Source organism: Amycolatopsis endophytica (assembly GCF_013410405.1).
Lineage (GTDB): Bacteria > Actinomycetota > Actinomycetes > Mycobacteriales > Pseudonocardiaceae > Amycolatopsis_E > Amycolatopsis_E endophytica.
Window position 1 is genome coordinate 1370499 of the sequence record NZ_JACCFK010000002.1, and the last position, 227854, is coordinate 1598352.

At 71.8% G+C, this 227854-nt stretch carries 212 protein-coding genes, 1 tRNA gene and 4 pseudogenes (2 of these 217 only partly in view); 89 read left to right on the forward strand and 128 right to left on the reverse strand.

The genetic code is table 11. From position 1 onward, the window contains the following. From HNR02_RS32070 to HNR02_RS32085, 4 genes are all read right to left on the reverse strand, one after another. Positions 1-364, reverse strand: partial view of a hypothetical protein gene (locus tag HNR02_RS32070; protein WP_179777353.1) — the 5' portion only. The gene continues 119 nt to the left of window position 1, outside the view; the window shows 364 of its 483 coding nt (coding positions 1-364); its start codon is at positions 362-364; its stop codon lies off the left edge, out of view. Between the two features lie 63 nt (positions 365-427). Continuing rightward, positions 428-787 carry a cupin domain-containing protein gene (locus HNR02_RS32075; protein WP_179777354.1) on the reverse strand — a complete coding sequence of 120 codons (360 nt, stop codon included), beginning with the start codon at positions 785-787 and terminating at the stop codon, positions 428-430. A 16-nt stretch (positions 788-803) separates the two neighbouring features. Beyond that, positions 804-2144, reverse strand: a complete 1341-nt coding sequence (gene dctA, locus HNR02_RS32080) for a C4-dicarboxylate transporter DctA (RefSeq protein ID WP_218914352.1) — start codon at positions 2142-2144, stop codon at positions 804-806. Positions 2145-2541: 397 nt separating this feature from the next. Beyond that, positions 2542-3147: a TetR/AcrR family transcriptional regulator gene (locus HNR02_RS32085; RefSeq protein WP_312861248.1), complete on the reverse strand. Its 606-nt coding sequence runs from the start codon at positions 3145-3147 to the stop codon at positions 2542-2544. An 86-nt stretch (positions 3148-3233) separates the two neighbouring features. On the opposite strand from HNR02_RS32085, the gene HNR02_RS32090 reads away from it, so the two are divergent. After that, positions 3234-3980, forward strand: a complete 747-nt coding sequence (locus HNR02_RS32090; RefSeq protein ID WP_179777355.1) for an SDR family NAD(P)-dependent oxidoreductase — start codon at positions 3234-3236, stop codon at positions 3978-3980. Between the two features lie 33 nt (positions 3981-4013). Here the strand turns inward: HNR02_RS32090 and HNR02_RS32095 are convergent, their stop codons facing one another. Continuing rightward, a complete protein-coding gene (locus HNR02_RS32095) occupies positions 4014-5921 on the reverse strand; it encodes an FAD-dependent monooxygenase (RefSeq protein WP_179777356.1) in 1908 nt (635 codons plus the stop codon). 303 nt (positions 5922-6224) lie between these two features. On the opposite strand from HNR02_RS32095, the gene HNR02_RS32100 reads away from it, so the two are divergent. Further along, positions 6225-6488, forward strand: coding sequence for a hypothetical protein (locus HNR02_RS32100; RefSeq protein WP_179777357.1), 264 nt, complete (start codon positions 6225-6227; stop codon positions 6486-6488). 2 nt (positions 6489-6490) lie between these two features. On the opposite strand, the gene HNR02_RS32105 is transcribed toward HNR02_RS32100, so the two are convergent. After that, positions 6491-7495 (reverse strand): amidohydrolase family protein, encoded by a 1005-nt coding sequence (locus HNR02_RS32105; protein WP_179777358.1) that lies wholly within the window; start codon positions 7493-7495, stop codon positions 6491-6493. 597 nt (positions 7496-8092) lie between these two features. Beyond that, on the reverse strand, positions 8093-8692 hold the full coding sequence (locus HNR02_RS32110) for a TetR/AcrR family transcriptional regulator (protein ID WP_179777359.1): 600 nt from the start codon (positions 8690-8692) through the stop codon (positions 8093-8095). A 74-nt stretch (positions 8693-8766) separates the two neighbouring features. Between HNR02_RS32110 and HNR02_RS32115 the strand changes: the two genes are divergently transcribed. Genes HNR02_RS32115 through HNR02_RS32130 form a run of 4 tightly spaced genes read left to right on the forward strand, consistent with a single transcriptional unit; the run spans position 8767 to position 11812 of the window. Further along, positions 8767-10080: a flavin-containing monooxygenase gene (locus HNR02_RS32115; protein ID WP_312861249.1), complete on the forward strand. Its 1314-nt coding sequence runs from the start codon at positions 8767-8769 to the stop codon at positions 10078-10080. After that, on the forward strand, positions 10077-11132 hold the full coding sequence (locus tag HNR02_RS32120) for a serine hydrolase domain-containing protein (RefSeq protein ID WP_179777361.1): 1056 nt from the start codon (positions 10077-10079) through the stop codon (positions 11130-11132). Before HNR02_RS32115 ends, HNR02_RS32120 begins: the two co-directional genes overlap by 4 nt. A gap of 39 nt (positions 11133-11171) precedes the next feature. Next, positions 11172-11399 (forward strand): antitoxin, encoded by a 228-nt coding sequence (locus HNR02_RS32125; protein ID WP_179777362.1) that lies wholly within the window; start codon positions 11172-11174, stop codon positions 11397-11399. Further along, the gene (locus HNR02_RS32130; RefSeq protein ID WP_179777363.1) at positions 11396-11812 is read left to right on the forward strand and encodes a TA system VapC family ribonuclease toxin; all 417 of its coding nucleotides are present in this window, start codon (positions 11396-11398) and stop codon (positions 11810-11812) included. The genes HNR02_RS32125 and HNR02_RS32130 overlap by 4 nt, the downstream gene beginning before the upstream one ends. Before the next feature lie 39 nt (positions 11813-11851). On the opposite strand, the pseudogene HNR02_RS32135 reads toward HNR02_RS32130, so the two are convergent. Beyond that, positions 11852-12744 (reverse strand): annotated as a pseudogene (locus tag HNR02_RS32135) (SDR family oxidoreductase). A 179-nt stretch (positions 12745-12923) separates the two neighbouring features. On the opposite strand from HNR02_RS32135, the gene HNR02_RS32140 reads away from it, so the two are divergent. Both HNR02_RS32140 and HNR02_RS32145 read left to right on the forward strand, forming a co-directional pair. After that, positions 12924-13151: a hypothetical protein gene (locus HNR02_RS32140; RefSeq protein ID WP_179777364.1), complete on the forward strand. Its 228-nt coding sequence runs from the start codon at positions 12924-12926 to the stop codon at positions 13149-13151. A gap of 46 nt (positions 13152-13197) precedes the next feature. Beyond that, the gene (locus tag HNR02_RS32145; protein WP_179777365.1) at positions 13198-14118 is read left to right on the forward strand and encodes a hypothetical protein; all 921 of its coding nucleotides are present in this window, start codon (positions 13198-13200) and stop codon (positions 14116-14118) included. Between the two features lie 8 nt (positions 14119-14126). On the opposite strand, the gene gvpK is transcribed toward HNR02_RS32145, so the two are convergent. Next, complete coding sequence (gvpK, locus tag HNR02_RS32150; protein ID WP_246339334.1) at positions 14127-14447, reverse strand: gas vesicle protein GvpK; 321 nt, start codon at positions 14445-14447, stop codon at positions 14127-14129. Positions 14448-14746: 299 nt separating this feature from the next. Next, positions 14747-16270: a PucR family transcriptional regulator gene (locus HNR02_RS32155; protein ID WP_179777366.1), complete on the reverse strand. Its 1524-nt coding sequence runs from the start codon at positions 16268-16270 to the stop codon at positions 14747-14749. Positions 16271-16377: 107 nt separating this feature from the next. Between HNR02_RS32155 and HNR02_RS32160 the strand changes: the two genes are divergently transcribed. From HNR02_RS32160 to HNR02_RS32185, 6 genes are all read left to right on the forward strand, one after another. Next, positions 16378-17637: an NAD(P)/FAD-dependent oxidoreductase gene (locus HNR02_RS32160; protein WP_179777367.1), complete on the forward strand. Its 1260-nt coding sequence runs from the start codon at positions 16378-16380 to the stop codon at positions 17635-17637. Positions 17638-17645: 8 nt separating this feature from the next. Then, entirely contained in the window at positions 17646-18236 is a 591-nt protein-coding gene (locus HNR02_RS32165) for a GreA/GreB family elongation factor (protein ID WP_312861250.1), read from the forward strand. A 198-nt stretch (positions 18237-18434) separates the two neighbouring features. Beyond that, the gene (locus HNR02_RS32170) at positions 18435-20045 is read left to right on the forward strand and encodes an ABC-F family ATP-binding cassette domain-containing protein (protein WP_179777368.1); all 1611 of its coding nucleotides are present in this window, start codon (positions 18435-18437) and stop codon (positions 20043-20045) included. Between the two features lie 58 nt (positions 20046-20103). Beyond that, on the forward strand, positions 20104-20778 hold the full coding sequence (gene cseB / locus HNR02_RS32175) for a two-component system response regulator CseB (protein WP_179777369.1): 675 nt from the start codon (positions 20104-20106) through the stop codon (positions 20776-20778). After that, entirely contained in the window at positions 20775-22007 is a 1233-nt protein-coding gene (locus tag HNR02_RS32180; protein ID WP_179777370.1) for an ATP-binding protein, read from the forward strand. The genes cseB and HNR02_RS32180 overlap by 4 nt, the downstream gene beginning before the upstream one ends. Before the next feature lie 89 nt (positions 22008-22096). Further along, positions 22097-23023: a D-alanyl-D-alanine carboxypeptidase family protein gene (locus HNR02_RS32185; RefSeq protein ID WP_179777371.1), complete on the forward strand. Its 927-nt coding sequence runs from the start codon at positions 22097-22099 to the stop codon at positions 23021-23023. 328 nt (positions 23024-23351) lie between these two features. Here the strand turns inward: HNR02_RS32185 and HNR02_RS32190 are convergent, their stop codons facing one another. The 5 genes from HNR02_RS32190 to HNR02_RS32210 all read right to left on the reverse strand — a co-directional run bounded on the left by HNR02_RS32190 (position 23352) and on the right by HNR02_RS32210 (position 27177). After that, positions 23352-23546, reverse strand: coding sequence for a ferredoxin (locus HNR02_RS32190; RefSeq protein ID WP_179777372.1), 195 nt, complete (start codon positions 23544-23546; stop codon positions 23352-23354). 11 nt (positions 23547-23557) lie between these two features. Next, positions 23558-24757 carry a cytochrome P450 gene (locus tag HNR02_RS32195; protein WP_179777373.1) on the reverse strand — a complete coding sequence of 400 codons (1200 nt, stop codon included), beginning with the start codon at positions 24755-24757 and terminating at the stop codon, positions 23558-23560. After that, entirely contained in the window at positions 24754-25200 is a 447-nt protein-coding gene (locus tag HNR02_RS32200; RefSeq protein ID WP_312861251.1) for a MarR family winged helix-turn-helix transcriptional regulator, read from the reverse strand. Before HNR02_RS32200 ends, HNR02_RS32195 begins: the two co-directional genes overlap by 4 nt. Positions 25201-25363: 163 nt before the next feature. Next, positions 25364-26365 carry a TerC/Alx family metal homeostasis membrane protein gene (locus HNR02_RS32205; RefSeq protein WP_179777374.1) on the reverse strand — a complete coding sequence of 334 codons (1002 nt, stop codon included), beginning with the start codon at positions 26363-26365 and terminating at the stop codon, positions 25364-25366. Between the two features lie 173 nt (positions 26366-26538). Then, complete coding sequence (locus HNR02_RS32210) at positions 26539-27177, reverse strand: GntR family transcriptional regulator (protein ID WP_179777375.1); 639 nt, start codon at positions 27175-27177, stop codon at positions 26539-26541. Between the two features lie 84 nt (positions 27178-27261). Between HNR02_RS32210 and HNR02_RS32215 the strand changes: the two genes are divergently transcribed. The 7 genes from HNR02_RS32215 (at position 27262) to HNR02_RS32245 (ending at position 37468) form a co-directional block, all read left to right on the forward strand. Continuing rightward, entirely contained in the window at positions 27262-30486 is a 3225-nt protein-coding gene (locus tag HNR02_RS32215) for a molybdopterin-dependent oxidoreductase (RefSeq protein WP_179777376.1), read from the forward strand. 10 nt (positions 30487-30496) lie between these two features. Beyond that, positions 30497-31402 (forward strand): bifunctional Delta(1)-pyrroline-2-carboxylate/Delta(1)-piperideine-2-carboxylate reductase, encoded by a 906-nt coding sequence (lhpI, locus tag HNR02_RS32220; RefSeq protein WP_179777377.1) that lies wholly within the window; start codon positions 30497-30499, stop codon positions 31400-31402. 104 nt (positions 31403-31506) lie between these two features. Next, positions 31507-32940 carry a short-chain fatty acid transporter gene (locus tag HNR02_RS32225; protein ID WP_179777378.1) on the forward strand — a complete coding sequence of 478 codons (1434 nt, stop codon included), beginning with the start codon at positions 31507-31509 and terminating at the stop codon, positions 32938-32940. A 90-nt stretch (positions 32941-33030) separates the two neighbouring features. Further along, positions 33031-34185 (forward strand): CaiB/BaiF CoA transferase family protein, encoded by a 1155-nt coding sequence (locus HNR02_RS32230; protein WP_179777379.1) that lies wholly within the window; start codon positions 33031-33033, stop codon positions 34183-34185. Beyond that, the gene (locus HNR02_RS32235) at positions 34172-35650 is read left to right on the forward strand and encodes an aldehyde dehydrogenase family protein (protein WP_179777380.1); all 1479 of its coding nucleotides are present in this window, start codon (positions 34172-34174) and stop codon (positions 35648-35650) included. The genes HNR02_RS32230 and HNR02_RS32235 overlap by 14 nt, the downstream gene beginning before the upstream one ends. A 52-nt stretch (positions 35651-35702) precedes the next feature. Continuing rightward, positions 35703-36110: a hypothetical protein gene (locus HNR02_RS32240; RefSeq protein ID WP_179777381.1), complete on the forward strand. Its 408-nt coding sequence runs from the start codon at positions 35703-35705 to the stop codon at positions 36108-36110. Continuing rightward, the gene (locus tag HNR02_RS32245) at positions 36107-37468 is read left to right on the forward strand and encodes a tripartite tricarboxylate transporter permease (protein WP_179777382.1); all 1362 of its coding nucleotides are present in this window, start codon (positions 36107-36109) and stop codon (positions 37466-37468) included. The genes HNR02_RS32240 and HNR02_RS32245 overlap by 4 nt, the downstream gene beginning before the upstream one ends. Here the strand turns inward: HNR02_RS32245 and HNR02_RS32250 are convergent. Next, a complete protein-coding gene (locus tag HNR02_RS32250; RefSeq protein WP_179777383.1) occupies positions 37429-38397 on the reverse strand; it encodes a LysR family transcriptional regulator in 969 nt (322 codons plus the stop codon). The genes HNR02_RS32245 and HNR02_RS32250 overlap by 40 nt on opposite strands. Positions 38398-38426: 29 nt before the next feature. Between HNR02_RS32250 and HNR02_RS32255 the strand changes: the two genes are divergently transcribed. Further along, positions 38427-38954 carry a cupin domain-containing protein gene (locus HNR02_RS32255; protein ID WP_179777384.1) on the forward strand — a complete coding sequence of 176 codons (528 nt, stop codon included), beginning with the start codon at positions 38427-38429 and terminating at the stop codon, positions 38952-38954. Positions 38955-38957: 3 nt separating this feature from the next. Continuing rightward, positions 38958-40073 carry a zinc-binding dehydrogenase gene (locus HNR02_RS36340; RefSeq protein ID WP_179777385.1) on the forward strand — a complete coding sequence of 372 codons (1116 nt, stop codon included), beginning with the start codon at positions 38958-38960 and terminating at the stop codon, positions 40071-40073. 13 nt (positions 40074-40086) lie between these two features. Here the strand turns inward: HNR02_RS36340 and HNR02_RS32265 are convergent, their stop codons facing one another. From HNR02_RS32265 to HNR02_RS32290, 6 genes are all read right to left on the reverse strand, one after another. After that, on the reverse strand, positions 40087-40617 hold the full coding sequence (locus HNR02_RS32265) for a hypothetical protein (RefSeq protein WP_179777386.1): 531 nt from the start codon (positions 40615-40617) through the stop codon (positions 40087-40089). A 144-nt stretch (positions 40618-40761) separates the two neighbouring features. Then, on the reverse strand, positions 40762-41460 hold the full coding sequence (locus tag HNR02_RS32270; RefSeq protein ID WP_179777387.1) for a hypothetical protein: 699 nt from the start codon (positions 41458-41460) through the stop codon (positions 40762-40764). 80 nt (positions 41461-41540) lie between these two features. Next, on the reverse strand, positions 41541-42029 hold the full coding sequence (locus HNR02_RS32275) for a flavin reductase family protein (RefSeq protein ID WP_179777388.1): 489 nt from the start codon (positions 42027-42029) through the stop codon (positions 41541-41543). Then, positions 42029-42511, reverse strand: coding sequence for a hypothetical protein (locus HNR02_RS32280; RefSeq protein ID WP_179777389.1), 483 nt, complete (start codon positions 42509-42511; stop codon positions 42029-42031). Before HNR02_RS32280 ends, HNR02_RS32275 begins: the two co-directional genes overlap by 1 nt. Continuing rightward, positions 42508-44826 (reverse strand): molybdopterin oxidoreductase family protein, encoded by a 2319-nt coding sequence (locus HNR02_RS32285; protein WP_179777390.1) that lies wholly within the window; start codon positions 44824-44826, stop codon positions 42508-42510. Before HNR02_RS32285 ends, HNR02_RS32280 begins: the two co-directional genes overlap by 4 nt. 47 nt (positions 44827-44873) lie before the next feature. Beyond that, a complete protein-coding gene (locus HNR02_RS32290) occupies positions 44874-45095 on the reverse strand; it encodes a hypothetical protein (protein WP_179777391.1) in 222 nt (73 codons plus the stop codon). 72 nt (positions 45096-45167) lie between these two features. Here HNR02_RS32290 and HNR02_RS36345 point away from each other — a divergent pair, with 72 nt between their 5' ends. Then, complete coding sequence (locus HNR02_RS36345) at positions 45168-45302, forward strand: hypothetical protein (protein ID WP_281377463.1); 135 nt, start codon at positions 45168-45170, stop codon at positions 45300-45302. A 14-nt stretch (positions 45303-45316) separates the two neighbouring features. On the opposite strand, the gene HNR02_RS32295 is transcribed toward HNR02_RS36345, so the two are convergent. Together HNR02_RS32295 and HNR02_RS32300 are read right to left on the reverse strand one after the other, a co-directional pair. Beyond that, complete coding sequence (locus tag HNR02_RS32295; protein WP_179777392.1) at positions 45317-46363, reverse strand: LLM class flavin-dependent oxidoreductase; 1047 nt, start codon at positions 46361-46363, stop codon at positions 45317-45319. Beyond that, on the reverse strand, positions 46363-46869 hold the full coding sequence (locus HNR02_RS32300) for an SRPBCC family protein (protein WP_179777393.1): 507 nt from the start codon (positions 46867-46869) through the stop codon (positions 46363-46365). Before HNR02_RS32300 ends, HNR02_RS32295 begins: the two co-directional genes overlap by 1 nt. Before the next feature lie 266 nt (positions 46870-47135). Between HNR02_RS32300 and HNR02_RS32305 the strand changes: the two genes are divergently transcribed. Together HNR02_RS32305 and HNR02_RS32310 are read left to right on the forward strand one after the other, a co-directional pair. Next, positions 47136-47369: a hypothetical protein gene (locus HNR02_RS32305; RefSeq protein ID WP_179777394.1), complete on the forward strand. Its 234-nt coding sequence runs from the start codon at positions 47136-47138 to the stop codon at positions 47367-47369. Positions 47370-47495: 126 nt separating this feature from the next. Continuing rightward, positions 47496-47590 (forward strand) — tRNA-Sec (locus tag HNR02_RS32310). A gap of 21 nt (positions 47591-47611) precedes the next feature. Here the strand turns inward: HNR02_RS32310 and HNR02_RS32315 are convergent. The 5 genes from HNR02_RS32315 to HNR02_RS32335 form a co-directional block, all read right to left on the reverse strand. After that, on the reverse strand, positions 47612-48778 hold the full coding sequence (locus HNR02_RS32315) for a ferritin family protein (RefSeq protein ID WP_179777395.1): 1167 nt from the start codon (positions 48776-48778) through the stop codon (positions 47612-47614). Next, positions 48756-49586 carry a phosphate/phosphite/phosphonate ABC transporter substrate-binding protein gene (locus HNR02_RS32320; protein WP_218914354.1) on the reverse strand — a complete coding sequence of 277 codons (831 nt, stop codon included), beginning with the start codon at positions 49584-49586 and terminating at the stop codon, positions 48756-48758. The genes HNR02_RS32315 and HNR02_RS32320 overlap by 23 nt, the downstream gene beginning before the upstream one ends. Positions 49587-49589: 3 nt before the next feature. Continuing rightward, positions 49590-50711, reverse strand: a complete 1122-nt coding sequence (locus HNR02_RS32325) for an acyl-CoA dehydrogenase family protein (protein ID WP_179777396.1) — start codon at positions 50709-50711, stop codon at positions 49590-49592. Positions 50712-50950: 239 nt separating this feature from the next. Continuing rightward, the gene (locus HNR02_RS32330) at positions 50951-51697 is read right to left on the reverse strand and encodes an SDR family NAD(P)-dependent oxidoreductase (protein ID WP_179777397.1); all 747 of its coding nucleotides are present in this window, start codon (positions 51695-51697) and stop codon (positions 50951-50953) included. Beyond that, a complete protein-coding gene (locus HNR02_RS32335) occupies positions 51690-53084 on the reverse strand; it encodes a DHA2 family efflux MFS transporter permease subunit (RefSeq protein WP_179777398.1) in 1395 nt (464 codons plus the stop codon). Before HNR02_RS32335 ends, HNR02_RS32330 begins: the two co-directional genes overlap by 8 nt. Positions 53085-53184: 100 nt before the next feature. On the opposite strand from HNR02_RS32335, the gene HNR02_RS32340 reads away from it, so the two are divergent. Continuing rightward, positions 53185-54144: a sigma-70 family RNA polymerase sigma factor gene (locus HNR02_RS32340; protein ID WP_179777399.1), complete on the forward strand. Its 960-nt coding sequence runs from the start codon at positions 53185-53187 to the stop codon at positions 54142-54144. A gap of 49 nt (positions 54145-54193) precedes the next feature. Here HNR02_RS32340 and HNR02_RS32345 read toward each other — a convergent pair. Both HNR02_RS32345 and HNR02_RS32350 read right to left on the reverse strand, forming a co-directional pair. Next, positions 54194-54433, reverse strand: a pseudogene (locus HNR02_RS32345) (nitronate monooxygenase); the annotation flags it as partial. A gap of 112 nt (positions 54434-54545) precedes the next feature. Further along, positions 54546-54908, reverse strand: coding sequence for a hypothetical protein (locus tag HNR02_RS32350; protein WP_179777400.1), 363 nt, complete (start codon positions 54906-54908; stop codon positions 54546-54548). A gap of 158 nt (positions 54909-55066) precedes the next feature. Between HNR02_RS32350 and HNR02_RS32355 the strand changes: the two genes are divergently transcribed. The 3 genes from HNR02_RS32355 (at position 55067) to HNR02_RS36660 (ending at position 57525) form a co-directional block, all read left to right on the forward strand. After that, a complete protein-coding gene (locus HNR02_RS32355; RefSeq protein ID WP_246339335.1) occupies positions 55067-55348 on the forward strand; it encodes a hypothetical protein in 282 nt (93 codons plus the stop codon). A gap of 69 nt (positions 55349-55417) precedes the next feature. Further along, a complete protein-coding gene (locus tag HNR02_RS32360) occupies positions 55418-56875 on the forward strand; it encodes a phospholipase D-like domain-containing protein (protein WP_179777401.1) in 1458 nt (485 codons plus the stop codon). A gap of 173 nt (positions 56876-57048) precedes the next feature. After that, positions 57049-57525, forward strand: coding sequence for a HigA family addiction module antitoxin (locus HNR02_RS36660; protein WP_179777402.1), 477 nt, complete (start codon positions 57049-57051; stop codon positions 57523-57525). On the opposite strand, the gene HNR02_RS32370 is transcribed toward HNR02_RS36660, so the two are convergent. Continuing rightward, positions 57425-57946: a DUF4232 domain-containing protein gene (locus HNR02_RS32370; RefSeq protein ID WP_179777403.1), complete on the reverse strand. Its 522-nt coding sequence runs from the start codon at positions 57944-57946 to the stop codon at positions 57425-57427. The genes HNR02_RS36660 and HNR02_RS32370 overlap by 101 nt on opposite strands. A gap of 194 nt (positions 57947-58140) precedes the next feature. Between HNR02_RS32370 and HNR02_RS32375 the strand changes: the two genes are divergently transcribed. Beyond that, positions 58141-59004, forward strand: coding sequence for an exodeoxyribonuclease III (locus HNR02_RS32375; protein ID WP_179777404.1), 864 nt, complete (start codon positions 58141-58143; stop codon positions 59002-59004). Between the two features lie 5 nt (positions 59005-59009). On the opposite strand, the gene HNR02_RS32380 is transcribed toward HNR02_RS32375, so the two are convergent. From HNR02_RS32380 to HNR02_RS32390, 3 genes are read right to left on the reverse strand one after another with little or no spacing between them, the layout of a single operon-like run. Next, complete coding sequence (locus HNR02_RS32380; protein WP_312861252.1) at positions 59010-60509, reverse strand: hypothetical protein; 1500 nt, start codon at positions 60507-60509, stop codon at positions 59010-59012. Further along, positions 60502-62289 carry a flavin-containing monooxygenase gene (locus tag HNR02_RS32385; RefSeq protein WP_179777405.1) on the reverse strand — a complete coding sequence of 596 codons (1788 nt, stop codon included), beginning with the start codon at positions 62287-62289 and terminating at the stop codon, positions 60502-60504. The genes HNR02_RS32380 and HNR02_RS32385 overlap by 8 nt, the downstream gene beginning before the upstream one ends. Positions 62290-62344: 55 nt before the next feature. After that, complete coding sequence (locus HNR02_RS32390) at positions 62345-62929, reverse strand: TetR/AcrR family transcriptional regulator (RefSeq protein WP_312861253.1); 585 nt, start codon at positions 62927-62929, stop codon at positions 62345-62347. 103 nt (positions 62930-63032) lie between these two features. On the opposite strand from HNR02_RS32390, the gene HNR02_RS32395 reads away from it, so the two are divergent. Next, entirely contained in the window at positions 63033-64541 is a 1509-nt protein-coding gene (locus HNR02_RS32395) for an MFS transporter (protein WP_376772978.1), read from the forward strand. A gap of 3 nt (positions 64542-64544) precedes the next feature. Here the strand turns inward: HNR02_RS32395 and HNR02_RS32400 are convergent, their stop codons facing one another. The 7 genes from HNR02_RS32400 to HNR02_RS32430 form a co-directional block, all read right to left on the reverse strand. Beyond that, a complete protein-coding gene (locus HNR02_RS32400; RefSeq protein ID WP_179777408.1) occupies positions 64545-65663 on the reverse strand; it encodes an NDMA-dependent alcohol dehydrogenase in 1119 nt (372 codons plus the stop codon). Between the two features lie 525 nt (positions 65664-66188). After that, a complete protein-coding gene (locus HNR02_RS32405; protein WP_179777409.1) occupies positions 66189-71276 on the reverse strand; it encodes an RHS repeat-associated core domain-containing protein in 5088 nt (1695 codons plus the stop codon). Continuing rightward, on the reverse strand, positions 71270-71785 hold the full coding sequence (locus HNR02_RS32410; RefSeq protein WP_179777410.1) for a YbaB/EbfC family nucleoid-associated protein: 516 nt from the start codon (positions 71783-71785) through the stop codon (positions 71270-71272). Before HNR02_RS32410 ends, HNR02_RS32405 begins: the two co-directional genes overlap by 7 nt. Beyond that, positions 71782-72129 (reverse strand): type VII secretion target, encoded by a 348-nt coding sequence (locus HNR02_RS32415; RefSeq protein ID WP_179777411.1) that lies wholly within the window; start codon positions 72127-72129, stop codon positions 71782-71784. Before HNR02_RS32415 ends, HNR02_RS32410 begins: the two co-directional genes overlap by 4 nt. 6 nt (positions 72130-72135) lie before the next feature. Further along, positions 72136-73980 (reverse strand): hypothetical protein, encoded by a 1845-nt coding sequence (locus HNR02_RS32420; RefSeq protein ID WP_179777412.1) that lies wholly within the window; start codon positions 73978-73980, stop codon positions 72136-72138. Positions 73981-74008: 28 nt separating this feature from the next. Next, the gene (locus HNR02_RS32425) at positions 74009-74419 is read right to left on the reverse strand and encodes a hypothetical protein (protein WP_179777413.1); all 411 of its coding nucleotides are present in this window, start codon (positions 74417-74419) and stop codon (positions 74009-74011) included. Between the two features lie 20 nt (positions 74420-74439). Then, positions 74440-75285 (reverse strand): ESX secretion-associated protein EspG, encoded by an 846-nt coding sequence (locus HNR02_RS32430; protein WP_179777414.1) that lies wholly within the window; start codon positions 75283-75285, stop codon positions 74440-74442. 376 nt (positions 75286-75661) lie between these two features. On the opposite strand from HNR02_RS32430, the gene HNR02_RS32435 reads away from it, so the two are divergent. Continuing rightward, a complete protein-coding gene (locus HNR02_RS32435) occupies positions 75662-76399 on the forward strand; it encodes a hypothetical protein (protein WP_179777415.1) in 738 nt (245 codons plus the stop codon). A gap of 71 nt (positions 76400-76470) precedes the next feature. On the opposite strand, the gene HNR02_RS32440 is transcribed toward HNR02_RS32435, so the two are convergent. Both HNR02_RS32440 and HNR02_RS32445 read right to left on the reverse strand, forming a co-directional pair. Beyond that, positions 76471-77373: a serine hydrolase gene (locus HNR02_RS32440; RefSeq protein ID WP_179777416.1), complete on the reverse strand. Its 903-nt coding sequence runs from the start codon at positions 77371-77373 to the stop codon at positions 76471-76473. Beyond that, positions 77370-78278 carry a LysR family transcriptional regulator gene (locus tag HNR02_RS32445; protein WP_179777417.1) on the reverse strand — a complete coding sequence of 303 codons (909 nt, stop codon included), beginning with the start codon at positions 78276-78278 and terminating at the stop codon, positions 77370-77372. Before HNR02_RS32445 ends, HNR02_RS32440 begins: the two co-directional genes overlap by 4 nt. Before the next feature lie 56 nt (positions 78279-78334). Between HNR02_RS32445 and bla the strand changes: the two genes are divergently transcribed. After that, a complete protein-coding gene (gene bla, locus HNR02_RS32450; protein WP_179777418.1) occupies positions 78335-79216 on the forward strand; it encodes a class A beta-lactamase in 882 nt (293 codons plus the stop codon). A 6-nt stretch (positions 79217-79222) separates the two neighbouring features. On the opposite strand, the gene HNR02_RS32455 is transcribed toward bla, so the two are convergent. Further along, positions 79223-80698, reverse strand: coding sequence for a SulP family inorganic anion transporter (locus tag HNR02_RS32455; RefSeq protein WP_312861254.1), 1476 nt, complete (start codon positions 80696-80698; stop codon positions 79223-79225). 158 nt (positions 80699-80856) lie between these two features. After that, on the reverse strand, positions 80857-81258 hold the full coding sequence (locus HNR02_RS32460) for a MerR family transcriptional regulator (RefSeq protein WP_179777981.1): 402 nt from the start codon (positions 81256-81258) through the stop codon (positions 80857-80859). Positions 81259-81392: 134 nt separating this feature from the next. On the opposite strand from HNR02_RS32460, the gene HNR02_RS32465 reads away from it, so the two are divergent. Then, entirely contained in the window at positions 81393-81986 is a 594-nt protein-coding gene (locus HNR02_RS32465; protein ID WP_179777420.1) for a hypothetical protein, read from the forward strand. 5 nt (positions 81987-81991) lie between these two features. Here the strand turns inward: HNR02_RS32465 and HNR02_RS32470 are convergent, their stop codons facing one another. The 13 genes from HNR02_RS32470 to HNR02_RS32530 form a co-directional block, all read right to left on the reverse strand. Then, positions 81992-82633 (reverse strand): response regulator, encoded by a 642-nt coding sequence (locus tag HNR02_RS32470; protein ID WP_179777421.1) that lies wholly within the window; start codon positions 82631-82633, stop codon positions 81992-81994. Then, the gene (locus HNR02_RS32475; protein WP_179777422.1) at positions 82630-83736 is read right to left on the reverse strand and encodes a sensor histidine kinase; all 1107 of its coding nucleotides are present in this window, start codon (positions 83734-83736) and stop codon (positions 82630-82632) included. The genes HNR02_RS32470 and HNR02_RS32475 overlap by 4 nt, the downstream gene beginning before the upstream one ends. Positions 83737-83745: 9 nt before the next feature. Continuing rightward, complete coding sequence (locus HNR02_RS32480) at positions 83746-84255, reverse strand: DUF1453 domain-containing protein (RefSeq protein WP_179777423.1); 510 nt, start codon at positions 84253-84255, stop codon at positions 83746-83748. 102 nt (positions 84256-84357) lie between these two features. Then, positions 84358-85176 carry an HpcH/HpaI aldolase/citrate lyase family protein gene (locus HNR02_RS32485; RefSeq protein WP_179777424.1) on the reverse strand — a complete coding sequence of 273 codons (819 nt, stop codon included), beginning with the start codon at positions 85174-85176 and terminating at the stop codon, positions 84358-84360. Continuing rightward, positions 85173-86381 carry a CaiB/BaiF CoA transferase family protein gene (locus tag HNR02_RS32490; protein WP_179777425.1) on the reverse strand — a complete coding sequence of 403 codons (1209 nt, stop codon included), beginning with the start codon at positions 86379-86381 and terminating at the stop codon, positions 85173-85175. The genes HNR02_RS32485 and HNR02_RS32490 overlap by 4 nt, the downstream gene beginning before the upstream one ends. Then, entirely contained in the window at positions 86378-88285 is a 1908-nt protein-coding gene (locus HNR02_RS32495; protein WP_179777426.1) for an SUMF1/EgtB/PvdO family nonheme iron enzyme, read from the reverse strand. Before HNR02_RS32495 ends, HNR02_RS32490 begins: the two co-directional genes overlap by 4 nt. Then, on the reverse strand, positions 88282-89172 hold the full coding sequence (locus HNR02_RS32500) for a ribokinase (RefSeq protein WP_179777427.1): 891 nt from the start codon (positions 89170-89172) through the stop codon (positions 88282-88284). The genes HNR02_RS32495 and HNR02_RS32500 overlap by 4 nt, the downstream gene beginning before the upstream one ends. Further along, positions 89169-90461: an ADP-ribosylglycohydrolase family protein gene (locus HNR02_RS32505; RefSeq protein WP_179777428.1), complete on the reverse strand. Its 1293-nt coding sequence runs from the start codon at positions 90459-90461 to the stop codon at positions 89169-89171. The genes HNR02_RS32500 and HNR02_RS32505 overlap by 4 nt, the downstream gene beginning before the upstream one ends. Continuing rightward, positions 90458-91624 (reverse strand): ADP-ribosylglycohydrolase family protein, encoded by a 1167-nt coding sequence (locus tag HNR02_RS32510; protein WP_179777429.1) that lies wholly within the window; start codon positions 91622-91624, stop codon positions 90458-90460. Before HNR02_RS32510 ends, HNR02_RS32505 begins: the two co-directional genes overlap by 4 nt. 45 nt (positions 91625-91669) lie before the next feature. Beyond that, a complete protein-coding gene (locus HNR02_RS32515) occupies positions 91670-92944 on the reverse strand; it encodes an ABC transporter substrate-binding protein (protein WP_179777430.1) in 1275 nt (424 codons plus the stop codon). A 26-nt stretch (positions 92945-92970) separates the two neighbouring features. Continuing rightward, positions 92971-93798, reverse strand: a complete 828-nt coding sequence (locus tag HNR02_RS32520) for a carbohydrate ABC transporter permease (protein ID WP_179777982.1) — start codon at positions 93796-93798, stop codon at positions 92971-92973. Positions 93799-93800: 2 nt separating this feature from the next. Then, positions 93801-94754, reverse strand: coding sequence for a carbohydrate ABC transporter permease (locus HNR02_RS32525; protein ID WP_179777431.1), 954 nt, complete (start codon positions 94752-94754; stop codon positions 93801-93803). Further along, positions 94751-95776 carry a LacI family DNA-binding transcriptional regulator gene (locus HNR02_RS32530; protein WP_179777432.1) on the reverse strand — a complete coding sequence of 342 codons (1026 nt, stop codon included), beginning with the start codon at positions 95774-95776 and terminating at the stop codon, positions 94751-94753. Before HNR02_RS32530 ends, HNR02_RS32525 begins: the two co-directional genes overlap by 4 nt. 271 nt (positions 95777-96047) lie before the next feature. On the opposite strand from HNR02_RS32530, the gene HNR02_RS32535 reads away from it, so the two are divergent. Then, positions 96048-97052 (forward strand): LLM class flavin-dependent oxidoreductase, encoded by a 1005-nt coding sequence (locus tag HNR02_RS32535; RefSeq protein ID WP_179777433.1) that lies wholly within the window; start codon positions 96048-96050, stop codon positions 97050-97052. Positions 97053-97117: 65 nt separating this feature from the next. After that, positions 97118-97930 carry an endonuclease/exonuclease/phosphatase family protein gene (locus HNR02_RS32540; protein ID WP_179777434.1) on the forward strand — a complete coding sequence of 271 codons (813 nt, stop codon included), beginning with the start codon at positions 97118-97120 and terminating at the stop codon, positions 97928-97930. Between the two features lie 316 nt (positions 97931-98246). Here the strand turns inward: HNR02_RS32540 and HNR02_RS32545 are convergent, their stop codons facing one another. After that, a complete protein-coding gene (locus HNR02_RS32545) occupies positions 98247-99062 on the reverse strand; it encodes a three-helix bundle dimerization domain-containing protein (RefSeq protein ID WP_312861255.1) in 816 nt (271 codons plus the stop codon). Positions 99063-99226: 164 nt separating this feature from the next. Here HNR02_RS32545 and HNR02_RS32550 point away from each other — a divergent pair, with 164 nt between their 5' ends. Together HNR02_RS32550 and HNR02_RS32555 are read left to right on the forward strand one after the other, a co-directional pair. Further along, positions 99227-100330 (forward strand): TIGR03364 family FAD-dependent oxidoreductase, encoded by a 1104-nt coding sequence (locus tag HNR02_RS32550; RefSeq protein ID WP_179777435.1) that lies wholly within the window; start codon positions 99227-99229, stop codon positions 100328-100330. Then, positions 100327-100992, forward strand: coding sequence for a phosphonatase-like hydrolase (locus tag HNR02_RS32555; RefSeq protein ID WP_179777436.1), 666 nt, complete (start codon positions 100327-100329; stop codon positions 100990-100992). The genes HNR02_RS32550 and HNR02_RS32555 overlap by 4 nt, the downstream gene beginning before the upstream one ends. Before the next feature lie 38 nt (positions 100993-101030). Here HNR02_RS32555 and HNR02_RS32560 read toward each other — a convergent pair whose 3' ends face one another. Beyond that, positions 101031-101762, reverse strand: a complete 732-nt coding sequence (locus HNR02_RS32560) for a GAF and ANTAR domain-containing protein (RefSeq protein ID WP_179777437.1) — start codon at positions 101760-101762, stop codon at positions 101031-101033. A 187-nt stretch (positions 101763-101949) separates the two neighbouring features. Here HNR02_RS32560 and HNR02_RS32565 point away from each other — a divergent pair, with 187 nt between their 5' ends. Then, on the forward strand, positions 101950-102285 hold the full coding sequence (locus HNR02_RS32565) for an STAS domain-containing protein (RefSeq protein ID WP_179777438.1): 336 nt from the start codon (positions 101950-101952) through the stop codon (positions 102283-102285). Here the strand turns inward: HNR02_RS32565 and HNR02_RS36915 are convergent. Together HNR02_RS36915 and HNR02_RS32570 are read right to left on the reverse strand one after the other, a co-directional pair. Further along, positions 102260-102640, reverse strand: a complete 381-nt coding sequence (locus HNR02_RS36915; RefSeq protein ID WP_376772979.1) for an aromatic-ring hydroxylase C-terminal domain-containing protein — start codon at positions 102638-102640, stop codon at positions 102260-102262. The genes HNR02_RS32565 and HNR02_RS36915 overlap by 26 nt on opposite strands. After that, positions 102541-103422, reverse strand: coding sequence for an FAD-dependent monooxygenase (locus tag HNR02_RS32570; RefSeq protein ID WP_179777984.1), 882 nt, complete (start codon positions 103420-103422; stop codon positions 102541-102543). The genes HNR02_RS36915 and HNR02_RS32570 overlap by 100 nt, the downstream gene beginning before the upstream one ends. 135 nt (positions 103423-103557) lie before the next feature. Between HNR02_RS32570 and HNR02_RS32575 the strand changes: the two genes are divergently transcribed. Next, positions 103558-104058 (forward strand): TetR/AcrR family transcriptional regulator C-terminal domain-containing protein, encoded by a 501-nt coding sequence (locus HNR02_RS32575; RefSeq protein ID WP_312861257.1) that lies wholly within the window; start codon positions 103558-103560, stop codon positions 104056-104058. 100 nt (positions 104059-104158) lie between these two features. Here HNR02_RS32575 and HNR02_RS32580 read toward each other — a convergent pair whose 3' ends face one another. The 4 genes from HNR02_RS32580 to HNR02_RS32595 form a co-directional block, all read right to left on the reverse strand. Beyond that, positions 104159-105151: an LLM class flavin-dependent oxidoreductase gene (locus HNR02_RS32580; protein ID WP_179777440.1), complete on the reverse strand. Its 993-nt coding sequence runs from the start codon at positions 105149-105151 to the stop codon at positions 104159-104161. 20 nt (positions 105152-105171) lie between these two features. Further along, complete coding sequence (locus HNR02_RS32585) at positions 105172-105486, reverse strand: ArsR/SmtB family transcription factor (protein ID WP_218914355.1); 315 nt, start codon at positions 105484-105486, stop codon at positions 105172-105174. Between the two features lie 87 nt (positions 105487-105573). Continuing rightward, the gene (fgd, locus tag HNR02_RS32590) at positions 105574-106578 is read right to left on the reverse strand and encodes a glucose-6-phosphate dehydrogenase (coenzyme-F420) (RefSeq protein ID WP_179777441.1); all 1005 of its coding nucleotides are present in this window, start codon (positions 106576-106578) and stop codon (positions 105574-105576) included. Between the two features lie 138 nt (positions 106579-106716). Next, on the reverse strand, positions 106717-107535 hold the full coding sequence (locus tag HNR02_RS32595) for a helix-turn-helix transcriptional regulator (RefSeq protein WP_179777442.1): 819 nt from the start codon (positions 107533-107535) through the stop codon (positions 106717-106719). 713 nt (positions 107536-108248) lie between these two features. Here HNR02_RS32595 and HNR02_RS32605 point away from each other — a divergent pair. Continuing rightward, entirely contained in the window at positions 108249-108767 is a 519-nt protein-coding gene (locus HNR02_RS32605) for a barstar family protein (protein WP_179777443.1), read from the forward strand. On the opposite strand, the gene HNR02_RS32610 is transcribed toward HNR02_RS32605, so the two are convergent. After that, positions 108754-109476 (reverse strand): alpha/beta fold hydrolase, encoded by a 723-nt coding sequence (locus HNR02_RS32610; protein WP_179777444.1) that lies wholly within the window; start codon positions 109474-109476, stop codon positions 108754-108756. The genes HNR02_RS32605 and HNR02_RS32610 overlap by 14 nt on opposite strands. Before the next feature lie 108 nt (positions 109477-109584). Between HNR02_RS32610 and HNR02_RS32615 the strand changes: the two genes are divergently transcribed. Beyond that, complete coding sequence (locus HNR02_RS32615) at positions 109585-110148, forward strand: TetR/AcrR family transcriptional regulator (RefSeq protein WP_179777445.1); 564 nt, start codon at positions 109585-109587, stop codon at positions 110146-110148. Here HNR02_RS32615 and HNR02_RS32620 read toward each other — a convergent pair whose 3' ends face one another. Beyond that, on the reverse strand, positions 110149-110817 hold the full coding sequence (locus HNR02_RS32620; protein WP_179777446.1) for a GntR family transcriptional regulator: 669 nt from the start codon (positions 110815-110817) through the stop codon (positions 110149-110151). It abuts the gene before it with no gap. Positions 110818-110859: 42 nt separating this feature from the next. Continuing rightward, positions 110860-110985 (reverse strand): annotated as a pseudogene (locus HNR02_RS32625) (aldehyde dehydrogenase family protein); the annotation flags it as partial. Between the two features lie 307 nt (positions 110986-111292). Here HNR02_RS32625 and HNR02_RS32630 point away from each other — a divergent pair. Next, positions 111293-111649 (forward strand): hypothetical protein, encoded by a 357-nt coding sequence (locus HNR02_RS32630; protein ID WP_179776125.1) that lies wholly within the window; start codon positions 111293-111295, stop codon positions 111647-111649. Positions 111650-111665: 16 nt separating this feature from the next. On the opposite strand, the gene HNR02_RS32635 is transcribed toward HNR02_RS32630, so the two are convergent. Continuing rightward, a complete protein-coding gene (locus HNR02_RS32635; RefSeq protein ID WP_179777447.1) occupies positions 111666-112796 on the reverse strand; it encodes a mandelate racemase/muconate lactonizing enzyme family protein in 1131 nt (376 codons plus the stop codon). A gap of 165 nt (positions 112797-112961) precedes the next feature. Here HNR02_RS32635 and HNR02_RS32640 point away from each other — a divergent pair, with 165 nt between their 5' ends. The 4 genes from HNR02_RS32640 to HNR02_RS32655 are packed head-to-tail and all read left to right on the forward strand — an operon-like array spanning position 112962 to position 117311. After that, a complete protein-coding gene (locus tag HNR02_RS32640) occupies positions 112962-114278 on the forward strand; it encodes an MFS transporter (RefSeq protein ID WP_179777448.1) in 1317 nt (438 codons plus the stop codon). After that, positions 114275-115384 carry a 6-phosphofructokinase gene (locus HNR02_RS32645; protein WP_179777449.1) on the forward strand — a complete coding sequence of 370 codons (1110 nt, stop codon included), beginning with the start codon at positions 114275-114277 and terminating at the stop codon, positions 115382-115384. The genes HNR02_RS32640 and HNR02_RS32645 overlap by 4 nt, the downstream gene beginning before the upstream one ends. Next, on the forward strand, positions 115381-116409 hold the full coding sequence (locus HNR02_RS32650) for an alcohol dehydrogenase catalytic domain-containing protein (RefSeq protein WP_179777450.1): 1029 nt from the start codon (positions 115381-115383) through the stop codon (positions 116407-116409). Before HNR02_RS32645 ends, HNR02_RS32650 begins: the two co-directional genes overlap by 4 nt. Continuing rightward, positions 116406-117311: a 2-deoxy-5-keto-D-gluconate 6-phosphate aldolase domain-containing protein gene (locus HNR02_RS32655; RefSeq protein ID WP_179777451.1), complete on the forward strand. Its 906-nt coding sequence runs from the start codon at positions 116406-116408 to the stop codon at positions 117309-117311. Before HNR02_RS32650 ends, HNR02_RS32655 begins: the two co-directional genes overlap by 4 nt. 174 nt (positions 117312-117485) lie before the next feature. Here the strand turns inward: HNR02_RS32655 and HNR02_RS32660 are convergent, their stop codons facing one another. From HNR02_RS32660 to HNR02_RS32670, 3 genes are all read right to left on the reverse strand, one after another. Continuing rightward, the gene (locus tag HNR02_RS32660) at positions 117486-118013 is read right to left on the reverse strand and encodes a TetR/AcrR family transcriptional regulator (protein WP_179777452.1); all 528 of its coding nucleotides are present in this window, start codon (positions 118011-118013) and stop codon (positions 117486-117488) included. 348 nt (positions 118014-118361) lie between these two features. Beyond that, positions 118362-119804, reverse strand: coding sequence for a phenylacetaldehyde dehydrogenase StyD (styD, locus tag HNR02_RS32665; protein WP_312861258.1), 1443 nt, complete (start codon positions 119802-119804; stop codon positions 118362-118364). A gap of 128 nt (positions 119805-119932) precedes the next feature. After that, complete coding sequence (locus tag HNR02_RS32670; RefSeq protein ID WP_179777453.1) at positions 119933-120358, reverse strand: MarR family winged helix-turn-helix transcriptional regulator; 426 nt, start codon at positions 120356-120358, stop codon at positions 119933-119935. Between the two features lie 71 nt (positions 120359-120429). On the opposite strand from HNR02_RS32670, the gene HNR02_RS32675 reads away from it, so the two are divergent. Continuing rightward, on the forward strand, positions 120430-121248 hold the full coding sequence (locus tag HNR02_RS32675; RefSeq protein WP_179777454.1) for an MBL fold metallo-hydrolase: 819 nt from the start codon (positions 120430-120432) through the stop codon (positions 121246-121248). A 162-nt stretch (positions 121249-121410) separates the two neighbouring features. On the opposite strand, the gene HNR02_RS32680 is transcribed toward HNR02_RS32675, so the two are convergent. Then, entirely contained in the window at positions 121411-122709 is a 1299-nt protein-coding gene (locus HNR02_RS32680; protein WP_179777455.1) for an MFS transporter, read from the reverse strand. 110 nt (positions 122710-122819) lie between these two features. On the opposite strand from HNR02_RS32680, the gene HNR02_RS32685 reads away from it, so the two are divergent. Genes HNR02_RS32685 through HNR02_RS32700 form a run of 4 tightly spaced genes read left to right on the forward strand, consistent with a single transcriptional unit; the run spans position 122820 to position 125928 of the window. Then, a complete protein-coding gene (locus HNR02_RS32685) occupies positions 122820-123725 on the forward strand; it encodes a DUF6772 family protein (protein ID WP_179777456.1) in 906 nt (301 codons plus the stop codon). After that, positions 123719-124057 carry a hypothetical protein gene (locus HNR02_RS32690; RefSeq protein WP_246339336.1) on the forward strand — a complete coding sequence of 113 codons (339 nt, stop codon included), beginning with the start codon at positions 123719-123721 and terminating at the stop codon, positions 124055-124057. The genes HNR02_RS32685 and HNR02_RS32690 overlap by 7 nt, the downstream gene beginning before the upstream one ends. A gap of 15 nt (positions 124058-124072) precedes the next feature. Beyond that, positions 124073-125092 carry a LacI family DNA-binding transcriptional regulator gene (locus tag HNR02_RS32695; protein WP_179777457.1) on the forward strand — a complete coding sequence of 340 codons (1020 nt, stop codon included), beginning with the start codon at positions 124073-124075 and terminating at the stop codon, positions 125090-125092. Positions 125093-125130: 38 nt separating this feature from the next. Further along, positions 125131-125928 (forward strand): crotonase/enoyl-CoA hydratase family protein, encoded by a 798-nt coding sequence (locus tag HNR02_RS32700; RefSeq protein WP_312861259.1) that lies wholly within the window; start codon positions 125131-125133, stop codon positions 125926-125928. A 136-nt stretch (positions 125929-126064) separates the two neighbouring features. Here HNR02_RS32700 and HNR02_RS32705 read toward each other — a convergent pair whose 3' ends face one another. From HNR02_RS32705 to HNR02_RS32715, 3 genes are read right to left on the reverse strand one after another with little or no spacing between them, the layout of a single operon-like run. After that, positions 126065-127285 carry a hypothetical protein gene (locus HNR02_RS32705; protein ID WP_179777458.1) on the reverse strand — a complete coding sequence of 407 codons (1221 nt, stop codon included), beginning with the start codon at positions 127283-127285 and terminating at the stop codon, positions 126065-126067. After that, the gene (locus HNR02_RS32710) at positions 127282-130233 is read right to left on the reverse strand and encodes a DEAD/DEAH box helicase (RefSeq protein WP_179777459.1); all 2952 of its coding nucleotides are present in this window, start codon (positions 130231-130233) and stop codon (positions 127282-127284) included. Before HNR02_RS32710 ends, HNR02_RS32705 begins: the two co-directional genes overlap by 4 nt. Positions 130234-130244: 11 nt before the next feature. Then, a complete protein-coding gene (locus HNR02_RS32715; protein WP_179777460.1) occupies positions 130245-131681 on the reverse strand; it encodes an SEFIR domain-containing protein in 1437 nt (478 codons plus the stop codon). 162 nt (positions 131682-131843) lie between these two features. Here HNR02_RS32715 and HNR02_RS32720 point away from each other — a divergent pair, with 162 nt between their 5' ends. Continuing rightward, positions 131844-133007 (forward strand): toll/interleukin-1 receptor domain-containing protein, encoded by a 1164-nt coding sequence (locus HNR02_RS32720; RefSeq protein ID WP_179777461.1) that lies wholly within the window; start codon positions 131844-131846, stop codon positions 133005-133007. A gap of 38 nt (positions 133008-133045) precedes the next feature. On the opposite strand, the gene shbA is transcribed toward HNR02_RS32720, so the two are convergent. Beyond that, positions 133046-133705 carry an RNA polymerase sigma factor ShbA gene (gene shbA / locus HNR02_RS32725; protein WP_179777462.1) on the reverse strand — a complete coding sequence of 220 codons (660 nt, stop codon included), beginning with the start codon at positions 133703-133705 and terminating at the stop codon, positions 133046-133048. Between the two features lie 309 nt (positions 133706-134014). Here shbA and HNR02_RS32730 point away from each other — a divergent pair, with 309 nt between their 5' ends. Next, positions 134015-136501: a tetratricopeptide repeat protein gene (locus HNR02_RS32730; RefSeq protein WP_179777463.1), complete on the forward strand. Its 2487-nt coding sequence runs from the start codon at positions 134015-134017 to the stop codon at positions 136499-136501. A 5-nt stretch (positions 136502-136506) separates the two neighbouring features. On the opposite strand, the gene HNR02_RS32735 is transcribed toward HNR02_RS32730, so the two are convergent. Beyond that, positions 136507-137463 carry a hypothetical protein gene (locus tag HNR02_RS32735; protein WP_312861260.1) on the reverse strand — a complete coding sequence of 319 codons (957 nt, stop codon included), beginning with the start codon at positions 137461-137463 and terminating at the stop codon, positions 136507-136509. A gap of 267 nt (positions 137464-137730) precedes the next feature. Between HNR02_RS32735 and HNR02_RS32740 the strand changes: the two genes are divergently transcribed. Beyond that, entirely contained in the window at positions 137731-137925 is a 195-nt protein-coding gene (locus HNR02_RS32740; protein WP_179777465.1) for a hypothetical protein, read from the forward strand. A 168-nt stretch (positions 137926-138093) separates the two neighbouring features. Beyond that, the gene (locus HNR02_RS32745) at positions 138094-140292 is read left to right on the forward strand and encodes an ATP-binding protein (protein ID WP_179777466.1); all 2199 of its coding nucleotides are present in this window, start codon (positions 138094-138096) and stop codon (positions 140290-140292) included. A gap of 73 nt (positions 140293-140365) precedes the next feature. Here HNR02_RS32745 and HNR02_RS32750 read toward each other — a convergent pair whose 3' ends face one another. After that, complete coding sequence (locus HNR02_RS32750) at positions 140366-141220, reverse strand: DivIVA domain-containing protein (RefSeq protein WP_179777467.1); 855 nt, start codon at positions 141218-141220, stop codon at positions 140366-140368. 61 nt (positions 141221-141281) lie between these two features. Next, positions 141282-142316 carry a zinc-dependent alcohol dehydrogenase family protein gene (locus HNR02_RS32755; RefSeq protein ID WP_179777468.1) on the reverse strand — a complete coding sequence of 345 codons (1035 nt, stop codon included), beginning with the start codon at positions 142314-142316 and terminating at the stop codon, positions 141282-141284. Between the two features lie 207 nt (positions 142317-142523). Between HNR02_RS32755 and HNR02_RS32760 the strand changes: the two genes are divergently transcribed. Genes HNR02_RS32760 through HNR02_RS32770 form a run of 3 tightly spaced genes read left to right on the forward strand, consistent with a single transcriptional unit; the run spans position 142524 to position 145263 of the window. Further along, positions 142524-143231, forward strand: a complete 708-nt coding sequence (locus tag HNR02_RS32760; protein WP_179777469.1) for a 4-carboxy-4-hydroxy-2-oxoadipate aldolase/oxaloacetate decarboxylase — start codon at positions 142524-142526, stop codon at positions 143229-143231. Continuing rightward, the gene (locus tag HNR02_RS32765; protein WP_179777470.1) at positions 143228-144286 is read left to right on the forward strand and encodes a 4-oxalomesaconate tautomerase; all 1059 of its coding nucleotides are present in this window, start codon (positions 143228-143230) and stop codon (positions 144284-144286) included. The genes HNR02_RS32760 and HNR02_RS32765 overlap by 4 nt, the downstream gene beginning before the upstream one ends. Before the next feature lie 17 nt (positions 144287-144303). Next, entirely contained in the window at positions 144304-145263 is a 960-nt protein-coding gene (locus HNR02_RS32770) for a catechol 2,3-dioxygenase (protein WP_179777471.1), read from the forward strand. Between the two features lie 3 nt (positions 145264-145266). Here the strand turns inward: HNR02_RS32770 and HNR02_RS32775 are convergent, their stop codons facing one another. The 3 genes from HNR02_RS32775 to HNR02_RS32785 form a co-directional block, all read right to left on the reverse strand. Next, positions 145267-145806, reverse strand: a complete 540-nt coding sequence (locus HNR02_RS32775; RefSeq protein ID WP_218914357.1) for a DUF4865 family protein — start codon at positions 145804-145806, stop codon at positions 145267-145269. Positions 145807-145819: 13 nt separating this feature from the next. Next, positions 145820-146203: a (R)-mandelonitrile lyase gene (locus HNR02_RS32780; protein ID WP_179777473.1), complete on the reverse strand. Its 384-nt coding sequence runs from the start codon at positions 146201-146203 to the stop codon at positions 145820-145822. Between the two features lie 585 nt (positions 146204-146788). Continuing rightward, complete coding sequence (locus tag HNR02_RS32785) at positions 146789-147436, reverse strand: TetR/AcrR family transcriptional regulator (protein ID WP_179777474.1); 648 nt, start codon at positions 147434-147436, stop codon at positions 146789-146791. Between the two features lie 142 nt (positions 147437-147578). Here HNR02_RS32785 and HNR02_RS32790 point away from each other — a divergent pair, with 142 nt between their 5' ends. Together HNR02_RS32790 and HNR02_RS32795 are read left to right on the forward strand one after the other, a co-directional pair. Beyond that, positions 147579-149279: an MFS transporter gene (locus HNR02_RS32790; protein WP_179777475.1), complete on the forward strand. Its 1701-nt coding sequence runs from the start codon at positions 147579-147581 to the stop codon at positions 149277-149279. After that, complete coding sequence (locus HNR02_RS32795; RefSeq protein ID WP_179777476.1) at positions 149276-150049, forward strand: MSCRAMM family protein; 774 nt, start codon at positions 149276-149278, stop codon at positions 150047-150049. Before HNR02_RS32790 ends, HNR02_RS32795 begins: the two co-directional genes overlap by 4 nt. A 17-nt stretch (positions 150050-150066) precedes the next feature. On the opposite strand, the gene aztD is transcribed toward HNR02_RS32795, so the two are convergent. From aztD to aztB, 3 genes and pseudogenes are all read right to left on the reverse strand, one after another. Then, a complete protein-coding gene (gene aztD / locus HNR02_RS32800) occupies positions 150067-151206 on the reverse strand; it encodes a zinc metallochaperone AztD (RefSeq protein WP_179777477.1) in 1140 nt (379 codons plus the stop codon). Positions 151207-151223: 17 nt separating this feature from the next. Continuing rightward, positions 151224-152132 (reverse strand): zinc ABC transporter substrate-binding protein AztC, encoded by a 909-nt coding sequence (gene aztC, locus HNR02_RS32805; protein ID WP_179777478.1) that lies wholly within the window; start codon positions 152130-152132, stop codon positions 151224-151226. A 1130-nt stretch (positions 152133-153262) separates the two neighbouring features. Further along, positions 153263-154072, reverse strand: a pseudogene (gene aztB, locus HNR02_RS35920) (zinc ABC transporter permease AztB); the annotation flags it as partial. 49 nt (positions 154073-154121) lie between these two features. On the opposite strand from aztB, the gene aztA reads away from it, so the two are divergent. After that, positions 154122-154820, forward strand: a complete 699-nt coding sequence (gene aztA / locus HNR02_RS32815) for a zinc ABC transporter ATP-binding protein AztA (protein ID WP_179777481.1) — start codon at positions 154122-154124, stop codon at positions 154818-154820. 133 nt (positions 154821-154953) lie between these two features. Further along, a complete protein-coding gene (locus HNR02_RS32820) occupies positions 154954-155259 on the forward strand; it encodes an STAS domain-containing protein (RefSeq protein WP_312861261.1) in 306 nt (101 codons plus the stop codon). 67 nt (positions 155260-155326) lie between these two features. On the opposite strand, the gene HNR02_RS32825 is transcribed toward HNR02_RS32820, so the two are convergent. From HNR02_RS32825 to HNR02_RS32855, 7 genes are all read right to left on the reverse strand, one after another. Then, positions 155327-155482 (reverse strand): DUF6131 family protein, encoded by a 156-nt coding sequence (locus tag HNR02_RS32825; RefSeq protein ID WP_179777482.1) that lies wholly within the window; start codon positions 155480-155482, stop codon positions 155327-155329. Positions 155483-155647: 165 nt separating this feature from the next. Beyond that, positions 155648-157234, reverse strand: a complete 1587-nt coding sequence (locus HNR02_RS32830) for a gamma-glutamyltransferase (RefSeq protein ID WP_179777483.1) — start codon at positions 157232-157234, stop codon at positions 155648-155650. Continuing rightward, entirely contained in the window at positions 157234-158565 is a 1332-nt protein-coding gene (locus HNR02_RS32835; protein ID WP_179777484.1) for an MFS transporter, read from the reverse strand. Before HNR02_RS32835 ends, HNR02_RS32830 begins: the two co-directional genes overlap by 1 nt. A 17-nt stretch (positions 158566-158582) precedes the next feature. Then, complete coding sequence (locus tag HNR02_RS32840) at positions 158583-159674, reverse strand: NAD(P)/FAD-dependent oxidoreductase (RefSeq protein WP_179777485.1); 1092 nt, start codon at positions 159672-159674, stop codon at positions 158583-158585. Beyond that, the gene (locus tag HNR02_RS32845) at positions 159671-160699 is read right to left on the reverse strand and encodes a Gfo/Idh/MocA family protein (protein WP_179777486.1); all 1029 of its coding nucleotides are present in this window, start codon (positions 160697-160699) and stop codon (positions 159671-159673) included. Before HNR02_RS32845 ends, HNR02_RS32840 begins: the two co-directional genes overlap by 4 nt. Continuing rightward, on the reverse strand, positions 160696-162345 hold the full coding sequence (locus tag HNR02_RS32850; RefSeq protein ID WP_312861262.1) for a hydantoinase B/oxoprolinase family protein: 1650 nt from the start codon (positions 162343-162345) through the stop codon (positions 160696-160698). Before HNR02_RS32850 ends, HNR02_RS32845 begins: the two co-directional genes overlap by 4 nt. Further along, positions 162342-164387, reverse strand: a complete 2046-nt coding sequence (locus HNR02_RS32855; protein WP_179777487.1) for a hydantoinase/oxoprolinase family protein — start codon at positions 164385-164387, stop codon at positions 162342-162344. The genes HNR02_RS32850 and HNR02_RS32855 overlap by 4 nt, the downstream gene beginning before the upstream one ends. A 120-nt stretch (positions 164388-164507) precedes the next feature. Here HNR02_RS32855 and HNR02_RS32860 point away from each other — a divergent pair, with 120 nt between their 5' ends. Continuing rightward, positions 164508-165566 (forward strand): LacI family DNA-binding transcriptional regulator, encoded by a 1059-nt coding sequence (locus HNR02_RS32860; RefSeq protein WP_179777488.1) that lies wholly within the window; start codon positions 164508-164510, stop codon positions 165564-165566. A gap of 43 nt (positions 165567-165609) precedes the next feature. Continuing rightward, a complete protein-coding gene (locus HNR02_RS32865) occupies positions 165610-166008 on the forward strand; it encodes an NUDIX hydrolase (protein WP_179777489.1) in 399 nt (132 codons plus the stop codon). Between the two features lie 114 nt (positions 166009-166122). Here the strand turns inward: HNR02_RS32865 and HNR02_RS36350 are convergent, their stop codons facing one another. The 4 genes from HNR02_RS36350 to HNR02_RS32880 form a co-directional block, all read right to left on the reverse strand. Then, a complete protein-coding gene (locus HNR02_RS36350; protein ID WP_281377465.1) occupies positions 166123-166254 on the reverse strand; it encodes a hypothetical protein in 132 nt (43 codons plus the stop codon). Continuing rightward, positions 166251-166940: a DsbA family oxidoreductase gene (locus HNR02_RS32870; protein WP_179777490.1), complete on the reverse strand. Its 690-nt coding sequence runs from the start codon at positions 166938-166940 to the stop codon at positions 166251-166253. The genes HNR02_RS36350 and HNR02_RS32870 overlap by 4 nt, the downstream gene beginning before the upstream one ends. A 29-nt stretch (positions 166941-166969) precedes the next feature. After that, positions 166970-168547 carry a serine/threonine-protein kinase gene (locus tag HNR02_RS32875; protein WP_179777491.1) on the reverse strand — a complete coding sequence of 526 codons (1578 nt, stop codon included), beginning with the start codon at positions 168545-168547 and terminating at the stop codon, positions 166970-166972. Between the two features lie 173 nt (positions 168548-168720). Beyond that, the gene (locus HNR02_RS32880; RefSeq protein WP_179777492.1) at positions 168721-168936 is read right to left on the reverse strand and encodes a hypothetical protein; all 216 of its coding nucleotides are present in this window, start codon (positions 168934-168936) and stop codon (positions 168721-168723) included. Positions 168937-169194: 258 nt separating this feature from the next. Here HNR02_RS32880 and ligD point away from each other — a divergent pair, with 258 nt between their 5' ends. Beyond that, positions 169195-170124, forward strand: a complete 930-nt coding sequence (gene ligD, locus HNR02_RS32885) for a non-homologous end-joining DNA ligase (RefSeq protein WP_179777493.1) — start codon at positions 169195-169197, stop codon at positions 170122-170124. 141 nt (positions 170125-170265) lie between these two features. Here the strand turns inward: ligD and HNR02_RS32890 are convergent, their stop codons facing one another. Continuing rightward, positions 170266-170631, reverse strand: coding sequence for an ArsR/SmtB family transcription factor (locus tag HNR02_RS32890; RefSeq protein ID WP_179777494.1), 366 nt, complete (start codon positions 170629-170631; stop codon positions 170266-170268). 66 nt (positions 170632-170697) lie between these two features. On the opposite strand from HNR02_RS32890, the gene HNR02_RS32895 reads away from it, so the two are divergent. Further along, positions 170698-171699, forward strand: a complete 1002-nt coding sequence (locus tag HNR02_RS32895) for a cation diffusion facilitator family transporter (RefSeq protein WP_179777495.1) — start codon at positions 170698-170700, stop codon at positions 171697-171699. 347 nt (positions 171700-172046) lie between these two features. Here the strand turns inward: HNR02_RS32895 and HNR02_RS32900 are convergent, their stop codons facing one another. Together HNR02_RS32900 and HNR02_RS32905 are read right to left on the reverse strand one after the other, a co-directional pair. Then, positions 172047-173423 (reverse strand): M14 family zinc carboxypeptidase, encoded by a 1377-nt coding sequence (locus HNR02_RS32900; protein ID WP_179777496.1) that lies wholly within the window; start codon positions 173421-173423, stop codon positions 172047-172049. 124 nt (positions 173424-173547) lie between these two features. After that, positions 173548-174552, reverse strand: coding sequence for a PaaX family transcriptional regulator (locus HNR02_RS32905; protein ID WP_179777497.1), 1005 nt, complete (start codon positions 174550-174552; stop codon positions 173548-173550). 107 nt (positions 174553-174659) lie between these two features. Here HNR02_RS32905 and HNR02_RS32910 point away from each other — a divergent pair, with 107 nt between their 5' ends. Genes HNR02_RS32910 through HNR02_RS32945 form a run of 8 tightly spaced genes read left to right on the forward strand, consistent with a single transcriptional unit; the run spans position 174660 to position 183242 of the window. Next, positions 174660-175556, forward strand: a complete 897-nt coding sequence (locus tag HNR02_RS32910) for a transporter substrate-binding domain-containing protein (protein WP_179777498.1) — start codon at positions 174660-174662, stop codon at positions 175554-175556. 13 nt (positions 175557-175569) lie between these two features. Further along, positions 175570-176430 (forward strand): amino acid ABC transporter permease, encoded by an 861-nt coding sequence (locus HNR02_RS32915; RefSeq protein ID WP_179777499.1) that lies wholly within the window; start codon positions 175570-175572, stop codon positions 176428-176430. Beyond that, positions 176427-177212, forward strand: coding sequence for an amino acid ABC transporter ATP-binding protein (locus tag HNR02_RS32920; RefSeq protein ID WP_179777500.1), 786 nt, complete (start codon positions 176427-176429; stop codon positions 177210-177212). Before HNR02_RS32915 ends, HNR02_RS32920 begins: the two co-directional genes overlap by 4 nt. Continuing rightward, positions 177209-178333: a CapA family protein gene (locus HNR02_RS32925; protein ID WP_179777501.1), complete on the forward strand. Its 1125-nt coding sequence runs from the start codon at positions 177209-177211 to the stop codon at positions 178331-178333. Before HNR02_RS32920 ends, HNR02_RS32925 begins: the two co-directional genes overlap by 4 nt. Continuing rightward, complete coding sequence (locus HNR02_RS32930; protein ID WP_179777502.1) at positions 178330-179568, forward strand: CaiB/BaiF CoA transferase family protein; 1239 nt, start codon at positions 178330-178332, stop codon at positions 179566-179568. Before HNR02_RS32925 ends, HNR02_RS32930 begins: the two co-directional genes overlap by 4 nt. Beyond that, positions 179568-180581: a 2-hydroxyacyl-CoA dehydratase family protein gene (locus HNR02_RS32935; protein WP_179777503.1), complete on the forward strand. Its 1014-nt coding sequence runs from the start codon at positions 179568-179570 to the stop codon at positions 180579-180581. Before HNR02_RS32930 ends, HNR02_RS32935 begins: the two co-directional genes overlap by 1 nt. Beyond that, a complete protein-coding gene (locus HNR02_RS32940; RefSeq protein WP_179777504.1) occupies positions 180578-181810 on the forward strand; it encodes a 2-hydroxyacyl-CoA dehydratase family protein in 1233 nt (410 codons plus the stop codon). The genes HNR02_RS32935 and HNR02_RS32940 overlap by 4 nt, the downstream gene beginning before the upstream one ends. Next, positions 181803-183242 carry an MFS transporter gene (locus HNR02_RS32945; RefSeq protein WP_312861263.1) on the forward strand — a complete coding sequence of 480 codons (1440 nt, stop codon included), beginning with the start codon at positions 181803-181805 and terminating at the stop codon, positions 183240-183242. The genes HNR02_RS32940 and HNR02_RS32945 overlap by 8 nt, the downstream gene beginning before the upstream one ends. On the opposite strand, the gene HNR02_RS32950 is transcribed toward HNR02_RS32945, so the two are convergent. Both HNR02_RS32950 and HNR02_RS32955 read right to left on the reverse strand, forming a co-directional pair. Further along, positions 183214-184521 carry an alpha/beta hydrolase family protein gene (locus tag HNR02_RS32950; RefSeq protein WP_218914359.1) on the reverse strand — a complete coding sequence of 436 codons (1308 nt, stop codon included), beginning with the start codon at positions 184519-184521 and terminating at the stop codon, positions 183214-183216. The genes HNR02_RS32945 and HNR02_RS32950 overlap by 29 nt on opposite strands. Continuing rightward, entirely contained in the window at positions 184518-185414 is an 897-nt protein-coding gene (locus HNR02_RS32955) for a poly(ethylene terephthalate) hydrolase family protein (RefSeq protein WP_179777505.1), read from the reverse strand. The genes HNR02_RS32950 and HNR02_RS32955 overlap by 4 nt, the downstream gene beginning before the upstream one ends. A 106-nt stretch (positions 185415-185520) precedes the next feature. On the opposite strand from HNR02_RS32955, the gene HNR02_RS32960 reads away from it, so the two are divergent. The 8 genes from HNR02_RS32960 (at position 185521) to HNR02_RS32995 (ending at position 192867) form a co-directional block, all read left to right on the forward strand. Then, positions 185521-186459: a PaaX family transcriptional regulator gene (locus HNR02_RS32960; RefSeq protein WP_179777506.1), complete on the forward strand. Its 939-nt coding sequence runs from the start codon at positions 185521-185523 to the stop codon at positions 186457-186459. A gap of 82 nt (positions 186460-186541) precedes the next feature. Beyond that, positions 186542-187852, forward strand: a complete 1311-nt coding sequence (locus HNR02_RS32965; RefSeq protein ID WP_179777507.1) for an MFS transporter — start codon at positions 186542-186544, stop codon at positions 187850-187852. After that, complete coding sequence (locus HNR02_RS32970) at positions 187852-188703, forward strand: cytochrome P450 family protein (RefSeq protein ID WP_179777508.1); 852 nt, start codon at positions 187852-187854, stop codon at positions 188701-188703. Before HNR02_RS32965 ends, HNR02_RS32970 begins: the two co-directional genes overlap by 1 nt. After that, entirely contained in the window at positions 188637-188819 is a 183-nt protein-coding gene (locus HNR02_RS36920) for a cytochrome P450 (RefSeq protein ID WP_376772993.1), read from the forward strand. The genes HNR02_RS32970 and HNR02_RS36920 overlap by 67 nt, the downstream gene beginning before the upstream one ends. After that, positions 188816-190045, forward strand: a complete 1230-nt coding sequence (locus tag HNR02_RS32980; protein ID WP_179777510.1) for a cytochrome P450 — start codon at positions 188816-188818, stop codon at positions 190043-190045. Before HNR02_RS36920 ends, HNR02_RS32980 begins: the two co-directional genes overlap by 4 nt. Positions 190046-190058: 13 nt before the next feature. After that, positions 190059-190907, forward strand: a complete 849-nt coding sequence (locus HNR02_RS32985) for a helix-turn-helix transcriptional regulator (RefSeq protein ID WP_179777511.1) — start codon at positions 190059-190061, stop codon at positions 190905-190907. A gap of 176 nt (positions 190908-191083) precedes the next feature. Next, entirely contained in the window at positions 191084-191767 is a 684-nt protein-coding gene (locus HNR02_RS32990; protein WP_179777512.1) for a TetR/AcrR family transcriptional regulator, read from the forward strand. Continuing rightward, complete coding sequence (locus tag HNR02_RS32995; protein ID WP_179777513.1) at positions 191764-192867, forward strand: FAD-dependent oxidoreductase; 1104 nt, start codon at positions 191764-191766, stop codon at positions 192865-192867. The genes HNR02_RS32990 and HNR02_RS32995 overlap by 4 nt, the downstream gene beginning before the upstream one ends. A gap of 3 nt (positions 192868-192870) precedes the next feature. Here HNR02_RS32995 and HNR02_RS33000 read toward each other — a convergent pair whose 3' ends face one another. Next, a complete protein-coding gene (locus HNR02_RS33000) occupies positions 192871-193230 on the reverse strand; it encodes an STAS domain-containing protein (RefSeq protein WP_179777514.1) in 360 nt (119 codons plus the stop codon). Between the two features lie 161 nt (positions 193231-193391). On the opposite strand from HNR02_RS33000, the gene mftD reads away from it, so the two are divergent. After that, a complete protein-coding gene (gene mftD / locus HNR02_RS33005) occupies positions 193392-194570 on the forward strand; it encodes a pre-mycofactocin synthase MftD (RefSeq protein ID WP_179777515.1) in 1179 nt (392 codons plus the stop codon). A 752-nt stretch (positions 194571-195322) separates the two neighbouring features. Beyond that, the gene (locus tag HNR02_RS33010) at positions 195323-197215 is read left to right on the forward strand and encodes an MFS transporter (RefSeq protein ID WP_179777516.1); all 1893 of its coding nucleotides are present in this window, start codon (positions 195323-195325) and stop codon (positions 197213-197215) included. Here HNR02_RS33010 and HNR02_RS33015 read toward each other — a convergent pair. Beyond that, positions 197205-197699: a DinB family protein gene (locus HNR02_RS33015; protein WP_179777517.1), complete on the reverse strand. Its 495-nt coding sequence runs from the start codon at positions 197697-197699 to the stop codon at positions 197205-197207. The two genes, HNR02_RS33010 and HNR02_RS33015, sit on opposite strands and share 11 nt — an antisense overlap. Between HNR02_RS33015 and HNR02_RS33020 the strand changes: the two genes are divergently transcribed. Further along, positions 197617-198498, forward strand: a complete 882-nt coding sequence (locus HNR02_RS33020; RefSeq protein WP_179777518.1) for an NAD-dependent protein deacetylase — start codon at positions 197617-197619, stop codon at positions 198496-198498. The two genes, HNR02_RS33015 and HNR02_RS33020, sit on opposite strands and share 83 nt — an antisense overlap. 33 nt (positions 198499-198531) lie before the next feature. Here the strand turns inward: HNR02_RS33020 and HNR02_RS33025 are convergent, their stop codons facing one another. The 11 genes from HNR02_RS33025 to HNR02_RS36665 all read right to left on the reverse strand — a co-directional run bounded on the left by HNR02_RS33025 (position 198532) and on the right by HNR02_RS36665 (position 212026). Further along, entirely contained in the window at positions 198532-198906 is a 375-nt protein-coding gene (locus tag HNR02_RS33025) for a VOC family protein (protein ID WP_179777519.1), read from the reverse strand. A 180-nt stretch (positions 198907-199086) separates the two neighbouring features. After that, the gene (locus tag HNR02_RS33030) at positions 199087-200235 is read right to left on the reverse strand and encodes a type I restriction endonuclease (protein WP_179777520.1); all 1149 of its coding nucleotides are present in this window, start codon (positions 200233-200235) and stop codon (positions 199087-199089) included. Positions 200236-200480: 245 nt separating this feature from the next. Next, positions 200481-201782: an NAD(P)/FAD-dependent oxidoreductase gene (locus HNR02_RS33035; RefSeq protein ID WP_179777521.1), complete on the reverse strand. Its 1302-nt coding sequence runs from the start codon at positions 201780-201782 to the stop codon at positions 200481-200483. Between the two features lie 15 nt (positions 201783-201797). Continuing rightward, the gene (locus HNR02_RS33040; protein WP_179777522.1) at positions 201798-202592 is read right to left on the reverse strand and encodes an SDR family NAD(P)-dependent oxidoreductase; all 795 of its coding nucleotides are present in this window, start codon (positions 202590-202592) and stop codon (positions 201798-201800) included. A 39-nt stretch (positions 202593-202631) separates the two neighbouring features. Beyond that, the gene (locus HNR02_RS33045; RefSeq protein ID WP_179777523.1) at positions 202632-203114 is read right to left on the reverse strand and encodes a DUF1203 domain-containing protein; all 483 of its coding nucleotides are present in this window, start codon (positions 203112-203114) and stop codon (positions 202632-202634) included. Between the two features lie 287 nt (positions 203115-203401). After that, positions 203402-204877 (reverse strand): rhamnulokinase, encoded by a 1476-nt coding sequence (locus HNR02_RS33050; RefSeq protein ID WP_179777524.1) that lies wholly within the window; start codon positions 204875-204877, stop codon positions 203402-203404. Further along, positions 204877-206298, reverse strand: a complete 1422-nt coding sequence (locus tag HNR02_RS33055) for an L-fucose/L-arabinose isomerase family protein (protein ID WP_179777994.1) — start codon at positions 206296-206298, stop codon at positions 204877-204879. The genes HNR02_RS33050 and HNR02_RS33055 overlap by 1 nt, the downstream gene beginning before the upstream one ends. A gap of 4 nt (positions 206299-206302) precedes the next feature. Next, on the reverse strand, positions 206303-208339 hold the full coding sequence (locus tag HNR02_RS33060; protein WP_179777525.1) for a bifunctional aldolase/short-chain dehydrogenase: 2037 nt from the start codon (positions 208337-208339) through the stop codon (positions 206303-206305). A 6-nt stretch (positions 208340-208345) separates the two neighbouring features. Next, complete coding sequence (rhaI, locus tag HNR02_RS33065) at positions 208346-209521, reverse strand: L-rhamnose isomerase (RefSeq protein ID WP_179777526.1); 1176 nt, start codon at positions 209519-209521, stop codon at positions 208346-208348. Positions 209522-209860: 339 nt separating this feature from the next. Continuing rightward, a complete protein-coding gene (locus HNR02_RS33070; protein WP_179777527.1) occupies positions 209861-211138 on the reverse strand; it encodes a sulfatase-like hydrolase/transferase in 1278 nt (425 codons plus the stop codon). Between the two features lie 12 nt (positions 211139-211150). Next, positions 211151-212026: a MurR/RpiR family transcriptional regulator gene (locus HNR02_RS36665; protein ID WP_179777528.1), complete on the reverse strand. Its 876-nt coding sequence runs from the start codon at positions 212024-212026 to the stop codon at positions 211151-211153. A 38-nt stretch (positions 212027-212064) separates the two neighbouring features. Between HNR02_RS36665 and HNR02_RS33080 the strand changes: the two genes are divergently transcribed. After that, positions 212065-212796 (forward strand): maleate cis-trans isomerase family protein, encoded by a 732-nt coding sequence (locus HNR02_RS33080; protein ID WP_179777529.1) that lies wholly within the window; start codon positions 212065-212067, stop codon positions 212794-212796. 182 nt (positions 212797-212978) lie between these two features. Here HNR02_RS33080 and HNR02_RS33085 read toward each other — a convergent pair whose 3' ends face one another. The 8 genes from HNR02_RS33085 to HNR02_RS33120 all read right to left on the reverse strand — a co-directional run bounded on the left by HNR02_RS33085 (position 212979) and on the right by HNR02_RS33120 (position 221938). After that, positions 212979-213758, reverse strand: coding sequence for a class I SAM-dependent methyltransferase (locus HNR02_RS33085; RefSeq protein ID WP_179777530.1), 780 nt, complete (start codon positions 213756-213758; stop codon positions 212979-212981). Further along, positions 213739-214608: a sulfotransferase domain-containing protein gene (locus HNR02_RS33090; protein ID WP_179777531.1), complete on the reverse strand. Its 870-nt coding sequence runs from the start codon at positions 214606-214608 to the stop codon at positions 213739-213741. The genes HNR02_RS33085 and HNR02_RS33090 overlap by 20 nt, the downstream gene beginning before the upstream one ends. Then, the gene (locus HNR02_RS33095; RefSeq protein WP_179777532.1) at positions 214605-215867 is read right to left on the reverse strand and encodes an MFS transporter; all 1263 of its coding nucleotides are present in this window, start codon (positions 215865-215867) and stop codon (positions 214605-214607) included. Before HNR02_RS33095 ends, HNR02_RS33090 begins: the two co-directional genes overlap by 4 nt. Further along, the gene (locus tag HNR02_RS33100; protein ID WP_218914362.1) at positions 215864-216571 is read right to left on the reverse strand and encodes a phosphocholine cytidylyltransferase family protein; all 708 of its coding nucleotides are present in this window, start codon (positions 216569-216571) and stop codon (positions 215864-215866) included. The genes HNR02_RS33095 and HNR02_RS33100 overlap by 4 nt, the downstream gene beginning before the upstream one ends. Beyond that, positions 216507-217199: a gamma-glutamyl-gamma-aminobutyrate hydrolase family protein gene (locus HNR02_RS33105; RefSeq protein ID WP_179777534.1), complete on the reverse strand. Its 693-nt coding sequence runs from the start codon at positions 217197-217199 to the stop codon at positions 216507-216509. Before HNR02_RS33105 ends, HNR02_RS33100 begins: the two co-directional genes overlap by 65 nt. Then, on the reverse strand, positions 217199-217705 hold the full coding sequence (locus tag HNR02_RS33110; protein ID WP_179777535.1) for an adenylyl-sulfate kinase: 507 nt from the start codon (positions 217703-217705) through the stop codon (positions 217199-217201). The genes HNR02_RS33105 and HNR02_RS33110 overlap by 1 nt, the downstream gene beginning before the upstream one ends. Continuing rightward, positions 217702-220071, reverse strand: a complete 2370-nt coding sequence (locus HNR02_RS33115; protein WP_179777536.1) for a PEP-utilizing enzyme — start codon at positions 220069-220071, stop codon at positions 217702-217704. Before HNR02_RS33115 ends, HNR02_RS33110 begins: the two co-directional genes overlap by 4 nt. Before the next feature lie 502 nt (positions 220072-220573). Next, positions 220574-221938: an MFS transporter gene (locus HNR02_RS33120; RefSeq protein WP_179777537.1), complete on the reverse strand. Its 1365-nt coding sequence runs from the start codon at positions 221936-221938 to the stop codon at positions 220574-220576. Positions 221939-222093: 155 nt separating this feature from the next. On the opposite strand from HNR02_RS33120, the gene HNR02_RS33125 reads away from it, so the two are divergent. Next, entirely contained in the window at positions 222094-222771 is a 678-nt protein-coding gene (locus HNR02_RS33125) for an HAD family hydrolase (RefSeq protein WP_179777538.1), read from the forward strand. A 246-nt stretch (positions 222772-223017) separates the two neighbouring features. On the opposite strand, the gene HNR02_RS33130 is transcribed toward HNR02_RS33125, so the two are convergent. The 3 genes from HNR02_RS33130 to HNR02_RS33140 all read right to left on the reverse strand — a co-directional run. Continuing rightward, positions 223018-227130, reverse strand: coding sequence for an HAD-IC family P-type ATPase (locus HNR02_RS33130; RefSeq protein ID WP_179777539.1), 4113 nt, complete (start codon positions 227128-227130; stop codon positions 223018-223020). 3 nt (positions 227131-227133) lie between these two features. Next, complete coding sequence (locus HNR02_RS33135) at positions 227134-227535, reverse strand: hypothetical protein (RefSeq protein WP_179776126.1); 402 nt, start codon at positions 227533-227535, stop codon at positions 227134-227136. A gap of 77 nt (positions 227536-227612) precedes the next feature. Beyond that, a protein-coding gene (locus tag HNR02_RS33140) for an endonuclease/exonuclease/phosphatase family protein (RefSeq protein ID WP_312861264.1) crosses the window boundary here: on the reverse strand, positions 227613-227854 show its end. It continues 577 nt past the right edge of the window; 242 of the gene's 819 nt are visible here — the last part of the coding sequence; the start codon falls outside the window, past its right edge — the gene reads right to left on this strand; the stop codon is at positions 227613-227615.

Genomic DNA, 227854 nt, shown 5'->3' on the forward strand with positions numbered 1-227854 from the left:
CAGACGACTCCGCGCCACCGCCTCCCGAGTAGGCGACGCTGAAAGACAGGCTGTCCGCGCTGATCGCCGTGACGCGCATCGATCCGTGGTGGAACGTCTTCTCGTCCAGCGGGATGGTCGTCGGCTTCGTCAGCACGAGGGTGCAGTCGGCGTCGAAGCAGTCCTTCACCTTCGAACTCGGCGGCGCGGGCGGGCGGGGATTCACACTGCTGCTGGTCGTGGGCGGCGCGGTGGTCGTCGGCGGCGCGGTGGTCGTGGGTGGCGCGGGAGGCGGGGGCGGCGGCTCCTGCGCCACCGGGGCCTGGCTCCCGCAGCCGGCGAGGAGCAGGGCCAGTGCGGCGAGTACGGGTGCGTGTCGGCTCATGCACCAGTTGTCACGGCGGGCACGAACGGGAAACCGCCGCCTGACCTGTTCCTGCCGCCCCGGCTACTCGAGCCAGTCGGTCACGAAGCGGGGGTTCGCGTGGATGTGGACGGCTTCGTAGCCGTCCGGGCCGGTGATGAACTTGTGCGGCTCACCGGCCGGGACGACCAGAACCTGGCCGGCCCGGCCGGTGAGCCGGTGCGCGCCGATCGTGAATCCGGCGCTGCCGCGGCGGATGACGAACGTCTCCGCGTACGGATGCCGGTGCAGGCGGGGCCCCACTCCGGACCGCGACGTCGATTCGAGGATGATCGACACGCCCGCGCCGCCGGGCAGTTCCTCGAAGTTCTCCGTCCAGTCCTCGCCACCCGTTCCACCGTCGGCACGCGTGACGACGAGGGCTGCCGCGTCGGAAACGTCCATTCCGCCGACAGTACTGTCACACCTTCGCCGCGGATACCTCCTCCGGTTCCGGATCGTCCAGGACCGGGTTGGCGTAGTAGGCGTGGAACTTCGCCGCGTCGAAGGACTTCTCCCACTTGGCGATGGCCAGCGTCGCCACGGTGTTGCCGACCAGGTTGGTCAGCGAGCGCACCTCCGACATGAACCGGTCGACGCCGATGAGCACGCCGAGACCGCCGATGGGCAGCACCTTCACCGACTGCAGCGTCGCGCTGAGTTTCACGAAACCCAGCCCGGACACCCCGGCCCCGCCCTTGGAGGTGAACAGCAGCACCACCAGCACACCCAGCTGCTGTCCGAGGCTCAGCGGCGTGTCCGTGGCGTGCGAGATGAACAGCACCGACATCGACATGTAGATCGCGGTGCCGTCCATGTTGAAGCTGTACCCGGCCGGGATCACGAGACCGACCACGGACTTCTCGCACCCGGCCCGCTCCAGCTTCGCCAGCAGCCGCGGCAGCGCCACCTCCGACGACGAGGTTCCCAGCACCAGCACCAGTTCGTCGCGGATCAGGCGCAGCACCTTGAAGATCGACAGCCCGCACAGCGCGCAGATGCCGCCCAGCACGACGAGGACGAACACCAGCGCCGTCGCGTACACCATCAGCACGAACTCGAACAGGCTCAGCAGTGTCGCGCTGCCGTAGGTGCTCACCGTGTAGCACATCGCCCCGAACGCACCGAACGGCGCGAGCCGCATGACGAACCCGAGCATCTTGAAGAACACCTGCTGGCCCTCGGCGACGAGCCGCATCACGGTCGGCACCTTCTCGTTCAGCAGCAGCGCGGCCACGCCGAACACCAGCGACAGGATCAGGATCTGCAGGATCTCACCCTCGGTGAAGGCGCTGAAGAACGTGTCCGGGATCAGGTCCTGCAGGAAGTGCACGATCCCGCCGGACTCCTCGGCCGCCTGTTCGTACCCGGCGATCTGGTCGGTCACCTCACCGGAGGCGTGCAGTCCGGCGCCCGGTTCGAGCACGTTGCCCACCACCAGGCCGATCAGCAGCGCGAGCGTGCTGACGACTTCGAAGTACACGAACGCTTTGAGTACCACCCGCCCCAGCTTGCTGAGGTTGCTGATCTGCGCGAGCCCCTGCACCACCGTGAAGAAGATGATCGGCCCGATCAGCACCTTGAGGATGGAGATGAAGGCGTCGCCGAGAGGTTTGAGGTTCGCCCCGAACCCCGGCCACGCCAGTCCGACGACGATGGCCAGCACGATCGCGACCAGGACCTGGACGTAGAGCTGCCGCACCGCCGTCATCAGCCTGCCCGGCAGCCCGGCGCGTTCCGGAGATGTTCCACGCTCGACCATTGCACCCCTTTGTGAACAGTATCGACACCAGCATTGTTAACAATCTGGTCGACAAAGGTCAACACGTTCACGAGGGCAAGATCGCTACACAGGGCCCTGAACGGACATTCGCGACAACTGAGGGCGGGGTCGACACCGATCGTGAAGTACGCGCCCGAGGGGCCTCGGCGAACGGGATGCGCGTGCGGGCCCGACCGCCGCGTTCAGTCCGGCGGGCGGGCGGTGCACGGCCCAGGGTCGGTGACGAGCTGGCCCTGGAACACAGGGCCCGCGAGGTGAAGGGCCGCCCCGGCCCGGCGGGTGTCCGCCCTGCACGCGGGCCGAGGTCGTGACGAGCCGACGGCCCCGCAGCGAGACCCGATTCGACTTCCCCGCTTGCAGTCGGGGCGAGCCACCCTCAGGCGGGTGGCCAGTTCCGCAGCGCCGCACCGGCCACCAGCTCGAGTTCCGCGCGTCCGGCGCCGCCGGCGGCCTGGACCGCGATGCCATGAGCCACCGTCATCACGTACCGGGCGAGCACCGCGGGATCCGAGTCCGCGGGCAGATCGCCCTCCTCGACCGCGCGCCGGAACCGGTCGCGCAGGTGCGCACAAGCGACCTCCCGCCACCCGGCCAGCTCGTCGCGCGCCGGGCGGCCGGACTCGCCGGCGGCCAGCGATCCCTGCACGACCAGGCATCCGGCGGGGCGGTCCGCACCGGTGGTCGCGCACACCGATCCGGCCAGCAACGCCCTCGCCACCTGACGCGCCGTCGGCTCCCCCAGCGCGCGCGCCACGTAGGCGCCGGGGCCTTCGGCATACCGCTGCACGGCCTTGCGGAACAACTCCTCCTTGTTCCCGAAGGCCGCGTACATGCTGGTCCGCGTGATGCCCATCGCGCCGGTCAGGTCGGTGAGGCTGGCGCCTTCGTAGCCCCGTTCCCAGAAGACGAGCATCGCGCGTTCCAGGGCCTCGTCGGCGTCGAAGCCCCTCGGCCTGCCGATCGGGCTCTTCTTGGCGTCCACGCCGACACATCCTACCCCTTCTGCACCGATCGGTCTGGAAGTACTACGGTCGACTTCAGTACCGATCGATACCGAAGGAGTACGACATGGGAAAGCTCGAAGGCAAGACCGCGGTCGTCACCGGCGCCGCCACCGGGATCGGGCGGGCCACCGCGGCCCGCTTGGTGGCCGAAGGCGCGTACGTCTACCTGACCGGACGGCGCAAGGCCGAACTGGACGCGGCCGCCGCGTCCATCGGCCCGTCGGCCGTCGCGGTGCCGGGTGACATCGCGGAGCCCGCCGACCTGGACCGCCTCTACGACGAGGTCCGCGCCCGCGGCCGGGGACTGGACGTGCTGTTCGCCAACGCGGGCTGGGCCGCGTTCGCCCCGCTGGAGCAGGCCACCGAGGAGCAGTTCGACCAGACCTTCGGCATCAATGTCCGGGGCACCTGGCACACCGTTCAGAAAGCGCTGCCCCTGTTCAACGAGGGCGCATCGGTGATCCTCAACGCCTCGATCCGCGCCGACGACGGCCGGGAGAACTTCGGCCTGTACTCGGCGTCGAAGGCCGCGACGCGTTCGCTCGCGCGGACCTGGGCCAACGAACTGAAGGGCCGGGGCATCCGGGTCAACGCCATTTCGCCGGGCGCGATCGACACCCCGGGCATCGACCGGGTCGTCGGCGAGGCGGAGGCGGCCGTGATGAAGGCCGGGCTCGCCGAGGACGTGCCGATCCGCAGGCTCGGCCGCGCGGAGGAGATCGCCGGCGTGGTCGCCTTCCTCGCCTCCGCCGACAGCACCTTCATCCTCGGCGCGAACCTCGACGTCGACGGCGGTGAGAACCAGTTCTGACCGGAGCACGCGGCGCCCGGCCCACGCGGCGGATCAGACCTCCACCAGCACCCCGTCGAAGAAGCCGGTCAGCTCCTCGTACGCGTCCAGCGGCAGGACGTGCGCGACGTACTGGTCCGGTCGCACCACCACCAGGCATCCGGTGTCCCGCGAGACGCCTCGCAGGTCGAAGACGTCGGTGGCCGGGTCCGGGCAGAAGGTCTTCTCGTAGTCGGTGAGGCCGAACGGGCCCTTGCGCGGCAACAGAACGGGCGGCAGGTCGGCCACCGCGACGTCGCGGTGGCCCTGTTGCAGCACGGCCCGCACGTCGATCACCGAGTCCGGTTCGGCACCCGCCGGGGTGAAACGGGTCAGCGGCGACTTCTCCGAGCCCAGGAACCCGGCCAGCGCCCGCAGCCGCGAGCCGGGCGCGGCGGGGTGGACGCGGTCGGCGAACGCGTACAGGCGCCAGGCGCCGTCAGCGCGGGCGGCGTGACCGAGGTGCACCGGTTTGGCGTCGGCCAGCCGGATCACCGGCGCGGAGTGGAACCGCATCCCCGCCGGGAACCCCTCGGCCAGGTGCTGGTGCGTGGTCGCCGCGGTGACGATCGAGGGCTCGTAGCGGACGGCGACCCCGGCGGTGAACCGGCCCTGCTGCCGGAAGTAGCGCTGGAACTCCTCCCGGTCCGCGTCCTGCCCGGGGCGGGTGCTGAACGCGGCGGCGAACTCGCGGTCGAACTCGATCAGTTCCCTGGCGACCTCCTGGCGCTCGGCCGAATAGGTCCGCAGCACCTCCGGGCGCGACGTGCCGCGCAGCACGGTGCCGAGCTTCCAGCCCAGGTTCCACGCGTCGGCCATCGACACGTTCATGCCCTGCCCGGCCTTCGCGCTGTGCGTATGGCAGGCATCGCCCGCGATGAACACCCGTGGCAGGCGCGTGCTGTCGGCGGTGCTGTCGGGGATGTCGTCGGGGACGTCGTCGAAGCGGCGGCACAGGCGCTGTCCGATCTCGTACACCGCCCACCAGCCGACCTGTTTCACCTCCAGCGTGTACGGGTGCAGGATCCGGTTGGCGACCGCGGCCAGCTTCTCCGGCGTGACCGTGCGCTCGCGCAGCATCTCCGCGTCGCGCTCGTTGTCCAGCTCGATGTAGAGGCGGACCAGGTACCCGCCCTCGCGCGGGATGACGAGGACGCTGCCGTGCTCGGAGTGGATGGCGGATTTCAGCCGGATGTCGGGGAAATCGGTGACGGCCAGGACGTCCAGCACACCCCATGACGAGTTCGCCGCGTCGCCCTCCAGGCTCCGGCCGATGGCCTTGCGGACACCGCTGCGGGCCCCGTCGCAGCCGACGACGTACTTCGCGCGGATGGTGGACGTCTCGCCGGTGGGCTCGAAACCCTCGACGTGGTCCACGGTGACGGTGACCGGGTACTCGGAGCCCTCGCCGATCCGCACATCCGTGGCGTGCAGGCCGTAGTACGGCTCGGCGCGGGTGGAGGAGCGCCGCATGTGGTCACGCAGGTAGGTCAGCATCCGCGCCTGGTTGACGATCATGTGCGGCATCTCGGACAGGCCCTCTTCGACGTCGTCGATCCGCCCGGTGCGGGTGATGGACGAGCCGTCACCCGGGTCCGGCTGCCAGAACGTGACCTCGTTGACCTGGTACCCCTCGTCGATCAGACGGCCGGCGAGACCGAACGCCTCGAACATCTCCACCGTGCGGCAGGCGACCCCGTCGGCCTGCCCCACCTCCAGCGGCCCGTCGCGCCGGTCGAGGATCACCGTGCGGATCCCGGGGAACTGGGCGAGCTGCGCGGCGAGCACCAGCCCGGCGGGCCCGCAGCCCACGATCACGACGTCCGCGGTGTCCGGCAGGTCGCCGCCGCGGTCCGCCACACTCGCGTGCGGCCGTTCGACGAACGGGTCCCCCGGCCGGTAGCCGTCGAGGTAGAACTGCACTGCTCGCACTCCTTCACGCCGTCGCGGGCCCGGATCCACGCGGCCGGGCTCGGCCCATGCTCCGGTAGGTAGCGGTGTGAGGAACAGGAAGTTCTGCACCGCAGAACAGCGAGTGGGCTCACTCGGTGGCGTCGCGGACTCGTGTTAGCCTGTCGCCGTGCAGCGCCTGACGACTCAGCTCGTAACCCGGCGCGCCGGCTGAACCAGGTCGCCGGCGCGCAGCGCCCGTGACCGCGCCTTCTCGCGGAACCTCCTCGGGGCCTGGCCCGGGTCCAGCCCGTTCCTCAGCCGTGGAGATCCGCCATGTCGTTGCCGACTTTCGCCCCCGCCCGCCACACGTCGCTGCCGGTCCGGCGCCGCGTCGCCACCTACTTCACCGGTGGCGCCGCGCAGGTTCCCGCCCTGGTCGGCGAGCTCACGAACGTGCACGAACTGTCCGTCGACATCCGTGACGGCGTGCGGGAAAGCAGCATGGTCTGCGCGATCCTGCTCCCACCGGAGGAGATCACGCACCTGCTCACCCGGTTGCGCGAGCTGCCCGCCGTGGTCTCGGCGGAACTGGCCTGAGCTCAGACGCCGAACAGGGCGGCCGCGTTGCCGTGGGCGATCTTGCGGCGGTCGAGTTCGCTGACCGGCGCCCGTTCGATCCAGTCGGCCGCCTCGGCGTTCTCCGAGTACGGGTAGTCCACGGAGAACAGGATGTGATCGGCGCCGACCGTGAGTACCGCGTTGATCAGGGCGTGGTCGTCGAAGGTGCCGCTCGTGGTGATCCAGATGTTGTCCGCGACGTACTCGGGCAGCGTCTTGCGCAAGCGACGGCCGAACGGGTTGTCGGCGAACCGGTGCTGCGTCCGCCACAGCAGCGACGGCAGCCCCTCCCCCAGGTGCCCCACGATCAGCTTCGCGGTGGGGAACCGGTCGAAGTGGCCGCTGAGCAGCAACCGCACGGTGTGGGCGGCGGTCTCGGCGCCGAAACCCCACGTGGCGCCCTTCATCTCGGGGTGCCCGTCGTAGAGGCTGCCCGGCAGCGGCGGCCGCGGGTGCAGGTACAGCGGCACGTCCAGTTCGGCGAGCGCCTCCCAGAACGGGTGGTACCGCGGCTCGTCGAGGTAGCTGCCGTGCTCGCCGTCGCCGATGTTGGTGTAGCCGTTGACGAGCGCGCCCTTGAAGCCGAGTTCGGTGACCGCGCGCCGCAGTTCGGTGGCCGCGTTCTCCGGTTCCTGCAGCGCGACCGCCGCGAAGCCGGAGTACCGGTCCGGGTGCTCGGCGATCCGCTCGGCGAGGAAGTCGTTCTGGCGCCGGGCTTCCGCGGTCGCGGCGGCGGGGTCGAGGATGCTCTGCACGCCGGGCGCGGTCAGCGACAGGATGGTGTGGCGGATACCGGCGGCGTCCATACTTCGCAGCCGGATGTCGCCGAACTCGCCGAGTTTCTCCTGCACCGGACGGTAGAACTCCGGCGTCACCCCGCCCCGGTCCGAGGCGTCCGCCAGCGCGGCCTCGTCGGCGAGGAGGCACGCCACCCGGTCCGGGTGCTCGTAGGCCTCTTCCAGGGCGATCTTCGGCAGCCGTGTCATGCCCGGACCGTACCGCGCGGCGGACGTGGACCGGGCCCGGCCGCCCCCCTCGTGGACGGCCGGGCCCCTTGCTCGCGTCGCCCGCCCCGATGGCGGCCGAGACGAACGCACGGGAAATGCCTCGATGCCCTTGGCGGGAGAATGTTTTCCGGGCACCCGAAAGAAAGCCGCCCGGATCGGTTTCCCGATGGGCGGCTCCCTCGACGTGACGTCAGCACGTCACGGCGGGAAACCTTCGTGGCCCTGGCTTTCCTGCGCATACCAGGAGAATGCGGAGCGAGTCAGCCGCTCCCGCCGTCCTGTGCGCACCATCATTTCTCCTCGATTGGCCGGTGTGCATTCATGATGACCGGAGGCCATTCGCGCGTCAATCATTTTTTCCGGTTCGTCGTCGGCTCACTCCACAAGGTCGCCGGGGGCAGGCCGGCCCTTCTCGGCGCACTCGCCGACGCGCATCTTGCGCTTGGCCAGCTCCACGTCCAGGCGCACCACGATCGGCATCAGATCACCGCGTCAGCGCGGTCCGGCCGCCTCCGGGTTCTCGCGCGCGGTGGGCGAACTGTCCCGGCAGCGAATCTGTCGAAAATCAATCGACAACTATCGCTGCCCGGGTGGCATCAGGGCCGGAAACCAGATGTCGCCGAGCACCTCGGCGGCGGTGTCCGCACCGGCCTCGATCGTGCCCTGCACCGCCCAGCGGGTGAAGAACCGTTCCAGCTGGCTGACCAGCAGTTCGATCCGCAGGTGCGCCTCCTCCCGGCGGGCCTCGCCCCAGCGCGCGAGGTAGCGGGGCATCGCCGCGGGCAGTTCGTCGACCGCCCGTTTCGCGATGGCCTTGAAGTCCGGTTCGAGTGCGACCGCCTCGTCCCACGCGGGCAGGATCGCCTGGTTCTCCTCGAACCACGCCACCGCGCGCCGCATCCAACCGGTCAACTCGGCGCGCGAACCGGTCTCCAGCACGGCGTCGAGGTCGGCGTAGACCGCCACCGCCCGCCGCGCCATGGTCTCCGCGCCGATCTTCTGCAGGATCTCCGGTTTGCCGGAGAAGTGCAGGTAGAACGTCGCGCGGCTGCATCCCACCGCGGAGACGATGTCGTCGATCGTCACCGCGGCGTACCCGCGCTCGACGAACAGCGCCTTCGCCTGTTCCAGCAGGCCGAGACGGGTCTGTTGCTTCTGCCGTTCGCGCAGCGTCATGACACCAAGGCTACTCACTGGACACACCGTCAGCGAAGTGCGACAGTGCTGGGGACCGAGTGGAGGAGGCACGCGTGAGGGTCTGCATCATCGGCGCCGGCTGCTCCGGCTTCACCACGGCGAAACGCCTGCAGGACCACGGCATCCCGTTCGACTGCTTCGAGATGTCCGACGACGTGGGCGGAAACTGGTACTTCGGCAATCCCAACGGCCGCTCCGCCTGCTACGAATCGCTGCACATCGACACGTCCACCACGCGCCTGCAGTTCGAGGAGTTCCCGGCGGGCGAGGACTGGCCGCACTTCCCGCACCACTCCCTGATCCACCGCTACTTCCGCGACTACGTCGAGCACTTCGGGCTGCGTGACAAGATCACCTTCGGCACGGCGGTCGAACACGCCACGCGGCAGCCCGGCGGCGATTGGGAAGTCACGCTCGACACCGGCCAGTCCCGCCGCTACGACGCGCTCGTCGTCGCCAACGGCCATCACTGGAACCCGCACCTGCCGGACTACCCCGGCGAGTTCCACGGCCCGGTCCTGCACAGCCACGGCTACCGCAGCCCGTTCGACCCGGTCGACATGCGCGGTAAGCGGATCGTGGTGGTGGGCATGGGAAACTCCGCGCTGGACATCGCTTCCGAGCTGTCCCACCGCTCCATCGCCGAGCACGTCTGGGTGTCCGCGCGCCGGGGCGTGTGGGTGCTGTCGAAGTACCGCGGTGGCAAGCCCGCGGACAAGATGATGACGCCGCCGTGGATGCCGAAGAAGATCGGGCTGGCGCTGTCCCGGCGCGCGATCAAGAAGACGCTCGGCGCCATGGAGGACTACGGCCTGCCGAAACCGGACCACGAGCCGCTGTCCGCGCACCCGTCGGTCAGCATCGACTTCCTCGCCAAGGCGGGTTCCGGCGATCTGACCTGCGTGCCCGAGATCGAGCGGCTGGACGGCGACGCCGTGGTGTGCGTGGACGGCAGCCGCGTCGAGGCCGACGTGATCGTGTGCGCCACCGGCTACCGGATGTCGTTCCCGTTCTTCGACGATCCGGAGCTGGTGCCGGACGCCGAGCACCGGTTGCCGCTGTTCAAGCGGATCATCCGGCCGGGCATCGGCAACCTCTACTATGCCGGGCTGGCGCAGGCGTCTCCGACGATCGTCAACCTCGCCGAGCAGCAGAGCAAACTCATCGCCGAGCACCTCACCGGACGTTATGCACTGCCCACAGTGGACGAAATGCGGGCGGTCATCACGCGGGACGAGGACAAGCACCTCGGCCAGTACTACCGCGCGCCGCGGCACACCATCCAGGTCGACTTCGCACGCTACGTCCGCGATCTGCACCGCGAGATCGAGGCGGGCCGCAAGCGCGCCGGGGCGGCCGTGCGGTGAACGGCACCTGCGACGAGCGGTTCGCCGCCCTCGGTGACCTGCTGGAACGCCGGCTGCGCACCGGGGAGGAGGCGGGCGCGTCGGTCTGCGTGATCCAGGACGGGGCCGTGCTCGTGGACCTGTGGGGCGGGACAGCCTCACCGGGGGTGCCGTGGACGCGGGACACGCTGGTCAACACCTACTCGCTGACCAAGACCGTGACCGCGCTGGTCGCCCTGCTGCTGACCGGCCGGGGTGAGCTGGACCCGGACGCGCCGGTCGCCCGCTACTGGCCGGAGTTCGGGGCCGCGGGCAAGGAGGACGTGCTCGTGCGGCACGTCCTCGGGCACACCGCCGGGCTCTGCACGTGGCGGGAAACCGTTGCGCTGGAAGATCTCTACGACACCGAACGCGCCGCGGCGCTGCTGGCCGCGCAGGAACCGTGGTGGAAGCCGGGCGACGGTTCCGGCTATCACGCGGTGTCCCACGGTCACCTCGTCGGCGAGATCGTGCGGCGCGTCACCGGGCGCACGGTCGGCGCGGTGCTGCGCGCGGAGTTCCCGGAGGCGGACTACTGGATCGGCGCGCCCCCGGAAATCGATTCGCGAGTCGCCACCCTGGTGCCGCCGCCGTCGTCGGGTGTGGACTACGCGGCGCTGGCCCCGGTCGCGGTGCGGACGCTGACGAACCCGCTGATCCCGCCCCCGGTGACCACCACTCGGCCATTCCTGGCCGCCGAGCTGGGCGGGCTGAACGGGCAGGGCAACGCACGCTCGGTCGCCCGGCTGCAGTCGCTCGTGTCGCACCGCGAACTGTCCGCCGTGGACCGGATCTTCGACGTGCAGGCCGACGGGGTGGACCGCGTGCTGGGCGCGGCCGTCCGGTTCGGGCTCGGGTACGCCGTGCACGCGGAGAAGCGGATCTGCTGGTGGAGCGGATTCGGCGGATCCCTGGTGATCAACGACCTCGACCGGCGGCTGACGTTCGCCTACGTCATGAACCGGATGGAGCCGGGCCTGATCGGCGCGCCCAACACGAGGGCCTGGGCGGAAGCGTTGTCCTCCTGCCTGTGATCTCTTCGCATCTTGATGCAGTGATGCTAAGATGCAAGGGTGCGTACCACCATCGACCTCCCCGAGGACCTGCATCGGCAGGCGTTGTCGATTGCTCGGGACACTTCCCGCACGTTGAGTGACACCGTCGCCGAGCTCATGCGGCGCGGTCTCGGACAGGGCAAGCCGTCCGAGGTCTCGCGCAGCCCCGTGACCGGTTTGCCGGTGGTGAGCCTGGGCAAGGTCATCACCACCGAGGACGTTCGCTCCCTGGACGACGACCAGTGACGGTTCTGCTCGACGCGAACGTCCTGATTGCGCTCGTCGTGGCCGACCACGTTCACCACCACTCGGCGGAAGCCTGGTTCACGGCATCCGATGACGTGTTCGCCACCTGTCCCATGACCGAAGGCAGCCTCCTCCGGCTGCTGCTCCGCCAGGGACAAACCGCGGACAACGCACTGGCAACCCTCGCCGGGGTGCGGGAAAACGAACGGCACAGCTACTGGCCGGACTCGATCTCCTACACGGACGTTCCGATGGGCGGCGTCCTGGGCCACCGGCAGGTGACCGACGCCTACCTCGCCCACCTCGCCCGGACCAACGGCGGACGGCTGGCCACCTTCGACCAGGGGCTCGCGAAACTCCACCCGGACGTCGCGGACCTGCTACCAGTGATTCCGTCGCAGAAGAGGGTCTGATCCGCCACCCAGAACGACGTCCCACGCGGCCGCACCTCCTCAGGTGTCGTAGGCGCCTGCCTCGATGTCGGCGATCAGGGTCGGGCCGGTCGGGGTCCAGCCGAGCAGTTCTCGCGTCCGCGCGCTGGAGGCCGACATGTCCATGCCGAAGAACCGCGTGATGAACCCGAAGTGCCCGGCGGCCCGCTCCGGCGCGACCGGCACCACCGGCAGGCCGTACCGGCGCCCGATGGCCAGGGCGATCTCGCGCGTCGTGACGGCTTCTTCGGCCACGGCGTGCAGGATGCTGCCCGCCGGGGCGCCCTCGATCGCGAGCCGGATGAGCCGGGCCGCGTCGGGGCGGTGCGCCGCTGCCCACGCGTTGGCGCCGTCGCCGATGTAGCCCGAGACCCGTGCCTGTGTGCGGCCGCGACGACGGAGGCGAGGAAACCCGGATCGCCCGTGCCGTGCACGGACGGCGCGAACCGGACGCTCGCCACCCGCACCCCCTTCGCCGCGTACCCCAGGGCGAGGTTTTCGGCGCCCCCGCGCGGAGAACCGGGGCCCACCGCGGGCGAGGGGTCGGACTCCAGCGCGGGTCTGCCCCGCACCAGGCCCGAGAGCGCGGCGGCGAGCACGAACGGGCGGTCGGTGCCGGCGAGCGCGTCGGCGATCGTCTCGACCGCGTCCCGCTCGGCCCTGTTCATCGCCGCCGGGTTGGCCCAGTCGTGCTTGTTGGCGAGGTGGACGACGGCCTCGGCGTCACCGGCACCGAACCGGATGCTGTCGAGGTTGTCGAGGTCGCCACGCAGGACCCGCGCGCCCTTCCGCTCCAGCGCCGCGGCGGAGGCGTCCGACCGGGCGAGTCCCGTGACCTCGTGTCCGGCGCCGAGCAACTCGTCGACCGTGGCCGAGCCGATCCACCCGGTCGCGCCCGTGACGAAGACGTGCATGTGATCGCTCCTTCGTTGTCCATGCTGACGAGAACCAAGTGTGAAGCGCTGAGGCATGCACTGCCACGCAACTTGAGCAAGAGATGTTTGCACCGGACGCAATTCAGCGCGGAGGGCTAGGCTTCCGGGGTGCGAGCGATCACCTGGGGGCTCGCCCTGGCCGCGGTGGTGTGCGCGCGGTGTGCGGAGCCGCCCTCAGCCGCTCCCCCGGCCTCGCCGACAGCGACACAGTGCGCACCGGAACCTACGACAACTACTTCACGGACACTCCCCCGAAGGCGACGGTGTGCGACAGCCGCCGGACGACGCGGCTGCTCGTCGCGGGCGTGGGCGCCGCGGGGGTGCTGCTCTTCGGCGGCGCGGCCATCGCGACGGGAGCCCGGCGACGGCCGCCGCCGGCGGACTAACGAGCGTCAGCCTCGCCGGGCTTTCGCCGGTGCTAACGTCACCGCGGTGGACAACACTGGGGAAAAGAACGTCGTCATCTTCCAGGTGAACGGCCGTGACGAAGATCTGCTGCAAGGATTCGCACCCGCCAGGGCCGAGGACGCGGTCCGGCAGGCCTGGCGGCAGGTGCAGGAGGAGCGACCGGTGCCGGCGGCCGAAATCACCCGCGTGCACTGCTTCTGGCAGCCCTCCCGAGTGGACCGGATCTTCCTGGCCGGGACGTTCCGCAACGCCGAGTTCACCCACGGGTTCGACCGCCCCGAAGGCGACGACTGGAGCGCGGCCATCGCCGCCGCCGGCGAAGCGACAGCGCAACTGGAGACGGCGGAACTCGCGCAGCGGATGGCGAAAACCGAAGCGGAGGGCGAATGGCTGCCCACCCTCCACACCTACGACGGCCCGCTGAAGATCTACGCTTCCTTCCCGGTGGCGGGCGACCGGCTGCACATGGGGTTCGCGAAGGTGGCCACCTCGGACACCGGCAGGATCACCCTGTCCCACCTCCTGCGGAACAGGTTCGAGGAGATGACCGCGGACGAGTTCGAGGAACTCGCGGGCGAGATGAGCGGCAACTTCGTCCGTGACCTCGCCTTCGCCGGCCACCAGGACGCGGACAAGGGAATCCTGATGACCGCGCGGCGCGGGCAGGACAACCTGTGTGCCGCGTCCGTGATCACGTTGGACGACTTTCACGAGAAGGCCACCGAGCAGATCGGAGAAAACGAGCTGATCGTGGGGCTGATCAGCCCGGACCACATCGTCTTCGCGGGCGCGAGTTCCGGCTGGGCCAGGGAGATCGAGGACTGGGTGCGCACCTCGCCCGACACGAGCGGTGATCTGATCCCCACCGTCCTGCGCACCGGCGGGCCCGGCGCCTGGGAGATCGTCGCCGAGCGTCCGAGCGGACGGCTGCCCGCCGGTGGCTGAGCCGCGCGTCAGTGCATGAGCCCGCGGCGCCGCTTGCCGAACACCGCGGCCGCCGCGGACACGCCGAGCACCAGCTGGGTCAGGATCTCCAGCCAGTCGATCCCGTCGGTGCCGGCGCACCCGGCGCCGCGGGCGATCCCCGTCCCGGCAGCCGCATCAGCGTCAGGTCGATCGCCTCGACCTGGTCGTCGGGTGAAGTCGCCCTGGTCCACCCTGCGCAGCGCCTGCTTCTCCATGAGCTGCCGCAGCAGCTCGACCACGGTCAGCACGAGCGTCACGAGGCTGCGTTCGGTGGCCTCGGGTTCGGCTTCGTAGCGCCGCTCAGCCATCGCGTTGATCTTGGGCGACACCGTTCCAGCAGGAACTCCGTTACCCATATCAAGGGGTTGACACACCACCACACGCCCTCACTACACGGCCTCGGAACTAGCCCTGGCCGCGGTGGTGTGCGCGCGGTGTGCGGAACGCTCCCCCGGCCTCGCCGGAACAGACGAGCCCGCCGGAACCTCCCCGCCGGCGACGGTGTGTGACAGCCGCCGGACGATGCGGCTGCTGATCGCGGGCACCGGCGCCGGGGGCATGCTCCTCTTCGGCGGTGCGGCCGTAGCCACCGCGCTGCGGCGGCGACTCAGTCCAGGACCGCCAGCGCGATGAGCATCGCCAGGCGCTGGGTGGCGTCGTCGAGGTCCAGTGCGGGCACGGCGGATCCCATGCGGCGCAACCGGTTCCGCACGGTGTTCTGGTGCACGGCCAGCGCCTCGGCCGCGCGGTTCAAATCGCCCTGGGACTCCAGCCAGGCGCGCAGCGTGGGGACGTACTCGGTGCCGTGCTGCGCGTCGTGCCCGGCCAGTCGCGCGACCGGGCCGCGGGCGGGGACGCGGCCGGACGTGGCCGCGGAACGCAGGCGCTGCAGCAGGACCTCGTGCCAGGACTCGTCGTAGCAGACCGCGTCCCCGTCGCCGAGCCGTTCGTGCAGCGCGAGGCATTCGTCGGATTCGCGGCGCGCGGCGGGAAGGTCGGCGACCTCGCCGTCCCCGGAGATCCCGGCCACGACGCGCAGGTGCGCGGGCAGGCCGGCGACCAGCCGCCGGACCCAGCCGAACGCCGGTTCCGCCTCCACGGCGGGCAGCACGGTGTAGACGGTGTTGCCGAACAGGGTGCTGCGCCCCACCCGTGACCACCCGAACCCGGTGGTGGCCCGCTCGAAGGCGAGCAGCAGCCCGGCGTTGCGCTCGGTGCCGGTGTGGGCCTGCAGCGCGACCACCCGCAGGCCGGACGCGGGCAGGCCCAGCTTCGCGGCGACCGTCCCGGAATCGGCGTCGCCTTCCAGCAGCTGGATCACCAGCTCGGATTCGACCTGCCGTTCCAGGTCCGCGCTGACCCGCCCGCGCAGCAGGTGCAGCGCCACCGTCCGGGCCCCGTCGGTGAGGATCCGCGCCTGCCCGGGGTCCAGCGGCTCGGTGCGGGAGACCCACAGCGATCCCAGCAGTTCCCGGCCCGCCCGTACCGCGGCGACCGACCGGCCGTGCAGTCCGTGCGCGGGCGAGGCGGGGACGAACAACGCCTCGTCGGAGCGGGCGAGGTGGGTGAACACGCCCTGCCGCTCGAACAGGTCGCGCACCCGGTCCGGCACGCGCCTGCCGAGGATGGTGTCCTGCCGGGCGGGGTCGGCCTCGTGCTGGTGGCTGGAGTAGGCCATCACGCGGGACAGCTGGTCCTCGATCGTCACCGGTCCGCCCACCGCCGCGGCGATCGTGTCGGCCAGCGCGGACAGGTCGGCGGGGCCACGCCCGGACTCGGTCTCGCGCCCTTCCAGCACCATGCCGTAGACGGCGCCCGCCACCTGGCTCCAGGACACGCTCGGTTCGACCACCAGCACGGCGGGGCCCTCCGCGTCGCGCAGCAGTCCTGGCTCCGGGGTTTCCGTGGTGCGCACGACCACCACGGCCGCCTGGGCCGCGCGCGCGAGCCGGACCGCCTCGGCCGCCGACGGTACCCCGACGGCGAGGAAGACGTCGCCCACCGGGGTACCGGGCCGCACCGGATCGTGCAGCGCGACGCTGTGGAGCGCGACCTCGCGGTCGGCGGACGGCCCGGCCAGGCGTGCCCCGTAGGTGCCGAGGATCGTGATCAACCGGTCGAGCTTGACCATGTCGAAATCCTACAAGCACCGCCTCGCGGATTGTGGATGCAGCACATCACCCCTCCCCCGTGAGTCGGCGATGCTCGGGATGAACCGGGCAAAAGCGTTGAGGAGGGTTGCCGGTGACTGCTCAGGATGCGGGACCGCGCACGGCCGTCGTCGTGGGCGCCGGGATCGTCGGGCTGTCCACGGCGTGGTTCCTGCAGGAACACGGCGTGCGGGTGACGGTGCTGGATCGCACCGGCGTCGCGGCCGGTGCCTCGTGGGGCAACGCCGGCTGGTTGTCGCCGGGCCTCGCCATCCCGCTCAACGAACCGGGCGTGCGCCGCACCGGTGTCGCCTCCCTCGTCCGCCGCGACGCCCCGCTGCACGTGCCGTGGACCGCCGATCCGGGACTGTGGTCGTTCCTGCTGCGGTTCGCGGCGCACTGCACGTGGCCGGCCTGGAACCGCGTGGTGCGCGCCAACCTGGCCCTCAACGACGACTGCCTGGACGCCTTCGACACCCTGACCCGGGGTGGCGTGGTCGCCGAGACCACCGACTCGCCGATCACCGCCGTGTTCCCCTCCGCGGGAGAGGCGACGACCCTGCTGTCCGAACTGCGGCGCTTCACCGCCGCCGGTGCCCGCGCCGACCACACCGGCCTGACCGCGACCGAGCTGCGTGCCCTGCTGCCCCAGCTGTCCGCGCACGCCGGAGCCGGCGTGCGGCTGACCGGGCAGCGCTACGCCGACCCGGCACGGTTCGTCCGGGCACTGGCGGATTCGGTGCGCCACCGCGGCGGCACGATCCGGGCCGGTTTCGACGTGCGGTCGATCCGGGCGCACCCGCACGCGGTCACGGCCGTTTCCCGCGAGGGAGTCACCTTTTCCGGCAACGTCGCCGTCATCGCGACCGGGGCGTGGATGCCCCGCCTCGCGGGCAGGCTCGGGGTGCGCGTGCCGGTGCGGGCCGGGCGCGGCTATTCCTTCACCGTCCCGGCGTCCGCCCCGATCCCGGAACCGGTCTACCTGCCCGGGGTGCGGGTCGCCTGCACGCCCTGCCGTGACGGGATGCGAGTGGCCGGGACCATGGAGTTCCGGGGCCCGGACGACCCGCCCGACGAGCGGCGCGTCGAGGCGATCGTGCGGTCGGCGGCCCCGTTCTTCGAGGGCGTGGACTGGGAGGGCCGCGGGCACACGTGGGTCGGACCGAGACCGGTCACCACCGACGGGCTCCCGTTGATCGGCGCGACCGGCACGCCGGGCGTGTTCGTCGCCGGCGGGCACGGCATGTGGGGCTTCACCCAGGGGCCGGTCACCGGGAAGCTGCTCGCCGAACGCGTCGTCACCGGGAAGCGGCCGGAAGCACTGCGGCCGTTCGACCCCTTGCGGTGAGTCCGGCCGTGGACCCCACCGACGACGTCGAGTTCCTCCGCGCCGAAAACGCGCTCCTGCGCGTCGAGCGCGACATCCTACTGCGCGTCGCGGCCGGTTTCGCCGACGACGCCAACGCGACCCTGCTGCGGCGGCGCACCCCTCACCGAAAGCGAGACAACGCCATGGACACCGTGTGGCTGACCGAAGCCGCGTACGCGCGGTTGAGCGACGAACTGGCCGCCCTGCGCACCTCGGCCGCGCCCGACGACGAAGATCCGGTCGCCGGGCTGCTGCGGCGGCAGGCGCGGGCCCGCGAGCTGGAGGACCTGCTGCGCCGCGCCGTGGTGGGTCAGCCACCACCGGACGACGGTGTGGCCGAACCCGGCATGGTCCTGACCGTGCGGTTCGACGACGAGACCACCACCGAAACGTTCCTGCTGGGCGCCCGCGACGGCGCCGCCGACGGCCTGGAGGTGTACTCGGCCGACTCCCCGCTCGGCCGCGCACTGACCGGCGCGCGCCAGGGCGAGTCCCGCAGCTACACCGTGCCCAGCGGCGCGACCGTGCGGGTGACCCTGGTGAGCGCGGTGCCCTACGGACAGCACGCCGTGGCCTGACGACGTCCGGAGAATGCTAGGGTCGGTACGGAAGTGCACCGTTCTCGGGAGATTCGACGTGGCAGGTGAAGACGACATCTCCGGGTGATCCCCGGAGTGAGCAGGCCCCCGGCGTCTGATGCCGCGGTGGCCGCGTCGTCGTCCACCCGTTCCCGCGCAGGCCGGGTGCCTGCGCCACCTTTCCCGAGGTTCGCCGTCATGTCCGATTCCCCTATCGTCGCCTCCGGCCTGTCCTTCTCCTGGCCCGACGACACCCCGGTCTTCGACCGGCTGTCCTTCACCGTCCCGGACGGCCGCACCGGGCTCGTCGCCCCCAACGGCGCCGGCAAGTCCACGCTGCTCAAGCTCATCGCGGGCGAGCTGGCACCCTCCGCGGGCAGCGTGACCGTCGACGGCCTGCTCGGCTACCTGCCGCAGGACCTCCCGCTCACCGGCGCACCGCCGGTGTCCGAAGTGCTCGGTGTCGAACCGGTCCTGCGCGCGCTCGCCGCCGTCGAATCGGGTGAGGTGGACGAGGAGCACTTCGCCACCATCGGCGAGGACTGGGACATCGAGGAACGCACCCGCGCCCAGCTGGACCGGCTCGGCCTCGGCGACATCGCGCTCGACCGCCGCCTGGACACCCTCTCCGGCGGCCAGATCGTGTCGCTGGGGCTGGCCGCCCAGCTGCTCGGGCGGCCCGACGTGCTGCTGCTCGACGAACCGACGAACAACCTCGACCTGGCGGCCCGCCGCAAGCTCCACGCCGTGCTCGACGACTGGAGCGGCTGCCTGGTCGTGGTCAGCCACGACCGCGCGCTGCTGGACCGGATGGACCGCATCGCCGAGCTGGACGCGGGCGAAATCACCTACTACGGCGGCACTTTCACCGACTACGAGCAGGCCGTCGAGGCGGCGCGCGAGGTGGCGGAGAAGAACATCCGCAACGCCGAGCAGGAGGTCAAGCGCGAGAAGCGCGAGATGCAGCAGGCGCGGGAGCGCGCGGCCAAACGCGCGAGCAATGCCCAGCGGAACGTCGCGAACGCGGGGCTGCCGAAGATCCTCGCCGGTGCGCGCAAGCGCAACGCGCAGGAGTCCGCGGGCAGGGCCGACGGGACGCACGCGGCCAGGGTCAGCGCCGCCAAGGCCAGGCTGGACCAGGCGGAGCGGTCGCTGCGGGAGGACCAGAAGATCACGCTGGAACTCCCGCGCACCGCGGTCCCGGCCGGGCGGACGCTGTTCCTCGGTGCGGGGCTGCGCAAACGGGACCTCTTCGGGGAGGGACTCGACCTGGCGATCCGCGGTCCGGAACGCATCGCCCTCTCCGGCGCCAACGGCACCGGCAAGTCGACGCTGCTGCGGATGATCAGCGGTGATCTCGGCCCGGACGGTGGCGGGATCACCCGCGCCGACGGCCGGATCGCCTACCTCTCGCAACGTCTGGACCTGCTCGACGACGACCGCACCGTCGCGGAAAACCTGGCGGCGTCCGCGCCCGCGATGCCGCCCGCGCAACGGATGAACCTGCTGGCGCGCTTCCTGTTCCGCGGCGACCGGGCACACCTGCCGGTCGCGGTCCTGTCCGGCGGGGAACGCCTGCGCGCCACGCTGGCCTGCGTCCTGTTCGCCGAACCCGCGCCGCAGCTGCTGTTGCTGGACGAGCCGACGAACAACCTCGACCTGGTCAGCGCCGGGCAGCTGGAGAGCGCGCTGAACGCCTACGAGGGCGCGTTCGTGGTGGTCAGCCACGACGAGCGCTTCCTGGACGAAATCAGGATCGACCGCAGGCTGCGGCTCCACGAGGGCAGGCTCACCGAGACCGCACGCTGAACGAGTGCGCACGAATCTGTCCGAAATGGGCGGTCGGCGATGCGGTAGCTTGGCGGGGATGTCTGCTCCGGTCTCGGTTCTGCTCGTCGAGGACGACGAAGTCATCCGCAGGACGCTCACGCTGGCCCTGTCCCGCTACGGCTACGCGGTCACCACCGCCGCCGACGGGCTCGCGGGCTTGGAGGCTTTCCGGCGTGACGAGCCGGAGCTGGTGCTGCTCGACGTGATGCTGCCCGGACTCGACGGCATCGGCCTGTGCCGCCGCCTGCGCGAGACCAGCACGACGCCGATCCTGATGATGTCGGCCCGCGGCGACTCGCTGGACGTGGTGTCCGGTCTGGAGGCCGGTGCCGACGACTACGTGGTCAAACCGGTCGACACCGCGGTGCTGGTCGCCCGGATCCGCTCGGTGCTGCGCCGGGCCGGGTACCAGGCGCCCAGCGCCGCCGACGTCCTCACCGTGGGCGAGGTCGTGATCGACACCGGCGCGCTCGAAGTGACCGTCGGCGGCGCACCGGTCGCGCTCACCCCGACGGAACTGCGGCTGCTGCTCGAATTCGCCACGAACGCGGGCCTGGTGCTGGACCGGGCGACGCTGCTGCGCAAGGTGTGGGACTACGGCTGGGACGGTGACAGCCGCGTCGTCGACCTCGCGGTGCAGCGGTTGCGCCGCAAGATCGGGCCGGAGCGGATCGAGACCGTCCGCGGCTTCGGCTACAAGATGCGCCCGTGAGGGCCTGGCGGATCCTGCTGAACTGGCGGTCGCTGCGGTGGCGGACCGCCGGGCTGGCCGCGGCCGCCGCGATCGTCGTGGCGCTCGTGCTCGGGGCCCTGGTGCACGAGAGCGCGCTCGCGCGGGCCGGGTCCTCGGGCCGCACACGGGCAGTGGCCGGGCTGCAGGCCGTCACCGACACCTACCTCGCGACCGGCCGCGTCAGCGAGAGCGCGGAAGACACCGTGCCGGGCGAGCTGTGGCGGCAACTGGACGCCGCGGGCGGCGACATCGTCACCTGGTACGACAGGAGCAAGCCCGAGGCCATCTGGATGTGGGCCGCGCGGGAGGTGGCCGGGAACGTCTTCGCCGTCAAGGTCGACATGGGCACCGATCTCCGCAACGTCGCGGCGCAGGACCGGTTCGTCGCCAAGACCGCGCTCGTGACGACCGCCGGGGTGATCGTGGTCACCGCCCTGCTCAGCGAGCTGGTGAACCGCAGGCTGCGGCGGGTCGCCGACACCGCACGCTCGATCGCGGGTGGCGACCTGGACGCCCGCATCCACGAGCGCGGCGGGGACGAGGTCGCCGACATCGGGGCGGCGGTCGACACGATGGCCGCCACGCTGCAGCACCGCCTGGTCAGCGAGCAGCGGTTCACCGCCGACGTCGCGCACGAGCTGCGCACCCCGCTGACCGGCCTGGTCACCGCGGCCGAACTGCTGCCGGAGAGCGAGGCGACCGATCTGGTCCGCGACCGCGTGCGGGTGCTGCGCCTGCTCGTGGAGGACCTGCTGGAGATCTCCCGCCTCGACGCCGGTGCCGAACAGGCACAGCTGACCGAGGTCCCGCTCGGCGAGCTGGTGGACCGCGCGGTCGCGCGCACCGGCCTGGAGGTGCGCGTCGAGGTCGCGGCGGCGCAGGTGGTGCGGACCGATCCGCGCCGGGCCGATCGGATCATCGCGAACCTGGTGACCAACGCCGTCCGGCACGGCGCCGCCCCGGTGGAGGTCACGGTCGCCGGGACGGTGGTGAACGTGCGCGACCACGGACCCGGTTTCCCCGCCGCGCTGCTCGCCGAAGGACCGCAGCGGTTCCGCACCGGCACCGCCGAACGCGGCCGCGGGCACGGCCTGGGACTGACGATCGCGCAGGGCCAGGCGCGGGTGATCGGCGCGGCGCTGGCCCTCGGCGCCGCGCCCGGCGGCGGGGCGCTCGCGACGGTGCGCTTCCCGGTGATACCGGACTGATACACGACCGCGGGCCGTCTGATGCGCGGCACCGCGGGTTCCGACACCTCCCGCGTCCACTGTGGGCGCATCGGCTGAGGGAGGTTGTCTTGTTCGTCAAGGGGAAATTCTGGCTCACCGGAGCGGCGCTGGCGGTGTCCACGCTGGCGCTCGGGGGTTCCGTCGTTGCGTTGCAGGCGGAGGACCGGCCGCTCACGGACTTCCTGGTGCGCGACGGTGTGCCGTGGCCCGCGGAGGGGCAGGCGGCGGCCGGGGTGGAGGACGCGGGCAGCCTCGGCGTCTCGGGTGAGCGGACGCCGGTGCCGATCGCGAGCGTCACCAAGGTGATGACGGCCTACGTCGTGCTGCGCGACCATCCGCTGACGCGCGAAGCGGACGGGCCGGACATCCTCATCGACCAGCAGGCGGAGGACGAGGCATCCCGGCGCGACGAGTCGACCGTGTGGCTGCGGGCGGGCGCCGAGGTGTCCGAACGGGACCTGCTGGCGCTGATGCTGGTGCCCTCGGGCAACAACGTCGCCCGGCTGCTGGCCCGGTGGAACGCGGGCAGCGAGCAGGCGTTCGTGGCGAAGATGAACGCGGCGGCGGCCGGACTCGGCATGACCCGCACCACCTACACCGGCGCGAGCGGGCTGGAGGACTCGACGACCAGCACGGCGGAGGACCAGCTGCGGCTGCTGCGGGAGGTCATGCGGGACGAGGTGTTCCGGGACATCGTCGCGCAGCCCAGCGTCGCGGTGCGCGGGGTTGCGGGCCGCTACGCCAACACCAACACGCTGCTGGGCCACAGTGGCGTGGTCGGGGTGAAAACCGGATCGAGCACGGCGGCCGGGGGCGCGCTGATGTGGGCGGCCGAGGCGTCGAGTCCGCGTGTGCCGGGCTTGATCCTGGGTGTGGTGCTGGGACAGAACACGGGCGAGGCACCGGCCGCCGGGCTGGCGACGGCACTGGAGGTCAGCAAGCCGTTCATCGCGGGCCTGCAACAGTCGCTGGACCGGCGGTCGGGGACGGACTGAGCGGCTGCCCCAACGGGCGAGGTTCGCTGCACGCGCGTCCGCGTTGGTGCGTGCGCGGCGGCGGGAATCGTTGGTTCCGCCGGTGTGGAAGCGAGCGAGCCGGTGCTGACCGCGTCGGCGATGACGCGCCTGGCCGCGGGTGAACCGGTCGACGTGGGTACCGGAACTGGTGCCCGGCCTGCTCACCGACCCGCACCCCGCACCCTGGTCGGACGCCGTCCTGGACCACTCCCGCCCGAGGTGCGCCTGGCCCGCCCCGCGATCCTGGAACGCTACGCGGAGACGAAGCGCGCCCGAACCTCTGACGCGCCTTTCCTGGTGAGCGGCCCTACTCCTCGACGCGGATGGCCAGCGCGGGACAGACCGCGGCGGCCTGGCGGACGTCGTCGGCCTGACCGGACGGCGGGTTCTCCTCCAGCAGCACCACGATGCCGTCCTCGTCGCGCTGGTCGAAGACCTCCGGGGCGGCCAGGACGCACTGTCCGGACCCGACGCAGGCATCCTGGTCGACGATCACCTTCATGACTTCCTCCTTCACCAGGTGACGGGCAGTTCGTAGACCCCGTAGACCGCGCCGTCGTGCTTGAACCGCACCCTATCGAGGCCGGTGGCGAGCCGGAGCGCGGGAATCCTGCGGTACAGCGTGCCGTAGACGACCTGCAGTTCGACCCGCGCCAGCGGCTGCCCGAGGCACTGGTGCACGCCGAACCCGAAGGCGATGTGCCTGCGGGCGTCGCGGCGCACGTCGAGCCGGTCGGGGTCGGCGAACTGGGTCCCGTCGCGGTTGCCGAGATCGTTGGCGAGGATCAGTCCCTCCCCGGCGCGGATGGTCCGCCCGCCGATCTCGATGTCCTCCAGCGCGACGCGCCGTCGTCCCAGGTGGACGATCGTGAGGTAACGCAACAGTTCTTCGACGGCACCGGCGACGAGCTTCGGGTCTTCGGTCTCGCGCAGGAGCGCCAGCTGGTCCGGGTGTTCGAGCAGGGCCAGCGTGCCCAGCGCGATCATGTTCGCCGTGGTCTCGTGTCCGGCGACCAGCATGAGCTGGCCGAGCACCGCCGCCTCGCGCCGGGTCAGCTCACCGGTCGCGACGCGGCGGGTCGCCAGTTCGGACAGCAGGTCGTCGGCGGGGTCGGCGAGCTTGCGCTGCACGAGCCCGTCGAGGTAGCCGATCAGCCGCTCCTGCGCGGCGACGCCCTCCTCCGGCGTGGTGTCGCGGTGGACGAGGACCCGGCTGTTCTCCTGGAAGAACTCGTGGTCCTCGTACGGCACGCCGAGCAGCGCGCAGATGACCAGCGACGGCACCGGGAGCGCGAAAGCGGTTACCAGATCGACGGGCTTCGGTCCGGCGAGCATCCCGTCGATCAGGTCGTCCACGATCCGCTGCACGGCCGGGCGGAGCGCTTCGACTCGCTTGACGGCGAACGGCGCGGTCACCATGCGGCGCAGGCGCGCGTGCTCGGGATCGTCCATGGCGATGAACGTCCGTGCCCGCGACCGGCGGGCCGCGATGCCGGGACTGGTGCTCGGGTAGCCCGGCAACGTCGAGTCGGCGCTCACCCGCGGGTCGGCGAGCGCCGCGCGCTGGTCCTCGTACCGGGTGACGAGCCAAGGTGTGCTGCCGTCCCACGACCGCACCCGGGTGACCGGTGCCCCGATCCCGCGAGCACCGGGCGGCGGATCGAAGGGGCAGCCCGTCGCTCGGGGCTGCGGGTAGTCCGCTGTGGACGTCATCGGAATCCCCTTTCGGTGCCGGCCTCGGCGAGCCGCCGGACCACGGGCAGGGCCCGGCGCAGCGCTTCGCGCAGCGTGTCCTCGTCCTCGGGTGGCAGGGTGTCGAGCAGACCGGCCAGGCGGTCGTGCCGGATCCGGCGGCGCTCGGCCAGCAGCGCGCGCCCGGCGCCGGTGATCTCCACCAGCGAGGCCCGCCCGTCGGTGGGATCGGCGACGCGGCGGAGGAGGTCCTGACGTTCGAGGCGCTGGGCCAGCTGGCTGACCGAAGGCTGGCTGACCCCCTCGGCCGCGGCGAGCGCCGTCAGCCGGACCGTCCCGTCCCGGTCCAGACGGGACAGGCAGGACAGGGCCGTGGCCGACAGGCCGCCGCGCTCACTCAAGTGACGCACCACCAGGCCCGCCATCTCGTCGAGCGCTTCGGCGACGTCGTCCTTGTCGGTCACTCCTCCACTTGTATCACGTGCCTATGTAAATCCTCAACGAGGAATGTCCGTGTTCAGTGGTGCGGATTCCGGGGCGGGCGGCAGGTGAGCAGCACCGCGACGCTGATCACCGTGGCGAGCACCAGCAGCACGGTCAGGCCGAGGTCGACCAGGAACGCGCCCATCACCCACGCACCTCCTCCCGCTCGGCCCGCCGGCGCGAGCGCAGGCTGGTGACGGTGACCGTCGCGAGGACGAGCACGATCACCAGCAGCGACACCGGGGTCGGGATCTCGGGCACGGCGGGCCAGACGCCGTGCGCCCAGTGCAGTACGAGCTTGAGGCCGATGAACGCGAGGATGATCGCCAGGCCGTGGTTGAGGTGCACCAGCTTGGCCAGCACCGCGTGCAGCACGAAGTACAGCGCGCGAAGGCCGAGGAGGGCGAAGGCGTTCGTGGCGAAGACGAGGTAGGGGTCTTCGGTGATGCCGTACACCGCGGGCACCGAGTCGACCGCGAACACCACGTCGGTCGCGAAGACCGCCACCACCACGACGGTCAGCGGGGTCAGCGCGCGGCGCCCCCGGTCGGTGACCACCAGCCGGGTGCCGCGGTAGTCGTCGGTGACCGGCATCAGCCTGCGCAGGAGACGGACCGAGCGCATCTGGGACACGTCCCGTTCCATGCCGTGCCCGGTGACCGCCTCGTGCAGGATCTTGACCGCGGAGGCGAACAGGATCGCGCCGAACACCAGGAACGCCCACGTGCCCGCCTGCAGCAGGGCCGCGCCGGCCGCGATGAACACGCCGCGCAGCACCAGCGCGCCGACGATGCCGTACAGCAGGACCCGTTGCTGGACCTCCACCGGCACCGCGAACGCGGCCAGCAGCAGCATGAACACGAACAGGTTGTCGACGGACAGCGATTTCTCCACCACGAACCCGGTGGCGAACTCCAGCGCCTGACCGCCGCCGAAGGCCAGCCACATCCAGCCCGCGAACACGAACGGCAGCGCGAGGTAGAACACCGACCAGCCGATCGCCTCGCGCATCGACACCTCGTGCGGGCGGCGGGTGACCAGGAAGTCGGCGACCAGCAGTCCGATCAGCACGGCGATGCTGATCGTCCACAGCAACGGTGAGCCGACCGAGCCGGACACGTCGGAACCGGCGGCGGACAAGGGCATTCGGGGCCTCCTCGGACACGGGTCACGCTCCGAGGTCTCCTTCACCCGCGGGAGCGGGCGACCTGCCGAGGACATTCAGGGATGTCCGTACTGACCGGTCAGGTCCTTCGGGAAGTACTCCCCTCACCCTCGATTATCGGGCATAACGGGCAGATGTAAAGGACCCGATCGGGTCAGCCCGCGGCCCAGTCGGCGCGGGTGTGCTCGAGGTGGGCCCGCATCAGGTCCTCCACACGGGACGGATCCCGCGCCGCGATCGCCTCCAGCAGGACGCGGTGTTCGTCCGCCGCACCGGTCAGGCGGCCCGCTTCGGCGAGCTTTTCCAGGCCGTACAGGCGCGTCTGGTCACGCAGCGTCGCGATGTTCGCCACCAGCCGCCGGTTCCCTCCCAGGGACAGCAGGTCCAGGTGGAACCGGCGGTCGGCGTCGAGGAAGCGGGGGACGTCACCCGCGGCGGCGGCCGCTTCGATCTCGCGCGCCAGGCCGGACAGGCGCTCCAGGTCCGCCGGGGACGCCTTCGCCGCGGCGGACAGCGTCGCCGGGACCTCCAGCAACTGCCGCAGCTCGTAGATTTCGTCCAGGTCCTGCTCGCTCATCGCGACGACCCGGAACCCGCGGTTGCGCACCGGCTCCATCAGGCCCTGGTTGACCAGGGTCAGCATCGCCTCGCGCACCGGGCTCGTCGAGACCCCGAGCCGGGCCGCGAGCGCCGCCGCGGAGTAGATGTCGCCGGGCCGGATCTCGCCCGACACCATCGCCTGCCGCACGACCTCGAGTACCTGGTCACGCAGGTTCGTGACCCGGACCTCCATCCGGCTCCTCCTTGACATCGCCGCCCGTCGTCCCGCATCTTATCCCGAAGCCGGTAAGCGGTAACCGACTACTGGAGAGTAACTATGGCGGAGGTACGGGGCTACTGCACGCTGTGCCGGTCCCGCTGCGGCGCCACCTACACGGTCGAGGACGGGATGCTGCGTGACGTCCGGCCCGATCCGGACCATCCGACCGGCGCCGCGATGTGCCCGAAGGGCCGCGCCGCCCCGGAGCTGGTGCACTCCCCCGCGCGCCTCACCACGCCCCTGCGCCGCACCACGCCCCGCTCCGATCCGGACCCGCGCTGGCGCGAGATCAGCTGGGACGAGGCGATGACCGAGATCGCCGAGCGCTTGGGCACGATCCGCTCGGAAAGCGGCGCCGAGGCGGTCGCGTTCTCGGTGACCTCCCCCAGTGGCACCCCGATGTCGGACTCGATCGACTGGGTCGAACGGTTCATCCGCCTGTTCGGCAGTCCGAACACGCTGTACTCGACCGAGATCTGCAACTGGCACAAGGACTTCGCACACGCGTTCACCTTCGGATGCGGCCTGCCCGCGCCGGACTACGCGAACACCGGGCTGGCCGTCCTGTGGGGACACAATCCGGCGAAGTCCTGGCTCGCGCAGTCGGCCGCGCTCGCCGGGAGCGGCGCGAAGCTCGCCGTGATCGATCCGCGCCGCTCGACCAGCGCACTCCGGGCCGACCACTGGCTGCGCGTGCGTCCCGGCACCGACGCGGCTCTCGCTCTCGGTGTCGCCCACCAACTGCTCCAACGGCGTGTCCACGACGAGGCGTTCGTGCGGTCGTGGACGAACGGGCCGATGCTGGTCCGCCGCGACACCGGCCGGTTCCTGCGGGCGGCCGAACTCGACCCGCGGCTGTCGGGGTTCGTCGTGTGGGACGACGGTCCGCTGCCCTACGGCGCCACCGCGCGCCCCGCCCTGCGCGGCGCGCGGCGAGTGACCACCGTGGACGGACCGGTCGACTGCGTACCGGCGTTCGAGCACTACGCAAACGCTTGCGCGGCCTGGCCACTCGACCGGACCGCCGCGGTGACCACAGTGGCCTCCTCGGCGATCGGCGCCTTCGTGGACGATCTGGCCTCGGCGGAGTCCGTGTCGTACGCGGCGTGGTCGGGAGTCGGCCAGCACGTGGACGCCACCCAGACCGAGCGGGCGATCGCCACGCTCTACGCGCTCACTGGCAGCTTCGACACGCCCGGTGGCAACGTCGTGCTGCCCAAGCAGCCGGTCAACCCGGTCGCCGCGCAGCTCGCGCCCGGGCAACGGGCCAAGGCGCTCGGCCTGGACGACTTCCCGCTCGGCCCGCCCGCGCAGGGGTGGGCCAACGCGCGCGACTTCTGCCAGGCGGTCCTGACCGGCCGGCCCTACCGGGTGCGGGCGCTGGTGTCCTTCGGCGGCAACCTCCTGCTGTCCCAGCCGGACCCGCGCCGGACCGCGGCCGCGCTGCGTGAGCTGGAGTTCGCCGTGCACCTCGACCTGTTCGAGAACCCGACCGCCCGGTTCGCGGATCTGCTGCTGCCGGTGAACACGCCGTGGGAGCGCGAGGCGGTCAAGGCCGGGTTCGAGATCACCGCCGCCGCGCAGGCACGGGTGCAGCTCCGGCCGAAGATGGCCGACCCGGCGGGACAGTCGCGTTCGGACACCGAGTTCGTCTTCGACCTGGGCACGCGGCTCGGGCTGGACTTCTTCGGCGGACGGATCGAAGACGGCTGGAACCACCAGCTCGCCCCCCTCGGCATCACCGCCGCCGAGTTGCGAGAACGGCCGGGCGGGATCGACCTCCCGTTGCCGGTGCGACACCGCAAGTACCGCGACACCGGCTTCGACACCCCGACCGGACGGGTCGAGCTGTACTCGGAACGGCTCGCCGAGCACGGCTACCCGCCCGTGCCGGTGGCGCAGGAGCCCGTGTACGACGACCGGTTCCCCCTGGTGCTCACCTGCGCGAAGAACGGGTACTTCTGCCACAGCCAGCACCACGGGATCTCCTCCTTGCGCAAGCGCTTTCCCGAACCGCTCGTGGAGGTCAGCGCCGAGCTGGCCGCGGAGCGCGGGATCACCGACGGGCAGTGGGTCCGGATCACCACCGCGGCCGCGTCGGTGCGGATGAAGGCCCGGATCGACCCGGCCCTGCACCGCGACGTCGTGGTCGCCGAATACGGCTGGTGGCAACCGGCCGACGACCTCGCCCTGCCCGGCTCCGATCCGCTCGCCGAGGGCGGCACCAACTACAACCTGCTCATCGGGGACGAGCGCCGTGACCCGGTCAGCGGTTCCTTCGCCCTGCGCTCGTCCACCTGCGACATCGTGCCGGAGCCGACCTGGACCGGTGCGCGGGAGTTCGTCGTGGACAGCGCGGAGCCGGAGACCGCGGAGGTGCTGGCCATCCGGGTGCGGCCCGTCGACGGCGCGCCGCTGCCGGAGTTCCGGCCCGGACAGCACATCACGGTCGCGCTGGCGGACGACCCCGGTCTGGCGCGCAGCTACTCGCTCACCGGAACCGACGTCGCCACCTACGGGATCGCGGTGCGGCGTGTCCCGGGTGGACGGTTTTCGGGAGTGGTACACGAGCGGTTCCGGCCGGGTGAACGGGTGCTGGTCACGCCGCCGTCCGGGGTGTTCGCGATCCCGGCCGGGCATGAGCGGCCGATCGTGCTGCTGGCGGCCGGGATCGGGATCACCCCGTTCCTCGGGCTCGCTCCGGCGACGGAAACCGTGCTGCACTACGGGAACCGCAACGGCCGCTCGCACGCGTTCCGGGACCGGCTCGCGGCGATGAACCTGCGGGTGATCGACCACTACAGCAGGCCGGATCCGGGCGACGTGTTCGACGTGCGCGGCCGCATCACGGCGGAGGATGTGGACGATGACCTGATCCGGCGGCGGGCGCGGTTCTACCTGTGCGGCCCGCCGGGGATGCTGGACGAGGTGATCGCCGGGCTGGTCGCGCGGGGCGTGCCGCGGTTCGACATCTTCGCCGAACGCTTCCGGGCCGCCGCCGCGCCGGTGACCATCGCGGACGACGCAACGGCGACGGTGCGGTTCGCCCGCTCCGGCCGGGAGGCCCGGTGGCGCAAGGCGGACGGCACGTTGCTGCAGCTCGCCGAACGCGAAGGGCTGTCCCTGCCCAGCGGATGCCGCCTGGGACAGTGCGAAAGCTGCGCGACGGCCGTGCTCGCCGGGTCCGTCGCCCACCTCGTCACCCCGGCCGACGACCTGCCCGAGAACCACTGCCTGACCTGCCAGTCCGTGCCGGCGTCCGACGTCGTGCTCGACGCGTGAAGGGAAATCCGTGCTCACCGTTTCCGCCGACGACACCGCCCGCGCCCTGGAGTTCGGCGCGCTCATCCCCGCGCTGCGCGAAGGGCTGGCGCGCGGGGCGACCGCACCGCCACGGCATCACCACAGCGTCGGGGAGGAAGCGACGCTGTTGCTGATGCCCTCCTGGCAGGGGGATCTGCTCGGGGTGAAGCTGGTGAACGTCTTCCCGGCGAACCGCGCGCGGGGGCTGCCGGCGTTGTCGTCGGCGTACGTGCTGGCCAGCGCGGAGACGGGCGAGCACCTCGCGGTGATCGACGGCGACGAGCTGACCCGCCGCCGCACGGTCGCCACGTCGGCACTCGCGTCGTCCTACCTCGCGCGGCCGGACAGCCGGGTGCTGCTGGTGGTCGGCGCCGGGCACATCGGCAGCCTGGCGGCGCAGGCGCACGCCGCGGTGCTCGGAATCGAAACCGTGCTGGTGCACAACCGTTCACGGCCCGCGGCGTCGGAGCTGGTGGACCGGTTGCGAGCGTCCGGATTGGACGCGAGCGTGGTCGGCGACCTGGACGCCGCGGTGCCCGAGGCCGACGTGATCACCTGCGCGACGCTGGCGACGAGCCCGGTCATCCGCGGCGGCCTGCTGCGCCCCGGCACGCACCTGGACCTGGTCGGCAGCTTCCGCCCGGACATGCGCGAGGCCGACGCGGAGTGCCTGAGCCGCGGCACGGTGTTCGTCGACAGCGAGATCGCCCTGACCGAATCCGGTGATCTCGCGGGTTTCGACCCCGCCGCCGTGGCGGCCACCCTCCCCCAGCTCTGCCGTGGCGAAGCCCCGGGCAGGCGGGACGACACGCAGATCACCGTGTTCAAGGCCGTCGGCACGGCCGTGGCGGACCTGGCGGCCGCCGAACTCGCCTACCGCCGCGCCGCCGCCTGACCCCACCGGCCACCGTTCACGGACGGCAACGCCCGGAAACCAGCACCACCCACCACCGTCCCCACCGCGCGGTGCGCGCGGTCCAGCACCCCGGGAGTTCCCCCATGCCCGATCCCCTGGTCACCGTCGAGCCACGGCAGAGCGGTCTGGCCCGCGTCGCCACCCGGACCGCGGCCTGGTCGGAGAAGTGGTTCCCCAACACGCTCGTCTTCGCGCTGCTCGTGCTGGCCGTCGTGGCGATCGCCGCGATGGCCGGTGGCGCCTCGCCCGCCACGGTGAGCCAGACGTTCGGCGACGGGTTCTGGGACCTCATCCCGTTCACCATGCAGATGGCGATGGTCGCGATCGGCGGGTACGTCGTCGCGACCGCCAGGCCCGTCCGGCGGGCGATCGTCGCGCTGGCCCGGATTCCGCGCACCCCACGCGGCGCGGTCGCGATGGTCGCCACGGTCAGCCTGCTCTCGGCGCTGCTGAACTGGGGGTTCAGCCTCATTTTCAGCGCGCTCCTGGTGCGGCGCCTTGCCGAGCGGGAGAACCTGCGCGTCGACTACCGGGCCGCCTCGGCCGCCGCCTACCTCGGGCTCGGCGGCAGCTGGGCGCTCGGCCTCAGTTCGTCCGCGGCGCAGCTACAGGCCAATCCGTCGTCCATTCCGGACTCACTGCTGCCGGTCACCGGCGTGATCCCGTTCCGGGAGACCATTTTCGCGTGGCAGTCGCTACTGCTGGCCGCGGTCGTGGTGGTGGTCTGCGTGACCGTGGCGTTCCTCTCCGCGCCGCGCGCGGACAGCGCCCGCACCGCGGCCGACCTCGGCATCGATCCGCGGGACCCGGTCGAGGACGACGCCCCGCGTTCGCGTCCCGGCGAATGGCTGGAGTACAGCCCGCTGCTCACGATCGTCGTCGTCGCGCTGGTCGGCGGCTGGGCGATCCAGGAGTTCGCCGCGCAGGACCCGATCGTCGCCATCTCCGGCCTCAACACCTACAACCTGCTCTTCCTCACCCTCGGCCTGCTGCTGCACTGGCGCCCGCGCCGCTTCCTGGCCGCGGTGACGAAGGCCGTGCCCGCGACCGGCGGCGTGCTCATCCAGTTCCCGTTCTACGCGGGCATCGCGGCGGTCATGACGAAGGCGACGGACGGCTCCGGCACCTCGATCTCGCACCACCTGGCGTCGTTGTTCACCGGCGCGGGCAACGCGGCGACGTTCCCGCTGCTGATCGGCGCCTATTCGGTGGTGCTGGGCTTCCTCATCCCCTCCGGCGGCGGCAAATGGGTCATCGAGGCGCCCTACGTCATGCAGGCGGCCAACGACCAGCACGTCAACCTCGGCTGGACCGTCCAGATCTACAACGCCGCCGAGGCCCTGCCCAACCTGATCAACCCGTTCTGGATGCTGCCGCTGCTGGGTGTGCTCTCCCTCAAGGCCCGCGACATCGTCGGCTACACGGTGCTGTACCTGTTCGCGCTGCTGCCGGTGGTGCTCGGACTCCTCACGGTGCTCTCGCCCACGTTGCCCTACCACCCACCGGTCATGCACTGAGCGCATCAATGGATGCAAATCCAGGCGTGCGGTCCATCAGTCCGTCCTCCTAGGGTCGCCATAGCCACTGCCACCCGAGAGGAGCACCGCGTGACCGGGTCCGCTTTCCGACCGCTCGCCGGAATCCGGGTTCTCGACTTCACGAGAGTGCTGTCCGGTCCCTACGCCACGATGCAGCTGGCGGAGCTGGGCGCGGATGTCGTGAAGGTGGAGATGCCCGGCACCGGTGACGAAACCCGCGCCTGGGGCCCGCCGTTCGTCGACGAGTCCAGCGCCTACTTCCACGCGGTCAACCAGGGCAAGCGCAGCATGGTCCTGGACCTGGCCGATCCCGGCACGCGGGAGACCGCCGAGGAGCTGATCCGGCGCAGCGACGTGGTGGTGGAGAACTTCCGGCCGGGCGTGGCCGACCGGCTCGGGATCGGGCCGCGGCGGGTCGCCGAGCTCGCCCCGCACGTGGTCTACGCGTCGATCAGCGGGTTCGGTTCGAACGGCCCGATGGCCGGGCACGCCGGTACGGAGGTCGTCGTCGAGGCGGAGTCCGGGCTGATGAGCATCACCGGTCTGCCCGGCGGGGAACCGGTCCGCTTCGGGGTGGCGATGATCGACATCGCAACGGGGCTGTCCGCGGTGAACGGTCTGCTGGCCGCTCTCGTCGAACGGTCGCGCACCGGGCGTGGACGGCACGTCGAGGTGTCGCTCTACGCCACCGCCGTGAGCGCGATGGGCACCCTCATCGCCTCCGAGTCCGCCGGTGGCGGAGCGCCGCGTGCCTGGGGCAGCGCGCATCCGTCGATCGTCCCCTACCGGGCCTTTTCGACGCGGGACGGGCACCTCGTGGTCGGGGCGACCAACGACGCCATGTTCACCCGGCTCACGAAAGCCCTTGACCTGCAAGCGGAACTGTCGCGGCCGGAGTGGGCGGGCAACGCCGGGCGCGTCGCCGGCCGGGACGCGATCGAGGACGTCCTCGGCCGGGCCCTGGCGGTGATGCACTCCGCCGACGCGCTCGGCAGGCTCCGCGACCACGGTGTCCTCGCCGCGCCGGTGCTGGGGGTCGGCGAGGCCGCCCGCAGCGCGCAGACCGCCGCGCTCGGCCTGGTCACCGAGGATGACGGCCTCCTGCTCGCCCGGTCTCCCCTGTCCGCCAACGGAACGCGCCGGCTCGGGCGGGCGCCGGCGCTGGGCGGGCACACCGACGAAATCCTCGCCGAACTCACGGAGGACAGCCATGCCAGTCAATGACGACCTGCGCCCCTACCTCACCGACCACGGCACGCCGATCGGAGTGGACTTCCCGCACTCGGTGGGCGGTACCACGCGCGAACCGGCGAAGTGGACGGACACGATGGACCCGGCGACCGGCGAGCCGCTGGCCCGCGTGGGCACCGCGACCGCGGCCGAGATCGACGACGCCGTGACCGTGGCGCGCGCCGCCGCGCAACCGTGGTCGGCACTCGCCCCGAGCGAGCGCGGCACTCTGCTGCGGCGCCTGGGCGCGCTCGTCCGCCGCGACGCCGACACGCTGGCCCGGCTGGAGACCCGCGACACCGGCAAACCGCTCGCGCAGGGCCGGGCCGATCTCGCGGCCGCCGCCCGCTACTTCGAGTTCTACGGCTCGGTGGTCGAGGGGTTCCTCGGGGACACCATCCCGCTCGGGTCCGCCGCGCTGGCCGTCGTCGAGCGCGAACCGCACGGTGTGACCGGGCACGTGATCCCGTGGAACTACCCGGCGCAGATCACCGCCCGTTCGGTCGGCGCGGCGCTGGCGGCCGGGAACGCCACGGTCGTCAAGCCCGCCGACGAGGCACCGCTGGTCGCCCTGCGCTACGCGGCGCTGGCGGCCGAGGCCGGTTTCCCGGCCGGGGTGCTGAACGTGCTGCCCGGCGGAGCCGAAGCAGGCGACGCGCTGACCGGCAACCCCGAGGTGGACCACGTCTCGTTCACCGGCTCGGTCGCCACCGGCCGCGCCGTCGCCGGTGCCTGCGCCCGCCGCGGGCGGCCGGTCCTGCTCGAACTCGGCGGCAAATCGGCCCATCTGGTGCTGGAGGGCGCCGATCTGGACCGCGCGGCGCCGGTGATCGCCCGCGCCCTGCTGCTGCACGCGGGACAGACCTGCACCGCGGGGACCAGGGTGATCGTCCACGAGTCGCTGCACGCCGAACTGGTCGGGCGGCTGGCCGCGTTCTTCAACTCCGCGACGCTCGGACCGGGACTCACCGACCCCACGGTCGGGCCCGTGGTGACCGCGGCACAGGCCGACCGCGTCCGCGGGTTCATCGAGCGGGCGCGTAGCGACGGCGCCGTCGTCGCCGCCCAGGCGCAGGCCGGGGACCTGCCCGGCTTCTTCGTCGCGCCGGTGCTGTTCGACGCGGTGCGGCAGGACAGCGAACTGTTCGCCGAGGAGGTGTTCGGCCCCGTGCTGGCCGTCACCCCGGTCGAGTCCGACGAAGCCGCGATCGCCGCCGCCCACGACAGCCGGTACGGGCTGACCGCGGCCGTGTGGTGCCGCGACGTGGACCGCGCGTTGCGCACCGCCCGGCGGCTGCACGTGGGCCAGGCCAGCGTGAACGGCTACGCGCCCGGCGGCGGCGTCGAACTGCCCTTCGGCGGCGTCCGGGACAGCGGCTACGGCCGGGAAAAGGGCGCCGAGGCCCTGCGCGAGTACACCCGCACCCGCACGCTGTTCGTCGACATCGCCCCGGCCTGACCCCGGACCGCCCCTTGAACCCAGCGTTGTCGTGCGAGGGAAGGAAAACAGCATGCCCCCGGAAGAGAAGCGGCTCGCCGAGGTATGGGGTGACGTCGTCGACGAGCGCAGCGTGAAGATCGCGGTGCTGCTCGGGATCGCCGTCGCCGTCCCCTCGTTCCTCGTCGCCCGCGCGGCTTTCGGCGCGGGAGTGGACAACCAGGATCTGGCCCGCACCTACGCGATGGTCGTCGGCCTGGCCGCGTGCCTCGTCGCGGGCGGCATCGCGGCGAAACTGTTCAAACCGCAGCGGATCGTCACCGAACGCGGGGTCGACCCCGAGGACCAGCGGCGGGTGCTGCGTGAACTGGGCGAGGCCCACGGCATCGGGACGCTGGCCGACCTCAGCGCGCGGGAACGGGACGAACTGCGGCGTCTCGGCCTGGAAGAGGTCTTCCTGGACGCGGAGAAGGCCGGATGAGCGCGCTGCTGGACTCCGCGCTGGCCGCGCTGCTGGCCGGTCTCGGGGGCGCGGTCGTGTTCTCCCTCCTCGGGCTCGTGTCGGGCACGGACGAGACGGCCACGCTCGCGCCGCTGACACTGGCGGTGGTCCTGCTCGGCGTGCCACCGGCGGGGGTGCTGACGTTCTTCATCGCCGGGGCGACGGCCAAGCACATGACGCACGCCGTGCCGACGACGCTGCTCGGCATCCCGGGCGACACGATGGCGATCGCGTTGATGGACGAGGCGAACGCACTGCGCAGGCTCGGGGTGCCCCACATCGCGCTGCGCAAGGCGATCACGGCCGCGTTGCTGTCCGCGCTGATCGCCGTCCCGGTGTCGGTGCTGGCGGCGAGCGCGCTCGCCTCGGTCGCGGGACCGGTCAAACAGGTGGTGCCCTACCTGTTCCCGCTCATCGCGATCGGGATCGCCTACCTCTCGCGCGGGCGCTGGGCGTCGGTGCTGGCGCTGGTGCCGCTGACGGCGATGATCACCGGGCTGAACTCGTTCGTGCACGAGCAGACCGGGAAGACCCTGTCGATCAGCTTCTTCGTCGGGCTCGCCATCGGGCCGCTGATCGTCGACGTCGTCGGTCTCTGCTCTCCCGTCACCCGCCGCGCGTTGCGGCGTGACAAACGGCCGGCGTTCTGGATCGCGCCCGAGACGGGCGAACCGCGGCGGGCGAGCATGCCGAACCCGGTGTCGGTGCTGACCCGCAAGGAAGTCACGACCGTGGCCACCGCCGCCACGGCGACGAGCCTGACGTTCGTGGTCAGCCCGCTGGCGATGGCGATCGTGGTCGGCGAGATCGTCGGTTCCCGCGTCCGGCAGGGCTACCAGCGACTGACGCGCGTGCTGTCGGTGCGCAACGGCGTGACCGATTCGACCTATCTGGCCGAGACGCTGATCCCGCTGGTGGCGGTCGGCCTGCCGCTGAGTCCCATCGCGGCCGGCGCGGCGGCGCCGCTGTTCAACGCGCCACCGGTCTACACGGTCGACCACAACCTGCACACGCTGCTCACCGCGCCCGAGTTCCTGGTGTTCGGCCTGCTCGGCGTGGTGCTGGCCGGCCTGATCGCCTACCCGCTGGCGATGCGCTACGCCCGCCGGGCGGCGCTGCTGGTGGCCCGCAGGCTCAGCCACGAGGCGGTGATCGCGGCGTTCACCGGGCTCGTGCTCGTCGTCGCGCTCTACGAGGGCGGGCTGTGGGGCGTGGTCGTCATGCTCACCGTCGGCCTGGTCGGCGGCACGCTCAACCGCGCGGTCGGGATGCACGCCGGCGTGCAGTGCATGGCCTACTACGTCTCGGTGCTGTCCGTGCCGGTGTTGCTGGGATGACGGGGCTCGTGCACGCCGTGCGGCCACCTCGCCACGTCGGAGGCCAGCGCCCGGACGGTGTCGGCGAAGTGACCGGCGGCGGGCGAAAGCGGACGGCCGGGCATCGAGACCAGTCCGAGGGTGCGGTCCACCGTCGGTTCGACCAGCTCGGCGGCCTCCAGCCCGGCGAAGGACATCAGCGGGAGCACCAGGGACGGCACGGCCGCGATGCCGAGCCCCGCCGCGACGAGACCGGCGATGACCGCGATGTTCTGCGCCTCCACGATCCGGTCCGGCGCCGCGCCCAGCGCGGCGAACGTGTCGTCGGTCAGTGTCCGGATGCTGCTGGCGTGCCCGAACATCACCACCGGCTCGGTTACCAGCTCCCGCCATCCGACGCTGCGGCGGCCGCGGAAGAAGTGATCGGGCCGGTGGACGACCTGGAACCGGTCGGCGGCCAGCGGCGTGAACTCGACACCGTCGGGCAGTCCCTCGTCCACGGTGACGGCGAAATCGACGCGCCCGGCGACGACCTGCTCGATCGCCAGGTGTGCCAGCGTGTCGTCGATGTCGACGACGACGCCGGGCGCCTTCTCCCGCAGGGCGGCCACCCAGACCGGCAGCACGGTCGCGGCCACCGACGGCAGCGCCGCGACCCGCACGCGGCCGCCGAGCCCGTCGCGGAACAGCGCGAACCGGCGCAGCTCACGTTCGTGGTGACCGAGGATCGCCCGCGCGGTGCGGACGAACTCCTCGCCCACCGGGGTCGGGGTCACCGACCGGGTGGTGCGCGTGAACAGGCGGGCACCCACCCGCCGCTCGGCGTCGTTGACGGCCCTGCTCAGCGCGCTCTGCGAGATGTGCACGGCTTCGGCCGCCTCGGTGAAACTGCGGCGCCGCGCGACCTCCAGCACCAGCCGGAGATCGCGCAGCGTCACGTCGATGTCCACGCGGTCACCTTAGACAAAGGAGTGCACCCATGACGAGCCGACGGCGTATCGTCACCGGCCACGACCACGACGGACGGTCCACCGTGGCCGGTGACTCGGTGGTGGAGCCGCGCACCTCACCGGGTCTGCCGGGGGTGGAGATGCGCTACCTGTGGGGCGCCGACGAGCCGCAGTCCTATCCGGACGGCGGGACGGAACCGGCGTGGCGGCGGCACTTCCCGCCGCTGGGCGGGTTCCGCTTCGTGTCCTTCACGCTGCCACCGGCCGGTACCGGGGAACCGGTTTCGGAGCAGGCGTCGGCTCACGCGCGGGAGGCGTTCCCCGGGCTGCTGGAGACCTACCGCGAAGACGAGCCGGGGATGCACAGGTCCGATACGACGGACCTGGCGATCGTGTTGTCCGGCGAGGTCGTGCTCGGCCTCGACGACGGCAGCGAACACGTGCTGCGGGCGGGCGACACGGTCGTCCAGAACGGCACCGCGCACAGCTGGACCAATCGGAACACCGAACCCGCCGAGATGCTGTTCGTGCTCGTCGGGGCGCGACGGGAGGGCTGAGGAATGAGCACGACGACTGGCCGCGCCGCGGTCATGGAGGACTACGGCGCCGAGTTCACGGTCCGCGAGTTCCCGCGGCCCGTGGCCGAACCCGGCGGTCTGGTGGTGGAGATCGACGTCGCGACCGTGTGCGGTTCGGACGTGCACGCCTGGCAGGGACACCTCGCCGGGGTCCTGCCGATCAGCCCGCCGCTGATCCTCGGGCACGAGATGACCGGGCGCGTCGTGGAGATCGGCGCGGGCGCGGACGTCGACAGTGCCGGCCAGGACCTGCGGGTCGGTGACCGTGTCGTGTGGGCGCACACGCCGTGCGGACGGTGTCACGAGTGCACTGTGGAGCGTCAGCCGGTGTTGTGCGCGCGGCGCTACATCGGTTACCTCAACGACTGTTCGGTGCCGCCGCACTTCACCGGCACGTTCGCGGAGTACGGCGTGGTGCGGCCGGACGCGGGGCGGATCCGCGTGCCGGACACCGTGGAGTCCGGGTGGGCGTCGGCGGGCAGTTGCGCGCTGCGGACCGTCGTGCGGGCGCTGTCGGTCGCGGGCCCGGTCGGGCCGGAGGACACCGTGGTGGTGCAGGGCGCCGGGCCGCTCGGGCTGTTCGCCACGGCGTTGCTGTCCCTGCACGATCCGCGGCGGCTGGTCGTGGTGGGCGGGCCCGAAGACCGGCTGGAGCTGGCCCGCGAGTGGGGCGCCACGCACACGGTGCCGGTCGACCCGGACGCCGATCCGGCGGGCCGCGTCGACGAGGTCCTGGGTATCACCGGTCGGGGCGCGTCCGTCGCGTTCGAACTGGCCGGCGCGCCGGGTGTGGTGACCGAAGGCGTCCGGATGATGGCGCGCAACGGCCGGTACGTGGTGATGGGCACCCTGGGCGGCCCGCCCCAGCCGGTGCACGTGGCCACGCTGGTCTCACGCGGCATCACGCTGCGCGGCTCGATGAGCGGCGAAATCGGCGACTACCACACGGCGATGGGTGTCCTCGACCGCTACCGGGACCGTTTCGCGTGGGACAGGCTGCTGGGCAGCACCTACGGCCTGGAACACCTCGCCGACGCGATGAGCGCGATGCGGCGGATGGACGAGATCAAACCGGTGATCCGGCCCCGGCAGGGCTGACGGCGGCCTCCGGTCAACGGCGCACTCCCGGTGCCGCCGAGACTCGCACCGCGTCGGCGAGTTCACGCGCACCCGGGAAGAAGGCGTTCACGACGACCTTCCGCCCGTCGGTGCGCTTGATCACGCAGCGCCAGTCGATGCCGACGCGGTTGCCGATCTTGCCTTCCTGCCAGATGCCGCGCGCGTCCACCACCGCGACGTCCGCCCACGGGAACTCCGCCCGGTCGCGGGCGTTGCGGTGGTGCACGAACCCACCGGCGTGCAGGTCGATCCGTTCGCCGCGGTGCCGCAGGCCCTGCACCAGGCGCCGCAGGCCGTAGGGCAGGAGGAGCACGCTCAGCCCGAAGCACGCGCTGCCCGCCCACACCACGCCGGTCATCGACGATGCGGACGGGGTGCCGTCGTAGAGGTAGACGTCCAGCTGGACCAAGACCAGGCCGAGCGGCACCAGCACCGCCGCGGCGGCCAGGCACAGCACGGCCTGCCGCAGACGGCGGCCGTTCTCACTGGGATAGGACTGGACGAGTGCGCCGAGATCTGCCATACCGGGCACCTTAGGGCGCGACGGGCCACCGCCAGGGGGCCTTGACCGGAAGCTGCCGGGGGCGAAGACCACGTCGTGCGAGCCACTGCTCGAATTCCGGGGCGGAGCGCGCTGCCAGGGCGACGATCGGGATCGCCCCGACCTTCACCGGGCCGCCCCGCTCAGGGTGGTCACCAGCTCCCTGGCGGTCGTCCACTCCGGAACCCAGCCGCCGATCGTCCGCTTGCCCGGCGCGGTGATCATCATCGAGGAGCCCTTCCCGTCCCGGAAGTGCCGGATTCGCCAGTCGCCGCGCCAGGGCAGGAAACCGCCGGGCGAGCGCGCGCCCTCGCGGTCGAAGTGGAAGTTCCCGTACTCCACTTCGCCGGTCCGCTCGAACGCGGCCGTCAGCCGGTGCACGATCCGGTCCCGGCAGCGCTGCACGATCAGCTTCGAGAGGACCCCCTGCCGGTGCACGTCGTGGATGAAGATCCGCGTGCTGTCGTGCAGAACCAGTTCCAGGGTTTCCCAGTGGGTCGTCGTGGCTCCGTCCTGGTACGTCTTGGCCACGGGCCGGTGCACGACGTACTCGATGCCGGGCCACGGAATCGTCAGACGCTCCCCCGCCATCTCGACGACCAGCCCGCCCGGAGTGACCTCGTAGAACCGCCGTCCCCCGCTCGGCGGCACCAGCACGACGAAGGCACCCCAGCCGCCGACCACCGCGATCGCGACACCCACCGCGAGCCACCGGCCGACGAAGATGAACAGCAGCGGACCGATCGTGCACAGCAGCAACCAGGAGCCGTAGGCGATCGTGGTGAGGAACCGGCGCTGGGTGCGGAACCGGGTTCGCCGTGCCATGACGCCGACCGTAACGCTCGGCACGAAGCGGGGGAAGGAGCAGGCCGGAAGCTGCCACAGCCGCGCCGCGAGACGTGCGGTCAGGCCGGGTTCCCCGGTTCCAGGTCGCGCACGGCCCGGAACCCGATCTGCCCGCCCGCCGAGGTTCCGCTCGCGGCGGTCACCGGGCGCAGCAGGGCGCCCACGTGGTCGCCGGTGTCGTGGCGGGACAGGATCTCGCCGACGAACCAGTCCGCGCACGCCTGCAGCAGCGGCACTCCCCCGTGCCCCGGCCGCCAGGCGCAGCGGGCGAACTTGTCGGTGCCGAACCCGCTGTGCGCGCCGAACAGCACGGCCAGATCGCCGCAGTCCTCGGTCAGCCGGTGTACCCCGAGACGCGTGGCGCGCGAGGCGACTTGGAACGTGTGGTTCTTCTTCGACAACCAGACCATGAACCGCGGCGGCGAGATGCTGCACTGGGCGGCGAAACCGAGGAGGCATCCCGCCCGTCGCGCGCCGTCGGTGGTGGTCACGATGTACATCGGGTAGTCGAGCTGACGCATGACCGCCCCGAACGCGGGCACGGACATCAGCTGGTCAGGATCTGCGGGGACAGTTCCTTGAGCATCGCGTTGCTCCACTTCAACTGCCGCAGCGTCTGCGGATGGCACCGGCCCGCCAGCTCCACCAGGCCGGCCTTCTTCGCGGCCTGCGCGCTCTGCGCGAGCAGCTCCCAGTCCAGCGACACCCCGGCGCACGCGCGGTGCAGTCCGCGCAGGTCGGCCAGCAGCTCCAGCCCGGGTTCGGGACGATCGGCGAGCAGGTCGTCGGAGGCTATCCGCACCGGCGCGGGCGAACCCGGCCGCTCGGGCGCGTCCGGGCTCAGGTCCAGCCCCCACGACCGGCCCGCCTCCGCCAGTGCGCGAACATGGTCGCGCGACCAGGCGGCCAGATCACGGGCGATGTGGTGGATCTCCGGTTCGGCGCGGTGCCGGTCGGACAGCTCGGACAGCTGCCGGGCCAGCGAGGTCTCCGACCGGTGCAGTTCACGCAACGCGAGTCCGATCTTCATCGCACCCGCCCCAACGCCGCCGCGGCCGTCTTGAACAGCGGCTGTTTGGACACCGGATCCCATTCGGTGATGGTCAGCTCGTTGGCCGCGCGGTGGTGCTCGCCGCCGTCGGTGTCCCAGTATCCATAATGGAACGGCAGGAACAGCACACCCTCCCGGATGCCGCGGATCCGCACACGCGCGCGGACTGCGCCACGCGGGGTGGTGATCTCGGCGAAGTCGCCCTCGGACAGGTCGTGTGCCTTGGCGTCCTGTTCGGACACTTCGACCCACACCTCGGGCGCGGCGTCGTTCAGCTCGGGCGCACGGCCGGTCTTGGTGCGGGTGTGGAACTGGTACACGGTGCGGCCGGTGATCAACGCGAACGGGAACTCCGGCGACGGCGGTTCGTGCGGCGGCACGTATTCGGCGGGCTTGAGCATCGCCTTGCCGTCCGGGTTCATCGCCCGGTACTCGGTCGGCTCCATCGGCGCGCCGGTGACGAGATCGCGGCCGTAGACCTCGCAGTAGTCGGGGTGGGCGAAGAACTTCCCGTCGGCGTAGAGACGTTCGGTGCCCTCGGGGCGTTCCGGCGTGCACGGCCACTGGATCCCGCCGCCGCGCAGCTTGTCGTAGGTGAGGCCGGTGTAGTCACAGGGACGGCCGGCGCTCGCCTCCTTCCATGCCTCGAACGCGGATTCGGGATCGTTCCACGACGGGAACGGGGCCCCGTCGCGGTCGCGGAAGTCCATGCGCCGCGCGTAGTCCAGGAAGATGTCCAGATCGGACCGGGACTGCCCGGGCGGGTCGACGGCCTTGCCGGACAGGTGCACGGTGCGGTCGGCGTTGGTGAACACGCCCGTCTTCTCACCCCACATCGCGGCGGGCAGGACGACGTCGGCCAGTTCGGCGGTCTCCGTCCGGAACGCGTCCTGCACGACGAGGAACAGGCGGTCCTGCGACAGGATCGAACGGATGCGCCGCAGATCCGGCAGCGACACGGCCGGGTTGGTGGCCGAGACCCACAGCATCCGCATCGTGCCGTTCTCCGCGTAGCGGAACATCTGCATGGCGTGCGTGGGCGGCGAGTAGTGCGGGATCTGGATCTGGTCGAGGTTCCACAGCTTCGCGAGTTCGGCGACGTGGGCGTCGTTGGCCCAGTTGCGGAAGCCGGTGAGGTCGCCGTCGGCGCCGCATTCGCGCGTGTTCTCCGCGGTGGGCTGACCGTTCATCTGCAGCACCCCGCAGCCCGGTTTCCCGAGCATGCCGCGCAGCAGCACGACGTTGTTGACCGCCACCGAGGCGGCGCTGGCCTGGTGGGACTGGTAGAAGCCCTGCAGCACCGTGCACAGCAGGCGTTCGGACCGCCCGAGCAGGGCCGCGGCGTCACGGATCCGGGCGGCGGGCACGTGACAGATCTCGGCGGCCCACTCCGGGGTGCAGTCCTCGACGAGTCCCGCGAGCTTGCCGTAGCCGACGGTGCAGCGGTCCACGAAGTCGTGGTCGACCCAGTCGTGGGCGACGATCTCGTGCAGTAGCGCGTTCATCAGCGCCAGGTTCGTGCCGGGCATCGGGGCGAGGTGGATCGTGGCCGCGCGCGCCACGGGCGTCTCCCGCGGGTCGACGCACAGCAGCGCGGGCGGGTTCGGCCCGGCGAGCCGGTCGAGCATGCGGGCCCACAGCACGCTCTGGGTCTCGGCGGCGTTGTGGCCGAACAGGGCGATCACGTCCGCGTGGTCGACGTCGGTGTAGGAGGCCGGCTGGCCGTCGCAGCCGAAGGACGCCTTCAGCGACGCGGCCGCCGTCGCCGTGCACAGGCGGGTGTTGCCGTCGACGTGGTTGGTGCCGATGGCGCCGTGGGCGATCGCGGCGAGCGTGTAGTACTCCTCGCAGAACAGCTGGCCGCTGGTGTAGAAGCCGATCGCGCCCGGTCCCTGCTCGTCGAGCAGCTCGCGGCTGCGGGACACGACCAGCGACATCGCCTCGTCCCAGCTCGCCTCGGTGAGTTCCCCGTCGCGGCGGACGAGCGGGGTGGTGAGCCGGTCCGGGGAAGCGTTGGCCTGCCAGCCGTAGAGGTCCTTGACGTCCACGCGGCCGTGGTTGACGCGGTCGCCGGCCCACCCCCGCACGCCGACGATCCGGCCGTCCTTGACCGCGAGTTCGAGGCCGTCCCCGTTGGAGTGCAGGACCGCGGCGGTCGGCACCCACCGGTCGACGTCGTCCTCGGTGACCCCGTCGGCCAGGTGCGAATCGACCCGCACCGGCCACGGCTGCCCTGGTCCGTAGGGGGTGCGCGGGCCCCACGGGTCGGTGATGGCGTCGTTTCGCGTGCTCACCCCGTGTGAGTTACCCGCCGGTCACACGGGGAAACCTGGGACCGCCTTCAGCTCACCCAGCAGCGCGGGACCGGCGTGGTGCAGCGGTGGGCCAGCAGTGCCGGCTTCAGGTCGAGCACCACCGACAGCGAGACCAGCTCGGCTCGGGCCTCCGGAACGAGCGGCGGTTCGACCGATTCGGGCAGATCGAGCGGTACGGGGCCGCCGCCGAAGACGGACATCGGCGGGTTGTCGGCGAGCAGCTCCTCCCCGTCGACTACCTGTGGCATTCCCCGACCCCGACGGTGAACTTCGCGCCCGCCTCGTACCAACTGCGGGGCAACTGCACGTTCCGCGTGAGCGTGCGCGGAAACACGGGCACGGCGAACCTCGGCCTCACCTTCCACTTCGACATCGCGGACGGCTTGCCCACCACGGCCGCTGGATGGTCGACGATCTGGCCGCACCTGCGCGCGGCGGGGTCGGTGGACCACTGATCGGTCCCCGGCGCTCAGAGACCGGCACTCACCTCGCGGACCAGTTCGATCGCCCGCGCGAGCGTCGCCAGGCGGGCGTCGAGGCTGTCGCCCGCCGGGTAGAGCCGCACCGTGTCGACGCCCGCGTCGCGCCAGACCCGTAGCCGTGAACGCACCATCGCCTCGGTGCCGATCAAGGTCGTGCCGAGCACCATGTCGTCGGTGACCAGCGCCGCCGCCCCGTCGCGATCCCCGGCCTGCCACCGCTGACGCACCTCCGCGGCGACCTCGGCCCAGCCCTGACGACTGTAGGCGCGGTTGTAGAAGTTCGTCGACGCCGAGCCCATGCCGCCGAGGCTGAACGCCAGCTCCTTCTTCCGGCCCGCCACCATCGCCGAAAGCGCTTCCTCGTCCCGCGCGAACGCGACCTCCGCGCCCTGGCACACGTCCAGGTCCCGCCGTGCGCGCCCGGCGCGAGCCAGTCCCTCGTCGAGATGACGGAAGTACGCGTCCCCGGCACCCTCCGGGACGAAGCTCGTGCCCAGCCAGCCGTCCGCGACCTCGCCGGTGAGCCGCAGCATCGCCGGCGACAGGGTGGCCAGGTAGACCGGGATCTCGTGCTCGGGGCGCACCGACAGCCGCATCGGCACCGAATCTCCGCCCGGCAGCGGAATGCGGAACTCCGCACCGTCGTAGGAGATCTTGCCGCCCTCGAACACGCGCCGCACGATCTCCACGGTCTCCCGCACCCGCGCGAGCGGATGCGCGAACGGGACCCCGTGCAGCCCCTCCACCACCTGCGGCCCGGACGCCCCCAGACCGAGCAGGAACCGCCCAGCCGACAGATTGGACAGTGTGATCGCGGTCTGCGCCACCGAAACCGGCGTCCGCGTGCCGACCTGCATGATCCCGGACCCCAGTAGCATCCGCGAGGTGCGCGCCGCGTAGAAGCCCAGCGCGGAGGGCGCGTCGGTCCCCCACGCCTCGGCCACCCAGCACACGTCGAGGCCGAGTTTTTCCGCTTCCACCACGAAGTCCGTGGTCTCCGGGGACGACGCCTCGACCGTCGTCGCGGTGCGCATCAGGCTTCCGCGCGCTGCTTGATGCCAGCGAGCGTCGCCGTCATGGTGCGCTCCAGCTCGCGCAGCCGCACGAACACGATCTTCTGCTCCTTGTCCGGCATCCGCTCGATGGCGAACGTCAGCCCGGACCGCCCCGGCCCCATCTGCATCCACTGCGACAGCTCGGTCCCGCCGTCCCGCGGCGACAGCCGGAACCGCCACACGGCGCTGGGGTGATCGGGATCGTCGACCGCCCACGCGAACACCCGTCCGGGCTCGCATTCGACGATGTGCGACGTGGTGGCCCACTCCCCCAGCGCCTCGTTCCGGTTGCGGCCGACGAACCGCGCGCCCACCGCGGGTGCGGTGACGTCCCCGGCCCACTCGACCGCCTGCAGTTCGTCGCTCAGCGCGGGCATCAGGCCGATGTCGGAGACGAGCGGCCACACCCGCTCGGGTGCCGCGTCGATCCACGTCCGCACCTCCACCGTGGGGGTGTCCGCGTAGCGCGCGCCCGTCCACTCCATCGACGGCCTCCTCGTTGTCCAGGCTCCCTGGCAACAGGGTTGCGTAATAAGACTGACTCTGTCAACCCGCCCGGCTACGCCATCCGGCCGCTCACGCTGAACCGGCCGGACCACCCGCCGTGGTCCACAACGGACAGTTCGGACCGGCGAAGTACCTTCGTCGCGCCGCGGAGGGTCCCGGCCCGAAGTCCGAGTGGAGAAGAGTCATTTCCAGGTATCACGGAACCGGCCGCGTCCCGGTCGCGCGTGCGGCGGCGGGAGCCGCGATGGTGTTCGGCCTGACCGCATGCGGCGGATCGGGCGGGGAAGGTGAGAACGGCTCCGCACCGGAGCGGATCCCGCCGGAGATGTGCGCACTGGCAAGCTCGACGCTCGACAACCTGCGCGAGGCGTGGAAGAAGGACGTGGTGACCCTGCCGGTTCAGGTCACGGTCGCCGACGTCGCCCCGCGGGGCGCGACCGCGCTCGTGCCGGACACCGGTATCCTCGTCCTCGGCTGACGCCTGCCGGTGGGGACGCCGTCCCCCACCGGGTTCACCGCGGAGGCGACCGGCCCCGATCGCCGCCTGTCGTACCTCGTCCTCTGTGGACCTCAGCGGTCCCGGCGGTTACCATGGGGTTCCGAGGGAGGTGTCCGCGCCCTGGTGGACGCCGCGGTCTTCAAAACCGACGAGGCCGGGGATCCCGGCCTGGCGGGTTCGATTCCCGTCCACCTCCGCCACGCCCGCACCAGCCACCCCGCTCACATGAAGTTCCGGGTGTGCAGCGCGGACAGCTCGGCGGCCTCGTCGTCGGGGAACCCGATCGCGGCCAGCCGCCGTCGCCGCCCGTCGTCCATCCGCCGCTGCAGCGCCCGGACCGCGTCCCAGCCGCGCCGGATCGCCGCCGGAGCCCACGATCCGGCGGCCAGCAGCACCAGCGAGTCGTAGACCTCCTGGTTGAGCCCGGCCGTGTCGCGCAGCGCATCGTGCCGCCGTTCCACCGCCTGGCGCAGACGTCCGAGGAAAGCCGGGTCGTCGTGCGCGAGATGAGCCGTGTGCGCGACACCGAACGCGACGTGGCGCGCCTCGTCGCGTCCGGCGAGCCGGGTGATCGTCTCGGTGGCCGGGTCGGGCGCGTGCTCGTTGAGGAACTTGAGCAGGTCGACGAAGGTCCCTTCGCCGAGCACCGACAGCAGGAACGACGCGAGCGTGAAGTCCGGTTCGTCCAGCAGGCTCTGCAGGGAGGCGCGGCCGCCCGCACCGGAGACCCCCAGCTCGTCGCGGTGCAGCAACGCGCGGCGCGTGAAGATCTCGACGTGCCGCGCTTCGTCGGCCACCTGCGCGGCGAGCAGCTGCATGACCTCGCGGAAGTGCGGATGCAGGCTGCCCAGCATCCGCGCCGGGATCATCAGCGCGGCGTGCTCGTTCTCCACCAGGTAGGTCATGATCTGGACGACGGCGTCCTCGATCTCCGGCGCCAGCCCGGCGGGCGCGGTCCAGTCCACGACCGTCGCGGGGTCCCACTGGTTCGCCGTGGCACGGGCGTAGAGCTGGGGCGCGACGTCGGCCCAGACGAGGTCGCGGTCCACCCACGCCACGTCCAGCGCCGGGCCGCCCGTTTCGACCAGCGCGCCCCGCGCCGCCAGGCCCCAGGTGCGCTCGGCTTTCGCGCTGGCGCCGTCCGGCCGTCCCGCGCGTTCCGCGCCCGCCCAGCGCAGTTCTTCCGCCTCGCCCTTGACGATCGTGCGCCCGCCGTCGAGGCGGTGCCCCTTCGCCCGGCACCAGGCGCCCAGGTGCAGGGCCAGCTCGGGGTGGACGCCGCGGACGTCCAGCCGGTCACCGGGCCGGAGCCCGGCGAGCGCTCGCTGCACGAGCAGGTGCCCGCCGGTGTCCAGGCCCAGCGTGTCAAGGTCGATAGCCGGGGTCACGCACCCTCCCTTCGCCGTCGTAGAGGCCGCATTCGTCGACCGCCGTCTCCAGCGCCGCGTACCGGGTGGTGCGGCCCGGCAGCCACCGGGTCAGTCCTTCGAGATCCAGCAGCGGGCGAGCCTCCGGGTCGGCGTAGGACATGCCGAGCAGCAGTTCGGCGAAGGCGTCCACCACCACGGGATCCGCGTGCGGTGCGGCGGCCATCACGCAGTGGTCGAACGGCTCGGTCCGCAGCAGCACCCTCGTCGAACCGGGCCGGATCGTGCCTTCCTGCCCGAACAGCAGCAGGTTCGTGTCGGTCACGCAGGCCGCGTCGACGAGGCCGTCGCGCAGCGCGACCACCGCGTCCCGCTCGCCGCCGATGTGGTCACCGTGCAGTCCCACGCCGACATCGAACCGTCGTGCCTTCACGTCGATCCCCTCCGACCGCAGCCACGACAACGGAAGCAGCGTCGCCTGGGGCGAGTCGAGGGCACCGGTCGCGACCGTGCGCCCGCGCAGATCGTCCGGGGTGGACAGTTCACCGTCCGCGCGGACCACGACCGCACTGGTGAGGTCCCGGTCGGTGTCGCGCATGACGACCGCCCGCACCCGCGGGTCCAGGCGCCGGGACCGCACCCACGCCAGCGGGGAGTGCCAGGCGGCGTCGAGCCGCCCGGCCACCAGGTCCTCGACCTGACGCTCGTAGTGGGAGTACAGGACGAAGTCGAACTCGAAGTCGCGGGCGCGCAGCCACCGCCGGAACCCCGCCCAGATCGTGACGACCTTAGGGTCGTAGGCGACCGCGCCCATCAGCAGCCCGGCCACGGCTCACGCGTCCAGCAGCGGCAGGCCGCACAGGGCGCGCCCGACGAAGTCCAGCAGCGCGTCCGTGGTCGGCGCCATCACCCGCGCGGCCCGCGAGTCGCGGAACCGCCGTTCCACGGGCAGTTCCTTGCGGAAGGCCGCGCCACCGCAGGCCGCCATCGCCGCGTCGGCCACCTCGGCCGCAGCCTCGTCGGCGGCGGCCTTGACCTCCAGCACCAGCAGCTGGGCGTCCTCCCGACCGGATTCGACCGCGGCGATCGCGTCGGCGACGTGCGCGCGGGTGCGGTCGGTCTCGATCCGCATACGGGCGAGCCGGGCGCGGGACGGAAGCTGCCGCGCGAGCGACTGGCCGAGGTGCTCCAGCCGGGTCGCGGTCAGGTACTGCGTGGTCGCGTCGGTGACCGCGCGCATGAGCCCGGCGCTGGCGGAGGCGTTGAGCAGCAGGAACCATGGCAGCGCCGCGGTCAGGGCGATGTCCAGTCCGCTGCCGTCGCCGCCCAGCAGATCGGTGCGGGCGACGCGGACGCCCTCGGCCGTCACCGGGCAGGAGTCGTTGCCCCGCAACCCGAGCCCGTCGAAGCCGGCGGGCGCGCTGAGACCGGCGCTGCCGGTGCGGACGAGCCACAGCGACATCGGCCCGTCCGCGGCCAGCGGGCGCGAGGACCACACGTAGCTGTCGGCCTCGTGCGCCGAGGTGACCCAGCTCTTGCGCGCGTCGAGCACGACCTCCGCACCATCGGCGGCGGCCGTGCTCACCGGGCTCCAGAACTGGCTGCGGGAACCGCTTTCGGAGAACGCCAGCGTGGTCAGGTGAGCGCCGCGGGCGATCTCACGGAGCACGTCCTCGCGGCCGGTGGCGGCCAGGACGGCCGTGGCGGCGTAGTGCATCGTCACGACCATCGCGGTGGACCCGCACACCGTCGCCAGGCTCTGCACGACGTCGGACGCCGCGGCCAGGCCGAGCCCGCCCCCGCCGAGCCCGGCGGGCACGGTGAGGGCGAGGATCCCGGATCCGGCGAGATCGTCGATCGCGGCGCGCGGGAACGCGCCCTCCCGGTCGATCCGCGCGGCCTGCGGACCTGCCACGTCTTCGACGATGCGGGCGAGGTCCTTTTCGTAGGTCATCGATGTCCTTCGCGTCGAGTGGCCGGGCAGCAGGCGTTCGTCCTCGCCGGCTCCGCACGACCGACATCCGGGCCACCGGCGCGTCGGCGACAGCGTATGCACCGCAGGGTGCGCTCGCCGCGCGATGCGGCCCCGATCAGGGGCATCGTCCACCACCGGAGTGAAAAGTTCCGGCGTCCGGATGAAAACCACCGGCGCGGTCCGGCTCCCGGGACGGAAGCCGGACCGCGCACACCCGCTCAGTCCACCGGCCGCAGGCCCGCCGGGGTGAGGAGGTAGGCGGGCCCGTGCGGACCGGCCTCCGCGGCGAGCCCGGCCACCGCTTCGCCCACTCGTTCCGGGGTCAGGACCGGGCCGAGCCGCTCGACGAAGGTGTCCACGTCGACACCCTCGCGAGCCGCGTAGGCCGCGACTCCCGTGGCGCCGAGGTCGGTGGCCGGGGTCAGCATCGGGAGCAGCGCGGCGAACCGGATGCCGAGATCGTCACGGGCGGACTCCCCGGCGGCGTAGGACATCAGGAACCGGATGGCGGCCTTGGCACCGGCGTAGCCACCGCTCAGCGGCGAACCACGCAGGGCCGCGCCGCTGGACAGGGCGAGCACGGTACTGCCCGGGGCGAGTGGCCGCAGCAGCGCTTCCCTGGCCCAGTGGAACGCGTGCTGGACGTCGACCTCCCAGTTGCGGCTGAAGGTCTGCCAGGTGTGGTGCTGCACCGGCCGGGTCAGCGGGTTCGCACCGGCGTTGAGCACCAGCGTGCGCGGGCGGTGGGTGTCGAGGAGCTGTCCCGCGATCGTGGGATCGGCGGCATCGGCGACGACCGGGGTGAAGGCGTCGCCCAGCAGGTCCCGCAGGGCGGCCAGCCGGTCACGGTCCCGGGCGACGCCGACGACGTGCGCGCCCGCTTCGGCCAGTGCGGCGGCGATGCCGCGGCCGAACCCGCGGCTCGCGCCGGTGACGAGTGCCGTGGTGCCGGTGAGGTCAGGCATCGGTCCTCCCCGAAGGCGCGAAGGCCGCCGCGACGACCCCGGCGAGCGGGACCGCGGCCGCCACCCACATGGCCGGCGTGAAGCCGTCGATGAACGCCTCCGGCGAGGAGTACCCGCCGTGCGCGGCGAAGACGGCGGCGAGGATCGCGATGCCGAACACACCGCCGAGTTCCCGCAGCGCGGTGTTGGTGCCCGCGGCCACCCCGGTGTCGCCGACCGGGACGGCCGCCGTGGCCGCGCTCGCGGTGGTCGCGAAGATCATCCCGATGCCCGCGCCCGCGACGACCAGCGGCGGAACCAGCGTCAGGTACGCCACGCCCGGCTCGACGGCCAGCGCGAGCCAGCCCAGGCCGGCGGCCTGCAGGAGCAGCCCGGCAAGCATGAACGGGCGTGGCCCGACGCGGTCGGCGAGCGCACCGGCCACCGGCGCCACCAGCATCGGCATGCCCGTCCAGCACAGAATCCGCAGCCCGGCCTCCCATGGGCTGTTGCCCAGGCCCACCTGGAACAGCTGGGTGATCATGAACAACGCGCCCAGCAGGGACAGGAACTGGAAGAAGATCACCCCGTTCGCGGCGGAGAACCCGCGCAGGCGGAAGTAGGCCAGCGGCAGCATCGGGTGCTCGGCACGCCGCTCCCACGACAGGAACCCGGCCACCAGCACCGCGCCGATCACGAAGGACACCAGCACCTCGGCGCTGCCCCAGCCGATCGACGGCGCGCGCACCGGCGCCCAGGTCAGCGCGACGAGGCCGGCCGCGGCGAGCACGAGCCCGGCGAGGTCCAGGTGCGGACGCGGGCCGTGGGTTTCCCGCAGGTACAGCGCGCACAACGGCATCAGCACCAGGCCGACGGGGACGTTGATCCAGAAGATCCACTGCCAGGACATGCCCTCGGTGATCGCGCCACCCAGGACGGGGCCACCCGCGACACCGAGCCCGGTGATGCCACCCCACACCCCGATCGCCGCGCCGCGCTTGGCCGCGGGGAACGCGTCGCTGATCAGGGTCAGGCTCAGCGGCAGCACCACGGCGGCGCCCGCGCCTTCCACCGTCCTGGCCACGATGAGTGCCGTGACGCTCGACGACAGCGCGCACGCGGCCGACGCGAGGGTGAAGACACCGAGGCCGATGACGTACATGCGGCGGCGGCCGAACCGGTCACCCAGCGCCGAACCGGTGAGGATCAGGCAGGCGAAGGCCAGGTTGTAGGCGTTGATGGTCCATTCGAGATCGGCCAGGCTCGCGCCGAGCCGGGACTGCAGGGTGGGTAGCGCCGTGGCCACCACGACGACGTCGAGGGAGGCCAGGAACGCCCCGAGCCCGGCGAGCGCCAAGGTCCACCCGCGGCGGGTGACCGCCGGGGCGGGGTTGGTCGTGACTGTCATGCGAGTGGAGACCGGGCGGGCACACCGGAGGAATCGGTGACGCACATCACAGCACGGGGCCGATGCTTTCCGGGGGCCCGCGCGGTCTGCATCCTCGAACATGGTGCTGGAGGAAAAAGTGGCGATGCCGGTCGCGGCGGACTTCGTCCGTCTCACCGAACCGTACCGGCGCGAGTTGCTCGCGCACTGCTACCGGATGATGGGCACGGTGGACGAGGCGGAGGACCTGGTCCAGGAGACGTACCTGCGTGCGTGGCGGTCCTACGACGGGTTCGAGGGACGCTCGTCGCCGCGGACCTGGTTGTACCGGATCGCGACCAACGCCTGCCTCAGCGCTCTGCAGGGCCGCGGCAGGCGCCCGCTGCCCTCCGGCCTGGGCGGCCCGAGCGAGACGATCGACGGTCCGCCCGCGCCACCCGAGGTGACCTGGCTGCAGCCACTGGCCGACGATCCCGCCGCCGTGGTCCTCACGCGCGGCAGTCTGCGGCTGGCACTGATCGCGGCGCTGCAGCACCTGCCCGCACGCCAGCGCGCGGTCCTGATCCTGCGCGACGTGCTGGGCTGGAGCACGACCGAAGTCGCCGAGGCCCTCGACACCACGACGGCGGCCGTGAAGAGCACGTTGCAGCGCGCGCGGGCCCAGCTGCAGCGCGTCGCCCCGGCCGAGGACCACGTCGCCGAACCACCGGAGCCCGGCGTGCGGGCCCTGCTGGCGCGGTACATGTCCGCGTTCGAGCGCGCGGACACCGCCGCGCTGGCCCGCCTGCTCACCGACGACGTGGCGCTGGAGATGCCGCCCCTGCCGACGTGGTTGCGGGGCCGGGAGACGGTGGCGCGCTTCGCCGGGTCGCACATCTTCGGGCCCGCGGGTTCACTCAAGCTCGTCCCGCTGCGGGCGAACGGGCAGCCCGCCACCGCCACGTACCGCCGCGGCGGCGACGGCCTCTACCGCGCGCACGCCATCCAGGTCCTCACCTTCACCGGCGAGAAGATCTCCTCGATCGTCGCCTTCCTCGACCCGGATCTGTTCCCCCGCTTCGGCCTGGCGGCCACCGCGTGAGTTCAGCGCAGGGTGTTCGCCAGCCGTCCCGCGATCAGCTGCCGCGCCTCTTGACCCCGCCCGCGCGGAAGGAGGGCAGATGCCCCGCCGGGTCGTCGGTCATCTCCCGGCAGCGCGCGATCTCCTTCGCCAGGTCCTCCGGCATCGGCTGGGCCAGCGCGGTCAGCAACCCCGGCCCGCCCGCGTTCGCCACCGCCGAGGTCAGCTCGGCGCGGCCCACCCGCTGCCTCCCGCCCTGCGTGATCGGATGCTCCACACCGAAGACGTCGCAGAACCGCGTGCGCACCATGGCGTCAGCCGTTCCGGTGACACGAGTGACCCGCGTCCGTCCGCGGCCGGCTTGACCTTGACCCTGCGTCAGGGCCGGAGGCTGAGGCCATGACGAACACCAGCACTTTGGACTACTTCGCTGCGCAGCAACGGGTGGCACGGTTCACCGCCGCCGTCGTGTACGACCGCGGCGGCAGTGGCCACAGCGATCCCCTGCCACTGCCGCGCACCGGTTCGCGCAGCTGTACCCGCGGGACGTGGCGGGACTGGTCTGGCTGGACGCCCTCCGCCGTGACTGGGACGACTTCCTGCCACCCGCACAGCACCTCGCCGCCGCCGAGCGGAGCGCCCCCGACCCCGGCCAGTTCGATCAGATCCGCGCTGCCCTGCGTGACAACTACGCCAGACTGCGCGCGGAGCACCCGGAACTGCTCCCGTTCATCGACGCCGAGCTGAGCGACGATCCGGACGCGCGCGAACTCAACGACGGGCAAGAGGAGGACGGTGCTCGCGATCGGCCGGCTGGCGGCCGCCGCCGGGGTGACCGTGCGCGCCGTCCGCTACTACCACCACGTCGGCCTGCTAGCTCGGCGAGTACCGCCGCCGCATCGCCGAACTGGCCGGCGGCGAAAGCCTCGTCCTGCCCCCGGAAGTGGTCGCTCTCCTGGACCGGATGCGCGGTCTCGGCGTCAGCGAGCGGCGGGTCCGGCTCGAACGCGACGCGTGGATCCTCGAGCGTGCCCTGGATCCCCAGGCGGTGCCGCGACGGCTGCGCGAGAAGAACGCCGCCTTCGACGACCTGGACGCCTGGGACATCGCCCACGAACAGGACGGCGGCCCGTCGCACTCCCGGGAGCTGCTGGTGTCCCGGATCTCCGAGGCGTCGCCGGCGCGCGGAGCAGCGCCGGCTGAGCGGCGGTCCGGACAAGAATAGTTGCCGGTCCGGCACCACGTTGGCCGTCGTCGCGCGGCGGGCGGCGCCCATCTGTAGTGCGATAGGAAGATGAGTACCTTTCGCTCATTCCTGGACAAGGTGGACGAACGGATCGGAGACGGCCTGGAGCACGTCCTGTGCGCCCACCACGCGCGCCGGCTGCGCAGGCTGGGCTGGGGCGAAGTGCTCGAACCGGGCGGCATCGAGGACCGGTTCGGCGGCCGCGCGGAGATCCGGCGGGGCAACAGCATCGAAGTGCTGGTGGACGGCGAGGAGGCGCTGCCCGCGATCCGGGACGCGATCGCGGGCGCCCGGTCGCACGTGCACATCGCCAACTGGCACGCCAGCCCGGACTTCCGGCTGACTCGCGAACCGGACGCGCCCACGCTGCGGGACCTGCTCGCCTCGACCGCGCGGCGCGGCGTGGACGTGCGGGTGCTGCTGTGGGCGGGACCGCCGGTGCCCGCCTTCCAGCCGACGCGCGGCCTGGTGCGGTCGGAGCAGCGGAAGTTCACCGAGAACACCGCCGTCCAGTGCGTGCTCGACGCCCGCGAACGGACGTTGCACTGCCACCACGAGAAGCTCGTGATCGTCGACGACACGGTGGCGTTCGTGGGCGGCGTGGACTTCACCGCGCTGGAGGGCGACCGGCACGACAGCACCGAGCACCGGGCGGACCGGCCGATCGGCTGGCACGACCTGATGACGCGGCTGCGTGGCCCGGTCGTGGCCGACGTCGCGGACCACTTCCGGCGGCGGTGGAGCGAGATCGCGGGTGAGGACCTGCCCTCGCCCGCGACGCCGGAGCCGGCGGGCGGCAGCAACGCGCAGCTGCTGCGCACGGTGCCGGACGGGACGTACGGGTTCGCACCGAAGGGCGAGTTCACGGTTCTCGACGCCTACCTGCGCGCGCTGCGTTCGGCACGGCGGCTCGTGTACCTGGAGAACCAGTTCCTGTGGTCACCGGAGATCGCGGAGGTGCTGATCGGCAAACTGTGTGATCCGCCGTCCCCGCAGTTCCGCGTGGTGTTGTTGTTGCCACGCAAACCCAGCAACGGCGCGGACACCACACGCGGTCAGCTCGGCAGGCTTCTCGACGCGGACGACGGCAACCACCGTCTGCTGGCGACGACGATCAGCAGCCACGACGGCGAATCCTCGGCGCCGGTGTACGTGCACGCGAAGCTCGGCATCGTGGACGACGAATGGATGACCATCGGCTCGGCGAACCTCAACGAGCACTCGCTGTTCAACGACACGGAGGTCAACATCGCGACCGACGACCGGGACCTGATCCGCGCCACGAGGCTGCGGCTGTGGTCGGAACACCTGCGCCGCCCGGCGGACGCGGTCGACGGTGACCCGGCGGACGTCGTGGACGGCCTGTGGCGCCCCATCGCGGAGGAACAGGCGGACCTCGAACGCCGCGGTGCGCGGCGCACGCACCGGCTGGTACTGCTGCCGGGCGTATCGCGCCGCGCGGAACGCCTCGAAGGCCCCCTGCGGGGCCTGCTCGTGGACGGCTGACGCACCCGTAACGTTTGACGTCGTCAACGCCGCCGTCGAGCCGGTGATCGGGTCGGCCAGCACGGCATCCGCGTCAACGGCCAATGGCGAATCTGCTTCAGATGGACGGAGGCAGGCCCCGAAGACGTCGAGATGTGCGACTACCACTGACCCACACCGGGGGGACACGACCGATGAGCGACCTACTCGAACCGATCCACCCTGGCGAGATCCTCCTTGAGGAGTTCCTCGCCCCGCTCGGCATCACGCAGCACAAGCTGGCCGTGCTCATCCACGTACCGCCGCGCCGGATCAACGAGATCGTGCACGGCAAGCGCGCCGTCACCGCGGACACCGCGCTGCGGTTGTCCCGGTTCTTCGGCACGTCCGACCAGTTCTGGATGAGCCTCCAGGCCCGGTACGACCTGGAGAGGGCGCGGGACAGGATCGGCCCGGAAGTCGCCGACATCCACCCGCTGAACGAGACCGGCCTGGCCAAAGCCTGGCCCCGGACGGCCGACGCGCCCCGCGGGGGCGGCCGGTGCGGGACCGGCCACCCCCGCGCGGGGGTCACATCGTCGGTGCGGCGCCCGGCGTCGCGGGGCCCACGTGGATCTCGTGGCTCTCCGGCGTCGCGTCGACGGAGCCCAGCGTCCAGTCCGTGGTCATGAACGGGCCCTCCGGGTGACCGGGCGTGTCGACGCTGACGGCCAGCGGCGTCTGCTGCTGCTCGGGCGGCGCGATGGCCGTCCAGGTCAGCTGCACGTACGCCGAACCACCACTGCGCAGGTAGATCATCGGCGCGTCGGCGGGCGCGTCGTTGGTCACCAGCACGTTGTCGGCGCCCACCAGGTTCACCGGCACCGAGCCGCCCAGGTAGCAGGCTTCACCCGGCTTCGCGGTGAACTGCAGGTAGCCGCCGTGGGTGCCGGCGGCGCCCGGGCCCTGGATCAGGGTCGTGTCCACCTGGGTGGCGGTGCAGCCCAGGTCGGTCGGCTCGGCCTGCGCGGTCCCCCCGGCGAACGCGAACGCCCCTGCGGTCACGGCCGCCACGGCGACAGCAGCCCCGGTACGCGTGATGCGGTTGGTCATCGGTCTCCCCTTTCCGTGAGGCTTTCACCTCGTTGACTCTCACCCGGTAAGACGCTCACGGCCGGATGGGGATGCGCCCCGGTGGGATCGATCGCAGAAACGCAACCCATCGCGGTCACACACGTCCAACAGTGCGGTCAGGGAGAACGCCTCGTTCCGCGCGCACCGGCCGCGGGAGCGCTAGCGTCTGCAGGATGCGCGTGGCGACCTGGAACGTGAACTCGGTGAAGCAGCGGGGGCCGAGGCTCCTGCCGTGGCTGGACCAGCGGCAGCCCGACGTGGTGTGCCTGCAGGAGACCAAACTGGCCGACGACGCGTTCCGCGACCTGCTCGGTGACGAACTCGCGCGACGCGGCTACGAGGTGGCCCTGGCCGGGGAACCGCGCTGGAACGGCGTCGCGATCCTGTCCAGGGCCGGACTGGACGACGTGGTGACCGGGGTGGCGGAGGCGCCGGGCTTCCCGCACCCGGAGGCGCGCGCGGTGGCCGCGACCTGCGGCGGGATCCGAGTGCACTCGCTGTACGTGCCGAACGGCCGCACCCCGGGTTCCGAGCACTACCAGTACAAACTGGCGTGGCTGGCGGCGCTGCGCGAGGTGGTGGCGGGCGGCCCGGACGCGGTGATGCTGTGCGGCGACATGAACATCGCCCCGGCCGACGCTGACGTCTTCGACCCCGGCGCCTACGAGGGCCACACCCACGTCACCGCCCCGGAACGGGCCGCGCTCGCCGCACTGACCGGTCTCGGCCTGCACGACGTCGTGCGCGACCGCTGGCCGTCCGAACGCGTCTTCACCTACTGGGACTACCGTGCCGGGATGTTCCACCAGGACCTCGGCATGCGCATCGACCTGGTGCTGGCCTCGGCTCCGGTGGCGGGCCGGGTCGCCGCCGCGTGGGTCGACCGGCACGCCCGCAAGGGCACCGCACCGAGCGACCACGCCCCCGTGATCGTCGACCTGGACACCGCTCCGGACGGCGACATCGGCCCGGTCGTACCGCCACCATCGGCACCGCGCGGACGGAAGCGGCCGGTCAAGCTGCCGCAGTCGAAGTGAGCCCCTCAGGGCACGACGCGCACCACCGTGCCTTCGCCGTTGGCCGACACGTACAGCGAGCCGTCCGGGGCCGCCGCCACACCCGCGAAACGGCGTGGCACTCCGGGCATCCCGTACGCGAACAGGCCCGGTGACTCCACCGGCGGCGCCACCGCCAGGTCCTCCGCGACCACGCGACACTCTCCCGTCGCCAGGTCGAGTGCGTGCAAGCGGCCGCGGCCGGATTCCACCACGTAGAGCGTGCCCTCGTGCAGGGTCAGACCTTGCGGGGCCGCGAGATCGGCCAGCAGCGGCTCCTCCTGGCCGATCCGGAAGACCGCTCCCCGTGCCTCGTCGGTGAACCAGCAATCCGAGTCGTCCACGGTGACGTCCACCGGGTGGTCGAAACCCTCCGCCAGAACCGTGATCCCGTCGACCTCGCCGATCACCACGATGCGTCCGGCTCCGGCTTCGGCGACCACCAGGGTGCCCGCGCGGGCGGCGAGGCCCATCGGCTGGTCGAGGCCGCTCGCCCTGGTCCGGGTGGTGCGGTCGAGCGGGTCGTAGGTGCGCACGTCGCCGTACTGCGAGGTGACATGCAGGAGATCACCGTCGGCCGCGACGCCGTGGGTGAAGACCAGCATCTCGCGCATCGTCACCGCATCGCCGTCGACACTGGTGACGCGGTAGTGATCGCCCGCGAACACGGTGCCCGCCCGGTACACCGCCACGCCGAAGGGTCCGGCGAAACCCTGCGGCACGATCTCCCGCGTGCGGCCGTCCGGGTGCAGTTCGGCGATCCCGCCGCCCGCGAAACTGGACACGAACATCCGGTTCTCGCTGTCGAACGCGGCGTTGTCCAGTCCGGGCAATCCACTCTCGACCAACTCGCGGCGGCCGGTGGCGAGGTCGATGCGCGTGACGATGCCCGCCACCCCACGCGACAGCACCAGCAACGTGCCGTCGAGGTCGAACCGCACCGCGACCGGCTCGTGCACGCCGGACGCCACCAGCTCGGGCGCGCCGCCGTCCGGGGACACCCGGTGCACCTGCCCGGTCATCATGTGCGGGTAGTACAGGAACCCGTCCGGCCCGAGCTGCATCGCGTTGCCCATCGCCAGCCCCTCGGCCAGCACCACCGGCTCCCCGCCGTCCGGGAACAGCTCGAACAGCCTGCCGCCCATCCGCATCTCGTTGACGAACAACCGGTCCCCGGCACACGTGATCCCGTTGGCCAGCGCGACCTCACCGGACACGAGGCTGTACTCGCCACCCGGATCGCGTCGCCACACGCGACCCGGCACCAGATCCGTGATGTACATCGAGCCATCCGCCCCGAACGCGAGGTCGTCCGGCGACCGCACCGGCGACCCGGCGTCCACCACGGTTTCGACGTCACCCGTGGAGATGTCGACCGCGCTGATCAGTCCACTGAGGAACTGCGCGACGTAGAGCCGCCCGTCCGGCCCGAACGCGACCCCGTTCGACCCGCGCATCGGCCCGTGCGCGGCGATCCGGTCACTCACCGTGCATCACCTCGTCCATCCTGGACTTCCGCCAGTTCCGCAGCAGCTCGTGGAACACGACCGCGCCCTCGCCGAAGGACTGCCGTTTGCGGGGCTTGCCCTCGTTGTTGTAGTAGCCGGGCGTGCACTCGGCGAGGAACTTTTCGAGATCCGGCGCCGTCCGCTCGATGGTCGCCAGCCACTCCGACTCGGCGTCCACCGTGGGCTCGACCGTGCAGGACCCGCGCTTGTGCGCCTCCGCGACCACCGCCGCCACATGCGTCGCCTGCTCGTCGAGGACGTGCACGAAGTTGACCGAGCTGGCGTTCTGCAGCGGGCCGAGGTGGAACAGGTTCGGGAAACCGTTGCTGGAGAAGCCGTGCAGCGTGCGCGGGCCGGTGGTGCGCCACGTCCCGAGCAGCGGCACACCGTCCCGTCCGAACACCGGCAGCCGCCCGGACATCACGTCGGACTTCCCGACCTCGAAGCCCGTCGCGAAGATGACGCAGTCCACTTCGTACTCTTCGCCGCCGACCACCAGCCCCCGTTCGGTCATCCGCTCGACGCCACCGGAATCGGCCGTGTCGACGAGCGTCACGGTGGGCCGGTTGAACGCCTGCAGGTACTCGTCGCTGAACGCGGGCCGCTTGCACGAGTAGCGGTACCAGGGCTTGAGCTTTTCGGCCGTCGCCGGGTCACTGACGATCGACTCGACGCGCGAGCGCAGCTCGTTCATCTTGCGGAAGTCGGCGATCTCGTCGACCCGGTCACGTTCCTCGGGCGAAAGTCCGGCGTAGGCCCGGCTCGGCACCATGTTGCGCAGCAGCGACGCACTGCTGGTCCACGCATCGGCCACCAGGTCCTCCTCCACCGGGTGGCCGGTGACGATGCGCAGGAAGTTGTCCCGGCGCCGCGCCGCCCATCCCGGCTCCAGCGACGCGGCCCACTCCGGGTCCGTGCGCCGGTTGCCACGAACATCCACTGAGGACGGTGTGCGCTGGAAGACGTGGACCTGCTTGGCATCACGCGCGAGGTGTGGCACGACCTGGATGGCGGTGGCACCGGTGCCGATGAGCGCGACGCGCTTGTCGGCGAGGCCGGTCAGGCCGCCGTTCGCGTCCCCGCCGGTGTAGTCGTAGTCCCAGCGGCTGGTGTGGAAGGTGTGGCCGGTGAACTCCTCGATGCCCGGGACGCCGGGCAGCTTCGGCCGGTCGAGCGTACCGCCGGAAACCACCACGTAGCGCGCGCGGATCTCGTCGCCGCGGTCGGTGCGCACGAGCCAGTCCGGGTCCTCCCAGCGCAGTTCGGTCACGCCGGCCCGGAAGCAGGCGTCACGGTAGAGGTCGTAGTGGCGCCCGATGGCCCGCGCGTGGGCGAGGATCTCCGCGCCTGGCGAGTACTTCCACTCCGGCACGTACCCGATCTCGTCCAGCAGCGGCATGTACACGTAGGACTCGATGTCGCAGTGCACGCCGGGGTAGCGGTTCCAGTACCACGTTCCGCCGAAGTCGCTCGCCTTCTCGATCACCCGGATGCTCTCGATTCCGGCGGCGCGCAGGCGGGCCGCGGCGAGCAGGCCGCCGAAGCCGCCGCCGATGACGGCCACCTCGACCCGGTCGCGCAGCGGCTCGCGAGTGAAGCCGGGTTCGGCGTGCGGATCCTCGGCGTAGTAACCGAAGTCGCCCTCCACACCCCGGTACTGGGCGGCGCCGTCCGGGCGGATGCGGCGGTCGCGTTCGGCGCGGTACTTCGCGCGCAACGCCTCCGGGTCGAATTCCAGGTCGGCGGGCTCCGAAGACATGTGAATCCTTCCCAGTTAAATCAATCAAGTGATTGAAGAATACCAGGAAGCGGCGTCACCGGCTCGCGAGGAAGTCGTCCACCAGCCGGGCGCAGAACTCCTCGTCACTGGTGCGCCGCGTGATCAACGCGTTGAACAGCAACGGGCCCACGAGCCGGGCTGCGGCGAAGTCGATGTAGTCCTCCCCAGGCCGCAGATCGGCCAGCACCGCGTCGAACGGGCGGCGATAGGTGTCCACGACGTGCTCGCGCAACGCGGCGAGCCTGCCGGGCTCCCCGTCGTCCGGCGAACCGGACAGGCCGACGGCCGCCATCCACACCAGCGCGGCCAGCGACGGCGCGCGTTCGATCTGCCCGGCCTGCGCGAGCACCAGCCGCAGCAGGCGGTCGCGGGGCGTGCCGCCCTCGGGCGGGCTCAGCGGCGGGATCAGCTCCTGGAAGGCCGCCGCCAGCAGCTCGGTGCTGTTCGCGAAGTGCCGGTACAGCGTCGACCGCGCGACCCCGCTGCGCGCGGTGACCGCCTCGATCGTCACCTGCCGGACGCCGCCCTCGGCCAGCAGGGCGACCGCCGCCGACAGGATCGCCGAGCGCGACCGGTCCAGCCGGGGGTCACGGCGTCCGGGCACCTGCTGTGTCGTCACGACCGGATTCTCCCTCACGCGAACGAAAGAACAGGATTCAGAACTGCCGGTACTGCTACGATACTGTCGGTTTCGTTTCTCGTCGAAGCGAGGTGGGATGCGGGTGGACGCGCAGCTGGAGGTCACGGCGCTGTCCACCGCACGCCGGGGCGGGACGGTCGGGCTGATGTGCTCCGCGGTGGGCCTGGTCATCGCCATGGTCACGATCGTCAACACCGCTCTGCCCGCGCTCGCCGCGGACACCGGCGTCACCCAGGCGCAGCAGACGTGGATCGTCGACGTCTACACCCTGGTGCTGGCGGCGCTCGTGCTGCCGATGGGCGCGCTGGGCGACCGTTACGGCCGTCGCGGCGTGCTGATCGCCGGACTGGCGGTGTTCGCGGTCAGCTGCGCCGCTCCCCTGCTCGCCGAATCACCGGAATGGCTGATCGCCGCCCGCGCGCTGACCGGGCTGGGCGCGGCGATGATCATGCCCGCGACGCTGTCGATCATCAACGCGAGCTTTCCGCCGGAGCGGCGCGGCCGGGCCATCGGCATCTGGGCCGCGGTCGCCGGTCTCGGCGGCCTGGGCGGTCTGGTGCTCGCGGGCCTGCTGCTGCGGCATTTCTCGTGGCACTCGGTGTTCCTCGGCCCGGCCGTGCTGTCCGCGTTGTTCGCGCTCGCGTGCCTGACGGTGCCGACGTCACGGGAACTGGTGCACCGGCGGTTCGACACGGTCGGCGCCGCGCTCGGAGCGCTGGCGATCGGGTCACTGGTGTTCGGCATCCTGCGGGCGGCGGATCTGGGGTGGAGCAGCGCCGAGGTCATCGTGGCGCTGGTCGCCGGTGTGGTGCTGATCGCGGCTTTCGCCTGGTTCGAGGCGCGGCACCCGGCGCCGTTGCTGGACGTGCGGCTGTTTCTCAACCGCGCCTTCGCCACCGGCTCGCTGTCGGTGACCGTGCAGTTCACCGCGGCGTTCGGCTCGCTGTACGCGCTGGCGCAGTACCTGCAACTCGTGCAGGGCTACGACGCGTTGAAGTCGGGGCTCGCGCTGTGGCCGATCGCGTTGTCGACGCTGCCGTTGTCGATGCTGTCGGCATGGCTCGGGCAGCGGATCGGGTTGCGCCTGCTGACCTGCGCCGGGCTGGCCGTCGTGGTCGCCGGTGTCGTGCTGCTGGGGCGGCTCGACGCCGGCAGCGCCTACCCGGAGCTGGCGATCGCGGTGTGCGTGCTGGGTGGCGGCCTCGGTCTGACCGCACCCGCGGCGACGAGCGCCATCCTGGACAACGTGCCGCCGGACAAGTACGGCGTGGCCTCCGCGGTCAACGACGCGACCCGCGAAATCGGTGCCGCGCTGGGGATCGCGCTCGCCGGGAGCGTGCTGTCGGCGACCTACACGTCGTCGGTGGAGCCCTCGACGGCGGCGCTCCCGGCGGCGGCGCGCGAGGCCGCGGACGGCTCACTCGCCGGGGCGCTCGCGGTCGCGGAACGGTCCGGCCCGGCGGGCGCCCAGCTGGCGGCGGCCGCGCGTGACGCGTTCTCCGAGGGAATGTGGTTCAGCCTGCTGGCCCTGGCCGGGATCGTCGCGGCGGGCATCGTCGCCGCCGCGTGCCTGCGCCCGGCCAGGACCTGAGCCTCAGGAATCGTGCAGGATCACGCCGCGGATGTTGCGCCCGGCGTGCATGTCGGCGTAGGCCTGGTTGATCTCGTCGAGCTTGTAGGTCGTCGTGATCAGCTCGTCCAGTTTGAGCGTGCCCGCCTGGTACATCCGCGCGAGGCGGGTGATCTCGAACGACGGCGTGCCCATCCCGAAGATCACTCCCTGGATGCGCTTCTGCATCATCGACAGCGCCCACAGGTTGATCGGCAGGCCCTCGTCCTTGACGTCGCCGATGCCGGTCACCACGACCGTGCCGAACTTGCCGATCGCGTTGACGGCCTGCGCCACGTGGTCACCGGTCGTGACGCCGACGGTGACGATCGCCGAGTTCGCGCCCTGCCCATTGGTGACCGAGCGCGCGAAGTCCGCCGCCTCGTCGATGTCCGCGAACGCGTGCGTCGCACCCAGCTCCAGGGCCTTCTCCCGCTTGAACGCCACCGGATCCACGGCGACGACGTGGGCCGCGCCGCGGGCCCGCGAGCCCTGCACGGCGTTGATGCCCACACCGCCGACGCCCATCACGATGACCGTGTCGCCTGCCTTGACCTCCGCCGCGTACTCGGCCGAGCCCCACCCCGTCGGCACGCCGCAGGACAGCAGCGCCGCGACGTGGAACGGGATGCCCGGGTCGATCTTCGTGAGCGAGAACTCGGGAACGATCGCGTGCCGCGCGAACGTGCCGACCATCGTCATCTGCGCCGCGTCCGCCCCGTCGTGGTGCGCGCGGTAGGTACCGTCGGCCATGCAGCCGCTCAGGGCGTACATGCCAAGATCACACAGGTTGCCGCGCCCGGAGGAACACGCCTCGCACCGCCCGCAGGAGGGCACGAACTGGGCCACCACATGGTCACCCACCGCGAGGTTGCGCACCCCCGGCCCGACCGCCTCCACCACGCCCGCACCCTCGTGCCCGCCGATGAGCGGCAGATGCGGCGTCGGCATGTCACCGGTCGTGGCATGGTCGTCCGAGTGGCACAGCCCCGCCGCGTGGAACTCCACCCGCACCTCGTGGTCCGACGGCTCGTCCAGATCGATGTCCACGACCTGCCATTTGCCCGGCTGTTCGAGCAGCGCGGCCGCACGGGTTCGCATCATCGCCCACCTTCCACCAGTACAACGCCGACTGGCCGAAGGTAGAACAGGTTCTATTTTGCGTCAAGGAGGCGACGCGCTGCAGTAACCCCGGAGCTGGGTGGTCATCCCGTCGCCAGACCAGCCGCTGGGCGCGCTGGCGGGCAGTAGTCGGTCGCCTCGGGTTCGACCGCCCCCGCCCCTCCTCGCGGATGGTTCCAGTCGCCGAGCAGGCTGGGGATGAGGGGCGGGAGGTCCGGGCCGGTCGTGGGTCGGCTTGCGTTGCCGGGCGGCGGTTCCGGAAGGGCCAACACGGCAGCGGGAACGGCCAACACGCTGACCGGAAGGGCCAACACGCCGACGGGAACGGCAAACACGGCCGTGTTTGCCGCTCCGGGCGGCGTGTTTGCCGCTCCGGGCGGCGTGTTGGCTGCTGCGGGGCGGGCGGGCGCGTGTTCGGCTTGCGTGCCGGGTGGCGGTGCGGGGACGGGGGCCGGAACGACGGTGCCCGGCCCCCTGGAAGGGGAAGCCGGGCACCGAACGTCACGATCAGCCGCTCATGTCCACGTCGCCGTCGTTGTCGACGCGCGGGCGCTTCGCCGGGGGTGTGTCCGGGACCGCCGTCAGCGGCGAGTCGGGGGAACCCGGACCCGCACCCGACGGGCCGGGCTGCGGGCCCTGGATCTTCTGCCACGAGTGCCACGGACCGCCCTGGTCGGGGAACCGTGGGTCGCCGCGGTCCCAGAAGGAGCGGTCCGCCCCGTTGTCCGGGCGAGGGCTGAGGTAGGGCTCCTCCGACGAGCCGCTCGCGTCCGACCGGCTGCGTTCCTCGATGCCGTGGTAGGTGCTGGTCTCCCGGTTGTGCTCGAAGTTGTCCTGGCGGGTGCTCTGCATACCGCCGTGGCTGTTCCAGTGCGTGCTGGCCGACGGCTCGTGCCCGAGCACGCCCTTGCCGTGTCCCTTGATCTCGTTCTGCGGCAGGCCGGCGTAACCGGGGTCTCCGGGCTCCTTGGTGTCGAAGCGCCGGTTCTTGTCCATCAGCCAGTCCTTGAGCTGCTTGCCCTCGATGTCCTTGCCGGTCTTCGGATCGATGGGGATCGGCGACTTCGCGGCGTCCTGCCACAGCGGGAGCATCTTGCTGTGGTCGTGGCTCGGGTTGTCATACCCCGCCGCGTCGCGGCGCGAGTAGAACTGCGGCTTGCCGGTCTTCTTGTCGAACTTGGGGTTGCCGTTCTTGCCGGTCTTCTGCGTGCCGTACTTCCCGCCCGGCGACATCTGCTGGTACAGGCTGCCGCCCGGCGAGTTCGCCGTCACCGGCGTCGAGGGCAGGTTCTGCGTCTGCACCGTGAGATTGGGCCGCTTCCGCTTGCCCGCCGTCGACGTGCTCTGCGTCGTCGTGTTGTTCTTCTTGCAACTGGTCGGAGCCAGCCCGAGCGGGTCCGCGAACGCGTGCGGGTTGCCCACGTAGGCGTAGTGGTTCGGGCCCGCGTCCAGACCGAGCGGGTCCGGGCTCAGGTACCGCCCGAGCGCCGGGTCGTAGTAGCGGTGGAAGTTGTAGTGCAGCCCGGTCTCGGCGTCGAAGTACTGGCCCTGGAACCGCAACGGCGTGTCCACGGACGTCGCGGGCCGCTCGATCACCGCGCCGAACACGCTCGTGCGCGCGAACCAGGCGATCGCGCCCTGGTCGGTCACCAGCTCGGCGGGAGCACCAGAGGGATCGGTGACGACGGCGTGGAACTGCTCGTCGGCCCACTGTCCCCCGCCAAGCGGGACGCGATCCCGTTGCAGGAGCGGGCGGAACGTGCCCGGCTCGTAATCCCACACCGTGACACGCACACCATCCGAAGTGGACCTCGCCTGTTCGACGAGAAGCTGCCCGTCCCAGGTGAAGTCGACCCGCTCCAGCACCTGGACACCGTCAGCGGCGAAGTGCTCCTTGGCGGTGCGCCTGCCGAGCGGATCGTAGGAGTAGCGCCACGACGTGCCGTCCGGGACGCGCACCCCGGCGAGGCGGCCACGCGCATCCCAGAGGAACTGCCACACCTGCCCGCCACGCTCACGCAGCACGACGCGGCCCTGCGCGTCGTGGGTGTAGCGGGCCTGACCGGCCGCGGTGACAGCCGTCCCGGCGACCTCGCGGGGCCCGACGAGATCGGCATCGGCCGTGGTGGGCCAGACCGCCTCGGTCAGGTTGCCCGCGAGGTCGTAGGCGTAGCGCTCGGTCCACCGCGGCGACTGCACCCCGGTGACCCGGCCCCGGTTGTCCAGCGCGAACGCGCGGGGTCCGGTGAGCTGGTCCTGCACCGCGGTGAGCAGCCCGTCCGGCCGGTAGCTGTAGGAACGCTGCTGGCTCGGCTGCCCGCCCGGTCCCGCGACGGTCTGCGCGGCCAGCTGCCCGCCGGGCAGCCAGCTCTGCGTGATCACCGCACCGGCGGACAGTTCCCGGCGGATCTCGCGTCCGGCCAGGTCGTGGGCGAACCGCAGGCTCCGCCCGGCGGCATGCACCGCGACGGGCTGATCGCTCCCGTCGAACTCCCACACGCTTTCCGCACCCGAAGGCGTGCCCCGGCGGACGCGGCGGCCCTGGGCGTCGTAGGCGGACCGCACGGTGCGGCCGTTGATCGTCTCGGCCAGCACCCGGCCCGCGGCGTCCCGTTCGAACTCGATCCGGCTCGTACCGTCGTCGGCCGAGAGCACCCACCCCAGCGTGCTGTAGGTGTAGCGGGTGGTGACCCCGCCGGTCGTCTCCTCGGCCACGTTGCCCGCGGCATCGTACCGGCGCGTCGTGACCTGACCCGAGCCGTCGGTGCGCTCGACCATCTGGTCGGCCGCGTCGTAGGCGTAGGTGGTGGTGACGCCCGCGAAGTCCGTTTCCCGCACCAGGTTCCCGGCCGGGTCGTAGGAGTAGCGCCAGACCAGCCCCTGCTCGTTGGTGACGGCGGTCAGGCGCCGCTCGGTGTCGTAGGCGAACTCGACCCGGCTGCCGTCCGGCCGGATCTCCGCCGAGGGCAGGTCGAAGTGCGTGACCTCGGCCCGGGTGACCCCGGACACCGGATCGGTGTGGGCGCGGTTGTTGCCCTCGCCGTCGTAGATCCACTGCTCCAGCGCGCCGTCGGCATGCCGGTGCCAGGCCAGCTGCCCCTCGACGGTGTAGCCGAACCGTTCCACCGCGCCGAGCGGGTCGGTGACGGCGACGACCCGGCCGAACCGGTCGCGCTCGTAGCGCGTCACGCCGCCCTGCGGGTCCGTCACGGCCACCGGCAGTCCACCGGCGTCCGACTGGACCGTCAGCGTGTTGCCCAGCGCGTCGGTCACCGCCGCGACGTCGCCGCGCCCGTCGTGACCGTAGGTCGTGGTCGCGCCGTCGGGTTCGGTCACGCGGACGAGCTCGCCGGTCGCGTCGTACTCCCAGCGCGTGACCACACCGGGCGCCTCGGACATCGTCACCGGCAGGCCGAGAGCGTTGCGTTCGAAGGTCGTCACACTGCCGTCCGGTTTGGACAGCGTGATCAGGTTGCCCTCGTCGTCGTACTCACGACGGGTGGTGCGGCCGAGCGCGTCGGTGGTGCTCACCAGCCGGTCCGCGGAGTCGTAGGAGAACACCGTGGCGTGGCCGAGCGGGTCGGTCTCCCGGATCACCCTGGCGTTCTCGTTCAGGTGGTAGACGGTGACGTGGCCCAGCGAGTCGGTGGAGTAGGTGATCCGGTTCTCGGTGTCGTACTCCATCGTCCCGGCGAGGAACCCGCCGGACCCCTCGGTGCGCACGACCCGGCCCGCGTGGTCGTAGTGGTAGCGGTACCACTCGCCGTTGCGGTCGGTCCACCCGGTGATCCGGCCCGCCGCGTCGTAGTCGTAGCGGAACGGGCGGCCGGACGCGTTGGTCACCTCCGTGAGGCGCGCACCGGTGTAGCCGTAGCGGACCAGTTCCACCTCGCTGCCGTCGGCGGCCACCGAGTGCATCGCCGTGACCAGCCCACCGTCGGACTCCACGCGGACGCGGTGGCCGGCGCTGTGCCGGATTTCGACGGGCACACCGGCGTCGTCGCGGAGGTAGGAGATCCGCCTGCCGGCGCGGTCGCTCTCCGACGTCAGCGGCAGCGCACCGGCGCCCGGCGCGAAGTACAGCAGCCGGTCGGTCTCGCGGTCCCCGAGCAGGTAACCGCCGTCGTCGGCGCGCGTGAGCTGCCGGTTCGGGCCGGCCGGGGACGCCACCCAGGTACCGGCCTCGGGGTGCGGGAAGTGCTGCAGGGTGCCGTCGGAGGCGGCGAAGCTGACGCCCTCCTCGTGCACCTCGACCCGCTGGTCCACAGTGGACACCCAGGCGGTGCCCAGCGCGCGGCCGGCGCGGAAGGAGGAGAAGTGCGAGCGCTGGAACACCAGTGGCAGCGCGCCGAGGAACTCGAAATCGGTCTCGGTCATGATCATCTGACCGGTCGCGACGTCGATCGGGTCCTTGCAGTCGACGACGTCGTCGAGCGAGCGCGGGTTCGAGCCCTGGTCCTTCAGGGGCGGCGGTTCCTCGACCTTCGGCACCTTCGGCGCGGCGCCACCCGCCGACGACGCGTTCGTGGTGTCGTTCAGCTTCGGCGGCGGCGCCACCGCGGGCGTGTCGGCCGGGGGCGGCGGCTTCGGGGGGTTCGCCGGAGGGTCGGCGTCCAGCTTGGGCGGTGGCGCGACCTTGTCGACGTCCGGTGTGGACGATGCGCGAGTGGTGTCGCCGGGGGTGTCGTTGAGCTTCGGCGGCGGCGCGACCTGGTCGGAGTCCTTCGGCGGGTCCTTCGGCTTGGTGTCCGGGATGTCGCCGCCGCCCTTGCCCTCCATCGGGTCCACGCTCTTCGGCCCGGCGGGCAGGTCGTTCTGCTTCTTCGGCGTCGGCGGCTTGTCGGCCTTGATCTTGTTGAGCTTGCCCGCGGTGTCGGTGAAGATGCCACCGGCCTTCTTCAACAGCTCCGACAGGGCCTTGAGCGCGTGGGTCAGCTTCCCGGTGACGTCGGCGATCTTGGCCGCGGTCTTGGCGACCTCGCTGATCACCTGCGGCACGACCCACGCCAGCGCGATGCCGAGCGTCGCGATCACCTGCAGCGCCCACGAGATCATGTGGCCGACGACCTCGGCGATGATGTCGCGCACCAGGGTCCGCACCGCGGCCACGACCGTGCCCGCGGTCTCGATACCGCTGGCGGTGCCGCTGCTGGCCTCCTTCGCCGCGGCCAGCAGGTCACCCACGTCCTTGGCCTGCTGCCGGTAGGTGTCGGCGGACGGGCCGGTCCAGCCGGTCAGGTCCGCGGTGACCTGGTTGGTCAGGTCGACCCCGACCTCGCCCAGCTCGTTCGCGATGTTCTTCCAGGTCTCCGAATGCGCCTTGACCGCATCCGGGTTGCCTGCCAGCGCGTCGAGGGCGTCCTTGAGCGGGCCGATGTGCTCGATCAGCCAGCCCACGCCCGCGGCGAAGATCGAGCCGAACGGGTCGAGCACGAAACCGAGCGCGTCCAGGCCCGCCGCGGCCGCCCCGAGCGCGCCCGAGGCCCAGTCGCCGCTTTCGATGGCCTTGCGGAGATCCTGCGCGCCCTCCAGCAGGGAGATGCCCGAGATCGCGGTGGTGGAACTTTCTTCCTGGGCGACGAGGGGGTTCACCACGGGTTGTTCTCCTCATCGTCGTCCGCGGGACGCGCGGGCGGCTGCTGCTCACCCGGGGTCTGTCCGGTCTCCCCGGTCGCCTCGTCCTCGTCCTCGTCCTCGTCCTCGGCGTCCGGATCGGGGAAGCGGCTGCGCAGGTTGTCGACCAGCAGCGACCGGGTCTGCGGGTCCTCGTCGCCGACCTCCTCGGTCATCACCTGCGCCACCTGCGACGCGATCCCGGCCTGCGCACGCCGCATGGTGCCGAGGATCTGCGCGGACAGCTCGTCCAGCGGCATGGTGCGCGCCCGGCCGGACAGGCCCAGATCGGTCACGCTGCCGTCGGCGCGCACCGTGACCCGCACCGAACCGTCGGTGTTGGCCGAGGTCAGCCGGATCTCCTCGGTGCGCGCCTGCGCGGCGCGGTAGCGCTCCGCCTTCTGCGCCAATCCCTGTGCCCACGCGTCCACGCGCGCGGCTGCCTCGTCCGGGTCACGCATCAGATCACCCAGACCGTTCGCCGAGGTCACTGGACCACCCCGCCGACCCGCGGGGTCACCGTGGTGGCCTCGCGCAGCTGCCGCTGGAACGGCTCGGCGTTGGTCTGGTCCTGCTCCTCGTAACTGGTGGCCGCGGTGCGGACGTTGTCCGCCGTGATCTGCACACCCTCGACCGCCGCCTTGAGAGCCGCGACCGCGTCGTCCTGCGTCGTCGCGTTCACGATCGGGGGCAGGAAGGCACAGAGCAGGCCGTAGGCGGAATCGTCCATCGCCACGGTGTTGGCGGCGTCGACGGCGGTGTTGAGCCGGTCCGTCAGGCCGTCCAGGTGGCTGGCGTGGGTGCGTAGTTCGTCGGGATCGACTTCATAGGACATACGGGGCTACTTCTTCTCTTCCTTCTTGTTCTTCTTCCAGTCGCCGATGACCGGCGGGGCGACGACGTCGGCGCCCTCGAACAGCTCGGGCTCGCCCTCGATGTAGTCCGCGACCCGGTGCTCCTTGTCCTCCGCGCCCTGCCCCTTGGCGCCGTGCGCGCCGCCCATCCCGGCGGCGGGCATGCCGGCGCGGCCGGCCGCACCCGCGGCACCCGCGGCACCCGTGGCACCGCGGCCCGCGGCGGCCTCCTCCGCGGCCAGCGCCGCGGCACCGGAACTGGCACCGCCGGACAGCCTGCCCGCGTTGGTGCCACCCGCGCCGCCGAGCCCGCCGCCACCGGCACCACCGCCGAAGCTCTTGAGGGCCGGGGCACCAGCGCCGCCGCCGCCCGCGCCGCCGAGCCCCTTGGCGCCGGTCGTGCTCCCGCCGCCGAGCGGGGTGCCGCTGCCGGTCACCGAGTCCAGCCCGGTCAACGGATTGCCACTGACGGCCGGGCCGCCGAGGCGGCTGGCGATGCTGTCGCCGTTGACGCCGCCCCCGTAGCCGATGGTCGGGATGCGGGTGGACGAGCCGCCGGACGAGCTGGGGTCGACGGCCGAGGACGCCACCGTGCTGTCCGGGATGTCGAGATCCGGTACGGAACTGTGGTCCTGCAGCGTGCCGCCGCCGAAGGTGGTCGGCGAGCCCGCCGGGTAGTCCGGGGTGGACAGCCCGGGAACCTGGCTGCCGACCGTGCCGTAGTCGCCGGAACCGGTGTCCGCGCCGTAGGTGTTGAGCGCCGGCGTGTTCGCCCCGGCACCGCTGCCCGCCGTGTCCAGACCGGGCACCTCGCCCTGCGGCAGTGACGGGCTGTCCAGGTTGGCGGCCAGGGCGGAGTTGACGTCCCCGGTACCCACCGGGGTCCCTTGCGCGGCCGGGGTCGCGACCGAGCGCAGGTTCGCGGCCTGCTGCGCACCGGCCGCGGTGTCCGGGATGCCCGCCTCCGACCGCATCGCCTGCGCCTTGGACAGCGTCGCGGTCTGGGCCCGCGTGCCGCCGAGCTTGGGCGGCGCGGTGAAGGCCGGCGTGAGCGTGGCCCCGGCGACGGTCTCGTCGTACTGGGTCATGATCCGGGCGGCCTGCTGGCGCGCGACCTCGGACTGCTGCATGGCCTGCTGGTCGAGCTGCGCCTGCTGCGCGTAGACGACCGGATCGGTGATGGTCTGCAGGTGGGCGTTGGCGGCCTGAACGTCGAAGTTGACCGGCGGGTTGGCCGCCATCTGCTTCTGCGTCTCGTTCAGCGCCTGCGAGTGGATTTCCTGCTGGCGGCCGGTGAGCGTGGCGCCCTTGGCGGTGTTGCCCAGCCACTGGCCGACGTCGGCGAGGTGTTTGCGGGCGGCGTCACCACCGTCGCCCTGCCAGTCGGCGACGCTGGCGTTGATGGCGTCGGCCAGGTTCTGCTGGTGCTCGGTGAGGTCCTTGCCCAGCCGCACCCACTCCTCCGAGGTCACCGCGATCGCGGCCGAATCCGCGTTGTCGTTGATGACCTGCAGCATCTGCGCGTGGCTGGCGTTGTCCCAGACCGAACTGGGCGCGGTGCCGTTGTCGCGGATCTCCACGCCGTCGTCGACCTGGTCGCGGATCTGCACGATCCGCTGCTCGTACCGGCGCTGGATGGTCTCGTCGCGGAAGAGCGGGGTGACCACGTCACCCAGCCAGCCCTTCGCGATCTCGTCGTCGACCTGGCGGGTGACCTCGGCGCGGATCTCGTCGCCCGAGGTGGTGTCGTGGCCGATGGGGCCGATGTAGTAGGGCGAGTTCGGGTCCGCGGTGACGTCCTCGATGCCGCCGCCGACGTCGGACAGCTCCACGATCGTTCTCCTCCGGGTCGTGCTCGGTTCAGGCCTGGTCGGCGCGCAGCCGGCTCAGCGCCGTGCCGGTGTCGCCGTCCTGGGACTCGTAGTTCTTCTGCGCCAGCCGGATCGCCTCGATGTAGGTGGGCAGCTCCGCCTTGGCCTGCTGGAGCTGCGTGAGCAGGCCGCGGTCGTCGCTCGCGGTCTTCACCATCACGTCGGAGACCCAGGTGGCGGTGGCTCCGCTGCTCATTGGCGGTGCGTCGCCGAACGCCTGCAGCGTGGACCAGCGCTCCTCGAGCGCGTCCACCATGCCCTGCAGGGCCTGGATCATCTTCTCGCCGGTCTGCTCGTCGACGGCGAACCCGCCCTCGGTGGCCATCTTCTTCAGCGCGACGGCGTGCACCGCCCGCATCATGCTGACCGCCTCCACTGGCTTCTGCGCGTCCTCGCTCATCCCTGTTGCCTCCCCGAATCTCAGTAGACGGACGCGATCATGTCCCGGACGGCTTCGGCGACTCCGGGGAACCCGGCCGGCACGTACCTCGCGGTGATCGTGCCAGCCCCGTCGGTTCCGGTGCTGACCAGGTAGCGCCCGTCCTCACTGTCCAGCCACGTCACCGGTGTGGCGGACCGGCGCTCCCCGTGCCTGCCGCGGCCGTGGGCGGTGAAGTAGCCGCCGCCCCGCCGCGGCGCGGCGAGGATCTCTTCGAGCCGTTCCTCCTCGCTCACCGTGCGCGTGCGCGCGGGCCGCCGCGAGCGGACGACGCTGGTGACCTGGAGGCTGCCGAACGCCTCGGTCTCCTCGTCGTCGAACTCCTCCTCGGCCTGGCGCAGCGCCGCCAGCGCCGAGCGCGGGCGTTCCCCCTCCTGGCGGGAGACCGACAGCGGCCCGCCCGGCGGGGCGTCGGCGGGCGGGAGCGAGCCGACCACGCGGGGCACCAGGTCCTCGTCCGGGAACAGGGAGAACCACAGCTGGTCCGCACCGGGCGCCTGCCGGATCGCGAGAGCCTGGGCGCCGTCGGTGGCGGCGAACACGGCCAGGTCACCGGTGCGGGAGTCGGAGCCGCTCGCCGTGACGGACACACGGTGGTCGCCGAGCAGCTCGAACGCCGTCCGCACGTTCGGGTCCAGCTCGCCGCGCACGGACAGCTTGCGGTCCTCCAGATCGTGGTAGACCTGGATCGCCAGTCTGGCGAAGCGGACGGGGTCCACGGTGGTGTGGCTGATGCGCAACGGGAAGACGCGGACGTCGACGTCCAGCGCGCGCCCGACGACGACGGCCTCCACACTGCCCAGCGTGAAGTCGAACCGAGACACCATCGACGCTCTTCTCACCTTTCAGGTTCCGCCGCGGAGGCGGGGCCGTGAAACATGGACGGCCAGTTCGGGTTGTTCGTTGATCAGTGTCCGCGCCCGGAGGGACCGCTGTCGAGCGGCACACCGGTGCCCGGTGGAGATCACAACGCACCCGGATGATCCCGGACCGCCGGTTTCCGCTCAACACTGCCCCAAAGGCTGACAAAGTCAGGGCATCCGGGCAGATGCTCATCTGAGCAGGAGAGGTCCACACGGGAGCGCCGCATGCGACACCACCACACCCGGCTTACCGGGGCCGCCCGCTCCCCGCCCGCAGGACGAGGTCGCCGACCAGGGTCTGTCCTTCGACATCGCGCTCACCGCGTGCGGCACCGCGTCCGTGCGGGGAGGCCCCCGGCGAGACGGCGGGCCCGTACCGGGTGACGGTTCCAACGGACCGGGCGAGCATCACCGACTCCACCGACGCGATCGCCACCTCGAGCCCGTCGGCTGCGGGAAGTCGGGCACCGACGTCGTCTTCACCATCACGAAGATCACCACCAACGGCCGCTGCACCGAACAGTTCGCCGAGAAGTCGCGCAATGGCCACTACCTGTTCCCGGAGGTTTCGGTCACCACGTCGCCGTCGATGGACCGCGGCCTCTCCCCCGGCGTGCTCAACCCAGTCACCTTCTCGGTGATCGGCCAGGACGGCGTCACCGAGACCGGGAACAGCCTCGTCACCAACCGCACGTTCGGCTGCCTGGCGCACGGCAAGCGCCTGCCCGCCGCGCTGGGCCCCGGTCAGGCCGACCGCGGCACGATCGTCCCGGACTCCCGCAACGCCACCGGCAGGCTCGTCCTGACGCCCTACGGGCTCGACGGTTTCGACGGCTGTGAGTGGGACCTCGGAACCGCGATCCGAGCCGTCGCACCCCGTACGGGGGACTCGCGCACGCCATCGGCGAGTCCCCCGTTCCTCCGGACGGGTCCCACTTTCCGGACACCGAGTCCCACACTCAGCACACCGAACCCCACGCTCGCCAACCGCCACCCGGCAACGCAACGCCCCCCGAACCACACCTCCCCCGCAACCCGATCCCCCCGGGCGCGCCAGCGCCCAGGCGCCGGGACGTAGCGTGCGAAGCCGGCGCCCGAGTTACGCGCGTAGCGTCAAGCGCGCGCAGCGCAAAACCCCCACCCGAGAACTCACCCCAGCCGCAGATGATCCCGCAACCGCCGCGCCACCTGGGCCATCACGGCTTCCGCCCCGGGCTGGTTCGCGGCGGGCACCCGGGACTCGGTAAGAGCAGCCACCGCGAAGACCTGCCCGTCGGCATGCTCGACAACCCCGATCTCGTGCCGCAGCGTCAGCAGAGTGCCCGTCTTGGACGACCACGTCGAAGCATCGGAAGCGAAATCGGGAGCCAGCCGCTGCCGCAACACGTTGTGCCGCATCAGTTCCCGCACACCTCCGGCGACCGGCGCGGGGATCGGGGACGGTGTCCACAGCGCCTGCAGCAGGTCCGCGAACGCCCGCGCGGAACCGGAACTGGCCCGCGTCACGTCCAGTTGCGGGATGCGGTGCCCGCGCCCCGCCGTGCCCGTCTCCACCGCGAGCGCGTAGGCCAGGTGCCTCTCGCCGCGGTCGAACCGTTCGGCGGGTGTCTCGGTCAGCTCCCGCACCGGGTGGCGCACGGTGATGCCGTCGATGCCGAAACCCTTGAGGATGCGGGCAACCTCGGGCGGCGGGGTGAGGCCGAACAGGGCGTCGGTGGCGGCGCCGTCGCTGATCGTGATGCTCAGGTGCAGCAGGTCGTCGACGGCGACGCGCGCCGGGTGGCGGAACCGGCTCAGCCCGGTCGGACCCGCGGTCTCGATCCGGCCCGGCGTGATGTCCAGCTGCGTGGCCCCGTCGAGCTCGCCGAGCCGGATCCGTTCCAGCGTGGCGATCGCGAGCGGCACCTTGACCAGCGACGCGGACGGCCACTGCGCGTCCGGCTCGATGCCGGCCTCCTCGCCGGTGGCCAGGTCCCGCACCAGGAACGATCCGCGCAGCCCGGCGTCGTCGAGCACGTCCCGCAGTTCGCGCAGCAGCTCCGGTGTCCTCACTCGTCCCCCTCGCGCGCCCCGAGGCAGTGGGCGATGGCCCGCGACAACGGCCCGAGGCGCTCTCCGTCGTCACTGTAGGTGGCGGCCAGCGCGTAGCCGCGGACGAGCCCGATCTCGCCCAGCGGCCGCCAGTGCAGCTCCAGCTCCGCCGCCTGCGCCGCCGAGCACACCAGCAGGTCCGCGGAACCGAGGACGTCGGCCACCGCGGTGACCAGCGATTCGGCGATGACGACCTGCGAGGGCCGCAGCCCGAGGCTGTCGCGCAGGTGGACGAGCCGGTCCCGGATGTGCGGCACGTCGTCCTCCGGCTGCAGCAGCACCCGCCGCGCCGGACCGTCCGCGCCGCGACTCACTCGCAAGGTCTCCAGGTAGACGGTGTGCGCGGATGGCGGCACCGCGGCCGCCACCCCGAGCGGCACGCGCCAGCGGGCCTCCTCGTCGGCGGGCACGGCGGTGAGCGCGACGCGGACCTCCTGGGTGCGGACGAGGTCGGCGCGCCGCGCGGGCCGGGCGGGCCGGAAGTCGAGGACGAGGTCGTGGTCGCGAGCCTCGGCGTCGAGGTGGGCGAGGTCTCGGGCGCCGCACCAGTCGGGGACCGCGAGCCGCAAGGGACGGCGGCGGGCGCGCCGCGCGTCGTGCTCGAAGGCGTCGGCGAGGCCGACCAGACGTTGCGCCGCGGGCAGGACGTCGCGGCCGAACGGGGTGAGCACCGCGCGCCGGGTCGAGCGGTCGAACAGCCGGTCGCCGAGGTGCTGTTCGAGCGCGGCGATGCGGCGGCTGGCGACCGGTTGCGGGATGCCCGCGGCCGCCGCGCCGAGGGTGAAGCTGCCCCGCTCGCTGACGCTGACGAAGGCCCGGCAGGCACCGACGAGATCCACGCGGTCGATCTTATGCCGGATCCGCATGGAAGCACTCAGTTCGGTCTTCGACAGTATGTGATCGGGACGGGAAGCTGGTCCGCATGTTGGTACGAACCCTGTCCACCCTGACCGCCGCCCTCGCGTTCGGGCTGGTCACCGCCTGCGCGACCGAGACCGTCCCGCCACCGCCCGCCACCTCCGCCGCGTCGCCCGCCCCGGTCCAGGTGGACTTCGGCGATCTGGAGAAGCAGTTCGACGCGCGGCTCGGCGTGTACGCGATCGACACCGGCACCGGCCGGGAAATCACGTCCCGCGCCGACGAGCGGTTCGCCTACTGCTCGACGATCAAGGTCCCGCTGGCCGGTTCCCTCTTGCGGCGCGGCGCCGACCTGAACGAGGTGCTGCGCTACACGAGCGCCGACGTCGTGGCCAACTCGCCCACCACGAAGGACCGCACGAGCGTGACCGTGCGCGAGGCGGTCGAGGCCGCGCTCACCCAAAGCGACAACACGGCGGCGAACCTGATGTACCGCGAACTGGGCGGGCCCGCGACGGTCGGCGACGTGCTCCGCGAAATCGGCGACACCACGACGCACGTGGACCGCACCGAGACCGACCTGAACTCGGCGGTGCCCGGCGACATCCGCGACACCAGCACCCCAAGGGCCCTGGCGACGACGCTGCGCGCGTTCGTCCTCGGCGACGCGTTGCCCGCGGACGAACGCGATCTGCTGACCGGCATCATGCGCCGTAACACCACCGGCGCCGAGACGATCCGCGCGGGCGTGCCCTCGGACTGGACCGTGGCGGACAAGACCGGTTCCGGCTCGTACGGCACCCGCAACGACATCGGTGTCCTCTGGCCGCCCTCCGGCGCGCCGATCGTCATCGCGGTGCTGACGAGCCGGGCCACCGAGGACGCGGCGTACCAGAACGCGCTGCTCGCCCAGGCGACGGCGCGGGTGGTCGAAGCGTTGCGGTAGCCGGTCTCAGTGACCGCCGCCCAGTGCACCGGTGAGCCGGTTGTGCATCGTCGCGCTGTACTGGTTGAGGCCGATGATCTCGACGGTCTTGCCGCGCGCTTCGTACTTCGTCGTGACGGCGTCGAGCGCGGCGACCGTGGAGGCGTCCCAGATGTGCGCGCCGGTCAGGTCGATCACCACCTGGCCGGGATCGCCCGCGTAGTCGAACCGGTGCACGATGTCGTTGCTGGAGGCGAAGAACAGCTCACCGGTGACGGCGTAGACGACCTGGCCGCCGTCCGGATCGGTGACGGAGGTGACCTCGACCAGGTGCGCGACCCGCCGGGCGAAGATGATCATCGCGGTGACGGAGCCGACGACCACGCCGATCGCGAGGTTGCTCGTCGCCACCACGACGACGACGGTGATCACCATGACGCCGATCTCGCCCGGCGGCATGCGCCGCAGCGTCGCCGGGCGGATGCTGTGCCAGTCGAACGTGCCGAACGCGACCAGCACCATGACGGCCACGAGCGCGGCCATCGGGATGTCGGACACCACCGGGCCGAGCGCCAGGCACAGCACCATCAGGAACGAGCCGGCCAGGAACGTCGACAACCGGGTGCGCGCGCCACCGGCCCGCACGTTGATCATGGTCTGCCCGATCATGGCGCAGCCGCCCATGCCGCCGAAGAAGCCGGTGACGACGTTCGCGACGCCCTGCCCGATCGCTTCGCGGGTCTTGCTGGAGCGGGTGTCGGTGATGTCGTCGACGAGCTTGGCCGTCATCAGCGATTCCATCAGGCCGACGAGCGCGAACGCCAGCGCGTACGGCGCGATGAGGGTCAGGGTGTCCAGGGTGAACGGCACGTCGGGCACGCCCGGCACCGGCAGGGTCGAGGGCAGGGCACCCTTGTCGCCGACGGTCGGGACGGTGATCCCGGCGGCGACGGTCACGACCGTGAGCGCCACGATCGACACGAGCGGCGCGGGCACCGCCCTGGTGAGCCTCGGGAACAGCACCATCAGCACGAGCCCGGCCGCGAAGAGCGGGTACACCGGCCACGGCACGTCGATCAGTTCCGGCACCTGCGCGAGGAAGATCAGGATCGCCAGCGCGTTGACGAAGCCGGTCATCACACTGCGCGGCACGAACCGCATCAGCCGCGCCACGCCGAGCGACCCGAGCACGATCTGGAACAGTCCGCCCAGGACCACGGTCGCGACGAGGTAGCCGAAGCCGTGCTCGCGGGCCAGCGGCGCCACCACCAGGGCGATGGCCCCGGTCGCGGCCGAGATCACCGCAGGCCGCCCGCCGACGACGGAGATCACGACAGCCATCGTGAACGACGCGAACAACCCCACGCTCGGATCGACCCCGGCGATGATCGAGAACGAGATCGCCTCGGGGATCAACGCGAGAGCCACGACGAGCCCGGAGAGGATCTCGGTGCGGGCGACCTTGGGCGAGAGCCACGACGGGCGCGCGAGGGTGAGGGGCACTACAACACCTGACATTGGTTCGGGCGGCCGACCGGCCGGACGGATGTGCGGGAGCGTCGGTGCCCCTCGTGGCCGGCGACCCGGCCGCGCAAACTCTACCCTGACGTGAGGTGAGAGATCGGCGGGGTGGCCCCCATGCCACAGGGGGGAAGCATCGATCAGTGTGCCGGGCGGGTGGCGCCCGGCTGGCCGCGGCGAGCCGCGTCCAGGCTTGAGCGGAGTGAGGCGGCGAACTCCTCCGCGATCGTGAGCTTCGCGCGCAGTTCCGCGCACCGCTCCTCGGCCGTCTCGGCGAATTCGGTCAGTCGCGCGACCGGGTCGTCGATGCGGGGCGAGCCGGGGGCAGGGTCGAGGATCGCGAGCAGGTCGCGCATCTCCTCCAGCTGGAAACCGAGCGGCTTCATCCGCTTGATCACCTGCAAGCGGTCCACGTCCGGATCGGTGTAGAGGCGGAACCCGCCCTGGCTGCGGGCGCTGGGCACGACCAGCCCCACTTCCTCGTAGTACCGGATCGTGCGCAGGGACAGCCCGGTGCGGTCGGCGACCTCGCCGATCTGCATCTGTTCGCTCACCCCGGGTCCTTTCGCCGCCTCCGGCACAGGGTTCCACAGGACACGGTCGGCCGCGGCGGGAGGCCTGCCGGTTCCTGCCGCACCACGCCCACGCCGCGTCCGGCTGCGCTAGCGTCCGTCAGGTGAAGCGGATGATGCTCGCGATCCTGGCGGCCGTCGGGGCGACGGCGTGCGGCGCGGGACCCACCGGGACACCCGCGGCCACCAGCTCGGAGCCGTTCACCGCGCCCCCGCGCCCCGCGCCGCTGCCGGGCTCCACTCCCCCGGGCACGGTGCTGCGGTTCGGGGAGAAGGCGGTGATCACGGTCGGCCGGGCGGAGGACCCGCACCGGGTCGGCGTCATCGTCACCGGCGTCGACAGGGCCACCGAGCAGGAGATGGCGTCGATCCCGTCCGGGTCCCCGGACGAGCCCGGCCGCTGGGCGTACCTCATTCGCCTGATCGTGGTCAACGAAGACGGCGCCGGGAACTTCAGCGGCTACAGCGGGCCGAACGTGTACGGCGATGTGGGTGAGCCGGGCTTCGGCGGTGACGCGGGCAGCCTCCGGCTCCTGAACACGGACCTCGTGCTGTCGAGCTGTACCGACTACAGCAGCCCGCCGCCCGGCTGGGACACCCCCGGCGCCCGCTTCGAAACCTGCCGGATCGTGTTCGCCGAGCCCGATCGGGTGCGGGTGCCGATCGAGGACGGCGGCGGCGTCTTCTGGCAGCCCTAGCCCGGCTACTCCCCCGGTCCCGCGGTGCTCAGCGCGTACCGGACCGCGTCCGCGCGGGAGTGGAAACCGGCCTTGGCGAAGAGGTTGTTGATGTGCGTCTTGACCGTCGCCTCGCTGATCACCAGGCGGCGCGCGATCTCGGGGTTGCGCAGGCCCTCGCCGATCAGCGTCAGGACTTCCTCCTCGCGCGCGGTCAGCGTGAACGTCGGCTTGACGGGCCGGGCACGGCGGGTCGCCAGGGTCAGCAGCCGCCGCTGCACCTCCGGTGCCAGGACGACCTGCCCGGCGCCCGCGCTGCGCACCGCCTGCTCGATCTTCGCCCGGTCGGCCTCCTTGGTGAGGTAGCCGCTGGCCCCGGCCTCCAGCGCGGCCAGGATCGACTCGTCGTCGTCGAAGGTCGTCAGCACCACGACCTGCACGTCCGGCGCCGCGGTCTTGATCCGGCCGGTCGCCTCGACCCCGTCCATCACCGGCATGTGCAGATCCATCAGCACGACGTCGGCCGCGTGGGCGGCGACGGCGTCGACGGCTTCCGCGCCGTTGGTGGCGGTCGCGACCACGTCGATGTCGTCGGCGAGATCCAGCATCACCGCGAGTGCCTCCCGCACCGAAGCCTGGTCGTCCACGACCACGAGGGACAGGGTCACCGGGGTACCTCCACTTCCACGATCCAGCCGCCCGCCGCGTCCGGTCCGGCCCGCAGGCTGCCACCCAGCAGGGCGATCCGCTCACGCATGCCGACCAGGCCCATTCCGCCGCTGAGCCCGGGAGCCGTCCCGCCCTCCGACGGATCGTTGCGCACCACCAGCGCGAGCCCGTAGTCCCGAAAGGACAGCGTCATCGACCGCTCCGCTCCGGGCGCGTGCTTCGCCGCGTTGGTCAGCGCCTCCTGCGCGACGCGGATCACCGCGTGCGCGACCTCGGACGGCACCGGCGCGGGCTCACCGGTGATCTCCAGCGCGGACGCGCCCTCGGCCATCAGTTCCAGCGTCCGTTCCAGCGGAAGGGCGCCGTCACGCAGTGCCTCGATCGCGCGCCGGGTTTCGCCCATGCTGCCCACCGCCAGCGCGCGTGCCCGCCGCACGGCTGCGTTCGCCTCCTCGTCCCGGCCCTTGGCGTGCAGGGCGTCGGCCATGTCCAGTTGCAGCGCGACCCCGGACAGCGAATGCCCGAGCACGTCGTGGATCTCCCGCGCGATGCGGCTGCGCTCCAGCAGGGTCGCCTCCCGGACCTCCGCCTCCGCGGCGCGTTGGGCGTTGCGCACCGCGTCCCGGCGGTCCCGCCGTCCGATTCCGGCGAACACCGGGGCGACGACGGCGAGACCGAGCCACAACGGCCAGCCCGCGCGCAACGGGGGCAGGCCCCACACCAGCCACACCGACACCGCGGTGGCCACCGCCCCGGCCCCGGCGACCGCGAACGCCGCGCGGCGGGACCCGAGCTTCTCCCCCGCGACGGCGGAGGCCAGGAACGGGAACGCCGGGGCGACCGTGGACTGCGCCAGCGGCAACAGGATCGCCGCCAGTACCGCGAACACCAGCGCCAGGACGAACCGCCACATCTCGCTCAGACCGGACCACGGCACCAGGCTGCCGAGCGCGAGTGCGGCGACCACCACGAACAACGGCACGGTCCAGGCCGGGAAAGCAACCTGCTCGTAGGTGAGTTGCACCGCGACGACCACGACGAGCGTGCCGAACAAGAGCGGCCGCAGCAGCTCGTCGGTGTAGCGGAACGGCCGCGTGGTCATGACAGCACCCTAGCGACCCGTGCGGAACCGGCGCTGCAGATCGTCCAGCAGTGGCGAAGTCCGGTGCGGCGCACCGCCACGGCCCTTCGCCCAGACGATCCGGTCGCCGGTGCGCAGCGCCCGGCCCAGCACGACAACGCCCTCGACCAGCACGCCCAGTCCCAGCGTCAGCAGCAGCGAGTCGGCCACGCTTCCGAAAAGGACGCCCAGCCCCAGCTTGGCGCCGATGTTGACCAGCCACAGCACCACGGTGAGCGCGGTGTAGCGCAGGAACACGACGCCGCCCGAGGAGTAGAGCCGGATGCTCGCACCTCGCGCACCGCCGAGCACCACGCTCAGCGCCCCGGACGTGATCAACTCGAGCGCGTCGACCTGGTGGAGCTTGGTCACGCCGAGCACCACCAGCACCGCGGGCAGGAGCAGTATCCGCTTGCCCTGGGCGGGCACCCCGCTCAGACGCCGGGTCAGGATATATCCGATGATCAGGACGATCAGGACGATCTGCACAGGGCCACTCATCTTCCGCTCCTCGTTTCGGCTGTGCCTCGAAACTAGGTCCGGAATGGACTCCCGTCGTGCGGCGAGCGCCCTATTTCCGGGTGGAGAAAAACTCCACCCGGACTACTCCCCGGCCAGCGCCAGCACCGTGCGGGCCCCCTCGATCATCGCCACGTCGAGGAACGTTCCGTCGGCCAGCGCGATCGCGCCGACCCCGGCCGCGGTCGCGTCGTCCAGGCGGGCCAGCACTTCGCGGGCGCGTTCGACTTCCTGTTCGCTGGGCCGGAAAGCGGCGCGAATGGTGTCCAGTTGGGACGGGTGGATCGCGGTCCGGCCGCGGAACCCCAGCGCGCGCCCGGCCCGGCAGGACGCGGCCAGCCCGTCGAGGTCGCGTACATTGGTATAGGCCGACATCACCGGCGGCACCAGGCGCGCGGCCCGCGCCGCGACGACGATGCGGCTGCGTGCCCAGGTGAGCCCGGCGTCATCGGTGACGCCCAGGTCGGACCGCAGATCCGCCTCGCCGAGCCCGAGCGAGGCGACCTGCGGCGACGCCGTCGCGATGTCCAGCGCCCCTTCGACGCCGAGAGCCGACTCGATGAGCGGGTGCAGCTCGCGACCGGGCAGCGCGGCGGCCAGCGCGCGGATCTCCCCGGCCGACTCGACCTTCGGGATCCGGGCACCCACCTCCGGCGGAAGACCGGCCAGCGCGGCGAGGTCGTCGGCATGCCAGGGCGTGCTCACGTGATTGATCCGCACCTGCACGCGCCGCTCCGCCGCCGCCAGCAACTCCACGGCGTTCACGCGCGCCTCGGCCTTCCGCGCCGGTGCGACCGCGTCCTCCAGATCGACGAGCACGACGTCCGCCGTGGACCGCAACGCTTTCGCCACGCGGTCCGGCCGGTCGGCGGGCACGTAGAGCAGGGTCAGGGCGGCACTCATACCGCGCCCTCCTCCCGCAGTTTCGCCACGCGCGCCGGGGAAAAACCCAGTTCCCCCAGCACTTCGTCGGTGTCGGCGCCGTGCGGGCGACCCGTGTGGCGGATAACGCCGGCGTGGCCGGACAGGCGGAACAGCGGTCCCTGCATCAGCGTCGGCCCCAGCTCCGGGTCCTCGATCTCGTGGATCGTGCCCAGCGCGCGGAACTGCGGGTCGGAGACGATGTCCTCGGCGTCGTAGATCGGGGCCACCGCGGCCTGCGCCGCCTCGAACTCGGCGACCACCTCGTCCCGGCTGCGCTGCGCGATCCAGCCGCCGACCGCCTCGTCGAGGACGTCGGCGTGCTTCGCCCGCTCCGCGCCGCTGGCGAACCACGGCTCGTCCACCAGATCGGGCCGCCCGACCAGGTGCATGACCCGCTCGGCGATCGACTGCGCCGACGTGGACACCGCCACCCACTGCCCGTCCCCGGTGCGGTAGGTGTTGCGCGGCGCGTTGTTCACCGACCGGTTGCCGGTGCGCGGTTGCACCGACCGCAGCTGGTCCCACCGGGTGATCTGCGGCCCGAGCATCGCCAGGATCGGCTCGACGATCGCGGTGTCCACCACCTGCCCGCGCCCGTTGCGCTCCCGCGCGGACAACGCCACCATGACCGCGTACGCCGTGGCCAGCGAGGCGATCCCGTCGGCCAGCCCGAACGGCGGCAGCGTCGGCGGCCCGTCCGGTTCCCCGGTCGCGGCCGCGAACCCGCTCATCGCCTCGGCGAGCGTGCCGAACCCGGGACGCCGGCGGTACGGCCCGATCTGCCCGAACCCGGTGACGCGGGCCAGCACCAGCCCCGGGTTGCGCGCGGACAGCACCTCGTAGCCCAGGTCCCACCGCTCCAGCGTGCCGGGCCGGAAGTTCTCGATCACTACGTCCGCCTGGTCGGCCAGCGCCAGGAACACCTCGCGCCCGCCCGGTTTGCCCAGGTCGGCGGTGACGGTGCGCTTGTTGCGACCGAGCGTCTTCCACCACAGGTTGACGCCGTCCTTCGCCACGCCGTGGCTGCGCGCCGGATCGGGGCGGCCGGGGTGCTCGACCTTGATCACCTCGGCGCCCATGTCGCCGAGGTGCATCGCCGTCATCGGCCCGGCGAACAAGGTGGACGCGTCGATCACCCGCAGACCGGACAGCGCACCGGCGGCGGGGTCACGGGAGACGGTCATGCGGTCACCTCCGGGAGGTCCCACGCGCAGCGGAACCCGACGGTCGCGCCGCGGGCCAGGCCGAGGCCCGGCAGGAGCAGTTTCACGCTGTGGTCCGGCTCGTGGCGGCCGCCCTCGACGTACCAGTCGGACCCCTCCGCGCGGTAGTCGCTGCCGCCCTTGAGCATCACGAACCGGGTGCGGCCGTCGGAGTGCTCGCTCTCCGTCCAGTTCCACACCGCTGGTTCGCCGCGCCGCAGCAACCCCGTCTCACCGGCGAGCTGCCATTCGTCCTCCGTGGGCAGTCGCCCGCCGCGCCACGCGCAGTAGGCGCGGGCGTCGTCGAGGTCCACATACGTCACCGGCTCGTGGTCGGCACCGCTGCCCGCCAGGAACCGGTGCGACTCGGCGGGCCGATAGCCGGTGGCGCGCACGAACCCGGCGAACTGCGCGTTCGTCACCTCGGTCGCCGCGATCGCCACCGGGTTCGCCAGGACACCGTCCCGCTGGAGGGTCCGCGCGTCGTGCAGCCGTGGTGGCAACGGTTTCCACTCGTCGACGTAGGGCGCACCCTGGTACATTCCGGTTTCCCGCGCGCGGTACCGCACGGTCAGGACGTACGGCCCGGCGGGCACGACCACGGCGTCCGGCTCCGGCTCCCCGGTGCTCTTCGCCGGCTGACGGCGCACGGCGAGCCGGTGCGGGAACCGGGCGTCGGGATCGTGCGGCAGGCCGGGAAGTTCCGGAACCCATCCGCGCGTGAACGCCGCGATGCCCCGCGCCGGAACACTCTCGCCCAACAACGGCGTGCCGTCCACGACCGGACCGTCGTAGTCCTCGTCGCTCCGGTTGACGACCGTCCACAGTATCCGGTCGCCGAGATCCCACCGGGACCCGTACACGCCCGCCTCTTCGGCACCGGGCGCCAGCTCGGCCAGCGGCGTCCACTCACCGTGCAGCAACAGGTCTTCGGCCGCGCGCTGCACGGTCACCATGCGCGACACGGTCGCCGCGTCGCGCCGGGACCACCCGACCCACACGCCGAACACGACCTCCCACACCATGACGCCGACCCCGTTGAGCCACGCCGACTGCAGCTCCTCGGTGTGATCGCGGTGCCAGCGGCGGACGTGGTGCTGCATGTGCCGCCGCTCGTAGAAGTGCGCGCGCAGCACGCCGGGAACCGGCGAATCGGCGAAGAACTGGGCCCACGACGAGGCGTGGTCGGCGATCCGCTCGACCGGCAGCTTCGACTCGCCCTCCAGCACGATCCCGGGCTTCGCGCGTTCCAGCGCCTCGACGAACTCCGGTTCGGCCTTCTTGAGCGTGTCCAGGAAGACGCCGTCCGCGCCGAGGCCGGCGACCAGCGAGGCCAGTTCGGTGAGGTCGTCCCCGCCGCGGCGGGTGCCGACGTCCCACGGGTTGTAGTCGACGAACACGTGCAGGCCCGCGTCGTGGAACTGCCGCACGAGGCCGGTGAGACCGGGCACGTCGCGGTAGAAGTCCCACTGGTTGCGGTCGTCGAGGCCGATCACCGGGTAGGCGTGCCACAGCACGACGGCGTCCAGACCGGCGAAGCGTTCGCGGGCGTCGGCGAGGAACCGGTCGGGCGTGAACCGGTGCTGCTCGAAGTCGTAGAGCAGTTCGTCCCACAGCCACACCTGCGCGACCGTGCGGCAACGCGCCGCCCAGGCCGCGCCGGGCCGCTCGTAGGCCCCGCCGGTGTAGCCGTGACGGGCACGGGAGTCCTCGCGCCACTCGCGCAGGCGCTCGCGCCAGGCCGGACGGTCGGCGGGGTCACCGGGCGCGGCGAAGATCTTCGCCTCGTCCAGCGCGACCAGCTGCTCCTCGGTGAGCGGCCCGAGCGGCACCTCCGTCGGCCGGTCGATCGGGCGCGGCACCAGCGGGTCGAAGGCATAGGTCATGACGCCTCCTCGACCTCGGCCAGTGCCGGGACCGCGTCCTGCGCGCCGGGCCGCGTCACCGCGAGCGCGGCCGCCACCCCGGCGAGCCGGGCCGCTTCGGGCAGGGCCAGGCCACGGGCCAGCCCTGCGGCGAGCACCCCGCAGAACGTGTCCCCGGCGCCGGTCGTGTCGACGGCCTTCACCTCGACGCCCGGCACGCGCACCGGTTCGCGGTCCCGTTCGGCCACCAGCGAACCCTCCGCGCCGAGCGTGATCACCACGGCGGGCACGCGCTCCAGCAGGGCCGCGGCCAGCTCTTCGGGCGCGGCCTGGGCGTGGGCGAGGTCCGCGGCCTCGTACTCGTTGACGATGAGCAGGTCCAGCGCGGCCCAGATGTCGTCCGGCAGGTCCTGCGAGGGCGCCGCGTTGAGCACCATCACCGCGCCCGGACGCCGTGCCGCCGCGGCCGCGCGCACCATGTCCAGCGGGATTTCCAGCTGGGCCAGCACGACATCGGCATGCGCGATGCGGTCCACGTGCCCGGCGGTCAGCTCCAGGCGGAGGTTCGCGCCCGGCGCCACCACGATCGCGTTCTCCCCGTCCGGGGACACCGTGATCAATGCCGTCCCGGTCGGAGCGTCCACACGGGACACGAGATCGGTGCGGACCCCGGCCCGATCCAGCGATTCCAGCAGCAGCGCGGCCGAGTCGTCCGCACCCAGAGCGGCGGCGAAGGTGGTGTCCGCTCCCCCGGCCCGCGCCGCGGCCACCGCCGAGTTCGCGCCCTTGCCGCCGGGGCTGCGGCGCAGGTCGCCGCCCAGGATGGTCTCCCCGCCTCCGGGGTGACGGGGCACGTCGACGACGAGGTCGACGTTGGCCGAGCCGACGACCACGACCTGCCCGGTCATGCGGCACCTCGTTCCACGGTCAGCGCGGCCGTGCGGGCCGCGAGGTCGGTGATGCGCTGCTCGCCGCCGGGCAGCGAGGTCGCGATGCGGTTGTCCAGCGGTTTCGCCCACTGCTCCGGCACCCCGTGCAGGGCGCCGACGACCCCACCGACAGTAGCCGCCGCCGAATCGGTGTCCCATCCGGCCGTCACGGCCAGCGACACGCTCGGGCCGAACTCCCCGCCACCGCGGGCCAGCGCGTGCGCGATCACGGCCGCGTTGTTGAGCACGTGGACCCAGTGCAGGCCGCCGTACTCCTCGTGCAGGCGGTCGAGGCTGTCCGCCGACCGTCCGAAGCGGATCGCATTCGCCAGGGCACTTCCCGGCGGGACAACGGTTTCCGCCGCATCGAGCACCTCGTCGACGGTGTCGCAGACCATCGACGCCGAAGCCAGCGCGGCGGCCCACATCGCGCCGTAGATGCCGTTGCGCGTATGGCTGAGGCGGGCATCGGTCCACGCCATTCGCGCCGCCGCACGCACGTCGCCCGGCGAGACCCAGCCGAACACGTCGGCGCGGATGAGCGCCCCGATCCACTCGCGGAACGGGTTGTGGTGCGTGGCGGTTTCGGGCACCGGGCGGGCGTCGAGGATGTTGCGGTAGGCCGCGCGCTCGGCCGTGAACACCCGCCCCGCGGGCAGGTTGTCCAGCCACAGCTGGGCGACATCGTCGGTGGTGAACAGGCGGCCGCGCTGTTCCAGCAGGGTCAGCGCGAGCATCGGGTAGTTGAGGTCGTCGTCCTCCGGCATCCCGTCGATGTTCTCTTCCAGGGAGGTCGGGGCCGAGCGGCGGTTCCACGGCCACCGCGCGGCGACCTCGTCCGGCAGGCCGACGGCGGTGAACCAGCGGTCGAGCGGCCAGCGTCCGGTCGCGCGCAGGATCTCCTCGATGCCCTCACGCGGGATCTTCTCCACCGGCTTGCCGAGCAGACATCCCGCGGCACGGCCGGTCCACGCGTCGAGCACGCGGTCGCGTCCGGCGGGCAGGTCCGGCGCGGGCGGCAGCAGCGCGACGATGGCGTCCCAGTCGTCCGGTCCCGTCGGCGCGGCCAGCTCGTCGAGCAACTCACGCGCCAGCGCCCGCCGTTCCGGCGGCGCCGGGTTCGGCCCGGCGCCGCTGACCGCGGGCACCGGGTCGCCACCGGCCGCGACCCAGCGGTCCCGGATCGCGGTGACGTCCCGGCCCTCCGCGGCGGACTGCACCAGCTCGTGGGCCAGCAGGTCCTCGGGCTGGGCCCAGGTCAGCCTCACGACGCCGCCTTGTCGAGCGCGTCGAGGTCCCGCAGCCGCGCGAGGGCCCGTTCCCGGTCCGCTTTCAGGATGTCCGCGGCGGCCGAGGCCATCAGGCGCCCGGTCTCGCGAAGGTCCATCTTGCTGGCCTCCCCGATCGCGTCGACCCAGTCCGCGGGCACCACCGCGGTGCCGCCGAGACCGGCGCAGAGGGCACCGGCCATGACGGCGATCGAGTCGGCGTCCCGCCCGTAGTTGACCGCCCCGAGCACCGCGCCGCGGTAGTCGCCGCGATGTCCGAGGACGAACCCGAGCGCGGCGGGCAGCTCCTCGATCGACTTGGTGCGCGACGGGCGCCGCGCGTCCATCGACATCTGCCGGTAGGCCGGGCCCACCGAATCGAACGGCGCGACCGTGTCCCGGATCAGCCGGGCCAGCTCGCGCTCCTCGTCGTCGTTCCGCGGAGCGCTCGTCCAGCCCTCGAACGCGTCCACCACGGCGTGCAGGGCCGCGGCGGTCCCGTCGTGCGCGACGTCGAGCGCCGCCGTCACGACGTCGTCGACCGTCGCGCCGGGGGCGACCGACGCCGCGACCATCGCCGCGAACACGCCGGCCGCCTCACGACCGTAGCTGGACTGGTGCGCGCCGGTCAGGTCGATCGCCTCGGCGTAGGCGTCCCGCGGGTTGCCCGCGTTGGCGATCCCGACCGGCGCCACGTACATCGCCGCGCCGCAGTTGACGACATTGCCGACCCCGGCCTCGCGGGGGTCGACATGTCCATAGTGAAGCCTGGCGACGATCCACTTCTCCGCCAGGAAGACCCGCTGCAGCAACAGCGCGGTCGACTCCAGCTCGGGAACCCAGCGCGGCTCCCCGATCATCAGCGGCACCAGGTCCTCGGCCATCGCGTACGCGTCGAGGTGCGCGCGGCGCTTCGCGTACACCTCGACGAGCGCGCGGGTCATCAGGGTGTCGTCGGTGACATGCCCGTCCCCCTTGTGGTAGGGCGCGATCGGACGCGCGTCCCGCCAGTTCGGGAACCACGGGCCGACGATTCCGGCCACCCGGCCGCCGTGCCGTTCCTCGATCTGCTCCGGGGTCCACCCCTCGGTGGCACCGCCCAGCGCGTCCCCCACGGCCGCCCCGGTGATCACCGCCACCGCTCGGTCTTCCAGCCAGGTCACCGGCTCACGTTTCCCTTCTGAGATGGTCTCGGACTCGGCCGCCCGCTACCGGTTGATGGAGTCCCAGCCGTCGGACAGTTCCTTGGACAGGCCGTTCGCGTCGATCTGCTGTGCCAGGAACTTCTGGTAGGCCGGGGTCGCGACGGTGTCCTTCCACTGCGCGTACTTGTCGACGAACAGGTAGGGCGCCGAGGTGAGGTACTGGCCCGAGGCCAGGATCTCCTTCCAGCCGTTCTGCGCGCCGAGCTTGGTGTCGAGCGCGTCGCGGGCCGAGGTGGTCGCCGGGATCAGCGCGTCGGCCTCGTTGAGGGCGGCCAGGTTCTCGGTGCTGGTGAAGAAGTCGATGAACTGCGCGGCCTGCTCGACGTGCTCGGAGTCCCTGTTCACCGACAGCGTCTGCGGGTTCGCGGCCTGCGCGGGACCGGCGGGCCCGGCCAGCGGCGGCAGCACGACCCAGTCGAACCCGGCGGGTGCGTCCTTGGCGATGTTGGCCGCCTGGAACGAACCCTGGATCGTCATCGCGGTCTGGCCCGCGTAGAACGGCGCGAGCGCCTTCGATCCGGACTGGGTCAGCGTGACCGGCAGGATCGAGTTGTCCTGGTGCGCCATGGCGTCGACGAGCTGCGGCAGCGCCATCTCGCCCTGGCCGATGGAGATCTTCGCGTCGGTGCCGGTGCCCTCGAAGTACTGGCCGCCGAACGCGGGCGCCAGCGCGACCATCGACGCGGTCGGGCTGGACAGGCCCCAGCTCAGGCCGTAGGCGCCGTCACGGGTGGTCGCCTTGGCGATGTCCCGCAGCTGGTCCCAGGTCATCGTGTCCCCGGTCGGCACGGCGACCCCGGCCTTGTCCAGCAGCGACTTGTTGGCGAAGACCACGTAGGACTGCAGCTCGGTCGGCTGGGCGATCACCTGGCCGTCGACCGTGACCGAATCCAGCACGCCCTTCGGGATGTCGGCCTTTTTCGCCTCCGTGAGGTAGGGCGACAGATCGGCCAGATAGCCGTCGCGGGCGAACGGGACGACCCCGGCCGCCTCGTAGTGGATGATGTCCGGCGCGCTGCCCGCGTTGAACTGGGTGATCAGCTTGTCGTAGACGCCGTCCCAGCCCGCCTGCACGACCTCGACGTGCACGTCGGGGTGGGCCTTGTTCCAGTCGTCGACGATCTTGTTCGTCGCCGCGATCGCCGCCGGCTGGTCGGACAGGGACTGGAACTTCAACGTCACCGGACCGCCGTCATCACCGCTGCCACCGGAGCACGCGGCGAGCACCAGGCTCGTGACCGCCGCGAGCGCGGCGGCCACGACACGTCGAGACTTCATTGACCGACCTTTCGTTTTCCGAGGGTTCATCCCTTCACCGCCCCGGCCATCAGCCCACTGGTGAGCCTGCGGCGCAGGAGGGTGAAGAAGACGATGCTGGGGATCGCGGCGAGCACGGCGCCCGCGGCCAGCGGCCCGAGCGCGACCTTGCCCTCGCCGCCGATGAACATGTTCAGCGTGATCGGCAGGGTGTAGTTCTCGGGCGACTGCAGGAGGACGAGCGCGAAGAAGAACTCGTTCCAGGAGGAGACGAAGCTGAACATCGCGGTGGCCACGATGCCCGGCATCAGCAGCGGGAAGACGATCCGCCGCAGCACGGTCCACCGGCCCGCGCCGTCCATCGCGCCGGCTTCCTCCAGGTCCACCGGGATCGCGGTGACGTAGCCCTGCAGCATCCACAGCGCGAACGGCAGCGTGTACGTGGTGTGGACGAGCGTCAGCCCGGCCAGGCTGTCGGACAGCCCGATGGTGCGCAGGATCAGGAACAGCGGCAGGATCACCAGCACGACCGGGAACACCTGCGAGGTCAGGATCCAGCCGACCCCGGCGGCGCGGACCTTGCCCCGCAGCCGGGCGAGCACGTAGGACGCGGGCAGCGCGATGACGATCACCAGCGCGGTGGACACCAGCGCGACGATCAGGCTGTTGCCCGCCGAGTGGATCAGGCCCTGCCGGTCGAGCGCCTCGGAGTAGTTGCTCCAGTGCCACTGGTCGGGCAGCAGGCTGACGGTGAGCGAGTTCAGCTCACCCGAGGACTTCACCGACGCCGAGACCAGCCACAGCAACGGGAAACCGAGGAACAGGATGTAGGCGGCCAGTGCCAGGTACTGGGCGGGACGCAGGAGGACTCGCATGGTCACCGCCCCTGCCCGGCGCGGTCGTCGCGGAACTGCGACCGCAGGTAGATCGCCAGCAGCGCCACGACGATGATGACCAGCACCAGTCCCATCGCGGCCGCGTATCCGATGTTGCGGTTCTTGAACGCTTCGAGGTAGATGAAGAGCACCGGCACCATGGTCTTTCCGCCCGGCCCGCCCTCGGTGAGGACGTAGACCAGCGAGAACGAGTTGAAGTTCCAGATGAAGTTCAGCGACGTGATCGAGGCGACGATCGGCCGCAGGCTGGGCCAGGTGACGGCCGTGAACCGCCGCCACGCGCCCGCACCGTCCACCGACGCCGCTTCGTGCAGGTCCTGCGGGATCTGCTGCAACCCGGCCAGCAGCGTGACCGTGGTCTGCGGCATGCCGACCCACACGCCGACGACGATCACCGCGGGCAGGGCCGTGGAGAAGTCGCCGAGCCAGTTGATGTCGTCGGGCAGGCCGACGCTGCCCAGGAACGCGTTGAGCGGCCCGCCGTTGGCCGAGTAGATCATCTGCCACATGATCGCCACGACGACCGGCGGCATCGCCCACGGGATCAGGGCGAGCACGCGGGTCAGGCCCTGCAGTTTCAGCCCGGAATTCAGCAGCAGCGCCAGGCCCATCGAGGCGGCCAGCTGCAGTACCGTGACCCCGACCGTCCAAATCAGACCGATGCGGAGGCTGTCCCAGAAGAACGAGTTGCCCGCCAGGCGCGTGAAGTTCTCGATGCCGGTGAAGTCGTAGTCCGGGTTGCGGACCAGGCGGGCGTCGGTGAACGCCAGCGCCAGGCCCATCACCAGTGGCGCGACGCTGAGCACGAGGATCGGGATCAGCGACGGCATCACCAGCGCGATCGCTTCGCGGCGGCGGGAACGCGCCTGGGCGCCCTTGCGCCCGCGGGGCGCCGGTGCGGGTGCGGGGGCCCGGGTGGCCGGGGCCAGGGTCATCGCTGACCTCCCTCGATGAGACCGCCTGCGGCGGGAACGGTGGATCCGCGCACGATCAGCTCGGGACCGACGGTGACCTGCTGCGCGTCGTGGTCGCCGTCGTCGGCGAGGCGGAGCATGAGCCGCGCGGCGGCGCGCCCGCGTTCGGTCGAGCCGAGGGACACGCTGGTGAGCGTGGGGTGGAAGACGCGGCCCAGCTCGGTGTCGTCCATGCCGGTCACCGCGATGTCGTCCGGGACCGAGAGGCGGAGTTCGCGCGCGGCGTGGATGGCGCCGATGGCGAGAAGATCGTTGGCGGCGACGATCGCGTCGAGCCGTTCCGGTGCGTTCGCGAGGAGACGGCGGGCGGCGACGAGGCCCGCGGCGACGGTGAAGTCCTTGGCGGTCTCGGTGGTGTGGTTCCCGCCCGCCGCGGCGTGGAAGCCCCGCTGGCGGGCTTCACCGGGGGTGGTGTCGAGTGGCCCGTTGAGGAAGCCGAGCCTGGTGCGGCCGAGTTCCTGCAGGTGCCGGACGGCCTGGCCGATGCCGCCCGCGGAGTCGGTGGAGACCGAGCTGATGCCGTGGGCGTCCAGCGCGCGCCCGATCACGACGACCGGCACCGGGGTCTGCCGGATTTCCCGGATCAGCCGGTCGTCGGTGCGCAGCGGGCTGACGATCATGCCGTCGACGAAGCCGCTGTTCAGGCTGCGGACCAGGTCGGTGGTCGAGGTGGAGGTGTCGCCGGTGGTCATGACCACGACGCGGTACCCGTGCGGTGCGAGAACCTCGTGGATGGCCCCCATCATCTCGACGTAGACCGGGTTGCCGATGTCCGCGACCGCGAACGCGATCTGGAAGGTCTTCTTCATCCGCAGCGAGCGGCCGATGGCGTCCGGGCTGTACCCCAGCTCCTCCGCGGCGGCCCGCACGCGCTCGATCATCGCCGGGCTCGCGCCGGTCCCGTGCAGGGCACGCGAGGTCGAGGCCAGTGACACCCCGGCCCGCTCGGCCACCTGCAGCAGCGTGGCCCGTGTAGACGTCATCGTCGCTCCGTCGTTCCTGAGATCCGTTGGAATCGTTTCCAGCTCACTCTGAGTCCCGGTTGGAAACGATTCCAAGGGGGTAGGAGCGATAGTGTCACTCGATCAGAGCAGTGTCAACACCCGCCCCCGCGCGCGAGTTCCACGTTCCCGTACGCGAGTTCTGCACTGGCGGGGTGCGGAGCCGTCGCGCGGCTCCCGCAGGTGCGGCGGTAGCGGTGCCCGCCACACCGCGAAGGGGAACACCACCGCCGCCGGAACTGTCTTACCTGGCGTGAAGAAAATCGGGTTCCTGTCGTTCGGGCACCACCAGCCCGGCACACCCACCGCGACAGCCGGGGAAGCCCTGCGGCAGATGGTCGAGCTGGCGGTCGTGGCCGAGGAGCTGGGTGTGGACGGCGCCTACCTCCGCGTGCACCACTTCGCGCCGCAGTTCTCGACGCCCTTCCCGCTGCTGGCGGCGATGGCGGCGCGCACGGAACGCATCGAGCTGGGCACCGGCGTCATCGACATGCGCTACGAGAACCCGCTGTACATGGCGGAACAGGCCGCGGCCACCGACCTGCTCAGCGGTGAGCGCCTGCAGCTGGGCATCAGCCGCGGCTCCCCCGAGCCCGCGCTCGACGGCGCCGCCGCCTTCGGGTACGTCCCGGCCGAGGGCGAAACCGACGCCGACCTGGCACGCCGGCACACCGGGATCTTCCGCGCCGCCCTCACCGGCGCCGGCGTCGTCCGGGCCGATCCCCGGACGGGCCGCCGCGGTCTGCTGGCCGTCGAACCGCGGTCGGCGTCGCTGCCGGAACGCATCTGGTGGGGCAGCGGCACCCGTGCCACCGCGAAGTGGACCGCCGCGCAGGGCATGAACCTGATGAGCTCGACCCTGCTCACCGAGGACACCGGCGTGCCGTTCGACGAACTGCAGGCCGAGCAGATCGCGCTCTTCCGCGAGGAATGGGCCAGGGCCGGTCACCTCCGCGAGCCGCGGGTGTCGGTGAGCCGCAGCGTCATCCCGATCACCACCGACACCGACCGCCGCTTCTTCGGCCGCGAACGCGACAGCGAGGACCAGGTGGGCTGGCTCGACGGCGGGATCGCCCGCTTCGGCAAGTCCTACGCCGGCGAACCCGACGTGATCGCCAAGCAGCTCGCCGACGACGCGGCCGTGCAGGCCGCCGACACGGTTCTCGTCACGGTGCCCAACCAGCTCGGCGTGGACTACAACGCGCACCTGCTGGAGTCCATCGTCCGCGACGTCGCGCCCGGAGCCGGCTGGCGCTGAAACGTTCGCCACGCGTTCACCGTGGCCTCACCGGCCGGGCGCCCGCGCGGGCGAAGATCCCCGGCATGCGCAGAACACTGGCGGTCGTGCTGATGCTGAGCGGGATCCTGCTGACCTCGGTGCTGCCCGCGAACGCGGGCGAGCACCGGCAGCGGGTGCTGTCCGTGCTGACCTTCAACATCCACCACGCCCAGGGCACCGACGACGTGCTCGACCTGGCCCGCGTGGCCGGGGTGGTGCGGGACAGCGGAGCCGACGTGGTCGGACTGCAGGAGGTGGACCGGCACTACTCCGACCGCAGCGAGCAGGCCGACCAGGCCGGCGAGCTGGCCCGCATGCTCGGCTACCACGTGGTGTTCGGCGCCAACATCGACCGCGATCCGCCCACCGCGGGCAGCCCGCGCGTCCAGTACGGGACCGCGATCCTGTCCCGCTACCCGATCACCGCGTGGGACAACACGTACCTGTTCCGCTCCCCCGACCAGGAGCAGCGCGGGCTGCTGCACGCCGAGCTGGACGTCCACGGTGTCGCCGTGCACGTCTACGACACGCACCTGGCCGCGAGCTCGCAGACCGACCGCCTGGAGCAGGCCCGGCAGATCACGGCGCTGATCGGCCGCACCCGCCCGGCCGTGCTCGTCGGCGACCTCAACGCGCTCCCGGACGCCCCGGAAATCGCGACGTTGAACGGTGTCTTCACGGACGCGTGGACGGTGTCCGGCAAGGGCGGCGGTCCGACCTACCCGGCCGGGGCCCCGGATCGCCGGATCGACTACGTCTACACGTCCCGGTCGGTGTCACCGCTGGTCACGCGGGTGCTGCCGACCGATGCGTCGGACCACCTGCCACTGCTGAGCCGGGTGCTGGTCCGGCACTGAGCTGCGCGGGTTCTGGCGACACGCGGGTTTCTCAAGCGTCGGCTTCGCTTCGCTACGCCCCGATTGTGGCCGCCCCGGTTTTTGATTCTTTCCCCGGAACTGGGCTGTGTATCGGGGTGGGTGGGTTGCGTTGCCGGGTTCCGGTGTGTGGGTGGGGGCGGCGGGTGCGCGAATGCCACGCTCGCCCGGCACCGGCAACGGAAGGCGACCCAGCACTCTGCCTACCGGGCTTTCCTCTCCCGCAACCGGGAGGGAAATCCGTTGCGAGCTTGCGAGCCCGGCGCCTGAGGTATCCGCGTAGCGGCTACGAAAGACCTCAGACGGCGGTGAGCCGCGCGCCGGACCACAACAGTTCCTCGGTCCGCCGCACCGCCGCGGCCCGTTCGTCACCGTTCACGTCCAGTGCCCGCACGACCGGATCGTCCGGGCCGCGGCGGGAGCGGATCTCCCGCATCCGGTCGGCGAACACGACGGGGTCACCGTCCGGACTGGTGGTCATGTCGCTGTACCAGAGCGCGTCCCGCACCGCGGACCGTTCGTCGTCGAACTCGGCCAGCTGCGGGGCCAGCCCGCGCAGCTCGGCGACGGCCGCGGCGCCGGCGTGGTGCGCGACGAGGGCGCACACCCGCACCGGAATGCCTTCGCGGCGCAGGAAACGAGCGCCGTCGAGCTGGTGGAAGCCGGTGTCGATGAGGTCCTCGGCGTAGCCGATGTCGTGTAGCCAGGCCGAGGCGATCAGGATCTGCCGGTCCGCCAGCGGGAGCAGCGGGGCGATGCGCGCGGCCGTCGAGGCGACCCCGCGCGTGTGCGCCCAGCGGCGCGGAAGCTCCCGCTCGAGCAGGCGTTTCGCGGTGAACCACGCCCACGTGCGCAGCGACATCGGTTCAGCGTAAGGAGAATCCAGCGCGAAAGCCTGGCCGCGCGGAAGATCGACCCGATCGGGTCGTGGCGACGGCTTCATCCGCGCTCGGACCCGGCGTTCGACCAGGATCGGCACGAAAGCGCTCACCCGAGCGCCGGTGAACCGGGACAGCGCCTCGTCCACGAAACTGTGCACGACCTCGGGCGGATGCTCCTCGTGTTCCCCCGAGAGCCGCGCCTCCAGCCGACGGAGCTGCTGACCCACGTCCACGGTTTCCAGTGTGCGTGGGGGCCGGAATCGCGGCAAGAGTCTCCCGGGCAACCTCACAGGTACGCCGGTGAAAGGGACAACCGGGACGCATCGTCAGACGTGGCCCACGCCGCGTTGGCGCCGGGCTCACGAACCGTTCACCACCGGCGGCGAGGGTGTGCGACGTGCGAATCCTCATCGTGGGCGGCGGCGTGCTCGGAACCCTGCACGCCCGGGAGGCCGTCCGCCGCGGCCATGACGTGGTGCAGATCGAGCGCGAGGCCGAGGCGCGTGGTGCGTCGGTGCGCAACTTCGGGCTGGTCTGGGTCAGCGGCCGCGCTTCCGGCGCCGAACTGGACACCGCGATGCGGGCTCGCCACCTGTGGGAGCGGATCGGCGCCGAGGTGCCCGGGCTCGGTTTCCGCGCGAACGGCTCGCTCACCGTGCTGCGGACCGAAGCCGAGTACGCGGTGGCGGCGCAGGCGCCGGCCGACCGCGAGTTCGAACTGCTCGACGCGGCCGAAGCCCGCGCGTTGAACCCCGTTCTGCGCGGCGATTTCCTCGGTGCGCTGTGGTGCCCGCGGGACGCGGCGGTCGAACCGCGCACCGCGCAACCCGCGCTCCGCGCCGCGCTCACCGGCAGCGGCCGCTACACGTGGCTGCCCGGGCGTGAAGTGCGTGCGCTGACGAGCACCGGCATCGTCGACGACCGCGGTGAGCGGCACGACGGTGACCTCGTCCTGCTGTGCACCGGCGCGTGGCTCGGCGGGTTCGTGCGCGAGCTGACCGGCGACCTCCCGGTGCGCCGGGTGCGCTTGCAGATGGCGCAGACCGAACCGCTCGGCGAGGCCCTCACGACGTCGGTGGCCGACGCGGACAGCTTCCGCTACTACCCGGCCTTCCGCGGCGACGCGCTGACCACGCTGAACCGGGACCAGCCGCAGCCGGAAACCGCGGCGGCACACGCCATGCAGCTGCTGATGGTGCAGCGCCGGGACGGTGGCCTGACCATCGGCGACACCCACGCCTACGACGAGCCGTTCGGTTTCGATGTCGAGGAGGCCCCCTACGAGCACCTGAGCTCGGTGGTCTCGGCGATCCTCGGCAGGCCCGTGCCGCGGATCACGCGACGCTGGGCGGGCGTGTACGCGCAGGCGACCGACCCGTCGCTGGTCGTGCACCGCGCCCGGATCGCGGACAACGCCTGGCTGGTCACCGGTCCCGGCGGCCGCGGGATGACCTGCGCGCCGGCGATCGCCGAGGACACCGCCGAGGAGGCCGGGCTGTGAAACCCGAACTGGTCGTACTGGACATGGCGGGCACCACGGCCGCCGACGACGGGCTCGTCGAGCAGTCCTTCATCACGGCGATCACCACCGTCGGCGTTCCCTCCGAACGCCACCCGGAGATGCTCCGCTACGTCCGGGAAACGATGGGACAGTCGAAGATCACCGTCTTCCGGGCGCTGCTCGGTGAGGAATCCTCGGCGCGGCGGGCGGACGACGAGTTCCGCCGGGTCTACGAAGGACTCGTCCACAGTGGCCGGTGCGTGCCGCTGCCCGGCGCCGAGGACACCGTGCGCCGCCTGCGCGCGGACGGGATCAAGGTCGCGTTCACCACGGGCTTCGCCGCCGGGACCCAGCACGCGATCCTGGACGCGCTCGGCTGGCAGGACCTGGCCGACCTCGCGCTCGCGCCAGGGCCCGGCGTGCGGGGACGCCCCTACCCGGACCTGGTGCTGACGGCCGCGCTGCGCCTGGGCGTCACGGACGTGCGGGCGATCGCCGTCGCGGGCGACACCCCGTCCGACGTGCTGGCCGCGGCGCGTGCGGGCGCCTCGGTGGCCGCCGGGGTGCTGACCGGCGCCGGGACTGTCGACGACCTGCGGGCGGCGGGCGCCACCCACGTGCTCGGCTCGGTCGCCGAACTTCCCGCCGCCGTCCAGGGTTGACCGGGCAGTTCCGGAGCCGGGCGGACCACAGTGGATGGTCACCGCCGCCGCAGCGCTTCCTCCAGCCGGCCCGCCTCGTGCGCTTCCACGAGCGCCGCCGCGACCGCGCGCAGCTTCACGTTTCCCTCCTGCGACAGGCGTTTCAGCACCGCATACGCCTCTTCCGCGGTCTGGTCGTGGTGGCGCATCAGCAGTCCCTGCGCCTGCGCGATCACTGTGCGGGTCCGCAGCGCCGTCTGCACGTGCGCGAGCAGACGCAGGTTGTCGTGGTAGAGGGTGCTGTTGTCGAAGGCGACACCGGCGTGCAGGGTGAACAGCAGCGCCAGGTCGTGCGAGTCTTCGCCGAACCGGCCCGGCTCCGTGGAGAACACGGTGAACGCCGCGTCCGAGGTGGGCAGCGGCAGGGTCAGGCAGCTGCCGAACCCGTGCCGCCGCAGGTGCGCGCTGAACGGGGGCCAGCGCTCGTCCGCCGCGGTGTCGTCCAGTCGCCGCGGTTCGCGGTACCGCAGCGCCTCGGTCACCGGGTCCGGGCCGGAACCGTCGGTGGGCGGCTCCGGCAGGGGTTTCCCGGCGGAGGCGAGCACCTCCGTCCCGGCCGGGGCCGACGCGGTGATCGCGGCGCGGTCACATCCCGGCACCAGCGTGACGGCCCGCGCCACGTAGCGGCTCAGCGTCGCGGGAACGTCGTCGTCGTCCACGAGCCTGCCGATCTCGGCCAGCTCCTGGGCGATCGTGATGACTTCGGGGGCGGACAGGGTCGTCTCGCTCATGCACACCTCGTCTTCTTCCGAGGCGTCGTCTGCCGCCTTCGTCCCGCCAGCCTAACCGGGCCATGCGGTAAGGTCGGCGAAGTCACGGTTATACAAGCAGCTGTGGCTCGCCCTTGTTCCCGCGGCGGCGTGTGATCATCGCGTCCCGCCCGACCTCGCGAGCCGGAATGCTTGCCCAGGAGACCGCGTGACCAACCTGAAGGCGGAGTGGGCCTACCGCCCCGATGCCCTCGTCGTGACCGTGATGGGTGAACTCGACGCCGGGACCGTCGTGCACCTGCGCGAGGACTTGGCGGCCGCCCGCGCGGGCGCGCCCGTACCACCACCGCCTTCCGTGGTCCTCGACCTGTCCGGTGTCGGGTTCCTCGACTCCGGCGGCCTCGCGCTGCTGCTCGAGATCGCCAAGGAGTGCGAGGAGGCCGGGCAGCGGCTCACGCTGGTGTGCACCCACCGCCCCGTACTGCGCCCGCTGGAGCTGACGGGCCTCGACCGGGTCTTCAGGATCGTCGGCACCGTGCCCTGAGATCCCGGCGGTGTGCGTCCGGCTCGTGTTCGCGGGCGCGGAGCACCGGCCCACCGGGACAGGGCGGCTTCGAGCCCCGCCGTGTCGGGAGTGTCGGCGGCGTCGGCCACGGTGCGACCCGGCCGTCCCAGCCCGCCGCGACCCGGGCGAACACGCCGTCCGCGGTGCGGTCCAACAGCAGGAAACCACCGCCGTGACCGTGGCAGGCGAGGCGGGAACCGTCGCCCAGCCACAGGTCCGGGGCGAACCGTCCGGTCAGCGGGTGGCCGCCGGGCAGGTCGATGCGCCGGCCGACCCCGAAGATCTTCTTGACGGCGTGCGTCGTGCCGTCCCTGGTGGCCAGCAGATCGGCCACGACCTGGCGCAGCCCGGCCGATTTCGCATCGCCGCGCAGCACCCCGATCTGGGCCCGCGTCCAGTCCAGCACCCACGCCCGATCGGACGGCGCTCCGTCTCGTAGGTGCCAAGCAGGCCCTCGGACGCCCACCCGGCGATCACGGCGCCGAGCTTCCAGCCGAGGTTCATCGCGTCGCCGACCCCGAGGTTGAGCCCCTGCCCGCCGAACGGCGGGTGGACGTGCGCGGCGTCCCCGGCGAGGAACACCCGTCCCGCGCGGTAGGCCGCGGCCTGGCGGGTGTTGTCGGTCCAGCGGGTCGGGGTGGCGCGCAACGCGGTCAGCGTGACGTCGGCCCCCGAGACCCGGCGCAGACTGGACTGCACCTCGTCGAGGGTGACCGGCGCCGAACGGTCGGCGGGACCGCCGTCGAACTCCACAGTGGCCACTCGCCCGGGCTGCGGACCGTACCGGTAGGCGCCCCGCGCCGACCACGTCCACCCGTCCGCGAGCTGCTCCGCGCCGTCGATGTCGGCGACCGCCTGGTACCCGGTCGGTTCCGGATCGGTGCCGGGGAAGCCGATGCCGGCGAGGCGGCGCACGGCGCTGTGCCCGCCGTCGCAGCCGGCCAGCCATCCGCGCCCCCGACGCCGCGGTGTGCGCGGCGAAGTCGGGATCGGACCAGTCCACGAGATCGGGATCGAGGACCATTCCGGCGAAGTGCCCGGTGAACCGCGTCGCGTCCACGCTCCCGTGCACCTTCCGCTGCACCGCTTCGACGGCGGGCAGCAGACCGCGGCGATCGAACGCCTCGGTTCACGAACACCGTTCTACTTACGAACGGTGTTCGTGTCAACGCAGAGTGATTCCGTGAACCCGCACGAGCGACGCGCGGCGCGCAACCGGCCGCCGGATCCGCCTCCCTCTACGCGCACGTGGTGAACAAGGCTGCCCTCGACGAGCTGCTGATCGGGCGGCTGTGCGCGGAACTCACGCTGCCCGAGCCCGACCCCGCGCGGTGGCGCGATCAGATCCGCGAGGTGTGCGCGCAGATCCGCGACCAGTACCTGAGGTACCCCGGGATCTCCCGCGCCGCGCTCGCCATGGCCCCCACCGACCTGGAAACCGTGCGCGTCTGCGAGGGGATGCTGGCGATCCTGCTGGCCGGCGGCGTCGCCCCGCAGGCCGCCGCGTGGGCCGTCGACGCGCTCCTGCTGTACGTGGCCGCCTACTGCCTGGAGGTGTCGACGGTGCGGCGGCGGTCGGCGCGGGACGACGCCGTCTGGGTGGTCGACCGCGACGATCTGCTGCGCCGGTTCGCCGCGCTGCCCGCGGAAACGTTTCCCCACACCAGGCGGCACGCCACCGAACTCACCGCGGGCGAGGGCCACGACCGGTTCGACTTCACCCTCGGGCTGATGGTCGACGGCCTTCGCTAGGACTGTTTCGGCAGTGGCTTGCGTGGCGGTGCGGGTGGCGGCGGTGCCAGCGCACGGCCCACGGCAAGCGGCTCCGCCGCTGAGAAAACGGGCGCTACAGCTAGGCGACGGCCGTCATGGCGTCCGCGGTCAGCTCGACCGAGCGCACCCGGTCCTCGACGTTCGTCGCGTGGTGGGCCAGGATCAGCTCGTCCGCGCCGGCCTCGGTGGCGAAGTTCTCCAGGTAGGCCCGCACGTCCTCCGGGGTGCCGACGGCCGTGTAGCGGGTCATGCCCGCCAGGCCGCGGCCGTTGGGCGAGGCCAGGAAGGCGTCGACCTCGGCGTCGGTGAAGTTCGCGCCGGAGCGGCCCTGCGACAGCATCGAACGGGTCCGCGCCCGGTAGGCGATGGTGCGCTGTTCGGCGGCTTCGTCGCGGTCCCGCGCGGCGAACACGTTGGCCCCGGCGATCACGTACGGCTCGGCCAGCTGCTCGGAGGGCTGGAATCGATTCCGGTACACCTCGACCGCCTGGTGCAGCGAGTCCGGCGCGAAGTGCGACGCGAACGCGTAGGGCAGGCCGAGCTGTGCCGCCAGCTGCGCCCCGAACAACGACGAGCCCAGGATGTAGAGCGGCACGGCGCTTTCTCCGGTGGGCACCGACCGCACGCCCTGCACCGACTTGCCGCCGAGGTAGGCCTGCAGTTCCAGCACGTCCTGCGGGAACGAGTCGGCCGACATCGGGTCGCGGCGCAGCGCCACCATGGTCCGCTGGTCGCTGCCCGGCGCGCGGCCGAGCCCGAGGTCGATCCGGCCGGGGAACAACGTTTCCAGCGTGCCGAACTGCTCGGCGATCACCAGTGGCGAGTGGTTGGGCAGCATGATCCCGCCCGCGCCGAGGCGAATCGTCGAGGTGTGCTCGGCGACGTGCCCGATCACGACACTGGTGGCGCTGGAGGCGATCGACGCCATGTTGTGGTGCTCGGCGTACCAGACGCGGCGGTAGCCACCGCGCTCGGCGGCCTGCGCCAGCGCGACGCTGGCCTCGAAGCTCTCGCGCGCGCTCCGGCCGGGCGCGATCGGCGCGAGGTCCAGTACGGACAGGACTGGGGACATGACGGGTTCACCTTTTCCGGTCACAGGTCGCGGTGCAGTCGCTCGGTGAAGGCGCGGATGCGGTCTTCGTCGCGCCGGTAGTAGGTCCACTGGCCGCGCCGGGTGGCCAGCAGGAACCCGGCGCGCTGCAGGATCGCCAGGTGGGCCGACATGGTCGACGCCGAGGTCCCGGCCTTCTGCTGGAGCAGGCCGACGCACACCCCCAGACCTGCCGTCTCCCCCGCGCTCGCCGGGAAGCTGACCTCCGGGTCCTTGAGCCACTCCAGGATGCGCAGCCGTGTCTCGTTCGCCAGGGCCTTGCACTCACCGAGCAGCACCGCACCGTCCTTCGACATTTCGCTAAAACACGAAATTACTCTCGGCGGGCGGCCACCCGCACCATGACGCCGCTCACGGGCACGCGGCCCGTGAGCGGCGGTGCGTCAGCCCAGCGCGCGCAGCCGCGGCAGCACGTCCTCGGTGAACTGGGACAGGAACCGTTCCTGGTCGTGGCCGGGGCCGTGGAACACCAGGTGGTTGAGGCCGGCGTCCAGATACGGCTTGATCTGGGCGAGCGCCTCGTCCGGGTCGGAGGCCACGATCCAGCGCTTGGCGACCTGCTCGATCGGCAGCTCGTCGGCCAGCCGCTCCATCTCCACCGACGAGGACACCGAGTGCTTCTGCTCCGGGGTCAGCGACAGCGGCGCCCAGAACCGGGTGTTGTCCAGGGCCTTGTCCGGGTCGCGGTCGTAGGACATCTTGATCTCGATCGTCTTGTCGATGGCGGCGGCGTCGCGCTCGGCGGCCTGCGCCCCTTCCGCGACGGCGGGCATCAGCTTGTCGTTGTACAGCTCCATGCCCTTGCCGGAGGTGCAGATGAACCCCTCCCCCGCACGGCCCGCGTACTTGGCCACGACCGGCCCGCCCGCGGCGACGTACACCGGAACCGGCTGCTCCGGGCGGTCGTAGATACTGGCGTTGACCAGCGTGTAGTAGTCACCCTCGAACGACACCTCGTCCTGGGTCCACAGCTCGCGGATGAGCTTGATCGCCTCCCGCAGCCGCGCGAACCGCTCCTTGAACTCGGGCCACTCCCGGCCCGACACCGCGATCTCGTTCAGCGCTTCACCGGTACCCACACCGAGGATCACCCGGTTGTTCGACAGCAACGACATCGTCGCGAACGCCTGCGCGATCACCGCCGGGTTGTACCGGAACGTGGGAGTCAGCACACTGGTGCCGATCTGCACCCGCTTGGTCCGCTCCGCCACCGCCGACATCCACGTCAACGCGAACGGCGCGTGCCCGCCCTCGTGCCGCCAGGGCAGGAAATGATCCGACACCCACACCGAGTCCAGGCCCAGCTCCTCGGCGCGCACGGCGTACTCGACCAGATCACGCGGACCGAACTGCTCCGCCGAGGCCTTGTAGCCGACTTTCAGACCCACGATCGTCCTCCCTCACTGGTTGCTCCCCTCCAACCTACTGCGCTGGAGTGGGAGGTGCGGTGTGGCGGGCTTGGAATGGGGGGCGGGGGCGGTCCGGGCCGGTCTTGCGCCGGCTTGCGTTGCCGGGCGACGGGTGCGTCAGGGCAGCAGCATCAGGCGTCGTGCTTGAACCACTGCCTCGTGGCGCGTGTGGGCGTTCAGTTTGCGCATCGCGGACTGCAGGTAGGCCTTCACCGTTTCCCGTCCCAGCGACAGGCGTTCGGCGACCTCGGCGTTCGTGCACCCCAGGGCGACCTGGGCCAGTACGTCGGTTTCCCTTGTGGTCAGGCGAATCCGCGAAGGAGCGGGTGGGGTGCCGAGGTCGATGAGGCGCTGGGCGGCCGCGTAGAGGCGCCGCCGGGTTTGCGGGTCCGGGAGGGTGCCCGCGATCACCCTCAGTTCCGAGTGGACGGAGCGCAGTTCTTCGCGGGTGGCGGCCGCTTCCACAGAGAGCGCGTCGGCGAGGGCGAGGCGCGCTCCGAGGTCCTCCCGGACGCTCAGGTCGCGCGCGAGGCGCTTCCCGGACGTCACGAGCGCGTCCCGGACCCGGTCACCGAACGCCACTGTCTGCCGTGCGGCGCCGTACAGCACACCGCGGCACCGGTCGCCCGCGCGGACCGGCACGGCGATGATCGAACCGAGGCCCTCGGCGAGTACCGGGCGGTCGTAGTCGTGGGTGATGGAGCGTGCGCTGCCGTAGTCGGCGACCGCGATCGGATGACCCCGCATCAGCACCCGGCCACCCAGGCCCGCGCCGGGCAGCACCTCCAGATCGTGCAACGCCGCGGTACGGGTGCCGACGAACCCGGACAACCGCAGGCGCCCGCCGGTCACCTCGCCACCGAACACCACCGGCAGCCCGGCGGCACCAGCCGCATCCCGCAACTCGGCGTGCAGGACCGAGCGGGCGTCAGACATCGGCGTCCGTCCTCCTCGCCAACCACATCATCGTCGGTCGCCACACGCTACCCGCCCCACCTTCGCGACGTCGACCACCGTCACCCCCGTCCGGGGGTGGCGAGGATCCGTCGGCTTCCGGCCGTCCGGCCGCTCCTTCCAGCCCCGAACCGCGCACGGCGCCGGCGCATGCGCACAGATCGTCCCGTTCGACGGCTTCGATCCGCTCGACGACGTCGCCCCTACGAGGTGCTGCGCGCCGGTGGCGTCACGGTGGGACGGGTGTCCACGGAAGGACCGCGCGAAATGCCCAGCGGAACCGCAACCTTGAGCTCGCACGGGACCGCCGCCCTGGATCCGGGACGTGCCGGGCTCGTCGTCGTGCCCGGCACCTCAGGCCGCATGGACGATTCGGGAGACGACGGCATTCCCGTCATGCTCGGCCGCACTTCTCCGGCAACACGTCATACCAGAACAGCACGGGATTGCTACCCGCCGGTGGCGATTACCTTGAATACGACATTCATCCACCCGGCCCTAATGGACGCCTGAGCCAGCGACTCGTCGTGTAACAGGAGTAACGTGCAGGGAAATTCTTGGTACTCGCCCGACCACTACAACTCGTTCGCGCAATTCTACGTCCTGCCCTAGCACCCCCGGAACTTCGTAAGAGGGGTGGGTGCGTCAGGTCGGCACACCCACCCCTCAAAACAGTCAATCGGAAAGGACGATCCATGGCCGCCGCACCGGGTGGGAGTTTCTCGTGGGGCGGGCACTTCCCGGACGAGTACGGCGGCCGACCCCTCCCGGCGTGGGTCCGCTTCGCGCCGGCCGGTGAAGCCACCCGGCGAGCGGTGTTCGACCTGTCGGCGCGGGACGCGGTGCATTCCGTCCTGGTACAGGGGCGGCGATGCCAGACGATGGAGGGGTTGCTTGCCACCTGGGGCGACGCACTGGAGTTCCCCTCCTACTACGGCGGGAACCTCGACGCCTTCGACGAATGCCTGACCGACCTCCTGGACCTCTCCGGCGGCGGACTCGGGAGCGCCTTCGGAGACCGGGCGGGCCGCCCGGCGCGGACAGTGCTCGTCACCGTGCAGGAGTCGGATCGGTTGCTGGCACGGGAAAACGACGCCGTGGGCGCGTTCCTCTCCCTGCTCGACCACGCGGCACGAGAGGGCACGGCGGCACTGCGCGTGCTCTTCGTCGAGCCCTCGCGACGGTTGCCCGAGGCCGTGGTCAGCCGATCTTGAGCAGCAGTTCGGTCAGCTCGGCCGGCGCGGTGACCATGCAGTCGTGGCCGGTCGCGAGTTCGAACACCTCCGACGGCGTTCCGTTGGGCTGGATCGCGGGGACCGGGCGGCGGTCGAAGCCGTCGGGCTTGACGGTGCAGTGGATGTGCGCGCGGGGGATCGCGGCCGTCGCCGGGTTGTCCAGCCGGACCGGTTCCTGGAGGCAGCGCACCGACTGGTCGGACAACATCGGGCGCAGCCACGCGAGGTCCGCCGGATCGGTCACCCCGAACAGACCGAACGGTGGCGGCAGCTCGGGCAGCGGCGGGACCCGCCAGCCGCTTTCGGACTCCAGCGTGCGCTCGATGAGGCCGCGAGTGGGGGGCATGACATCGGCCGCGGTCTCGCCGTGCTCCGGCACCATCGCGTCGAGGTAGACCAGCCGCGCGATCCGGTCCGGCACCGCGTTCGCGGCCGACGAGATCACCAGCCCCGCGTAGCTGTGGCCCACGAGGACCACGTCGGTGAGATCTTCCGCGGTGATCAGCCGGACGATGTCGTCGACGTGCGTGTCGAGCCCGACCTCGGGGCCGAGCAGGTGCTTGGTCTCGCCGTAGCCGGTCAGCGTCGGGGTGAAGACGCGGTGCCCGGCCTGCTCCAGCAGCGGGACCACCCGCTCCCAGGCCCGCCCGGTGTGCCAGGCGCCGTGAACCAGCAGGTATGTCGTCATGGTGGTGCGCTCCGTCCGGGTCCCTGGCATGATGGGTAAACGGGACCCTGTCCCGTTTGACGTTACGGGACACCGTCCCGTTTAGGCAACCCGGGAAGGAGGTGCGGGGTGAACGACCGGCCCCAGCGCGCGGACGCACGGCGCAACAAGGAGGTACTGCTGGACGCGGCCGCCGCGGTCTTCGTCGCGTCGGGAGTGGAGGCGCCGATCCGGGCCATCGCGGCCAAGGCAGGCGTCGGCACCGCCACGATCTACCGGCACTTCCCGACACGCGCGGACCTGATCGTCGCCGTCTACCGGCATCAGGTCGAAGCGCTCGCCGAGGCGGGCCCGGATCTGCTCGCGGCCTGCGAGACGCCCTACGACGCGCTGGCCCGGTGGATCGACCTGTTCGTCGATTTCGTCGTCACCAAGCAGGGACTCGCGACCGTACTGCAGTCCGACGACCCCTGCTACGACCCGCTGCACGAGTATTTCCTCGACCGGCTCGAACCGGTGTGCACGCGACTGCTCGGCGCCGCGGCGGCTTCGGGCGAGATCCAGTCCGGCCAGGACGCGCGCGAGCTGATGCGCGGTGTCGGCGGCCTCTGCGCGGGCGCGAGCACGACTCGCCACTACGACGCACGACGGCTCGTCGGGCTCCTCGTCGCGGGGCTGCGCACCCCGGGGTGATCATGGTCGGTCGGCCGCGGAACTGCTGCGCAGCGCCACCTTCAACCGCGCGATGTGCTCCCGCGCCGCGCGCTCGGCACGGTCCGGGTCGCCGGACTTGATGCCCTCGAGGATGCGCTGGTGATCCTCGACCGCGTAGGACGGGCCGGAGGTGACGGCCGTGGTGACCATCGCCAGCCGGACCTGCGCCTGAATCTCGTCGAGCTGGCGGATCACGTGCTGGTTGCCGCTGGCGACCCGGATCGCGGTGTGGAACTGGATGTCCAGCTTGGTGTGCCGCTCGACGTCGTCCAGGCCGACCGCCTGGATGTGCTGGCGCAGCAACTGCTCCAGTTTCGGGACGAGACCGGAATCGCCCCGCTGCACCGCGAGGCGGGTGGCAACCCCCTCCAGCGCCTCCCGCACCTCGTACAGCTCGGCGAGGTCCTGCGGGTCGATGCGGGCTACCACCGCGCCGCGACGCGGTTCATCGACCGCGAGCCTGTCCCACGTCAGCCGCACCACCGCTTCGCGAACCGGGCTGCGGCTGACGTCCAGCCGCAGCGCGAGGTTGGGCACGCTCAGCTTGGTACCGGGGGGCAGGGTCCCGGACAGGATCGCCTGCCGCAGCGACTCGTAGACCGCGTCGGTGATGCGCTCCGACGCACGCACCGGTGGGAGCTCACCCATCTGCCCACCCCTTTCCGTTCCGCCCAGCCTGCCATGCCGAACCTAGCGGCAGGCGAGGGCGATCGTCTGCGGGGCGAGAAACGCGTCGAGGCCGGCCCGACCTCCTTCCCGCCCCAGTCCGCTCAGCTTGCGTCCGCCGAAGGGAACCCGCGGCGTGTTCGGGGTCGTCGAACGCCACCATCGGCGCGTCGCCGCCGAGTTCCGGCACCCACCGCGTCAGGTGCGTGCGACCCTGTTCGGCGACGAGCACGCCGACCCGCGTGGAGCCCAGCGTCCCCGAGCATCGAGCACAGCACGCCCCCGGGCACGTGCCGCTCCACGGTCCCGGCGAAGCGCGGAGCCGAGCCCTCGCGGCCACTTCGGACGGCTCGAACAACACCGTCCATCCCGCCGCGATCTTGCGCGCCGGGATGGACGGTGGGAAGTTCCACGGCGACGGCACGGCGACGACACCCAGCGGACGATCGCTGATCTCATGCTCGATGCCCGGGACGACGCGCGGCGTCGCGCCGGTGCGCGCAGCACGGCGGGGGCGATCCGTTCGGCGAAACCGGCGGACATCCAGGCCCCGGCCCGGGCTTCGGTGACGCGCTTGCCGGTCTCCAGCGCGGTGAACTCCTCCGCGACGGCCGGATCGCGCGGCTCCGCGGCGATGGCCGGCAGGGCCGCGGCCCGCCGGGGCGCGGGCGTGCCCGACCAGCACGGCAGCGCGGCCGACGCGACGTCGGCCGCGCGCTCGGCATCGCAGGTCGCGAGCACGGCTCCGGTCGCGGGCTCGAGGACGTCGACCGGCCACGGCTGCCGGGGGCGGCCGGTACCGCGCACCCGGTAGCCGCGGATCGTGGTGTTCACGGGGTGGCCGCCATCAGGCGGTCGAGGGCCGCCCCGTCGAACTCGGCGCCGAGGCCGGGGCCGGCAGGCAACGCCAGCCGGCCGGACACGGGTTGCGGCGGATCGCACAGGAGCGGGTCGCGCAGCGGGTTGTCCCGCACGTCGTACTCCACGACCGACACCGCAGGAGAGAGGGCGGCCAGCTGCAACGTGGCCAGGTACGCCACGGCGCCGCCGTAGAGGTGCGGCGCGACCTTCTTGCCGCGCGCCTCGGCGAGCGCGCACACCGCCAGCGCCTCGGTGAGACCTCCGGTCTTGGACACGTCCGGCTGCACGACGGCGACCGCGGGCGACTCCACGTAGGACCAGAACGCGGCGCGGCCGTAGACGTTCTCGCCGGTGGCGATGGCCAGGCCGGTCGCTTCGAACAACCGCTCCAGGTCCTCGACCCGGTCACCGCGCACCGGCTCCTCGATCCACGCGACGCCGTGCTCGCGCAGCATCGGAGCCGCCGCGACCGCCTCCTCCACCGACCAGGCCTGGTTGGCGTCACCATAGACCTCGACATCGTCCCCGCAGATGCGGCGCACGGCGGCCAAGTTGGCGTCGTCGGTCTCCGAGCCGAACCCGAGCTTCACCTTGACCGCCCGGAAGCCGCGATCCCGGCAGCGCGCCGCCAGCTCCGCGACCCCGGTGGGGCCGAGACTGCTGGCGTAGACGTCGACCTCGTCGCGGACCCGGCCACCGCCGAGGTCGGCGATCGCACTCCCCTGGCGCCTGCCGCGCAGGTCCCACAACGCCACGTCGACCGCGCTGATCGCCTGCGACACCGGTCCCGGTGCACCCCATTGCCGCCCGAGCGGCGCCAGGGCGCCCACCAGTCGCCGCTGCACCGCGATGATCCGTTCGGTGTCCTGCCCGTCGAGCAACGGGAGCACACCTTCACGCAGGGTGGCGACGCGTTCGGTCGATGCCCATCCGGGGAAGTTCACCCAGCTCTCGCCGCGCCCGACCACCCCCGTCGCGTCCTCCAGCTCGACCAGCACCATGGTCCGGTACGGCAGCGCCGAGAACGACATCGCGATCCCGTCGCGAACCGGAGCCCGCAGCACTCGCACCCGGCTCTCCGCGATTCGTGACTCGCCCACAGGCCCCTCCTGACCTTCGAAGTCTCCATATTACATGTAACATGTCGTCAATTCAAGCTCGACCACCCGAGAAATAACCTTGCATCCCGGAACTACATGTAACATGATGCATGGAGTACCGCTGCGACGACGGCGCGGATACCGTGCGAGATTGGGTGCCCAACGATGAGCAAAGCGACGAGCATGCGGCGAACCACCGCCGCGAGCCTCATGGGCTCGGTCCTGGAGTGGTACGACTTCTACCTGTACGGCACGGCGGCCGCACTGGTACTGGGCAAGCTGTACTTCCCGAACTCCGACCCCTCGACCGCGACGATCCTGGCACTGCTCACCTTCGCGTCGGGATTTCTCACCCGGCCGGTCGGGGCGGTGATCTTCGGCCACTTCGGTGATCGCGTGGGACGCAAGTCCATGCTCGTGATCACGATGATGATCATGGGAGTCGCGACGCTCGGCATCGGTCTCGTACCCACCTACGAAACGTGGGGCATCTGGGCGTCAGTCACGCTGGTCACCCTGCGGCTGGTGCAGGGCGTCGCGATCGGCGGCGAGTGGGGCGGTGCCACCCTGCTGACGGTCGAAAGCTCCCCCGCCGACCGCCGCGGCTTCTACGGTTCGGTGCCGCAGCTCGGAGCGCCGATCGGGCTGCTGCTGTCCGCGGGTGTCTTCGCTCTCGCTTCGCTGCTGCCCGACGCGCAGTTCGAGTCCTGGGGCTGGCGGATGCCGTTCCTGCTCAGCGGGCTGCTGCTGGCCGCGGGCCTGTGGGTGCGACTGGGCATCACCGAGACCGAGGCCTTCGCCGCCGTCACCGAGAAGGGCCACAAGACGGCGATGCCGATCGTGACGCTGCTGCGTCACCACTGGAAGGAGACGCTGCTCGCGCTCGGCGCACGCCTGGCCGATGCCGCGACCTTCAACGTCATCAACGTGTTCGCGATCTCCTACGCCGCGTCGACCCTGAATCTCGGCGGTGGGGTCGTGCTCACCGGGTTCACCGTGTCCTCGGCGGTGCAGATCGTGCTGATCCCGTGGTTCGGTGCGCTGTCCGACCGGCTGGGCAGGCGCCCGGTCTACGTAGCGGGCGCCGCGCTGTGCGGGGTGGGCATCTTCGGCTACTTCTGGGCCCTGTCCACCGCGTCCACGGTGGTCATCTGGGTCGCGATCATCGTGATGCACGCCGTGGGCACCGGACTGATGGTCAGCATCCAGTCCTCGTTCTTCGCCGAGATGTTCGGCACCAACGTGCGGTACTCCGGGATCTCGGTCGGCTACCAGATGGCGGCACTGGTCGGTGGCGCGCCGACACCGGCCATCGCCGCGGCACTGGTGGCCTGGGCCTCGGGCGCGTCCTGGCCGGTCAGCATCTACCTGCTGATCATGTGCGCGATCACCATCGCGTGTGTCTTCGCGGCGGGCGAGACGCGCCGGCGTGACCTGGTCGGCTCATCCGGTGCGCGGACCCCGGAGGCAGTGTCCCAGTGACCCGCTACGCGATCCTGCAGGCGGGCGCGCCGAGCCCGGTGATCAACGCGAGCCTGGCCGGTTTCCTGCACCACCTCGACGGTCTCGCCGAGGTCGTCGGCGTGCACGGCGGAGCAGGCGGTCTCGTCGCGGGCCGGCTGGCGCCGGTGCCCGTGGAAGACCTCGCCGCACTGGCCGCCCGGCCGGGCGCGGCGCTGGGGGCCGGCCGCTACCTGCCCGGCCCGGACGAGCTGGCCGCGGCCGCCGAACGGTTGCGGGACAACGGGATCGAGGGCATCGCGCTCAACGGCGGCAACGGGACGATGGGCCTGGCGGCCGCCCTCGAAGCGGCCGCCGCACGGACCGGTGTTCCCCTGCGCGTCGCCGGGATCCCCAAGACCATCGACAACGACCTGCTGGGCACCGACCGCTCCCCCGGTTTCCTCACCGCGGGCACCTTCGTGGCGCACGCCGTGCAGGCGCTGGGCGCCGATCTGCGGGCGATGGCGCCGCTGGAGAAGGTTCGCGTGGTCGAGGTGCTGGGCCGCAACGTGGGCTGGCTCGGTCTGGCGGCGTCGCTGTTCCGCGGCAACCCGCAGGACGCGCCGCACCTGGTCTACACGCCCGAAGCGCCACTGGTGTTCGGCGAGTTCGCGGCGGCGGTCGACGCGGTGGTGCGCCGCGAGGGGCACGCGCTCGTGGTGGTCGCCGAGGGCGCGGCACCCGAGATCAGCGGGGACGAGTTCACCGTCGCGCGCCCGGATCGCCTGCTGCGCAACGGGGTGTCGCGGATCATCGCCGATCGCCTCGCCGCGGAAACCGGTCTGCCGGTGCGGGCCGAGGTGCTCGGCATGGTCCAGCGAGCGGCTTCGTGGATGGCGCCCGGCCGTGACCGCGCCGACGCCTGGGCAGTCGGCGCCGCGGCGGCGGGCCTGCTGCACGAGGGCGCCTCCGGCGTCATGGCCGGGCTCGATCCGGTGGACTCCCCCGGCGCGGCGAGCACCTGCTCGCCGGTGCCGCTCGCCGGGGTGGCCGAGCTGACGCGCTCGGTCCCCTACGACCTCGCCCCCGGCTGTCCGGACGCGCCCGCGGACTTTCGCGCGTGGTGGGAGAGGCTCACGGCGTGAACGGAAAGGAGATCGCGGTGGACACGATGACCGTCGCCAGGTTCCCCGGAGGCGGGAGCGTCCGCTTCGAACGGAGTCCCGTGCCGGCGCTGGCACCAGGCCTGGTCCGGGTGCGCGCGGAGTGGGTCGGGCTGTGCGGTTCGGACAAGCGCCTGCTGCGCGACGGCACGAGGTTCGTGCCCGGGCACGAGATCGCGGCGCGGGTTGTCGAGGCGGGTGAGTCCGGTTTCGCCGTGGATGACCGGGTGCTGGTCTACATCCCGCTGTACTGCGGGGAGTGCCGGCTCTGCCGCGCCGGCGACACCAACCGGTGCCTGCGCCTGGACACCCTGGTCGGCTGGCAGGCCGACGGGGGGTTCCGCGAGTTCCTCGACCTGCCCGCCCGCAACCTGATCCCGGTGCCCGACGACATCGGGTCCGACGTCGCGGTGCTGGGGCTGGACACCGTGGGCACGGCCGCGCACGGCCTGCGGATGGCCGTCCGCGCCCTGTCCGGGGCGCCGGAGCGGACCGTGGTGATCGGGTGCGGTCCGCTGGGCCTCGGCTCGGTCGCGGTAGCGCGGCGCCTGTTCGGCACCCCGGTTCTGGCGAGCGACCTGGCCGCCAACCGGCTGGCCGCCGCGACCTCCCTCGGCGCCATCGCGATGCCCGAATCCTTGCCGCGCAACGACAACCCGCTCGTCGTCGAAGTGACGGGCTCGGAGGCCGGGCGACGGCTGGCGTGGGAGCTGGTGGAGCCCGGCGGGGTTCTGCTGCTGCTCGGTGAGGGTGGCACCGACGTGACGTTCCCGATGGGGCCGCGCTGGCGGCGCACCGACATGACGATCGTGCGCTCGTTCTACTTCCCGCTGCGCGAAGTCGCCCAGAACTGGGACCTGCTGCGCGCGATCGGCCCCGAACTGGCGCAGACGTTGTTCGTAACCACCGACTTCGACGACCTCGAACAGACCTACCGGTCCTTCGGTTCCGGTCAGCACCTCAAACCCCTCGTCCGTATGACCGTCGCGAATGGAGAGACCCGATGACGCCCCTGTACACCCTGGCGATGGATCAGCGGCTGTGGTTGAAGAAGGCGGTGTTCGGCACCCTCGACCTGGACACCGCGCAGACCGCCGAACTGACCGGACTGAAGCAGGTGATCGCCGACGGCGCCATCGAAGCGGTGCGGCGTGGTGGAGTCGCCGCGGAGTCGGCGGCGGTGCTGATCGACGAGGAGCTCGGCGGGGAGGCGCCGGCCCGGATCAAGCAGGCCGGCCTGACACTGTCGATGGCTCTGGAGAAGTCCCAGGACTGCGTCTACGAGGAGGAGCCGCGCTCGGCCAGCGGTGAACTGCTGGCACAGCACCGTCCGGACCTGCCGAAGGTCCTGGTCCGCTACAACCCGGAGACGGCGGACGCGACGGCCCGCGAGCAGCTGGTCGCGCTGGCGTCCACGGCGGACCGGGTGCGCGCCGCCGGGCTGCCGTTCCTGGTGGAGCTGCTGGTCGTCCCGACCGAGGAGCAGGTGCGCCGGGCCGGTTCACCCGAGCGTTTCGAGACCGAGGCACTGCCCGGTCTGACGCTCTCCGCGATCGACGACATCAAGGCGGCCGGTGTGCACGCGCAGTGGTGGAAGGTCGAGGGCATGCCCGACGCCGACCGGTTCGCGCAGGTGCTGGATCGTTGCCGCACCGGGGCCGACCACCGGGTCGAAGCCGTCGTGCTGGGCAAGGCCGCGCCGCAGGAGCGGGTCGAGCGCTGGCTCAGTGACGCCGCGGCGGCCGGGTTCGCGGGGTTCGCGATCGGCCGCAGCATCTGGTGGGAGGCGGTGCGGCAGCTGCGCGCCGGAACTCTCGACCGCGCCGCGGCGGTGGACCGCATCGCGACCCTGTACCTGCGCAACTGCGCGGTGATGTCCGCCGCACTCGGCGAGCACGCCGGAGTGTGACCCGGCCGGGCTTCACCCGCTCGGCAGCGAGACCCCCGCCGGCGCGAGCAATTCCAGCCGCTCTTACTCCGGGGCATCGTGCCGTTTTCCGCATCGGGCCCCCGGTGCCGGACCCCGGGCACGTCCGGCACCGGGGATGTCGGCACGCCCCGGCGGCGCGGCGCCACGCCGTCATCACCTCGGTCCCCTCCGGATCACGCAGCCATCTGCACACCGTCCATCAACGCCCCCACCCGGCGCGAACGACTCCGGCTCCGGCATGCGACCGGACACCCTCGCGATGAACTCCGCCGGCACCCGCCGCCGACGGGACGCACAGCAGCCCACCGCCGGGTGGCCGGGCGCCAGTGATCCGGTTTGCAGCACGGAGAACCGCCGCACCATCTCGGGCCGGGTGGCGTTGCGCCGCACGAGCGCGTCGCACGTGTCGGCGGTGGATGCTTTCCGGCCGGCCATCACGGAGGTTCGCCGCCCCGGCCGCGCGGCCGGTGAACGGAATGCCTCCGCGTCGCGACGATCGAGCACGGCCGGCAGCAGCCCGTCCTCGGGCCCGGCGGGGCGTAGCAGGCCGGGCACGGCAGACCACAGGCATCCGTCCCGCATCGACAGCGACCGGAACCCGCCCTCGCCGATCAGGCGGTCGGCTTCGTGCGGGATCCGACGTCGCTGCCGCGCGACGGGCGGGCACGTCCCTTCCCGCATGCGCCCACCCTTCGCCCTGACCGCGGGAACTGGTGGACCACATCTCGAATACGGCACCGAGCAGGCCACGGGCGACGGCGTCGAGGTCGGGGTACCGGTCACGAACACCGGCAACGGGACGGCCTCGAGGTGATGCCGGTGTTGGTGAGCCCGCCCGGCTCCGCCGTCGGGGAGCGCCACGCGAACTGAAAGCGTTCGCGAACGTGCCGACCCGTCGACCATCAGGCGGGCGCCCTCGGGCGGACATCGCAGGGACCGCACGCGGGCAGGGACGTGAACACGACGTGCTCGTCCGGGTGGCACGGACCTGACACGGCGAGCGTCGCTCCTCCTTGAGCCGAAGTGTCCTTACAGGACGACGGTGACGACCTTTTCCTCGGTGTTGGCCAGGATGCCGCTCCAGCCGAGTTCGCGGCCGACACCACTGGACTTCATGCCGCCCCACGGCAGGGCGGCGTCGATGGGCGCCCAGCCGTTGACGCCGACGGCACCGGCGCGCACCTGGCCGGCGAGCGCGTGCGCGGCGCTGACGTCTCGGGTCCAGATGGTCGCGGCGAGCCCGTAGGTGGTGGTGTTGGCGATCCGGATCGCCTCGGCCGGGTCGTCGAACGGGATCACCGAGCCGACCGGGCCGAAGATCTCCTCGCGGGCGATCGTCATGTCGTTGTGGACGTCGGCGAAGATCGTCGGCTGCACGAAGTAGCCGGGACGCTCGGGGCGCGCGCCGCCGGTGACGAGGCGGGCACCTTCGGACCGGCCCTTCTCGATGTAGCCGAGGACGCGGTCCTGCTGCTTCTTGCTGACCAGCGCGCCCATCGTGGTGGCCGGATCGAGCGGGTCGCCGAGGACCTGCTGCGACGCGGACCCGGCGAGCGCGTCGACCACGTCGGTGTACAGCGAGCGGTGCACGAGCACGCGGGTGCCCGCCGCGCACACCTGGCCCTGGTTGAAGAACAGGCCCATCGCGGTGCCGCCGATGGCGGCTTCGAGGTCGGCGTCGGCGAGGATGATCTGCGGCGACTTGCCACCCAGTTCGAGGGTGACGCGCTTGAACGACCGGGCCGCGGCGACGCCGACGTGCCTGCCCACCTCGGGGCTGCCGGTGAAGCTGATCTTGTCGACGCCCGGGTGGTCGATCAGCGCCTGGCCGGTCACGTTCCCGAGACCGGGCAGCACGCTGACCACGCCGTCGGGGACACCGGCTTCCTCGATCAACTTGGCCAGGTGCAGGATCGACAGCGGCGCGTCCTCCGGCGGCTTGACGACCACGGTGTTGCCCGCGGCCAGCGCGGGCGCCAGCTTCCACGCGGTGATCATCAGCGGCGTGTTCCACGGGATGATCGCGGCGATGACGCCGACCGGCTCGCGGCGCGTGTAGGAGTGGGCGGGACGGCCGAGGTAGCCGTCGGTGGGGATGACCTGGCCGGTGATCTTGTCCGCCCAGCCGGCGAAGTGGCGGAAGGTGCGGGCCGCGTTGGGCAGGTCGAGCACCGCGGGCTGGCCGACGGGCTTGCCGATGTCGAGTGCTTCGAGACGGGCCAGCAGTTCGGCGTCGCGGTCGATCAGGTCGGCCACCCGGTTGAGGATGACACCGCGTCGGGAGCCGGGCAGAGCGGCCCACTCCCCCGACAGCTGAGCACGCGCGGCGGCGACGGCTTCGTCGACGTCCGCCGGGGAGGCGGCCGAGACGTCGGTCAGCTTCTCCTCGGTCGCCGGGTTGAGGTCGGCGAACGTGCCACCACCGCCGTCGCGCCACTGGCCTGCCAGGAACAGCTGATTGGGGTAGCTCACGAGCACTTCTCCTCGGCGATCGTCGATCGCGGCCCCCGTGCGGGCCGCTTGCGGTTGTTCCCGAGGATGCACTTGCGGCGGGTGGGCGGTCTTGCGTTTGCGCGCACGGCTCTTGTGCCTGCGCGACCTCAGCGCTTCGTGACGGCCCGCTCGAGCAGGGCCTGCAGGGCGCGCTGTTCCGGTTCGGAGAGCGCGGCCAGCGGTGATTCCTCGCTGAGGAGGTCGAGCAGCTGTTCTCGCAGTGCCGCGCCGTCGGCGGTGAGGACGAGCCGCTTGGCCCGGCGGTCGGTGGGGTGCGGGCAGCGTTCGATCAGTGCCCTGCGCTCGAGCTTGTCGACGACGACCGTGGCGTTGGACGGTTCGCAGCTCATACGCTCGGCCAGCTCGCCCATGCTCATCGGCCCGGTCAGCTCGCGTAGCGCGGTCCCCTGGGCCGCCGTGAGCCCGAGCTTGCCCGCGCAGTGCCGCATGTGGGCTCCGATCTGGCTCGCGAGGCCGTTGACCAGACCGCACAGCGCTCGATCGGCGGCGACCCTGGGCTGCGACCTGACCATGATCACAGCATACCGCAAGCAGTAATATTTATAGATTGAACCTTTCAAGCTTGAGGTATACGGTCGCGATCATGGAACGACTCCGACGCCCCGCGCTCCTCCGTTCACTGCACCTCGGCGACACGAAGGTCACCCACCTCCCCGACGGCGCGGTCCAGCTCGATCCGCTGGCCTGGTTCCCGGGCACCACCGCCGAGACCTGGGCGGGATACCTCGACGAGACCGGCCATTTCGTGGCGAGCATCGGCGGGCTCCTGGTCGAACACGGCGACCGCGCACTGCTGATCGACGCCGGGTTCGGGCCGCGGTCCGCGCCTCCGGGCGACATCCACGGCCCCATCCAGGGCGGCACAATGCTCGGCAACCTCGGCCGTCCGCCCTCGGACGTCGAGGCGGTGGCCTACACCCACCTGCACGAGGACCACATCGGCTGGGTCGCGCACCCGGGCGGCGAACCCGCCTTCGCCCACGCCGAACACCTGCTGGCCGCGGCGGAGTGGGCACAGCGCGACCTGGCCGGAGCCGCGGCGGCGGAGGCGCTGCGGCCGCGCGTGCGCACGGTGACCGACGGAGAGGAGATCTTCCCCGGCGTGCGGGCCCTGTTCGCCGCGGGGCACACGGCCGGCCACACCGCCTACGTGATCAGCGGAGGCGGCCGCCGCCTGATCGCGTTCGGCGACGCGATCCACTCACCGGTCCAGATCGGACACCCCGAGTGGCGATGCGCGGTCGACTTCGATCCCGCGCAGGCGGTGGAGTTCCGGCACCGCCTGGTGTCCGAACTGGCCGAGCCGGACACGATCGGCTTCGGGATCCACCTCGCCGACGTGGTGTTCGGCCGCGTGGACACCAGCGGCGGGCAGGCGAGCTGGATCCCGGTCGACGACTGATCCCCCTGCCGGGAAGTGAGAGGATTGCCGGGGTCGCCGACCCCGGCTTCCCCACGGTGGGACCACCAGCAGCATCTCGAAATCGTCGTCGAAAACGAGCTCAGGCCTCCAGCGAACGGAGGTGTCAAGGAGGCGCCATCGCACGTGCCGCGGCGTGCCGCATCACCCTGCCGGAGCCGTGATCCGGTTCGCCGCCCGCAGGTGCTCAGGCTCGGCGATGAACCGCGCGCCCAGCACCGACAGCAGGCACAACACCCCGCACACCAGTGCGATCGGCCAGGTCTGCCCGCCCGAGGCCGAGTTCAGGGCGGCCGCGACGAACGGGATGCAGCCGCCGACGATCGCACCGGCGATCTCGCGCGTGAACGTGACGCCGGTGTAGCGGTAGCCGACGGGGAACAGCTCCGACATCATCGTCGCCTGCGACGCCAGCGTCAGGTCGTTGCACAGCGTGTAGAGCAGCACCAGCGCCGCCCAGATCACCACCGGTGTGCCGGTGTCGAGCAGGAAGAAGAACGGGTAGAACAGCAGCGCCGCCGCGGTCGCGCCCGCCGTCATCACCGGCCGCCGCCCGAACCGGTCGCACAGCCAGCCCGCGGTGGGCACCGTGACGACCTTGAGCGCGTTGGCGATGACGATGCCGATCAGGCCGACCCACGCCGCGGTCCCGACCTCTTTGGACAGATAGGTCAGCGCGTAGACCGAGGGCAGGTAGCTGATCACGTTGGGCGCCACGGAAATCAGCATGCCTGGCACGATCTTGCGCCCGGAGGTGGCGAACAGCGCCCGCAGCGGCGCCCGTGTGCTGCGGCCCTCCTGCTTGGCGCGCTCGAACTCGGGGCTGTCGCGGACCTTGAGCCGCACGATGATCCCGGCGAGGCCGACCAGACAGCTGAGCAGGAACGGGATCCGCCATCCATAGCCGAGGAAGTCCTCTTCGGACATCAGCGCCGAGGTCAGGAAGAAGATCCCGGTGGCCACCAGCGATCCGATCGCGTTGCCCAGGGTGGGCGCGCTCGCGTTCAGGCCGCGGGACCGGGTTTCGGCGTGTTCGGCGGACAACAGCATCGCCCCGGCGTACTCGCCGCCCGCGCCCAGGCCCTGCACCACCCGCAACAGCACCAGCGCGACCGGCGCGAACACCCCGGCGGTGGCATAGCTGGGCAGGACTCCGATCAACGTGGACGCCACGGCCATCACCATCAACGTCACGAACAGCATCGTGCGGCGCCCGACCCGGTCACCGAGGATGCCGATGATCACCCCGCCGACCGGTCGCGCGAAGAACCCGACGGCGAACGTCGCCAGCGACGACAGGGTCGCGACCACCGGGTCACCGGAGGGGAAGAACACCTGCGGCAGCACGAGGGCGGCGGCCGTGCCGTACAGGGAGAAGTCGTACCACTCGAGCGCGGTACCCACGGTCGATCCGACCGTCGCGCGGCTGATGCGAGATGTCATCGCCGACCCTTCGTTGCGTCCTGTGAACGTCTACATTAACGTTCATGGTGGCGACAGGCTACGAGTTCGCTTTCGCTTCGGTCAAGAGAGAAGAGCTTGGTTTGACCACCATGAACGTTAATGACGCTCGGCTGACGAAGTACAACCCGCTGTCCCGGGTGCTGTGCTTCGACACCTTCGACACCACCACCCACGGCTGGACCGAGCTGCTCGGCAACTACGACGGCAGCGGCGACCTGGACACCGTGGACGACCACATGCGCGACTTCCGGCCGCCGCAGCTGTCCTCGTGCTCGTTCTTCGACGTCGGCACCCACGGGACGATGAGCGGCGACTACGCGCTCAAGCTGGCCACCCGCCCCCACCCCGGCCACACCGCGACCGGGATCCGGCGCCTGACCATGGCAGGCCGCGGACTGGTGCGCATCGAAACGCACTTCGCGTTCAAGGCCGAGGCCACCGTCGGCCACGAGGCGCCGTCCTCGGTCGGCTGGGACGGCAACCGGCACCCGTCGGAGTCGCAGTTCGGCGCGTTCACCGTGGCCACCGACATCTGCGCGGACGGCGGCGTGCGCTTCCACAACGTCATCCGCTACCAGAACACCGACCTCGACGGCGAGATGACGCAGCGCTGGATGTATCCCGTGGTGCCGGAGCCGACGCCGCGCGACCACGTCGAGGGCAAGTTCGCGCTCCCCTACGCCGCCGACTTCACCGCGCCGGACCCGGCCGACTGGCGCACCTTCGACGAGAAGCTCGAACTGTGCGTCAACGAGGTACCCACCAAGATCAACTGGCACTACCTGCGGTGGGACATCGACACCAGCACACGGTCCAATGTGGAGCTCCAGCTCAACGACCGCGTGATGGACATGCGGGACGTGCCCGTGCCGCCCTACGCCGACCGCTACGACACGCTGGAAAACCTGCTCAACTTCTACTTCTCGGTCCGCACGCACTCCGGCGTCCGGAACTTCCTGTTCCTGGACTCGGTCCTGATCTCGGTGGAATGGTGAGGCACGACATGCGCTCGACGATGACGGCGGTCCTGGAACGCAACACCGTGGTGCGGGAGGACTTCGCGACCGAGCCCTACGAACTGCCGTGGGCGTCGGAGGCGCGGTTCTTCGTGCAGGCACTGGAGGCCGACGGGGTGCTGGAGTTCCACACCGAGATCTCCCCGGACGGCCTGCACTGGTGCCCGCTGGAGGACACCGCGCACCACATCGACTCCCCCGGTCTGATCACCTGGCCGGTGACCGGGTTCGGGCAGTGGCTGCGGGTGCGGTGCTCGGTGGCCCCCGGCGCTGCCGCGAAGCTGCGGATCTATCTTGTAGGCAAGGGTTGATCCGGAGGTCGGCTGGTGGTGCGCGCTCGGCGGGTCACGTTACGTGACGTCGCGGACAGGGTCGGCCTGTCCGCCAACACCGTGTCCCGCGCGTTGTCGGGCAAGGACCAGGTCAGCGAGAGCACGCGCGAGATGATCGTGGCCGAGGCGCGGCGGCTGGGCTACGTGCCCAACAGCCACGCCCGGTCGCTCGTCTCCGGCACCACGATGGTGCTCGCGCTGGTGATCACCAACCCGTCGAACCCGTTCTACGCGGCGCTGATCTCGGCGGTCGAGCGGCAGTGCCGTCTCGCCGGGTACTCGGTCCTGCTGCTGGTCACCGAGGAGAACGAGGACAACGAGGCACGCGCGGTGCAGCAGCTGCTGCGGTTCGGCGTCGACGGGGTGCTGGCCGTGCCGATCCAGCACCGGCCCGGCGTGTGGGCGGAACTGTCCGGCGCCGGGCTGCCGGTCGTGCTGCTCAGCCGGGACATCCCGGAGCTGGGGTTCGACTTCGTGGGCACCGATGTCGAGCGGGCCGTCGAGGACGCCGTGGCGCGGGTGGCCGTCCCCGGAACGCGGGCGTGGCTGTTCGAGGAGGACCTGGAGATCAGCACGGTCGCCGCGCGGACGGCCGCGTTCCAGCGAGCCTTCGGCGATGATTCGCTGGTGCTGAAGGTGCCGGGACGCCGGACGCGGGGCGCCGCGCTGCCGTGGCGGCCCGACGACGCCTACCGGCTGGCGGCGGGACTGATCAGCCGTGAGCGGCATCCGGAACTGGTCGTGACCGGCAACGACTACTTCGCGCTCGGGGTGTACAAGGCCGTGCGGGAGTGCGGGCTGACGATCGGATCGGACGTGCGGGTGCTCGGCTACGGCGACCACCCGTTCGCCGCGTACCTGGAGCCGGGCCTGACGACGATCCGGCTGCCCGCGGACGACGTCGGCTCGGCCGGGGTGGACCTGCTGCTGCGGCGGATCGCCGACCCGTCGCGCCCGCGTGAGGTGATCCACCTGAGCGCGACGCTGGTGGAACGGGACTCCGCGCGGGGCTGATCTTGTCCCGGACGGCTCATCCGGGTCAGACTGCGTGGGTGAACCGCGTGCGCATCGACATCACCGACGGCGTCGCCGACGTGCGGCTCGACCGCGCCGGCAAGCGCAACGCCCTGGATCCCGCGATGTTCGCGGCCCTCGTGCACGCCGGGGAACGGTTGAAGACCGAGCCGGGGCTGCGGGCGGTCGTGCTGTCCGGCGAGGGGCCCGACTTCTGCGCGGGCCTGGACTTCGCCGCGTTCCGGGCGATGCGGTCCGGCGGGCGGATCAGCGCGGACGTCGACCTGCCGCCCGCGGACGGCCCGGCGAAGGCGACCGGGCAGCGCGCCGCGCACGTGTGGACGGAGGTTCCGGTGCCGGTGATCGCCGCGATCACGGGGCACGCGCTGGGTGGCGGGCTGCAGATCGCGCTCGGCGCGGACATCCGGATCGTCACGGCGGACGCGAAGCTGTCGGTGCTGGAGATCAAGTGGGGGCTGATCCCGGACATGACGGGCACGCAGGTGCTGCCCGAGCTGGTCGGCCGGGACGTGGCGAAGGAGCTGACGTTCAGCGGCCGCGTCGTGACCGGCGCCGAGGCGGTCTCGCTCGGCCTCGCGACGCGGGTTTCGCCGGATCCGCACGCGTCGGCGCTGGAGCTCGCCCGATCGATCGCCTCGCGCAGCCCGGACGCGGTGCGCGCGGCGAAGCGCCTGCTCGACCTGCCCCGCGATCATGCGACCGGTTTCGCCGCGGAGCAGGCGGAGATCACGGCGCTGATCGGCAGCCCCAACCAGGTGGAGGCCGTGACGGCCGAGTTCGGGAAGCGCCCGCCCCGGTTCACCGATCCGGCCTGACGCCGCTTCCAGCGGGCCCGCCGCCGACGCGAACAGCCAACACGCTGACCGGAACAGCCAACACGCTGACCGGAACAGCCAACACGCTGACCGGAACGGCCAACACGGCGACCGGAACGGCCAACACGGCGCCGCGTTATCCCTTGGCGATGAGTTCGGTCAGCCGGGCCGCCAAGGGGTTCCGGCCGAGGTGCAGCGCCAGCTCCCTGGCCTGCTCCGCCGTTCGCGCGCTCAGGTGGAGCTGGCGGCCGATCCGCTCGATCGTGGGGCCGGGGTCGTGCCGCGGATCGCGGCCGTGCGCCGTCAGGACGGAGTCCACCCGGCTCAGGAACGCCTCCTCCCGCGTCCGCTCGTCCTCGCACCACACGGCCAGCAGCCCGGTCGCCAGCGGCACGAACGAGCCGATCCTGGCGGGCGAAACGCGACCCGCGGGCTGGAACGCCGACGGGGGCAAGGTCACCCGCCAGGCGCCCCGTTCCGTCTCGACCGGACGGATCCCGTGCAGGCCCTTTCCGTCCAGCCACTCGGTGATGCGCTGCTCGTGCCTCCCCGGCTGGATGGACAGGGTCTCCGACTCCAGCAGCCCGACGATCTCGGGAACCGACTGGCACAGATCGCTGAGTTCGGGATCGGCGGACCGCGAGACCTGCCCGTAGGCGAGGTAGCGTGTCCCTCCCCGCGCATCGGCCGCGCGCACCAGGTGCAGCGGCAGGTACACGATCTCCTCGCCGAGGCTCTCCGGCTGCTCGATCCGGAAGGGCAGGTTGTACCGGTCCCGGTCGGCACGTCCCGCCAGCTCCCCCAGCGCTTCACGGCGGAACCCGTGGACGCTGATCAACTGCAGGAACCGCGGGTAGGACCGCGCGGCCGTGATCGCGCCGACCTTCTCCGCGGTCAGGAACGTCACGCTGCCGGTGTCGTAGTAGGCCCGGCCGAACGGACGTGACGTGAAGGCGTCGAAGTACATCTTGCGCCGGTCCTCACGCGAGACGACGTAACAGACACCGTCCCGCTGGGACTCCAGGCCGAGTCCGGTCAGGACGAGACCGCCGTCGCGGACGGCCACGTGCCCGATGCGGGCCAGGAACCGGACGGCGCGGTCGACCAGGGGTTCGTCCAGTGCGAAGAACCGCGCCAGCTCCGGTACCGACGACAGACCGCCTTCGGCGATGCCGCGCTCCAGGAACCGGTCGATCACGTGGTAGGGCCGTCCGTCGGTGACGGTCGCGCGCACTTCGACCTGCCAGACTGGCAACAGGACGCTGAATATCCGGGAGGGGCGCAGCCCCTGACCCCACGCCACGTCGTCGAGCGCGCGCTCTTCCGGCGGCAGCGGCGGTCCGATCCGCGTGCTCATGCCGGTTCCGCTTCCCGTCGTTGCCCGAGGGTGGCGCTGAGCTCCTCGTGGTGGCGCACTTCGCCGTGGGCCAGCACGTGGGCGCGCAGGAGGTGGGCCAGCGAGCGGAAGCCGTCGTCCCGCGCCCGGCACAACATGTCCATGTCCCCGACCAGGACCAGCTGCCGCCGGGCGCGGGTGAGCGCGACGTTGGCCCGCCGCAGCTCGTCGAGGAAACCGACCCGGCCCGCCGGGTTGCTGCGGGTGAAACCGTAGAGGATGACGTCCCGCTCGCCGCCCTGGAAGGCGTCGACGGTTCCCACGCGCTGCTTCACCGTGTCCAGATCCGGGATGTCGCGCGCGAGGAGGTCCGAGATGAGCCGGCGCTGTGCGCGATACGGCACGATCAACCCCCAGTCCGCCCCGCGCCGGTGGTAGAAGCTCGCGAGCTGCGCCAGCAGTTCGGCCTCGGCGTGGTTGAGCGTTCCCCGGGAATCCCCCGTCGTCTGCGTCTCGCACCGGCGGCGTTGTGGCAGCTGGGAGGTGTCGGCGAAGGCCAGGGGGCTGCCGAACAGCGGATCGGCGTGGACATGCTCCACGTGCGTGGTCAGCGTTCCGCCGTAGAAGGCTTCGGACACGAAATCCGCGATCACCTTCGGCATCCGCCGTTGCCGGGTGAGACCGGCGATGTGACTGGCGGGCAACTGCCCGCCCTCAACCAGGATTTCCAGTGCGCTCTTCACGACCAGGTCCCGCACCACCGGATCGCCGAGCTCCTCGGCCCACGCCTGGACCTCCGCGTCGCTGATCGGGGGCAGCTGACGGTGGTCGCCGACCAGCACCGCACGCTCGGCGCGGACGAGGGGCACCAGCAGATCCGCCGTGCCGATCTGACCGGCCTCGTCGATGATCGCGAGGTCGAAGGTCTCCTCCGCGATCTCGCTCCGGGAGGCCGCGCCGGTGCAGGTGGCACCCACGACGTCGGCGTACCGGATCAGCTCCGGGTACAGCTGCTCGGTCGGCCGCGACGCCTCCGCACGCCACTCGTCGAGCAGCTTCGCGCGCCTGGTCAGCAGGGCCAGCCGCGGCCCGAGTCCGGCGTGCACCTCGGCCAGGGCGGAATTGGAGGCGGCGGCATCACCGGTGTCCGCGGGCACGGGAACCGTGTCCACGGCACTGATGGCCGCGCGGATGGTGTCGAGTGCGTGTGACGCGTCGGCCAGCCGCTGGTGGTGGTGTGCCGCCGCCCGGTCCAGCGCGTCGGCGGCGGCCATCACGGCGGGAACACCGCGGGTGGCGACGTCGAGCGCGGTCCACGCCTCGTGCAGCGAACCCTGGAGACGGCTGATCTGCTCGCCTCCGGCCGCGATCTCGGTGCGCAACCGCCCGGCCCGCCTCTCCCTCCGGCGGGCGGCGAGCGCGGCCCAGGGTCTCGTCAACGGTCCCCGTGCCCGGTTCAGCTCGCGCGACTGCCGCTCCACGAGGTGTCCGAGCCGCTCGGCGCGGCGGCCAGCCTTGCGCTGCTCCGCTTCGAGCGCGCGCGAGAGTTCGTCCACGCGCTGGTGAGCCGCACCGCCCGCGGCGCGCCTCGCCGCCGCCCAGGCGTCACGGGCGTGGGCCTCGCCGGTCAGTGCCTCGGCCGCCAGCGCGACCCGTCGCCCGAGTTCGCCGTGCCATTCGACCGCCGCGGGCACGCCGTCGTAGCCCCGCCGTGTGACCGCCGTGGTGGACAGGATCTCCGACCGCAGGTCGGCGGCCAGGTTCTCCAGGAGGAACGCCCGCGCGTCCGCGTCGACCTTCCCTTCGTTCCCGACCCGCACGACGACGACATCGCGCGGGAGCTTCGCCAGCACGTTGTCCACGGCCCGGTTGGTGAGCGAGGCGATCAGCACCCGGCCCCGGTCCGGCCTGAGCGCGCAGGCACGGGCGATCTGGCTGATGGTGCGTGTCTTGCCGGTCCCGGGCGGGCCCAGCACCGCGAGCAGGTCCCGGACACCGAGCGCGGCACGGAACGCCGCCAGCTGGTCGGCGTCGAGATCCTCCGCCGGGACCCCGGCCGTGGGCACCAGCGGCTCGACCGCGTGGTCGACGAGCACGGACAGCAGCGTCCGGTTGTGCGCCCGCCCGGACCGCAGGAGCGCGACCGCTTCCCGTTGCTTGGCGTGGACGACCTCGTTCGGCGTTTCCTGGAGTTCTCCCTGCCCGGCCAGCCGGTTCCAGTCGAGCGGCTGGTCGAACCGGACGGTCACGCTGTCCTCGCCGGTCCGGACGACCTCTCCGCGTTGCTCGGACTCCGAGCGAAGCCGGACGAACCGGCCACGCTCCGGCAAGCGGTCACCGGCGATCCGGAACACGTAGACCGGCGCGCCGCTGAACCGCCGTTCCCCCGCCGACTCGACCGACCGGTACGGGTACCTCGCCAAGGTGCTGTCCTTGCGTGCGGCGAACCGGCGGCCGGTCTCGATCAGCTCGTCGAGAGTGTCCAGGAACCGGCCGTGCGCCGGGGCGAGCTCCGGGGTGCCGCGCTCGGCGCCGCGTGCTCGCACCACCTCCGCCCACGCAGCGGTCAGCCGCGGCCAGTGGGCGGTCGCCCCCGCCGGAACCTGCGGCAACTCGAACACCGCCTGCCAGTTCGCGCGGATCAGGAGGGCCCCTCGGGACAGCCGGTCGTGGTCGCGCACGCGCAGCGGCGCGATCCGGGCCACGAAGTACCCGTCCTGCCGCGAGGTCGGGAACAGCATCACGACGTAGCCGTAGGTGTGCAGGAGGAGGCTGTGGTCACGGCCCGCGCGGGAGGGCTCGTCCACGATCGCGGGCACCCCCTCGGAGCGCGCGGCGAGATCCCGTAGCACCTGCTCCAAGCCGTCCGGCAGGCCGGGATGGTCGCGTGCCTGCCGGTCGAGCTTGCCGTAGAGGTTCTTCGACGGCACGAGGACGACGGGCGAGGGAAGATCGACTGTGCGGAACAACGGCGCTGTCCTCAGGGGGCGGTGGCGGGAAGGGTCGCGAGGGCGGAGGCCAGATCGTTCATGGCGGGGCGGTCACCGGGTTCGGCGGCGAGCGAGGCGTCCAGAGCCGCGGCCGCCCGCGGCGGAACCGCACGCACCCGGCTGCCGATCGGCAGTGCTCCCGCCGGAGCGGGCGGGAATCCGGTGACGAGGTGGTGGGTCAGGGCGGCGACCTGGTACACATCCGTTGCCGCGCCCAGCGTGGGGAACCGGCCCCGTCGCTGCTCGGGCGCGCGGTAGTCGCCGGGCCCCTCGCCCCCGCGCGGCGCGGAACCGGCGAGACCGAGGTCGAGGAGCACGAGACGACCGTCGTCGAGCCGCGCGATCACCTCCGGGGTCAGGTTCCGGTGGGCGGCGCCCCGTGCGTGCAGTGCCGCGAGTGCGCGGCAGAGTCCCGCGACACCGCGCAGGATCTGCCACATCCGCCAGGGATCGGTTCGCTCGCCCGGAGCCGGGACGGCGGCCGCGAGCGTGCCGGCCGGTCCGTCGACTGGGCGTGATGACGGCCATCGCGTGACGAGCGTCGCCAGCGGACCGTCACGGAACAGGCCGAGCGGCTCGGGCAGACCGCTCGTCCCGCCCGCCAGCGCGGTCAGGAGTTCGCGCTCCCGTCGCAGATCCGCGAAAGCGCTTTCCGCGACTCCGGTGTGGTGACGCATCTCCAGCTGGCGAAGCCACACGCTGCCATCGTGCGGATCGAGCGCGGAGGCTCGCGCCCGGCGCCGGATGACCGAGTGATCGCGGTCCGGCTCCTCCGCCCAGTGCGATCCGTCCACCAGATAACGAACGCCGCCGAGGACGAGGTCTTCCCCGACGGCGAGGACGCCTTGCCGCACCGGGCCCGCGGGCGGACTCACCACGACGACCGGATCGACGCCGGGCGCCGGGGCCATGAACACCCCACGCGCGGGCTTCTCGTGGAGCGGCGCGCCGGCGAGAACCCTGAGCAGGGGCTCCAGCGCGCCGCGGGTGTACTCGGCGATCAGGTGGTATCCCGTGGACGACGGCCGCAGGCAGTCCGGGACGTCCTCCGCACGGCCACCCGGCAGGACGACGGACAGCACGCGGCGAGTCGACTCGGGGACGTTGCGGGCGAGGTTGTCGCGGATCAACGCCCCCTCCAGTTCGCGGGTCCGCCCGCTGCTCGTGCCCGGTTCCCCGTCGGCGATCCGCTTGTAGTCCGGCGATGCGACGGCCAGGACGAAGTCCGCGTCCCTGAGCTGCCGCACGGTCCAGGCCACCCAGTCGCGCCGCTCGGTGGCGTACCACGCGTCGAGTTCGGCGTCCACGCCCAGTTCCGCGCGCAGGAAAGTCGCGAACCTCCGGACCGAATCGACGTGATCCGGCGAATCCTCCGCATAGGAGAGATACACACGCGGCGAAATACCGCCGGTACCCCGATTCGGCACGGTCCCCCCCTTCCCGGATCGTCGGCCCGTCGCACCGTCTCACGAGGAATACCGCAGAACCGCGGGAAAGAACAAGCTGTCCACAATTTGTCCACCGCAGGACCCGTCCAGCGTCCGCGGCAGGTGTTCTATCGTGGCCCGGCACCACGAAGGGGAACGTCCGTGACCGTTTTCATCTCCTACACCCACGACGACGAAGAACACAAAACCGCGGTGCGCCGGTTCGCGGAGTGCCTGCGGGCACACGGGATCGACGCGGACATCGACAGCTGGGCGACCACCGAGCGCCGCGACTGGCAGCCCTGGATGACGCGACTCGTGCTCGAAGCCGAGTTCGTCATCGTCGTGGCCTCCCCGGTCTACCGCGAGATGGGCGACGGCCTCGGGCCCGCCGACCGCAACCACGGGGTACAGGCCGAGGCCGCCCTGCTGCGCGATCTGCTGCAAAGCGACCGCCCCACCTGGACCCGCAAGATCCTGCCGGTCCTCCTCCCCGGGCACGGCGTCGACGAGATCCCGTACTTCCTGCAGCCCTACGCGGTCAATCGGTACGAGGTCACCTCGTTCACCGCGGAAGGGATGGAAAGCTTGCTCCGGGTGATCACCGCGCAGCCCGAGCACGTCCGCCCGCCGCTCGGACCGCGCACGGTCCTGCCACCGAAGTCCGGTCCCGGCGCCGCGCCGTCCGCCCCGCGCTGGCGCCCGCTCCGCGAACCCGTGCCGGTCCACTGGCTGGCGGATCTGATGCGGGACCGCCACCGGCCGCAGAGCGCCGTGGTCGAACTGCACCTCGTACCCGCGGCGGGTCAGGGGTTGCTCGGCATCCGGCAGCTGCAGCGGCTGGCCGGGGAGCTGCCCGGTGCCGGTCGCTCCCGGCAGTTGTTCTCCCACGCGCAGGGACTCCACGCCGGTTCCTCGGGTCAGCTCGCCTGGGCGTTCAGCCGGGAGTCGCGGCACGGGGAAGCCGGGCTGGCGGTCCGTCGCGACGGCCAGCGGTCCTGCTGGTTCGGTCTGCCACCGGCATCGATCGGCGCGGTGCTGGACGAGAAGCACCTGACCGGGCAGATCGCGGCGCGCCTGCGCCTCCTCCTCGAACTCGGCGTCGACCTGCCGGAGGAGCTGGCACCCGCGGTCGGTCTGGACAACGCGGGCATGGTGCACCTGGGCCGCGTGGACGAACCCCCGCGAACCGCGGTCACCCTGCACTGGCACGACCGGGTCCGCGCGGAGCCGGAGGAGGCGCTGACGGCTGCCGATCTGCGGTCGTTCACCCAGGACATCGCCGACGAACTGGCCGGGCGTCTCGCGGAACCGCTCCGCACCTAGCGTGCTTCCTCAGCAGCGGAGCCGCTTGCCGTGGGCCGTCAACTCGACACTCCCTGACCGTCCTCTTCCGCGATGAACCGGCGCAGCCTGGTGAGCGCCCGGTACTGGCTGACCCGCACGTTGCCGGGCGTCAGGCCCATCGCCTCGGCCGTCTCCACCGCGGAGAGCCCGACGACGATCCGCAGGGCCAGCACCTCCTGCTGCGTCCGGGGAAGCCGGGCCACGAGACGGGCGAGCCGCTGGCCGAGGTCGATGGTCAGGACGTGCTCCACGGGATCGTGCCAGGTCTGCCCGTTCTCCGGCAGCTCCGGCACCGGCTCCGCGCGCTCCCGCGCGACCACCCGGTACGCGTCGGCCACCTTGTTGGCCGCGATCGCCCGCACCAGGAACAGGAACGAACCGCCCCGGTCCTCGTAGCCGGGAAGCGCTTTCACCACGGCGAGGCACACTTCCTGCGCGACGTCGTCGGCGGAGAGGTAGGCGAGATCGCGTCCTCCCATCCGCGCCCGGCAGAAGCGCGCGACGACCGGCTTCACGAGTGCCATCAGCGCTTCGACCGCGCGGGGGTCGCCGGTGCGGGCGGCCGCGACGAGCGGATCGAGCGTTTCCTTCGCGAGCAGCCCGTTCGGCCGGGGGTGGTCCGCGAGGACCGCGCCCGCCCCGGACCGCGACCGGGGTGGTGATTCGACCGTCGTCATCGGTTCGTGCCCGTCGAACCGTCGCCGGCAACATCCATCTCTGTCTCCCTGCTGATGAGATCGGGTGCCAGGTTGATCGAGGTGGCCAGTTCCGGTGTTGCGAACCGACGGTTGTTGTCACGGTTTTGTCCGGTAACCCGCTCCGGCGCCGGGCAGATTCCGGACATTTCGCGCGCGTGCCGCCTTCGCCGTAGCGGAACACCGGCGAACCACGATCCCCGACCCGTGCGTTTTCCGGACGACCCGGGACGGATCCCGGACCCAGCCCCGACCAGGTGCGACGTCTTCCTGGTTCTCCCCCATCTCCCCGTGGACGGTCCCGTGGCCGGGATCGAGCGGGCGCTGCGGCGCAGCGGCATGAGCGTGCTACGGGACGATGGCCGCGCGGATGACGAACTCATCAGCGACGGCATCGTGGACGCGCTGGCCGGAGCGCGCGTCCTGGTCGCCGTGCACTCCCGCTCCGGGCCGTTGACCGCGCCCCGACCGTGGGCCCTGATCACGCTGTTCCTGGCGGCGTCCCGAATCCGGGATCCCTACCGGCGGATCGTGGTCGTCACCGCGGAACCGGACCTCGCGCACCTGCTTCCCGCCGAGCTGCGGGACTGCGTCGTCCCGATGCCGGACGACGTGGCCGGGCTGGTGCGCGGCCGGTTCGCGGAGTCCGCATCCGATCCGGGCTCCTTCGCCGGGCGGCACCGGGCGTTGTGGTCCCTGCACCACGCGTTGCGCGGACCACGGCCGCCACTCGGTCACGCGCCGGTCGCGGTGCTGTGCGGGGTTCCCGGATCGGGCAAGACCGCGACGGCGCAGCGGTACGCGACGCTTTTCGCACCCGCCTTCCCCGGCGGCACCCTCCGGACCGGCCCGTTCGGTCACCAGGATCCGGCGGATTTCCTGCCCCAGTTCCACCTCGCGCTCGCCGACGCGTTGTCCCGGCGGTTCGGTGTGGACACCACCGGTCTCACGCTCGCCCGGCTGGGCAGACTCGCCGCGGACCGGATCGACGAGCCCACGCTCGTGCTCGTCGACGACGTTCCCGCCGGTCTGCCGCCCGCCGTGCTGGACCGGATCGTGCTCCCGTCGCCCCTGGTGTCGACCCTCGTGACCGCACGCCAGGCACAACCCCTGTGGGACACCGCCACGATCGAGCTGACCGGCCTGTCCACGGAGGACGGGTTGCGGCTCTTCGCCGGGGTCCGGGCGCCCGCCGACGACCACGAACGCGAGGCCGTGCGCCGCTTTGTCGAGCGTTGCGGCGGGCATCCCTTCGCCCTGCGAGCCAACGCGCTCATCGTCGGACGCCGCGCCGTCGCGCTCCGCGACGAGGTGCTGCGCGACCGGCCCGACTCGGCCCCGCAGGCGATCCGGGACGTCCTCGACGACCTGACACCGGTCGCGCGGCGAGTGGTCCGGCTGGGCACTGTTCTCGCGCCGGTTCCCTTCCCGGTGGCCTTCGCCGCCGAAGCGCTCGGGCTGCGCACGGCGGCGATCACCGCCGCGGGCACGGAACTCGTGCACTGCGGGCTCGCCCAGCCCGACGACGAGGAAATACGGCTGCACACCCTGGTTCTCGAAGTGGCCCGCAGCGCCTTTCCCCCGGCCCGGCCGCATCGCCACGTGACCGGGGCCGTCCTGCGATGGCTGCGGGACGGCCCCGGCCGGCATCGCGTCGCGCTGCTCCAGCACGCGAGAGCGCTCGCCGAACACACCATGGAGGCTCGCGCCGCGCTGCTCCGTCCCGTCGCCGCCGCGTGGTCCGCGCTCGGGGACGCGGCGGCCGCCGGAGAAGTGCGCGCGGCGATCCTGTCCGGCGACGCGCCCACCGCCGGTGACTACCTCGAAGCGGCACGCGTGGAGACGGAGTGCGCCCTGTACCCCCGAGCCGTGCGGCACGCCCTGCACGCGAGGACGATCGCCGACGACGGGGCCGGCCGGGACGAGGCCGCACTGGTGGCGGCCCAGGCGCTGGACCGCCAGGGGAACTACGCCGCGGCGGATGAGGCTTTCTGGCACACCGCACTCCGGTCGCCGCCCGGTGCACTCCACGCGGTGATCGCCCTCGCCCGGTCCCGGCGGATCCGCGGCCGGCCGGACCAGGCCCTGTCCCTGCTCGACGGAACCCGGCCGGACGACCTCACGGCGTCGCTGCAGCTCGAACGGGCGCGGAACCTGCAGCTGACCGGACAAGCCGACCTCGCGCGCGAAGCGGCCGCCGACGTGGTCCGCGCCTACCGCGAGCAGGGCCGTCGTCATCACCGGCGCTGCGCCGAAGCGGAGCTGGCGTGGGCCGACTCCGTGCTGGCGACGCGGACCGAAGGCGAGCTGAACCAGCTGATCGCGGCACCCCGGCCGGGGGATGACGCCGGAAGCGCGCTCACCCTGGCCGTGTCAGTGGTGCGCTGCCGTGTCCTCGTGGCATGGGGCCGCCCCCGCGAAGCGCTCGGCGTCCTGGCCGCCACCGAACGCACGCTGGTGCGCGTGCACGGCGACGGCCATCAGCTCGGCTACCGCATCCGGCACGCGATGGGCTCGGCGCACGCCCTGTTGCACGAGTTCGACCGCCAGGCGGAGATTCTGGAGGACGTGATCGGACCTCAGGCCCGTGACCTCGGGCTGCACCATCCGGAAACCCTCGAAAGCCGCCTCGATCTGGGGACGGCCCTGGCCCTGACCGGGGCACGTGACCGGGCGACCGGCATCGTCGAGCGGGCCGTCGCCGACCTGGAACGCACGTTCGGCGTCGACGAGGCGCTGCTGGGCAAGGCGAGCGCCGCGCAAGCCGCGCTGCGGTGACCCGATCAGGCTCCGGCCTCCGCGGGCCGCCACCGCACGCCGTAGGCGAATCCGGGCACCAGGTGGCGGAACTGCTCGTGCACCTCACCGGAGCTGTCCACCGTCAGCGCCGCGCCGCGGACGGCGGGGTCGCGGGCATCGTCCTGGAACGCCTTGTCCAGGCGCACGACCTCCTCCGGCACGGAGGCACCGAACCGGACGTGCAGATCGAACAGGTCACAGGGCTGACGCGGCACGCACACGTAGTGGGGGTGGCGCAGGCCCGCGCGGAACCGCAGCGCGATCTCGTGGCGGTCGTTGCGGTGCAGCGGGGCAGGCAGCCGCAGAGCGAGGCCGACCCGGTCGCTCGACTCCATGTGCCGCCCGGTCAGCACACCGCCATGGAACACGTCGACCCGCAGGTCGGTCTCCTCCAGCGGCCTGCTGTTCGACCCGGCCGAAGTCAGCGTCAGCGCCAGGTCCAGCTCGTCGATCTCGTCCGCGTCGACCACCACCCGCCGGAACTCGAACGCCTCCGGAACCGGCTGGTCCAGCGCCAGCGCCACGCGTAGCTCCTCGGTGTGCCAGCTCCGGCTGGGGCCGGCGGCCGCGGGCTTCGTGGTGGCCACCGCGTACTCGGCGAGCCGGTCGATGCCCTCGTCGATGCGGCGGCGCACCGTGCGGTCGTCGCGCTCCAGGGTCCGCGCCGCCCAGCTCACCCGTTCCCCGTAGAACGGGTGCTGCGCCTGCTCGTGCAGCCCGAACGCGGCCAGCAACGACATTCGCAGGTCGCCCGGCAGCGCCTCGATCAACGCGAGCAACCGGTCGGAAACCTTTCGCCGGACACCGGCCGCGTCGTCATCCGCGGAAATGGCGCACACCGCCTGCAATGCGGGCCCGACGCGTTCGGTGAGCTGCGCGACGGAAAGCCCTCTCCCCTTCCGCAGAATCTTCAGTTCGGCCACCACATCCGTCGTGCTCACGTCCACGCTTCCTCCCGCTGGTCCGGCGCCGGTTCCATCCTGGCCAGCGCGACGCGACCTGTCCAGTGGCTCACCGGAACCCGCACGGCGCGCATCCCGGTTTCCGTTTCCCAGCAAAGCCGGAAACGGGAAACTCCTTGTCCGGACATACCGCCGATCGCATTCTTGTGGAGCCGCCGGAATTCGCGGCGAACAAATCACCAGAACCACGGAATTCCCCGTGTTTTCGAGTGCTGCCCGTGGCATGTCGTCGGCAAGGAGACGGAAATGAAAGTCGAGTGCTCGTTTTCGCTGCTCCTGCGGCTGGCCTTCTGGCTGGCGGTGCCTGCCGTCGTGCTGGGCGTTCTGCTGGGCGCGTCGCTGGGACACCAGCCAGAAGCAGCACCCGGGGACGGGTCGGCGTCCGTGGTCCGCAGTGCCGGGGAGGAGGTGCCGCAATGCAGACCCACTTCGTCGAACTGATCGTGTCCCTGCTCACCATCGCGTTCGGCTGAGGCCGCGATGTGGCGTGCGAACCGGCTGTGCGCGCAGCTGCCGGCCGGGTCCGCGGACCCGGCCGGCCACCCGCCCGGACGCTTTCCCCGGCGACTCCGCCGGGCCATACTGATCGCCCGACGGGGGTGGAGCGTCATGACCGAGCAAGCGACCTTCGGGGCGGAACTCCGCCGCATCCGTCGCGCAGCCGGCGTTTCCCTCACCGGCCTCGCCGAGCGCGTGCACTACAGCAAGGGCTACCTCAGCAAGGTCGAAACCGGCCTGGCCGCACCGCATTCCGCGCTGGCCGCCCTGTGCGAGGCCGAACTGGACGCGCCAGGAGCCCTCACCCCACTGCTTCCGGGTACGACGGCGCGCCGCCGCACCCGTCCCGACGTCCGCCCCTCGGGCCTGCCTCCCGCCGTGAGCAACTTCACCGGCCGCGACGAGGAACTACGGCAGGTCCGGCTGGCGCTGGAGGCCGACGGCGGTGTCTGCGTGATCTCCGGCCTGGGCGGCGTCGGCAAGACCGAACTCGCGATCCGTTGCGCGCACCGGGTCGAGGCGTCGTTCCCCGACGGCTGTCTGTTCGTCGACCTGCACGGACTCGGGGGCAGCCCGGCGGATCCCGCGGCCGTCCACGACCGCCTGTTGCGGGCTCTCGGCGTACCTGCCGAGTCGGTCCCCGCCGATCCGGACGACCGCGCGGCCCTGTACCGCACGCGGATGCGGGGCCGCGGCTTCCTGCTCGTCCTGGACAACGCCGTGACCGCCACACAGGTGCGGCCGCTGCTCCCGGCCGAGCCGAACTGCCGGGTGCTGATCACCAGCCGGTCGCGCCTCGCCGCACTCGACGAGGCCGGGCACGTGTCACTGGACGTGCTGCCCGAGGCCGCCGCGGTGGAGCTGTTCACGTCCCTGTCCGGCACCAGCACCGGTGACGCGATCACGCGGATCGTCCGCCGCTGCGGACGTCTGCCGCTGGCCGTGCGCATCGCGGCGGCCCGGCTGCGCACCCATCCCACCTGGGACGCCGGTGAACTCGACCGGAGACTCGCCGCCGAGGGTGCCCGGCTCGGCGAACTCGACGACGGCGAGCGGAGCGTGCGCGCGGCGTTCGCGCTGTCGGCGGACCAGTTGCCCGCCTCGGAAGCGCGCCTGCTCGGTCTGCTGACGAGATATCCCGGAACGGACTTCGGCGTCCCGGCCGCGGCCGCGCTCGGCGGCCTGGGGACGCACGAGACCGACCGGCTGCTCGAACGACTCTACGACGGGCATCTGCTCACCCAGCCCTCCGCGGGACGCTACGCGTTCCACGACCTCGTGAAGTCCTTCGCGAGCGAGAAGATCCTCGACGCGCTCGCGCCGTCCGACCGGTCGGCGGCGTTCGGGCGCCTGCTCGACTTCGCCGTCCGGACGACGGAACTCGCCGACCGTCTCATCGCTCCACTGCGGTACCGGCCCGCCATCGAACCGGCCGTGGACGCTCCCGCGCCCCTGGATCTGGCCACCGAGCGCGAGGCGCTGGACTGGCTGCGGCTCGAATGGCCGAACCTCGTGGCACTGTGCCGCGCGGCGGGCGAGAACGGGCACCCCACGCGGTGCTGGCAACTTGCCTACCTGCTGCGCACCTTCTACTTCCTGGCGAAGTTGTGGGACGCGTGGTGCGACACGCACCGGTGGGCACGCTCGGCGGCCGAGGCGGACGGCGACCGCTGGGCACTGGCCGTCACCACGGCGAACCTCGGTGTCGGGCTGATCGACCGTGGTGACATCGAGGCGGCATCGGTCTGCTACCGGGAAGCGCTTGCCCGCTACCGGGAGATCGGCGACGAACACGGGGAAAGCACGGTTCTCGCGCACCAGGGATGGGCCCGGCACTACCTCGGCGACCACGCGGGAGCGCTGGCGGATCTGCGTGAGGCACTCGGGTTTTACGAACGGGCGGACAACGTGCGCAACGCCGCGATCACCCGTCGTGGCATCGCACTGGTGCTGACCACTGCCGGACGGCCGGGCGAAGCCGCGGCGATCGCCGAAGCCACCCTGGAGGTGTTCGACGGGCTGGGTCTGCGGTTCGACGCGGTGATGTCGCTGAACTGCCTCGGCTGGGCGCGCTTCCACAGCGGGGAGTACGAGCGGGCCGCGGACGCCTACCGGGAAGCCCTCCGGCGCGCCGAGTCCTGCGGAAGCCCGCACGAAGCGGCACGTGCCCATACGGGTCTGGGCAACATCGCCCACGCCACCGGCGACCGGGAGGAGGCTGCCGTGGCGTGGGACCTCGCCGACGAAACCCATCCGGACCTCGATCCCCGGATCGTCGGTGAAGCGGCGGCACGGCCGCGCCGAGGATGATCGGCTGACACGACAGAAAGAAGGGGTGCGGCGCGTGGTGCGCCGCACCCCTTTTCGCCGGGGGATGGCGGATCTAGTCGGACGCCACGGCGGCGGCCTGGTCCTGTTTGGCCTGCCTGCGGGCCTTCGCCGCGAGGATGGCCGGGTTGATCTTACCGGGTTCGGCGGGTTTGCGCGGCTCGGCGACCTTCGGGGTGTCCGGGCTTTCCGCCTGCTCGGGCACCTTGGCGGCCGGGGGTTCCTCGTCCGGAGCGTCCTTATCGGACTCATCGGACTCAACGGACTCGGTGTGCTCGGCGGTCTCGGTGTCCACTGTATCTGCTGCGTCTTCGGTATCTTGGGTGTCTTCGATGTCTGTCGTGTCTTCCGCGGCCGCGGGTCCGAGCGCCAGCACGGTCCTGGGCGCGTGCAGCTCGGGTGTGCGCGCCGCGTGCACGCAGGCCCCGTCGACGATCTCGCCGATCTCGAGCAGCTGTTCGAGCACGGTCTGCCGGGCCGTGCGCAGGCGCGCGACCTCCTCCTCGGCCCGGCGGATCATCTCGCGAGCCTCGGAATCCGCGCGCCGGGCGAGTTCGTCGCGCTGGCGCCGGGCTTCGTCGGCCTGGTTCTCGTAGGCTTTGCGGATCTCCGCGGCGTCCTGTTCGGCCTGGTCGCGGATCTCCTTGGCCTCGTGCTCGGCCTGGGCGATGATCCGCTCGACCCGGGCGCCGATGTTGCCCGAGCCGACGACCTGGAGCGGAACCGAGGCGTCACCGCCCACTTCGGACAGCCGTTGTTCCTTCTCCTCCAGCTCGCTCGCCAGGTGCCCGGCCCGCGCCCGGAGCCTGCGGATGTAGGCGTCGACCTCCCGCCGGTCGTAACCGCGCAGAGCCGTCGAGAACTCGACCTCGCGCTCGGTCAGGATGTCGTTGCCACCACTGTTGACCATTGCCCGAGTCTCGGCCGCCCCGGCGGACACTGCAATCGGCCACTCCCCGTTCGGCTGAACCTCAGGGACGCACGAGCACCTTCAACGCGGTCCGGTCCGCCATCGCACGGTAGCCGTCCGGGACCTCGTCCAGTCCGATCGTGCGATCGAACACCCGGCCGGGCTCCACCGTTCCGTCGAGAACGTCGGGAAGCAACTCCTCGATGTAAGCGCGAGCCGGGGCCACACCACCCGTAAGGCTGACATTGCGCAGGAACATCGAGGGCCCGATCGGGCCGTCCAGGTACTGCGGGACCCCGACCCGGCTGACCGCGCCACCGTCGCGCACCACACCGAACGCCGTCTCCAGCGCCTGCTTCGTGCCGACGCACTCCAGCACGACAGGTGTACCGTCGCCGCTGGTCACCTCGCGCGCCCGCGAAACACCCTCCTCGCCGCGTTCGGCGATCACGTCGGTGGCCCCGAAGTCACGGCCGAGGCCGGTGCGCTCGGTGTGCCGTCCCATCAGCAGGATCCGCTCGGCCCCCAGCCTCCGTGCGGCCAGCACCGCGCACAGCCCGACGGCCCCGTCCCCGATCACGGTCACCGAGGCGCCCAGCCCGGTCCCGGCCGACACCGCCGCGTGGTGCCCGGTCGGGAACACGTCGGACAACGTGAGCAGCGACGGCAACAGAGCCGAATCCTCCCCGACGGGCAGTTTCACCAGCGTGCCCTGCGCCTGCGGCACCCGGACGGCTTCGCCCTGGCCGCCGTCCACGCCGCGGGCACCCCAGCCACCGCCGTGCCGGCAGGACGTGTGAAGGCCCTCCCGGCAGAAGTCGCACGTGTTGTCCGCCCACACGAACGGGGCCACCACCACGTCACCGGGCGCGAGGCCGGACACCTCCGAACCGGTCTCCTCGACGACGCCGAGGAACTCGTGCCCGATGCGCCGTCCGTCCTCGGCCGGCTCCATCGAGCCGTACGGCCACAGGTCACTGCCGCAGATGCACGAACGCAGGACACGCACGAGCGCATCCGTCGGCTCGTGCAGCGCCGGATCGGGAACGTGCTCGACCCGCACGTCCCCGGCACCGTAGATCAACGTCGCTCGCATGGGTCTCCTCCCGGATACGTCCCCCGTTCCCGGAAGTACCCGTTCGGCGCGGTTGTCCCCGCAATCCCACCCGGATGTGGTCGGTACTGCCCGCAGAGCTTCCGCTCGAACACCAGTGACGCCACACCCGATCCTGCACACAAGATTGTTGACAATTTTGGCCGCAAAAAGCATGCTGGGTGGAGTATGACCGAGGGAGGAGCTGGCATGGACAAAGTGATCGTCACCGACCCGCCCCGCGCGAACGGCGACGAGGTCACGGAGCTGGCGAAGTTCGGTGTCGCGACCGTGCACGAGGCGCTGGGCCGCACCGGACTGCTCGGCCCCGACCTGCGGCCGATCCAGGACGGCGCCCGCATCGGCGGCACCGCGGTCACCGCGCTGTGCTGGCCGGGCGACAACCTGATGATCCACGCCGCGGTCGAACAGTGCCGCCCCGGCGACATCCTGGTCGTCACCACGACCTCGCCGTCGCGCGATGGCCTGTTCGGTGAGCTGTTCGCCACGGGGCTGCAGCACCGCGGGGTACGCGGCCTGGTGATCAACACCGGGGTGCGGGACGTCGCGGATCTGCGGACGATGGACTTCCCGGTGTGGTCGGCCGCGGTGAGCGCGCAGGGCACCGTCAAGGCCACCGCGGGCGCGGTCAACGTGCCGGTCGTCATCGGCGGCCAGACCATCCGGCCCGGCGACGCGATCCTGGCCGACGACGACGGCGCGATGGTCGTGCCGCGCGCCTCCGTCGCCGAGGGGATCCGCGCGGCGAAAGCCCGCGAGGACAAGGAAGAAGCGACCCGGCAGGCGTTCCGCCAGGGTGAGCTGGGGCTGGACCGCTACGGTCTGCGCGACAAGCTGACCGAACTCGGCGTGCGGTACGTGACCGCCGAGGAGTACGACAAGCTGGAGCGCGAATGAGCGACGGCATCCGCTGCATGCTCCTGCGCGGCGGCACCTCGAAGGGCGCCTACTTCCTGGCCGAAGACCTGCCCTCGGATCCCGCCGAACGCGACGACCTGTTGCTGCGCGTCATGGGCACGCCCGATGCGCGTCAGATCGACGGACTGGGCGGCGCGCAACCGGTCACCAGCAAGGTCGCGATCGTCTCCCCCGCCGGTGGCGGCGACTCCGACGTGGACTACCTGTTCCTGCAGATCGGGGTCGAGGAGGCGACCGTCTCGGACCGGCAGACCTGCGGCAACCTGCTCGCCGGTGTCGGGCAGTTCGCCGTCGAGCGCGGTCTGGTGCCCGCGGGCCCGGAGTCCACGAGCGTGCGCGTGAAGATGGTCAACACCGGCTCGATCGCGGTGTCGACCTTCGCCACGCCCGGTGGTGTGGTCCGCTACGACGGCGGCACCGCGATTTCCGGCGTGCCGGGCACCGCGGGCACGGTCGAGCTGGAGTTCACCGGGACCGAGGGGTCGGTGTGCGGGAGCCTGCTGCCGACCGGCAACGTGGTCGACGAGATCGACGGCGTTCCGGTGACCTGTGTGGACAACGGCATGCCCGTCGTCGTGGCACGCGCGGCCGATTTCGGCCTCACCGGGTACGAGCCGGTGGGCGAGCTGGCCGGGAACCGTGAGCTGGCCGAAAAGATCCAGTCGTTGCGTCTGAAGGCCGGGAAGCTGATGGGGCTCGGCGATGTCAGCGCGGCGTCCGTGCCGAAGACGACACTGGTGGCCGCGCCGCGTGAGGGCGGCGCGATCAGCACGCGCACGTTCATCCCGCTGAAACCGCACCCGTCGATCGGCGTGCTGGGCGCGGTGAGCGTGGTGACCGCGCTGATGCTGGACGGCGCCGCCGGTCACGAGCTGTTCGCCGCGCCCGCGCCCGGTGAGCCGGTCGGGGTGGAGCACCCGACGGGCGCGCTCGAGGTCGGTGTCGACCTCGGCCCCGGTCCGCGCGTGTTGCGCTCGACCATCATCCGCACCGCGCGGAAGTTGTTCGACGGCACCACTTTCCCCCGCCCCTGAGAACCTGGGAGGCACCGATGCCCGCCCCCTCTCCCCGGCACGAGATCGCCCACCTCGGCCACGTCGAACTGCGCACGCCGGAGCCGGAGAAGAGCCTGGACTTCTTCGTGAACGTGCTGGGCCTGACCGAGAACGGCTCGCAGGGTGATTCCGTCTACCTGCGCACCTGGGACGACTACGAGCACCACAGCGTCAAGCTCACCGCCGCGAAGACCTCCGGCGTGGGCCGCACGGCGATGCGCGCGTCCAGCGAGGCGGCCCTCAAGCGGCGGGCGGCCGCCATCGAGGAGCGCGGGCTGGGCATCGGCTGGGTCGACGGGGACACCGGGATCGGGCCGACGTACCTGTTCCGCGATCCGGACGGGCACGAGATGGAGATCTACTGGGAGACCGAGCGGTACGCCCCGCCCGACCACCTGCGGCCGTCGTTGAAGAACCAGGCCCAGGCGTACCCCGCGCGGGGTGTCTGCGTGCGGCGCCTGGACCACGTCAACTACCTGGCCCAGGACGCGGCGTCGAACGGCGGTTTCGTCTGCGACGCCCTCGGTGGCCGGGTGACGGAGCAGATCCAGCTCGACACCGGCGTGATTTCCGGGCAGTGGACGAACTTCGCGCAGAAATCCTACGATCTGGTCTACACCAACGACTGGACACGCAACTCCGGGCGCCTGCACCACATCGCGTTCGCCACCGACACCCGCGAGGACATCCTGCGCGCGGCGGACATCGCGCTGGACAAGGGTGTGTTCATCGAAACGGGCCCGCACAAGCACGCTATCCAGCAGACGTTCTTCCTCTACGTGTACGAGCCCGGCGGTAACCGGATCGAGCTGTGCAACCCGACGGCGCGGCTGATCTTCGCGCCGGACTGGGAACCGGTCACCTGGACCGAGGCCGAGCGCGCCAGGGGCCAGGCGTGGGGCCTCAAGACCATCGAATCGTTCCACACGCACGGCACGCCGCCGGCGCGGAGCTGAGGTTCACCACAGCCGTCCACGCGGGATCTCGTCCAGCTCCGGCGACGACAGGTGGAGCACCTGGTAGCGCCCTGGCCCTTCATCCGCCCACAGCACGAACCGCACGAGTTCCCAGTGGTGCGGGTCGAAGGCCAGGGCCGCCGTGTGCACATCGTCCCGCCGCGCGAGTTCCGCGAGTTCCGCCACGGCGTCACCGAGTTCCGTGAACGGCGTCGTCTCACGGCTCGCCGCACGGGCGTGACCCGCCGGGCCGCGTTCGGTGGCGATGCCCGTCCAGTGCCGGACCGGGGGCCGCCCGAAGTCGTCGACGATGCCGTGGAAACCGCCGCCACCGACCAGGAACCGGCCCATGCCGCCGGTGTCGCGCCACAGGTAGAACGGCGCATACTGGTTGACCGGTGACCCCGCCACTCCGCGTTCCCGGATCAGGTAAGCCTTGAGCCCGAGCCCCGGAAACTCGTCCAGGAGATGCCCGCGCGTGGCCACGCGGTGCCGGATGATGCTCATGTCGTAGTCGGCGGGCAAGGTCACTTCATACTGCATCGCATACACCGGTTCAGACCTCCGGATACTCGTCGCGAACCTGCTCACCCCAGTACGCGGCGTGCCCGTCCTCATCGGTTTCCTGCAACGTCACGTGCGTCATGCCCGTGCCGGGTGCCGCGCCGTGCCAGTGCCACTCCCCCGGCCCGGTCCACACCGAGTCCCCTTCCCGGATCTTCTCGGCTGGTTCGCCGCGCCGCTGGATCAGCCCCTCGCCCTCGGTGACGTAGATCAGCTGCCCGTGCGGATGCCGATGCCAGGCCGTGCGGGCGCCCGGTTCGAAGCGCACGTGGAAGACCGTCAGGCGAGTGGGCGGACCGGGGACGGCGGTGATCTCTGCGGTCCCGGTGAACCAGGCGGCGGGCGCGTCGAGGCGGGTGGCTTGGGAAATCTCCATGACCGTACTGTACATACTAGTTGGTACAGCGCCAAGTGCGATGCTCTGGGCGAGCACCAGCGTGCTGTCGCAACCCCCGAAGCCGGGTGGTCATCCCGTCGCCCGCCCGTCCAGCGAGGACGCTCTTGATCTTTGACCCACGCCGCCTTCGGCTGACGGGGAAGCGCCTCCGGCGCTGGCCGCTGGGCACGCCGTCGCTCAGTAGTCGGTCACCTCAGGTTCCGACCGCCCCCGCCCCTCCGCTTTGGAGGGTTTCGGTCGCCGACCAACGGCGGCTTTTGAGGAGGGACGGGGGAGATCTGGGGCGTTCGGTTTCGGCTTGCGTTGCCGGGTGGCGTTCCGGAAGGGCCAACACGGCAGCGGGAACGGCCAACACGCTGCCCGGAAGGGCCAACACGCCGACGGGAGCGGCCAACACGGGTGTGTTGGCCGCTCCGAGCGCCGTGTTGGCCGCTCCGGGCGCCGTGTTGGCCGCTCCGGGCGGTGTGTTGGCCGCTCCGGGCGGTGTGTTGGCGCTCGGGGAGGTGGGTTCTCGGCTTGCGGTGCGGGCGGGCCGCGTCTTCTGTCCACTGAGGACAGTGAAACTCAGGAACCGGTGACGGGGGCGCGCCAGAGGCCGACGATCGCGTCGACGAGACCGGCCGCCGCGTCCTGCCATGTTGTCCGTGCCGTGGGGAGGCCGTCGGCCAGGAGGCGTTCTCGTTCGGCGTTCATGTGGACCATCAGCTGACGCGTCATGTCGTTGCGTTCGGCGCGGACCTCGGGCGGGAGTTGCGGCAGGCACCGCTTGAGACCTTCGACCGTGCGCACCAGCGACGGCGACGACATCGACTCCTCGGCCATGACGCCGCGCAACGCCGGATCGGTCATGATCTGCGCCCCGAAGCGCGCGAACCACGTCGGATTCCCCAGCGTGGCAAGGTGTTCCGTCGTCGGGCGCACCATGCACGCCACCCAGTCACGCGGATCGTCCGAGTCGCCCATCTCCGCGATGATGCGATCCCGGATCCGGTCGATCTCCACCGTGTGCTTGCGGATGATCGCACGCACCAGATCGGCCTTCGTGCCGAAGTGGTAGCCCACCGCGGCCGTGTTGCCCTGGCCCGCGGCCTCGCTGATCTGCCGGTTCGACACCGCGTAGACACCGTGCTCGGCGAACAGCCGTTCGGCGGTCGACAGGATGACCTCGCGGGTGGCCGTGACCCGGCCGGACCGGGTCGTCCTCGTCGTCATGCCACCACCGCAACCAGGCTCAGGCAGGCCGGGCGGGCCCACAGGAAATCACCAGCCAGTTTACCGCTGACCCCATCCGACCCTAACCCGGTCTGCTATGCTCAGTCAATCAGTTGATTTAAACTCCCCGGAGGCTCCGGCAATGTCCTCTGCCCCTGCCCGCCACGCCGGCACCCCGGCCACCGGCGCGGTCAAGCCCGGCGGCGTGGTCGCCGTGCTCGCGTTCACCGGCATCGTGGTCTCGCTGATGCAGACCCTGATCATCCCGCTGGTCCCCGAACTGCCGCGGCTGCTCGATGCGTCGTCGGCCGACGCCGCGTGGGCCATCACGGCGACCCTGCTCGCGGGCGCGGTCGCCACCCCGACCGTCGGGCGCCTCGGCGACATGTACGGCAAGCGCCGCATGCTGCTGTTCAGCGCGGTCCTGCTGGTCGCGGGCTCGGTGACCTGTGGTCTGTCCGGCAGTCTCGTCCCGATGATCATCGGCCGGACCCTGCAGGGCCTGTCGGCCGCGGTGATCCCGCTGGGCATCAGCATCATGCGCGACGAGCTGCCGCCGGAACGGCTCGGCTCGGCCACGGCGTTGATGAGCGCCTCGCTCGGCGTCGGCGGCGCGCTCGGCCTGCCCGCGGCCGCGCTGATCGCGGAGAACGCCGACTGGCACGCGCTGTTCTGGACCGCGGCCGGACTCGGCGCGGTCGCGCTCGTGCTGGTCGCACTGATCGTCCCGGAATCGCGGGTGCGCGCAGGCGGGCGGTTCGACGTGCCGGGCGCGGTGGGGCTCTCGGTCGCGCTGGTGTGCCTGCTGCTCGCGATTTCCAAGGGCGCCGACTGGGGCTGGGGCGACCCGCTGACGCTGGGACTGTTCGCCGCCGCGGTCGTGGTGCTGCTGTTGTGGGGCTGGTGGGAGCTGCGCGCGAAGCAGCCGCTGGTCGACCTGCGCACCACCGCCCGCCGGCAGGTGCTGCTCACCAACATCGCCTCGGTGGTGTTCGGGTTCGCGATGTTCGCGACGTCGCTGGTGTTCCCGCAGCTGCTCCAGCTGCCCGCCGCGACCGGCTACGGGCTCGGCCAGAGCATGCTCGTCGCGGGCCTCGTGATGGCGCCGTCCGGTCTGATCATGATGGCGACCGCGCCGGTGTCCGCGCGCGTCACCCGGACCCGCGGCCCGAAGATCACGCTGATGCTGGGCGCGATCGTGGTCGCCGTCGGCTACGGACTGAGCATCCTGCTGATGGGCGAGGTCTGGCAGCTCGTGATCGGCGCGCTCGTCATCGGCGCCGGGATCGGGCTCGCCTACGGGGCGCTGCCCGCCCTGATCATGGGCGCCGTCCCGGTGTCGGAGACCGCCGCGGCCAACAGCCTCAACATGCTGATGCGCTCGATCGGCACGTCGACCTCCAGCGCCGTCGCGGGTGTGGTGCTCGCGCAGATGACCGTCACGCTCGGACCGGTCAGCCTGCCCTCGCAGGACGGGTTCCGCGTGGTGCTGGCCGTCGCCGGATGCGCCGCGCTCGCCGCACTCGTGGTCGCCGCGTTCCTGCCCGCGCAGCGCAAGCGGGCCGCGCAGGCGCCGGTGACCGGCCGGACCGTGGGCGGCACCGTCCGCGGCGCGAGCAGTGACCCGGCGCTGGTGACCGTCACGGCCCACCGCGCCGACGGCAGTGTCGCCGCGAGCACCGCGGCCGGTGCCGACGGCCGCTACACGCTCGCGGACCTGCCCGCCGAACCGCTGACCGTGGTGGCCGTCGAGCACCCGGCGGTGCGCGAGACGGTGGTCCTCGACGCCGGCCGCACCCGGCGGCACGACATCGACCTGACTGCGCGGAAGGAGCTCGCGTGACCGGCTACCGCGACACGACCGCCGAGGTGACGCTGACCGGACGGGTCGGCAGCGCCCGCCGCCCGCTGCCCGGCGTGACCCTCACGCTGACCGACCGGATCGGCGCGCAGGTCTCGCGCGCCCGGACCGGCGACGACGGCGGGTTCGCCTTCACCGGGCTGGTGCCGGGCCACTACGTCCTGATCGTGTCGAAGGCGGGCTTCCAGCCGTCCGCGACGGCGATCACGCTCGGTGCCGAGCCGGGGACGCCGACCGAGGTGACCCTGGAACCGGCCACCAGCGTGCACGGCCTGGTCCGCGACCGCCACAGTGGTCAGCCGATCGCGACGGCCGCCGTGACCGCGGTGGGTCCCTCGGGCGAGGTCATCGCCAGCACGGTGTCCGATCCGGACGGCAGCTACCGGATCACCGGTCTCGACGCACCCGAGATCACGCTGGTCGCCGCCGCGCCAGGGGCGGATCCGGCGGCCGCGGTCGTGCCGCTGGGCGGCGGCCGCGCACACGAGGTCGACCTGGTCCTGGACACGCACAGCACGCTGGCCGGGACGATCACCGCGGGCGGCCGCCCGGTCGCCGGGCTGGCCCTGGAACTGCGGGACGCGGCGGGCCACGCGGTGGCGAAGGCGGTCACGGGGCCGGACGGCCGGTACACCTTCGAGCGGCTCACCGCCGGGGAGTACACGCTGACGACCCTCACCAGCGGCCCCCAGGTGACCGCGGTCGCGGCGAAGGCCACGACCGCGGACCTGGCACTGAACGGTCCTCTGTAGACCGCCGGGGCGCCGGGTCAGTGCGCGACGACGCCGCTCAGCTCGTTGGGCTCCTGCGGCAGCGTCACGCTGTTCCGCTTCTGCCCGGTCGCGAGGTCGAGCAGGTGGATCTGCCGAGTGGCGGGGTCGGTCACGTAGACGTCCGCGCCCCGCACGAAGATCGCCGGGCGGGGCTGCTGCCACTCCAGCGGCTCCTCCCAGGCGGCGGTCACCGGGATGGTGCGGGTGATCTGCGCGGTGGCCGGGTCGATCACGCGGATCGCGCCGTCGGTGCCGAGCACCAGCGCCTCGCCCTGCGGACCGCGCGCCAGTGAGCGGAACGTGTAGCTGGTGCCGAGGTCGACCAGCCGCATCGTGCCGGTCGTGGTGTCGATGAGCGAGACCTGCCGGGGGCGTTCGAGTTCGGCGTCCTCGTCCTGCTTGTAGTCGCCCAGCACGACCGGTGAGGCGTCCGAACCGGCCTGGTTGCCGATCCGACCGTATTCCGTCGGGCTGGCGACCTTCGTGATCGTGCCGTCGCGGTAGACGAGCGCGCCGTTCTCGCAGCCGATCACCACCGCTTCCCCGGCCGCGGTCGCCTCACCGTGCACGCCGGGGCAGTCCTCACTGCGGGTGATCTCGGTGCGGGCGTCGTCGAGGACGGCGACGCCGCGCCGCTCGTCCTCGTTGCCCAGTGTCACCACCATGCGGCCGTCGGACAGTTCGATGGCGACGCCGTGGTGCGGTTCGGCCGAGCGGTAGGTCTCGGTCGCGGGCTGCCCGCCGTCCAGTTCGGCCGGGTCGAACGAGACGACCTCGCCGGTGCCATCGGAGAACAGCACGGTCCGGCCGGCGTGCCGCACCACGTGACCGGGTTTCGAGCCGGGGAACTTGATGTCGGTCAGTTCCGCCGACACCGCGTCCAGCGCCTGGAAACCCTCGGCGGTGGACACCATGACGTGCCGCTCGTCGCCGGCCGGGTTGACGCGGTTGAAGCCGGCGAGCGGCAGATCCGCCTTCTGTTCGAGGGTGCCGCCGTCGAGGACGAGGAATCCGCCGTCGTAGGTCACCACCACCGGGTTGGCGACTTCGGCGGCGGCGGGTTCGCTCGTGGCACAGCCGGTCAGGACGGCAACCGAGCAGGCTACTGTGGACAGCACCAACGGTGCTTTTCGCATGGGGACACTCAACTTTCTCATCGGTTTTCGGTGAGTCCGGAGACGATCGCGTCGGTGTTGGACCGCATCAGGTCGAGGTAGGTCGCCGCTCCCCCGCCCGGCGCGGTCAGCGACTCGGAGAACAGCGGGATCACCCGCACCTGGACCCCGGCCTGCTCGGCCAGCACCCGCGCGAGCCGGCCGGGCTGCGACGAATCGGCGAAGATGGCGTTCACCCCGGCGTCGCGGATCGCACCCGCCAGCGAGGCGAGGTCCGATGGGCTGGGCGAGGCGAGCGTGGTGCCGCTGGGCACGACCGCGCCGACGACCTCGAAGCCGTAGCGGGCGGCGAAGTAGCCGAAGACGTGGTGGTTGGTGACGAGCTTGCGCCGCTCCGCCGGGAGTTCGGCGAACCGCTGCGTCATCCAGGTGTCGAGCGCGTCGAGTTCGGCGAGGTAGCCGTCCGCGTTGGCCCGCACGACGCCCGCGTCCACCCCGGGCACGTCGGCGACGACCCGCTCGGTGATCGCCTCGACGGCCCGGCGCATCCGGGCCGGATCCGTCCAGAAGTGCGGGTCCGGCTGTCCGGCCGCGTCGCCGGCCACGTAGGTCATCGGGCCGGCGGCCTCGCCCGCCGCGATCGTCGGCACCCCGGCGTGCGTGGCCGTCTCGACGTTGCGCGCCACGCCCTCCTCCAGGCCGAGTCCGTTGTGGACGAGCAGGGCGGCGTCCTCCATCAGCGCGGCTTCCTGCGCGGAGAGCCCGAACGAGTGCGGGTCGGCCCCGGCTTGCATCAGCACGGTCACCTCGGCCTGGTCGCCGACGACGGCGCGGGTGACGTCACCGAGGATGTTGGTCGTGACGACGACCCCGGCACGATCGCTCGTCCCGGCGCAACCCGTGAGCACCAGCACGGCCGCCAGCACCGCGGCCACCAGGCGGCTCATCGGCCGGTCTCCACGACGTGCACCGGCGCGACCTCGACCGCGAGGGTCCGCGCCACCCGCAGGCTGTCGGCGTAGTCGACCTCGTGCACGATCCGCGCGGCGGCGTCGTTGACGTAGGCACGGCTCGTGTCGACCTGGATTTCGGCGCCGGGGTCCACCGGCCCGGTGATCAGCGCCCGGTTCGCGGTTTCGGCGCCCGTCGCGGGATCCAGCGCGTGCAGCACGCCGTCCGCGGTCAGGGTCAGCACGGACCCACCGGAGCCGACCGCGTTGACCGCCTCCACCGGGCCCGTCTCGAACAGCTGCCACGTCTTCGCGGTCACGTCGAATGTCCACACGCCACGGTCGCCCGCGCGGGCGGCGAGAGTGGTGCTGCCCGGACGGTGGTGGAACTCGTCCGCTCGTTCCTCGGCAGAAACCGCTTCCGGATACGGAACCTTCTCGGCGGTGAACGTACCATCCTTTTCGGACACCACGACCGCGCCGTCGGCGCAACCGAACACGATCCCGCGGCGGGTGCTCGCCGTGCCGCGCGGATCGGCGCATTCGGCGGGGAGGACGGACTCCGTGGCCCCTTCGCGGGTACGCACCTCCATCTTCCCGTCGGCGACCACCAGCCGCTCCCCCAGCGGCACCGCGACACCGGTGACCGGTTCGCCCGCGGTGAGCGTGCCTTTTTCCAGCGCGGGACGGTCGGCCAGCGCGGTGTGCCCCTGTGACACCACGGCGGTCACCGCGCTGTCACTGTCGGCACCGAGAGCCGGGCCGCCGGGAAGTTCGCCCACAGCCTTGGGTCCGGTGCGGTAGTAGTGCACATGGTCGCCGTGGTCGACCGTCCACGCGCCGCTGTCCACGACGTGCACGGTGCCGCCGGAGGAGAGGTAGGCGAACCGCCCGTCGGTGGTGACGTGGTCGATGCCCGGCACGCGCCCGGCGCTCGTCGTCTCCTCCGTGATGAGGTCGAGCACCCGCACCTCGCCGTCGGCGTCCGCGAACACGAGACGCGGCTGCGGCTCGGCGGTTTCCTCGGCACCCTCGACGTAGCCGTGCGGTGGCGCGGCAGGTGGCGCCGGGGCTTCCGTGCCGCAAGCGGCCAGCGGCAGCACCACGAGCGCGGCGAGGAGGCGGCTCTTGCGCACGCGCGCGGCGAGAGCGGAAATCCCGAACAGGGCCACGGCCACCGCGGCGATGGTCGCCCCGGCGGCGGTCCCCCAGTGCCACGAGATGAGCAGCCCGGTGACCGTCGCGAACGCGCCGAGCGCCGCCGCACCGAGCATCACGACCGGAACCCGTCGCGCCCAGAACAACGCGGCCGCCGGCGGGGCGATGAGCAGGCCGAACACCAGCAGCGTGCCGACGACGTGGAAGGACGCCACGATCGCCAGCGTGACCAGGCCCATCAACACGATGCGGGCCCGGCGCGGCCGGAGGCCGAGGGTGTGTGCGGTGCGTTCGTCGAAGGTCAGCGCGACGAACGAGCGGTGTCCCAGGACCGACACCACCACGGCCACCACCAGCGCGACGGCGAGGAAGACGAGGTCGCGCTCGCGGACGGCGAGGACGTCACCGAAGAGGAACCCGGTCAGGTCCACCGCGAACGACTGCGACCGGGACACGATGATCACCCCGAGCGACAGCATGCCGACGAACAGCAGGCCGATCCCGGTGTCCTGGGACAGCCGCCCCGACCGGCCGAACGCGCTGACCCCGGCCGCCATGGTCCCGGCGGCCAGGGCCGCGCCGAGTACCGGACTGCCGCCGAGCAGCGACGCGAGCGCCACCCCCGGCAGCATGCCGTGCGACATCGCGTCGCCGAGGAAAGCCATGCCCCGCAACACGACCCACGTCCCGGCGAGCGCACAGACGCCCGCGACGAGAATGCCGCCCCACAGTGCCCGCTGAACGAAAGAGACCTCGAACGGGTCGATCAACCACTCCACGGTGGTCACCCTATAGTGAAAACGATTTTCGTTACAAACAGGAGGCGTCATGACGCACAGCACAATCCGGGCCGGCGCCACACTGGAGGGCGTCTCGGCCGGGTACGCGCGGCGCACCGTCCTGCACGACGTCTCGGTGTCCTTTCCCGCGGGCGCGGTCACCGCGGTGGTGGGCGCGAACGGCTCCGGGAAATCCACTTTGCTCGGTGTCCTGGCGGGAATCCTGCGTCAGAGCGGGGGAACCGTCACGCGTCCCGCCGGGCCACCGGCGCTGGTCGTGCAGCACGACGCGGTGCCGCCACTGCTGCCGATCACGGTGCGCGAGACGGTCGAGATGGGCCGCTGGCCCGTGCGGCGCCCGTGGCAACGGCTGACCCGGCACGACCGGACGGCGGTCGACGACGCGCTGGCAGCGACCGACCTCACCGCGTTGTCGGGACGACGGCTGTCCGCGTTGTCGGGCGGGCAGCGGCAGCGTGCGCTCCTGGCGCAGGCGCTCGCACGGGAGGCACACCTGCTCCTGCTCGACGAGCCGACCGCGTCACTGGACGTGCCCGGTCGCGAGGCCGTGTCCCGGGCTCTGCGCGCGATGGCGGAGGAGGGGATGACCGTGGTCCAGGCCACGCACGACCTGCCCGAGGCGCAACGGGCCGATCACTGCGTGCTGCTGCGGGAGGGGCGGGTCCTCGCCGCGGGCCCACCCGCGGACCTGCTCACCGGGGAGACGCTGCTCAGCCTGTGGAGCTGACCCGTCGTCGCTGTCTGTCACGCCGTCCGGGTCCCAAACCACCCGGTCGTCACTACTTCCGGTGAATTCGCACCCGAGGTCCTGCCTCCGCGGTTGAACCCTGTTCAGACTGGGCGGGGAGGTGGTGACCGGCGTGACGGACTCCGGGAGGCCGATGGTCGACGTCCGGGTGGCGGAGCTGGACGGTGTGGTGACGGTGGCGGTAGCCGGGGAGGTGGACCTGCTGACGGCTCCGTCGCTGGCCGAGGCGCTCGCGGACGCCGCCGGGCTGGCGCCGCGGGCGGTCGAGGTGGATCTGTCCGCGGTGGACTTCCTGTCGGTGGCGGGCGCGGCGGCACTGGCGCGTGCCGCGGAACAGCTGGCGCTGCGGGTGCGACCGGTGAGCCACGCGTCGCGGGTGACGCTCGTCGCCGCGGGGCTGGACCACCTGCTCGCCTGAACCCGGAGCGGCAGCGCGCCACCGCGGAGTGCCGGCTCGTGCGCGGGCCGGCACTCCGCGGCCCGGATCAGAACCAGTGCGCGCGGCCACCGACCTTGCGGCCGGTGCCGCCGAGGATCGCCAGTGCCGCACCGACGACCAGGAGCACGATCCCGATCGTCCAGATGATCGAGATGCCGGTCACCAGACCGACGATGAGCAGGATGACACCGAGAACGATCATGGCAACTCTTTCTGACGGCAGGACAGCGAGGAGCACCCGTCCTGTTCCGATGGGGACCGGCCAGCGGTACCCGCCGCCATGATCGACCAAACCCGGAAGCCCCCCGCACGCCGCGAAGTTGCTGCGTCGCGACCACAGCGTTGCGCCACGTAGCCGAAAGACGCGTCAGTACCCCTCCGCAGCCCCGTTGCGCCGCGGGTCCGCACAGGACCGCAGCATCCCGCCCGACAACGTCACGCCCTCGAAGTTTCCGGTCAGTGAATGCCACGGCCCCAGATCGCGCCACCACCGGCCACGCTCGGCACACCGACGGCGGAACTCCGTTGCGACATCAGGGGCATACCCGTGCTCCAGCGTCACTCCGGGCAACCACCCGGACGCGGGTTCGTGCGGCCGCGCCCCGAACCGCGGTGCCGCCACCGACTCCTCGATGGACAGACCGAAGTCGACCAGGTTCACCAGGTTCTGCAGCACGCACGCGACCAGCGACACCGACGGCGAACCGGACGCGATGACCGGCTCACCCTCGCGCAACACGATGTTCGGCGCGAGATACACGGTGGCGCGTTCCCCGGGCCAGGGCATGCCGCGCTGGAAGAACGAACCGCCGCCGGAGAGCTGGAAGCCCTCCGCGAACAGTCCGTTGACCCACGGCGAGGCCATGTGGGAGTGCGTCACCGACGCGATGTTGCGCTGCGCGTCCACGACCGTGATGTGGATCGTGCCGGGTGTCGGCACCGCCGTGGCGGGCGGAGCCGTGCCGAGCCGGGCCATCCGCCGCGCCGCGTAGTCCTTGGACAGCAGCGTTTCCACGTCCGTCGAGCCCGTGCGCGGCGGGGCGTGGTAGACCTCGTCGTGCACGAGGGTGAGCAGTTCCAGCGTCTCCACCGAGGAGTGCGCCGGGCCCTGCGACCGCAGATCGGTCAGCTCCAGCAGGTTCAGCGCCTCGATGAGCTGGCATCCGCCGTCGTCCGGCGGTGCGGAGGCGACGATTTCCACGTCCCGGTAGGTGCCGCGCACCGGGGTGTGCCACCGGGCCTGGTAGGCGGCGAAGTCCTCCGGCGTGATGACCCCGCCGCCGCGGCGGCATTCCGCGCTGAACGCGCGGGCGAAGCCGCCCAGGTAGTAGTCCAGGTCCTCGTCCCGCAGCCGTTCCAGCGTGCGCGCGACCCGCTCCTGCCGCAGTGTCTCCCCTGGCGCGACGAGACTGCCGCCGGCCAGGAACGCCTCCCGCCCCTGTTCGTGACAGCCCAGCTCCGCCCGGTGCGCGTACATCTCGCCGAACAGGTAGGGGTTGACCGCGAAACCGTCGCGCGCCAGCTGGATGCCGTCCCGCAGCAACCGGGCGCGGGGCAGCCTGCCGAACCGGTCGTGCGCGGCGCGGAACGCGGGCCACCAGCCGGGGACGGGCACGCCGCGGCCGGTGGTCAGATCGGCGCCGGTGAACCCGGGCAACGGCGCGAGCGGCGCGGCGACGTTGCCGTTGAGGTAGCTCGACTCCCCGGTTTCGCCGTTGCGGTACAGCATTTCCAGGCCACCGGTCAGCGCCGTCATGTGCGGCTCGGCCACCAGCTGCGTCGCGGCCGCCGCGAGGGCCGCGTCCGCCGCGGACCCGCCCTCGCGCAGGACGTCGAGCCCGGTCCGCACCGCCAGCGGATGCGAGGTCACGACCATGCCGTTGCGGGCTTCGACCGGCTCCTTCCGACCGTAGGACGCGCCGCGGGCCAGTGCGTCGGCCGTTTCCCGGTCCATCAGGCCTCCGCCAGTGACTTGCGCCGCTGCTCGTCGACCGAGTGCGGCATCGCGAACAACGCGATCAGGATCGAGATGGCGCAGATCGCCGTCATGTACCAGCCGAACGCGGCGTTCGTGCCGGTCAGGTCGAACAACCACACCGCGATCAGGCCCGCGGTCGACCCCAGCGCGGTCGTGCCGACGTTGTAGTTCAGCGCCGACGCGCTGGCCCGCACCTCCGCCGGGAAGCTCATCACGTATGCCGTGGTCAGCGGTGCGCCGACGAAGTTGTTGATGAAGGTGAACGCCACCACCGCGACCACCGCCAGCCACAGCGACCCCGAGCCGATCGCCAGGAACGTCGGCACCGTCAGCACGACGAACAGGCCGTACCCGACCACGAGCGGGATCCGCGCGCCGTGCTTGTCGGCGAGCTTGCCGCCCCAGATCGCCGGGATCGGACCGATCGCGTAGGTCAGCAGCGACGCGAGCAGCGCGTTGTTCTCGGCGAACCCGGCCTTGACCATCGCGGTGACGAAATAGGCCTGGATGACGAACGACCCGACGCGCTGACCGGCGCCCAGGCCGATCGCGCGCAGCATCGCACCCCAGTGCTCCCGCACGGCGGTGCGGAACGGCTTCTGCTTGACCTTGCTACGCTCGGCCAGCTCCGCCATCTCCTTGAACTGCGGTGTTTCCTCGACATGACGGCGGATGTAGATGCCGATCAGCGCCATCGGGATCGCCAGCAGGAACGGGATCCGCCAGCCCCAGTCGTTGAACGCCTGCGCGGGCATCGCGGAGATCACCAGATAGGCCACCAGCGTCGCGAGCAGCGGACCGACCGAAGTGGACGCCACGCTCAGCCCGGCGAGGTAGTTGCGCCGGTTGCCGCGCTCGTGCTCGAAGATGAAGTTCGCCGCCGTGGTGTACTCGACGCTCGCGCCGATGCCCTGCAGGATCCGGCAGAGCAGCAGGATCACCGGCGCCGCGATGCCGATCGCCGCGTAGGTGGGCAGCAGGCCGATGCCCGCGGTGCCGAGGCTCATCACCGCGATCGTCAGCAGCAGCACGAACCGGCGGCCCCTGAGGTCGGCCAGCGGTCCGAGGAAGATCGCGGCCACCGGCCGCAGCGCGTAGGACAGCACGACCCCGGCGTAGGTGGACAGCAGCGCCGCGGTCGCGTCACCCTCCGGGAAGAACTGCCGGGAAATGATCACCGCCAGCGTGCCGTAGAGGCCGAAGTCGTAGTACTCGACGACGTTGCCGAGCATGGCGGAGAAGATGACCTTGCGGCGCGAGCGCAGGTCGCCGGACGGCGTCGTCCGGCGCGTGTCGTGGTCGGTCAACGGGTCTCCTCGCGGAGTCAGGGCCGGAAGCGGTCCGGCCGGAAGGGCTCGAGCATGGGGCAGGACTCGCCGGTGCGGATCTCGCGGGCCAGCAGCTCGCCGGCGATCAGGCCGAGCGTGGCGCCGGAGTGGGTGAAGGCGACGAAGCAGCGCGGCACGGCGGACAGTTCGCCGAACACGGGTTCGCCGTCGCCCGGGACCGGTTTGCGGCCGAGCTTCCACGACGCGGCGGTCAGCGTGACACCGCCGTCGAGCAGGGCGGACGCCTCCGCGGCCAGTTCCTTGACCACCGATTCGTCGATCGTGCAGGTGCCGTCGGCCGCTTCGGTGATCCGGTCCTCGTACCAGTGGTGGTCCAGGGCGAACGTGCCGCCGGGGTTGGGCCGCAGCGCGACGCGCGGGGTGTTGAGCACGGACTTGACCTCGGTGGCGGCAGGCTCGGTGATCACGAGCATCGACAACGGTGAGGAGTCCGGAATGGACACCCCCAGCGCGGCCACGACGGACGGTGTCGCGGCGCCGCAGGCCACCACGACCGCATCGGCGTCGAACCGCTGCCCGCCAGTGGTGGTCACCCCGGTCGCCACTCCCCCGGACGTCGTGACGCTCGCGCGCCCGGCGCCGGTGACGACCTCGCCGCCCAGCGCGGTGAACTCGGCGACCAAGTGCTCGATCAGGTGCGGCAGCGAAACCCAGCCCTCGCCGGGATTGTGCACGGCGAACCCGGCAATCGCCGACGGGTCGAGTCCCGGGTGCCGCGAGACCAGCTCGGAGTCGTAGCCGTGCGCGACTTCGGCCCGGTGCCGTTCCCGCATCGCGTCGCGGTCGGTGCTCCAGTGCAGGCCGCCGTCGAAGCGGAGCCATTCGCGCGCCGGGTCTGCGGCGAAGAGCGTGCGGTAGCGGTCTATCCCGGCCATTCGCAGCGTGTGGTAGGCCGCCGACCGTGATCCGGCCGAGTTGAGCCACGACAGCGAGCGCCCGGACGCGCCGTCGGCCAGCTCGCCCTCGGTCACCAATGTCACCGCCACGCCGTCACGCTGCAGGTGCGTGGCGGTGGAGACGCCGAGGACGCCCCCGCCCACCACGACGACGTGCTTGCCTGCGGTCATCGGGAAAGATCCCCCTTCCGGGCGTGTGCCCGCTCGATGATGCGAAGAACGTCCACCGCGTCCCGCGGATCCACCGGGAGCGCGCCGCCGTCCAGCGCGGTGGCGAGCAGCCGGTAGAACCGGCCGTAGTCGCCGGGTTCCGGCTCGATCCGGCGGGTGCCGCCGCGGACGCCGAGCGTTCCCCAGTTCTCCGGCTGTTCCCGGCCGAACCCGTCGTCGCCGGGGCGGGCGCCGTTCTTGAGCGCGTCCTCCTGCGGGTCGAGGCCGTGTTTCGTGTAGGCGGCCTTCTCACCCAGGACGTGGAACCGTGGTCCGGGCAGCGCGGCGAGGCCGGTCATGAACAGCCGCGACCGGACGCCGTTTTCGTGGGTGAGCACGAGGAACGTGTCGTCGTCGCCCGCGCCCGCGCCGCGCCGGAGCACGTCGGCGTGCACGTCAGCGACCGGCCCGAACACCTGGCATGCCTGGTCGATCAGGTGGGTGCCGAGGTCGAACAGGATTCCGCCGCCCTCGGCGACGCCCGCCCCGGCCTTCCAGTCACGCGGTCCCTGCGGCTTCCACCACTCGAACCGCGATTCGAAGGTGTGCACGGCGCCCAGCTCGCCGTCGTCGATCAGCTTGCGCAGGGTCAGGAAGTCGCCGTCCCACCGCCGGTTCTGGAACACGGTCAGCACCCGGCCCACGCGCCGGGCGTGCTCGATCAGCACCTCGCCCTGCGCGCTGGACACCGCGAACGGCTTGTCCACCACCACGTGCAGGCCGTGATCGAGCGCCGTCGCCGCGAGACCGGCGTGCGTCACCGGCGGCGTTCCGATGACCACGAGATCCACTGCGGACGCCCGCTCGAACAACGCCTCCGGCGAGGAAACCACCGTCGCGTGTGGATACTCATCGGCCGCCTGCCGGGCACGATCGGCGTTACCGGTCACGATGAAGTCGAGTGAGTAGGCGTCGTCGGCGGCGAGGAACGGGGCGTGGAAGATCCGCCCCGACACACCGAATCCGACCACGGCGGTGCGGATCATGAGTCCACCCCGTGGTTCGCGCGGGCGCGCTCGGCGGAGATCCGGCCTTCGGCGACGTCACGGCGGACGTCCTCCGGATCGCGTTCGGATGGTGGACCGTACCCGCCCGCGCCCGCGGTCAGGATCGAGACCCGGTCGCCCGGCTGCAGGCGCGTGTAGCCGTGCTCGACCGGTTGCGCCCCTTCGGAAAGCTCCACCCCGGCGCTCGCGCCCGGTCCGCCGCCGAACAGGCCCCACGGCCGCGACTTCTGCCGCGAGGTGTCGAGCCAGAAGTGCACGTCGGACTCCTCGACGCGCACCGTGCGCCGGATGCCCATGCCGCCGCGCGTCCGGCCGTCGCCGCCGGAGTCGTCGATCAGCGCGTACTCCTCGACCACCAGCGGGTACTCGGTCTCCAGCGCCTCCACCGGCAGGTTGCTGGTGTTGGTCATGTGCACCTGCACGCCGTCCATCCCGTCCTTGCCCAGGCGGGCGCCGCAGCCGCCGCCGATCGTCTCCAGGTAGACGAAGTAGCGGCCGGACCGGCTGTCCACCCCGGAGAAGTGCACGCCGGTGTTGGCGCCGTTGCTCGCCGCGGTCACGGTCTCCGGCACCGCCCCGGCCAGTGCGCCGTGGATCAGGTCGACGACCCGCTGGCAGGTTTCGCTGCGGCCGTTGACCGCGGCGGGCTCCACGCAGTTGAGCACCGAACCGCGCGGCGCGGCGATCGTGACCGGCCGGTGCAGTCCCGCGTTGGGGATGATGTCCGGGTCGACCAGCGTCTTGAGCGAGTAGTAGACCGCCGCGTAGAGCGCGGTCCACACGACGTTGACGCTGGCCCGGACCTGAGGTGGGGCGGTGAAGTCGAAGGTGACCTCGTCGCCGTGCACGGTCACGGTGACGGCCAGGTCCAGTTCGTCGTCCAGCTCCGGGCAGTCGAAGCGGTCGGCGAAGGTGTACGTGCCGTCGGGCACCTTCGCGATCGCCGCGCGCGTACGCCGCTCGGTGTAGTCGAGCAGCGCTTCGGCGGCGGCGACCAGCGTATCCCGCCCGTACCGTCGGGCCAGCTCGGTGTAACGGGTCACGGCCAGCCGGTTCGCGGCGATCTGCGCACGCAGATCGGCCCGCCGCTCGTGCGGGACCTGGCAGTTGAGCAGGATCAGCTCGAACAGGTCGGTCTGCAGCTCACCGCCGCGCATCAGCCGCACCGGCGGAATCCGCAGGCCCTCCTGGAAGATGTGCGCGTGGCCGCGGTCGCCGAAATCGGCGTGATGGGCCAGGTTCGCCACCCACGCGGTGATCTCACCCTCGAGGAACACCGGTGACACCAGCACGATGTCGGGCAGGTGCGAGCCGCCGCCGGTGAACGGGTCGTTGCCGATGAACGTGTCGCCGTCGGCGATCGTCCCCTCCGGATAGCGGCGCGTGATCTCGTCGACGATGCCCATCAGCGAGCCGAGGTGCAGCGGTGAACCGCCCTCGTCCTGCGCGAGCATCCGGCCGCGCGCGTCGAACAGCGAGGCGGTGCAGTCGCGGCGTTCCTTGATGTTGGTCGAGTAGGCCGCGCGCACCAGCGTCTCGCCCATCTCCTCCACGATGGACGACAGCGCCGAGCCGATCACCTCGACCAGCACGGGGTCCTGCATGGTCTTCCCTTCCGTTGTCACCGGCCCACCGCCACGATCAGGTTGCGCAGCTCGTCGACGACGGCCACGTCGCCGGGCAGCAGCAGGGTGGTGGTGTCCATCTGCTCGACCACCGCCGGGCCCTCGACGCGGTGACCGGGTTCGAGGAGCTTGCGGTCGTAGACCGGGCACGCGGTGAAGCCGCCACTTTCCGGCAGATACACCTCGCGGATGGCCTTCCGGGCCACGGCCGGATCGGCGTCGCCGCGCTCGGCTCGATGCAGCTCGGCACGCGACACCTCGCCGATGGCACGCAGCCGGAACGTGACGACCTGCACCTCGTCGTCGGCGGCCGAATAGCCGTACATCCGCTCGTGCTCGGCGGCGAACCGCTTGGCCAGCTGGCTGACCGTGCCGGCGGTGATCACGCCTTCCGGAACCGCGACCGCCAGCTCGTGGTTCTGGCCCGCGTAGCGCATCTCGGCGAAGCGTTCCGTGCGTCGGCGCTCCGCGGGCACGTTCTCCTCGGCGAGCCACGCCGTCGCGTCGGCCTCCAGTTCGGCGAACACCGCGGCGACCGTGTTTTCGTCGGGCGGGGTGATGCGGGTGCGCAGGAAGTCGGCGCGGATGTCGGTCATCAGCAGACCCGCGGCGCACTGCGCGCCCGGGGTTTCCGGCACCAGCACGGTGCGCATGCCCAGCTCGCGGGCCAGGCGCACGGCGTGCAGCGGACCGGCGCCGCCGAAGGGCACCAGGACGTAGTCGCGCGGGTCGTAGCCGCGCTGCACCGAGATGACCCGGATCGCGCGGGCCATGTTCGCGGTGATGACCCGCACGATCCCCTGCGCGGCGTCGAGCAGGTCCATCCCCAGCGGGCCGGCCACTGTGGACACCGCGGTGCGTGCGGCGGCGGCGTCGATCTTCATCTGCCCGTCCAGCAGGTACTCCGGGTTGAGCACCTGGAGGACGACGTTGGCGTCGGTGACGGTCGGTTCGGTGCCGCGGCCGTAGCAGGCCGGGCCCGGATCGGCACCGGCGCTGCCCGGTCCGACCTTGAGCGCGCCGCCCGCGTCGATCCAGGCGATCGAGCCGCCGCCGGCGCCGACGGTGTGGATGTCGAGCATCGGGGCGCGCACCGGCCTGCCGTCGATCTCGGTGCCGTTGGACGCCTTGGGCACGCCGTCCTGCACGAGCGAGACGTCCGAGGACGTGCCGCCGACGTCGAACGTGATGATGTCCGGGTATCCGGCGGCGCGGGCGATCTCGGCGGCACCGACGACACCGGTGCTCGGCCCGGACAGGACCATCCGCGACGGCGTCCGCTCGGCGGTCTCGAACGGAATGATGCCGCCGTTGGACTGGGTGACGTGCGGGGTGGCGCGCAGGCCCAGCTCGCTCAGCCGGGTCCGCAGCCGGGCGAGGTAGCGGGCGACCACCGGCCCGAGGTAGGCGTTGACGACCACGGTGGACAGCCGTTCGTACTCGCGGAACTCCGGCAGCACCGCGGAGGACACCGAGAGGTGCACCCCCGGCAGCTCCTCGGCGAGGATCCGCTCGGCCGTCCGCTCGTGCGCGGGATCGACGAAGCTGTAGAGGAAACACACGGCGACCGCCTCGGCGCCCTGCTCGCGCAACCGCCGCGCCAGCGTGCGGACCTGCTCCTCGTCGAGCGCCTTCTCGACCCGGCCGTCGTGGCGGACCCGCTCGTCGACCTCCAGCCGGAGATCACGGGTCACCAGCGCGGCGGGCTTGTCGGCCTGCAGGTCGTAAAGCGAGGGACGGCGGCCGCGTCCCAGCTCCAGCAGATCGCGGAACCCGGCGGTGGTGAGCAGTCCGGTCCGGGCGCCGCGGCCGGTGAGCAGCGCGTTGGTGCCGACCGTGGTGCCGTGCGCGAAGTAGCCCACCTCGCCGAGGTCACGTCCGCCGATCTCGTCGAGCAACTGGGAAACGCCCGTCACGATGGCCCGGCCGGGATCGTCCGGAGTGCTGGACACCTTGCGCACGTACAGGCGCCCGGTCCGCTCGTCGAGGGCGCAGACGTCGGTGAAGGTGCCACCGGTGTCGACGCCGATCCGAAGTGTCATGTGCTCCAAGCCTCGCTGCGAATGAGAACCTTCTCAGTACCTGTTGGATGAGAACCTTCTCAGGCAGTGGTAGCGTGAGTCAAGACATCCGCCCGGATTCGCCGCTGGGGAGGCGCGCAGGTGACCACGCACGGGGCCTCGCTGATCGACGTGGCCCGCCTGGCCGGGGTGTCGACGGCGACCGCGGGGCGCGCGCTCGGCGGGTACGGGCAGGTCAGCGAGCGCACGCGGGAACGGGTGCTCGCCGCGGCCGCCGAACTGGGGTACCGGCCGAACAGCCTGGCGCGCAGCATGATCACCGGCAGCACGAACACCATCGGCGTGGTGGTGACCGACGTGGCGAACCCGTTCTTCGCGACCGCGCTGCGGGGCATCACCGACGTGACCTCGCCCGCGGGGTTCGAGGTGCTGCTGGCCAACACCGGTGGCGAGCTGTCCTCCGAGCAGCGTGCGGTCACGGTGATGTCGGAGAAGCGGGTCGACGGCATGATCGTCGCCGCCGCCCGCCCCGGCGAGGGGGCGCACCTCAAGCACGCGATGGACGCCGGTGTGCCGGTCGTGCTGATCGACCGGCAGGTCAGCGGTGTGCCGGACGCGGACAGCATCACGGTGGACAACGACCACGCCGCCGCCGAGGCGATGGAGCACCTGCTGGAGCTGGGGCACCGGCGGATCGCGGTGATCACCGAGGCGGGCGGCCAGCTGGCGCGGGTGCGGTCGGGCAACCGGCGGCGCGGGCTGTTCCCGAGCGCCGTGCGGTTGCGGGGCTATGTCAACGCGCTGGACGCGGCGGGGCTGGCGGTGGATTCGGCGCTGGTGGCCTCCGCGCGCTACGACCGCTCGTCGGCCTACGACGCGATGGTGCGCCTGCTGGACCTCGCGGACCCGCCGACGGCCGTGTTGTGTACCGACAACGTTTTGGCCTCCGGCGCCTACCGCGCCGCGCAGGACCTCGGCTTGCGCATGCCCGCGGAGGTGTCCCTGATCGGCTTCGACGACGAACCGTGGACCACGCTGGTGCGCCCGGAACTCACGATCGTGGAACAGCCGACCTACGACCTGGGCGCCCGCGCCGGACGACAGCTGCTGACCCGCATCACCGCCACCGGCCACCAGCGCCCACAGCACATCCAGCTGCGCGCGAAGCTCGTCGCCCGCGGCTCGACAGTCCCCCGCTGACCCCGCGCCCCCGAACCCGGCTCCACCCGGTCAGGAAGGAAACATGACAGCCATCGACAAGATCGCGTGGATCCGGCTGGAAGGTGGCAGGATCCTCAGCACGCGGTCACACGGTAAGGACGTGTACTACATCCCCGGTGGCAAACGCGAACCAGGTGAAACCGACATCCAGACTCTCATCCGGGAGATTCACGAAGAACTCGCCGTCGCCATCGCGCCCGCCAGTGTGGCGCACGCGGGCACCTTCGAAGCCCAGGCACACGGCCACGACGCCGGGATCACGGTGCGCATGACCTGCTACACCGCCGACTACCAAGGCACCTTGACGCCCAGCAGCGAGATCGACGAGCTCATCTGGCTGACCTACGCCGACCGCGACCGCGTATCCCCCGTCGACCAACTCATCTTCGACCACCTGCACCAGGCCGGGCACCTCACCTGACGCCTCCGCGGGTGTGAACCGGCGGGGTCGCGCGAAGCGCCTCCGTTGAGGGTGGTGGGCAGGCGGGAGGGGCCGCCACCCGCACCGGCACGCGAGCCACTGCCGCAACAGTCTTCAGGGCTCGTCGCCGGGGCCGGTGGGGGTGGGGTCGTCGGGCAGGGAGTGGTCCTCCTCGCCGAGGCCCTCGTCCTCCTCGGTCGCGGGCTTGCCCTCCTCGCCGAGGTCCTCACGTTCCGGATCGGTCATCGCTCCTCCTCGTGATCCGCCGCGGCGCGTTTCACCAGCTCCGCGAACACGTCCGGGTCGTCCCGGTCCACGACCGGGAACCCGGCGCCCTGCTCCCCCACCCAGTGCAGTTCGATGCCAGGGTTGTGCACGTCCGACCCGTCGGCGAAGAACAGGTGCGGGCTGCCCTGCACGAGATCCCGGTTGGCGCGGTAGTCGTGCATCATCGCGGCGCGGGCGCGGCCGTCGTCGAGCGCCTCGCCCAGCGCGGTGGCGTCGACGTGTTCGCACTCGCTGGCGACGTCGAGGATTTCGTGGTGCAGCGCGATGCACCGGCTGTCCCGGAAAAGCGCCATCCGCAGCGCGAGGTCCAGTTCCTCGGCGGCCTGCGGCGACTGCTCCTTGGCCGCGTGCACCGCCTCGTTGGCGGGCAGCGTCGTCACCGGCCAGTCCGCCGGGTCGTGCTGCCACAGCGCCCACCCGAGGTTCGGTTCGAGCGCGCCGACCACCGGGATCTCCGAGTCCAGGAACCTTTTCGGGATGGGGAACCGGTTGACGTCTTCGAGCAGGAACAGCCGGTGGTCCAGCCGCACGTCCGCCCGCAGCTCGTCGCGGGCCCGCAGCAGACGCGCGATCGCGACGGTCGACCAGGCGCAGGCGACGTCGGTGTAGACGACGATGGTGCCCTTGCGTGGCTGAATGCTCATGCACCCGGCATACCCACGGCGGCGGTGGGTCAGTCGCGGTCGCCCCGTCCGTGGCCGTGACCGTGCCCGTGGCCGGGGCCGGGGCCGGGGCGGTCGTCCTTGTCCTTCTTGTCCTCGTCCTTGTCGTCGCCGCCCGGCTTGTTCTCCGCGGTGGTCGCGGGGGTGGGTGACGGCGGCGGGGGCGGCGGTGTGCTGGTCTCGCTGGACAGGACCGTGTCGCTGTCGATCAGCGGGGACGGGGCGGACGGGATCAGCCCCAGCTGGTGCGGCTCGGTCACGACCCGGCCGTCGGCGAAGGTGTAGGAGATGCCGACCGTCACTGTGTTGTCACCGACGGCCGCGGGCGCCGCCGCGACCGTCAACGCCGTGATGCCCGACCAGCGCGTGCGGTAGGCGTCCAGGCCCTGCGCCTGCATCCGGGGGCCGAGGTGGGTCCAGGCGTTGTCCGGCCGGTCCGGCAGCAGCGCGTAGTACTCGCTCACGGTGCGTGTCAGCACCGCCGGGTCGATCGCCGTGGGCGGAGTGGCCGCCTGCGCGGGAGCGGGCGGATCGGGCGACATCTGCAGCACCAGCACGACGACCGCCACGATCGCCAGCAGCGCGCCGGCCGCGGGCAGCAGGAAGCGCCGCCGCTTCCGCACGGGAGTTGCCCCGACCGGCCGGTTGTCCATCCGCGTCCCGCCGACGGGCTTGACCGGCACCGTGGGCGAGGACGGCGTGATCACCGGCTGGGTCCGGGCACGAGCCGCGTTGAGCGCGCGCGGCGGCACCGGCTGCCCGTCGGCCACCGCCTGGAGCGCGGTCACCACCTGCACGGTTCCGGGCCGCTGGACCGGATCGGGCCGCAGCATCGCCATCAGGACCGGGGTCAGCGGGCCCGCCTGGCGCGGCGGCGTGACCTCGCCCGCGGCCACCCGGTGCAGCAACGCGATGGAGTTCTCGTCCTCGCCGAACGGGGGCTCGCCCTCGACCGCGGCGTAGAGGGTCGCGCCGAGGGAGAACACGTCCGAGTCCGGTGCAGGTTCCTGCCCCCGCGCGATCTCCGGGGCCAGGTAGGCGGGCGTTCCGGCGACCACGCCCGCCTGCGTGAGTGCGACGTCCCCGGTGGCGCGGGAGATGCCGAAGTCGGCGATCTTGACCGCGCCGTCCTCGCCGACGAGCAGGTTGCCGGGCTTGACGTCGCGGTGCACGATACCGGCGACGTGCGCGGCGGCCAGCGCCGACGCGGCCTGCACGCCGATGCGCGCGACGGCGGCCGGGGCGAGCGGGCCCTGTTCGGCGATCACCGTCGCGAGGCTGCGTGAAGGCACGTACTCCATCACCAGCACGGGCTGGCCGTTGTGCTCGGCGACGTCGTGCACGATGACCGCGTGCGGATGCCGCAGCCGCGCGGCGATCCGCCCCTCGCGCATGACGCGCTGACGAGCCTCGGCGCTCTGGGCGGGCCCGGGCCACAGCTGTTTGACCGCGACCGGCCGGTCGAGCCGCTCGTCCTGCGCGAGCCACACGACGCCCATCGCACCGGCGCCGAGGCGGCTGCGCAGCCGGTACCGCCCCGCGAGGAGCCCGCCGGCACCGTCCACGGTCAGGCCGTCCGTAGTCGTCACCCGAACAGGTTACGGATCCGGGCTTCCCGGCACGAGAGCGGGCAGCCACCCGGAGGGAACCGAGCACCGGCCCCGTCCCGGACCTCGGCAACGAGGTCGACGACGGTGCTCTTCGACGCACTCGACTTCGCGATCGAACAGGCGAAGGCGGAGAGCAGCGGGTTCCCGCCGTTCTACCTTTCGATCGGCAGCAGCGAGGAGAAGACCGCCACGGTCCGCGTCGACAGCGAGGACAACTTCACCGTGGAAGGCAGCGTGGCACTGGCGCGGGAGCAGCTGCGCGCCGCCGACCCGTCGACCCGCTGCGCCGCGCTGGGCTGGGACGGCTGCCTGACGCTCGGCGAGGACCGGACGGAGGCGGTGTTCGCCGAGGCCCACGAGGCGGGCACGCCGCACGGGGTGCTTTTCGCCTGGCGGTTCCACCGTGACCAGGGTGGCCTGGCCCCGATCGGGAACCCGGTGAGACCGAACCAGGAACCGGGGCCGCTGCCGCCGATGCCCGAGCGCCGGGGCAGAGCACCGATCGCCGCGCCGACGCCATCGCCCGGATCCAGCAGCTCGCCGAGCGGCGGCGGAAGGAACAGGACGGGTGACCGCGCACGCGCGGGAACCGGTGGATCCCGGCGTGGCGCGCTAGGTTCTCCCTCATGGCCAAGGATTCTGCGGTGGAGCTGGAGGCCGGGGACCACACCGTGCGGATCTCGCATCCGGAACGGGTCTACTTCCCGGCGCGCGGCGAGACGAAGCTCGACCTCGCCCGGTACTACCTGTCCGTCGCCGACGGGATCGTGCGCGCGCTGCGGGAGCGGCCGTGCATGCTGCACCGGTTCCCGTCCGGCGTGACCGGCGACAAGGTGCACCAGAAGCGCGTCCCGGCGGGCGCGCCGCCGTGGCTGGAGACGGTGCGCGTGCACTTCCCGCGCTACCAGCGCCACGCCGACGAACTGTGCGTGACCGAACCCGCGCACGTGATCTGGGCGGTGCAGATGTCCACTGTGGAGTTCCATCCGTGGAACTCGCGCCGCGCCGACACCGAGCGGCCCGACGAATGGCGCATCGACCTGGACCCCGGGCCCCGGGCGGACTTCGCGGCGGTGCGGCGGGTGGCGCACGTCGCGCACGAGGTCCTGGACGAGCTGGGCGCCACCGGCTGGCCCAAGACCTCCGGCGGCAGCGGCCTGCACATCTACGTGCGCATCGAGCCGCGATGGGGGTTTTCCGAGGTACGGCGGGCCGCGCTGGCGTTCGCCCGCGAGGTGGAACGCCGCGCGCCCGGTGACGTGACCACGACGTGGTGGCGCAAGGACCGCGATCCGGCCATGGTGTTCGTCGACTACAACCAGAACGCGCGCGACCACACGATCGCGAGCGCGTACTCGGTGCGGGGCGTTCCCGAGGCGACGGTCTCGACACCGGTCGCGTGGCACGAGATCGACGACGTGGAACCGGGCGACTGCACGATCGCGACGGTCCCCGCCCGGTTCGCGAAGCTCGGCGATCTGCACGCCGGCATCGACGACACCGCGTACTCGCTGGAGACGCTGCTGGAGTGGGCCGACCGCGACGGGCTGGAGTGACCGCGCCGGTGGGGTAACGATCAGCCGGCGGGAGGCCGAAGACAAGAGCGAGCAGGGCAAGGACGCGGCGAAGGACGTGTTCGACCGCTGATCCCGGTGTGGCACCGCACCGTGGTTCGGGCGACCGGACGGCGCGGGGCGTCAGGTCCGTGGCCGGTGCGCCTCGGCGTGGTCGACCGAGGGGATGTCGCGGTCGACGTGGTCGGCGTGGTGCAGCGCCTGCGCCAACAGCCCGCGTACGTGGTCGTCGGCCGCGGAGTAGAAGACGAACGTGCCTTCGCGGCGCCCCTTGACCAGCCCGGCCAGCCGCAGCTTCGCCAGGTGCTGGGACACCGCCGTCGGGGTCGCCCCGGCCAGCTCGGCCAGGCACGCGACCGACGACTCGCCCTGCAGCAACGCCCACAGGACCTTGATCCGCGTCGGGTCGGCCAGCAGGCGGAACGTCTCGGCGGCCAGGTGCACCTGCTCGTCGCCGGGCATGTCGAACTGCGGCAGCGAATCGTGCATGACCGCACCCTACCCCATCATCTGCTTACCTTCGTGCATACGCATATACGCTGATACTGTGCCAGTATGACGACACCGCCCCATCACGGGCACGGACACGGGCACACCGACGGCGAGCACGCACCACGGCTGTGGCGGCGCCTCCGGCACGCGCTCACCCCGCACAGCCACGACACCACCGAGCGGTGGGACGACGCCCTCGAAACCAGCCGCGCCGGCGTACGGGCCCTGACCTGGTCCTTCGCCGCCCTCTTCGCGACCGCACTGGTCCAGCTCGCCCTGGTGCTGGTCACGGGATCGGTGGCCCTGCTCGGCGACACCATCCACAACTTCGCCGACGCGCTGACCGCGCTGCCGATCGGGATCGCGTTCCTGCTCGGCCGCCGGGCCGCGACCCGGCGCTACACCTACGGCCTCGGCCGTGCCGAGGACCTCGCCGGTGTCGTCGTGGTCCTGATCATCGCCGCGTCCGCGGTCCTCGCCGGATACGAGGCGGTCCGGCGCCTACTGGACCCGCGGCCGGTGCAGCACCTGTGGGTCGTCGCGCTCGCCGGGCTCGTCGGCTTCGCGGGCAACGAACTCGTCGCCCGCTACCGCATCACGGTCGGCCGCCGCATCGGCTCCGCGGCGCTCGTCGCGGACGGCCTGCACGCCCGCACCGACGGGTTCACGTCGCTGGCCGTCGTGCTCGGCGCGCTCGGGGTCGCACTCGGCTTCCCCGCCGCCGATCCGGTCATCGGCCTGGTGATCACCGTGGCCATCGTGTTCGTCCTGCGCGACGCGGCGAAGGAGGTCTTCCGCCGCCTCATGGACGGGGTCGAGCCCTCGACCGTCGAGAACGCCGAACGGGCGGCGCGCGCGGTCCCCGGCGTGCACGACGTCGCGAACCTGCGCATGCGCTGGATCGGCCACAGCCTCCACGCGGACCTCGCCATCCGCGTCGAGGAGACCCTCACGGTCGATCAGGCGCACCGGCTCGCGCACCGGGTCGAGCACCGCCTCCGCGAGGTCACACCCCGGCTCGCCGCCGCCGTCATCCACACCGAACCCGCCACGAAGCCGCATTGATCGACGGAATCCATCAACCAAGCCAAACCTGCTCCTTGTCCTGACTCAGGGAGGAGGCGGTTGCCGGGCGCCGGACGAACGTGAAGTTGCCGCCGCGAGCGGCAAACACGGCGCCCGGAACGGCCAACACGCCGCCGCGAGCGGCGTTTTGGCCGCTCCCGTTGGCGTGTTGGCCGCTCCGGTTGGCGTGTTTGCTCTTCCGGGACGCCACTTGCCCACCCAACCGCAGCCCGGCACCGCAACCCGACCCACCAGGCCGCCCAGTCCTCCCCGCACCCCGATCCATGGCGAGTTTGCGAGCCCGGCGCTTTCAGCCGCGCGCAGCGCAGAAACGCGCGTAGCGCCCCCTACCCAGCCACCGCGGAAGCAACGTGCTCAGCGGCCGCGATCACCGCCCCGTACTGCGTGGCCACCAACTGCCGGATGGGAATCGTCCGATAATCACCGATCGACCGGTCCTCCGCCAGCCATTCCGCGTGCTGCGAGGCAACCCGGTCCCGCGCCGCCCGCACCGCCGGACGGGTGTTGCCCACCGCCACCTCGCCGTCGAGTGCGCGCAGCAGGATCCCCCCGTACCGCAACCGGAAACTGTGCGTGTCCTCCGCCAGCGACGCCACCTCGGCGACCGTCGCCTCGCGGTCGGTGTCCGGGAGGGTGCTGCGGTGGCGTGCACCGCGCGCCGCCGACGCCATCATTCCGGCGAACGAGCGGCTGGCGCGCCAGAACGGTGAATCGGGCACCATCAGGTCGTCGCGCACGGCGGCGATCGTGTCCTCCATCAACGACGAAAGCCCCTTCAACGCGTTGGCGTGCGCGGCCAGCGCGGAGGCGTAACCGGTGCCGGCGGGACTGTCGTCGTCAGCGGCTTCCGACGTCCAGTACGGCAGTTCGGTGACCAGGGTCAGCGCGCCGTAGCGGCCGGCGTAGGAGGCTGTGCTGTCGCCCGCGGCGTTCGTCCACGGCTCGCCCCGGCCGGTCAGGTAGTCGTAGGCGCCGCGGATCGACGAGCCCTGGAAGACGGCGTCGTCGAGCCGCACGATGTAGGGCGCCTCCGGCTCGCCCCGGTCCAGCGGGAGGCCGACGTGCCCGGGCACCTCCCGTAACCGCCGGTGCAGGGCGGGTTCGGCGCGGCTGAGGTAGTAGTAGACGCCGCCGAGTTCGCCGTTGTGCAGCGAGCACACGAGATCGGGCCGGTCGGAGTCGATCAGGCGCATCAGGGCCTGCGTCTCCGGTAGTGCCGCGTCGAAGTAGGCATCCTTGTAGTCCAGTGGGAAGGTCCATTCGACCTGGTCCGGCCCGGCGGGGCGGTAGAAGTGGCGCGCGTAGTGCTCGCGGGTGAACGGCCCGGCCAGCCAGCCCTCGTTGAGCCGCAGCCCGTCCGGATCGATGCAGGCGATGATGCGCCACCGGTGCCGCAGCCGGGTACGCAGACCCGGATCGGCGCACAGGCGGCTCGCCAGGTGCAGCGCGGTCAGCCCGCCGATGGGTTCGTTGGGGTGCGGCAGGCCGAACACCAGCCCGGTCGGATCACCGGGCGCACCCTCGATCGTGAGGCACAGCAACGGTTCACCGTGCCGGGACGTGCCCACGCGCTGCAGCGTCGTGATCTCGCGGTAGCCCGCCGCGAGCGTGTGCAGCCCGCGGTGCAGCTCGTCGACCCCCGCGAACGCGGCGTGGTCGCCCACCCCGTCGATCTCCTTGACCAGCCATTCCGGCAGAGTCACGCCGTCCCCTCCTCGTCGTCGGCTCTTCGTCAGTCCAGTTCACCGCGAACGTGCCGCCGAAGGCGAGGGCCGAGCAGGCGAACGACGTCCTCGGCGGGCATCGAAGCCGGTCGAGGGCAGCACGTTACCGGCCTCGCGCCGCCTCCGCGATGCGCCGTGCCGCCGCTGCCTGCTCGAACGGTGTGTCGCCGTGGGCACGACGGTCCCCGAGCGTCTCGAAACGTTCGGCGACCGTGGCGGAGTCGTGGTGGGAGGCGTACTCGACCAGTTCCGGGGCGACCGAACCGAGGATCTGCCGGAACCGGATCTCGGCCAGCGGGCCCAGCCGGTCGTAGATCTGCACGAACACCCGCTGCGCCCGCGCCCGGTCCCAGCCGGGGGGGAGCAGTTCCGCGGGCAGGTCGGGATCGGTCTCGGGGAAGTGGCGCCAGTCGACCCGCAGTTCGGTGCGCGTGCGCATCGCCTGTTTCGGCCCGATCAACCCGTTGTCGAGGCTGCGCAGGAGCGGCTCGTACCGTTCGGCGAACCCGCGGTACTCCTTCGCGAGCGGTTCCAGGTCGAACGCCGACGCCGGGCTGCCCTCCGCGAAACCGCCGGGCACCTCCGTCGAGCGGAACACGGTCGCCGTCCGGATGCCCAGGTCACGCAGCACCTCCAGCGCCGCGGAACCGACGTCGTGCGGCGACACCCACACTCCGTCGTAGAGCGCCGCGAACCGCAGCACGCGCAGGCGTGAGCGGAGCGTGGTCCGCAGGCCGCGGTCCTGCTCCGGTACCGAGAAGGCGACCACCGTCCAGTGCCCGTCCCACCGCGGGGCCGTCGAACCGAACGTGAGCATCCGGTGCGTGCGCTCGATGATCACCTCGGACGTGCGGGGCGGAATCCCGTAGGCCGTGGTGCGTCCCTTGCGCGACACTGTGAGCAGACCCCGGGCCGCCAGGCGTCGCATCGCCGCACGGGCGCCGTCGGAGGTGACATCGAAATCGGCCAGCAGCCGGACCAGCGCCGTGGCGGGCACCTGCTCGTCCCGCCAATACCAGAAGTCTCCCAGCAGCGAGGTGAGCAGCAGTTGCGGCTCGGCGCCGTTCTGGGGACGGGGCAGCGCGGCGCCCGGTTCGTTCGCGGTCACGGCCCCAGTCTGACACAGGTCTTGAAATAGGCGACATCTCGTGCGACGCTCGTGCACGACTTCGACAACATCACCGTTTGGCAAGGCCCAACGCAGGGAGATACGCCATGCGCCCCACACTTCGCGTCGTCGCGCTCGCCGCGGCCGCGCTCCTCGTCGCCACCGGCTGTGGCCAGGCATCCTCCGGCTCGGGCGCCGCGCCGGCCGCCGCCGTGCCGGCCCTGCACGACGCCCTTCCGCAGCAAATCAAGGATTCCGGCGTGCTGAGGTTCGCCGGGGACTCGCACCCGCCGTACCGGACGGTCGGCAGCGACGGCACCTCCGTCACCGGCATCGACAAGGACTTCCAGGACGCACTGGGCCGGATACTGGGCGTGCGCACGCAGACCGTGGTGGTCGGCAACCTTCCCGCCGCGCTCCAGGGCATGCTCAGCGGCCGCTACGAGGCGTTCAACGGCCCGGTCAAGGCCACCGCCGAACGCGAGCAGCAGTTCGACTCGGTGACCTGGATGACCACCCGCACCTCCTACGTCGTCCCGGCAGGCTCGACCGCGGGCATCAAGGACGTCGACGACCTGTGCGGCAAGCGCGTCGCCGTCGTGTCCGCGAGCATCGTCGAGGAGCAGCTCAACAAGCTCTCCCAGTACTGCACGAGCAGCGGCCGGGCGGCCACCACCACGATCGGCCTGGACAACACCAACGCGACGATGCTCGCCGCCCAGTCCGGGCGCGCCGACGCCGCCGGCATGACGCAGGCCGCGGCCATCGACGTGACCACCGCGCAGAAGGACGCCTACACCTACGTCACCCAGACCGAGGCACAGGGCGCCACCGCCGACAACCTCGCGCTGCTCGTCCCGAAGACCAGCGGGCTCGGACCGGTCCTGCGTGACGCCTTCCAGGCCCTGTTCGACAGCGGCGAATACCGCCAGATCATGCAGAAGTGGGGGCTGACCGACGTCGCGGTCGACAAGCCGCTGCTCAACGTCGCCACGTCCCGCTGACCACGGAGAATCCATGACAACCCTCACCGCGGCGCCGCCCGACGACGTCGCCAACGCACGCCGCCGGGTGCGGCCCTGGCGCTGGGTCGCCGGGCTCGTCCTGGCCGTCGTCGTCGCCCAGCTCGCCTGGTTCCTGATCGGCAACTCCCGCTTCCAGTGGGACGTCGTCGCCGAGTACCTGTTCGACCCGAGCGTGCTGGCCGGGCTCGGCACGACCGTCCTGCTCGCCGTGGTCGCGATGGCGATCGGCTCGCTCGTCGGCGGCCTGCTCGCCGCGGCCCAGCTCAGCGACTTCGCACCGCTGCGCTGGGCGGCCACCGTCTACATCGGGGTATTCCGCGGCATTCCGCCCCTGGTGCAGCTGATCTTCTGGTTCAACCTGGCCTACCTGCTGCCCCGGTTGTCGGTCGGCATCCCGTTCGGCCCGGTGTTCGCCTCCTGGGACGCGAACCTGGTGATCACCCCGCTGACCGCGGCGATCATCGGGCTGTCGCTGGTGGAGTCGGCCTACCTCGCCGAGATCATCCGCGCCGGGCTGCTGTCCGTCGACAGTGGACAGCGTGACGCCGCCCGCGCGATGGGGCTGACCCCGGGTCAGACGTTCGTGCGCGTGGTGCTGCCGCAGGCGATGCGCACGATCATCCCGCCCGCGGGCAGCCAGTTCATCAGCGTGCTCAAGGGCACCGCGCTGGTCTCGGTGATCGCGATGGCCGACCTGCTGCACTCGGTGCAGGTGATCTACAACCGCACCTACGAGATCGTGCCGATGCTGATCGTCGCGTGCCTGTGGTACCTGGCGGTGGTCACGGTGCTCACGATCGGCCAGCGCCGTCTGGAACGGCACTTCTCCCGCGGACATGGAGTCAGCGCATGACCGAGCCCGTTCTGCGCGTGCGCAACGTGCGCAAGTCCTTCGGCGGCCACGCCGCGCTCGACGACGTCAGCCTCGACGTGCACGAGGGCGAGGTGGTGGTGGTCATCGGCCCGTCCGGATCGGGCAAGTCCACGCTGGCGCGCTGCGTGCACCAGCTGGAGAGCATCGACGGCGGCGCGGTCTACCTCGACGACGAGCTGCTCGGCTACGAGCGGCGGGGCGGCGGCCTGCGCCCGCTGACCGCACGGCGGGTCGCCGCGCAACGGCGGCGGATGAGCATGGTGTTCCAGCAGTTCAACCTGCTCCCCCACATGACCGTCCTGCGCAACGTGACCGAAGCCCCGGTCCGCGTGCACAAGCGGGACCGCGCCGAAGCCCGTGCCGAGGCGCTGGACCTGCTGGAGCGGGTCGGCCTGGCTGACCGCGCCGCGCACTACCCGCGTCAGCTCTCCGGTGGCCAGCAGCAGCGGGTGGCGATCGCGCGGGCGGTGGCCACCCACCCGCGCATCACCTTGTTCGACGAGCCGACCAGCGCATTGGACCCGGAGCTGGTCGGCGAGGTGCTCGGCGTGATGCGGGACCTGGCCGCCGAGGGCATGACGATGATCGTGGTGACGCACGAGATGGCGTTCGCCCGTGAGGTCGCCGACCGCTGCGTGTTCATGGAGGCCGGGCGGATCGTCGAGTCCGGACCGCCCGCCGAGCTGTTCGGCAACCCGCGGACGCCCCGGCTGCGCGCCTTCCTGGCCCGCCACAACGCGACGATGGAGAGTGTTTCGTGATCACGATCGCCTCGGTCGGGGACCTGATCCTCGACGAACCCGATCCCGCGTCCTACCTGGCACCCTCGGCGGAGCTGCTGCGCTCGGCCGACGTGACGATCGGCCAGGTCGAGGTGCCGCACTCGACGACGACCGTCAGCCAGAGCACCGACGTCCCCGCCCCACCGTCGGATCCGGCAGCCCTGAAAGCGCTGGCGGAGGCGGGATTCGACATCGTCACCCTCGCCGGGAACCACATCTGCGACGCCGGTGACATCGGTGTCGCCGACACCATCCGGCACTCCCGCGACGCCGGATTGCTGCCCACGGGCGCCGGGGCGAACCTGGACGAGGCCCGCACCCCGGCGATCGTCGAGCGCGGCGGGATGCGCGTCGGCGTGCTCTCCTACAACTGCGTCGGGCCCCGCGAGTCCTGGGCCACGTCGAAAAAGCACGGCTGCGCCTATGTCCACGTGCTCACCCACTACGAGCTGGACCACGCCAGCCCGGGCGGGCCGCCGAAGATCTACACCTTCGCCGACCCGGACAGCCTGGACGCGATGGCCGACGACATCCGGGCGCTGCGCGAGCAGGCCGATGTCGTCCTGGTGTCGCTGCACAAGGGCGTCGGGCACACCCCGGCGGTGGTCGCGATGTACGAAAAGCCGGTCGCCCGCGCGGCGATCGACGCGGGCGCCGAGGCCGTGTTCGGCCACCACGCGCACATCATGCGCGGCATCGAAACCCACCGCGGCAAGCCGATCTTCCACGGCCTGGGCAACTTCGTCACCGTCACCCACGCCCTCACGCCGGGCGCCGGCTCCAGCGCGGAGCTGGAGGCGTGGTCGAAGCGGCGCAAGGAGCTGTACGGGTTCGCGCCCGATCCGGACATGCCCGCCTACCCGTTCCACCCGGAAAGCCGCAACACCGCGATCGCGTGGCTCGGCTTCGACCGGGACGGGCTCGCCGAGGCCGCCTTCGTGCCGTGCCGGATCGACCAGCGCGGCGCGCCGGTGCCCTGCGGCGGCACCGGAGACGGCGAACGGGTGACCGAATACCTCGAACAGATCACCCGGACCGCCGGACTGAACGGGCGGTTCACCACCCACGGCACCCGTGTCACGATCGAAGGGACGTCATGACCGACCAGCCGCTCGCCGGGCGCACCGTCATCGACCTCACGACGGCGCTGGCCGGCCCGTACGCGACGCTCCTGCTCGCCGGGCTCGGCGCGACGGTCATCAAGGTGGAAAACCCCGCCACCGGTGGCGATTCGTCCCGCAACAACGCGCCCTACCTGGGCCGCGAGGGCCTGTCGCTGGCCCGCACCGGCGAGGACGACATGTCCGTGTCGATGCTGGTGCGTGGCCGCAACAAGCAGAGCGTCACGCTGAACCTCAAGAACCCGCGGGCCAAGGCGGTGTTCGCCGACCTGGTGCGGGACGCCGACGTGCTCGTGGAGAACTACAGCCCCGGCGTCACGAAGCGGCTCGGGATCGACTACGCCGCCGTGCGCGAGCTGAACCCGCGCCTGATCTACACCTCGATCAGCGGGTTCGGCGCCCAGGGCGGGCCGGGCTCGGGCAAGGCGATGGACTCGATCATCCAGGCGCTGAGCGGGGTCATGATGACCGCGGGTGAGCCCGACGAGGGCCCGGTGCGGTTCGGCCTGCCGGTCGGCGACATGCTGGCGCCGCTGTTCGCGGTGATCGGGACGGTGTCGGCCCTGCTCCAGGCCGAACACACCGGCGAGGGTCAGCATGTCGACGTGTCGATGCTCGGCGCGCTCACCTCGCTGGTCGCCTGCGAGCCGTTCGACGCCTTCGACGCGGTCGGACTCCCCCAGCGCACCGGTTCGATGGTGCCGCGGCTGGCGCCGTTCGGGATCCTGCCCGCCGCCGACGGCCACCTCGCGTTGTGCGCGCCGACCGACGTCTTCGCCCACGGCGTGCTGCGCGCCATCGGGCGGCCGGACCTGATCGACGACACCCGGTTCCACAACCGCGACCAGCGGGTCCGGCACGCCGACGAGCTGCACGAGCTGATCCGCGAGTGGTCCCGGGCGCGACCGGTCGCCGAAGCCGTGGAAGCGTTTTCCCAGCACGGGGTTCCGGCGGCCGAGGTGCGCGAGCCGCGCGACGCCGTGCGTGACCCGCTCGTGCGGGAACGCGAAGAGGTGGTGCCGCTGGCGCACCCGAGGCACGGCGTGGTCGCGGACCTGTCGGCGACCGGCGTGCCGATCCGGTTCTCCGGCGCCCACACCGGTTTCGACCGCCCGGCACCGGGTCTGGGCGAGCACAACGACCAGGTGTACCGGGAGCGGCTCGGGTACAGCGCCGAACAGCTCGCGGAGCTGGCCGCCGACGCGGTGATCTGATGGAACCGGTGATCGGGTACGTGGGCGCGGACGTGCCGGTGGAGCTGATCACGGCGGCGGGTGCGCGGCCGCTGCGGCTGTCCGGGCGACCCGGCGCGGACCGCACGCTCGGCGACCGGTACCTGGGCCGCGGGCTCGACCCGGCGGTGCGGTCGCTGCTGTCCCGGCTGCTGGCCGGGGAGTTCGGGCACCTGGACGGGCTGGTGGTGTCGCGCGACTGCGAGGCGTCCGGGCGGCTGTTCTACGCGTTGCGTGAGCTGCGCCGGGTGGATCCGGCGGTGGCGCTGCCACCGGTGCACCTGGTCGACGTGCTGCACCTGCCGCACCGCACGACGACGCGGTACGTGCTGGCGAAGATCCGTCAGCTTCGGGCCACCCTGGAATCCTGGACGGGTTCACTGATCAGCGACGAGGGGCTGGCGGCGGCGATCGAGGCACACGACCGGCTGCGACGGCTGCTGACCGAGATGGCAGCCCTGCGCAGGCGCGGCGGGCTTTCGGGCACGAAAGCACTGTCCACTGTGGCCGAGACGACGGCACTGCCCGCCACGCGGGCGGCAGAACTGCTGGAGTCGCTGCTCGACGAGGAGCACCCGCCCGTTCCGGGCATGCGGGTGTTTTTGACCGGCAGCGGACACGACAGTCCCGAGGTGTACGCGGCGTTGGAGGAGGCGGGGATGCTGATCGTCGGCGAGGACCACGACTGGGGCGACCTGCTGTGGCACCGAAAGGTCGGCGCCCCCACCGAACTCGCGCTCGCCGAGCGGTACCAGCACAACGGGCCGTCCGCGCCACGAGCCTCGATCCGCGCCCGTGCCGCCCACACCGCGGCAGCCGCGCGCGAATGCCGGGCCGGGGCGCTGATTTCCTACGTCCGCGAGCACGACGACGCACCACCCTGGGACTACCCCGCGCAACGCGAGGCGACCGGCCTGCCCTCGGTGCTCCTGGAACGCCAGCCCTACGGCGGTCTCACCTCCGAAGCACGCACCGCGATCAAGGAACTGTCATGACCCGACTCGCCTCGGCCTCCGCGGCCACCGCGTACCAGAAGCAGTGGTTCGCCGGACTGCACGCCCACGACGGGCCGCTGGCGCTGGTCAACGCGGACGCGCCGCAGGAAATCTTCCGCACCATGGGCATCCCGTACGTGGTGAACCAGTGGTGGGCCTCGATCGTCGCGGCGAAGCGACGCACCCAGGACTACCTGGCCCTGCTGCGGGAACGCGGCTACCCGGACTACGTCGAGCAGTACAGCTCGACCTCGCTGGCCTCGCTGTTCGACGACGATCCGGCGAACGCGCCCTGGGGCGGGCTGCCCCGACCGTCCATCGTGCTCGCCGAAACCACCGGCGACGCGTCCCGCAAGATCTTCGACGTCTGGGACTCCGAGCCCGGCATCACCTTCTACCCGCTGGAAAGCGCGGCGGAGAACGACGTGCCCACGCGGTGGTGGGAGCTGATGCCGCGGCGGTGGGAGGAGGCGATCGGCAGCGACCGGCTCGACCTGATGACCGGGGAGCTGGAGGGCCTGATCCGGTTTCTGGAGCAGACCACCGGGCTGGTGTTCTCCGAGACCAGGTTCGGCGAGGTGATGGCTCTGGTCAATGAGCAGCAGGAATGGAACCGGCGCACCCGGGACCTGATCGCGAAGGCGCGGCCCTGTCCGATCGCGGTCACCGACAGCATCCCGAGCGTCATGGTGCCGCAGTGGCACCGCGGCACCGAATGGGCCCGCGACGCCGCCCGCGCCCTGCACGACGAGGTCGCGGCCCGGGTCGAAAGCGGCACCGCGGTGTGCGCGGACGAGCGTGCCCGTCTCATGTGGATCGGCCGCGGTCTGTGGTTCGACCTGGACTTCTACCGGCGGTTCCAGGACAGCCACGGCGCGGTGTTCGTGTGGTCGATGTACCTCGCCATCGCCGCCGACGGCTACCTCCGCTACGGCGACGACCCGTTGCGGGCGCTGGCCGCCCGGTTCGCGGCCTTCTCCGACCAGTTGTACACGCCGCCGTGGTCGGCCGAGTGGTACGTGAAGGAGGCACGGCACCACGGCGTGGACGGCGTGGTGCACCTGGTTTCCGACGATGCCCGCGGCAGCTACTTCACGACCCGCGCCCTGCGCGCGGCGGGCATTCCGGTACTGGAACTGCACGCCGACAACGTCGACGCGCGGCAGAGTTCGCCGGAGGCCATCAGCGCAGTGGTGGGTGACTGGCTCGATCGGGAAGTGTGTGGCTGAGCCGCTCTCGATGCCCGCCGTCCTCAGCGGCGCCCTCGTGGCACTGTTCGCCGGCTCCCTGACCAACACCATCGCCGGTATCGCGCTGCCCACCATCGCCGGGGAGCTCGGCGGGCAGGACCAGGTGGCGTGGGTCGCGAGCGCGGCACTGCTCGCGATGACCGCCGCGACTCCGTTGTGGGGCAAGGGCGCCGATCGTCGCGGGCCGCGGCCGTTGCTGCTGGCGGCGATCGGCGTGTTCGTGGCCGGGTCGCTCGTCGCGGGAACCGCCTCGGCGATGGGGTGGTTGATCGCGGGCCGTGCCGTGCAGGGCGCCGGGGCGGGCGGGGTACTGGCGCTGTCCAACGCGCTGGTCGCCGGGCTGGTCCCGGCACGGGATCGCGGGCGCTACACCGGCTGGTTCGGCATGTCGTTCGGCGTGGCGTCGGTGGCCGGGCCGCTCGCGGGCGGGCTGGTGGTCGGCTCGTGGGGCTGGCGCTGGTGTTTCCTCGGCGTGGTGCCGATCGCGCTGCTCGCCGCCGCGCTGGTCCGGCTGGCGCCACACCACGTACCCGCCGCACCGCGCGCTCCGGTGGACTACGCGGGCGGCGCGTTGCTGGCAGGCGCGCTGGGCGGGCTGGTGCTGCTGCTGTCCGCGGCCGGCAGCGCGTGGCCGTGGTTGTCCTGGTGGACGGCGGCACTGAGCGCCGCGGTGGTGGCGCTCGGCGTGGCGGCGGTAGTCCGGGAGCGGCGTGCGGCGGACCCGATCCTGCCGCCCCGGCTGTTCCGCATCCCCTCGTTCGCCGCCGCGTGCGGGGCGAGTTTTCTGGTCGGGGCGGTGATGTTCGGCGGGATCATCTACCTGCCGCAGTACCTGCAGGTGGTGCGGGGGTTCGACGCCGTGGCGGCGGGGTTGCTGATGCTGCCGCAGATCGGCACGATGATCCTGGCGTCGGTGGTGACGGGACGAGGGGTCGTCGCGTCGGGCCGGTGGGAGGTGTTTCCCGCCGCCGGGTGCGCGCTGCTGGTGGCGGGCCTGGTGATGCTCGCCCCGCTGACGCCGCACCTGTCGCTGTGGTGGCTGGCGGCGGCGATGGCGGTACTGGGCGCGGGAACCGGGATGACGCAACAGGTCCTGGTGCTGGCGGCGCAGAACGCGGTCGGCACTGGCGACCTCGGGGTGGCCGGTTCGGCGGCGACCTTCGCCCGCACCCTCGGCGGCGCGGTCGGCGTCGCGGCCTTCGGATCGGTCATCTCGTCCCGGCTGCGGTCCGGCCTGCCGGGCGATCTGCTCGGCACGCCCGAACAGATCGCCCGGCTCCCCGCCGCGCTGGCCGAGTCGGTCCACCTCACCTATACCGGCGGCCTCCGGCTGGCCTTCCTCGCCGCGATCCCCCTCGCCGCACTGGCTTTCGCCGCGATCGTCACCGTGCGGGAGACGCCGCTGCGGTGAAGGGGCGGTTGAACACCGGGGGCGTGAACGGGAGGTAGCGCCCGCCCATCACCCGCGGCGACGTCGACGGCCAGTGCCCGGTCCGCAGCCGGGACAGCATCACCTCCAGCGCGGTCTCCTGCTCGCCGGTCGTGAACGTGCAGTGCCCGGCCGTCTCCACGTAGGTCTGGCGGAGCAACGACGCGTGGCCCGCCGAACGAACGACCGCGCCGTAGGACTGCTGTTGCGCCACCGTGGAAATCTGATCGCCGGTCCCGCTCACGGTGAGCACCGGGATCCGCAGGGCGCCGTCGAACACGATGCCCTCGCGCAGGTAGTCCACCGCAGTCGGGTCCGCCGCGATCCGGGGCGCCGCCGCGAGCCGGGCCAGGTCCGCACTCAGATCGAACCCGGCCCGCCGGTACAGCTCCCGTACCGCGGGATCACCGCCGAGCTGCCGCGCGTAGTCCACGCCGGTGTTCCACGACGGGTTCCCACCGGCCAGCTGCTCGATCTGCCGCCTGCTGCTCATCGCCTGCCCGACGTAGGGCAACGGGCCGCCCGCCAGCGCGAGGTAAGTACCCTCCTGACGCTCCTGGACGGTGCGCGGCACCGGCGTTTCCGAACCGTCCGGCGCCAGGCCCCACTCCGGGAGCTGGCCGATCGCCCCCGCGAGCGCGATCCGTGCCCGGCCCTCCGGCGTCGCCTGGGCCCGGACCAACGCGTCGATCCACGCCTGCTGCGCGCCCGCGACGTCGGCCGGGATTCCGGTCACCGGCAGGTCGCTGCCCGGGAACAACAGTGTCTTGAGCGCGAACACGGTGTCCAGCTTCTGGTTCCACTGCCCCACCGCGCCGCCGAGCCCACCGCAGAAGGGCACGGCCGCGTCGAACACCTCCGGATGCACCTGCGCCGCTCCGGCCGAGACGAACCCGCCCATCGACTGCCCCGACGCGATCGCCCAGCGGGCGGGACCGGCCGCCTCCTCGAATCGGGCCAGTGCCTCGGCCTGGTTGTCGATGGCCTGGGTGATGTTCCACCCGGTCACGGTGCGCGTGGTGCCGCCGACGGCGATGCCGCGATCGACGAGCCGGGCGGTGAGCGGATCCGCGAGCCCGTCGGCGGCGAAGTCCAGGCCGACGATCACCGTGCCGTTCCACCGCTGCGGCTGGACGAACAGGTACGGCGTCCCGTCGGCCAGCTGTCCCCGCACCTGCGACGATTGCCCGGCCGCGGCGGGTGCGGAAACCAGACCGGTGAGCACGGCAGCGGCCACCAGGGCGCGCGCGAGCCGCCTCATCGGACCGGGAAGTTCTTCGAGGCGACCTCCCAGCCCCGGCTCGTGCACAGCGTGCACGAGCCGAGGAACCGGTCGCGGGCGGCCCGGTTGCCGTTGAGGGTGAAGTCCAGCCAGTCCACCAGCACCGCGACGCCTTCCTCGCGCATGCTCGGATCGGCGTCGCTGTCCCGTGTGCCGATCCAGAAGCCCGAGTGACCGGCGGCCGGGTTGCTCGCGCGCACGGCGGGGACGGTCGCCAGGTCGTAGTTGGCCCGGCTGTTCTCGTAGGCCACATCGGACGGCCCGCCGTCCAGGAACAGGGCCGGCGTGTGCAACTTCGCCAGCTCCTCCCGGCCGTAGCCGTACCGCCCGTCGGCGAAGAACCCGCTGTTGAGCGAGGCCACCGACTTGACCCGCGGATCCGCACCCGCGACCAGCGCCTCCAGCCCGCCGCACGAGTGCCCGGCCACCGCCACGCGGTCGAGGTCCAGGTGGCCCCGCAGATCGCTGCCCTTGCGGGTGTTCTCCCGCTCGGCCCAGGTGATGCCGTCGGTCAGGACCTCCGGCACCGGGGTGCCGTTCTCGTCGGTCGCGGGCTCGTCGAACGCGCCCACCGCCACCACGACGAACCCGTGCGCTGCCACCAGCATTTCCGCGCTGAGCAGGGCGTTGTTGCTCAGGTGACGGCACGCGCCGTTGCCGATCACGACCACCGGCAGCTTCCCGTCGGTGCCGGCCGGGCGGTAGATCGTGTAGTCGGCGGCGAGGTCACGCGTGTTCGCGGCGGGTTCCCGTACCACGGAGTGGAATCGCTCGAGTGCGGACCGGTTCGCCGGCGTCGATCCCGACGCCAGTCCCACCGTCGCGGCGGTGAGCGTCAGGGCCACCACCGCGGCCGCCAGAGTCTTTCCCATGAGTTTCACAGGACGCCTTCCCTTCGTTGGGAAACTCAACATGAACGATCTGCAAGACGACCGTCAAGGTAACTGTCGCTCAATGGAAGCCCTCTAGACTTCCGTCATGAGCGAACCCGCGCAGCGCCTGCTGGGCACCCTGCTCGGCGACTACTGGTTCTGGCGGCGCGAACACCTGCCCTCCGCCGCGCTGGTGGACCTACTGCGCGAGTTCGGCCTGACCGAGTCCGCCGCCCGCGCGGCGATCCAGCGCGCTGCCGCCCGAGACCTGGTCGTGACCTCGAAGAACGGCCGCAAGACCGCCTACGGCGTCCCGGAACGCACCCATCGGATGATCATCAACCACCTCCGCCGCCTGCTCGACTTCGGCGCCGAGGACCGGAAGTGGGACGGCCGCTGGACGTTTGCCATGTTCTCGGTGCCCGAAGCGCAGCGAGAGGACCGCCGGACACTGCGGAGCCGCCTGCGCTGGCTCGGGTTCGGCCCGCTCTACGACGGCGTGTGGGTCTCGCCGTGGGACCGCACCGGCGACGCCCTGCGGGTCCTGCGCACCCTGGGTGTCGGCACGGCCACGGTCGCCCGCGCCGAGGTCGCCGAGGACGCACCCGAGGCCGGGAACCCGCTCCGGGCCTGGAACCTGGACGAGCTGCGGAAGTCCTATCTGGACTTCCTCGCCCGGTACGCCGACCTGCACGCGCGTGTGACCGCGGGCGAGGCCGGGCCGGCGGAGGCGCTCGCCGGCCGCACCCGGCTGATGACCGAGTGGCGCACCTTCCCCGACGCCGACCCGGACCTGCCCGGCGAGCTCCTGCCCGTGGACTGGCCGCGGATTCGCGCGCGACGGCGCTTCCTGGACATCTACGACGCGCTGGGCCCCGTCGCCGAGCAGCGGTTCCGGCAGATCGTCGCGACGCACGCCCCGGATCTGGCCGAACTGGCCGCCCACCGCACGAGTACCGACATCACCCGTGGCGCACCCGCGGAGCCGGAGGCGTTCCCGCCGGACGACGACCTCGACTGGGCCGGCCCATTCGGCCAGCAATAGGCCACGCATTATTGCCCTCTCGTTCGAGAGGCTGTAGCGTTTTGGCACGGAGCTTCTCCCCCGTCCTCAGCGTGGAGGCATCGTGTCCCCTGACGTCGCACGCCCGGCCGGTCCGCGGGCCCTGCTCGCCGGCCCGATGGGTGCCTGCCTGGCCAACTACGACTTCGGCATCTACGGCACCATGTCCGCGTTGGTGCTCAACAAGGTCTTCTTCCCGTCGCTGAGCCCGGCCGCCGGGACGCTCGCGGCGTACGGCACGTTCGCCGCCGGATTCATCGCGAAACCGCTGGGCGGCTTGATCTTCGGCCGCATCGGCGACCGCTTCGGGCGCCGCACCGTGGTCATGTCCGCGCTGCTGCTGATGGGTGTGGCGACCGTGTGCATCGGGCTGCTGCCCACCTACGCGGCCATCGGCGTCGCGGCGCCCGTCCTGCTCACCGTGCTGCGCCTGCTGCAGGGCCTTGCCGTCGGCGGCGAATGGGGCGGGGCCGCCACGCTGGCCGTCGAGCACGCGCCCGAGCACCGGCGCGGGTTCTGGGGCGGGGCGGTCGGCGTCGGCGGTCCGATCGGGTCGATCCTTGCCGCGCTCACGGTCCTGCCGCTGTCGGCTGCCCTGTCCGATGAGGCGTTCGTCTCGTGGGGCTGGCGGATCCCGTTCCTGATCAGCGCCCTGCTGGTGGCCGCCGGACTGTGGATCCGGCTCGGTGTCGACGAGTCGCCGGTGTTCCGGCGTGAGGTCGCCACGCACGCGCGGCCGAACCTGTCGTCGGTGATCCGCCGCAACGGGCGGCAGATGGCGCTGGTGTTCTTCATCGCCGGCGCCGCCGTGTCCGGCATCTACCTGCTCAACACCTACACGCTGTCCTACGCCGTCGCGCACGCCGGGATCAGCCGCTCCACCATGCTCACCTTCTCCACCACCGCGCAGATCCTGGCCGTGGTCGCGGCGATCCTGCTGCTCCCCCGCGTCGACCGGATCGGGCTGGGCCGCCTCTACCGGATCAGCGCGGCATCGCTGGCGGTACTCGGGTGGGTACTGTTCGCCGCGCTGGACAGCGGCAACCCCGCGTTCGTCGTGGTCGCCCTGTCGCTCGGCCAGATCGCCGTCAACGGCATGGTGATCTCGTCGGTGCCGATCTACGTGCTGCTCTTCCGCCCCGCCGACCGCGTCACCGGCGCCGGGTTCAGCTTCAAGACCAGCGACGCGATCCTCGGCGGCACCACCCCGCTCATCGCGAGCGCTCTGGTGCAGGCCACCGGCAGCGGCTGGATGGTCGCCGCATACGTGACCGCGCTGACCGCGGCCGCGATCGCCGCCTGCACGATCGGCCGCCGCCTGCTGCCGCGCACCACCACCGCCGTCACTGCCACGCCGCAAAAAGTGTGGGCCTGATGCTCGATCCGCTCGGCGACCACGACCTGTTCGCGATCCACGACCACTACCACCGGCTGCGGGCGTCCTCCCCGGTCGTGCACGGCACCGAGTTCGGCGGGTTCCGGGCCGTGCTGGCGCACCGCGAGGTCCGGCGGGTGCTGGCCGATCCGGCGCCGTTCGTCAACTCCGTGCGGAACGTCGTCCCCAGGGTCCGGGCCTCCGGGCGGCGCCCGCCGCCGCACCTGGACCCGCCCGAGCACACCGTGTACCGGCGGGCGCCGGCCCCGCTGTTCCGCGCCGAGCGCACGGCGGCGCTGGAACCGGACGCCCGGTCGCTGGTCGGCGGCCTGACCGCGGAACTGGCGGCCCGCGGCCGGTTCGACGCGTGCGAGCCGACCTACCGGGTGCCCGGCTTCACGATGGCGCGGTGGATGAACATCCCGGACGCCGAGATCGGCGCGGTCCGCGACACCGCCGATGCCTGCAACCGCGCCTTCCAGGACGGCGATGACGACGGCCTGCGGCGCGGCAGCGGCGAGCTGTACGAGATCGCGCGGGCACTCGTCGCGCGGCGGCGCGCGAACCCGCTGGACCCGGGCGAAGACCCGCCGTCCGCGCTGCTCGCGGCACGAGACGGGGGTGAGCCGCTGCCGGACGAGCTGGTCGTCGGCACCATCCGGCAGCTGCTGCCAGGCGTCGATGATCGGTGCCAGCGTCACCATCGCGAGCTGCATCGCGCACCTCGCCCGCGGCGTTGCCCGAGCCGGACCGGTTCGTCGCCGGAGGGCCGGGCGGCCACAACATCGTTTTCGGTTCGGGACCGCACCGGTGCGCCGGCGCGGGCATGGGAAGGATGGAGATCACCGTGACCCTGCAGGAACTGCTGTCCCGCACGGCACTGTTCACACTGGACGGTCCAATCGGGATGACCCGACGGCCGGAGTTCGGCCCGCGGTCGCTGCCACTGCGGGCGGCCACCCGATGAGCGAGCCGGTTCCCGCCCGTCCGGGCGAGCACGACTTCGACCCGCTGGCGCCCGAAACATTCACCAGCGCGCACGAGCAGTACCAGGAGATGCGGTCCCGCTGCCCGGTCGCGCGGAGTGCGACCTACGGCGGGTTCTGGGCACTGTTCCGCCACGAGGACGTGCGCGCGGTCCTGACCGACACCGACACGTTCACCACGAGCGTGCAGAACGTGGTGCCCAAGTTCGCCTTCACCGGGCGGCGGCCGCCGCTGCACCTCGATCCGCCCGAGCACACCGGCTACCGCCGCGTGATCAACCGGTTTTTCACGCGCGGCAGGATGGACGCGCTGGAACCCGCCGTCCGCGAGCACGCCCGGAAGATCCTCGGTGGACTCGTCGCCCGCGGTGACGCCGACGTGGCCGCGGAGTACGCACGGGTGTTCCCGGCGCACGTGTTCGCCGAGTTCTTCCACCTGCCGGTCGAGCTGGCCGAGCGGATCGAGGAGATCAGCGCCGAGTACGTGCGCGCGATCCAGGTGGTGGACGACGAGGAGGTCAAGCGCGGCAGCCGGGTCCTCTACGGCATCGCGGCGGAGGTCATCGACCAGCGGCGCCGGCATCCGCTCGAGGACGACCTGACCAGCGCTCTGCTCGCGGAGCGGCCCGGCGGGGAGCCGTTCGCGGACGAGATGGTGCTCGGCTGCGTGCGGCAGCTGCTGGTGACCGGGATGGTCGCGCCGAGCGTGTTCATCGGGACGATGCTCGCGCACCTGGCCTCGGACAAGGAACTGCAGGCGTTGCTGCGCACCACTCCGTCGCGGATCCCGGCGGCTGTCGAGGAGTACCTGCGGCTCTACACGCCCTACCGCGGCATGTCCCGCACGCCGCGGCGGGACGTGGTGATCGGCGGGCGGCTGATCCGCAAGGACGAGCCGATCGCTCTGGTCTACACCTCGGCCAACCGGGACGAGACCGTGTTCCCCGACGGTGAGAACTTCGTGCTGGACCGGGAGAACCTGCGCGAGGCGATCCCCTTCGGGGCCGGAATCCACGCCTGCCCGGGCGCCCCGCTGGCACGCATGATGCTGGTGATCACGCTCGACGAGCTGCTGGCCGCGACCACGGACTTCTCCGTGGCGGGGGAGATCCTGATGGCGCGCTGGGCGGAGTGGGGCACACGGTCGGTGCCGCTGAAGTTCGAGTCCCTGGGGGTGAGAGGACCAGGCACGCCCGCCTCGTCGTGATTACCGTGATGGCATGACCGAGGGGAACCCGCTGGGCGAGTACCTGCGTGCCCGCCGCGAACTCGTCACGCCCGAGCAGGTGAACCTGCCGGTGCTGGGGACGCGGCGGGTTCCGGGGCTGCGCCGGGAGGAGGTCGCGATGCTCGCCGGCATCAGCTCCGACTACTACCTCCGCCTGGAGCAGGGCCGCGACCGCAACCCCTCCGCGCAGGTCCTGGAGTCCCTCGCCCGCGTGCTGCGGCTCGACGACGACGCGACGGCCTACCTGCTGGGTCTCGGCGCCGGCAAGCCCCGGCGTGCGCGGAGGCGGCCGCGCAAGGAGACCGTGCCGCCGGGCATCGTCAAGCTCGTGGCGACGCTCTCGCTGCCCGCGTTCGTCGAGGGCCGCTACTTCGACGTGCTGACCGCCAATCCGCTGGCCACGGCATTGTCACCGCGGCTCGTGGTGGGCGGCAACCGGCTGCGCGACGTGTTCCTCGAACCGGCCGAGCAGAGCCTGTACCCGGACTGGGAGTCCGTCACCGCCGGGCTGGTCGCCGGGTTCCGCCGGTCGGTCGGCGCGGACACCGACGATCCCCGCTCCATCGAGCTGGTCGGCGAACTCTCCCTGGTCAGCTCCCGGTTCCGGCAGCTGTGGGCGCGGCACGACGTGCGGGACCGGCAGGGCGTCCCCGAGCCGCTCCGCCTCGACCACCCGCAGGTGGGCGAGCTGACGCTCAACCGGGAGAAGCTGAGCATCAGCGGCACGGCGGGTCAGATGCTGGCCATCTACCACCCCGAGCCGGGCACCGACGCCGACAAGCTCGCGCTGCTCGCCTCCGCCACGCTGGCGCCCGCCGGGCAGGCGCACGCGCAACGGTGACGGTACCGCCGCCGGCACGTTCGAGCTGATCCGCAAGAAGCGCCGCAAGCAGCCCGGTACGCCCTTGGCCGCCACCTACACCGACGAGGTGACGGCCGGCGGGGTGATCCCGGGGAAGACCGACCGGGTGACCTGACGAACTTGTTCGTTACGAACATGTTCGTTACGATGAGCTCATGCCACCTCGCAGCCGCCGGGAACGACCGGCCAAACCCGCCCTCAGCAGGGAGGGCATCGTCGCCACCGCGGTCCGGCTGATGGACACCGACGGCCTCCAGCGGGTCACCATGCGGCGGCTCGCGCAGGAGCTCGACACCGGCCCGGCATCGCTCTACGTCTACGTTCGCAACACCGCGGAACTGCACGCGGCGGTGCTCGACGAGCTGCTCGGGGCGGTGGACCTGCGCCCGGCGCGGGCATCCGGCGACTGGCGGGACCGGCTGGTCGACGTGCTCTCCTCCTACACCGACGTGCTCCTCGCACACCCCGGTCTGGCGCAGTCGGCGCTGGTGGCGCGCCCGTCCGGCCGGAACTACCTGAACCTGCTGGAGGCGCTGCTCGCGCTGCTGCACGAGGGCGGCGTGCCGGACGACCAGGCCGCCTGGGGCATCGACCTGCTGTTGCAGACGGCCACCGCGACCGCGGCCGAGCACTCGGTCCGGCGCGGGGAGCCCGGCGCCGAGGACGAAGAGAGCGCGCTCGTCGAGGCACTGCGCACCGCCTCCGGCCGGACACACCCGCGGCTCGCCGCGCTCGGATCCGACCTGGTGTCCGGTACGGGGCCGGAACGGCGCCGCTGGGCCTTTCACGTGCTGATCAACGGCACGCTCCACACATCCAGAAGGGGGAACCGATCATGACGGAACATCACTCGATCGCGATCATCGGCGCGGGCCTGGGCGGGCTGGCACTGGCGCGGGTCCTGCGCCTGGGCGGGATCGACGCCGCGGTCTTCGACCTCGACGCCGGCCCGGACGCCCGTGACCAGGGCGGAATGCTCGACATCCACGAAGAGACCGGCCAGGTCGCCCTGCGCGCGGCCGGGTTGTACGACGAGTTCGCCGCGGCGGTGCACGTCGGCGGTCAGGCGACCCGGGTCGTCCGGCCCGACGGGACGGTCGCGCTGGCCGACGACAGCGACGACGGCGGCCGTCCCGAGGTGAACCGCCAGGACCTGCGCCGCATCCTGCTGGACTCGGTGGCCGGAATCCGCTGGGACGCCAAGGTGACCGGGGCACGCCCGCTCGGTGACGGACGGCACGAGGTCACCCTCGCCGACGGCCGCGTGTTCACCACCGACCTGCTGATCGGCGCGGACGGCGCGTGGTCGAAGGTGCGGCCGCTGGTTTCGGACGCCACTCCCGTCCACTGTGGCGTGTCCTTCGTGGAAACCGACGTGCCGTCCGGGCGGTATCCCGAGACCGCGCGGCTCGCCGGCGGCGGGGTGATGTTCGCCCTCGGCGGCGGCAGGGGTTTGCTGACCCACCGGGAACCGGAGGGCACCCTGCACGCCTACGTCGCGCTCAGGTCCCTGCCGGAGGTGGACTACGCCGACAGCGCCGCGGTGAAGGCCGCGCTGCTGGCCGAGTTCGCCGGCTGGGATCCGCGGCTGCGCACCCTCATCTCCGGGGCCGAGGGAGCGATGGTGCCGCGCCCGATCCACGCGCTGCCGGTCGGCCACCGCTGGCCGCGCACGCCGGGGGTGACCCTCCTCGGCGACGCCGCGCACCTCATGTCCCCGTTCGCGGGCGAGGGCGCGAACCTGGCGCTGATCGACGGCGCCGACCTGGCACAGGCGCTCCTCGCGCACCCCGGCGACACCGAAGCCGCGCTCGCCGCCTATGAGCAGCGGATGTTCCCCCGCGCCGAACAGGAGGCGCGCGGGTCCGCGGAGAACCTGACACTGCTGTTCGGCCCGGACCCGGTGCCCGGGCTGCTGGAGATGTTGACGCCCGCCTGAGGCTCAGTCCGCGGCGAGCGCCTCGTCGCGCGTGTCCCACAGCCGCACCACGTCCTGGGCGCCGGTGATCTCCAGCGACCGCCGCGTGAAGCCCGTTCCCGCCACCACGTGCACCCGCCCCGGCGCCTCGGTGCCCGCGGCCAGCACGACCGCGATCCCCGCCGAGGTTAGGAATCCGACCTCGCTCAGGTCGATCACCAGCCTCGTCCGGCACTGCCGCGCGGCGGGCAGTGCGACGGCCTCGAACGCGGGCGCGGTGAGGTGGTCGAGTTCGCCGCTGACCCGCACGAGCGTCGCGCCGGGCAGGTCCTCCACGGCCTCGTCCACGTGGGCGACCGGATCCCTCGGTTCGAAGCTGGACACCGTCCGATCCAACCGTGTGCGCACCACGGCAGGAAGACCACTGTCCGGATGTTCCGGTCTTGCGTCCGGTGGCGCACTGTGGCCTAATATGGCATCAGGTGCCAAAATGGCGTTCCTCACCGGCGACGGGCGCAGCACCGGGTGATTCGGGAGTGACGACGATGTCCAACGGTTGGTTCGAGACGGTGGCCGAAGCGCAGCGGCGGGCGAAGAAGCGGCTGCCGAAGTCCGTCTACGGCGCGCTGGTCGCCGGCTCCGAACGCGGCGTGACGGTCGGCGACAACACCGCGGCCTTCGCCGAACTCGGTTTCGCCCCGCACGTGGCGGGCCTGTCCGACAAGCGGGACCTGAGCACCACGGTGATGGGCCAGCCGGTGTCGCTTCCGGTCGTCATCTCCCCCACCGGCGTCCAGGCGGTGCACCCCGAGGGCGAAGTGGCGGTCGCGCGCGCCGCGGCGGCGCGGGGCACCGCGATGAGCCTGAGTTCGTTCGCCAGCAAGGCGATCGAGGAGGTCGCGGCGGTCAACCCGCAGACCTTCTTCCAGATGTACTGGGTGGGCAGCCGCGACGTGCTGGTGCAGCGCATGGAACGGGCCCGCGCGGCCGGGGCGGTCGGGCTGATCATGACGCTGGACTGGTCGTTCTCCAACGGCCGCGACTGGGGCAGCCCGGTCATCCCGGAAAAGCTGGACCTCAAGGCGATGGCGCGGTTCGCGCCGGAGGGCGTCACCCGGCCGAAATGGCTGTGGCAGTTCGCGAAGACCCGGAAGCTGCCCGATCTGACGACGCCGAACCTGACCCCGCCCGGCGGCACGGCGCCCACGTTCTTCGGCGCCTACGGCGAGTGGATGGGCACGCCGCTGCCGACCTGGGAGGACGTCGCGTGGCTGCGTGCGCAGTGGGACGGGCCGTTCATGCTCAAGGGCGTGATGCGGGTGGACGACGCGCGGCGCGCCGTCGACGCCGGGGTCACCGCGATCTCGGTGTCCAACCACGGCGGCAACAACCTCGACGGCACCCCGGCCCCGATCCGCGCTCTGCCCTCCATCGCGGACGCCGTCGGGAGCGACATCGAGGTACTGCTGGACGGCGGCATCCGGCGCGGCAGTGACGTGGTGAAGGCGGTGGCACTGGGCGCGAAGGCGGTGCTGATCGGGCGCGCCTACCTGTGGGGGCTGGCCGCCAACGGCCAGGCCGGGGTGGAAAACGTGCTGGACATCCTGCGTGGTGGCATCGACTCGGCCGTCCTGGGCCTCGGCAAGACCTCCATCCACGACCTGACCCGCGACGACGTGGTCGTCCCGCCGGGCTTCGAGCGCGCGCTGGGCGTGCCCCGCTGAACCACCCCGGCGGCGGGCTTCGAGCGGACGAGCCCGCCGCCGGGGTTTCCACTCCGTAACGGCCACCGCCACCCTGCGACTTACGGACGTACCCGTTCGGCCGCCGCACCGAGACGACCGGAAACCCTAACCTGAACCGAGACACCGGTGGAACGCACGGAACCTCGTGTCCACGCGCGGTACCTTCGCCGGAACGGGAATCGAGGACGGATCGCCGGTGAGCGCACCCACTGACAAGGAAGGTGCAGCGCGAACTTCCCGAAGGCGCCGGCGACGAGCTGCGTGAGTGGATCATCGACATCGAGAAGAACCGGCTCGATGTCGAGCAGGGCACGGCCTGACCGGCGTCCAGTAACGCTTTGCCGGTACTGATCGTAGTTCGTGGTGACGATCGTGACCCGCTGACCGAGGGCGAGTTTTCCTTGCACAACTGAGCGATCGCGGCGGTGTAGTCGCCACCGCGCCAGTGGGCGTTCCGGTAGAGCGCGTTTCGCAGCAGGTTCGCCACGACCTCTCGATGAGGGTGGTGGTCTGCGGCTGGTGGAAGAACGGTTCGTGACTGCGCCCCCACGTGGTGGTTCCCGCCTCCATCACCGCACCTCCGAGCGCCTTTCCTGACCAGTCGGGCGTCCGTTGAACTGCGTTACAGCGCGGTCGGATGCGGTCCGAGTCCATCACAAACCCCTCGGCGCAGGACGATCCGGGCGGTACTTTCACAGAGCAACCGTCCGTGCACGAATCTCCGGAGCCGCATGTCCTCCCCGTCGTCCGGCCGCCTGACCGCGGTGCTCGCCTTCGCCGGTGTCGTCGTCGCCGTGATGCAGACGCTCATGGTGCCGCTGCTCGCCCAGTTGCCGACGCTGCTGCACGCCTCCAGCTCGGACACCGCGTGGGTCATCACGATCACCCTGCTCACCGGCGCCGTCGCCACGCCGGTGCTGGGCCGTCTGGGTGACATGTACGGCAAGCGGCGCATGATGCTCGTCGCGCTGACGTTGCAGGTCGCGGGCAGCCTGGTGTGCGGCCTGACGACCGCGCTGCTGCCGATGATGATCGGCCGTGGCCTGCAGGGCTTCGCGATCGGCGCGATCCCGCTGGGCATCAGCATCATGCGTGACGAGCTGCCCCCGGAACGCCTCGGCGGCGCCGTCGGGCTGATGAGTTCGTCGCTGGGCATCGGTGGCGCGTTCGCGCTGCCGGTCGCGGCGCTGGTGGCGGAGCACTTCGACTGGCACATCCTGTTCCTCGGCGCGGCCGTGCTCGGCCTCGCCGGTCTCCTGCTGGTGCTGTTCGTGGTGCCGGAGTCCGCGGTCCGCTCACCGGGCCGGTTCGACCTGACCGGCGCGATCGGCCTGTCCGCCGGTCTGGTGTGCCTGCTGCTGGCGATCTCGAAGGGCGGCACCTGGGGCTGGGGCAGCACCCGCACGCTGGCGTCCGCCGGTGCGGCGGCCGTGATCTTCCTGGCGTGGGGGTTCTTCGAACTACGCACCGCCGAACCGCTGGTCGACCTGCGCACCACCGCCCGGCGCCCGGTGCTGCTCACCAACCTGGCGTCGATCACGGTCGGGTTCGCGCTCTACGCGACCCAGCTCGTGCCGCCGCAGCTGCTGCAACTGCCCACCTCGACCGGGTACGGGCTGGGCCTGTCCATGGTCGTCGCCGGGCTGTGCGTCGCGCCGTCGGGCCTGATGATGATGGCGATGTCGCCGGTGGCCGCGAAGCTGATCGCCGCGCGCGGCCCGAAGGTCTCGCTGCTGTGCGGCATCACGGTGCTCGGCGTCGGCTACGCGGCCGGTCTCGCGCTGATGGGCGCGGGCTGGCAGATGGCGGTCTTCTCCGGTCTGGCCGGTGCCGGCGTGGGCCTCGCCTACGCCGCGATGCCGAGCCTGATCATGAACGCGGTGCCGGCCACCGAGACCGCGGCGGCCAACGGGCTGAACACGCTGATGCGCTCGATCGGCACGTCGTCTTCCAGCGCGGTGGTCGGCATGGTGCTCGCCGGCATGACGATCGACCTGGACGGCCGGGCGGTGCCGAGCCTCGACGGGTTCCGCGCGACGTTCCTGATCGGTCTCGCCGCCTGCCTGGCCGGCCTGCTGGTCGCGTTCTTCATCCCCGGCCGCACCCGCCCCGCGGACACCATGCTCACCGGTGTCGTCCGCTCCGCACGGGACGTCCTGGAAGGCGCCGCGATCACGCTCATCGGCAAGACCGGCGAACAGGCCGCCACCACCGCGACGGACGCCGCCGGCCGGTACTCGCTGAACGTGCCGGACGGCGAGTTCGTCCTGGTGTGCTCGGCCGCGGGTCACCAGCCGGAGGCCGCGCCGGTGTCCGGACCGGGCGAGCTGGACCTCACGCTGTCCCCGGCGGGACGGGTCAGCGGCGCGGTCCACGCGAAGGGCTCCCCGGTGGGTGGCGCGCTGCTGGTCACCACCGACGTGTGTGGTGAGGTCGCGGGCAGCGCCCGGACGCGCGCGGACGGCACGTTCGACCTCGGTGGACTGCCGCCCGGCCGCTACACGCTCGCCGTCGCCCGCCCCGGCTACCGCGCCGCGGCCGTGCCCGTGCACATCGCCGACGGCGTGGTCCGGCGCGAGTTCTCGCTGATCCCCGCCACCGACGACGTGCCCGTCACGCGCTGACCGCACGCAGCAGGCGCAACTGCCCCACGTTCTTCATCAGTTCGGCGTTGACCCACGCGGCCTGGTGCTCGACCGTGAGACCGGCGTCGGCCGGCCACGGGAACGCAGCCGGTGCCCCGGGATCGGGCAGCCCGTCCAGCACCTCCACCCACTCGTCGCGCAGCTCCCGCAACCAGCGGATGGCGTTCTCGTCCCCGGGCCAGCCGACCTCCTCGCGGTGCCGCGGCGCGCGGCACCGCGCGTGGTCCAGCGCGGTGCTCCACCACCAGCCGACGTGCCAGGTGACCCAGGCGATCGTCGGCACCGGAACCGGACGTGACCGGTCAGCGGACCGGGTTGGCCGGGATCGTGCCACCGCCCGCACGACCGGCCAACCGCTTTTCCGCACGTACACTCGGAGTGTGCGGACGCGACCGACCCTGAGCTGGACCCCCTCCGGCGAGCCATTGCCCCGCACCACCAGCCTCGACGACGTGGCGGCCATCGTCGGCGCGGGCGGTGTCGTCGTCCTCAGTGGCGCCGGGCTGTCCACCGAGTCCGGGATCCCGGACTACCGCGGCGCGTCCGGCAGCCTGCGCAGGCACACCCCGATGACGTACCAGGAGTTCGTCGGCGCCGAGCACGCGCGGCGCCGGTACTGGGCCCGCAGCCACCTCGGCTGGCGCACGATCGCCCGCGCGCACCCGAACGACGGCCACCGCGCCGTCGCCACCCTGCGGGCGGCCGGGCTGGTGGACGGCGTGATCACGCAGAACGTCGACGGTCTGCACCACGCCGCGGGCACCGCGGACGCCATCGAGTTGCACGGCAGCCTCGACCGTGTCGTGTGCCTGTCCTGCCGCGGCACCAGCCCGCGCGAGGAGCTGGACCACCGGTTGCGTGCCGCGAACCCAGGCTTCTCGGCGACCACCACCCGCGTCAATCCGGACGGCGACGCCGACCTGGCCGACGCCGACGTGCGCGGCTTCCGGGTGGTGCCGTGCCCGTACTGCGACGGCGTGCTGAAACCGGACGTGGTGTTCTTCGGCGAGAACGTCGAACCGTCCCGAGTGGACCGTTGTTACCGGCTGGTGGACGACGCCTCCGCGCTGCTGGTGCTCGGCTCCTCCCTGACGGTCATGTCCGGCCTGCGGTTCGTCCGGCGCGCCGCCGAAGCGGGCAAGCCCGTGGCGATCATCAACCAGGGCCCCACGCGGGGCGACAAGTACGCGAGCGTGCGCGTGGACCGGCCGCTGGGCCGGGCGCTGACGGACCTCACCTCACGGATGGCCACGGACCGGTAGTCGCGCCGGAATCCGATCCGTGGCCGCCGCTCGCTACAGGTAGGGGCGCGTGATCAGCTCGATCGCATGCCCGGCCGGATCCTTGAAGTAGACGCCCCGCCCGCCGTGCTCGTGGTTGATCTCGCCGGGCCGGGTCGCCCGCGGATCGGCCCAGTGCTCGACGCCGCGCTCGACGATCCGCCCGTAGGCGCGGTCGAACAGCTCGTCGTCGACCAGGAACGCGTAGTGCTGCATCTGGATCTCCACCGGCGGTTCGGCGAACTGCAGCAGCACACCCTCGTCGAGCAGAATGTTGACGAACGGACCCCACGACGGCGCTTCGCCGAGCTCCAGCAGCTCACGAAAGAAGCGGGCCGATTCGTGACGGTCCTTGGCGGCGATGATGGTGTGATTGAAGGTGACGGTCAAAAAAGTCCTTTCGATCGGTAGGTGGACAGCGCGGAAGCGACTGCTCCCGGCGGTCCACGCGCGCCGATCAGACCGTCACCGGATCGCCTTCCCGTGTGTGGCGCGAGGCCGTCCCGGTGATCACGCCGTCAGACTACCTCGAAATGTCCGGGTAGGGCAACGAGGGGGCTGCGAGCGCACCTACAGAGGCACAGCGTTCGCTTCCGCAGGCGTCTCCGCTCCGGCCAGCTCCTTGCCCAGATACCGCAGAACGGTCCTGCGGAGATGGTCCGCGTGCGCGTAGATGTCCTCGATCGAGTTGATCGGGATCCGCGTCTCCACCTTGTTCTCATCGAACACGCCAAGGTACTTCTTGGCCCGATTGAACCAGAGTCTGGCGATGGGCTTGCGGTTGTTGTCATCCAGCAGCACACCGAAGTAGGTCTTGGTGTCGCGCGCGACGATCCGCGCTGCAGGTACCTCGCCGCAAACGATGGCGCGGACGACCCGGTACCCGTCGAGTTCCTCGCCGGTCGTCTGGACGTCACCACTGCCGCTGTCGAGCGAAACCACCGGCGGAGAAGCGTCGGCTACCGGCTCCGTCGCATCGGCCGAGACACTGACGAAGGCATCCGGGCCGCCGAGCGCGTTCTTCAACCGGTCGTTGACCTGCTCGTTCAAGAACTGCCGCATTGCCTTGTCCACCAACGGAGCGAACTGGTCGCGGACCCTCTGCGTGAACGATCCGTCGTAAACCCGGGTGGTCAGGAAACGAACCCAGTCGTCCTCGGGCTGCTTGAACTGGCCGACGAGTACCCGTTTCAGCTGACCGATGTACTTGAGCTCGCCGGCGGCACTGATGACCGACTCGAGGTTGAACGAATCCTTGGCGAGCTTCGCCAGCTCCGGAAGCAGCGTGTCGTCGATGTCCGAGAAGTTCAGCACCAGGAACGGTTTCGAGTCCATCCGGTTCGGCGCGTCCAGGTCGGTGTAGAACTCATACACCTCGCCGTTGGTCAGGATCGCGATTCTCGCGTTGGTGACCGCGAAGTACCGGAAGAGCTGGGAAGCATGCTCGATGCGCAACGGGTCGTTGATCTTCTTGACCTCAATCAGAACCTGGACCTGACCGTCGTGCACGATGGCGTAGTCGATCTTCTCCCCCTTCTTGGTACCGACGTCAGCCGTGAACTCCGGGATCACCTCACCGGGGTTGAAAACGTCGTATCCGAGGACAGTACCGATGAAGGGCATCACGAAGGCGTTCTTCGTGGCCTCTTCCGTCTCGATACCGGCCTTGTGCTTGCGAATCTTGAGCGCCAGCGCTTGAGCGCGCTCCGCGATTTCCATGTCGAGCCCCTCCTCGGGTCCGGTCTGGACTCGAGATCGCTGACTCACACCTCGTCGTTACATCGGTTTGAGATTCCGGCGGAATTTCGAATTGCATCCCCTCGCCGGACCCGACGACTCCGGTTTTGTCGGGGGTGCGCGCTAACCTGTCCGCATCAGAGAGGGAAGGGATGTCCGCCACCATGGTCAGGTCAGTGTTTTCCGTGCCGCGCCTGCACTTGCCGACGGCTGTCCACTGGGGACGGTCAGTGCGCGGGTGCCTGGGACGTCTCCAGCGCCGCCTCGTCGGAGCTGACCAGGCCCAGCTGCACTGTCTGCCGCCCGATCGCCGCGTCCAGGGCCCAGTCCGCGACGGTCCGGGTGCGGTTGCCGGGCATCGCCATCAGATGGTAGCCGCGTGTCACCGCCTTCGCGGGCAACCCCGACAACGGGATGTGCAACGGGTTCGCCGCCGCCTGCGCGCCACCGTGGTCCACCACGAACCCCAGGTCGTGGTGCCGGTACTCAGGCGTGACGCCGTACCCGAGCGATGCCGCGACGTTCCGCCCGGCCAGCGTGCCCTGCCGCGTCGCGTGCTGGGCGGTCATCGCCGTCATCTCGCCGGGGCGCGTCAGGTCCGGCACCGCCGCGGCGTCCCCGCAGGCGAACACCTCGGGGCGCCCCGGCACGGCCAGGGTGGGCTCGACGACCAGCCTGCCCCGCTCGGTCCGGACGCCTGCCGCCTCGACCAGCGGGTCCGGGCGCACCCCGACGCACCACGCGAGAGTGCGTGCCGGTACGAAGTCGCCGGTCGTGAGCAGCACGCCGTCGGTCTTCGCCTCCTTCACCGACGTCCCGGTCATGATCTCGACGCCACGCCCGCGCAACGCCCGGTCGGCGGCCCGCGACAACCGCTTGTCCAGCTCCGGCAGCACCTTCGGCGCCAGGTCCAGCAGCAGCCAGCGCATCCGCTTTCCGTCCAGCTCGCGGTGATGCCTGGCGATGGCTCGGGTGAACAACGGGCCCTGCGCGGCCACCTCGGTGCCGGTGTAGCCCGCGCCGACCACGACGAAGGTGCAGCGCGCGTCCCGCTCGGCGGCGTCCTCCGTGGCGGCGGCCAGCTCGACCTGACGGATCACGTGGTCCCGCAGGAACAGCGCCTCCGACACGCTACGGAAGCCGTGCGCGTGCTCGGCGATGCCCGGAATCGGCAGCAGCTTGCTGACGCTGCCGACCGCGACGATCAACCGGTCGTAGCCGAGTTTCTTCGACCTGCCTTCCGGATCGACGTACGTGAGCTCGCGGTCGTCCAGCGCCAACGCGGTCACCTCGCCGAGCGCGAGCCGGATCCCGGGCAGCGCGGCGGGCAGCGACACCGTGACGCGCCGCGGGTCGATCACCGCCGCCGCCACCTCCGGCAGCAACGGCAGGTAGAGGAAGTAGTCGGTGCGGTTGACCAGCACGATGTCCGCGCCGTACTCCGGCGGCAGCGACTTGAGCAGCGCGCGAGCCGCGGAGAACCCCGCGAAACCACCACCGACGATCACGATCCGCGTGCGTTCCGGCATGACGCCTCCCGGGGGTCAGGGCACGATCGAGTCCACGTATCCGCCGTCCACGCGCACCGCCGCGCCGGTCGTCGCCGAGGCCAGCGGCGAGGCGAGGTACACCACCATGTTCGCGATCTCCCCGGGCTCGATCAGGCGCTGCACCAACGACTGCGGCCGGTGCGTGCGCATGAACTCCCTCTGCGCCTCGTCCCACGGCAGGTCACGGTCGACCAGCTCGTAGACGAAATCCTCCACACCACCGGTGTGGGTGGGGCCGGCGATCACCGAATTCACGGTCACACCGGTGCCCGCGGCGGCCTTGGCGAAACCGCGGGACACGCCCAGCAAAGCCGTTTTCGACATCCCGTAGTGGATCATCTCGGCGGGGATGACGATCGCCGAATCGCTCGCGATGTACTGGACGCGGCCCCAGCCCCGCTCCGTCATGCCCGGCAGGTAGGCGCGGGTGAGCCGCACCGCGGCGAGCACGTTGATCTCGAAGTAGCGGCGCCACTCGTCGTCGGTGATCTCCAGCGGATCCGCCGATCCGAAAATGCCGAGATTGTTGACCAGGATGTCGGTACGCGGCAGCTGCTCCACCACGTCGCGGGCGCCCTGCTCGCTCGCGATGTCGGCGACCACCGGCACCACCTGCGCGTCGGGCACCTCGGCCGTCAGCTGGTCGACCGCCTTGGTGACGGTGTCCGCCGTGCGGCCGTTGACGGCGACCCGCGCGCCGGCACGGGCCAGCCCGAGCGCGATCGCCGCGCCGATCCCCTGGGTGGAACCGGTGACCAGTGCCGTCTTCCCGTTCAGATCGAGACGCATGCAGCGATCGTATGGGCACCGGGCCGGGGCCGCACGGCGTCAAACAGCGGTGGCCACGAACATGAAGCACCCGTAGGCGATGGTGCGGCTGTGCACCTCGACCACGCCCGGCGCGGCCAGCACGTCCCGGAGCGCCGAGACCGGATCGGCGCCGTCGTGCACGGTGGTCGCCGGGTGGATCCAACCCCGGTCGTCGTAGGCGCGCAGCACCTGCGGCCGATCGAGCCATTCCCGCGGATACTCGTCCGAGCGCGCGGGCCCGGCGCACTCGCGGGCGTGCACGAAGACGGCACCGATCTCGCGATACGGACTCGCGTTCCCCGGCAACCGCGGCTCGTAGCCGAACAACAGACACCGCTCGCCCGTGCGGGCATCACGCAGGCAGCACCGCAGCGGCTCCCCACCGTCGGCGTGGATTCGCTCGACCGGGCGACCCGACACGTCGAGTCCGGTGGAGCGCACACAGTTCAGCTCGCCGGGATCGATCGCACGGACCCGGAACGCGACAGCAGCAGTGGTCATGCCACCAGCCTGTCCGCCGGAAGACGGCCGGGCTGGCGGCTTTCCGACGTCGCGTCCGGATTCCGGGACCGGGAGAACCCGCGCGCCGGAACGCGGAACTCGCGCGCGCCAACGTGGAACTCGCGCGCCGGAACGTGGGACACGCGCGGGGGAAGGTGGGACACCCGCGCGGGAGAGAGGGAGGAGGGCGCGGCCTGGGTGAGGGTGGCGAAGTCCGGGCGGTCGCCGCCGTGCCCAGGTGGTGCAGGTGGTGCAGGTGGTGCAGGTGATCGGCGCGGCGGCCGCCGTCAGGCGACCACCCTGGTCCCGGGAGCGATGCGGGCCTCCGCCGCCGCCCAGTCGGCCTCGCGACCGGACGGTTCGTAGCGACGTGGTTCGTGGGTGGTCCGGATCAGGGCCCGCATCGCGGCCAGGTCGGGCAGGCCGGCGCCCAGCGCCCGTGCCTGCACCAGGACGTTGCCCAGCGCGGCGGCCTCGACCGGCCCGGCCAGCACCGGCACTCCGCATGCGTCGGCGGTCAGCTGGCACAGCAGCTCGTTGCGCACTCCCCCACCGACGACGTGCACCACGTCGACCGTTCTGCCGGTCAGCGAAGCGGCCTGCCGCACGGTCCGGCGGTAGGCCAGCGCGAGGCTGTCCAGCACGCACCGCGCGATCTCGCCGGGCGTCTCCGGCATCGGCTGTCCGGTGTCCGAGCACGCCTGCCGAATGCGCGAGGGCATGTCGCCCGGCGGCAGGAAAGCCGGAGCGTCGATGTCCACGACCGCGGACAACGGATTCACCGAAGCGGCCTGCGCCAGCACCGACGGCAGCGACACCGGCGTCCCCTGCGCCTCCCACGTCCGCAGCGACTCCGACAGCACCCACAGGCCCATCACGTTGCGCAGGAAGCGGATCGTACCGTCGACACCGCCCTCGTTGGTGAAGTCGGCTTCCAGCGCGGCGTCGCTCAGCACCGGCGACTCCAGCTCCAAGCCGACCAGCGACCAGGTGCCCGAGGAGATGTAGGCGAAGTTCGTGCCCGGTCCGGCGGGCACGCCGACGACCGCGGAGGCCGTGTCGTGCGAACCCACCGCGACCACCGGCAGCTCCGGCAGCCCCAGCTCGGCAGCCAGATCCGGCAGCACCGTGCCGACCATCGCGCCCGGATCGTGCAGCGGCGGCAGCAGCCGGGTGGGGACGCCCAGCCGCGAGGCCAGGTCCCCGGCCCACTCCCGGGACCGCACGTCGTAGAGCTGCGTCGTCGAGGCGTTCGTGCGCTCGGCACCGCGCACGCCGGTCAGCCAGTAGTTCAGCAGGTCCGGAATCAGCAGCATCGTCCCGGCCGCGTCGAGATCGCGCTCGGCCAGCAGCTGATAGAGCGTGTTGAACGGCAGCTGCCGCAGACCGGTGATGTCGAACAGCTCGCGCGCGGGAACGGTCCCGAGCACCCGTTCGGCGATGCCCTCGGTGCGCGGATCGCGGTAGTTGACCGGATTGCCCAGCAGCGCGCCGGACGCGTCGAGCAGTCCGTAGTCGACAGCCCAGGAGTCGATGCCGACTCCCGACAGCACGCCGCCCCTGTGCGCGGCCTGGATACCCACCAGCATCTCGCGGTACAGGCCGAGCACGTCCCAGTGCAGCGTCGAGCCACCCGCGTGGGCGACCCGCACGCCGCCGTTGCCGAACCGGTGCACCTCCTCGACCGTCAGCACGCCCGGCCCCACGGTCCCCGCCATCACGCGCCCGCTGGACGCGCCCAGGTCGACGGCGGCCAGACGCATCACACCCGCACCACGCGCAGTTCGAGGCCCAGCAGGTCGCCCACCGCCTCCAGCTCGGCCACGCGGTGCCCGGTGCCCAGCGCCCAGTGGTGGTTGACGCCGGCACCCGACCACGCATCGGTCCACTCGCCAGGGTCGCAGCCGAAGTCCACTCGCGACGTGGTGTTGCCGATGCCCAGCAGCGGGCCGGGCACGACCTCACCCTCGGACGCGACCAGGACGAACCGTCCGTCCCGCTCCTGGCCGAGCCCGAGCAGCGTGACCGGGCCGTGCTTGACGTCGAACTCGACGGACACGCCCCAGCCGCGCTTGCCGTGGTAGACCCCGAGTCCGCGCAACAGTGGGCGGCGGGCGCTGATCGCCAGGTGCGCGGGCCCGTCGTGTCCCATTTCGACCACGTTGTCGCGGAAGTTCAGCGCCTGCAGTTCGGTGAACGAGCCGCCCGCGCCGAGCCGGTCCAGGATCAGCATCGCCAGCGAGTTGCGCAGCTCGTACTCCCCCGCCGCCGGGATGCCGCGCGCGGTGAGCAGGGACGCGCCGAGGATGAACCCGGCGCCGACCCGCTCATGGGTCTCGCCGTCCAGGCCGCGGTGGTAGTAGGCCAGCGAGTCCAGCGAGAAGTCCTCGACCAGCCGGTCCAGCGCCACCGAAACCCGGGCGCCCCACGCGAAATCCTCTTCGACGACCGAGTCGTCCAGCTCGAACACCTTCCGGGCGAGGTCCATCCGCGCGGCGGTTTCGGCGTCGGTGACCTTCTCCACCCGTACCCGCAGATCGTCGATCTCCAGGATCTCGACGTGCCCGCCGAGCTGCGCGGACACCAGCGTCGGGTCGGTGGCGACGTCCATCATGCCCGGGTAGAGGTGGCCGAGCAGGCCGTGCCGTCCGTGCCGGAACGCGGCCCGCACTCCGGCGGCCTTGATCCAGCGCCCGATGCGGGTCCACGCCCGCTCGTCCTCCAGATATCCCGACACCGAGCGGAACTCGACGCCGGCGCGGCGGAAGGCGTTGGCCATCTCCGGCAGCGGGCAGGCGCCGCAATAGGCGAGCCAGGCGCCGGTGTCGAAGGTCGCGTGGTCCATCGCCTCGGTGGGCTGCAGGTTGAGCAGCAGCACCGGCGACCCGCTGCGCTGCGCGATCGGCGCGAGCATGCTGGAGGTCAGGTACGTCGTGAGGAACCCGATGATCAGGTCGCAGTCGGCGGCCCGCAGCTTCTCCGCGGCGGCCGCGCCCTCGCGCTCGTCGGAGACGAACCCGGCGTCCACCACCTCGCAGTCCATTCCGGACAGTCGCTCCGCGACGCGCCGGGCGGACGTCTGCAACTGCGGCAGCAGCTCGGGGAACTGCGGCCAATACGCGCCAAGGCCCCCGGCCACCAGGCCGACGCGGGTGCGCCTCGGGGTGATCCGCTCCATCAGAATCCTTTCAGCGGAGGAAAGCGGCCGCGACACCCGCGTCCACGGGCACGTGCAGACCGGTTGTGTGCGTCAGGTCGCCGCCGGTGAGCGCGAACACCGCCGCGGCGACGTGCTCGGGCAGCACCTCGCGCTTGAGGATCGTGCGCTGGGCGTAGAACTTGCCCAGGTCCTCCTCCGGTACACCGTAGACCGCGGCGCGCTGCGCGCCCCAGCCCCCGGCGAAGATCCCCGAGCCCCGCACGACACCGTCCGGGTTGACGCCGTTGACGCGGATGCCGTGCTCGCCGAGTTCGGCGGCCAGCAGCCGCACCTGGTGCGCCTGGTCGGCCTTCGCCGCGCCGTAGGCGACGTTGTTCGGACCGGCGAACACCGAGTTCTTCGACGAGATGTACACGATGTCGCCGCCGATGCCCTGCGCGACCATCGCCTTCGCCGCGGCCTGCGACACCAGGAACGAGCCCTTGGCCATCACGTCGTGCTGGAGGTCCCAGTCCTTCTCGGTGGTGTCCAGCAACGGCTTGGAGATCGACAGTCCGGCGTTGTTGACCACCAGGTCGAGGCCGCCGAAGGCGAGCACCGTCGCGTCCACCGCCGCCGCGACCGCCCCGGGATCGACGACGTTCGCGACCACGGAAACCGCCTTGTCCGTCGAACCGATCCCGCGCGCGACCTCCTCGGCGGTGTCCGCGTTGAGGTCCGCGATCGCCACGCAGGCGCCCTCCGCGGCGAGCCGCTCGGCGATCGCCCGGCCGATGCCCGAACCGGCACCGGTCACCAGCGCGACGCGCCCGGCCAGCGGCTTGGGCTTGGGCATGCGCTGAAGCTTGGCCTCCTCCAGCGCCCAGTACTCGATGCGGAACTTCTCGCTCTCCGGGATCGGCGCATAACGGGACACCGCCTCCGCGCCGCGCATCACGTTGATCGCGTTGACGTAGAACTCGCCCGCCACGCGCGCGGTCTGCTTGTCCTTGCCGAAGGAGAACATGCCCACGCCCGGCACCAGCACGATCGCCGGATCGGCGCCGCGCATGGCCGGGCTGTCCGGCGAGGCGTGCCGTTCGTAGTAGGCGCGGTAGTCCTCGCGGTAGGTCTTGTGCAGCTCCTTGAGCCGCGCGACGACGTCCTCGATCGGCGCGGCCGCGGGCAGGTCGACCACGAGCGGGCGGACCTTGGTGCGCAGGAAGTGGTCCGGGCACGACGTGCCGAGCGCGGCCAGCGGCTGCAGCTTCTCCCGTGAGGTGAACTCCAGCACCACATCGCTGTCGGTGTAGTGCCCGACCTGGCGCTGGTCGGTCGAGGCCAGACCGCGGATCACCGGCGCCAATGCCGCGGCCCGCTTCCGCCGTTCTGCCGAGGGAAGCGCCTCGAAGCCCGGCACCACCGCACCGAACGGCTCCGCGGAACCACGCTCGGACAGGAACTTCTCCGCCGTCCGGATGATCTCCAGGGAGTTCCGCTGACACTCCTCCGAGGTCGCGCCCCACGCGGTGATGCCGTGCCCGCCCAAGATCACGCCGATTGCCTGCGGATGGGCCTTCTGCACCGCGGCGATGTCCAGTCCCAGCTGGAATCCGGGGCGGCGCCAGCCGACCCACACCACGCGGTCGCCGAAGCACTCCTTGGTCAGCGCGGGACCGTCGGCGGCGGTGGCCAGCGCGATGCCGGAGTCCGGGTGCAGATGGTCCACATGCGGCGCCTCGACCAGTCCGTGCATCGCGGTGTCGATCGACGGCGCGGCACCACCACGACCGTGCAGGCAGTAGTCGAACGCGGCGACCATCTCGTCCTCACGCTCGGCACCGGGGTACACATCGGCCAGCGCGCGCAGCCGGTCCAGCCGCAGCACGGCCAGCCCGGCTTCGGTGAGCGTGCCCAGATCGCCACCGGATCCCTTGACCCACAACAGCTCCGCGGGGGTGCCGGTGACGGGGTCGGTCTCGCTGCCCTTGGCGGAGGTGTTGCCCCCGGCGTAGTTGGTGTTGCGCGGGTCGGCACCGAGCGCGTTGCTGCGCCGGATGAGTTCGGCGGCGGGACTGTGCGTCATGATTGTTCAGGCTCCCCAACCGGCCTGCCGGCCGTCGGCTCGTTCGGCGACGATCTTTTCCTGGTATCCGCTGCGGTGGTAGGCCGCGACCGGGTCCGGGTCGAGCCCGTTCTCGGCGCGCAGCTCGGCCAGCATCGGCCGCACGTCGGTGTTGTAGGCGTCCATCAGCACGGCGTTGGCGCCGAGCACGTCACCCGCCTGCTGAGCGGTGCGCAGCGCGCCGCGATCGACCAGCAGGGCCTTCGCGGTGGCCTCCTGCACGTTGAGTACCGAGCGGATGATCGCCGGGATCTTCGCCTCGATGTTGTGGCACTGGTCGAGCATGAAGTTGATGCCGTGGGACGGATCCAGCGCGTCCGCCCGCACGATCTCCCACATGATGCGGAAGAGCTGGAACGGGTCGGCGGCGCCCGCCATCAGGTCGTCGTCGGCGTAGAAGCGCGAGTTGAAGTCGAACGCGCCGAGTTTGCCCTGCCGGAGCAGGAACGCCACGATGAACTCGATGTTGGTGCCCGGAGCGTGGTGACCGGTGTCGATGCACACCGTCGCTTTCGGACCGAGTTCGACGCAGTGCGCGTAGCTGGTGCCCCAGTCCGGCACGTCGGTGGCGTAGAAGGCGGGCTCGAACAGCTTGTACTCCAACAGGATCCGCTGGTCCTCGCCGAGCCGGTCGTAGGCCTCGCGCAGCGCGGCGGCCAGCCGGTCCTGGCGGTCGCGCAGATCGTCCTGCCCGGGATAGTTGATACCGTCGGAGAACCAGAACTTGAGATCTTTCGACCCCGTGGCGTCCATGATGTCGACGGCTTCGAGCAGGTGGTCGGTGGCCTTGCGGCGGATGCCGGGGTCCGGGTTCGTGACCGAGCCGAGCTTGTAGTCCTCGTCCTGGAAGACGTTGGTGTTGATGGCGCCGATCGTCACACCGAGGTCGCGGGCGTAGCGGGCCAATGCACCGTAGTCGCCGACCCGGTCCCACGGGATGTGCAGGGCCACGGTCGGCGCGATGCCGGTGAACTCGTGCACCTTCGCCGCGTCGGCGATCTTCTCCTCCGGCGTGCGGGGAACGCCCGGCTGCGGGAACACCTTGAACCGGGTGCCGGAGTTGGCATAGCCCCACGAAGGCGTTTCGATCCGCTGAGCCCGCAGGGCCTGCTTCACGGCGTTCGGATCGGGCAACGGGATCACTGTCCTTCCAGGCGGGAGACCTCGGTGAGCAGCTGGAACCCCTCCTCGGGACCGCCGCACTCCGGGCCGGTGAAGATTTCGGCCCGCATCGCGCCCTCCGAATGAAAGGTTTCACAACCTGGCTCGCCGACGCTACTATGCGTCGAATCACCCAGTCAACGGTAGGCACTCCAGTGCAGATCAGCGGCTATGCTCCGGTCGCGGTCCGATAACGTCGGCGCGTATTGCACGTTTCAACCGGAAGTGCGCGCAGAGAACCGTGTCGAACGTGCTCAACCGCCCGGCACGGTCAGCCCGCGCACGAGCACCAGCAGGTCGTGTTCACCCCGGAGCTGGTGGTCAGGGCCTCGACCCGGCACGGGGCCCGATCTCGGGCCGCTTCTCCCCCGACTCCTCGATGCGGTCCAGAAGCCGGTCGCGCAGCTCCGCGCGGACGGCTTCGGTGGCGGGATCTTCCACCAGGTTGTCCAGCTCGTGCGGATCCGTGTCCAGGTCGTAGAGCGAGGTTTCCACGTAGGACAGTGACGCGGAGTCGTCCCAGGCGTCGGCCTCCGGGGCGGTCACCCCGTACTTCCAGCGGCGCGTGCGCAGGGCCCGGCCGACCTCGGACTCGCTGATCTGCACCAGCACATCGTCCGATCCGCCGGTCAGGACCGACCGCCCCGGCCACTCCGGCGGCACCGGCAGACCGGCCGCGTCGAGCAGGGTCGGGGGCAGGTCGACGTGGCTGACCAGGCCGTCGACGCGCCCGGTGGGCACACCGGGACCGGCCAGCACGGTCGGGACTCGGATCGAAGCCTCGTGGCAGCTGCGTTTGTACTCGCGGTTGCGGGTCCGGAAGTGACAGCCGTGGTCGGAGGTGTACAGGACGATCGTGTCCTGTCCCGCCGCGGCCAGTACCCGGCCGAGCACCTCGTCGATCCGCCGGACCATGCCGTAGTACCCGCCCAGGTGCTCCGGCCAGTTGCCCTCCAGCGCGGCGAGATCGCCGGGCACCCAGCCGTCGTCGTAGCGCTCGCGGTAACCCTCCGGCGCCGGGTAGTCGTCACGCTGGTTCTGGTGGTGCGGTTCCAGGAAGGACAGGAACAGGAAGTACGGCTTCTCGCGGTCGCGGGTCATGAAGTCGATCGCCGCCTGCCCGAGCGCGTCCGCGCGGTAGCCGTCGAAGGTGTGCGGCTCGCCGTCGTTGTCGTACAACGTGGTTTCGTAGGCGTCCGAGGTGAACTCCAACAGGTTCGCCGCCAGCCAGTAGTCATAGCCCGCGCGCCGCTCCGGCGGCACCGGGCCGGGGCAGTCGTCGGTGTGGAGGTGCCATTTGCCGATGTACCCGGTCTCGTAGCCGCCCGCCGCGAACTGGCGCGCGAGCGTCGGCAGCGCCGGATCCAGGGGAATCCCGTTGCGGTACACGCCGTGGCTCGTCGGGTACAGCCCGGTCTGCAGGCTCGCCCGCGCCGGCGCGCACACCGGCTGGCAGGTGAACGAATGGTGCACGTCGGCCCCGCGCCCGGCGAGCGCGTCGAAGTGCGGGGTCAGTCCCAGCGGGTTGCCGTGCACCCCGGTGGTGTCCCAGCGTTGCTGGTCGGTGAAGAAGACCAGCACGTTCGGACGGTCGGTCACGAGATCGCCTCCTCAGAACCGGTGCTCGCTCAGGATGCCGGTCACCAGGGCCTGCGCCCGCGCCGACCGTTCCGGCTCCGCCAGCAGCAGGCTCACGAACAACGCGTCCAGCACCACCAGGTGCGCGAGCCTGCTGGTCATCGCCTCCACGCGGTAGCGCGTCTCCAGCCCGCCGGCGACCAGTGCGGCGTCCGCGACGTCGGTCAGCGGTGTCGTGGCGAAGCTGGTCACCGCGACCACCGCCGCGCCCGACTCCTTGGCGCGCCGGGCCGCGCTCACCGTCTCGCGGGTCGCGCCCGTGTGGCTCACCGCCACCGCCACCTCACCCGGCCGGAGCAGCCCGGCCCGCACGTGCTGCACGTGCACGTCCGCGGGCGCCTCGGCCGGGATGCCCAGCGTCAGCAGCCGGTAGGCGGCGTCCTGGGCGAGCGGGGCGCTGGTGCCGACGCCGAGCACGAGCACCCGCGACGCCGTCGTCAGCAGCCCGACGGCGCGTTCCAGTGCCGCGGCGTCCACGCTCGACGGCGCCCGGTGCAGGGCGTCGGCGCTGCTCGCCGCGAGCTTCGCCAAGACCCGCGCCGGAGTGTCGTCGCGGGCGATGTGTTCCGGCGAGCGGTCCCCGACCAGCGGCGCGACGTCCTGGGACAGTGCGATCTTCGCGTCCTGGAAACCCTTGAACCCGAGGCTCTGGCACGCCCGCACCACCGTGCCCACGCCGGTGCCCGCGGCGGCGGCGATCTCGCTGACGGACATGCGCACCACATCGGAGCCGCGTTCCAGCAGGGCCTGGGCGACCCGCGCCTCGCTCGGCGGCAGGGACCTCAGTGCGGCGCGGGCCCGTTCCGCCACGGACCCGGGCGCGGGGGCCGCCTCGTCGATGCCGGTCACAGCCGCAGGATACGGGACTCTTCGGGTACCCTGCGGCTATGAAACGCCACGTTCAGGGGCCGGAACCCCAGACGGGCGTCGGCATCGTCGCGCCCTACGATTTCGCCCGCGACCGCGAGCTGTGGCGGTGGGTGCCCTCGACCGTGAGCCTGTTCATCGCACGCACCGGCGGCTCGCCCGAGGGCGACAACCTGGACTCGGTGTCAGCGCTCAACCGCCCCTCCAGCGTGCGGCGGCCCACCCGTGAGGTCTGCGCCGTGGGCGCCGAGGTGGTCGTCTACGCCTGCACCGCGTGCAGCTTCGTCGGCGGCGCCCTCGGCGAGGCCGCGCTGCGCCAGGCCATGCGCGACGCCGGTGCCAGGCGCGCGCTCACGACGTCCGGGGCCGCGGTGTCGGCGTTGCGCACGGTCAAGGCGCAGCGGGTCGCGGTGGTGCACCCCTACGAACGGCCGGTCGGCAACCGGCTGCGCGACTACCTCGTCGCCTCCGGGTTCGACGTCGTCGGCTGCACGCCGCTGGGCATCCCGGTGCGCGAGGTGCTGGACACCGGCTACGCCGAGGTCGCCGACCTGATCCGCACCGGCGACACCGAGGACGCCGACGCGATCTTCGTGAGCTGCACGGCGTTGCCCACCTACGACCTCATCGCGCCGCTGGAAGAGGAACTGGGCAAGCCGGTCGTCACCGCCAACCAGGCGACGGTCTGGGCGGCACTGCGGGAGCTGGACCTGCAGGCCAGTGGGGCGGACCAGACGCTGCTGCGGCTGTAGCGCGGGGGCCGCTACGCGGGTTCTGTGCTGCGCGCGGCTGAAAGCACCAGCTTCGCTACGCCCCGGCGCTGGTGGTGGCCGCCGTTGCTGGGTGCGGTGTTGGTGCGTGGCGTGCGCGGGTGCGGCGAATGTTCAACTCGCGGTCCGGAACGTGGGACTCGCCCACGGGAACGTGGGACTCGCTAGTGGCGTAGCTTCCGCACCGCCCAGGCGCGGGTCAGATAGGTCGTCTCCACGAGCTCGTGTCCGGCCAGCGCTTCGCGGGCGTGGTCGAGGAACCGGGCGAACGCCTCCGGTCCCAGCTGGGCCTGCACGTCGTTCGCCGAGTGCCAGACGCCCAGGTAGTGCTCCACCGTCTGCCGCACGACGTGGCGGCCCTCCAGGTAGAGCGGCGAACCGAAACCGGGCTCGTCGGCGAGCCGCGCCGTCAGGGTGCCGGTGAGACCGGACCGTCCGGACGATACGCGCTTGAGGTCCGGTTTGAGCCGCCGGATCTCACCCTCGATGCTCGCCAGCAGCGGGTTCGCCTCGATCTCGCGCGGGTTCCACAGCGCCGCGAACCACCCGCCGGGCCGCAGCACGCGCCGGAACTCGCGCATACCGGCCTGGAAGTCGACCCAGTGGAACGACGAGGCCATCGTCAGCAGATCGGCCGACTCCGGCGGCAGACCGGTGTGCTCGCCGCTGCCGGTGCGCCACGTGATCCGCAGCCCGAAGCTGTCCTCGGCGCCCTGCTGCCGCATCGCGTCGTTCGGCTCCACCGCGACGATCGAGTTCGGCAGCCGCGCGGCCAGCATGCGGGTCCAGATGCCGGTGCCCGCGCCGATGTCGGCCAGGTCCAGGCTGCACACCGGCCGCGCGCCCAGCCCGAGTACGGCGTCGCGCACCGCGGGCGAATAGCCCTCGCGGTACCGGGAGTAGCTTTCCGCCAGCGTGGTGAAATCACCCTGTGCCAGAGCCATGGTGTTCCCTTTCGTCGAGCCGGTAGCCGAAGCGGCGGGCGAGCGCGGTCACGTGCGCCCGCCCGAACAGGTCCGCGGTGGACCCCGTCATCCAGGTCCGCCACTCCTCCGGCTGTCCCCTGCGGAGGATGCCGGGTCCCGCACCACCGCGGTCCTCTTCACGACGGCGGACGATGCGGAAGTCGCCGCGCAGCGCGGCTCCGGCGATCTCCTTGTCCGGAATGGACACTCCGAAGGCGCGCAGCGCGTCGCGCAGCGCCGGGACGGGATCGCGCTTGAGGTCTTCGAAGGTCGTGATCGCCGAACGCGGCATCCGGGCCGAGTGCCAGAGCCAGCGGTGGTAGAAGTCCGCCCAGTCGTCGAGGCGGTCCAGCCCGGTCGGGCCGGGACGGCAGAGCCAGTCGTCGAACGAACGGGCCAGCCGGTCGAGCGGATCGCGGACGAACTCGGTGCGGAAGCGGTACCACGAGTACAGTGCGTCGCGCGGATCGCGCACCAGGATCCACACGCCGAAGAGCGGGCGGCCGCGGTGGAATCGCGGCGTGAGGTGGGACTTGACGAACCGTGGCCAGGGCCGCGCCGGTGCCGCCCCGATGATCTCCAGCCGCTCGCGGTAGTCGTCGTAGGCGGGGTCGGGTTCGCGGGAACCGTCCTCGTGCAGCACCTCGGTGTAGGCATCGGCGTAGTTGAGGCCCATCTCGGCGAGGATGGTGCCCAGATACGACTGGCCGGAGCTGCCGAGGCTCGCGACCAGCACGTCCCGCGCGCCCAGGCGGGCGATGTTCTCCTGGTACCGCGCGTTGTACCGGTCCTGAAGGCCGTGCAGCAGGTAGAACACCTTGTCCGTCATGACGGCCGCCCGAGCAGGCTGCCGGCCAGCCCGCCGAGCAGCGCGACGGCCGCGGCGACCAGGAACGCGAGCTGGTAGCTGTGGGTGAGCGTGGTCGCCAGCACGGCGACGACCAGCGCGCCGCACAGATACTTGGCGGTTTCGTAGCAGCCGTAGGCACTGCCGCGATCCTCCGGCGGAACGTGCCGTCCGGCCGCGCCGTTGAGGGTGACCGCGGAGACCGCCGCCCCGAGCCCGACGAGCACCAGCCCGGGCAGGACGTATCCGAGCGCCAGCAGCACCAGTCCCGCCGCGCACACCACCTGCGCGGCGGCGAACACGTTCGTCCACTCGCGGCGGTGCAGCAGCCGGGCGGCCAGCGGTGCCCCGAACAGGACGGCCACGCCCAGCGGGGTGAAGGTCAGGCCCGCCTGCAGCGGGGTGAGTTCGCGTTGCAGGAACAGCAGTCCGGCGAACACCGTGCCGTCGTAGGCGAAGACGAACCCGGGCAGGCCCGCGATCGCGGCACGCAGGGACTTCTCCCGCAAAAGCCGCGACGGCAGGATCGGCTTCACGGCCAGCACCAGGAGAACGGCCGCGAAGGCAACGGGCTCGTGACTGGTGATCGCATACACCAGCAGCGCGGTCGCGGTGATCGCGACGAGGGTGCCGAGTGGGCGGGGCCGGGGCGCGTCCGGACGCCGGTCCTCGTCGAGGACCCGCCGGGCGGTGACCGCGACGGCCGCCACGACCGGGGCGGTCAGCAGGAACAGGAACCGCCAGCCGAGGCCCTGCGTGATGAGCCCGCCGGCGATGGCGCCCGCCGCCACACCGAGACCGCCCGCGACGGCGACCGCCGCGAACACCCGGCCCCGCACGGCCTCGGGGCGCAACGAGCTGATGGTGGCGAACGCGTTGGGCACGGCGAACGCGGCACCCGCTCCCTGCACGGCCCTGGCCGCGAACAGCACCCACGCATCCCGCGCGAACCCGGCGAGCAGCAGCCCCGCCGCGAACACCACCAGCCCGGCCACGAGCATCCGCCGCCGCCCGAACGCGTCGCCACAGCGCCCGCCGGTGAGCAACGCGCCGCCCAGCGCGACGGCGTAGGCGGTGAGCACCCACTGCCCGTCCAGCGGTGTCAGGCCGAAATCGGCCTGGATCGCGGGCAGCGCCACCGCCACCCCGAGACCGTCGAACACCGCGACGAAGTTGGTCAGCGACAGCACCACCGCGATGACCCCGGCGCGGACGGCGGCCCGCGCATCGACGGCGGTCACGAGCCCACCCCGGCGCCGAACAGCATCCGGTCCAGCTCACGCAGCACGGGCTCCCCCACCGCGCAATCCCGCGCCGAATCGAACTCGTGCCACGGCCCCGCCACCGGCACGGCCCGCACCGGCACGCCGCGTGCGACGAGACGCCGCAGGAGGCCCGTCGTGTCGCGGCGGGCGTCCGGGGTGTCCAGCTCCGCGGACAGCTCGGCCCAGCCGGACGGCTCCAGCTTCAACAGTCCCAGGTACTGACCCGCTACTTCGTCTACATTGGACGGAACGCCGCCGATGTCGGTCAGCAGCCCGTCACGGACGCCGAACGTCTCCGCGTCGCTCAACGGGTCGTCGAACCGGTTCGACCACTGGTCCAGCCAGTCCGGGTCGTAACCCACCACGAGCGGCCCCGGCGCGGACGCCACGGCCGTCACCGCCGACGGCGGGAACACGATGTCGCCGTAGGCCACCACGACCGGGCCCGCCCGCAGCCAGCGCCCCGCGCACGCCAGTGAGTCCACCATGGACGACGAGTCCCACGATCCGTTGTGAAACCGGGGAAACGGGTACCGCGCGAACTGCCAGGCGCACCACCCGGTCACCACCGCGACCTCGTCCACCCCGGCGCGGGACAACGCGCCGAGCTGCCGGTCAAGCAGCGTGCGGCCCGCCAGCTCGACCAGGCACTTGGGCCGGTCCCCCGTCGCCGCGCCCATGCGCGACCCGCGTCCCGCGGCCAGGATCACCGCTCGCATCACGACCTCCGAACACCTCGCCGAACAACTCCACGTCCTCCCGCTGCACCGGATCCGTGCGCTCGGGGTGCCACATGATCCCGGCCATCGGCAGCTCGCGGTGCCGCACCGCCTCCACCACCCGCCCGCACCGCGCGGTCACCGCGAACTCCCGCGGCGCCTCCAGCACCGCCCAGTCGTGGTAGCTGTTGACGGTGCGGCCACCGTGCGGCCCGGTCAGCCGGTGCTCGACCGCGACGTGCCCGCGCACCGGTTCCAGGCACGCGCCGAACGTGGCGAGCATCAGCTGCATCCCCCGGCACACCCCGATCACCGGCAGCCCACGATCCGCCGCCCACCTCAGGAGGTAGCGTTCGAGCACGTCCCGTTCGGGCGCGGAGCCCACGTCGTTGCCGCCGGTCAGCACCAGTCCGCGGCATCCGGTGCGGGACAGCAGTTTCGCCGCGGCCGACGGGTCGAGTGGCATCGGGACACCGTCGAATCCGCAGGCGGCGAGGAACGACCACCACCGCACGTCGAGTGCGAGCCGCACTTCGCCGTGCTCGTCGGCGGACAGCAGCCGCTGGGTCACCGCGAGCAGGCCGGACATCACCACCACCCCGTCGCGGCGCAGTGGGCGAAGATCCGTTCGGCGGCGGCCCGTGGTGAGGTCGTGCCGTGATTGGTGATGCGCAGGTCGGGTTCGAGCGGGAGTTCGGCGACGACATCCTCGCCCACGACCTCGTCGCCGTCGCGGTAGATGCCCTTGGGGTCGCGGCGGCGCAGCTCCTCGAACGGCACGTCCAGGAACACCTCCGCATACCGGTGCAGGTGGCGGCGGTTCCACTGGTGCACCTCGTGGCGCAGCGAGATCGTCGCGCAGACGACGAGGTGCCCCTGCCCGGCCAGCAGCGCGCACAACCGCCCATAGGTCTGGGCCAGCTGACGCCGCGCGTCCGCGCCGAAGGACCGGGCGCCCAGCGCCGAGCGGACCGCGTCACCGTCGAGCAGTACGGGTTTCAGCCCGGCGCGCCGCAACCGGTCGGCCAGCGCGCCGGCCACCGCCGACTTCCCCGCCCCGGACAGCCCGGTGATCCACACGACGCCGCCCGTCACGAAGCCCTCGCCTCCGCCACCCGGCGCCCGGCGACCGGCACCGGCCGGACCACCCTGGCGGCCGCGTCCACTTCGAGCGCCCCGGCGGTCAGCCACCGCCGGAACTGCGTCTCCCCGACGCCGATCGCGGCCGGGATGCCCAGTTCCAGGGCGCGGATCGCCATGTGCGAGTTGGCCCCGCCGAAGGCCGTGACCAGGCCCGCGATGCCCTTGGTGAAGATCCAGTCGTAGCCGGGGTCGGCGGCGGTGATCATCGCGACCGCCCCGGCCGGATCGTCCCCGGCGCCGACATCCGCCACGCGCGCGGCGACCCGTGACTGGGTCACGAAGTTCGTCTCGCCCGGCAGGGCCACGAACGACGCCAGTTCGGGCGCACCGGTGATCACCGCGGGCGCGCACAGCGACTCGGTGAGCGCGTGGCGGGCGCGGCCGCGGGCAATCGACTCGTCGAGGAACGCCACGTCGGTGCGGGCCGAGCCGGTGAGCTGGGTCAGCACGTCGATCGTGGAATACGACAGGTCGTCCGGTGTAAACCCGAGCAGCTCGCCCACCCGGCGCGCCTCCACCAGGATTTCGCTCAGAACGCGGGAGAACTGCAGTTTCCCGTATTCGCGGGCGGACACGGCGGAGGTGACGAACCGGAACAGGTCGCGTTCGGTGCCGGGCATGCGGTTCGCGATCAGCAGTTCACGCACGTCCCGCGCCTGTGCCGGGGTGGGGTGGAACCGCGGCGGGCGCGGTGGGGCTTCGCGCGCCGTCCAGTCGAAGTAGCGGTCGGGTTCTTCGTCGTAGCGGGCGGAAAGGATGTCGTAGGTGCCCGGCCGGAGGTGGCCGTAGCGGTCGAGGAACGTGGCGCGGCCGACGGTGGCGAAGTCGCGCTGCATCTCGGTGCTGACCGTGGTGGCGCTGCCGATCAGGGCGTCGGCGTCGGCCGGGGACAGCACACCGGCGTCGACGAGGCTGCGGACCAGCGCGGTCGCCGCGAACGCCGCCCGTGCCGCGCCCGCGAAGGGCAGTGTGCCCTGCGTCCGGCACAGGTGCACCAGCGCGGGGATGCGGACCGGTGTCCAGCGCAGCGGACGGCGCATCTCCCACTGGGCCAGACGGTCCAGTTCGGACACGTCGCGGGCGAACGGTCCGCACAGGCTCATCATGTGGACGGTCAGGCTCCGCAGTGCCCGCACCAGGATGGCGGCCTCGGCGGGCTGCAGGACGCCTTCGTCGCACAGGCGTGCGGCGTCCTCGGGTGTTCCGAAGTGGAACGACGACAGGGCGATGGCGAATTCGACCTTGTCGTGCAGGTGCGGGTTCGCGCGCAGCCGGGCCAGGTAGTGGCGGACGAGCCGGATGGCGGTGACGTCGTCGAGCGCGGCGGGCACCAGTGAACTGAAACTGGCGCGGGTGTCGATGTAGGCGAGCCCGCCGAGATCGGCCAGTAGCGGGGTGCCGCGCAGGTCGCGGTAGCCGTAGCGGTGGCGGGAGTCGGCCCAGATGCCGTCGGTGATCAGCCGCCGGTACAGCGACAGCGCCAGCGGTCGGGGCCGGACGCCGATCATTTCGGCCGGGTTCCAGTCCGGCATGACACCGAGCACCGTGTCGCGGCTGAGCGCGGGCGGCCCGGCGCTCTGCAGGGTCGCGACCTGCGCCTGGCAGGCGGACACGGCGGCCCGGTGCCGTCGCCTGGACAGCGGGAGCCGGGCGGTCGCCAGTGGCCGCACCTGGAACAACACGAGCGTCCCGTCCCGGGCGACGCCGAACTCGAACTCGAACGGCTCGTCCCCGCTGACGTCCCCCAGTTCGGCGATGAGCTCGGGCAGCCCCACGAGCAGCGGCGACGGCGGTTCGGGGTCTCCCCCGGCGAGGAAGTACCAGGTGCGCACGGTTCCGCGCCCCGAAGTAACCTCGGCCGTGTCCGGGCCTTCGCACCAGTTCACCACCCGGTAAGGCGCGCCCCCACTGGGCTCGCACGAGGACACGACACCGCTGGCGACCGCATCGCGCAGCTGCGGCTGCACCAGCACCTGGTTGCCGGGGTGATCGTCGAACGACCGGACCACGACGTCCACCGCGCGCCGCAACTCGTGCTGGCCGTACACATCGGACAGTGACAGGTAGCGTCCCGCGTTGGAGAACCCGGCCCGGTCCTCGTCCCGGCTGCTGCTGCGCACGATCAACGGAACGTCCGACCAGCTGTGCGCACGCACCCGGTCCAGCACGTCGTGCGGATCGTCCCGCCACTGCGCGACGGTGAACGATTCCATCGGCAGCACGACGGCCGATCGGATCAGGGTCGAGAGCCTGGCGAGGGTTTCGGCCTTGGTACCGAACTCGAAGGGCTCCGTCTCCGGGGAAACAGGCGCGTGCATGGGCCGCTCCCTTGTCGGATGGTCGCTTCGATGACAACATCGCGGCAAACGCATTGCCGGGACGTATCGACCAAGGTAACTCCAGGCGAAGCCCGATGATCGGGGGCGATTCCTGCCCAGGAACGGCGAGCGCCAGTAACACCGGAGCTGGGTGGTCATCCCGTCGCCGGCCCTGTCCGGCCCTGTCCGGCGAGGACGCTCTTGATCTCTGGAGCCGCGCTTCGCGCGGCGAGGTGAGCGCTGGTCGCTTTGGCGGGCGGTAGTCGGTCGGCTTGGGTTCGACCTCCCCCGCGGACTTCGGGGTTCGGCTCGCGTTGCCGGGCGGCGGTTTGTCGGGTGGGGCCGGTACGGCAGCAGCAAACACGCCGACGGGAGCGGCCAACACGCCAGCGGGAAGGGCAAACACGCCGACGGGAGCGGCCAACACGGGCGTGTTTGCTGGTCCGGGCGGCGTGTTTGCTGGTCCGGGCGGCGTGTTGGCTGCTCCGGGGGGGGTGGGGGGTCAGGAAGTGGTGACTATCTCGTCCTCACTTGCGGTGATCGGGCTTCGTCCGGGGATGCGCGTCGGGTGGGAGATCGACACGCGGGCGGTTTCCGGCATCAGCAGAATCGGGACGATGGCGATCGCCGCGGCGGCCATCAGATAGTAGGCGGGGATGGTGGTGTTGCCGGTTCCGTCGATGAGCGCGGTGATCACCAGCGGTGCGGTGCTGCCGAAAGCGGCCGTCGAGGTGGAGTAGCCGATCGCGAAGCCGCTGTAGCGGTTGCGGGTGGGGAACATCGCCGGGAGAGCCGAGCCGATCGTGCCGAGCATCAGGACCAGCAGCAACGACAACACCGCCATACCCGCGATCGCGGCGAGGATGTTGCGGGTTTCCAGCAGCGCGATCGCGGGCCAGCTGAGTGCGAGGAACCCGAACGCGGCGGTCAGCAGGAGCGGTTTGCGGCCCACGCGGTCGGACAGCGAGCCGACCGCGTTGATGACGAACATCATCGCCACCATCAGCGACAGCGGGATGAGCAGGGACGCGGTCTCGCCCAGTTCGAGCACGTCGATGAGGTAGGTCGGCATGTAGGTGATCAGCGTGTACATCGCGACGTTGAGCAGGATGACGAACCCGATGAGATTCAGCATCTGCGGCCACATCGTCGTCAACGTCTCCTTCAACGGTACCCGCGAGGTGGCCCCGGCGCGTTCCGCCCGTTCGAACGCGGGGGTGTCGGCGAGCCGGGTGCGCAGGTACCAGCCGATGAGCCCGAGCGGTCCCGCGACGAGGAACGGGATGCGCCAGCCCCAGCTGTTCAGCGCCGCTTCGGACAGTCCCAATTGGACAGCCGTGGCGAGCAGGGCACCCGCCACGTTGCCCGCCAGCGTGCCGAATTCGAGGAAGGAACCGTAGAACCCGCGGCGCCGGTCGGGAGCGTACTCGGCGATGAAGGTCGCGGCGCCGCCGTACTCGCCGCCGGTGGAGAAGCCCTGCGCGAGCCGGGCCACCAGCAGCAGGATGGGCGCGGCGATGCCGATGGTCTGGTAGCCGGGGATGAGACCGATGCAGAACGTCGCCGCCGACATCATGATGATCGTGAACGACAGCACCCGCCGCCGCCCGTAACGATCGCCGAGCGGGCCCAGGATGATGCCGCCGAAGGGCCGCAGCACGAACGGGATCGCGACACCGGCGAAGACCAGCAGCAGGCGCGCGGTTTCGTCGGCGTCGGGGAAGAAGTTCAGGCCGATGGTGGTGGCGAGATAGCTGTAGATGCCGTAGTCGAACCATTCCACGGCGTTGCCCATGGCCGCGCCGGCCACGGCACGGCGGATGGTGCGCTCGTCGGGTGGGGCTGCGGTATCCCGGGTCTCGGTCATGATCGCTGTCCGTTTCATTGTTCGGAAGCAGTGATTCGACTCGTGAATCATAGGTGGAAATCGCCCCCGGTGGACCACCCCGGGATGAACTGTGGAAAACATTTCGGTTTTGGCCTAGACTTCGGAAAGATGTTCCATCGGGAAGGGCGGTCCCCATGTCCGGGATCCGCGGTGCCGTGGTCTTCGACTGTGACGGGCTGCTGCTGGACACGGCGGCCGCGTGGTTCGCCGCCTTCCGGGCCGGGGCGCAGGCCCTCGACCAGGAGCTGAGCGACCGCCAGTTCGCTTCGCTGACCGGGGCGTCGGTGGGCGCGGCGGCCGCGCGGATCGCGTTGTGGGCCGGGGAAACGGGCGAGACCGGCCGGGTGGCGAAGATGCTGGACGAGGCGTTGCGGACGGCGGTCGAGCACCGCCCGCCCGCCGCGCTGCCGGGTGCGGTGGAACTGGTTTCCGCGCTGTCCGGGCGGGTTCCGCTCGGGGTGGCGTCGAACGCGCCCGCCGGGGTGCTGACGGAAGTGCTGCGGGGAGCCGGGCTGTGGCCGGCGTTCGGGACGGTGGTCAGTGCCGACGACGTGGCGGCCCCGAAACCGGCACCGGACGTCTACCGGGCCGCGTGCCGCCGGCTGGGCGCCGACCCGGGCGGGGCGGTAGCGCTGGAGGACTCAGCGGCCGGCGCGACGGCGGCGCAGGCAGCCGGGATGGCGCTGGTGGTGGTGACGAACAGCGGCTGGCCCGGCCGCACACCGTTGCGGTGGCCGGGCACGGGCAGACCGGTGCTCTACGTGCGCGCGCTGGACGACCCCGCCGTCCTGCCGCACCTCCTGCACGGGTGAAGGTCAGGCGTTGGCGGGCGCGAACGAGCTCGCGAACAGCGACTGGGCGATCCGCAGGACCAGCGACTCGATGAGGTTGGCACCGATCTTCGCGAGAACGGTGGCGAGGAACTCGGCCATCGGGCACTCCTAGCTTCCAGGGGTTACCCAGGCACCGTCGCTCGCGCGGATGAGCCGCCGGGAGAGAGCGAGTTGCACGCGGGTTAACCGGACGGGAACACCGTCCGCGGGGTGTGCGCTCTGTGCTCACCCACCATTGCGCAGCCGCTGCACCGCGAACTGCGTCACCGTCGCCGCACCCGCCGCGCCCAGCGCGATCCCCCACTGATGCGGCAGCAACGGACTACACCCGAAAAACCCACTCACCCCCGGCACCTGCACGATCCCCGCCAGCACCAGCAACGAACCAGCACCCGCGGCCAGCACCAACGGCGTCCGGCCCCGCACCGCCATCGTCTGCCCCAGCTGGGCCGCCACCAACGCGACCAGGCCCGTCGTGCTGGCCTGCAGCGGCGTGCCGACCGGGCGCGCCAGCAACCAGCCTGCCATCGCGGCACCCGCCGTCGTCGCGGCCCGGGCGATCAGGTCCTTCGTCAGGACCGCGCCCAGCGACGCCTCCGGGCCCTCCGACAGCAGCTGCTCGGGATCGGCGTCCGGTGGCGGCCGCACCGCGACGGCCATCGCGGGCAGCACGTCGGTCAGCAGGTTGACCAGCAGCAACTGCCGCGCGTTCAGCGCGTCCCGCGTGCTCAGCATTCCGGCGCCCACGGTGAACGCCACCTCGCCCAGGTTGCCGCCGAGCAGGATCGACAACGCGTCCCGCACCGACGCCCACATCGCACGGCCCTCGACGATCGCGTCGGTGATCGTCTCGATGCGGTCGTCGGTGACGATGAGGTCCGCCGCTTCCCGGGTGGCGGGCGTCGCCGTCGCGCCGAGCGCGATGCCCACGTGCGCGAGCCGGATCGCGGGCACGTCGTTGGCGCCGTCGCCCGTCATCGCGACGACGCGCCCGGCGCGGTTGAGGTGCTTCACGATCCGCGCCTTCTGCGCCGGACTGACGCGGGCGAACACCGCGACACCGGGAGCACGCGCGGCCAGTTCGTCGTCGGTCGCGGCGTCGACCTCGGCGCCGCTCATCGTCGCTTCCCCGTTCGCCAGGCCGAGTTCGGTGGCGATCGCCGAAGCGGTGCTCGGGTGATCGCCGGTGATCATCGCGACCCGCACGCCCGCGCGCCACAGGTCGGCCACCGCGCGGGCGGCCGTCGGGCGCACCGGATCGGCCAGCGCCAGCAGACCGCGGAAAGTCAGGCCGCGGATGCGAGTCTCGTCGAGGTCACCGCGCCCGGACGCGCGCCGTTCCGCGACCGCCAGCACCCGGAACCCCTGACCCGCCAGCTCGTCGACGGCCTTCAGGTGATCCGGCCCGTCACAGCGCGCGAGCACCGCCTCCGGCGCGCCCTTGACGCTGAGCAGCGGCCCGTCCGGGGTGTCGGCCAGCACCGCGTGGTAGCCACGAGCGGGCTCGAAAGCCAGTTCCGACAACCACGTCACTTCACCCGGCCCGACGCCGTGCTCCGCGGCGGCGTCCAGCACCGCACGGTCGGCCGGGTGCGGCGGCGTCTCGCCCGTCAGGTGCCACGGGCTCGCCCGCACCGCCGCGGCCAGCACCTCCGTCTGCTCCCCCACCGGCCGGGTCGTGTGACCGTCGGACACCGCCTGCAGCCGGATCCGGCCCTCGGTGAGGGTGCCGGTCTTGTCGAAGCACAACAGATCCACGCGGCCCAGCGCCTCGATCGTGGACGGGCTGCGTGCCAGCACCCCGCGCTTCGCGAGCCGCCGCGCGGACGCGAGTTCGGCGACCGTCGCGACGAACGGCAGCCCCTCCGGCACCGCGGCCACCGACAACCCGACCGCACGCCCGAGCGCCTGGCTGATCCCGTTGCCCCGCGCCAGATCCGCGAGCAGCAGCGCCACCCCGGCGCCCAGCGTGACCGGCAGTGTGAGACGGGTCAGCTCGGCCAGCCGCGCGGCCACCCCGGTCACCGGCGGCGCGTCCCCGTTGAGCCGCGACGTCCGCCCGGCCTCGGTGCGCTCCCCCGTCGCGACCACCACCCCGGTGCCGCGCCCGGCCGCGACGACCGTGCCGCGGTAGAGCATCGACGAGCGGTCCGCGACGGCCGTCGCCGCGGTCGGCGGCGCGCCCTTGACCACCAGCTGCGATTCGCCGGTCAGGCTCGACTCGTCCACCTCCAGCCCGGACGCCTCCAGCACCCGGCAGTCGGCGGGCACGGCGTCCCCGGCGCGCAGCTCGATGACGTCGCCGGGCACGAGGACTTCGGCGCGCGCGGTCAGCCGGGTGCCGACGCGGCGCAGCCGGACCTGCAGCGCGCTCGTGTCGAGCAGGTGGTGCATTTCGCGGTCGGCGCCGAGCCGTTGCAGACCGCCGATCACCGCGTTCATCCCGAGCACACCGATGATGAGGACCGCGTCCGTGATCGATCCCAGGCTCGCGCTGACTCCGGCACCCGCGGCGAGCGCCGGGGTCAGTGGCCCGGCCAGCTCTTCGGCGGAGGCGCGCGCCAGGTTCATCGCCTCCGGTTCGTGGCTCGCCGCGCCGCGGCGTTGTTCGGACTCCTCGGCGGCGAGCCCGGCGTGACGGCTTTCCAGCCGGGCCAGCACGGCGTCCGGCGACATCGCGTGCCACGGCGTGCGGTCGAGCGGGATCGGCAGCGGTCTGCGCCCGGCCTCGGAACCGGTCCACAGGCCGGTGGCCAGTGCCAGCAGGGTCGCGAAGTGGACCGGGAAACCCGCCCGCGCTGGCGCGGTGGCGGCGGGCCCGAAACCGCCGAACAACGCGCCGAGCGTGGACCCGGCGACCGACAGCCCGGCGGCGTAGCGGCTGGCGCGGTGCGCGGGTTCGACGGCCTCCAGCACACCGCACACGTGTTCCAGCCCCGGACAGAGCACATGCGCGTGCCAGGGCAGCGCGTCGTCCGGTCCGGGCACGCCGATACCGACGTCGGCGGCCGCGGTCGCCTCCGGATCGGCGGAGACGACCGCGACCATATGCCCCTCGGCCTGCAGCTCGCGCACCCTCGCGATCAGGTCGGCGGGCTCGGCCTCGACGACCGCGCCTGCCCGTTTCCCCGCCTCCAGGACGGCTTCGGCCAGCGGATGACGTTCGTCGTCGAGCCCGGCGAAGGCGACCACCTCGTCCCGGTACCGCACCTCGATCGTGTCGCCCCGGTGCCGCACCTCCCAGTCGCCCCGGCGGAGACCGGACCCGCCCGAGTCGTGGACGACGCTGACCACCTCGTCCGGGTCCACGTCGCCGGTGACCGCCACCTCGCCCGCCACCCGGCGCCCGGTGCGCAGCAGCTCCGCGTCCACGACGACCTGCCCGACGCGGTCCAGCCGCCGGGTCGCGGCCGGTTCCAGCACGAGGGTTCCGGCCGCGGAAAGGTCCCTGGCCAGCTGGGCGGCGAACGCCTCACGGCCCGCCCGCGCCGGGCGCGGCACGGCGGCGAGCAGGATCCCGTTCGCCCGCTCACCGCCGCGGGCGGCCAGCAGCGTGCCGAGCGCACCGGCCACGCCGAGCCCGGCCGAGGCGTGCGCGATCCGCTCGACCGGCCCCTCCGGGCGGGGCCGCGGACGGCCGGGCGCGCCCACCGGCTCGACCCGGTGCAGGTCGATGCCGGTGCGCTGGTCCCAGTGTTCCCACGCCTCCCGGCGGGCCGTGACCTCACGCCGCACGCACCAGCGGTAGGCGGAGTCGGTGGCCAGCGCCATCGGCCGCTGCGCGAGGGACTGGCTGATCGCGCCGCCGACCGCGAACACCGCCTCGGTCGCCGGACGGCCCAGCGCGCGTTCGACGCCGCCGCGCAGCCCGGGCGTGGAGTCCAGCAGCGAAGCGAGCGCGGGCACCACCGTCGGCAGGGCACGCAGCGGCAGGACGCGGCCGAGGACGGCGTAGGAAAAGCCAGCGAGGTTCGTGCCGAGGGCGACCAGCTCGCGGACGGCCGGGGCCGGGTTGGCCGGGTGGACCTCGTTGGCCGGGGCTCGGGCCGTGAGGTTCCAGTCCCGTTCGGTCTCGGCGACCGCCTCGGTGAGCGCGCGGCGCGGGACCTCTTCGTCGTGCACCACGACGACCCGGCCGAGCGCGCCGTTGACGGCCGCGTCGTGCACGCCGTCGAGGCCGGTCAGGCGGCGTTCGAGATCGCGGGCCGCGTCGCGCGTGCCGGGCTCGTGCAGACCGCGGACCTCCAGGTGGGTGCGCGGCCCCGAGGTCCAGGACCGGCGGCCGGTGAGCGCGGTGGCGACGGAACGGGCGAAGCCGAACGGGGAGGGCAGCCGCATGGTCTAGGAGTTGCCGCGCGCGGTCCCGCCCTTCTTCGGTGTTCCGGCCCTGGCCCTGGCGGATGTGGCCGCGGCGGGCGCGGGGATCTGCTTCTGGTCGCCCTGCTGCTTCTGGTCACCCTTGCCTCGCCCGACGACCGCGGCCCCGACGCCGATCGCGACCGCCACCGGCCACTCGATCAGCTCGACCGCGGCCAGCAGGCCGAGACCGCCGAAGTAGGCGAGCTGGCGCGGCGGCGGGAGGAACGAGCGCGCGGTGTGCAGCGCGGCGTTCACCTCGTCGCGGTCGGGCACCGGGATCTTCGGCAGGTGCACGTCCGGGGTCCGGAACTCCGCGCGCACGAAGGGAAGGTTCACCGTGGCGGTGCGGCTCTTCGCCTGCTGCCCGGGCGTGGTGCTGGTCATGGCTGGCTCCCTCCCACCCCCAGCGACCCGGCTCATGCTACGACCGAACGGAGATCGAGTGAACCGCTGATTTCGATTCAGCCCGGAAGGGTGAGCTGGGCGAGCACCGGACGGTGATCGGAAGCCGTCGTCGCCACGGTTCGCGCCGCGCGGATCGCCAGGTCGCGTGAGGCGGTCACGAAGTCCAGGCGCTTCACGGGGTCCGCTGCCGGATACGTCCCGCCGTGTGGATCGGCGTCGGCCAGCTTCGTCCACAGTGGAGTCAGTTCGGGGGCGGCGGGTTCGGCGTTGAAGTCACCCGTGAGGATCTTCGGCCCGC

Excerpts from the sequence above, each read along its gene's own strand:
- HNR02_RS32655 (WP_179777451.1), top strand. The coding sequence starts at position 116,406 with ATGACGCCCCTGTACACCCTGGCGATGGATCAGCGGCTGTGGTTGAAG.
- HNR02_RS36350 (WP_281377465.1), bottom strand. The coding sequence starts at position 166,254 with ATGACCGATCCGGAACGTGAGGACCTCGGCGAGGAGGGCAAGCCCGCG.
- HNR02_RS32500 (WP_179777427.1), bottom strand. The coding sequence starts at position 89,172 with ATGACCGGGCAGGTCGTGGTCGTCGGCTCGGCCAACGTCGACCTCGTC.
- HNR02_RS32675 (WP_179777454.1), top strand. The coding sequence starts at position 120,430 with ATGGAACGACTCCGACGCCCCGCGCTCCTCCGTTCACTGCACCTCGGC.
- HNR02_RS32940 (WP_179777504.1), top strand. The coding sequence starts at position 180,578 with ATGACCCGACTCGCCTCGGCCTCCGCGGCCACCGCGTACCAGAAGCAG.
- HNR02_RS32840 (WP_179777485.1), bottom strand. The coding sequence starts at position 159,674 with ATGACCGCAGGCAAGCACGTCGTCGTGGTGGGCGGGGGCGTCCTCGGC.
- HNR02_RS32985 (WP_179777511.1), top strand. The coding sequence starts at position 190,059 with ATGACCGAGGGGAACCCGCTGGGCGAGTACCTGCGTGCCCGCCGCGAA.
- HNR02_RS32855 (WP_179777487.1), bottom strand. The coding sequence starts at position 164,387 with ATGACACTTCGGATCGGCGTCGACACCGGTGGCACCTTCACCGACGTC.
- HNR02_RS32300 (WP_179777393.1), bottom strand. The coding sequence starts at position 46,869 with ATGGAGTGGACGGGCGCGCGCTACGCGGACACCCCCACGGTGGAGGTG.
- HNR02_RS32750 (WP_179777467.1), bottom strand. The coding sequence starts at position 141,220 with ATGGTCAACAGTGGTGGCAACGACATCCTGACCGAGCGCGAGGTCGAG.
- mftD (WP_179777515.1), top strand. The coding sequence starts at position 193,392 with ATGTCCAACGGTTGGTTCGAGACGGTGGCCGAAGCGCAGCGGCGGGCG.
- HNR02_RS32785 (WP_179777474.1), bottom strand. The coding sequence starts at position 147,436 with ATGACGACGAGGACGACCCGGTCCGGCCGGGTCACGGCCACCCGCGAG.
- HNR02_RS32105 (WP_179777358.1), bottom strand. The coding sequence starts at position 7,495 with ATGACACGGCTGCCGAAGATCGCCCTGGAAGAGGCCTACGAGCACCCG.
- HNR02_RS32270 (WP_179777387.1), bottom strand. The coding sequence starts at position 41,460 with ATGGCACGGCGAACCCGGTTCCGCACCCAGCGCCGGTTCCTCACCACG.
- HNR02_RS32245 (WP_179777382.1), top strand. The coding sequence starts at position 36,107 with ATGAGCGCGCTGCTGGACTCCGCGCTGGCCGCGCTGCTGGCCGGTCTC.
- HNR02_RS32895 (WP_179777495.1), top strand. The coding sequence starts at position 170,698 with ATGACGACACCGCCCCATCACGGGCACGGACACGGGCACACCGACGGC.
- HNR02_RS32225 (WP_179777378.1), top strand. The coding sequence starts at position 31,507 with ATGCCCGATCCCCTGGTCACCGTCGAGCCACGGCAGAGCGGTCTGGCC.
- HNR02_RS32340 (WP_179777399.1), top strand. The coding sequence starts at position 53,185 with ATGGTGCTGGAGGAAAAAGTGGCGATGCCGGTCGCGGCGGACTTCGTC.
- HNR02_RS32415 (WP_179777411.1), bottom strand. The coding sequence starts at position 72,129 with ATGTCCTATGAAGTCGATCCCGACGAACTACGCACCCACGCCAGCCAC.
- HNR02_RS32335 (WP_179777398.1), bottom strand. The coding sequence starts at position 53,084 with ATGACAGTCACGACCAACCCCGCCCCGGCGGTCACCCGCCGCGGGTGG.
- HNR02_RS32445 (WP_179777417.1), bottom strand. The coding sequence starts at position 78,278 with ATGCGGATCCGGCATAAGATCGACCGCGTGGATCTCGTCGGTGCCTGC.
- HNR02_RS32205 (WP_179777374.1), bottom strand. The coding sequence starts at position 26,365 with ATGCCCTTGTCCGCCGCCGGTTCCGACGTGTCCGGCTCGGTCGGCTCA.
- HNR02_RS32240 (WP_179777381.1), top strand. The coding sequence starts at position 35,703 with ATGCCCCCGGAAGAGAAGCGGCTCGCCGAGGTATGGGGTGACGTCGTC.
- HNR02_RS32770 (WP_179777471.1), top strand. The coding sequence starts at position 144,304 with ATGCCCGCCCCCTCTCCCCGGCACGAGATCGCCCACCTCGGCCACGTC.
- HNR02_RS32780 (WP_179777473.1), bottom strand. The coding sequence starts at position 146,203 with ATGGAGATTTCCCAAGCCACCCGCCTCGACGCGCCCGCCGCCTGGTTC.
- aztD (WP_179777477.1), bottom strand. The coding sequence starts at position 151,206 with ATGCGAAAAGCACCGTTGGTGCTGTCCACAGTAGCCTGCTCGGTTGCC.
- HNR02_RS33045 (WP_179777523.1), bottom strand. The coding sequence starts at position 203,114 with ATGACCACTGCTGCTGTCGCGTTCCGGGTCCGTGCGATCGATCCCGGC.
- HNR02_RS32660 (WP_179777452.1), bottom strand. The coding sequence starts at position 118,013 with ATGCGGGAAGGGACGTGCCCGCCCGTCGCGCGGCAGCGACGTCGGATC.
- HNR02_RS32480 (WP_179777423.1), bottom strand. The coding sequence starts at position 84,255 with ATGAGTGGCCCTGTGCAGATCGTCCTGATCGTCCTGATCATCGGATAT.
- cseB (WP_179777369.1), top strand. The coding sequence starts at position 20,104 with ATGTCTGCTCCGGTCTCGGTTCTGCTCGTCGAGGACGACGAAGTCATC.
- HNR02_RS32520 (WP_179777982.1), bottom strand. The coding sequence starts at position 93,798 with ATGCGAGTCCTCCTGCGTCCCGCCCAGTACCTGGCACTGGCCGCCTAC.
- HNR02_RS32490 (WP_179777425.1), bottom strand. The coding sequence starts at position 86,381 with ATGACCGTCTCCCGTGACCCCGCCGCCGGTGCGCTGTCCGGTCTGCGG.
- dctA (WP_218914352.1), bottom strand. The coding sequence starts at position 2,144 with ATGGTCGAGCGTGGAACATCTCCGGAACGCGCCGGGCTGCCGGGCAGG.
- HNR02_RS32790 (WP_179777475.1), top strand. The coding sequence starts at position 147,579 with ATGTCCTCTGCCCCTGCCCGCCACGCCGGCACCCCGGCCACCGGCGCG.
- HNR02_RS33085 (WP_179777530.1), bottom strand. The coding sequence starts at position 213,758 with ATGGCTCTGGCACAGGGTGATTTCACCACGCTGGCGGAAAGCTACTCC.
- HNR02_RS32530 (WP_179777432.1), bottom strand. The coding sequence starts at position 95,776 with ATGACGTCTACACGGGCCACGCTGCTGCAGGTGGCCGAGCGGGCCGGG.
- HNR02_RS33010 (WP_179777516.1), top strand. The coding sequence starts at position 195,323 with ATGTCCTCCCCGTCGTCCGGCCGCCTGACCGCGGTGCTCGCCTTCGCC.
- HNR02_RS33015 (WP_179777517.1), bottom strand. The coding sequence starts at position 197,699 with ATGGCCGCCACGTCGTCGAGGCTGGTGGTGCGGGGCAATGGCTCGCCG.
- HNR02_RS32195 (WP_179777373.1), bottom strand. The coding sequence starts at position 24,757 with ATGACGTCCACAGCGGACTACCCGCAGCCCCGAGCGACGGGCTGCCCC.
- HNR02_RS32280 (WP_179777389.1), bottom strand. The coding sequence starts at position 42,511 with ATGAAGATCGGACTCGCGTTGCGTGAACTGCACCGGTCGGAGACCTCG.
- HNR02_RS32585 (WP_218914355.1), bottom strand. The coding sequence starts at position 105,486 with ATGTCGAAGGACGGTGCGGTGCTGCTCGGTGAGTGCAAGGCCCTGGCG.
- HNR02_RS33090 (WP_179777531.1), bottom strand. The coding sequence starts at position 214,608 with ATGACGGACAAGGTGTTCTACCTGCTGCACGGCCTTCAGGACCGGTAC.
- HNR02_RS32950 (WP_218914359.1), bottom strand. The coding sequence starts at position 184,521 with ATGAGGCGGCTCGCGCGCGCCCTGGTGGCCGCTGCCGTGCTCACCGGT.
- HNR02_RS33125 (WP_179777538.1), top strand. The coding sequence starts at position 222,094 with ATGTCCGGGATCCGCGGTGCCGTGGTCTTCGACTGTGACGGGCTGCTG.
- HNR02_RS32845 (WP_179777486.1), bottom strand. The coding sequence starts at position 160,699 with ATGATCCGCACCGCCGTGGTCGGATTCGGTGTGTCGGGGCGGATCTTC.
- HNR02_RS32740 (WP_179777465.1), top strand. The coding sequence starts at position 137,731 with ATGAAAGTCGAGTGCTCGTTTTCGCTGCTCCTGCGGCTGGCCTTCTGG.
- HNR02_RS32630 (WP_179776125.1), top strand. The coding sequence starts at position 111,293 with ATGCTCGATGCCCGGGACGACGCGCGGCGTCGCGCCGGTGCGCGCAGC.
- gvpK (WP_246339334.1), bottom strand. The coding sequence starts at position 14,447 with ATGGCTGAGCGGCGCTACGAAGCCGAACCCGAGGCCACCGAACGCAGC.
- HNR02_RS32980 (WP_179777510.1), top strand. The coding sequence starts at position 188,816 with ATGAGCGAGCCGGTTCCCGCCCGTCCGGGCGAGCACGACTTCGACCCG.
- ligD (WP_179777493.1), top strand. The coding sequence starts at position 169,195 with ATGGCCAAGGATTCTGCGGTGGAGCTGGAGGCCGGGGACCACACCGTG.
- HNR02_RS32360 (WP_179777401.1), top strand. The coding sequence starts at position 55,418 with ATGAGTACCTTTCGCTCATTCCTGGACAAGGTGGACGAACGGATCGGA.
- HNR02_RS33080 (WP_179777529.1), top strand. The coding sequence starts at position 212,065 with ATGAAACGCCACGTTCAGGGGCCGGAACCCCAGACGGGCGTCGGCATC.
- HNR02_RS32595 (WP_179777442.1), bottom strand. The coding sequence starts at position 107,535 with ATGTCTGACGCCCGCTCGGTCCTGCACGCCGAGTTGCGGGATGCGGCT.
- HNR02_RS32400 (WP_179777408.1), bottom strand. The coding sequence starts at position 65,663 with ATGATGCGAACCCGTGCGGCCGCGCTGCTCGAACAGCCGGGCAAATGG.
- HNR02_RS32920 (WP_179777500.1), top strand. The coding sequence starts at position 176,427 with ATGACCGAGCCCGTTCTGCGCGTGCGCAACGTGCGCAAGTCCTTCGGC.
- HNR02_RS32745 (WP_179777466.1), top strand. The coding sequence starts at position 138,094 with ATGACCGAGCAAGCGACCTTCGGGGCGGAACTCCGCCGCATCCGTCGC.
- HNR02_RS32495 (WP_179777426.1), bottom strand. The coding sequence starts at position 88,285 with ATGACCTATGCCTTCGACCCGCTGGTGCCGCGCCCGATCGACCGGCCG.
- HNR02_RS32330 (WP_179777397.1), bottom strand. The coding sequence starts at position 51,697 with ATGCCTGACCTCACCGGCACCACGGCACTCGTCACCGGCGCGAGCCGC.
- HNR02_RS32100 (WP_179777357.1), top strand. The coding sequence starts at position 6,225 with ATGTCGTTGCCGACTTTCGCCCCCGCCCGCCACACGTCGCTGCCGGTC.
- HNR02_RS32255 (WP_179777384.1), top strand. The coding sequence starts at position 38,427 with ATGACGAGCCGACGGCGTATCGTCACCGGCCACGACCACGACGGACGG.
- HNR02_RS32640 (WP_179777448.1), top strand. The coding sequence starts at position 112,962 with ATGAGCAAAGCGACGAGCATGCGGCGAACCACCGCCGCGAGCCTCATG.
- shbA (WP_179777462.1), bottom strand. The coding sequence starts at position 133,705 with ATGACGACGGTCGAATCACCACCCCGGTCGCGGTCCGGGGCGGGCGCG.
- HNR02_RS33050 (WP_179777524.1), bottom strand. The coding sequence starts at position 204,877 with ATGCGTCTGGCCGCCGTCGACCTGGGCGCGTCCAGCGGGCGCGTGATG.
- HNR02_RS32990 (WP_179777512.1), top strand. The coding sequence starts at position 191,084 with ATGCCACCTCGCAGCCGCCGGGAACGACCGGCCAAACCCGCCCTCAGC.
- HNR02_RS32935 (WP_179777503.1), top strand. The coding sequence starts at position 179,568 with ATGGAACCGGTGATCGGGTACGTGGGCGCGGACGTGCCGGTGGAGCTG.
- HNR02_RS32430 (WP_179777414.1), bottom strand. The coding sequence starts at position 75,285 with ATGGTGTCTCGGTTCGACTTCACGCTGGGCAGTGTGGAGGCCGTCGTC.
- HNR02_RS32690 (WP_246339336.1), top strand. The coding sequence starts at position 123,719 with ATGGTGAGGCACGACATGCGCTCGACGATGACGGCGGTCCTGGAACGC.
- HNR02_RS32290 (WP_179777391.1), bottom strand. The coding sequence starts at position 45,095 with ATGCCACAGGTAGTCGACGGGGAGGAGCTGCTCGCCGACAACCCGCCG.
- HNR02_RS33030 (WP_179777520.1), bottom strand. The coding sequence starts at position 200,235 with ATGGAAATCGCGGAGCGCGCTCAAGCGCTGGCGCTCAAGATTCGCAAG.
- HNR02_RS32755 (WP_179777468.1), bottom strand. The coding sequence starts at position 142,316 with ATGCGAGCGACGTTGATCTACGGTGCCGGGGACGTGCGGGTCGAGCAC.
- HNR02_RS32970 (WP_179777508.1), top strand. The coding sequence starts at position 187,852 with ATGCTCGATCCGCTCGGCGACCACGACCTGTTCGCGATCCACGACCAC.
- HNR02_RS32560 (WP_179777437.1), bottom strand. The coding sequence starts at position 101,762 with ATGAGCGAGACGACCCTGTCCGCCCCCGAAGTCATCACGATCGCCCAG.
- HNR02_RS32210 (WP_179777375.1), bottom strand. The coding sequence starts at position 27,177 with ATGGAGGTCCGGGTCACGAACCTGCGTGACCAGGTACTCGAGGTCGTG.
- HNR02_RS32305 (WP_179777394.1), top strand. The coding sequence starts at position 47,136 with ATGGTGTTCGGCCTGACCGCATGCGGCGGATCGGGCGGGGAAGGTGAG.
- HNR02_RS32110 (WP_179777359.1), bottom strand. The coding sequence starts at position 8,692 with ATGACGCTGCGCGAACGGCAGAAGCAACAGACCCGTCTCGGCCTGCTG.
- HNR02_RS32915 (WP_179777499.1), top strand. The coding sequence starts at position 175,570 with ATGACAACCCTCACCGCGGCGCCGCCCGACGACGTCGCCAACGCACGC.
- HNR02_RS32475 (WP_179777422.1), bottom strand. The coding sequence starts at position 83,736 with ATGACCACGCGGCCGTTCCGCTACACCGACGAGCTGCTGCGGCCGCTC.
- HNR02_RS32090 (WP_179777355.1), top strand. The coding sequence starts at position 3,234 with ATGGGAAAGCTCGAAGGCAAGACCGCGGTCGTCACCGGCGCCGCCACC.
- HNR02_RS32605 (WP_179777443.1), top strand. The coding sequence starts at position 108,249 with ATGGCCGCCGCACCGGGTGGGAGTTTCTCGTGGGGCGGGCACTTCCCG.
- HNR02_RS32275 (WP_179777388.1), bottom strand. The coding sequence starts at position 42,029 with ATGTCCGTGCCCGCGTTCGGGGCGGTCATGCGTCAGCTCGACTACCCG.
- HNR02_RS32830 (WP_179777483.1), bottom strand. The coding sequence starts at position 157,234 with ATGGACCGGGAAACGGCCGACGCACTGGCCCGCGGCGCGTCCTACGGT.
- HNR02_RS32295 (WP_179777392.1), bottom strand. The coding sequence starts at position 46,363 with ATGCGCACCGCGACGACGGTCGAGGCGTCGTCCCCGGAGACCACGGAC.
- HNR02_RS32670 (WP_179777453.1), bottom strand. The coding sequence starts at position 120,358 with ATGGTCAGGTCGCAGCCCAGGGTCGCCGCCGATCGAGCGCTGTGCGGT.
- HNR02_RS33035 (WP_179777521.1), bottom strand. The coding sequence starts at position 201,782 with ATGCCGGAACGCACGCGGATCGTGATCGTCGGTGGTGGTTTCGCGGGG.
- HNR02_RS33040 (WP_179777522.1), bottom strand. The coding sequence starts at position 202,592 with ATGCGTCTCGATCTGAACGGGAAGACGGCACTGGTCACCGGTTCCACC.
- HNR02_RS32680 (WP_179777455.1), bottom strand. The coding sequence starts at position 122,709 with ATGACATCTCGCATCAGCCGCGCGACGGTCGGATCGACCGTGGGTACC.
- HNR02_RS32910 (WP_179777498.1), top strand. The coding sequence starts at position 174,660 with ATGCGCCCCACACTTCGCGTCGTCGCGCTCGCCGCGGCCGCGCTCCTC.
- HNR02_RS32870 (WP_179777490.1), bottom strand. The coding sequence starts at position 166,940 with ATGAGCATTCAGCCACGCAAGGGCACCATCGTCGTCTACACCGACGTC.
- HNR02_RS32825 (WP_179777482.1), bottom strand. The coding sequence starts at position 155,482 with ATGATCGTTCTCGGTGTCATCCTGCTCATCGTCGGTCTGGTGACCGGC.
- HNR02_RS32995 (WP_179777513.1), top strand. The coding sequence starts at position 191,764 with ATGACGGAACATCACTCGATCGCGATCATCGGCGCGGGCCTGGGCGGG.
- HNR02_RS32955 (WP_179777505.1), bottom strand. The coding sequence starts at position 185,414 with ATGGGAAAGACTCTGGCGGCCGCGGTGGTGGCCCTGACGCTCACCGCC.
- HNR02_RS32235 (WP_179777380.1), top strand. The coding sequence starts at position 34,172 with ATGCCAGTCAATGACGACCTGCGCCCCTACCTCACCGACCACGGCACG.
- HNR02_RS32170 (WP_179777368.1), top strand. The coding sequence starts at position 18,435 with ATGTCCGATTCCCCTATCGTCGCCTCCGGCCTGTCCTTCTCCTGGCCC.
- HNR02_RS32540 (WP_179777434.1), top strand. The coding sequence starts at position 97,118 with ATGCGCAGAACACTGGCGGTCGTGCTGATGCTGAGCGGGATCCTGCTG.
- HNR02_RS32375 (WP_179777404.1), top strand. The coding sequence starts at position 58,141 with ATGCGCGTGGCGACCTGGAACGTGAACTCGGTGAAGCAGCGGGGGCCG.
- HNR02_RS32155 (WP_179777366.1), bottom strand. The coding sequence starts at position 16,270 with ATGGTCAAGCTCGACCGGTTGATCACGATCCTCGGCACCTACGGGGCA.
- aztA (WP_179777481.1), top strand. The coding sequence starts at position 154,122 with ATGACGCACAGCACAATCCGGGCCGGCGCCACACTGGAGGGCGTCTCG.
- HNR02_RS32460 (WP_179777981.1), bottom strand. The coding sequence starts at position 81,258 with ATGCAGATCGGCGAGGTCGCCGACCGCACCGGGCTGTCCCTGCGCACG.
- HNR02_RS32580 (WP_179777440.1), bottom strand. The coding sequence starts at position 105,151 with ATGTCCCCAGTCCTGTCCGTACTGGACCTCGCGCCGATCGCGCCCGGC.
- HNR02_RS32075 (WP_179777354.1), bottom strand. The coding sequence starts at position 787 with ATGGACGTTTCCGACGCGGCAGCCCTCGTCGTCACGCGTGCCGACGGT.
- HNR02_RS32620 (WP_179777446.1), bottom strand. The coding sequence starts at position 110,817 with ATGGGTGAGCTCCCACCGGTGCGTGCGTCGGAGCGCATCACCGACGCG.
- HNR02_RS33135 (WP_179776126.1), bottom strand. The coding sequence starts at position 227,535 with ATGACCAGCACCACGCCCGGGCAGCAGGCGAAGAGCCGCACCGCCACG.
- HNR02_RS32890 (WP_179777494.1), bottom strand. The coding sequence starts at position 170,631 with ATGCACGATTCGCTGCCGCAGTTCGACATGCCCGGCGACGAGCAGGTG.
- HNR02_RS33120 (WP_179777537.1), bottom strand. The coding sequence starts at position 221,938 with ATGACCGAGACCCGGGATACCGCAGCCCCACCCGACGAGCGCACCATC.
- HNR02_RS32610 (WP_179777444.1), bottom strand. The coding sequence starts at position 109,476 with ATGACGACATACCTGCTGGTTCACGGCGCCTGGCACACCGGGCGGGCC.
- HNR02_RS33115 (WP_179777536.1), bottom strand. The coding sequence starts at position 220,071 with ATGCACGCGCCTGTTTCCCCGGAGACGGAGCCCTTCGAGTTCGGTACC.
- HNR02_RS32705 (WP_179777458.1), bottom strand. The coding sequence starts at position 127,285 with ATGAGCACGCGGATCGGACCGCCGCTGCCGCCGGAAGAGCGCGCGCTC.
- HNR02_RS32325 (WP_179777396.1), bottom strand. The coding sequence starts at position 50,711 with ATGACCTACGAAAAGGACCTCGCCCGCATCGTCGAAGACGTGGCAGGT.
- bla (WP_179777418.1), top strand. The coding sequence starts at position 78,335 with ATGTTGGTACGAACCCTGTCCACCCTGACCGCCGCCCTCGCGTTCGGG.
- HNR02_RS32215 (WP_179777376.1), top strand. The coding sequence starts at position 27,262 with ATGGCGGAGGTACGGGGCTACTGCACGCTGTGCCGGTCCCGCTGCGGC.
- HNR02_RS32265 (WP_179777386.1), bottom strand. The coding sequence starts at position 40,617 with ATGGCAGATCTCGGCGCACTCGTCCAGTCCTATCCCAGTGAGAACGGC.
- HNR02_RS32865 (WP_179777489.1), top strand. The coding sequence starts at position 165,610 with ATGACAGCCATCGACAAGATCGCGTGGATCCGGCTGGAAGGTGGCAGG.
- HNR02_RS32485 (WP_179777424.1), bottom strand. The coding sequence starts at position 85,176 with ATGAGTGCCGCCCTGACCCTGCTCTACGTGCCCGCCGACCGGCCGGAC.
- HNR02_RS32760 (WP_179777469.1), top strand. The coding sequence starts at position 142,524 with ATGGACAAAGTGATCGTCACCGACCCGCCCCGCGCGAACGGCGACGAG.
- HNR02_RS32190 (WP_179777372.1), bottom strand. The coding sequence starts at position 23,546 with ATGAAGGTGATCGTCGACCAGGATGCCTGCGTCGGGTCCGGACAGTGC.
- aztC (WP_179777478.1), bottom strand. The coding sequence starts at position 152,132 with ATGAGCCGCCTGGTGGCCGCGGTGCTGGCGGCCGTGCTGGTGCTCACG.
- HNR02_RS33100 (WP_218914362.1), bottom strand. The coding sequence starts at position 216,571 with ATGGGCGCGGCGACGGGGGACCGGCCCAAGTGCCTGGTCGAGCTGGCG.
- HNR02_RS32525 (WP_179777431.1), bottom strand. The coding sequence starts at position 94,754 with ATGACCCTGGCCCCGGCCACCCGGGCCCCCGCACCCGCACCGGCGCCC.
- HNR02_RS32685 (WP_179777456.1), top strand. The coding sequence starts at position 122,820 with ATGAACGTTAATGACGCTCGGCTGACGAAGTACAACCCGCTGTCCCGG.
- HNR02_RS32370 (WP_179777403.1), bottom strand. The coding sequence starts at position 57,946 with ATGACCAACCGCATCACGCGTACCGGGGCTGCTGTCGCCGTGGCGGCC.
- HNR02_RS33060 (WP_179777525.1), bottom strand. The coding sequence starts at position 208,339 with ATGACGCACAGTCCCGCCGCCGAACTCATCCGGCGCAGCAACGCGCTC.
- HNR02_RS33130 (WP_179777539.1), bottom strand. The coding sequence starts at position 227,130 with ATGCGGCTGCCCTCCCCGTTCGGCTTCGCCCGTTCCGTCGCCACCGCG.
- HNR02_RS32425 (WP_179777413.1), bottom strand. The coding sequence starts at position 74,419 with ATGAGCGAGGACGCGCAGAAGCCAGTGGAGGCGGTCAGCATGATGCGG.
- HNR02_RS32385 (WP_179777405.1), bottom strand. The coding sequence starts at position 62,289 with ATGTCTTCGGAGCCCGCCGACCTGGAATTCGACCCGGAGGCGTTGCGC.
- HNR02_RS32515 (WP_179777430.1), bottom strand. The coding sequence starts at position 92,944 with ATGAAGTCTCGACGTGTCGTGGCCGCCGCGCTCGCGGCGGTCACGAGC.
- HNR02_RS32765 (WP_179777470.1), top strand. The coding sequence starts at position 143,228 with ATGAGCGACGGCATCCGCTGCATGCTCCTGCGCGGCGGCACCTCGAAG.
- HNR02_RS36660 (WP_179777402.1), top strand. The coding sequence starts at position 57,049 with ATGAGCGACCTACTCGAACCGATCCACCCTGGCGAGATCCTCCTTGAG.
- HNR02_RS36340 (WP_179777385.1), top strand. The coding sequence starts at position 38,958 with ATGAGCACGACGACTGGCCGCGCCGCGGTCATGGAGGACTACGGCGCC.
- HNR02_RS32775 (WP_218914357.1), bottom strand. The coding sequence starts at position 145,806 with ATGCAGTATGAAGTGACCTTGCCCGCCGACTACGACATGAGCATCATC.
- HNR02_RS32960 (WP_179777506.1), top strand. The coding sequence starts at position 185,521 with ATGAGCGAACCCGCGCAGCGCCTGCTGGGCACCCTGCTCGGCGACTAC.
- HNR02_RS33105 (WP_179777534.1), bottom strand. The coding sequence starts at position 217,199 with ATGTCCGGCCTGCTCGCGGTGACCCAGCGGCTGCTGTCCGCCGACGAG.
- HNR02_RS32930 (WP_179777502.1), top strand. The coding sequence starts at position 178,330 with ATGACCGACCAGCCGCTCGCCGGGCGCACCGTCATCGACCTCACGACG.